The sequence below is a fragment of the Burkholderia sp. BCC1998 genome, assembly GCF_905339875.1.
Taxonomy (GTDB): Bacteria; Pseudomonadota; Gammaproteobacteria; order Burkholderiales; family Burkholderiaceae; genus Burkholderia.
On sequence record NZ_CAJPHE010000011.1, the window covers coordinates 1 to 230,686 of the forward strand.

192 protein-coding genes and 1 pseudogene are annotated in these 230,686 nt (G+C 67.2%); 95 read left to right on the plus strand and 98 right to left on the minus strand.

Features of this window, described 5'->3' with window-relative positions:
• Nucleotides 1-162: 162 nt before the first annotated feature.
• Nucleotides 163-504 (minus strand): hypothetical protein, encoded by a 342-nt coding sequence (locus U5A56_RS19695; protein ID WP_321924088.1) that lies wholly within the window; start codon nt 502-504, stop codon nt 163-165.
• Between U5A56_RS19695 and U5A56_RS19700 the strand changes: the two genes are divergently transcribed.
• Nucleotides 503-1,927, plus strand: a complete 1,425-nt coding sequence (locus U5A56_RS19700) for a DHA2 family efflux MFS transporter permease subunit (protein ID WP_321924090.1) — start codon at nt 503-505, stop codon at nt 1,925-1,927. The two genes, U5A56_RS19695 and U5A56_RS19700, sit on opposite strands and share 2 nt — an antisense overlap.
• Before the next feature lie 255 nt (nt 1,928-2,182).
• Here U5A56_RS19700 and U5A56_RS19705 read toward each other — a convergent pair whose 3' ends face one another.
• The 3 genes from U5A56_RS19705 to U5A56_RS19715 all read right to left on the minus strand — a co-directional run bounded on the left by U5A56_RS19705 (nt 2,183) and on the right by U5A56_RS19715 (nt 5,957).
• Nucleotides 2,183-2,926, minus strand: coding sequence for a 2OG-Fe(II) oxygenase (locus U5A56_RS19705; RefSeq protein WP_321924312.1), 744 nt, complete (start codon nt 2,924-2,926; stop codon nt 2,183-2,185).
• Nucleotides 2,927-3,235: 309 nt separating this feature from the next.
• Nucleotides 3,236-4,828, minus strand: coding sequence for an inorganic phosphate transporter (locus U5A56_RS19710; protein ID WP_321924092.1), 1,593 nt, complete (start codon nt 4,826-4,828; stop codon nt 3,236-3,238).
• A 220-nt stretch (nt 4,829-5,048) separates the two neighbouring features.
• Nucleotides 5,049-5,957 carry a LysR family transcriptional regulator gene (locus U5A56_RS19715; protein WP_124488697.1) on the minus strand — a complete coding sequence of 303 codons (909 nt, stop codon included), beginning with the start codon at nt 5,955-5,957 and terminating at the stop codon, nt 5,049-5,051.
• Nucleotides 5,958-6,084: 127 nt separating this feature from the next.
• Here U5A56_RS19715 and metE point away from each other — a divergent pair, with 127 nt between their 5' ends.
• The gene (metE, locus tag U5A56_RS19720) at nt 6,085-8,379 is read left to right on the plus strand and encodes a 5-methyltetrahydropteroyltriglutamate--homocysteine S-methyltransferase (RefSeq protein ID WP_321924094.1); all 2,295 of its coding nucleotides are present in this window, start codon (nt 6,085-6,087) and stop codon (nt 8,377-8,379) included.
• A gap of 173 nt (nt 8,380-8,552) precedes the next feature.
• Here the strand turns inward: metE and U5A56_RS19725 are convergent, their stop codons facing one another.
• Nucleotides 8,553-9,878, minus strand: coding sequence for an MFS transporter (locus tag U5A56_RS19725; RefSeq protein WP_321924096.1), 1,326 nt, complete (start codon nt 9,876-9,878; stop codon nt 8,553-8,555).
• A 53-nt stretch (nt 9,879-9,931) separates the two neighbouring features.
• Nucleotides 9,932-10,888 (minus strand): agmatinase, encoded by a 957-nt coding sequence (gene speB, locus U5A56_RS19730; protein WP_124488694.1) that lies wholly within the window; start codon nt 10,886-10,888, stop codon nt 9,932-9,934.
• A gap of 150 nt (nt 10,889-11,038) precedes the next feature.
• On the opposite strand from speB, the gene U5A56_RS19735 reads away from it, so the two are divergent.
• Nucleotides 11,039-11,950: a LysR family transcriptional regulator gene (locus U5A56_RS19735; protein WP_044848789.1), complete on the plus strand. Its 912-nt coding sequence runs from the start codon at nt 11,039-11,041 to the stop codon at nt 11,948-11,950.
• 67 nt (nt 11,951-12,017) lie between these two features.
• On the opposite strand, the gene U5A56_RS19740 is transcribed toward U5A56_RS19735, so the two are convergent.
• Nucleotides 12,018-12,482, minus strand: a complete 465-nt coding sequence (locus tag U5A56_RS19740; protein ID WP_044848788.1) for an Lrp/AsnC family transcriptional regulator — start codon at nt 12,480-12,482, stop codon at nt 12,018-12,020.
• Nucleotides 12,483-12,616: 134 nt separating this feature from the next.
• Here U5A56_RS19740 and U5A56_RS19745 point away from each other — a divergent pair, with 134 nt between their 5' ends.
• The 3 genes from U5A56_RS19745 to U5A56_RS19755 all read left to right on the plus strand — a co-directional run bounded on the left by U5A56_RS19745 (nt 12,617) and on the right by U5A56_RS19755 (nt 16,875).
• The gene (locus U5A56_RS19745; protein ID WP_124488692.1) at nt 12,617-13,240 is read left to right on the plus strand and encodes a LysE family translocator; all 624 of its coding nucleotides are present in this window, start codon (nt 12,617-12,619) and stop codon (nt 13,238-13,240) included.
• Nucleotides 13,241-13,499: 259 nt separating this feature from the next.
• The gene (locus tag U5A56_RS19750) at nt 13,500-15,125 is read left to right on the plus strand and encodes a S53 family peptidase (protein ID WP_321924099.1); all 1,626 of its coding nucleotides are present in this window, start codon (nt 13,500-13,502) and stop codon (nt 15,123-15,125) included.
• A 73-nt stretch (nt 15,126-15,198) separates the two neighbouring features.
• Nucleotides 15,199-16,875 (plus strand): S10 family serine carboxypeptidase-like protein, encoded by a 1,677-nt coding sequence (locus U5A56_RS19755; RefSeq protein WP_321811772.1) that lies wholly within the window; start codon nt 15,199-15,201, stop codon nt 16,873-16,875.
• Between the two features lie 75 nt (nt 16,876-16,950).
• Here the strand turns inward: U5A56_RS19755 and nadE are convergent, their stop codons facing one another.
• From nadE to U5A56_RS19770, 3 genes are all read right to left on the minus strand, one after another.
• The gene (gene nadE / locus U5A56_RS19760; protein WP_321924101.1) at nt 16,951-17,799 is read right to left on the minus strand and encodes an ammonia-dependent NAD(+) synthetase; all 849 of its coding nucleotides are present in this window, start codon (nt 17,797-17,799) and stop codon (nt 16,951-16,953) included.
• 259 nt (nt 17,800-18,058) lie between these two features.
• Nucleotides 18,059-18,928, minus strand: coding sequence for a DMT family transporter (locus U5A56_RS19765; RefSeq protein ID WP_321924103.1), 870 nt, complete (start codon nt 18,926-18,928; stop codon nt 18,059-18,061).
• Between the two features lie 252 nt (nt 18,929-19,180).
• Nucleotides 19,181-19,366 (minus strand): hypothetical protein, encoded by a 186-nt coding sequence (locus U5A56_RS19770; RefSeq protein WP_006752380.1) that lies wholly within the window; start codon nt 19,364-19,366, stop codon nt 19,181-19,183.
• Between the two features lie 205 nt (nt 19,367-19,571).
• On the opposite strand from U5A56_RS19770, the gene U5A56_RS19775 reads away from it, so the two are divergent.
• Both U5A56_RS19775 and U5A56_RS19780 read left to right on the plus strand, forming a co-directional pair.
• On the plus strand, nt 19,572-20,330 hold the full coding sequence (locus tag U5A56_RS19775; RefSeq protein ID WP_321821945.1) for a DeoR/GlpR family DNA-binding transcription regulator: 759 nt from the start codon (nt 19,572-19,574) through the stop codon (nt 20,328-20,330).
• Between the two features lie 104 nt (nt 20,331-20,434).
• Entirely contained in the window at nt 20,435-22,258 is a 1,824-nt protein-coding gene (locus U5A56_RS19780) for a phospholipase D-like domain-containing protein (protein ID WP_321924105.1), read from the plus strand.
• A 138-nt stretch (nt 22,259-22,396) separates the two neighbouring features.
• Here the strand turns inward: U5A56_RS19780 and U5A56_RS19785 are convergent, their stop codons facing one another.
• The 3 genes from U5A56_RS19785 to U5A56_RS19795 all read right to left on the minus strand — a co-directional run bounded on the left by U5A56_RS19785 (nt 22,397) and on the right by U5A56_RS19795 (nt 26,171).
• A complete protein-coding gene (locus tag U5A56_RS19785) occupies nt 22,397-23,071 on the minus strand; it encodes a TetR family transcriptional regulator (protein WP_044848780.1) in 675 nt (224 codons plus the stop codon).
• Between the two features lie 115 nt (nt 23,072-23,186).
• Nucleotides 23,187-24,455 carry an FAD-binding oxidoreductase gene (locus U5A56_RS19790; RefSeq protein ID WP_321924107.1) on the minus strand — a complete coding sequence of 423 codons (1,269 nt, stop codon included), beginning with the start codon at nt 24,453-24,455 and terminating at the stop codon, nt 23,187-23,189.
• A 135-nt stretch (nt 24,456-24,590) separates the two neighbouring features.
• Nucleotides 24,591-26,171, minus strand: a complete 1,581-nt coding sequence (locus U5A56_RS19795) for an amino acid permease (RefSeq protein WP_415749182.1) — start codon at nt 26,169-26,171, stop codon at nt 24,591-24,593.
• A 642-nt stretch (nt 26,172-26,813) separates the two neighbouring features.
• Here U5A56_RS19795 and U5A56_RS19800 point away from each other — a divergent pair.
• A complete protein-coding gene (locus U5A56_RS19800; RefSeq protein ID WP_044848776.1) occupies nt 26,814-28,325 on the plus strand; it encodes an aldehyde dehydrogenase family protein in 1,512 nt (503 codons plus the stop codon).
• Between the two features lie 142 nt (nt 28,326-28,467).
• On the opposite strand, the gene U5A56_RS19805 is transcribed toward U5A56_RS19800, so the two are convergent.
• Nucleotides 28,468-30,927 carry a DUF3772 domain-containing protein gene (locus U5A56_RS19805; RefSeq protein WP_321924110.1) on the minus strand — a complete coding sequence of 820 codons (2,460 nt, stop codon included), beginning with the start codon at nt 30,925-30,927 and terminating at the stop codon, nt 28,468-28,470.
• Nucleotides 30,928-31,349: 422 nt separating this feature from the next.
• Here U5A56_RS19805 and U5A56_RS19810 point away from each other — a divergent pair, with 422 nt between their 5' ends.
• Nucleotides 31,350-32,768 (plus strand): MFS transporter, encoded by a 1,419-nt coding sequence (locus tag U5A56_RS19810; RefSeq protein WP_321924112.1) that lies wholly within the window; start codon nt 31,350-31,352, stop codon nt 32,766-32,768.
• A 328-nt stretch (nt 32,769-33,096) separates the two neighbouring features.
• Nucleotides 33,097-34,458, plus strand: coding sequence for a hypothetical protein (locus U5A56_RS19815; RefSeq protein WP_321924114.1), 1,362 nt, complete (start codon nt 33,097-33,099; stop codon nt 34,456-34,458).
• A gap of 136 nt (nt 34,459-34,594) precedes the next feature.
• On the opposite strand, the gene U5A56_RS19820 is transcribed toward U5A56_RS19815, so the two are convergent.
• From U5A56_RS19820 to U5A56_RS19830, 3 genes are all read right to left on the minus strand, one after another.
• Nucleotides 34,595-35,041, minus strand: coding sequence for a nuclear transport factor 2 family protein (locus tag U5A56_RS19820; RefSeq protein WP_321924116.1), 447 nt, complete (start codon nt 35,039-35,041; stop codon nt 34,595-34,597).
• 98 nt (nt 35,042-35,139) lie between these two features.
• Nucleotides 35,140-37,338 carry a penicillin-binding protein 1A gene (locus U5A56_RS19825; RefSeq protein ID WP_321924118.1) on the minus strand — a complete coding sequence of 733 codons (2,199 nt, stop codon included), beginning with the start codon at nt 37,336-37,338 and terminating at the stop codon, nt 35,140-35,142.
• Nucleotides 37,339-37,435: 97 nt separating this feature from the next.
• The gene (locus tag U5A56_RS19830; protein WP_321924120.1) at nt 37,436-38,989 is read right to left on the minus strand and encodes a PLP-dependent aminotransferase family protein; all 1,554 of its coding nucleotides are present in this window, start codon (nt 38,987-38,989) and stop codon (nt 37,436-37,438) included.
• Nucleotides 38,990-39,115: 126 nt separating this feature from the next.
• Between U5A56_RS19830 and U5A56_RS19835 the strand changes: the two genes are divergently transcribed.
• Nucleotides 39,116-39,754 (plus strand): FMN-binding negative transcriptional regulator, encoded by a 639-nt coding sequence (locus U5A56_RS19835; RefSeq protein ID WP_321924121.1) that lies wholly within the window; start codon nt 39,116-39,118, stop codon nt 39,752-39,754.
• Between the two features lie 49 nt (nt 39,755-39,803).
• Here U5A56_RS19835 and U5A56_RS19840 read toward each other — a convergent pair whose 3' ends face one another.
• The gene (locus U5A56_RS19840; RefSeq protein WP_321924123.1) at nt 39,804-40,394 is read right to left on the minus strand and encodes a thioredoxin family protein; all 591 of its coding nucleotides are present in this window, start codon (nt 40,392-40,394) and stop codon (nt 39,804-39,806) included.
• 227 nt (nt 40,395-40,621) lie between these two features.
• Here U5A56_RS19840 and U5A56_RS19845 point away from each other — a divergent pair, with 227 nt between their 5' ends.
• The gene (locus tag U5A56_RS19845) at nt 40,622-41,362 is read left to right on the plus strand and encodes a response regulator (RefSeq protein ID WP_321821937.1); all 741 of its coding nucleotides are present in this window, start codon (nt 40,622-40,624) and stop codon (nt 41,360-41,362) included.
• Entirely contained in the window at nt 41,359-42,681 is a 1,323-nt protein-coding gene (locus tag U5A56_RS19850; RefSeq protein WP_044847428.1) for an ATP-binding protein, read from the plus strand. Before U5A56_RS19845 ends, U5A56_RS19850 begins: the two co-directional genes overlap by 4 nt.
• A 61-nt stretch (nt 42,682-42,742) precedes the next feature.
• Here U5A56_RS19850 and U5A56_RS19855 read toward each other — a convergent pair whose 3' ends face one another.
• From U5A56_RS19855 to U5A56_RS19870, 4 genes are all read right to left on the minus strand, one after another.
• Nucleotides 42,743-43,354 carry an alpha/beta fold hydrolase gene (locus tag U5A56_RS19855; RefSeq protein ID WP_321924126.1) on the minus strand — a complete coding sequence of 204 codons (612 nt, stop codon included), beginning with the start codon at nt 43,352-43,354 and terminating at the stop codon, nt 42,743-42,745.
• A 52-nt stretch (nt 43,355-43,406) separates the two neighbouring features.
• A complete protein-coding gene (locus tag U5A56_RS19860; protein WP_321924128.1) occupies nt 43,407-44,141 on the minus strand; it encodes a metallophosphoesterase family protein in 735 nt (244 codons plus the stop codon).
• Nucleotides 44,142-44,240: 99 nt separating this feature from the next.
• Entirely contained in the window at nt 44,241-44,777 is a 537-nt protein-coding gene (locus U5A56_RS19865) for a GNAT family protein (protein ID WP_321924130.1), read from the minus strand.
• A 132-nt stretch (nt 44,778-44,909) separates the two neighbouring features.
• Nucleotides 44,910-45,542, minus strand: a complete 633-nt coding sequence (locus U5A56_RS19870; RefSeq protein ID WP_321924133.1) for a LysE family translocator — start codon at nt 45,540-45,542, stop codon at nt 44,910-44,912.
• 315 nt (nt 45,543-45,857) lie between these two features.
• Between U5A56_RS19870 and U5A56_RS19875 the strand changes: the two genes are divergently transcribed.
• Both U5A56_RS19875 and U5A56_RS19880 read left to right on the plus strand, forming a co-directional pair.
• Nucleotides 45,858-47,051 (plus strand): porin, encoded by a 1,194-nt coding sequence (locus tag U5A56_RS19875; protein WP_044847424.1) that lies wholly within the window; start codon nt 45,858-45,860, stop codon nt 47,049-47,051.
• 658 nt (nt 47,052-47,709) lie between these two features.
• A complete protein-coding gene (locus tag U5A56_RS19880; protein ID WP_321924135.1) occupies nt 47,710-49,632 on the plus strand; it encodes an SMP-30/gluconolactonase/LRE family protein in 1,923 nt (640 codons plus the stop codon).
• Between the two features lie 203 nt (nt 49,633-49,835).
• On the opposite strand, the gene U5A56_RS19885 is transcribed toward U5A56_RS19880, so the two are convergent.
• Complete coding sequence (locus U5A56_RS19885; RefSeq protein ID WP_321924137.1) at nt 49,836-52,022, minus strand: TonB-dependent siderophore receptor; 2,187 nt, start codon at nt 52,020-52,022, stop codon at nt 49,836-49,838.
• Nucleotides 52,023-52,446: 424 nt separating this feature from the next.
• On the opposite strand from U5A56_RS19885, the gene U5A56_RS19890 reads away from it, so the two are divergent.
• Nucleotides 52,447-52,893 (plus strand): hypothetical protein, encoded by a 447-nt coding sequence (locus tag U5A56_RS19890; protein WP_321924138.1) that lies wholly within the window; start codon nt 52,447-52,449, stop codon nt 52,891-52,893.
• 21 nt (nt 52,894-52,914) lie between these two features.
• Here U5A56_RS19890 and U5A56_RS19895 read toward each other — a convergent pair whose 3' ends face one another.
• The 5 genes from U5A56_RS19895 to U5A56_RS19915 all read right to left on the minus strand — a co-directional run bounded on the left by U5A56_RS19895 (nt 52,915) and on the right by U5A56_RS19915 (nt 58,759).
• Nucleotides 52,915-54,006, minus strand: a complete 1,092-nt coding sequence (locus U5A56_RS19895) for a porin (RefSeq protein WP_059834828.1) — start codon at nt 54,004-54,006, stop codon at nt 52,915-52,917.
• Nucleotides 54,007-54,107: 101 nt separating this feature from the next.
• Nucleotides 54,108-55,451 carry an MFS transporter gene (locus tag U5A56_RS19900; RefSeq protein WP_124488653.1) on the minus strand — a complete coding sequence of 448 codons (1,344 nt, stop codon included), beginning with the start codon at nt 55,449-55,451 and terminating at the stop codon, nt 54,108-54,110.
• Nucleotides 55,452-55,607: 156 nt separating this feature from the next.
• Nucleotides 55,608-56,669 carry an aromatic ring-hydroxylating dioxygenase subunit alpha gene (locus U5A56_RS19905; RefSeq protein WP_321924140.1) on the minus strand — a complete coding sequence of 354 codons (1,062 nt, stop codon included), beginning with the start codon at nt 56,667-56,669 and terminating at the stop codon, nt 55,608-55,610.
• Nucleotides 56,670-56,717: 48 nt separating this feature from the next.
• Nucleotides 56,718-57,683, minus strand: a complete 966-nt coding sequence (locus tag U5A56_RS19910; protein ID WP_044847411.1) for a PDR/VanB family oxidoreductase — start codon at nt 57,681-57,683, stop codon at nt 56,718-56,720.
• The gene (locus U5A56_RS19915) at nt 57,680-58,759 is read right to left on the minus strand and encodes an aromatic ring-hydroxylating dioxygenase subunit alpha (RefSeq protein ID WP_321924142.1); all 1,080 of its coding nucleotides are present in this window, start codon (nt 58,757-58,759) and stop codon (nt 57,680-57,682) included. Before U5A56_RS19915 ends, U5A56_RS19910 begins: the two co-directional genes overlap by 4 nt.
• 198 nt (nt 58,760-58,957) lie before the next feature.
• Between U5A56_RS19915 and U5A56_RS19920 the strand changes: the two genes are divergently transcribed.
• Complete coding sequence (locus U5A56_RS19920) at nt 58,958-59,446, plus strand: MarR family winged helix-turn-helix transcriptional regulator (RefSeq protein ID WP_321811797.1); 489 nt, start codon at nt 58,958-58,960, stop codon at nt 59,444-59,446.
• 69 nt (nt 59,447-59,515) lie between these two features.
• Here U5A56_RS19920 and U5A56_RS19925 read toward each other — a convergent pair whose 3' ends face one another.
• Nucleotides 59,516-60,262: a TetR/AcrR family transcriptional regulator gene (locus U5A56_RS19925; RefSeq protein ID WP_044847410.1), complete on the minus strand. Its 747-nt coding sequence runs from the start codon at nt 60,260-60,262 to the stop codon at nt 59,516-59,518.
• A gap of 171 nt (nt 60,263-60,433) precedes the next feature.
• On the opposite strand from U5A56_RS19925, the gene U5A56_RS19930 reads away from it, so the two are divergent.
• The 7 genes from U5A56_RS19930 to U5A56_RS19960 all read left to right on the plus strand — a co-directional run bounded on the left by U5A56_RS19930 (nt 60,434) and on the right by U5A56_RS19960 (nt 69,608).
• Complete coding sequence (locus U5A56_RS19930) at nt 60,434-61,615, plus strand: isovaleryl-CoA dehydrogenase (protein WP_044847409.1); 1,182 nt, start codon at nt 60,434-60,436, stop codon at nt 61,613-61,615.
• 31 nt (nt 61,616-61,646) lie between these two features.
• Nucleotides 61,647-63,254 (plus strand): carboxyl transferase domain-containing protein, encoded by a 1,608-nt coding sequence (locus U5A56_RS19935; protein WP_124488648.1) that lies wholly within the window; start codon nt 61,647-61,649, stop codon nt 63,252-63,254.
• A gap of 19 nt (nt 63,255-63,273) precedes the next feature.
• A complete protein-coding gene (locus U5A56_RS19940) occupies nt 63,274-64,059 on the plus strand; it encodes an enoyl-CoA hydratase/isomerase family protein (RefSeq protein ID WP_014898432.1) in 786 nt (261 codons plus the stop codon).
• A 36-nt stretch (nt 64,060-64,095) separates the two neighbouring features.
• On the plus strand, nt 64,096-66,096 hold the full coding sequence (locus tag U5A56_RS19945) for an acetyl/propionyl/methylcrotonyl-CoA carboxylase subunit alpha (protein WP_321924145.1): 2,001 nt from the start codon (nt 64,096-64,098) through the stop codon (nt 66,094-66,096).
• 254 nt (nt 66,097-66,350) lie between these two features.
• Entirely contained in the window at nt 66,351-67,493 is a 1,143-nt protein-coding gene (locus U5A56_RS19950) for a DUF2827 domain-containing protein (protein ID WP_321924147.1), read from the plus strand.
• A gap of 820 nt (nt 67,494-68,313) precedes the next feature.
• On the plus strand, nt 68,314-69,117 hold the full coding sequence (locus tag U5A56_RS19955; RefSeq protein WP_321924149.1) for an EAL domain-containing protein: 804 nt from the start codon (nt 68,314-68,316) through the stop codon (nt 69,115-69,117).
• 62 nt (nt 69,118-69,179) lie between these two features.
• Nucleotides 69,180-69,608, plus strand: a complete 429-nt coding sequence (locus U5A56_RS19960) for a hypothetical protein (RefSeq protein WP_321821953.1) — start codon at nt 69,180-69,182, stop codon at nt 69,606-69,608.
• 86 nt (nt 69,609-69,694) lie between these two features.
• Here U5A56_RS19960 and U5A56_RS19965 read toward each other — a convergent pair whose 3' ends face one another.
• From U5A56_RS19965 to U5A56_RS20015, 11 genes are all read right to left on the minus strand, one after another.
• Complete coding sequence (locus U5A56_RS19965) at nt 69,695-71,668, minus strand: FkbM family methyltransferase (RefSeq protein WP_321924151.1); 1,974 nt, start codon at nt 71,666-71,668, stop codon at nt 69,695-69,697.
• Between the two features lie 23 nt (nt 71,669-71,691).
• Nucleotides 71,692-72,828 carry a DUF2827 family protein gene (locus U5A56_RS19970; RefSeq protein ID WP_321803289.1) on the minus strand — a complete coding sequence of 379 codons (1,137 nt, stop codon included), beginning with the start codon at nt 72,826-72,828 and terminating at the stop codon, nt 71,692-71,694.
• A 28-nt stretch (nt 72,829-72,856) separates the two neighbouring features.
• Nucleotides 72,857-73,324: a DUF4019 domain-containing protein gene (locus U5A56_RS19975; protein ID WP_321924153.1), complete on the minus strand. Its 468-nt coding sequence runs from the start codon at nt 73,322-73,324 to the stop codon at nt 72,857-72,859.
• Nucleotides 73,325-73,349: 25 nt separating this feature from the next.
• Entirely contained in the window at nt 73,350-74,504 is a 1,155-nt protein-coding gene (locus U5A56_RS19980) for a DUF2827 domain-containing protein (RefSeq protein WP_124667865.1), read from the minus strand.
• Between the two features lie 14 nt (nt 74,505-74,518).
• Nucleotides 74,519-75,664 carry a DUF2827 domain-containing protein gene (locus U5A56_RS19985; RefSeq protein WP_321924156.1) on the minus strand — a complete coding sequence of 382 codons (1,146 nt, stop codon included), beginning with the start codon at nt 75,662-75,664 and terminating at the stop codon, nt 74,519-74,521.
• A gap of 399 nt (nt 75,665-76,063) precedes the next feature.
• A complete protein-coding gene (locus U5A56_RS19990; protein WP_321924158.1) occupies nt 76,064-76,732 on the minus strand; it encodes an OmpA family protein in 669 nt (222 codons plus the stop codon).
• Between the two features lie 122 nt (nt 76,733-76,854).
• Complete coding sequence (locus U5A56_RS19995; RefSeq protein WP_321924316.1) at nt 76,855-86,484, minus strand: ESPR-type extended signal peptide-containing protein; 9,630 nt, start codon at nt 86,482-86,484, stop codon at nt 76,855-76,857.
• Between the two features lie 1,133 nt (nt 86,485-87,617).
• Complete coding sequence (locus U5A56_RS20000; RefSeq protein WP_321924159.1) at nt 87,618-88,520, minus strand: ferritin-like domain-containing protein; 903 nt, start codon at nt 88,518-88,520, stop codon at nt 87,618-87,620.
• A gap of 92 nt (nt 88,521-88,612) precedes the next feature.
• A complete protein-coding gene (locus tag U5A56_RS20005; RefSeq protein WP_006749916.1) occupies nt 88,613-88,831 on the minus strand; it encodes a hypothetical protein in 219 nt (72 codons plus the stop codon).
• 224 nt (nt 88,832-89,055) lie between these two features.
• Entirely contained in the window at nt 89,056-89,706 is a 651-nt protein-coding gene (locus U5A56_RS20010; RefSeq protein WP_321924161.1) for an NAD(P)H-dependent oxidoreductase, read from the minus strand.
• A 300-nt stretch (nt 89,707-90,006) separates the two neighbouring features.
• On the minus strand, nt 90,007-90,312 hold the full coding sequence (locus U5A56_RS20015; RefSeq protein WP_124485090.1) for an NIPSNAP family protein: 306 nt from the start codon (nt 90,310-90,312) through the stop codon (nt 90,007-90,009).
• Nucleotides 90,313-90,634: 322 nt separating this feature from the next.
• Between U5A56_RS20015 and U5A56_RS20020 the strand changes: the two genes are divergently transcribed.
• A complete protein-coding gene (locus U5A56_RS20020; RefSeq protein ID WP_321924163.1) occupies nt 90,635-91,462 on the plus strand; it encodes a GNAT family N-acetyltransferase in 828 nt (275 codons plus the stop codon).
• A 20-nt stretch (nt 91,463-91,482) separates the two neighbouring features.
• Here U5A56_RS20020 and U5A56_RS20025 read toward each other — a convergent pair whose 3' ends face one another.
• On the minus strand, nt 91,483-92,835 hold the full coding sequence (locus tag U5A56_RS20025) for a DUF3999 domain-containing protein (protein WP_321924165.1): 1,353 nt from the start codon (nt 92,833-92,835) through the stop codon (nt 91,483-91,485).
• Entirely contained in the window at nt 92,832-96,203 is a 3,372-nt protein-coding gene (locus U5A56_RS20030) for a DUF2339 domain-containing protein (protein WP_321924167.1), read from the minus strand. Before U5A56_RS20030 ends, U5A56_RS20025 begins: the two co-directional genes overlap by 4 nt.
• A 442-nt stretch (nt 96,204-96,645) precedes the next feature.
• Between U5A56_RS20030 and U5A56_RS20035 the strand changes: the two are divergent.
• The 4 genes and pseudogenes from U5A56_RS20035 to U5A56_RS20050 form a co-directional block, all read left to right on the plus strand.
• Nucleotides 96,646-97,972: pseudogene (locus U5A56_RS20035) on the plus strand (quaternary amine ABC transporter ATP-binding protein); the annotation flags it as partial.
• Complete coding sequence (choW, locus tag U5A56_RS20040) at nt 97,965-98,861, plus strand: choline ABC transporter permease subunit (RefSeq protein ID WP_044844439.1); 897 nt, start codon at nt 97,965-97,967, stop codon at nt 98,859-98,861. The pseudogene U5A56_RS20035 and the gene choW, both read left to right, overlap by 8 nt.
• Before the next feature lie 117 nt (nt 98,862-98,978).
• The gene (locus tag U5A56_RS20045) at nt 98,979-99,980 is read left to right on the plus strand and encodes a GlxA family transcriptional regulator (RefSeq protein ID WP_044844438.1); all 1,002 of its coding nucleotides are present in this window, start codon (nt 98,979-98,981) and stop codon (nt 99,978-99,980) included.
• Nucleotides 99,981-100,090: 110 nt separating this feature from the next.
• On the plus strand, nt 100,091-101,038 hold the full coding sequence (locus U5A56_RS20050; RefSeq protein WP_044844437.1) for a choline ABC transporter substrate-binding protein: 948 nt from the start codon (nt 100,091-100,093) through the stop codon (nt 101,036-101,038).
• Between the two features lie 136 nt (nt 101,039-101,174).
• On the opposite strand, the gene U5A56_RS20055 is transcribed toward U5A56_RS20050, so the two are convergent.
• Nucleotides 101,175-101,600, minus strand: a complete 426-nt coding sequence (locus U5A56_RS20055; protein WP_321924170.1) for a PACE efflux transporter — start codon at nt 101,598-101,600, stop codon at nt 101,175-101,177.
• A 189-nt stretch (nt 101,601-101,789) separates the two neighbouring features.
• Between U5A56_RS20055 and U5A56_RS20060 the strand changes: the two genes are divergently transcribed.
• The gene (locus U5A56_RS20060; RefSeq protein WP_321924172.1) at nt 101,790-102,713 is read left to right on the plus strand and encodes a LysR substrate-binding domain-containing protein; all 924 of its coding nucleotides are present in this window, start codon (nt 101,790-101,792) and stop codon (nt 102,711-102,713) included.
• Between the two features lie 50 nt (nt 102,714-102,763).
• Here the strand turns inward: U5A56_RS20060 and U5A56_RS20065 are convergent, their stop codons facing one another.
• From U5A56_RS20065 to U5A56_RS20075, 3 genes are all read right to left on the minus strand, one after another.
• The gene (locus U5A56_RS20065) at nt 102,764-103,912 is read right to left on the minus strand and encodes an exo-alpha-sialidase (RefSeq protein ID WP_321924173.1); all 1,149 of its coding nucleotides are present in this window, start codon (nt 103,910-103,912) and stop codon (nt 102,764-102,766) included.
• Between the two features lie 56 nt (nt 103,913-103,968).
• On the minus strand, nt 103,969-104,238 hold the full coding sequence (locus tag U5A56_RS20070) for a MoaD/ThiS family protein (protein WP_044844433.1): 270 nt from the start codon (nt 104,236-104,238) through the stop codon (nt 103,969-103,971).
• 145 nt (nt 104,239-104,383) lie between these two features.
• Complete coding sequence (locus U5A56_RS20075; RefSeq protein ID WP_321811436.1) at nt 104,384-104,782, minus strand: nuclear transport factor 2 family protein; 399 nt, start codon at nt 104,780-104,782, stop codon at nt 104,384-104,386.
• A gap of 78 nt (nt 104,783-104,860) precedes the next feature.
• Here U5A56_RS20075 and U5A56_RS20080 point away from each other — a divergent pair, with 78 nt between their 5' ends.
• Nucleotides 104,861-105,802, plus strand: a complete 942-nt coding sequence (locus U5A56_RS20080; RefSeq protein ID WP_321924175.1) for a LysR substrate-binding domain-containing protein — start codon at nt 104,861-104,863, stop codon at nt 105,800-105,802.
• A gap of 28 nt (nt 105,803-105,830) precedes the next feature.
• Here U5A56_RS20080 and U5A56_RS20085 read toward each other — a convergent pair whose 3' ends face one another.
• A complete protein-coding gene (locus tag U5A56_RS20085) occupies nt 105,831-106,520 on the minus strand; it encodes an aspartyl/asparaginyl beta-hydroxylase domain-containing protein (RefSeq protein WP_321924177.1) in 690 nt (229 codons plus the stop codon).
• A 205-nt stretch (nt 106,521-106,725) separates the two neighbouring features.
• Between U5A56_RS20085 and U5A56_RS20090 the strand changes: the two genes are divergently transcribed.
• The gene (locus U5A56_RS20090; protein WP_321924179.1) at nt 106,726-107,070 is read left to right on the plus strand and encodes a DUF4148 domain-containing protein; all 345 of its coding nucleotides are present in this window, start codon (nt 106,726-106,728) and stop codon (nt 107,068-107,070) included.
• 71 nt (nt 107,071-107,141) lie between these two features.
• Nucleotides 107,142-107,432 carry a DUF4148 domain-containing protein gene (locus tag U5A56_RS20095; protein WP_321924318.1) on the plus strand — a complete coding sequence of 97 codons (291 nt, stop codon included), beginning with the start codon at nt 107,142-107,144 and terminating at the stop codon, nt 107,430-107,432.
• Nucleotides 107,433-107,698: 266 nt separating this feature from the next.
• Here the strand turns inward: U5A56_RS20095 and U5A56_RS20100 are convergent, their stop codons facing one another.
• Together U5A56_RS20100 and U5A56_RS20105 are read right to left on the minus strand one after the other, a co-directional pair.
• Nucleotides 107,699-108,226, minus strand: coding sequence for a cytochrome b (locus U5A56_RS20100; protein WP_124521404.1), 528 nt, complete (start codon nt 108,224-108,226; stop codon nt 107,699-107,701).
• Between the two features lie 70 nt (nt 108,227-108,296).
• A complete protein-coding gene (locus tag U5A56_RS20105) occupies nt 108,297-108,611 on the minus strand; it encodes a hypothetical protein (RefSeq protein ID WP_321924182.1) in 315 nt (104 codons plus the stop codon).
• 251 nt (nt 108,612-108,862) lie between these two features.
• On the opposite strand from U5A56_RS20105, the gene hpnI reads away from it, so the two are divergent.
• Nucleotides 108,863-110,032 (plus strand): bacteriohopanetetrol glucosamine biosynthesis glycosyltransferase HpnI, encoded by a 1,170-nt coding sequence (gene hpnI, locus U5A56_RS20110; RefSeq protein ID WP_321924183.1) that lies wholly within the window; start codon nt 108,863-108,865, stop codon nt 110,030-110,032.
• Nucleotides 110,029-111,117, plus strand: a complete 1,089-nt coding sequence (locus U5A56_RS20115; RefSeq protein WP_321924184.1) for a lysylphosphatidylglycerol synthase domain-containing protein — start codon at nt 110,029-110,031, stop codon at nt 111,115-111,117. The genes hpnI and U5A56_RS20115 overlap by 4 nt, the downstream gene beginning before the upstream one ends.
• A 79-nt stretch (nt 111,118-111,196) precedes the next feature.
• Here U5A56_RS20115 and denD read toward each other — a convergent pair whose 3' ends face one another.
• From denD to U5A56_RS20155, 8 genes are all read right to left on the minus strand, one after another.
• A complete protein-coding gene (gene denD / locus U5A56_RS20120; protein ID WP_321924186.1) occupies nt 111,197-112,168 on the minus strand; it encodes a D-erythronate dehydrogenase in 972 nt (323 codons plus the stop codon).
• A 28-nt stretch (nt 112,169-112,196) separates the two neighbouring features.
• Nucleotides 112,197-112,973 (minus strand): 2-oxo-tetronate isomerase, encoded by a 777-nt coding sequence (otnI, locus tag U5A56_RS20125; protein ID WP_124521414.1) that lies wholly within the window; start codon nt 112,971-112,973, stop codon nt 112,197-112,199.
• Nucleotides 112,974-113,032: 59 nt separating this feature from the next.
• Nucleotides 113,033-114,358: an MFS transporter gene (locus U5A56_RS20130; protein ID WP_124666863.1), complete on the minus strand. Its 1,326-nt coding sequence runs from the start codon at nt 114,356-114,358 to the stop codon at nt 113,033-113,035.
• Nucleotides 114,359-114,498: 140 nt separating this feature from the next.
• Nucleotides 114,499-115,137 carry an aldolase gene (locus tag U5A56_RS20135; RefSeq protein WP_044844447.1) on the minus strand — a complete coding sequence of 213 codons (639 nt, stop codon included), beginning with the start codon at nt 115,135-115,137 and terminating at the stop codon, nt 114,499-114,501.
• Nucleotides 115,137-116,423 carry a 3-oxo-tetronate kinase gene (gene otnK / locus U5A56_RS20140; RefSeq protein ID WP_321924188.1) on the minus strand — a complete coding sequence of 429 codons (1,287 nt, stop codon included), beginning with the start codon at nt 116,421-116,423 and terminating at the stop codon, nt 115,137-115,139. Before otnK ends, U5A56_RS20135 begins: the two co-directional genes overlap by 1 nt.
• Nucleotides 116,424-116,442: 19 nt before the next feature.
• Nucleotides 116,443-117,333, minus strand: a complete 891-nt coding sequence (gene ltnD / locus U5A56_RS20145; RefSeq protein ID WP_321924190.1) for an L-threonate dehydrogenase — start codon at nt 117,331-117,333, stop codon at nt 116,443-116,445.
• Between the two features lie 76 nt (nt 117,334-117,409).
• Nucleotides 117,410-118,114, minus strand: coding sequence for a FadR/GntR family transcriptional regulator (locus U5A56_RS20150; RefSeq protein ID WP_059452152.1), 705 nt, complete (start codon nt 118,112-118,114; stop codon nt 117,410-117,412).
• 379 nt (nt 118,115-118,493) lie between these two features.
• Nucleotides 118,494-119,567: a GlxA family transcriptional regulator gene (locus U5A56_RS20155; RefSeq protein ID WP_124521420.1), complete on the minus strand. Its 1,074-nt coding sequence runs from the start codon at nt 119,565-119,567 to the stop codon at nt 118,494-118,496.
• Between the two features lie 241 nt (nt 119,568-119,808).
• Between U5A56_RS20155 and U5A56_RS20160 the strand changes: the two genes are divergently transcribed.
• The 8 genes from U5A56_RS20160 to U5A56_RS20195 all read left to right on the plus strand — a co-directional run bounded on the left by U5A56_RS20160 (nt 119,809) and on the right by U5A56_RS20195 (nt 128,772).
• Complete coding sequence (locus U5A56_RS20160) at nt 119,809-121,194, plus strand: L-serine ammonia-lyase (protein ID WP_321924193.1); 1,386 nt, start codon at nt 119,809-119,811, stop codon at nt 121,192-121,194.
• Nucleotides 121,195-121,209: 15 nt separating this feature from the next.
• On the plus strand, nt 121,210-122,454 hold the full coding sequence (locus U5A56_RS20165) for a sarcosine oxidase subunit beta family protein (protein ID WP_034180813.1): 1,245 nt from the start codon (nt 121,210-121,212) through the stop codon (nt 122,452-122,454).
• Between the two features lie 26 nt (nt 122,455-122,480).
• Nucleotides 122,481-122,780, plus strand: a complete 300-nt coding sequence (locus tag U5A56_RS20170; RefSeq protein WP_124485108.1) for a sarcosine oxidase subunit delta — start codon at nt 122,481-122,483, stop codon at nt 122,778-122,780.
• Entirely contained in the window at nt 122,777-125,788 is a 3,012-nt protein-coding gene (locus U5A56_RS20175) for a sarcosine oxidase subunit alpha family protein (protein WP_321924194.1), read from the plus strand. Before U5A56_RS20170 ends, U5A56_RS20175 begins: the two co-directional genes overlap by 4 nt.
• A complete protein-coding gene (locus tag U5A56_RS20180) occupies nt 125,778-126,407 on the plus strand; it encodes a sarcosine oxidase subunit gamma (RefSeq protein ID WP_124485109.1) in 630 nt (209 codons plus the stop codon). Before U5A56_RS20175 ends, U5A56_RS20180 begins: the two co-directional genes overlap by 11 nt.
• Nucleotides 126,404-126,844, plus strand: coding sequence for a dihydroneopterin aldolase (locus tag U5A56_RS20185; protein WP_321924196.1), 441 nt, complete (start codon nt 126,404-126,406; stop codon nt 126,842-126,844). The genes U5A56_RS20180 and U5A56_RS20185 overlap by 4 nt, the downstream gene beginning before the upstream one ends.
• A gap of 240 nt (nt 126,845-127,084) precedes the next feature.
• Nucleotides 127,085-127,420, plus strand: coding sequence for a helix-turn-helix domain-containing protein (locus tag U5A56_RS20190; protein ID WP_257774648.1), 336 nt, complete (start codon nt 127,085-127,087; stop codon nt 127,418-127,420).
• A complete protein-coding gene (locus U5A56_RS20195; RefSeq protein ID WP_321924199.1) occupies nt 127,420-128,772 on the plus strand; it encodes a HipA domain-containing protein in 1,353 nt (450 codons plus the stop codon). The genes U5A56_RS20190 and U5A56_RS20195 overlap by 1 nt, the downstream gene beginning before the upstream one ends.
• 14 nt (nt 128,773-128,786) lie before the next feature.
• Here U5A56_RS20195 and U5A56_RS20200 read toward each other — a convergent pair whose 3' ends face one another.
• From U5A56_RS20200 to U5A56_RS20220, 5 genes are all read right to left on the minus strand, one after another.
• Complete coding sequence (locus U5A56_RS20200; RefSeq protein WP_321924320.1) at nt 128,787-129,455, minus strand: lytic transglycosylase domain-containing protein; 669 nt, start codon at nt 129,453-129,455, stop codon at nt 128,787-128,789.
• Nucleotides 129,456-129,686: 231 nt separating this feature from the next.
• Nucleotides 129,687-130,460 (minus strand): ABC transporter permease, encoded by a 774-nt coding sequence (locus U5A56_RS20205; RefSeq protein WP_321924201.1) that lies wholly within the window; start codon nt 130,458-130,460, stop codon nt 129,687-129,689.
• The gene (locus U5A56_RS20210; RefSeq protein ID WP_044844407.1) at nt 130,457-131,395 is read right to left on the minus strand and encodes an ABC transporter ATP-binding protein; all 939 of its coding nucleotides are present in this window, start codon (nt 131,393-131,395) and stop codon (nt 130,457-130,459) included. The genes U5A56_RS20205 and U5A56_RS20210 overlap by 4 nt, the downstream gene beginning before the upstream one ends.
• Nucleotides 131,392-132,570: an ABC transporter permease gene (locus tag U5A56_RS20215; RefSeq protein ID WP_321924203.1), complete on the minus strand. Its 1,179-nt coding sequence runs from the start codon at nt 132,568-132,570 to the stop codon at nt 131,392-131,394. The genes U5A56_RS20210 and U5A56_RS20215 overlap by 4 nt, the downstream gene beginning before the upstream one ends.
• Entirely contained in the window at nt 132,567-133,490 is a 924-nt protein-coding gene (locus U5A56_RS20220) for an ABC transporter substrate-binding protein (RefSeq protein ID WP_321924205.1), read from the minus strand. Before U5A56_RS20220 ends, U5A56_RS20215 begins: the two co-directional genes overlap by 4 nt.
• A 165-nt stretch (nt 133,491-133,655) precedes the next feature.
• On the opposite strand from U5A56_RS20220, the gene U5A56_RS20225 reads away from it, so the two are divergent.
• Complete coding sequence (locus U5A56_RS20225; protein ID WP_321924207.1) at nt 133,656-134,585, plus strand: 2-hydroxyacid dehydrogenase; 930 nt, start codon at nt 133,656-133,658, stop codon at nt 134,583-134,585.
• 169 nt (nt 134,586-134,754) lie between these two features.
• On the plus strand, nt 134,755-134,895 hold the full coding sequence (locus U5A56_RS20230; protein WP_415749184.1) for a hypothetical protein: 141 nt from the start codon (nt 134,755-134,757) through the stop codon (nt 134,893-134,895).
• A gap of 151 nt (nt 134,896-135,046) precedes the next feature.
• Here the strand turns inward: U5A56_RS20230 and U5A56_RS20235 are convergent, their stop codons facing one another.
• The gene (locus tag U5A56_RS20235) at nt 135,047-137,002 is read right to left on the minus strand and encodes a Xaa-Pro dipeptidyl-peptidase (protein ID WP_321924209.1); all 1,956 of its coding nucleotides are present in this window, start codon (nt 137,000-137,002) and stop codon (nt 135,047-135,049) included.
• 620 nt (nt 137,003-137,622) lie between these two features.
• Complete coding sequence (locus U5A56_RS20240; RefSeq protein WP_044844401.1) at nt 137,623-137,961, minus strand: helix-turn-helix domain-containing protein; 339 nt, start codon at nt 137,959-137,961, stop codon at nt 137,623-137,625.
• A gap of 78 nt (nt 137,962-138,039) precedes the next feature.
• On the opposite strand from U5A56_RS20240, the gene U5A56_RS20245 reads away from it, so the two are divergent.
• Together U5A56_RS20245 and U5A56_RS20250 are read left to right on the plus strand one after the other, a co-directional pair.
• Nucleotides 138,040-138,945: a hypothetical protein gene (locus U5A56_RS20245; RefSeq protein WP_321924211.1), complete on the plus strand. Its 906-nt coding sequence runs from the start codon at nt 138,040-138,042 to the stop codon at nt 138,943-138,945.
• A 279-nt stretch (nt 138,946-139,224) separates the two neighbouring features.
• Nucleotides 139,225-139,455 (plus strand): hypothetical protein, encoded by a 231-nt coding sequence (locus U5A56_RS20250; RefSeq protein ID WP_044844399.1) that lies wholly within the window; start codon nt 139,225-139,227, stop codon nt 139,453-139,455.
• Nucleotides 139,456-139,682: 227 nt separating this feature from the next.
• On the opposite strand, the gene U5A56_RS20255 is transcribed toward U5A56_RS20250, so the two are convergent.
• The 7 genes from U5A56_RS20255 to U5A56_RS20285 form a co-directional block, all read right to left on the minus strand.
• Nucleotides 139,683-140,690 carry an aldo/keto reductase gene (locus tag U5A56_RS20255; RefSeq protein WP_124891661.1) on the minus strand — a complete coding sequence of 336 codons (1,008 nt, stop codon included), beginning with the start codon at nt 140,688-140,690 and terminating at the stop codon, nt 139,683-139,685.
• Between the two features lie 74 nt (nt 140,691-140,764).
• Nucleotides 140,765-141,091: a carboxymuconolactone decarboxylase family protein gene (locus U5A56_RS20260; protein WP_059466882.1), complete on the minus strand. Its 327-nt coding sequence runs from the start codon at nt 141,089-141,091 to the stop codon at nt 140,765-140,767.
• 96 nt (nt 141,092-141,187) lie between these two features.
• A complete protein-coding gene (locus U5A56_RS20265) occupies nt 141,188-142,087 on the minus strand; it encodes a LysR family transcriptional regulator (RefSeq protein WP_321924214.1) in 900 nt (299 codons plus the stop codon).
• Nucleotides 142,088-142,231: 144 nt separating this feature from the next.
• A complete protein-coding gene (locus U5A56_RS20270; RefSeq protein WP_185500329.1) occupies nt 142,232-143,080 on the minus strand; it encodes an alpha/beta hydrolase in 849 nt (282 codons plus the stop codon).
• Between the two features lie 146 nt (nt 143,081-143,226).
• A complete protein-coding gene (locus U5A56_RS20275; protein WP_321924216.1) occupies nt 143,227-143,958 on the minus strand; it encodes an alpha/beta hydrolase in 732 nt (243 codons plus the stop codon).
• Complete coding sequence (locus U5A56_RS20280) at nt 143,955-144,761, minus strand: DinB family protein (RefSeq protein ID WP_321924218.1); 807 nt, start codon at nt 144,759-144,761, stop codon at nt 143,955-143,957. Before U5A56_RS20280 ends, U5A56_RS20275 begins: the two co-directional genes overlap by 4 nt.
• 92 nt (nt 144,762-144,853) lie before the next feature.
• Nucleotides 144,854-145,624, minus strand: a complete 771-nt coding sequence (locus U5A56_RS20285) for an alpha/beta hydrolase (protein ID WP_321924219.1) — start codon at nt 145,622-145,624, stop codon at nt 144,854-144,856.
• A gap of 180 nt (nt 145,625-145,804) precedes the next feature.
• Between U5A56_RS20285 and U5A56_RS20290 the strand changes: the two genes are divergently transcribed.
• The gene (locus U5A56_RS20290; protein ID WP_124485126.1) at nt 145,805-146,401 is read left to right on the plus strand and encodes a TetR/AcrR family transcriptional regulator; all 597 of its coding nucleotides are present in this window, start codon (nt 145,805-145,807) and stop codon (nt 146,399-146,401) included.
• Nucleotides 146,402-146,468: 67 nt separating this feature from the next.
• On the opposite strand, the gene U5A56_RS20295 is transcribed toward U5A56_RS20290, so the two are convergent.
• Together U5A56_RS20295 and U5A56_RS20300 are read right to left on the minus strand one after the other, a co-directional pair.
• Nucleotides 146,469-146,900, minus strand: coding sequence for a YciI family protein (locus tag U5A56_RS20295; RefSeq protein ID WP_044844390.1), 432 nt, complete (start codon nt 146,898-146,900; stop codon nt 146,469-146,471).
• Between the two features lie 240 nt (nt 146,901-147,140).
• Nucleotides 147,141-147,587, minus strand: coding sequence for a YciI family protein (locus U5A56_RS20300; protein WP_321924221.1), 447 nt, complete (start codon nt 147,585-147,587; stop codon nt 147,141-147,143).
• A gap of 255 nt (nt 147,588-147,842) precedes the next feature.
• Between U5A56_RS20300 and U5A56_RS20305 the strand changes: the two genes are divergently transcribed.
• Nucleotides 147,843-148,073, plus strand: coding sequence for a hypothetical protein (locus U5A56_RS20305; protein ID WP_044844388.1), 231 nt, complete (start codon nt 147,843-147,845; stop codon nt 148,071-148,073).
• Nucleotides 148,074-148,122: 49 nt separating this feature from the next.
• On the opposite strand, the gene U5A56_RS20310 is transcribed toward U5A56_RS20305, so the two are convergent.
• The 3 genes from U5A56_RS20310 to U5A56_RS20320 all read right to left on the minus strand — a co-directional run bounded on the left by U5A56_RS20310 (nt 148,123) and on the right by U5A56_RS20320 (nt 150,690).
• Nucleotides 148,123-148,824 (minus strand): MBL fold metallo-hydrolase, encoded by a 702-nt coding sequence (locus tag U5A56_RS20310; RefSeq protein ID WP_321924223.1) that lies wholly within the window; start codon nt 148,822-148,824, stop codon nt 148,123-148,125.
• Between the two features lie 145 nt (nt 148,825-148,969).
• Nucleotides 148,970-149,740 carry an ABC transporter permease gene (locus U5A56_RS20315; protein ID WP_044844386.1) on the minus strand — a complete coding sequence of 257 codons (771 nt, stop codon included), beginning with the start codon at nt 149,738-149,740 and terminating at the stop codon, nt 148,970-148,972.
• A 5-nt stretch (nt 149,741-149,745) separates the two neighbouring features.
• Entirely contained in the window at nt 149,746-150,690 is a 945-nt protein-coding gene (locus U5A56_RS20320) for an ABC transporter ATP-binding protein (RefSeq protein WP_321802239.1), read from the minus strand.
• 417 nt (nt 150,691-151,107) lie between these two features.
• On the opposite strand from U5A56_RS20320, the gene U5A56_RS20325 reads away from it, so the two are divergent.
• The 6 genes from U5A56_RS20325 (at nt 151,108) to U5A56_RS20350 (ending at nt 157,832) form a co-directional block, all read left to right on the plus strand.
• Nucleotides 151,108-151,404, plus strand: a complete 297-nt coding sequence (locus U5A56_RS20325; protein WP_321924226.1) for a cupin domain-containing protein — start codon at nt 151,108-151,110, stop codon at nt 151,402-151,404.
• Nucleotides 151,405-152,026: 622 nt separating this feature from the next.
• Nucleotides 152,027-153,640, plus strand: a complete 1,614-nt coding sequence (locus tag U5A56_RS20330; RefSeq protein WP_321821080.1) for a DUF2957 domain-containing protein — start codon at nt 152,027-152,029, stop codon at nt 153,638-153,640.
• 71 nt (nt 153,641-153,711) lie between these two features.
• A complete protein-coding gene (locus U5A56_RS20335) occupies nt 153,712-154,965 on the plus strand; it encodes a DUF2957 domain-containing protein (RefSeq protein ID WP_044844382.1) in 1,254 nt (417 codons plus the stop codon).
• Nucleotides 154,966-155,037: 72 nt separating this feature from the next.
• Nucleotides 155,038-155,862: an OmpW/AlkL family protein gene (locus U5A56_RS20340; protein WP_321924229.1), complete on the plus strand. Its 825-nt coding sequence runs from the start codon at nt 155,038-155,040 to the stop codon at nt 155,860-155,862.
• 123 nt (nt 155,863-155,985) lie between these two features.
• Complete coding sequence (locus U5A56_RS20345; RefSeq protein WP_044844380.1) at nt 155,986-156,489, plus strand: hypothetical protein; 504 nt, start codon at nt 155,986-155,988, stop codon at nt 156,487-156,489.
• A 224-nt stretch (nt 156,490-156,713) separates the two neighbouring features.
• A complete protein-coding gene (locus tag U5A56_RS20350) occupies nt 156,714-157,832 on the plus strand; it encodes a hypothetical protein (protein ID WP_321924231.1) in 1,119 nt (372 codons plus the stop codon).
• 76 nt (nt 157,833-157,908) lie between these two features.
• On the opposite strand, the gene betA is transcribed toward U5A56_RS20350, so the two are convergent.
• The 3 genes from betA to betI are packed head-to-tail and all read right to left on the minus strand — an operon-like array spanning nt 157,909 to nt 161,718.
• Entirely contained in the window at nt 157,909-159,609 is a 1,701-nt protein-coding gene (gene betA, locus U5A56_RS20355; RefSeq protein ID WP_044844378.1) for a choline dehydrogenase, read from the minus strand.
• Between the two features lie 22 nt (nt 159,610-159,631).
• The gene (gene betB / locus U5A56_RS20360) at nt 159,632-161,101 is read right to left on the minus strand and encodes a betaine-aldehyde dehydrogenase (protein ID WP_321924233.1); all 1,470 of its coding nucleotides are present in this window, start codon (nt 161,099-161,101) and stop codon (nt 159,632-159,634) included.
• 32 nt (nt 161,102-161,133) lie between these two features.
• Nucleotides 161,134-161,718, minus strand: a complete 585-nt coding sequence (gene betI / locus U5A56_RS20365; protein WP_044844376.1) for a transcriptional regulator BetI — start codon at nt 161,716-161,718, stop codon at nt 161,134-161,136.
• Nucleotides 161,719-162,437: 719 nt separating this feature from the next.
• On the opposite strand from betI, the gene U5A56_RS20370 reads away from it, so the two are divergent.
• The 8 genes from U5A56_RS20370 to fdhA all read left to right on the plus strand — a co-directional run bounded on the left by U5A56_RS20370 (nt 162,438) and on the right by fdhA (nt 172,661).
• Nucleotides 162,438-163,340, plus strand: a complete 903-nt coding sequence (locus tag U5A56_RS20370; protein WP_321924235.1) for an alpha/beta hydrolase — start codon at nt 162,438-162,440, stop codon at nt 163,338-163,340.
• Between the two features lie 67 nt (nt 163,341-163,407).
• Entirely contained in the window at nt 163,408-163,977 is a 570-nt protein-coding gene (locus U5A56_RS20375; protein ID WP_321821083.1) for an isoprenylcysteine carboxylmethyltransferase family protein, read from the plus strand.
• A 17-nt stretch (nt 163,978-163,994) separates the two neighbouring features.
• Nucleotides 163,995-165,278, plus strand: coding sequence for a glycosyltransferase (locus tag U5A56_RS20380; protein ID WP_321924237.1), 1,284 nt, complete (start codon nt 163,995-163,997; stop codon nt 165,276-165,278).
• Nucleotides 165,275-166,861 carry a DHA2 family efflux MFS transporter permease subunit gene (locus U5A56_RS20385; protein WP_321924239.1) on the plus strand — a complete coding sequence of 529 codons (1,587 nt, stop codon included), beginning with the start codon at nt 165,275-165,277 and terminating at the stop codon, nt 166,859-166,861. The genes U5A56_RS20380 and U5A56_RS20385 overlap by 4 nt, the downstream gene beginning before the upstream one ends.
• A gap of 10 nt (nt 166,862-166,871) precedes the next feature.
• Nucleotides 166,872-167,810, plus strand: a complete 939-nt coding sequence (locus U5A56_RS20390) for a glycosyltransferase family 2 protein (protein ID WP_321802246.1) — start codon at nt 166,872-166,874, stop codon at nt 167,808-167,810.
• A gap of 20 nt (nt 167,811-167,830) precedes the next feature.
• Entirely contained in the window at nt 167,831-169,798 is a 1,968-nt protein-coding gene (locus U5A56_RS20395; protein ID WP_321924242.1) for an efflux transporter outer membrane subunit, read from the plus strand.
• Nucleotides 169,798-170,988 carry an efflux RND transporter periplasmic adaptor subunit gene (locus tag U5A56_RS20400; protein ID WP_321924244.1) on the plus strand — a complete coding sequence of 397 codons (1,191 nt, stop codon included), beginning with the start codon at nt 169,798-169,800 and terminating at the stop codon, nt 170,986-170,988. Before U5A56_RS20395 ends, U5A56_RS20400 begins: the two co-directional genes overlap by 1 nt.
• Nucleotides 170,989-171,464: 476 nt before the next feature.
• On the plus strand, nt 171,465-172,661 hold the full coding sequence (gene fdhA, locus U5A56_RS20405) for a formaldehyde dehydrogenase, glutathione-independent (protein WP_044844368.1): 1,197 nt from the start codon (nt 171,465-171,467) through the stop codon (nt 172,659-172,661).
• Here fdhA and U5A56_RS20410 read toward each other — a convergent pair.
• Genes U5A56_RS20410 through U5A56_RS20420 form a run of 3 tightly spaced genes read right to left on the minus strand, consistent with a single transcriptional unit; the run spans nt 172,592 to nt 175,197 of the window.
• Nucleotides 172,592-172,900: a hypothetical protein gene (locus U5A56_RS20410; RefSeq protein WP_321924246.1), complete on the minus strand. Its 309-nt coding sequence runs from the start codon at nt 172,898-172,900 to the stop codon at nt 172,592-172,594. The genes fdhA and U5A56_RS20410 overlap by 70 nt on opposite strands.
• A gap of 39 nt (nt 172,901-172,939) precedes the next feature.
• Entirely contained in the window at nt 172,940-173,767 is an 828-nt protein-coding gene (locus U5A56_RS20415) for an ATP-dependent serine protease (RefSeq protein WP_321924248.1), read from the minus strand.
• 8 nt (nt 173,768-173,775) lie between these two features.
• The gene (locus U5A56_RS20420; protein ID WP_321924250.1) at nt 173,776-175,197 is read right to left on the minus strand and encodes a PLP-dependent aminotransferase family protein; all 1,422 of its coding nucleotides are present in this window, start codon (nt 175,195-175,197) and stop codon (nt 173,776-173,778) included.
• 283 nt (nt 175,198-175,480) lie between these two features.
• Between U5A56_RS20420 and U5A56_RS20425 the strand changes: the two genes are divergently transcribed.
• Nucleotides 175,481-176,893 (plus strand): discoidin domain-containing protein, encoded by a 1,413-nt coding sequence (locus U5A56_RS20425; RefSeq protein ID WP_044844365.1) that lies wholly within the window; start codon nt 175,481-175,483, stop codon nt 176,891-176,893.
• A gap of 55 nt (nt 176,894-176,948) precedes the next feature.
• Here the strand turns inward: U5A56_RS20425 and U5A56_RS20430 are convergent, their stop codons facing one another.
• Nucleotides 176,949-177,974, minus strand: a complete 1,026-nt coding sequence (locus tag U5A56_RS20430) for a GlxA family transcriptional regulator (RefSeq protein WP_044844364.1) — start codon at nt 177,972-177,974, stop codon at nt 176,949-176,951.
• Nucleotides 177,975-178,198: 224 nt separating this feature from the next.
• Complete coding sequence (locus tag U5A56_RS20435) at nt 178,199-178,423, minus strand: hypothetical protein (protein ID WP_082088477.1); 225 nt, start codon at nt 178,421-178,423, stop codon at nt 178,199-178,201.
• Between the two features lie 9 nt (nt 178,424-178,432).
• Between U5A56_RS20435 and U5A56_RS20440 the strand changes: the two genes are divergently transcribed.
• The 11 genes from U5A56_RS20440 (at nt 178,433) to U5A56_RS20490 (ending at nt 192,783) form a co-directional block, all read left to right on the plus strand.
• On the plus strand, nt 178,433-179,707 hold the full coding sequence (locus tag U5A56_RS20440; protein ID WP_044844363.1) for a serine hydroxymethyltransferase: 1,275 nt from the start codon (nt 178,433-178,435) through the stop codon (nt 179,705-179,707).
• A 43-nt stretch (nt 179,708-179,750) separates the two neighbouring features.
• Nucleotides 179,751-180,722: a dipeptidase gene (locus U5A56_RS20445; protein ID WP_044844362.1), complete on the plus strand. Its 972-nt coding sequence runs from the start codon at nt 179,751-179,753 to the stop codon at nt 180,720-180,722.
• Between the two features lie 139 nt (nt 180,723-180,861).
• Nucleotides 180,862-181,395, plus strand: a complete 534-nt coding sequence (locus U5A56_RS20450; protein WP_006488993.1) for a DUF5943 domain-containing protein — start codon at nt 180,862-180,864, stop codon at nt 181,393-181,395.
• 73 nt (nt 181,396-181,468) lie between these two features.
• Nucleotides 181,469-183,532, plus strand: a complete 2,064-nt coding sequence (locus U5A56_RS20455; RefSeq protein WP_044844361.1) for an NADH:flavin oxidoreductase — start codon at nt 181,469-181,471, stop codon at nt 183,530-183,532.
• A 3-nt stretch (nt 183,533-183,535) separates the two neighbouring features.
• A complete protein-coding gene (locus tag U5A56_RS20460; protein ID WP_321924253.1) occupies nt 183,536-185,461 on the plus strand; it encodes a (Fe-S)-binding protein in 1,926 nt (641 codons plus the stop codon).
• Between the two features lie 4 nt (nt 185,462-185,465).
• Nucleotides 185,466-186,635, plus strand: a complete 1,170-nt coding sequence (locus tag U5A56_RS20465) for an electron transfer flavoprotein subunit alpha/FixB family protein (RefSeq protein ID WP_124521487.1) — start codon at nt 185,466-185,468, stop codon at nt 186,633-186,635.
• Nucleotides 186,632-187,417, plus strand: a complete 786-nt coding sequence (locus U5A56_RS20470; RefSeq protein ID WP_044844358.1) for an electron transfer flavoprotein subunit beta/FixA family protein — start codon at nt 186,632-186,634, stop codon at nt 187,415-187,417. The genes U5A56_RS20465 and U5A56_RS20470 overlap by 4 nt, the downstream gene beginning before the upstream one ends.
• 52 nt (nt 187,418-187,469) lie before the next feature.
• Nucleotides 187,470-188,711, plus strand: coding sequence for an aromatic ring-hydroxylating oxygenase subunit alpha (locus tag U5A56_RS20475; RefSeq protein ID WP_044844357.1), 1,242 nt, complete (start codon nt 187,470-187,472; stop codon nt 188,709-188,711).
• A 27-nt stretch (nt 188,712-188,738) separates the two neighbouring features.
• A complete protein-coding gene (locus U5A56_RS20480) occupies nt 188,739-189,887 on the plus strand; it encodes a hybrid-cluster NAD(P)-dependent oxidoreductase (RefSeq protein WP_044844356.1) in 1,149 nt (382 codons plus the stop codon).
• A gap of 149 nt (nt 189,888-190,036) precedes the next feature.
• A complete protein-coding gene (locus tag U5A56_RS20485) occupies nt 190,037-190,900 on the plus strand; it encodes a glycine betaine ABC transporter substrate-binding protein (RefSeq protein ID WP_044844355.1) in 864 nt (287 codons plus the stop codon).
• 227 nt (nt 190,901-191,127) lie between these two features.
• Nucleotides 191,128-192,783: an APC family permease gene (locus tag U5A56_RS20490; RefSeq protein ID WP_044844354.1), complete on the plus strand. Its 1,656-nt coding sequence runs from the start codon at nt 191,128-191,130 to the stop codon at nt 192,781-192,783.
• A 150-nt stretch (nt 192,784-192,933) separates the two neighbouring features.
• Here U5A56_RS20490 and purU read toward each other — a convergent pair whose 3' ends face one another.
• Both purU and U5A56_RS20500 read right to left on the minus strand, forming a co-directional pair.
• A complete protein-coding gene (purU, locus tag U5A56_RS20495; RefSeq protein WP_124485154.1) occupies nt 192,934-193,821 on the minus strand; it encodes a formyltetrahydrofolate deformylase in 888 nt (295 codons plus the stop codon).
• Nucleotides 193,822-194,292: 471 nt separating this feature from the next.
• Nucleotides 194,293-195,219 carry a choline sulfate utilization transcriptional regulator gene (locus U5A56_RS20500; protein ID WP_321924257.1) on the minus strand — a complete coding sequence of 309 codons (927 nt, stop codon included), beginning with the start codon at nt 195,217-195,219 and terminating at the stop codon, nt 194,293-194,295.
• 202 nt (nt 195,220-195,421) lie between these two features.
• Between U5A56_RS20500 and betC the strand changes: the two genes are divergently transcribed.
• The 8 genes from betC to U5A56_RS20540 all read left to right on the plus strand — a co-directional run bounded on the left by betC (nt 195,422) and on the right by U5A56_RS20540 (nt 206,429).
• On the plus strand, nt 195,422-196,957 hold the full coding sequence (betC, locus tag U5A56_RS20505; protein ID WP_124485156.1) for a choline-sulfatase: 1,536 nt from the start codon (nt 195,422-195,424) through the stop codon (nt 196,955-196,957).
• 43 nt (nt 196,958-197,000) lie between these two features.
• On the plus strand, nt 197,001-197,972 hold the full coding sequence (gene choX / locus U5A56_RS20510) for a choline ABC transporter substrate-binding protein (RefSeq protein WP_321924260.1): 972 nt from the start codon (nt 197,001-197,003) through the stop codon (nt 197,970-197,972).
• A 256-nt stretch (nt 197,973-198,228) separates the two neighbouring features.
• Nucleotides 198,229-199,368 carry a porin gene (locus tag U5A56_RS20515; protein ID WP_321924262.1) on the plus strand — a complete coding sequence of 380 codons (1,140 nt, stop codon included), beginning with the start codon at nt 198,229-198,231 and terminating at the stop codon, nt 199,366-199,368.
• 223 nt (nt 199,369-199,591) lie between these two features.
• Nucleotides 199,592-200,476, plus strand: a complete 885-nt coding sequence (locus tag U5A56_RS20520) for a patatin-like phospholipase family protein (RefSeq protein WP_321924263.1) — start codon at nt 199,592-199,594, stop codon at nt 200,474-200,476.
• Between the two features lie 483 nt (nt 200,477-200,959).
• Complete coding sequence (locus tag U5A56_RS20525; protein WP_321924265.1) at nt 200,960-202,210, plus strand: MFS transporter; 1,251 nt, start codon at nt 200,960-200,962, stop codon at nt 202,208-202,210.
• A 586-nt stretch (nt 202,211-202,796) separates the two neighbouring features.
• Entirely contained in the window at nt 202,797-204,992 is a 2,196-nt protein-coding gene (locus U5A56_RS20530) for a TonB-dependent siderophore receptor (RefSeq protein WP_321924267.1), read from the plus strand.
• 46 nt (nt 204,993-205,038) lie between these two features.
• Nucleotides 205,039-205,722: a Fe2+-dependent dioxygenase gene (locus U5A56_RS20535; protein WP_124492195.1), complete on the plus strand. Its 684-nt coding sequence runs from the start codon at nt 205,039-205,041 to the stop codon at nt 205,720-205,722.
• 56 nt (nt 205,723-205,778) lie between these two features.
• Nucleotides 205,779-206,429: a PepSY-associated TM helix domain-containing protein gene (locus U5A56_RS20540; RefSeq protein ID WP_415749191.1), complete on the plus strand. Its 651-nt coding sequence runs from the start codon at nt 205,779-205,781 to the stop codon at nt 206,427-206,429.
• A gap of 18 nt (nt 206,430-206,447) precedes the next feature.
• Here the strand turns inward: U5A56_RS20540 and U5A56_RS20545 are convergent, their stop codons facing one another.
• The 5 genes from U5A56_RS20545 to U5A56_RS20565 form a co-directional block, all read right to left on the minus strand.
• Nucleotides 206,448-206,816, minus strand: coding sequence for a YbjQ family protein (locus tag U5A56_RS20545; RefSeq protein WP_321924271.1), 369 nt, complete (start codon nt 206,814-206,816; stop codon nt 206,448-206,450).
• 110 nt (nt 206,817-206,926) lie between these two features.
• Nucleotides 206,927-208,180, minus strand: coding sequence for a M20/M25/M40 family metallo-hydrolase (locus U5A56_RS20550; protein ID WP_321924273.1), 1,254 nt, complete (start codon nt 208,178-208,180; stop codon nt 206,927-206,929).
• 76 nt (nt 208,181-208,256) lie between these two features.
• Complete coding sequence (locus tag U5A56_RS20555; RefSeq protein ID WP_321924275.1) at nt 208,257-209,969, minus strand: M36 family metallopeptidase; 1,713 nt, start codon at nt 209,967-209,969, stop codon at nt 208,257-208,259.
• 474 nt (nt 209,970-210,443) lie between these two features.
• Nucleotides 210,444-211,388 carry a GlxA family transcriptional regulator gene (locus U5A56_RS20560; protein ID WP_044847758.1) on the minus strand — a complete coding sequence of 315 codons (945 nt, stop codon included), beginning with the start codon at nt 211,386-211,388 and terminating at the stop codon, nt 210,444-210,446.
• Between the two features lie 137 nt (nt 211,389-211,525).
• On the minus strand, nt 211,526-212,488 hold the full coding sequence (locus tag U5A56_RS20565; protein WP_321924277.1) for a helix-turn-helix domain-containing protein: 963 nt from the start codon (nt 212,486-212,488) through the stop codon (nt 211,526-211,528).
• A 241-nt stretch (nt 212,489-212,729) separates the two neighbouring features.
• Between U5A56_RS20565 and U5A56_RS20570 the strand changes: the two genes are divergently transcribed.
• The 7 genes from U5A56_RS20570 to U5A56_RS20600 all read left to right on the plus strand — a co-directional run bounded on the left by U5A56_RS20570 (nt 212,730) and on the right by U5A56_RS20600 (nt 217,204).
• A complete protein-coding gene (locus tag U5A56_RS20570) occupies nt 212,730-213,887 on the plus strand; it encodes an amine dehydrogenase large subunit (protein WP_124666906.1) in 1,158 nt (385 codons plus the stop codon).
• Nucleotides 213,888-213,894: 7 nt separating this feature from the next.
• A complete protein-coding gene (locus tag U5A56_RS20575) occupies nt 213,895-214,452 on the plus strand; it encodes a MauE/DoxX family redox-associated membrane protein (RefSeq protein ID WP_321924280.1) in 558 nt (185 codons plus the stop codon).
• Entirely contained in the window at nt 214,449-215,084 is a 636-nt protein-coding gene (mauD, locus tag U5A56_RS20580) for a methylamine dehydrogenase accessory protein MauD (protein ID WP_321924282.1), read from the plus strand. Before U5A56_RS20575 ends, mauD begins: the two co-directional genes overlap by 4 nt.
• Before the next feature lie 39 nt (nt 215,085-215,123).
• Nucleotides 215,124-215,669: a methylamine dehydrogenase light chain gene (locus tag U5A56_RS20585; RefSeq protein WP_044847763.1), complete on the plus strand. Its 546-nt coding sequence runs from the start codon at nt 215,124-215,126 to the stop codon at nt 215,667-215,669.
• Nucleotides 215,666-216,169, plus strand: a complete 504-nt coding sequence (locus U5A56_RS20590) for a cytochrome c (RefSeq protein WP_321821106.1) — start codon at nt 215,666-215,668, stop codon at nt 216,167-216,169. The genes U5A56_RS20585 and U5A56_RS20590 overlap by 4 nt, the downstream gene beginning before the upstream one ends.
• A 62-nt stretch (nt 216,170-216,231) precedes the next feature.
• A complete protein-coding gene (locus U5A56_RS20595) occupies nt 216,232-216,693 on the plus strand; it encodes a cytochrome c (protein WP_321924285.1) in 462 nt (153 codons plus the stop codon).
• Between the two features lie 133 nt (nt 216,694-216,826).
• Complete coding sequence (locus U5A56_RS20600) at nt 216,827-217,204, plus strand: RidA family protein (RefSeq protein WP_044847766.1); 378 nt, start codon at nt 216,827-216,829, stop codon at nt 217,202-217,204.
• 37 nt (nt 217,205-217,241) lie between these two features.
• On the opposite strand, the gene U5A56_RS20605 is transcribed toward U5A56_RS20600, so the two are convergent.
• The 6 genes from U5A56_RS20605 to U5A56_RS20630 form a co-directional block, all read right to left on the minus strand.
• On the minus strand, nt 217,242-218,768 hold the full coding sequence (locus tag U5A56_RS20605) for a CHAD domain-containing protein (RefSeq protein ID WP_321924322.1): 1,527 nt from the start codon (nt 218,766-218,768) through the stop codon (nt 217,242-217,244).
• 25 nt (nt 218,769-218,793) lie between these two features.
• Complete coding sequence (locus tag U5A56_RS20610; protein WP_321924287.1) at nt 218,794-220,581, minus strand: SulP family inorganic anion transporter; 1,788 nt, start codon at nt 220,579-220,581, stop codon at nt 218,794-218,796.
• A 238-nt stretch (nt 220,582-220,819) separates the two neighbouring features.
• Nucleotides 220,820-221,794: an alpha/beta hydrolase gene (locus tag U5A56_RS20615; RefSeq protein ID WP_321924289.1), complete on the minus strand. Its 975-nt coding sequence runs from the start codon at nt 221,792-221,794 to the stop codon at nt 220,820-220,822.
• An 82-nt stretch (nt 221,795-221,876) separates the two neighbouring features.
• Nucleotides 221,877-222,215, minus strand: coding sequence for a muconolactone Delta-isomerase family protein (locus tag U5A56_RS20620; RefSeq protein WP_044847812.1), 339 nt, complete (start codon nt 222,213-222,215; stop codon nt 221,877-221,879).
• Between the two features lie 43 nt (nt 222,216-222,258).
• The gene (locus tag U5A56_RS20625) at nt 222,259-222,735 is read right to left on the minus strand and encodes a hypothetical protein (protein WP_124666915.1); all 477 of its coding nucleotides are present in this window, start codon (nt 222,733-222,735) and stop codon (nt 222,259-222,261) included.
• Nucleotides 222,736-222,740: 5 nt separating this feature from the next.
• A complete protein-coding gene (locus U5A56_RS20630; protein WP_321924291.1) occupies nt 222,741-223,286 on the minus strand; it encodes a tautomerase family protein in 546 nt (181 codons plus the stop codon).
• Nucleotides 223,287-223,390: 104 nt separating this feature from the next.
• Here U5A56_RS20630 and U5A56_RS20635 point away from each other — a divergent pair, with 104 nt between their 5' ends.
• The 4 genes from U5A56_RS20635 (at nt 223,391) to U5A56_RS20650 (ending at nt 228,459) form a co-directional block, all read left to right on the plus strand.
• Nucleotides 223,391-224,428 carry a GlxA family transcriptional regulator gene (locus U5A56_RS20635; RefSeq protein ID WP_321821110.1) on the plus strand — a complete coding sequence of 346 codons (1,038 nt, stop codon included), beginning with the start codon at nt 223,391-223,393 and terminating at the stop codon, nt 224,426-224,428.
• A gap of 205 nt (nt 224,429-224,633) precedes the next feature.
• Entirely contained in the window at nt 224,634-225,626 is a 993-nt protein-coding gene (locus U5A56_RS20640; RefSeq protein ID WP_321924324.1) for a carbon-nitrogen hydrolase family protein, read from the plus strand.
• Nucleotides 225,627-225,806: 180 nt separating this feature from the next.
• Entirely contained in the window at nt 225,807-227,186 is a 1,380-nt protein-coding gene (locus tag U5A56_RS20645; protein ID WP_321924326.1) for an epoxide hydrolase family protein, read from the plus strand.
• Between the two features lie 145 nt (nt 227,187-227,331).
• Nucleotides 227,332-228,459 carry an aminotransferase class V-fold PLP-dependent enzyme gene (locus tag U5A56_RS20650; protein ID WP_124521531.1) on the plus strand — a complete coding sequence of 376 codons (1,128 nt, stop codon included), beginning with the start codon at nt 227,332-227,334 and terminating at the stop codon, nt 228,457-228,459.
• 331 nt (nt 228,460-228,790) lie between these two features.
• On the opposite strand, the gene U5A56_RS20655 is transcribed toward U5A56_RS20650, so the two are convergent.
• Nucleotides 228,791-230,614 carry a DUF262 domain-containing protein gene (locus tag U5A56_RS20655; protein ID WP_321924293.1) on the minus strand — a complete coding sequence of 608 codons (1,824 nt, stop codon included), beginning with the start codon at nt 230,612-230,614 and terminating at the stop codon, nt 228,791-228,793.
• Nucleotides 230,615-230,686: the final 72 nt, after the last annotated feature.

Consider the following 230,686-nt stretch of genomic DNA (forward strand, 5'->3'; position numbering starts at 1 on the left):
GGCGCTGCAGAAATGCGCGCGCAATGGCGAAGTGCAACGTGGCTGGAGCTGGGGCGCCGATGGCATTAATTCATGTACCCACGGTGCTCGAACAACCCACCACTCTGCCCACCGAGATCTGCCTGGTACACCCTTCTCCAGATCACACCAATCCGCCATCTGTCAGCACCAGTCAATGTCGCGGGGCATGACGATGACGTCGTAATGGCCGACGATGCGTGACGTTGGTTCGAAATTGCCTGGAAATGCCGCTTGCAGCGGAATCCCCGGCTTGGTCCACCGGTCCCTCAATGTGTCGCGTCGATACTGATCGTGTGCACCATTCGGCCAACGCGGCGCAATATCGTCATAAAAATCTATGCGCATAAAGTCCATTCGCGCGACATGCCCGACAGAGCGGACAATCAATCCTTCAGGGTAATATCGCCACTCGTCCCGATTACCGGCCTCGTCTGCACCTGCCGGAACTCGGCATCCTCGCATTCCGTCTCCTGTACCGTTCATGACTGACAGCCCTGCCCAAGGTGGTCGGACGACCGACTTCCTGCCGTACCTCGTCGCCGCAACGTTCTTCATGGAGTATCTCGACACGACCGTGATCGCGACCGCGTTGCCGCAGATGGCGCGCTCGTTCGGCGTCGGGCCGAACGCGTTGAGCCTCGGGATGACAGCCTACATGCTGGCGCTCGCGGTGTTCATCCCGATCAGCGGCTGGATCGCGGATCGCTATGGCTCGCGTACGGTGTTCGCCACGGCCATCTTCGTCTTTACCGGTGCGTCGGTGCTGTGCGGGCTGTCCGAGGGCGTGGTGACGTTCACGGCCGCGCGACTGCTGCAGGGTGTCGGCGGGGCGATGATGGTGCCGGTCGGACGGATGATCGTCGTGCGCAGCACCGAGAAGGCCAGGCTGATGCGTGCGATCGCGACGATTACGTGGCCGGGCATCGTCGCGCCGGTCGTCGGGCCGCCGATCGGTGGCTTCATCACGACCTACGCGTCATGGCGATGGATCTTCCTGTTGAATGTCCCGTTCGGCATCGCCGCGCTCGTCTGTACCTGGCTGATCGTCCGGAATACACGGGCCGATGAGCAACGGCCGCTTGACTGGGTCGGGTTCGTGCTGGCCGGCGGAGCGTTGACCTGTCTGCTGATCGGTACCGAAGCGGCCGGCCAGCAGGACGTCGACTTCGCGCGCGCGGGCATTCTGGTGGGGGCGAGCGTGCTGTTCGGCATCGCCGCGTGGATGCACGCGCAACGCTGCGCGCACCCGCTGCTCGATTTCACGACGCTGAGGGTGCCGACGTTCTCGGTGACGGTGATCACCGGCTCGATCACGCGGATGGCGATCAACGCCGTGCCATATCTGCTGCCGCTGCTGTTCCAGATCGGCTTCGGGCTGTCGCCGTTCCAGTCCGGCCTGCTGCTGCTCGCGAGCGCGCTCGGCAATCTCGGGATGAAGGCGGGAACGTCGTGGATCCTCGACCGCTTCGGTTTCCGGCGCGTTGCGCTCGTCGACGTGACGATCGTCGGCATCTTCACGATCGCGTGCGGCTGGCTGACCGCGTCGACGCCGCTGGCGATCACGCTGTTCGTCGTATTCGTCTACGGGCTCACGCGGTCGATGCAGTTCACGACGCTCGCGACGCTGGCGTATGCGGATATCCCGGCCCGGCAGACGAGCGCGGCCAGCACGCTGTGGAGCGCCGCGCAGCAGATGACGATCGGGATGGGGATCGCATTCGGTGCGTTGTCGCTGCGGCTCGCGGCGTTGGTACGTGGCGACGCGGCCGGCATGCACTACGTACTCGACGATTTTCGCTGGGCATTCGTTGCGGCGGGTGTGCTCGCGCTGCTGACGTTGCCGGGCTATGCGCGGCTGGCTTCCGATGCTGGCGACCGCCTGCGGGCAAATGTGGCCCGAGGGTAGGCCGGATCTCGCGTTGCCTTGGCGTCGCGACAGGTGAGGGCGGTGGCTTTTCGTCGCTCACCTGAAACATCGATCGTTCAAGGCGACGATGGTCCGACGGGCGGCACACCCCGTTTTCCGTTACCGCGGGTGATGAGCGGACCGTACGGCGACGGCAGGGTGCAACGAGCCTCGAGCACCGACGTGCGGTGCCGATTGCACGACCCCGTCCGCGGGCCGAATTGCGCGACAGCGTCATGTTCGTTCCGCGGGCCGTCACTGTGCGTCATGGAAGATGATGCCGACCGTGTGGCGGTGGCCGCTTCGAATTCTGCTCACTCCATGGCGCAAGTTGACGCGGTAGACGCCGCGCGTTCCCTGCACGGGCCTGCCGTGCACGGCGAAGATCACCGCGTCGCCTTGCATGAGCGGCACCACTTCCGCGCGTGACTGCATGCGTGGCCGCTGTTCCGTCAGCACGAACTCGCCGCCCGTGAAATCCCGCCCGGGTGCCGACAACAGGATCGCGACCTGGAGCGGAAAGACATGCTCGCCATACAGGTCTTGATGGAGACAGTTGTAGTCGTCCGGCCCGTATTGCAGGATCAGCGGCGTCGGGCGTGTCTGCCCCGCCGCGTGGCAGCGATCGAGGAAGGTCCTGTGCTCTTTCGGATAGCGGACGTCGCTCCCGAGTGCCTGGTTCCAGCGATTCGCGATCGGCGCGAGATGCGGATAGAGCGTCGCACGCAACTCGGCGACGACCGCGGGCAGCGGGTACGCGAAGTATTTGTATTCGCCGCGCCCGAACCCGTGCCGTGCCATCACGACGCGTGAACGGTAGAGCGCATCCCGCGCATAGAGCGAGGCAAGCGCATCGCACTCGCTTGTGGAAATCAGACCCGGTACCCGCGCACATCCGTAGCGATCGAGCTCGACATCGGCGGTCGACCAGTCGATTGCGTCGACGCGTTGCGCGATGTCCGGCGATTCGACGGCAGGTTGCAGATCGGCGATATTCACGGGCATCCCTCGGTTCGTCAGCAGTGTGGCGCCGTACGGTCGCGCGAAATACTCGCCAGCGTCGCGTGCACGGTTGAAGCCACGATGAAAGTCGATGAACCCAGTCTAGCGGCGTCCGCGTGCCGGCGCGCTCCAGATCTTGCGCTTCAATTCGGAAGGGGGAGGGAAAGGTTGGGAATGCGGCACGGGCACATCGGTTGCCGCGATGTGTCGGAGCGCAGAAGCGCAGAAGCGCAGAAGCAGAGAAGCGACTGCGGAACCTTCCACGGCAGGCGACCGGTTTTCACCGGCCACCCGCCGCTTCCCCGATCAAGCCACCGACCGGAACAACCAGTAGAGCCCGCCAGCCAGTACGATCGACGCGGGCAGCGTCAGCACCCACGCGAGCACGAGGCTGCGCACCGTGCTCCACTGCAACCCGGATCCGTTCGCCGCCATCGTGCCCGCGACACCCGACGACAGCACGTGCGTCGTCGACACGGGCAGCCCGTACACGTCGGCGGCGCCGATCGTCAGCATCGCGACGAGTTCGGCCGACGCGCCCTGCCCATACGTCAAATGCTGCTTGCCGATTTTCTCGCCGACGGTCACGACGATCCGTTTCCAGCCGACCATCGTGCCGAGGCCCAGTGCGATCGCGACAGCCACCTTCACCCAGGTCGGAATGAACTTGGTCGCGTGGTCGAGCTGCTTGCGATAGTTGTCGATCGCGAGCTTGTCGTCGGCGGCGAACGCGGGCTGCCCCGACTTCTCGATCAGGCGAATGGCTTCGGACACCAGATACATCGTGTTGCGCACGTTGTCGACGTCGCGTTGCGGCACCGCTGCCATCGACCCCGACGCGCCGACCGCGTTCGCGAGCGACGCGGACAGCTGCTGCACGGCCGGCAGCACGGCGGGCGTCAGTTCACGATGCTGCACGTAGTGTTCGACGTCGGCACGCGGGTTCGCGGACGGCGCGACGCCGTTCGTGTACTTCCCGAACGTCGCGGCAGCCTGGTTCGCGACGGCGACGAAGGTCTGCGTTTCGGCCGGCGTGACGGCCTTGTTCAGCGCGTACGCGGTCGGCACCGTGCCGATCAGGATCAGCATGATGAGGCCCATCCCTTTCTGCCCGTCGTTCGACCCGTGCGCGAACGACACGCCCGTGCAGGTCAGGATCAGCAGGCAGCGAATCCAGAACGGCGGCGGCTGATCCTTCGGCGGCTCCTTGTACAACTCCGGAACCCGCACGAGCGCCTTCAGCACGAGCAGCAGCAGTGCCGCGCACAGGAAGCCGATGATCGGCGAGAACAGCAGCGACTTGCCGACGCCGAGCGCCTGGGCCCAGTCGACACCGCTCGTGCCCGAAGGCCCGTGCATCAGCTGGTTCATCAGACCGACGCCGATGATCGACCCGATCAGCGTATGCGAGCTCGACGACGGCAATCCGAAATACCAGGTCGCGAGGTTCCACACGATCGCGGCGATCAGCAGCGCGAACACCATCGCGAAGCCTGCGCCGCTGCCGACCTGCAGGATCAGCTCGACCGGCAGCAACTGCAGGATGCCGAACGCGACGGCGCCGCTCGAGACCATCACGCCGAGGAAGTTCCACATGCCGGACCAGATCACCGCGACGTTCGGCGTCAGCGAGTGCGTATAGATCACGGTGGCGACCGCGTTTGCAGTGTCGTGGAAGCCGTTGACGAATTCGAAGCCGAGCGCGATCAGCAGCGCGGCGCCGAGCATCAGGTACGGAAACAGCGAGCCTTCGCGGACCGGCGACAGGTCGGCGATCAGGTGCGTGGCGATATAGAGGGCGCCGAACGCGAGCACCAGCAGAAAGACGGCATAGCCGACCTGCCTGGTGCGTTCGACGGAACCCGAATTGTTCGGTGCGGACGAAGCAGGTTGATTCATGACGGCATCTCGTAAGGGAACCGCGTCCGATCCTAGCTTTCGCTACCAGTCAGTTTGATGACAGTCGGGACGTCGAATCATCGTCTTACGGATGTGTAAGGGGAGGGTGCCGTGACGTCGAATTGCGACATGTCGTGCCGGTTCGCGTCGTCATCCATTTCGTGAACAGGCCCGCGCACCGGCATGCGGGCCGCGGGAAGCGCGCACGGCGCGAGCGCCGCTAGCGCAGCATGCGCGGCGCGCTCCATGTCGATTCACGCGCCAGCGCGACGAATGCGGCCAGATAGTCGATCGACGCATCCGCCTCGCGGATGCCGAGGAAGATCTGTTTCGCGATCCCTTTCTTGCCGAGCTTGACCGGCACGACCGGCATCCGGTCCGCGTATTCGTCTGCAAGCCATCTTGGCAGCGCGGCCACGCCGCGCCCGCTCGCCACCATCTGCAGCATGATGTCGGTCGTCTCGATCGACTTGTGACGCCGCGGCACGATGCCGGCCGGCGTCAGGAACTGGTTGTAGATGTCGAGCCGGTCGGTCTCGACCGGGTAGGTGATCAGGATCTCGTCGGTCAGCTGCTCGGGCGTCACGTAGTCGGCGTTCGCGAAACGGTGCGCGTCCGCGACCACCAGCACCTGTTCGTAATCGAACACGGGATCGAAGCGCAGGCCCGGCTTGTTCAGCGGGTCGGGCGTCACGAGCACGTCGATGTCATGGCCGAACAGCGCTCCGATGCCGCCGAACTGGAAGCGCTGCTTCACGTCGACGTCGACGTCCGGCCAGCGCGACAGGTACGGCGACACGACCTTCAGTAGCCACTGGTAGCACGGATGGCACTCCATCCCGATGCGCAGCGTGCCGCGCTCGCCCTTCGCGTACTGCTTCATGCGCTCCTCGGCGAGCTCGAACTGCGGCAGCAGCCGGTTCGCCAGCTTCAGCAGATACTGCCCGCCCTGCGTGAGCCGCAGGCCGCGGCCTTCGCGGTCCCAGATCGGCGTGCCGAGTTGCTGCTCGATTTTCCGGACGGTATGGCTGAGCGCCGATTGCGTGAGATGCAGCGCGTTGGCGGCCGCGGTCAACGAGCCCTGGCGCTCGACTTCGCGGATCACGACGAGATGGAATCGTTCCAGCATGGGTATCGCTTGCCCGACAGATACATGAACAGATTTAATGGATGAATGAAATAATGCCATTTTATTTCATGGGATGAAATCCCTATGATGGCGGCCGGATCGACTATTTCTTCAGGACGGCAGCTTCATGGTTACGACCCACAACCTCGGTTTTCCGCGCATCGGCGCGAAGCGCGAACTCAAGTTCGGTCTCGAACGCTACTGGAAGGGCGAGTCGTCGCGCGACGCGCTGAAGGCGCTCGGCGCCGAACTTCGCCAGCGCCACTGGAACGACCAGCGCGACCTCGATCTCGTGCCGATCGGCGATTTCGCGTTCTACGATCAGGTGCTCGACATGAGCTTCACGCTCGGCAACCTGCCGAAACGCGTGCAGGACTTCCATGGCGATGCGCTCGACAACTATTTCCGCGTCGCGCGCGGCCGCTCGGCGCAGTCGGCGGAAGCACACGCGGCATGCTGCGGCGGAGTCGCGGCCGGTGAAATGACGAAGTGGTTCGACACGAACTATCACTACATCGTCCCGGAATTCCATGCGGATACGAACTTCTCGCTCGATCCGTCGCGCCTGCTCCAGCAACTGGCGGAAGCGCGGGCGCAGGGCGTCGCCGCGAAGCCGGTGATCCTCGGCCCCGTCACGTATCTGTGGCTCGGCAAGGCGAAGGACGATTCCGATCGTCTCGCGCTGCTGCCGAAGCTGCTGCCGGTATATGGCGCGCTGCTCGACACGCTGACCGCGCAAGGCGTCGAATGGGTGCAGATCGACGAGCCGATCCTCGTGACCGAGCTCGACGCCGCATGGCGCCAGGCGCTGCGCACGGCATACGACGCGCTCGAGACGCGCCGCATCAAGCTGCTGCTCGCGACGTATTTCGGCCAGCTGCAGGACAACCTGGCGCTCGCGGCTTCGCTGCCGGTCGACGGGCTGCATGTCGACGCGATAAACGCCCGCGACGAAATCGACGCACTCGTGCGCGAACTGCCGCCCGGGCGCGTGCTGTCGGTCGGCGCGATCAACGGACGCAACATCTGGAAGACGGACCTGAACGCGGCGCTCGACTGGCTCGAGCCGCTCGCGAAGCAACTGGGCGAGCGCCTGTGGCTCGCACCGTCGTGCTCGCTGCTGCACGTGCCGGTCGATCTCGCGAGCGAGCAGACGCTCGACGAGGAGATCCGCTCGTGGCTCGCGTTCGCGCTGCAGAAGCTCGACGAACTGAAGGTGCTCGCGACCGCGCTGAACGAAGGCCGCGACGAGGTGGCCGACGCGCTCGCCGCGAACGCTGCCGCGATCGGCTCGCGCCGTCGCTCGCCGCGCGTGAACAACCCGGCGGTGAAGGCCGCGATCGCGCGCATCGACGCGCAGCTCGGCAACCGTGCGAGCCCGTACCCGCAGCGTGCGCCGAAGCAGTCGGCGCGCCTGAACCTGCCGGCCTTCCCGACGACGACGATCGGCTCGTTCCCGCAGACTGCCGAGATCCGCCAGGCGCGCAGCCGGTTCAAGGCCGGCGCGCTGGATGAAGCCGGCTACCGCGCGGCGATGCAGGCGGAAATCGCGCGCAGCGTGCGCGAACAGGAATCGCTCGAACTCGACGTGCTCGTGCACGGCGAAGCCGAACGCAACGACATGGTCGAATACTTCGGCGAGCAGCTCGACGGCTACGCATTCAGCCAGTTCGGCTGGGTGCAGTCGTACGGTTCGCGCTGCGTGAAGCCGCCGATCCTGTTCGGCGACATCAGCCGCCCGAAGGCGATGACGGTCGAATGGATCACGTACGCGCAGTCGCTGACGAACAAGCCGATGAAGGGCATGCTGACCGGCCCGGTGACGATCCTGAACTGGTCGTTCGTGCGCGACGACCAGCCGCGTTCGGTGTCGTGCCATCAGCTCGCGCTCGCGATCCGCGACGAAGTGCTGGATCTCGAGCAGGCCGGCGTGCGCGTGATCCAGATCGACGAGGCCGCGCTGCGCGAAGGGCTGCCGCTGCGTCGCGCGCAATGGGGCGCGTACCTGAAGTGGGCGGTCGAGTCGTTCCGCATCGCCGCGAACGGTGTGCGGGACGATACGCAGATTCATACGCACATGTGCTATTCGGAGTTCAACGACATCATCGCGTCGATCGCCGACATGGATGCGGACGTGATCACGATCGAGACGTCGCGCTCGGACATGGAGCTGCTCGACGCGTTCGACAGCTTCAGGTATCCGAACGAGATCGGGCCGGGCGTGTACGACATCCATTCGCCGAACATCCCGACGCAGGATCACATCGTCGGCATGATGAAGAAGGCGGCGGAGCGGATTCCGGCGGAGCGCCTGTGGGTGAACCCGGACTGCGGGTTGAAGACGCGTCAGTGGACGGAAGTGATTCCGGCGCTGACGAACATGGTCGCTGCGGCGAAGACGCTGCGCAGCAAGGTGCAATGACGCGCGAACGCTGCGCGCCGGCCGCCCCGATCGACGATCGGGCGGCAAACAAGCGGCCCGCATGTGCGGGCCGTTTGTCGCAATGAATGTTCGGGGCGAGGCGGGGGTAGCGGCGTATCGCCCGACGCCCGATGCCAACGGGCAGGCGATGTCGCCTGCCCGTTTGCGTGAGGTTACGCGGTACGCGCACCGCGCGGCAGCGCTTCGTCCGCCCTGCCGGGCGCGCCGGCATCGTCGATGCTGACGCGGCGCGAGATCAGCCACACGCACACCGACGACAGCACGGCGGCGCTCGTGTACTGGATCGCGAGCGGCCACCATTGCGGCGCGGTGTTCTGCGCGATCAGCGTGGCGACGAGCGGCGTGAGACCGCCGGCGAGCGCGCCGCACACCTGGTAAGCGATCGAGATCGCCGTATAGCGGATGCGCGCGATGAAGATGCCGCTGACGAAGCCGGCGACCACCGAGTAGTAGCCCGATTCCGCGAGCGTCGCGAGGCCGACACCGACCGTGATCGACAGCGGCGTGCCCAGGTGCACGAGCGGCAGCATCACGAACGGCACGATCGCGGCCCATGCGCCGGTGATCAGCAGCACGCGCGTCGTGCCGAAGCGCTGCGCGAGGAACGCGGCGGCGAGCTGCACGACGAACTGCAGCACCGCGACGATCGTCATGCAATGCAGCACCATCGACCGGTCGAGCGACAGGAACTGCGTCGCGTAGCTGATCATGAAGATGTTGCTGAAATACACGCCGGCGATCCCGTACACGTTCGCGCCGACCGCGAGCAGCAGCAGCGGCCAGTACTTGAGTGCTTCACGCAGCGGCTTTTGCGCGATGTTGCCGCTCTTCCTGACTTCCTCGAACTCGGGCGACTCGGACACGCTCGCGCGGATCACGAAGCCGACCGCCAGCAACACGGCGCTCGCGAGGAACGGCACGCGCCAGCCCCAGCTCATCATGTCGTCCTTCGACAGCGTGCTGATCGCGCCGAACGCGAGCATCGACAGGATCAGGCCGCTCGCGCTGCCGAGCTGCGCGAACGACGCGAAGAACGTGCGCTTGCCTTCGGGCGCATGCTCGCCGGCGAGCAACACCGCGCCGCCCCATTCGCCGCCGACCGCGATGCCTTGCAGCACGCGCATCAGCACCAGCAGGATCGGCGCGATCACACCGGCCTGCGCATGGGTCGGCAGCAGGCCGATCGCGACCGTCGACACGGCCATCAGCATTAGCGTCGCGAGCAGCGAGCGCTTGCGGCCGAAGCGGTCGCCGAGATAGCCGAACATCACGCCGCCGAGCGGCCGCGCGAAGAAGCCGACCGCGAACGAGCCGAACGACGCGAGCAGGCTGACGAAACGGCTTTCACCGGGGAAGAACAGCGGCCCGAACACGATGGCGGCGGCGGTCGCGTAGCTATAGAAGTCGTACCACTCGATCGTGGTGCCGACGAACGAAGCGAGCGCCGCCCGCTTCGGTTGCTTGACGGATGTCCCCATCTGTTATGTGCTCCTCTGGAATTCTCTGATTTGGAATGGGTCGCGTGCCGGGATCAGTCGCGATAGGCGACGCCGGGCAGCACGCACAGCAACTCGTACGCGAGGTTCGCGCCGAGCAGGGCCGTGGTGCCGAACGGGTCGTACGGCGGCGCCACTTCGACGAGATCGCAGCCGACGATGTTCAGCCCCTTCGCGCCGCGGATGATCTCGAGCGCCTGCGGCACCGTGAGGCCCGCGATTTCCGGCGTGCCGGTGCCCGGCGCGTAGGCCGGGTCGATGCCGTCGATGTCGAAGCTGATGTAGACGGGCGTGTCGCCGATGCGCGCGCGCACTTCCTCCATCAGCGGCGCGAGCGACTTGTTCCAGCATTCCTCGGCCTGGACCACGCGGAAGCCCTGCTCGCGGCACCAGTCGAAATCCTCGGCCGCGTAGCCGGTGCCGCGCAGGCCGATCTGCGTGACCTTGTCGCCGTGCAGCAGGCCTTCCTCGACCGCGCGGCGGAACGGCGTGCCGTGCGCGATCTTTTCGCCCATCATCGTGTCGTTCACGTCGGCGTGTGCATCGACGTGGATCAATGCGACCTTGCCGTGCTTGCGGTGGATCGCGCGCAGGATCGGCAGCGCGATCGTATGGTCGCCGCCGAGCGTGACCGGCTTGCAGTCGTGCTCGAGAATCGCGTCGTATGCAGCCTCGATGCGCGCGATCGAATCGTGCAGGTTGTACGGGTTGATCGCGACGTCGCCGATATCGGCAACCTGCAGCGAATCGAAGGGCGCGGCGCGCGTGGCCATGTTGTACGGGCGCAGCAGCACGGATTCCGTGCGGATCTGGCGCGGGCCGAAGCGCGCGCCGGTGCGGTTGGAGGTGCCGAGGTCGAACGGCACGCCGACGAAACAGGCGTCGAGGCCGGCTGCGCTCGCCACGTGCGGCAGGCGCATCATCGTCGCGATGCCGCCGCTGCGCGGCATTTCATTGCCGCCGAGCGGCTGGAAATGGGTGTGGTCGTTCATGGGCTTGTCTCTTCCGATGTGGGGTTGCCGTATCATTCGACGCGGCCTGGCACATAGTTTTACGCGTCCGGCCGGAAAGAAGAATGCGAAGATATCGACGTAAACATCGATTTTCATCGATGTATGGAAGGGGAACAAAAGGGGAATAGCGTGCTGGGGAATCTGTCGACCCTCGATCTGCGGTTGATCCGCGTGTTTCTCGCGGTCACGGACGCGGGCGGCGTGTCGGCCGCGCAAGCGATCCTGAACGTCGGCCAGTCGACGATCAGCGCGCAGCTGTCGTCGCTCGAGACACGGCTCGGCTATCGGCTCTGCGAGCGCGGCCGCAGCGGCTTCCGGCTCACGCCGAAAGGCGAGCGGTTCCACGCGATGAGCCGCAAGCTGCTCGCCGCGCTCGACGAATTCGGGATCGCGGCGCGGCACATGGACCGTCAGCTGGTCGGCACGTTGCACATCGGCCTGATCGGCCATACGCCGGTCAGCCAGAACGCACGGATCGCCGAGGCGATCGCCGCGTTCCGCACGCGCGACGAGGCCGTGCGCTTCTCGATCTCGGTGCGCGCGCCGGGCGATCTCGAGGAAAAGCTGCTGAGCAACGAGATCCAGATCGCGGTCGGCTATTTCTGGCACCGCGTGCCGTCGCTGCACTACACGCCGCTGTTCATCGAGCGGCAGGTCGCGTACTGCGGGCGCGGCCATCCGCTGTTCGAACGCGCCGGCGCGCTGACGCCGGCCGACGTCGCGGGATTCGAATGGGCGTGGCGCTCGTATCCTCTGCCGGAGGCGCAGATGTCGACGACGCCCGATCGCGTGACGGCGACCGCCGACAACATGGAGGCCGTCGCGCTGCTGATCCTGTCAGGCCATCATCTCGGCTATCTGCCGCAGCACTTTGCGGCGCCGTATGTCGCGCAGGGGCTGCTTGCGCCGCTCAATCCGGACCAGCTGCACTACGACGTCACGTTCCACATGGTCGTGGCGCGCGACGGGCGCGGCGATCCGCTCGTCGAAGCGTTTCTCGAGGATCTCGAGCGCGCGCATCAATCGCCCGATGTCGTGTGAGGTCGCGTGAGGTCGCCTGAGGCCGGCAACGTGAACGAATGTCACGCCGGAGCGGATTACTGCCGCATCACGGCACCGGCAACCCCGCATCGTGCTTCACCTCGCGCAACGACAACGCCGATTCGATCGACGTGACGCCCGGCAGCATCCGCAGCGAGTCGCGCAGGAACGTACCGTAATCGTCGAGATCGCGCGCGACCACCTGCAGCAGGTAGTCGGCCGTGCCCGCGACGTTGTGGCACGCGAGGATCCGCTCGATGCCGAGCACTTCCCGTTCGAACCGGTCGGCGACCTTGCGGTCGTGCGTCGCGAACCGCACGAGCACGAATGCGACGACGCCGAAGCCGAGTGCCTGGCGCGACAGCTGCGCGCGGTAGCGCTCGATGTAGCCGTCGTTTTCGAGACGCTTCAGGCGCCGTGCGCACGGCGTCTCGGACAGGCCGACGGAATCGGCGAGACGCGCGATCGGCAGGCGGCCGTCGCGCTGCACCGCGGCGAGGATCGCGCGGTCGGTTTTGTCGAGTTCGGTCATGTTGGCGGAATCCTTGTCTGGATTCCGTGATTGTGGCGGATTCCGCTATGTAGCGCCAATTTCGAGCCAAAGATGGCCAATAATCGCTCTCCCTTCAGCGGCAACATATCGTCACTGAAGAACGGGGGCAGACCATGATTTCCACGCATTTGCTGTTGATTTACCTCGCCGCGCTGGCGGCCATCTACGCGGTGCCCGGGCCCGACATGGCGCTCGTGCTGCAGACCAGCATCGGCCGCGGCGTGCGCCCGGGCATGGCGGCGGCGGCCGGCCTGTCGCTGTCGCGCACCGCGCACGTGACGCTGTCCGCCTGCGGCGTCGCGGCGCTGATCCGCAGCGCACCGTGGCTGTATGAAGTGATCCGCTACGGCGGCGCGCTTTATCTCGCTTACGTCGCGATCCAGGTGTTCCGCTCGCCGGTGTTCGCGCTGGGCGACGGCGATGGGGCGGCGCCGGGCGAACTGCGGCAGTCGTTCTTCAAGGGGCTGCTGACGAACCTGCTGAATCCGAAGGCACTGCTGTTCTGCTCGGTGCTGCTGCCGCAGTTCGTGCGCCCCGAGGCAGGGCCCGTCGTGTGGCAGATGTTCGAGCTCGGCGCGCTGCTCGTCGCGGCCGGCGTGTGTTTCGACCTCGCATGCGTGTTCGGCGCGTCGCGCATCGCGGCGTGGATGCGCGCGCATCCGCTCGCGCAGACGGTCCAGCGCTGGACGTTTTCCGCGGCGCTGATCGGGTTCGCGTTGCGCCTGTCGATGGATTGAGCTGCTGCATTGCATCACGGCCGCGCGGTCGACTTGCCGCGCAGCCGCGACGCGCTGCCGAACGCTGGCCCGCGCGCCATGCCGGGCTTCGCGCGCATGCCTTGGGGCGGAAGGGCGTGCGCGTAAATCGTCTGACTGATCTAAACTCCCTCTAACTTCGCGCTTTCGCGAACCGACTGACCGAACGGAACCGACTTCCGCAGGCTATGTCCGATTTCCTGGCTGTTCCGTGCAACGCGGTACCAAGGAGGGTCTGAACATGGCAAGGCATCTTCACGCCGACCGTGAACCCCGGATCGTCGCCGAGTCGAAGTGTCTCGGCCCCTGCGATCCGGCAGAACGTATCCACGTCACGATCATGTTGCGGCGGCAGGAAGAAGGGCAACTCGACACGTTGGTCCAGCAGCTCGCCACCGGCGACGCACAGGCAAAACCGCTGTCGCGCGAAGCGTTCGCGCAGCGTTTCTCCGCCAATCCCGACGACATTCGCAAGACCGAGGACTTCGCGCGCCGTCACCAGCTCACGGTCGATCGCGTCGATCCGGTCGAAAGCGTCGTCGTGCTGTCCGGCTCGATCCAGCAGTTCGAAGCGGCATTCAGCGTGAAGCTCGAGCGTTTCGAGCATCGTTCGATCGGCCAGTACCGCGGCCGCTCGGGCCCGATCGCGCTGCCGGACGAGCTCGGCGATGCCGTCACGGCCGTGCTCGGCCTCGACAGCCGTCCGCAGGCGCGGCCGCACTTCCGGCTGCGTCCGCCGTTCCAGCCCGCGCGCGGCGCGCCCGCCGTCACGTTCACGCCGATCCAGCTCGCGTCGCTGTACGGCTTTCCGGCCGGCGATGGAGCCGGACAATGCATCGCGATCGTCGAACTCGGCGGCGGCTATCGCGCGGCCGATATCCAGCAGTATTTCCGCGGGCTCGGCATCAAGACGCCGCCGACGCTCGTCGACGTGAACGTCGGCACCGGCCGCAATGCGCCGACCGGCGAGGCGAACGGCCCGGACGGCGAAGTCGCGCTCGACCTCGAGATCGCCGGTGCGATCGCGCCCGCCGCGAAGCTCGCCGTCTATTTCGCGCCGAACAGCGACGCGGGCTTCATCCAGGCCGTCAACGCGGCCGTCACCGACAAGACCAACCGGCCGTCGGTGATCTCGATCAGCTGGGGCGGGCCGGAAGCGATCTGGCAGGCGCAGTCGGCGCATGCGTTCAACCGCGTGCTGCAGGCGGCCGCCGCGCAGGGGATCACGGTGTGCGCGGCGTCGGGCGACAGCGGCTCGGGCGACGGGCTGCAGGACGGCACGGATCACGTCGACTTTCCGGCGTCGAGTCCGTACGTGCTCGGCTGCGGCGGCACGCAGCTCGATGCGCTGCCGGGGCAGGGCATTCGCAGCGAAGTCGCGTGGAACGACGAGGCGGCCGGCGGCGGCGCGGGCGGCGGCGGTGTCAGCACGCTGTTCGACCTGCCGGCGTGGCAGCAGGGATTGACCGTCACGCTCGCCGACGGCAGCACCACGCCGCTCACGAAGCGCGGCGTGCCGGACGTTGCCGCCGATGCATCGCCGCAGACGGGCTACGAGGTGTCGGTCGCCGGCACGGTCGCGGTGATGGGCGGCACGAGCGCGGTCGCGCCGTTGTGGGCCGCGCTGATCGCACGGATCAATGCGGCGGCGAGTGCGACGGCCAGTGCGACGGCCAGTGCGGCGGCGAGTGCATCGGCCGGCTGGATCAACCCGGCGCTGTACAAGAATCCCGGCGCGTTGCGCGACATCACGAAAGGCTCGAACGGCACGTATGCCGCCGCGTCCGGCTGGGATGCGTGCACGGGCCTCGGCAGCCCCGACGGCGCGAAACTCGCGGCGATCCTCGCGCGCAAGCCGTCGAGCTGACGCGCCGGCACCGGCCTTTCCACGCGACGCGGGTTTCCTGCCCGCGTCTTTTTTCACCTCGAGGAGCAGCACGATGGGCATCGATTCCGCATCTTCCGGCGGCGTGTATCCGCTGCATCACGGCGACCACAATTCGCATGGCGTGCCGCCGACCATCAGTCCGGTCGCGCTGAGCCACGGCCGCGACCAGCCGTTCTTCGATCCGGTCGCGTACGGCAACGGTCCCGACGACTCGGTGACCGACACGACCGAAGCGGCCGCGATCACGCATCACACGATCCTGATCGACGGCAAGCGCATCGCGTACACGGCGACGGCCGGCCACCTCGTGACGGTCGACCCGAGCAGCTCGCTGCCGGCCGCGAAGCTCTTCTACGTCGCGTTCACGGCCGACGGCGCGAAGGAGGAAACGCGGCCCGTCACGTTCTTCTACAACGGCGGGCCCGGATCGTCGTCGGTGTTCGTGCTGCTCGGCTCGTTCGCGCCGAAGCGCATCAGGACGTCGATGCCGGGGTTCACGCCGCCCGCGCCGTATCAGATGGAAGACAATCCGGACAGCATGATCGACCACAGCGACCTGGTGTTCATCAACCCGGTCGGCACCGGTTATTCGGCGGCCGTCGCGCCGAACAAGAACCGCGATTTCTGGGGCGTCGACCAGGATGCGGATTCGCTGAAGCAGTTCATCAAGCGCTACCTGACGAAGAACAACCGCTGGAATTCGCCGAAGTACCTGTTCGGCGAGTCGTACGGCACCGCGCGCAGCTGCGTGCTCGCTTACAAGCTGCACGAGGACGGCGTCGACCTGAACGGCGTCACGCTGCAGTCGTCGATCCTCGACTACCGGCAGGCCGGCAACCCGGTCGGCGCGCTGCCGACCGCGGCAGCCGACGCGTGGTATCACAAGAAGCTCGGCGTCACGCCCGCGCCGACCGATCTCGGCGCGTTCGTCGAGGAAGTCGCACAATTCGCGCGCACCGATTACCTGAAGGCGCTGCGCACGGTTCCGCATGCGGACCCGGCCGCCGTGCAGAAGCTGTCGCGATACACGGGTATCGATACCGCGACGCTGCAGTCGTGGAGCCTCGACATCGCGGGCTACGACACGCGCGGCAATTCGCTGTTCCTGACGACGCTGCTGCACGCGCAAGGGCTCGCGCTCGGGTCGTACGACGGCCGCGTGACCGGGATCTCGTCGGGCATTGCCGGCAAGATCGACCCGAACTCGGGCGGCAACGATCCGACGATGACGGCCGTGACGGGCGTCTACACGGCAATGTGGAACAGCTACCTGAACGAGCAGCTGAAGTTCACGTCGAATTCCGCGTTCACGGACCTGAACGACCAGGCGTTCCGGAACTGGGACTTCAGCCACATCGACCCGACCGGCGCGCAGCAGGGCATCGATGCGCAGGGGAACCTGATCCTCTACACGGCGGGCGATCTCGCCGCGGTGATGGCGCTGAACGTCGACCTGAAGGTGCTGTCGGCGAACGGCCTCTACGATTTCGTCACGCCGTTCTACCAGACCGTGATCGACCTGCAGCAGATGCCGCTCGAGGATCAGAAGGTGCGGCAGAACCTGTCCGCGCGTTTCTATCCGTCCGGGCACATGGTGTATCTCGACGGCGGTTCGCGCACCGCGCTCAAGCGCGATCTCGCGACGATGTACGACGCGACGGTCAGCGATACGGGCGCTCGGCTGCGGATTCGCGCGCTGCAGGCGAAGAAGGCGGGCGGGCACGCGTAGCGCTGCCCGTCATGCAGGCGCCGCGCGTAACCGCCAGGGTGCGCGCGGCGCGGTGTTGCGGCTGAACGAGCCGGCTTACGCGGCCGGCCAGTCGAACGGCGTGTACGGCAGCGCGCGCTTGTGGCGCGAACCGTCGTAGAAGCGCAGCACCGTTTCGTACACGTTGTCGGCGACGGGTTTGCCTTCGAGGAAATCGTCGATTTCGTCGTAGGTGACGCCGTAGGCGTGCTCGTCGGGGCGCAGCGGACGCAGCTCCTCGAGGTCGGCCGTCGGCACCTTCATCACGATCAGTTCGTCGCCGCCAAGCGCGCGGGCGACCGCACGCACGCGGCGCTTGCTCAGGCCGGCGAGCGGCAGCACGTCCGCGCCGCCGTCGCCGAATTTCGTGAAGAAGCCCATCAGCGATTCGGCCGCGTGGTCGGTGCCGATCACGATGCCGCGCCGCGCGCCGGCCACCGCGTACTGCGCGATCATGCGCTCGCGCGCCTTGATGTTGCCGTGCACGAAGTCCTGCTGGGCCGGGTTTTCGAATGCGTGGCCGGACGCGACGAGCGATGCGAGCATCGCGTCGGCGGCGGGCTTGACGTCGACCGTGAACGTTTCGTCCGCGCGCACGAACGCGAGCGCGCGTTGCGCATCGGCTTCGTCGTTCTGCGCGCCGTTCGGCAAGCGCATCGCGATGAAGCGGGCGTCGTAGCCGCCGGCGCGCAGCTGTTCGACCGCCAGCTGCGCGAGCCGTCCGGCCGTCGACGAATCGACGCCGCCGCTGATGCCGAGCACGTAGGTCCGCAGGCCGGTCGAACGAAGGTACTGCGCGAGGAAATCGACGCGGCGGGCGATTTCGGCATCGGCGTCGAAGTGCGGGGCGACGTTCAGTTCGGCAATGATCGCGCGTTGGCGGCTGGCGTAATCGGCGGATGTCATGAAGGTGGTTCCGGAACGAAATGCAAGGCGCCCATCATAAGCGCAATCGCGGCCCGGCGCCGCGCCGGGCATGCGATCCGGCGGCCGCGCGTTGCATCGGCGAGACGCGATGCATCGTCATGGTGCGGCGCGCGGAGCGGCGTCCCCCGGCGTGCGCGCGGATGCTTCGTTTCGAGGCATGGCGGGGTGCGCGACGACGAACCACGAGGCGCGGCGCCCGGCGGCGGCGCGCGGTGACGAACCCGCGCGCTCGCCCGCGTCAGCGCCGCGCGAGCACGACGCCCGCCAGTGCGAGCGCGAAGCCGGCGAGCTGGACGGTCGCGAGCGTTTCGCCGAACAGCAGGTAGCCCTGCAGCGCGGCGAGCGGCGGCGCGAGGAACAGCAACGACGTCGCGCGCGCGGCATTGCCCCGCCGCAGCATCCACATCAGCATCGTGACCGCGCCGCCGGACAGGAACACGACGCCCCACACGAGCGAGATCCACAGCGCCGGTGCGCCGATCCAGCGCGTTTCGTGCAGCAGCACGACGAAGACGGCCGCGACGATCGCCGCGCCGAGGTTCTGCACGGCGACGGCCGTACGCAGGTCGTTCTGCGCGAGCTTGCCCTTCTGGTACAGCGAGCCCGCGGTGATCGAGCCGACCGACAGGATCGACACGGTCACGACGAACCACGCGGGCGCGGCGCCCGCCAGCGGCGCGACGCCGCCCGCGACCTTCGGTGCGAGGACGAGCGCGACGCCGGCGAGCCCGAGCGCCATCCCGAGCCAGCCGCGCGCGGGCAGCCGCTCGTTGAACAGCGGCACCGCGAGCACGGCGGTGGCGAGCGGCTGCAATGCGCCGAGCAGCGCCATCACGCCGGCGTTCAGCCCTTGCGCGACGGCCCAGTAGCTGGCGCCGAGATAGACGCCCTGCAGCAGCGCGCCCGCGATCAGGTGGCGCGGCCATTCGCGGCGCGCCGGCCACGGCGCGCGCGCGGCGAGCGCCACCGCGCCGAACAGCACGGCCGTGCCCGCGAAACGCGCGAGCAGGAACAGGTTCGGGTCGGCGTAGGGCTTGATTGCCCGGGCGACGATGAAGCCGGTGGACCACAGCGCGACGAAAGCCGCGGCGACGAGCGAGGTAAACATGCGTGGCGGGCCGCGATACGGCCGGACGAATCGTGAGCCGGCCAGTATCGGGTGAAGCGGCGCGGCCGTCTTGTCGGATTCTGCATTCGCGCGTGGCGCGTGCGGAACGCATGCAGCAGCGGTGCGCGGCACGTTGGCCGCGGGCGTGATCCGCCACGAGCGCGGCAGCACGCCGGCCGTCCGGTTAGCGGCCGTCCGGGCGAAGGCGCCGCGGCATGAAAGCGCGCCGTGGCGCGCGCAGAGGAACGGGGATCAGTCGAGCGAGAACGTGTCGAGCGGCTGGTTCGCGCGCGCATCGGTCGCGAAGCGTGCGGCGAGCTGTTCGTACAGCCGGCGGGCCTCGTCGAGCGTCAGGTCGATCCAGTACGGATCGCCGGCCCCGTCGTTGAGCCGTTCCGGCGAAAACTGGATTTCGAGCACACTGCCTTTTCGGTACATGACGCAAGCCCCTTGATGGTCTGTCGTTCGGCGAAACGCAGAGTGTAGCAACCGCTTGCCACGCCGATTCGCGCGCATCGGGCAATACAGAATTTCGCTTTCGTGAAACGTGGCCGCGGCCGGACGCACCGCCGTCAAATGGCGGTCAAACGGCCGTAATACAATGGTCGGCCTACCCATTACCAGTCGCCTCGGGCGCATTGCGATGCTGGCGGAACAACGTCATCAATACATTCTGTCGGAGCTCGGACGATCGGGCGCGCTGTCGGTCGCCGAACTCGTGCGCTCGCTCGACGTGTCGCGCGAGACGGTACGGCGCGACCTCAACGCGCTCGCGGCGCGCGGCCTGCTCGTGATGACGCACGGCGGCGCGCTGGCGGCGGATCGCCGCGAGCCGAGCCTGTCCGAGCGTGAGGCGGCGAATGCCGAAGCGAAGCGCACGATCGGGCGACGCGCGGCCGAATTCGTGCCCGACGACGCCTCGGTGCTGATCGACTCGGGCAGTACGCCGCACGCGGTCGCGCTCGCGCTGACCGACCGGCACCGGCTGTCGATCTACACGAACGACTGGCGCACCGCGTTCGTGCTCGCGCGGCGCAACGGCAATCGCGTGACGCTGCTCGGCGGCGAACTGTCCGACGACGAGGATGCGACGTTCGGGCTCGATACGATCCAGCAGCTCGCGCAATACCACGTCGATTTCGCGTTCGTCGGCGCGGGCGGCATCACGGCCGATGGCGACTGCACCGACTACTCGCGGCTCGCCGCCGAAGTGCGCAGCCGGATGATCGCGGCGGCCGGCACCGCGATCATCGTCGCCGACCATTCGAAGTTCGGCCGCGTGACGCCGGTGCGGATCAACGGCGCCTCGGCCGCGCGCTATCTCGTCACCGAACGCACGCCGGACAAGGCCGTGCGCCGCGCGCTGACCGCGCGCGGCATCGAGCTGCTCGTGTGCGACTGACGCGGCGCCGACATACAAGGTTCATCGAACGGTCATCGCACGGGAAGATGCGCGTTCGACACTGACTCATTCCTTTCGACCGGCCGCCGCGGCAGGAGCAAAGAATGACCGTCAGCGTACGCAGCTATCTTTCCCCGACCCTGGTTCTCCTCGCTTTCGACTGGCCCGACGCGGCCTCGCGCACCGACTTCCTCGGCTTCGCGATCCGGCGCACGCCGGGCTTCTGGTCGGCCGACGGCAAGACGCGCGCGCCGAACAGCTGGCTGCCGAACCGGCTCACGTTCGACGGCCCGGCCGCCGGCACGCAGGGCGACGCGCCGACCGACCAGGCACCGATCCAGAAATTCATGTGGTGGGACGCGCGCATCGATCCGCAGGATCGCGATGCGTCGTTCCGCTATGACGTCTATCCGGTCGTCGGCACGCCGGAGAACCTGAAGGTGCTCGATGCGCAGGCCGGCGTGTGCGATGTCGTGCTGCCCGCGCACATCGTGGACGGCGTCGGCACGTGGTTCAATCGCGCGGTGGTCAGTTCGCAGGCGTTCGCGAAGCAGGTCGCGGCGCTGGGTCTCGCGCCGAATGCGGCGCCGAGCGCGGACCAGGCGTTGAAGCTGCGCACGTGGCTCGCGAACGACATGGAACAGGTATTCGCGGAGATGCTCGACCCCGCGTCGCGCGCGGTCTCGGCCGTCTATCATCTGACGGACACGCTGTGGGCGTTGCCCGCATTCGAGGCGTTCGGACGGCAGCACGGCGAAGCGTCGCTTGCGATCGTCTACGACGCGCACGTGACCGCCCGCAAGGGCAAGCCGCCGCTGCCGTCGCCGAACCAGCCGGCCGTCGACGCGCTGCAGGGCCTCGCGACGCGCGCGCCGCGCGACAGGACGCACATCATGCACGACAAGTTCATCGTGACCGACGCACCGGCGAACGGGACGACTGCGCCGACGCCGGCGCGCGTGCTGACCGGTTCGGCGAACTTCACGACCGAAGGGCTGACGGAGCAGGCGAACGTGCTGCACGCATTCGATTCGCCGGCGCTCGCGGCGCTGTACAACGCGCGTGCGCAGGCGCTGGCCGCGAATCCGCCGATCGCGGAGACGGCGAGGTTGTCGTCGGGCTGGTCCGAGCCGCTGACGATCGGCAGCGCGCAGGTGCGCGTCGCGTTTTCGCCGGAGCCGGCGGGGCAGCGCACCGAGATCGATACGATCGTCGCCGCGATCGCGGCCGCGCAGCATTCGGTGTCGTTCTGCCTGTTCATGCCGACCGACGCGGCGCTGCGCGACGCATGCTTTGCCGCCGGCGACCGCGGCCTGATGATGTTCGGCCTGGTGAACCGCATCAACGCCGGCAGCGCGACGCAGGCCGATGCCGCGCAGCACGACGGCCAGCCGCTCGATGCGGCGACGCTCGCGAACCTCGAGCTTTACCATCGCCGGCGCGATCATCGCGACGTGATCGATGCCGCGTATTTTTCACCGGCGACGGTGCCGCAGGGTTTCGAGCCGGAACTGCGCCTCTTTCCGGGCGAGCCGGCGCCGGCCTATCCGCCGGTCGTGATCCACCACAAGTTCATCGTGATCGATGCGGAAGGCGCGAACCCGATCGTCTACACGGGCTCGGCGAACATGAGCCGCAATTCCGAGCAGTACAACGACGAGAACCTGCTGGAGATTCGCGACGCGCGGATCGCGGCGATCTATCTCGCGGAATTCCTGCGGCTCTACGAGCACTATCGCGCACGGGCGCTGTCGATCGAGTCGCAACGGCAGGGCGCCGGTGCGCATCGGCACCTCGCGCTCGCGCCGGATTCGAGCTGGGCGAAGAAGTATTACGTGGCGGGCAGCCCGGAAGAGAAGGCGCGGATCGCATTGGCGTCGGCGCCGACGGACTGGCACGAGGCGGACGTTCGGCCTGAGGCGGCCTGAGCGGCGCGAGCGGCTTGAAGGGACCCGCCGCGTGAATCCGGCTCATGCCGGTTGCACGCGTCGTGGTGCCAGTCGGGAAGGGCCGGGCGGCGGGTTCAGCGCTCGCCGCCGGCCTTCGGATGAAACCGCGCAGTGCGCTTACGCGGCGACGTAGCGCAGCACGGAATCGGCGATCGTCTCGCGATGCCGCGCGCGCAGCCGCGGTGCCGACGGATCGCGGCCGAACGCGGCGCCGAACGTATAGCGGTTCGACACGCGGTGAAAGCAGAACGAGCTGATCAGCAGGTGCAGGTCGAACGCGTCGATGTCCTTGCGGAACGCGCCGCTCGCCGCGCCGCGCTCGAGCAGTTCCTCGAGCGTCTTGATGATGCTGACGTTGCGGTTCTTGAACGACTTCAGCTGTTCGAGATACTTCGCGCCGTGGATGTTCTCGATCGACACGAGGCGGACGAAGTCGCGATGCTTGTCGTGATAGTCGAACGTGAATTCGACGAGCCGGCGCATGCCTTCGCGCGGCTCCATGTCGCCGACGTGCAGTTCCTGCTCGAGCGCGCGGATGTCGCCGTACACCTTCTCCAGCACGGCCTCGTACAGGCCTTCCTTGCTTTCGAAGTAGTAGTAGAGCATCCGCTTCGTCGTGTTGGTACGCTCGGCGATCGCGTCGACGCGCGCGCCGGCGAGGCCCATCGCGGAAAACTCCTGCGTGGCGACGTCGAGGATGTTGCGCTTGGTTTGCTCGGGATCGTATTTGCGCCGCGCATCGGTCGCAAGCGCGCGGCTTTCTGACGTGGCGGCCTTGCTTCCAGCTTTCATGTGACTTTGTTGTGGGTTCGCGGCGGCATGAAGAAATCATTCTAGCATGCGGGAAATCGCCGCCCGGCCGACCTTCTGCTCTAATCGGCCGCGCGGTTTCGGCGGCCGTCGCCGCTCAGCGCCGGCACGACGCGAGCGCGTCGCGGGCCTGGTACGCGGTGTACGTGAGCTGCGCGGCCGCGAGGCCGGCGAGACCGAACGTGCGCGTGAGCCCGAACGCGGCGAAGCCTTCCGGCACCGGCTGCTCCCCGGCCAGCGCGGCGGCGAGCGCTTCGCCGGCGACGGTGGTGGGCGCCATCCCGTGACCGCCGAATGCGATCGCGTGCCACACGCCGTCCGCATCGCGGCCGATCTGCGGCATCTTGTGCCGCGCGTAGCTCATCAGCCCGCCCCATGCGTAGTCGACCTTCACGCCGTCGAGCTGCGGATACACGCGCAGCAGGTCGCGTCGCAGCAGCCGCGCGATCGCGTCGGGGCCGCGGTCGAGCACCGAGATCCGGCCGCCCCACAGAATCCGCGTGTCCTTCAGCGGCCGGTAGTAGTCGAACGCGAAACGCGTGTCGTAGATCGCGTAAGGCGCGTCGATCGCGTCCGGCAGCCGCGTGCCGAGCGGCTCGGTCGCGATCACGTAGGTCGCGATCGGCAGCACCGCGCGCTCGATGCGCGGCGACACGCCGCGCGCATAGCCGCCGCCGGCGAACACGACGTCCTTCGCGCGCACCGTGCCCTGCGCCGTGCGCACGACGTAGCCGGCGCCCTCGCGCGCGATGCCGAGCGCGGCCGAGCGTTCGTACACGCGTGCGCCGCCGCGCGAGGCGGCCGCCGCGACGCCGAGCACGTACTTGAGCGGATGGAAGTGGAACGCGTTCGGCTCGAACAGGCCGCCGTAATAGCGCTGCGTCTTCAGCCGCGCGCGCAGCGCGTCGGTCGCGACCGGTTCCCAGTCGACGTCGAATTCCTGCTTCATCAGCGTGCGCACGCCGTCGAGCCGCGACGGATCGTCGAACCAGTTGGCGAGCATCACGCCCTCGTCGACGATGTCGCAGTCGATGCCGTAGCGGGCAATCCGCGCGCGGATCAGGTCGACCGCATCGACCGTGAGCCGGTACAGGCGGCGGCCTTCGTCGCGGCCGAGTGTGCGCAGCAGGTCCGCGTTGTCGAGGCTGTAGCCGCCGAACACGAAGCCGCCGTTGCGGCCGGACGCGCCGAAGCCGACCCGTTCGCCGTCGAGCACGACGACCTCCCGCACGCCGCGCTCGACGAGGCCGAGCGCCGTGCACAGGCCGGCGAGGCCGCCGCCGACGATACAGACCTGCGTGTCGATCGTGCCGGTCAGTTGCGGGTAGGGCTGGCGGGTAACGGTGGCTTCGTAGAAGTTCTGCATGCGTTTTCGATGACTCGTGACGACGGAAAAACGGACGGCGCGCGTCGATCTTGCCTGAACGCGCGCGCCGCGTCGAATGGGGTGTTCAGCGCACCGGCCGCCGCGGTCGGGCGGCGGCCGGTGTGCGACCGGGCATCACGCGCCCGGCGTCGGGTTGGCCGGAGCGGCGACGTAGGCCGGATAGCCGGCGTCGGTCTTGACCGTGGCGTCGGGCGCCGCGTTGCGCTCGATCCACGGCGCGATTTCCATGTCCTCGTAGCGGACGAGGCGGCATTTGCGCACCAGCGCGTAGCCGAGCCAGATCGCGAGGAAGAACGGCAGGCCGATGTAGGTCGCGGCGATGCCGGCCCAGTCGATCCTGTCGGCGAGGAACGCCTGGTAGTCCTGGCCGAGTGCGACGATCGCGCACAGCGCGAACGCGAACAGCGGGCCGAACGGGAACCACTTCGACCGGTACGGCAGCTGGTCGAGCCGGTAGCCCTGCTTCAGGAAGCCCTTGCGGAACCGGTAGTGGCTGACCGCGATGCCGAGCCACGTGATGAAGCCGGCCATGCCCGACGTGTTCAGCAGCCACAGGTACACCGTCTTGTCGCCATACAGCGACGTGAGGAAGCACAGCGCGCCGACGGCGGTCGTCGCGTATAGCGCGTTGCGCGGCACGCCGCCCGGCGACAGCTTCGCGAACAGCCTCGGCGCGCGGCCTTCGACCGCGAGGTTGTAGAGCATCCGCGTCGACGCGTACATGCCCGAGTTGCCGGCCGACAGCACGGCCGTCAGGATCACCGCGTTCATCACGCCGGCCGCGAACGCGAGGCCCGCGTGGCGGAATACGAGCGTGAACGGGCTCACGCCGACGTCGGTCACGTCGCTCTTCAGCAGGCTCGGGTCGGTGTACGGAATCAGCACGCCGATCACGAAGATCGCGAACACGTAGAACAGCAGGATGCGCCAGAAGATCTGGCTGACCGCGCGCGGGATCGTCGTGCGCGGGTTCTCCGATTCGCCGGCCGCGACGCCGATCATTTCGGTGCCCTGGAACGAGAAGCCCGCGATCATCGCGACGCCGAGCATCGTGGCCCAGCCGCCCGCGAACGGCGCGTCGCCGATCGTGAAGTTGCCCCAGCCCGCGCTCGGGCCGCCCTGCATGATCCCGAAGATCATCAGCAGGCCGACGCCGACGAACGCGAGCACCGTCAGCACCTTGATCAGCGCGAACCAGTATTCGGCTTCGCCGAAGCCGCGCACCGACAGCGCGTTGAGCGCGAAGATCAAGGTGAGGAAGATCGCGCTCCACCAGACGCCCGGCACGTGCGGGAACCAGTAGTGCATCACGAGCTGCGCGGCGACGAGTTCCACCGCGAGCGTCACGGCCCAGCTGTACCAGTAGTTCCAGCCGAGTGCGAAGCCGAAGCCTTCGTCGACGAATTTCGCGCCGTAAGTTGCGAACGAGCCCGACACCGGCATGAACGCGGCCATTTCGCCGAGGCTCGTCATCAGGAAATAGACCATCAGGCCGATCAGCATGTACGCGACCAGCGCGCCGCCGGGGCCGGCCTGCGAGATCGACGCGCCGGACGCGACGAACAGGCCGGTGCCGATCGAGCCGCCGATCGCGATCATCCGCAGATGGCGCGCCTGCAGGCTGCGGTGGAGGGACGGCTGCGCGGGCGGCGAGCCGGACGGACGGGGCGAGTCGGGGCGGGCATCTGAATGCATGGCGGGTGCTGGGCGCTGTCTCCGGGATTGTTTTTTGGTTACGAAGGGCGGCGCGTTGCCGGCCGCCGGCCGGGCGGCGGCACTGCTTCGCGGGGCTGGTCCGGATCGACCGGGACCGCCGGGCCGCGACGCGTGTTGCCTTCGTCTGTCGTCGGCCGCCCGTTGGGCGGCCGTCGGCGCGCCGGGTGCGGTGCACCTCGACGCCGCCCCGATTGTGGGTGCCGGCCGCAAGCGCGGCAAACGATATTTCCGCACAGGGTGATGCAACTTTGTCATCAACTTGCCGCGCATTGGGACCGCCCCGGCGGCCCGGCCATCGGCCTTGGATACGTCCCATGCCGGTGCCGAAACGGGCGGATTCGTCCCGCTGGGTTGTTGCGTTTTGGGAATGAAGTCGTGAGTTAATATCAATAGCGGCCGAACTTGTGGCCATCGACAATGTGTCTCATGGATCGTGCCTCGCGAGGCGGGGGCGCGCCGCCCGGCCGGGTTTCCGGCGGCGGCGCCGCGCGATGCGCCGTGCGGCGCACCGGGCCTGCCGAGCTGCGCATCCGCTTGCACAGGGCGCGCGAACGCGCTCCAATCGAATCACGCGGGCGGCGTCGCCGCCGCACCGATCAATCTGTCCCTGAAGAGGAAGTGATGCAATTCAACGACATTCTTGCTGCGCTCGACATCGATCTCGCCCAGTGGAAAGGCAATGCGCTGACCGCGCGTTCGCCGCTCGACGGCGCGACGCTCGCGACGCTGGCGGTCGACTCGCCCGCCGACGCCGAGCGCAAGATCGACGCCGCGCACGACGCATTCCTCAAGTGGCGCACGGTGCCGGCGCCGGTGCGCGGCGAGCTCGTGCGCGTGTTCGGCAACGTGCTGCGCGAGCACAAGGCCGAGCTCGGCCGCCTCGTCACGCTCGAGGCCGGCAAGATCACGTCGGAAGGCCTTGGCGAAGTGCAGGAAATGATCGACATCTGCGATTTCGCGGTCGGCCTGTCGCGCCAGCTTTACGGCCTGACGATCGCGTCCGAGCGCCCGGGCCACCGGATGATGGAAACGTGGCACCCGATCGGCGTGTGCGGCGTGATCTCGGCGTTCAACTTCCCGGTCGCGGTGTGGGCGTGGAATGCGGCGCTGGCGTTCGTGTGCGGCGATTCGGTCGTGTGGAAGCCGTCCGAGAAGACGCCGCTCACGGCAATCGCGTGCCACGTGCTGCTCCAGAAGGCGATCCGCGAATTCGACAAGACGCATCCGGGTGTCGCGCCGGCGGAGCTGAGCCAGCTGGTGCTCGGCATGCGCGATGTCGGCGAGGTGCTGACGGCGTCGAAGAAGGTGCCGGTCGTCAGCGCGACGGGCAGCGTGCGGATGGGCCAGGAAGTCGCGAAGGTGCTGAGCCAGCGTCTCGCACGCGGCATCCTCGAACTCGGCGGCAACAACGGGATGATCGTCGCGCCGAGCGCGGATCTGGATCTCGTCGTGCGTGCGGTCACGTTCGCGGCGGTCGGCACGGCCGGCCAGCGCTGCACGACGCTGCGCCGCCTGATCGTGCATCGCAGCCTGGTCGAGCAATTGCTGCCGCGCATCGAGAAGGCCTACGCGTCGGTGAAGGTCGGCAACCCGCTTGAAGAAGGCACGCTGGTCGGCCCGCTGGTCGATCGCGCGTCGTTCGATGCGATGCAGAAGGCGCTGGGCGACGCACGCGAGCAGGGCGGCGAGGTGAAGGGCGGCGAGCGCGTCGACGTCGGTCACGCGGATGCGTACTACGTGCGCCCGGCCATCGTACGGATGCCGAAGCAATCGGCTGTGGTCGAGCGCGAGACGTTCGCGCCGATCCTGTACGTGATGGTGTACGACAATTTCGACGATGCGATCGAACTGCACAACGCGGTGCCGCAAGGCCTGTCGTCGGCGATCTTCACGAACGACATGCGTGAGGCCGAGCAGTTCATGTCGGCAGCGGGCAGCGACTGCGGGATCGTCAACGTGAACATCGGCACGAGCGGCGCGGAGATCGGTGGTGCGTTCGGCGGCGAAAAGGAAACGGGCGGCGGCCGCGAGTCGGGTTCGGATGCGTGGAAGGCGTATATGCGCCGGGCGACGAACACGATCAACTACAGCCGTCAGTTGCCGCTGGCGCAGGGCGTGAAGTTCGACGTCTGACGGAGCGCGCCCGGGAGGGCGCCGCGACGGTCGAATCGATCGAATGACAAGGGCCGGTTGCCGCGAAAGCGGTAACCGGCCCTTGTCGCTTGCGGCGATGCGTGCGCGCCGATGCCCGCTCGGCGCATGCCCGCTCGATCGCTTACTCGTGTGGGGCGGAAGCGTCGCTTGCCGGCATGTTCTGCACGACCAGCATCTGCGGCGTCGACAGCGTGATCTGCGCCGCCCGCAACTGCTTCAGGATCTCGAACAGCAGGTCGCTCTTCGTCGAGCTGGCGATCCGCGGGCTCGCCACGTAGCCCGTGACGCTCAGCGTGATCCCGTCCGGCGCGAGCTGGCTGAACGTGACCGACGGCGCCGGCTTGTCGAGAATCGCCGGGTGCTCGCGATACGCGTCGAGCAGCAGGTCGCGCACCTGCTCGGGGTCGGTGTTCAGCGGGAACGTGAGCATCAGCGTCGCGACGCCCTGCGTGCTGTTGCCCATCGTCACGTTGCGCACGTTCTGCGAGATCAGCTGCGAGTTCGGCACGATGACGGTCGAGCGGTCGCTGAGCTGGATCTCGGTCGCGCGCACGTTGATGCGGCGGATGTCGCCTTCGACGCCCGCGATGCTGACCATGTCGCCCACCTTCACCGGCCGCTCGGTCAGCAGGATCAGCCCCGACACGAAGTTCTTCACGATCTCCTGCAGGCCGAAACCGATACCGACCGACAGCGCGCTGACGATCCACGCGAGGTTGCTCCACCTGACGCCGAGCAGCCCCAGCGTCATCAGCACGAGCAGCACGTAGCCGACGTTGGTGAACAGCGTGATCAGCGACACGCGCATCCCCGCGTCCATGCCGAGTGCCGGCATGAACTCGCCGTCGAGCCAGCGGCGCACCGAGCGCAGCAGGTAGAAGCCGATCGCGAACCCGATCACCGCGTTCAGGATCCGGTCGGGCATGATGTTCAGGCTCTGCAGCCGCTGGCCGCCGATCATCGCGACCGCGCTGTCGAGCAGGTCGCTCGGCGTCGTGCCGAAGCCGCCCGTCAGCAGCGCGATCGCCGCGATCAGCATCAGCAGGCTCGTGCCGAGGCCGGACACGACGGTGTGGGCCTGGTCGAGATGCCGGTCGTCGAGCGCGAACAGGTGCTTGATCTGCTTGCCGGTCGACAGGTTCGCGGAGAACAGGCTTTCGCTGGCGTCGCGCGTCAGCTGCGTCAGGATGTAGACGCTGCACACCACGATCTCGAACCAGACGAGCTCGTACGTGATGAAGCGCGCGACCGTGATGTAGCCGATCAGCAGCGCGACCAGCGACACGACGATCGCCAGCGTGACGCCGGCGTGAATCAGCCCGGCGAGCGTCGAGCGTTGCTCGGGCGCCTCGCCGGATGCCGCCAGCGCGGTGCGGACGCGATTCGCGCGCAGGATCGACGCGCCGACGGTCAGCGCGACGACGAGCGAGACGATGCCGCGGCCGAACAGCGTGACGGACAGGCTGGTATCGACGATCCGGTTGATCGACTCGAGCGTGCCGGACATCAGCAGCAGCGCGGCCAGCACGCCGGGGAACGGCTTCATCGCGAGCGCGACGGGATCGGCGAGCGCCGGCAGCCGCCATGACGGATGCTTCGTGCAGAGCAGCGCGCGGCCGAGGCCGGCGATCAGCGCGCAGGTCACGGCGAGCTTCGCGAACTGGTCCCACAGATCGGTCATCGAAGACGTGAGTTCGGAGTGGCGGGCGAGCGCGAGATAGAGGATCTGTACGGCGACCGCGGTCGCGAGCAGTGTCGAGAACGCCGTCGCCAGCGCCAGCGCGCTGCGGCGCAGCCGGGTGGGCGGCAGGCGGTTCAGGCAGAACCACGCGAGCCCGCGTTCGACGACGCGGCGGCCGCCGAGCCACGCAGCGAGCGCGGCGATCAGCAGCAGCGTGGTGATGGCGCGCTGGCCGGGTGTCCATGACGAGCGCAGCATGTCGCGCAGTTCGTCGTTGAAGTCCTCGAGCCGCTGGACGTCGTCCGGCGACAGGTGGAACAGCGGCAGCCAGAACTGCGCACCGAAGATGCTGCCCGAACGGAATGCGAGCTGGTTCTTCAGCAGGCTGCGGTGCAGTTTCGCAAACTGGTCGTTCAGGTTCGCGAGGTTGGTCTTCTGGTCGGCGGCCTGTTTCAGCGCCGCGTCGATCTGCGCCTTGCGCGCGTTCAGCGTCTCCCGCTGCTGTTCGACGGCAGGCGTTTCGGGCGATGCGCCCGGGGCCGGCGGCGGGCCGAGCACGTCGAGCTGCGCCTGGACTTGCGTGCGCTGCGGCGCGAGCTGGCTCTGCAGCTTGTCGACGTCGGCGCTCAGTTCCTGGGTCGCGTCGCCGAGCTCGTCGAGCTCCTTGCTGTTGGTCGCGTTCGATGTCTGCTGCTTGATGCGGTCCTGTTGCACCTGCATCTGCTTGAGCCGCGCAACCGCGTCGTTCAGCGAAATGGTCGGCACGGGGACGCCGACGCCGCTCGCGCCCGGTGCGGACGCAGCCGTCGGAAACGCCGACGCGGTCGCGATCGCCGCGAACTGCAGCAGTGCGAACAGCGCGATCCGGCGTGCGTACGTGGAGAGTCGTTGTATGGACATGGAATGCTTACGTTTTGCCGACAATGCCGGGTGCCGAAAGGCGCCCGGAAGCCGGGAGTTGGCCCGGTAGCATGTTACCGGGGCGTGGCGGCGGCGGCGCTGCCGATTGCGCACGTTGCCTGTCGTGTCTCGCGGTGCCGGCGCGGGCGCGCGACGGCCCGGCAGCCCCTTGCAGACGGGGCCGTGCCGGTTTCGGATGCGCGCGAGTGGCAGACGATCGCGATGCCTTCGAACCTTACAGATTCGACAGACAGTTACGCAAGTTACACATGGTCCGGCGCGAAAGTGGGGTGTCCGAACCGGTTCGCCACGCGACGCGGCGCGCGCGGCGTGCCGGTACAATGCGACGAATCGCCCGACGGCGGCCGGGCCGATCGGCCGCCGGACAACAACACACGACACGATCAGGAGACACGACCCAGATGGTCTCAACGGACAGCTTTCCCCAGGCAGCCACCTCGTCCTCTTCCATCGACGCCGGCTCGATTTCAGCCCGCCTCGACCGCCTGCCGCCGACCCGCAGCGTCTGGAAGCTCGTCGTGCTGCTGAGCCTCGGCTTCTTCTTCGAACTCTACGATCTGCTGTACAGCGGCTACGTTGCGCCGGGCCTCGTGAAAAGCGGGATCCTGTCCGCGACGACGCACGGCCTGTTCGGCACCACGGGCGTCGCGAGCTTCATCGCCGCGCTGTTCTCCGGCCTCTTCATCGGCACGATCGCATGCGGCTTCCTCGCGGACCGCTTCGGCCGCCGCGCGATCTTCACGTGGTCGCTGCTGTGGTACACGGCCGCCAACGTCGTGATGGCGTTCCAGGACACGGCAGGCGGGCTGAACTTCTGGCGCTTCGTCGTCGGTCTCGGCCTCGGCGTCGAGATGGTGACGATCGGCACGTACATCTCCGAACTCGTGCCGAAGCAGATCCGCGGCCGCGCGTTCGCGTGCGAGCAGGCGGTCGGGTTCGTCGCGGTGCCGGTGGTCGCGTTCCTCGCGTACCTGCTCGTGCCGCACGCACCGTTCGGCCTCGACGGCTGGCGCTGGGTCGTGCTGATCGGTGCGCACGGCGCGCTGTTCGTGTGGTGGATTCGCCGCGAATTGCCGGAAAGCCCGCGCTGGCTCGCGCAGCAGGGCCGCGTCGACGAAGCCGACCGCATCATGCGCGCGCTCGAGGCGAAGGTCGAAGCCGAATACGGCCGGCCGCTGCCGCCGCCGGCGCCCTCCGAGCCGGTGCCGCCGCGCGGCAGCTTCCGCGACATGTGGGTGCCGCCGTATCGCAGCCGCACGATCATGATGACGATCTTCAACGTGTTCCAGACGGTCGGCTTTTACGGCTTCGCGAACTGGGTGCCGACGCTGCTGATCAAGCAGGGCATCACGATCACGTCGAGTCTCATGTATTCGAGCGTGATCGCGCTCGCGGCGCCGCTCGGCCCGCTGATCGGCCTCGTGATCGCCGACCGCTTCGAGCGCAAGTCGGTGATCGTCGCGATGGCGGCGGCGATCGTCGTCTGCGGGCTGTTGTTCAGCCAGACGACGGTGGGCGCGTTCCTGATCGTGCTCGGCATCGGCCTCACGCTCGCGAGCAACATCATGTCGTACAGCTTCCACGCGTATCAGGCCGAGCTGTTCCCGACGTCGATCCGCGCGCGCGCGGTGGGCTTCGTCTACTCGTGGAGCCGCTTCTCGGCGATCTTCTCGTCGTTCGTGATCGCGGCCGTGCTGAAGGGTTTCGGCACGTTCGGCGTGTTCGCGTTCATCGCCGGCGCGATGGTGATCGTGATGGCCGCGATCGGGTTCATGGGGCCGCGCACCAAAGGCATCGCGCTCGAAACCATTTCGAAGTAGACGGGGGTTGCGCGCTCGCGTGCCGTATGCCGCATGCGCGTGAATTTCCGGGCGTTTCGTGTTGCCGGACACGCCCGGCGAAGCAACCTGCCATGCAGCGGCGCATCAAGCGGCAATGAGTTGAAACAAAGTGTGACGAAGCGCAAAACCGCGGCGAAACCGGGGAAGCGGCCCTGCCGATTCGTGTCCGCGCGGGTAGAATGAAAGACCTGACGACTCATTAGCCGCCATTGGACCGAACGCGTTGTACTGCGAACGACTCCACCGCGAAGAGGCGTCGGCGCCGGGCACATGCGTGCGGCCGGCGTGTCGATGGCTCGCGCGGGAGATGCGCCGTTCGCAACGTGCGGCGGCCGGTTCGGCCGATGGCTTCGATCGCATGATGCTCTCCGACCTGACGCGGCGGTTGTCCAAGCCGCGTTGCCGTACCCTCGCGGTCGCCACGCATGTGTGGCTCGCGGCCGTTCTCCCGATCTCCGTGCTTGTCGCGCGGCCCGCCTTTGCCGCGTCCGACGTGCCGTCGGCAACTGCTACGTCATCCTCATCAACGGCTTCGGCCGCGCGTTCGACGTCGTCGGCGCATGGGTCGTCGGGAGTCGCGCCGTCGTCCGCGGCTTCGGCCGCGCGTTCGGCTTCGCCGGCGCATGGGTCGTCGGGAGTCGCGTCGTCATCCGCGGCTTCGGTCGCGCATCCGGCTTCGCCGGCGCATGTGTCGTCCGGAGTCGCTCCGTCATCCGCGGCATCCGCCGCGCATCATGCGTCGCCTGCCAGCGGGGCATCCCCGGCTTCCGCCGCATCGGCAGCATCGGAGGCATCGCCTGCATCGGCAGCATCCGGCACGCCGGCAAGCGAAGCCGAAGCACCCGCACCGACGCCGCCGCGCCGGCACCCGCCGCTGTCGGCCGACGAAGCGAAGAGCGCAACCGCGCGTGCGATCGACATGCGCAAGCGCTTCACGCAGGAAGTCACGCGACGCCTGAACGTGCCCGCGAACGAGCAGCGCGCGTATGGCGTCCGCCTTCAGCAGGCGCTCGCCGATGCGGATCTCGGCGACCGGGCCGGCGAATACGTCGCGATCGTCGACCGCGCGCCGAACGTGCAGGCGCTGTTCATCTACTTCCGCGCGACGCCGACCAATGCGTGGCTGATGATCGGCGCGTCGCCGGTCGGCACCGGCTGGCCCGGCAAATACGATCACTTCCTGACGCCGCTCGGCGTGTTCCATCACTCGCCCGACAACATGGATTTCCGCGCGGAAGGCACGACGAACGACAACGGTATTCGCGGCTACGGCAAGCGCGACATGCGCATCTACGACTTCGGCTGGGTGGACGGCGAGCGCGGCTGGGGCAAGGGCGGCAAGTCGCCGATGCGCTTCCAGATGCACGCGACCGATCCCGATCGCCTCGAGCCGCTGCTCGGCATCCGGCACTCGAAAGGCTGCGTGCGGATTCCTGCTTCGCTGAACGCGTTCCTGGACCAGCACGGCATCCTCGACGACGACTACGAGGCGCGCGTCGAGGACGGCAAGTCGTTGTGGGTGCTGCGCCGCGATCGCGACGTCACGCCGATCGCCGGGCGCTACCTGGTCGTGATCGACAGCGCGCGCAAGACGCGTCCGGCATGGTCGCCGGCGCCGGGACGCAACGCATGGTCGAAGCTGCCGAAGAGCGGCGACACGGCGGACTGACGACAGCCGGTCCGCCGGCGCGACGAAGGGTGCGCGGCGTGGGCGCCGGAGTTCGACGCACTGACCGCGACGCTCGCGGCGGCCTGAGCGCATTGCCGGCCGCGTTCGCCGGCCGGCGCGTCAACCGGCCGGCGCGTCAACCGGCCGGCGCATCGTTCAGGTGGCGACGCAGGTCGCCCGCGAAATCGAACAGCGTGTAGTCGCGGAACGCGAAACGCCATGCGCCGTCGACGCGCTCGAACGCGTCGTGATAGCGGCCCGCCGCGATCGGCTGCAGCGCGAGGCCGTCGACGGCCTGCAGCACCGTGTAGTACGAGCGAGCCGTCGCGCGATGCGCGGCTTCGTCGATCTCGATGAGCGGATTCGTGATTACATGCTTCGTGCGCGGCGTGCCGCACGCGTAGCGCTTCACGCGCGCGTCGAACAGCGCGAGCAATTCATCGGCGCCGATCGTCGGCGCCGCTTCCTCGACCTTGATCCGCGCATGCCGGAACAGCGCCGCCATCCCCGGCAGGTCACCGGCGTCGAGCAGCTCCGCGTAGCGGTACAGCAGGTTCGCGATTTGGACAGCGCTGTGGGTCATGCGGCCTCCGGCATCGATGGACGGGTTGCGTCGATGATGCGCGGTGCGGGCCGGGATCGCTTCGTCCGGGTGGACGAAGCGTCTTTGTCGTGCCGCGCTCAGCGGAAAATCTTCAGCCAGTCGAACAGGCCCGGATGCGGACGCCGCCTCGGCGCCGGCGCCGGCGCGCTGCGCGGCCGGAAGTCGGGCGAGAACTGCACATGCGGGTCGATCGCACGCGCACGCAGCGCCGCATCGTAGAACGAGCCGACGATCGGCAGCGCGCTGTGCGCGCCTGCCCCCCAATAGTCGCTGCGCAGCGTCACGTTGCCGTCGTCGAAGCCGACCCACGCGCCGGCCACCAGTTGCGGATGCATCAGGATGAACCAGCCGTCCGTGTTGTCCTGCGTCGTGCCGGTCTTGCCCGCGACGTCGATGCGAATCCCGTAGCGCGAACGGATGTCGGCACCGGTCCCGTAATCGACGACGCCGCGCATCACGTCGACCAGCGTCTGTGCCGCGGCCACCGGCATCGCGCGTTCGGGCGGCGCGCTGCCGAATGCGGCGAGCACCTTGCCGTCGCGATCCTCGATGCGCGTGATCATCTGCGGCGCGACGTACACGCCGCGGTTCGCGATCGTCCCGTACGCGGACACCATTTCCTTCAGCGTGACGGGGCTCGTACCGAGCGCGAGCGACGGCACCGCGTCGAGCGGGCTTTCGCGCACGCCCATCGCACGTGCGAGCTGTGCGACCCTGGCCGCGCCTTCGCGCTGCATCACCTGCGCGGTGATGCGATTGCGCGACAGGGCGAGCGCGTCGCGCAGCGTCATCGGCGCGTCCGTCGGCGGTTCGGCATCGGTCGGACGCCACACCGCGTGCGCGCCGATCGGGATCGCCACCGGACGATCGACGAACGTATCGTCCGGCCGCATGCCGTCCGCGAACGCGGCGCCATAGACGAACGGCTTGAACGTCGAGCCCGGCTGGCGTCGCGCCTGCACGACGTGATCGAACGGCTCGCTGCCGAAATCGGGGCTGCCGACCCACGCTCGAATCGCGCCGTTGCGCGGATCGAGCGCGACGAAGCCGGCCTGTACCTGTGTCTTGCGCTCGCACAACGCGCGCACGAACGCGCGATTCGCGCCGAGCTGCTTCAGCGCGGCCGCGTCGGCGAGCCCGGCGGCGCGCGCGTCGCGATAGTCGGGCGTCTGCCGGATGAAGCCGCGGAACAGGTCGTTGCGCAGCCCGCAGCCGGACGGGTTGTGCCACGCGTCGTCGGCGATCGCCTGCAGGCGATCGGTTTGCTGCGTCAGCGCTTGCGTCGCCATGTCCTGCAGCTGCGCATCGAGCGTCGTGCGCACGACGAGGCCGTCCGAGTAGAGGTCGTAGTTGTTGCGGTCGGCCCAGGCGATCAGCCACTTGCGCAGCTGCACCGCGAAGTGCGGGGCGGGGCCGGGTTGCGCGGTCTGCGGCTCGAAGTCGACGCGCAGCGGGCGGCGCTGCAGTTGCGCGAGCTGCCGCGGCGACAGCATGCCCATCGCGGCCATCCGCGCGAGCACGATGTTGCGGCGCTGGACCGCGCGCTCCGGATTCAGCACCGGGTTGTAGTAGCTGTTGCCCTTCAGCATCCCGACGAGCGTCGCGCTTTCGACGATGTCGAGCTGGTCCGCCGATTTGCCGAAATAGGTGCGCGCGGCCATTTCGACGCCGTACGCGTTGTACAGGAACGGCACGGTGTTCAGGTAAGTCTCGAGAATCTCGTCCTTGCTGTACACCGTCTCGATCTTGAACGCGGTGATCAGCTCCTTCACCTTGCGCGTGAGCGTCGGCGCGCGGCCGACTTCGTCCGGATACAGGTTGCGGGCGAGCTGCTGCGTGATCGTCGAGCCGCCCTGGCGGCTGCCCGAGAACGTATGCAGCCCGGCCGCGAGCGTGCGGCGCCAGTCGATGCCGTGATGCGCGTAGAAGCGGTGGTCCTCGGTCGCGATCAGCGCGTCGACCATGTGCGGCGAGATCTGCTTGAGCGGCACCCATTCGCGGTTCACGGGCCGGAACTCGGCGATCAGCTGGCCGTCGGCGGACAGCACGCGCGCCGGACGGTCGATGCGCGCCTTGCGGATGTCGCCGATGCTCGGCGTGAACGGCACGAACGCGAGCAGGACCAGCAGGCCGAGCACGGGGATCGCGGCGAGCGTCAGCGCGACGCCGCGGCGCGTCGGATGGCGCAGACGATGCCACGCGCCGGCGCCGAGCGCGCGGGCGCCGGTACGGCAGCGAAGCCACAGGTCTCGAAGATACGGCACGAAGCGATTCACGGCGGCAGGAGCGCGAGCGGAAAAGGCGCGATCCTAGCAAACCGAGCAGCGTCACCTGTGGCCAAAACGCCGGTTTTCCTGCAGGCGTTACAGACGATTACGTTTGTTGCCCGCGGACAACTTTTGGTCGCATGCGTCGTCGCGATTCATCCGACGAATCGACGCCGGCCGCTTCGCCGACCACATCCGCGAGCCGCTGCGCGGCCGCTTCCATCCGTGCGCGATCGAACCCGCCGAAGCCGAGCACGAGGCCCGGACGCGCGGTGCCCGGCGCGAACATCGGCGACACCGCGCGCACCGCCACGCCCGCCTGCGCGGCGCGCGCCACCACGTCGAGGTCGTCGATCCCTTCCGCGAGCCACAGCACGACGTGCATCCCCTGATCGCCCGGCTGCACCCAGCCGCGCTCGCGCGGCAGCCGCGCGCCGAGCGTGTCGATCAGCAGCGCGCGCTGTTCCGCGTAGACGCCGCGCACGCGGCGGATGTGGCGGTCGAGATGGCCTTCCGCGATGAAGGCGGCGAGTACGTGCTGATCGGCGGTCGGCGCGTGGCGATCCATCAGCACGCGCGCGCCGCAGAACGCGGGCACGAGCTCGGCGGCCGCGATCACGTAGCCGAGCCGCAGCGACGGGAACAGGATCTTGCTGAACGTGCCGAGATAGATCACGTGTTCCGGATCCAGGCCTTGCAGCGACGGGAACGGATAGCCTTCGTAGCGCAGCTCGCTGTCGTAGTCGTCCTCGACCACCCATGCGCGATGCGCGCGCGCCCAGCCGAGCAGCGCGTTGCGGCGCGCCATGCTCATCGGCATCCCGAGCGGATACTGGTGCGATGGCGTGACGAACGCCGCGCGCGCGTCCGGCGCGAGATGGATGCCGGCCTCGACGTCGATGCCGTCCGCGTCGACCGGCACGCGGACCATCGCGTCGCGCCGCCCGGTGCTCTCGAGCAGCGCGGTGATGCCGCGATAGGCGGGATTCTCGACCCACGCGCGATCGTTCGGGCCGAGCAGGACCTGGCTCGCGAGGTGCAGGGCCTGTTGCGTGCCGCTCGTGATGACGACCTGCTCGGCGCTGCAGCGCACCGAGCGCGAGCGGCGCACGTAATCGGCGATCGCTTCGCGCAGCGGTAGCGCGCCTTGCGGATCCGCATAACCGGACGGCGCGCCGGCGCCGCGGGCGCGCAGGCGGTTGCCGAGCCGGCGCCAGATGTCGTCGGGCGCGGTGAGCCCGACGGGCACCGAGATCGCGAACGGCGCGGCCGGCAGCGGACGGAATTCGCGGGCGATCCGCGCGAACGTCGCGGCCGGTTCGGGCAGGCCGGCATGGGCGGCGCGCTGGCGGGCGGCGGGCGGTCCGCCAGCCGGCGGCGACGGCTCGGCCAGCGCGTTCGCGACCCGCGTGCCGGCGCCGCCGCGCGACTCCAGGAAGCCTTCGGCGACGAGTTGCGCATATGCGTCGACGACCGTGCCGCGCGCGACCTGAAGCGACGCCGCGAGCAGCCGCGTGGACGGCAGCGTGTCGCCGGGCCGCACGTCGCCGCGGCGCACCGCGTCCCGCAACGCCTGCGCGAGCTGGCGGCTCAGGTCGCCGGCCGCGCGGTCGAGCGCGCCGAGCGACGGGATTTCGACGATCCGGGCGGTCCTGGCCATGATTCTGGTCTGCTGAAAATGTTCTAAACCGGCTCTACAGCATAAACCAGTTAGCGATCACAATCGGGGCATGACGGGCCGGTTCCGACCCGTTCCCTCCCAACCCTGTCCGACCGTGGAGCCGCCATGTATGTCCCCGCCGATTTCGCCGAATCCCGTCCCGACGTGCTGCGCGAACTGATCGTCCAGCATCCGTTCGGCACCCTGGTCACGCGCGGGAACAGCGGGCTCGACGCGAACCACCTTCCGTTCGAACTGCTGCCGGACGACGGCGGCCTCGGCGAACTGCATGCGCACGTCGCGCGCGCGAATCCGGTCTGGCAGGACGTCGCGGACGGCGACGAGGTGCTCGTGATCTTCCGCGCCGGCGACGCGTACATCTCGCCGAACTGGTATCCGAGCAAGCACGTCGCGCATCGGCAGGTGCCGACGTGGAACTACGTGGTCGTGCATGCGCACGGCCGCATCACCGTGCGCGACGACGAGAAGTTCGTGCGCGGCGTGGTCGCGCGGCTGACGCGCACGCACGAGGCGTCGCAGCCGGCGCCGTGGAAGATGGCCGACGCGCCGAAGGACTATCTCGACACGATGCTGCAGTCGATCGTCGGGCTGCAGATCGAGATCACGCGGCTCGTCGGCAAGCGCAAGCTCGGGCAGAACAAGGCGGTCGACGATATTCGCGGCGCGGGCGACGCGCTGATCGCGGACGGGAATCTCGCGATCGGGGAGGCGATGCTGGCGGAAGCCGACGCGAAGCGCGGGTGAGTCACGGTGAATCGCACGGGGGCGCATGTCGCGCCCCCGCCGGCGCACGCTACTGCGTACGCGTCGCGCCCTTCGTCCCCATCGTTCCTTCTGCCGCCTGCGCCAGCGCCCCGCGAATCGCCGCTTCCGTCTTGTCATACCCGCCCTCGCCATACCGCGTATAGACGACCTTGCCGTTCGCGTCGATCAGGTACAGCGCGGGCCAGTACTGGTTGCCGTACGCGCGCCACGTGTCGTAGCGGTTGTCCTGCGCGACCGGATACTGGATGCCGAAGCGCTTGACCGCATCGGCGACGTTCTTCGTATCGCGTTCGAACGGATACTCGGGCGTATGCACGCCGACCACGACGAGCCCCTGGTCGCGATACTTCCGGTACCAGTCGTTCACGTACGGAATCGTATGAATGCAGTTGATGCACGAGTACGTCCAGAAATCGACCAGCACGACCTTGCCGCGCAGCTGGTCGAGCTTGAGCGGCGCGCTGTTGTGCCAGCGCTCGATGCCGGTGAAGTCGGGCGCCGGCGTGCCGGCCAGCGAGGCGGTCATGCCCGCCTCGTCGCGGGTGCCGGCGAACGCGGCGAGCCCGGCCGTGGCGGCGAGGGCGATCACGAGGGCGGCGGTCTTGAGTCTGGTCGGCATGGCGGTTCTCCGGTTCGGCCGGCCGCCGCGCGGGGGCGGCGGCCGGACAGGTTTCGACAGCCGTCATTGGGCCGCGCCGACGTATCTGCGATGTGTCCGGCAAGCCGCGCGTGTGCAATGTTGTGTGTCGTCACGGCGGCGCGATACATTGGGATACAAACGGGTGCCCGCGGTGGGGTATAAAAGCGGACATCGCCAGCCGGAACATCACGCCAACGACACCGCCCATGGACAAGATCGACCACGTACTGATCGTCGACGACGATCGCGCGATCCGCGAACTGATCGCGGACTACCTGGAGAAGAACGGCATGCGCGTGTCGCTCGCCGCGAACGGCCGCGAGATGCGCAACGTGCTCGACGACGGCGCGCCCGACCTGATCGTGCTCGACCTGATGATGCCCGGCGAGGACGGCCTCACGCTATGCCGCGATCTGCGCGCGGGCAAGTTCCGGACGGTGCCGGTGCTGATGCTGACCGCGCGCGGCGAGGAAACCGACCGCATCATCGGTCTGGAGATGGGCGCCGACGACTATCTCGCAAAGCCGTTCGCGGTGCGCGAGCTGCTCGCGCGGATCCGCTCGGTGCTGCGCCGCGCGCGCATGCTGCCGCCCGGCATGCAGGTGACGGAGTCGGCCGCGATGCTCGCGTTCGGCGAATGGCGGCTCGACACGACGGGGCGTCACCTGCTCGACGCCGAAGGCACGCTGGTCGCGTTGAGCGGCGCCGAATACCGGCTGTTGCGCGTGTTCCTCGACAATCCGCAGCGCGTGCTGACGCGCGACCAGTTGCTCAACCTCACGCAGGGCCGGCAGTCCGATCCGTTCGACCGGTCGATCGACCTGCTCGTGAGCCGGCTGCGCCAGCGCCTGCGCGACGGCGCGCGCGAGCCGCGCTACATCAAGACGCTGCGCAACGAGGGCTACGTGTTCTCGTCGGCGGTGACCGCGGTCGAAGGCGACGCATGAGCGCGCGCACCCCGTGGCACTGGCCGCGCTCGCTGTTCGCGCGGCTCGCGCTGATCCTGTGCGTGGGCCTCGCGCTCGCACAGACGCTGTCGTTCTGGCTCACGGTCACCGAGCGCGACCAGGCGACCACCAACCTGATGATGGGCTACATTGAACGCGAGGTCGCGAGTTCGGTCGCGCTGCTCGATCACCTGCCGCCCGACCAGCGTGCCGCGTGGCTGCCGCGTCTCGCACGGCGCAGCTACGCGTTCATCCTCGGGCCCGGCGAGACGGGCACGCCGCCGGAGGCGCGGCTCTCGGCGCGCGTCGAGCGCTCGATCTCGGACGGCATCGGCGGCGACTATCCGCTGACGGCGAACGCGATCCCCGGCGATCGCGAGCATCTGCAGGTGCATCTGCGCCTGACCGACGGCTCGCCGCTGACGATCGACATCCACCCGATGTCCACGGTGCCGCTGTCGGGCTGGCTGCCGGTCGTGCTCGCGCTGCAGCTCGCGGTGCTGGCCGCGTGCTGCTGGCTCGCGGTGCGGCTCGCGACGCGGCCGCTGAAGCAGCTCGCGCAGGCGGCCGACGCGCTCGGCCCCGACCTGAAGGGCGAACGCCTGAACGAGGACGGGCCGTCCGAAGTCGCGCGTGCCGCGCGGGCGTTCAACGCGATGCAGGACCGCATCGCGCAGTACATGGCCGAGCGCATGCAGATCCTCGCGTCGATCTCGCACGACCTGCAGACGCCGATCACGCGGATGCGGCTGCGCGTCGACGTGATGGACGACGACGCGCAGGGCGCGAAGCTGCGCCAGGACCTGCTCGAGATGGAGCATCTGGTGAAGGAAGGCGTCGCGTATGCGCGCACGCTGCACGGCACGGAAGAGGCCGCGCGCCGCATCGATCTCGATGCGCTGCTCGACAGCATCGTGTGCGACTACACGGATGCGGGGCAGGACGTCGCGCTGCATGGCGGCGGCCCGCTCGCGCTCGTCACGCGGCCGAAGGCGCTGCGCCGGATCGTCGGCAACCTCGTCGACAACGCGCTGAAGTTCGCGGGCGCGGCCGAGATCGACGTGCAGGCGGCGCCGGGCGGCGGCGCGGTCATCGCGGTGCTCGATCGCGGGCCGGGCATTCCGGACGACCAGCTCGACGCGGTGTTCGAACCGTTCCGGCGCGTGGAGACGTCGCGCAATCGCGAGACGGGCGGCACGGGGCTCGGCCTCGCGATCGCGCGGCAGCTCGCGCTCGCGATGGGCGGCACGCTCACGTTGCGCAACCGGCCGGACGGCGGCGGACTCGAAGCGCGGTTGACGCTGGTGAACGCGACCTGACGCGACGCCGTGTAATGCGGCGTCGAGCGCGTCGCGGGCTCCGGAGTCGAAGCGGGCTGCGTCACACGCGCTGCAGATGCGCGTCGACGAGCGGCGCGAGCGTTTCGGCATGCACGGCCGCGAGATCGTGCCGGCCGCCCGGCACCACGTGCAGCCGTGCATCGGGCAGCCGTTCGAGCAGGCGTTTGCCGGCCGCGACCGGGCTGATCGGATCGTCGTCGCCCCACAGCAGCAGCGTCGGCTGCGCGATGCGGCCGATGCCCTGCGACAGGTCGGCGCGCAACGTCAGGAACCAGTCGGGCAATTGCGGGTTCGCTTGCGCGAAGCCGGCGCGCCAGTCCTGCGCGCCGAGCCACTGCATGTCGAGGCCGCCCGACGTGACCGTCAGCACCAGGTGCGTGACGAGCGGCGCACGTTCGAGTGCCGCGCGCATCGCGATCACGCCGCCCATCGATTGCGCGATCACGGCGGTCGGCCGGTCGATCGCGCTCAGCACATGGCGCACGAGACCGTCGAAGTCGTCGACGGCCGGATCGCGCGGCGTGTCGCCGAAGCCCGGATAGCCGACGATCCGACGCTCGGCCGGATGCGCGAGGCGGCTCGCGAGCGGTTGCCAGAAGGCGGTGCTGCCCGACGCGCCGGGCAGGAACAGCAGTTGTGACGGAACGGGCATGACGGATCGGCTTTCTGGTGAAGGAAGCGGGTGAATGGAAGGCGGCGATGCGTCAGCACCGGCCGGTGCGCAGCGCGACGCTCCAGTCGTCGCGGCCGCGCGATGCCGCGGTGGCGGCGGCCGTATGCCAGTCGTATTCGACCGCATGGAATTCGGCGTGCCAGCCGGCCGGCGTGCGCGACACCATCGCGTAGCGCGCATGCGGCGAACCCGTTTCGATCCGGTGCGGGTGCGGTAGATCGTCCGAGTACGCCTGTAGCCCGACACTGCCGGGGTTGACGATCAGCCGGCCGTCGTCGAGTTTCGCGAGGCGCGGCACGTGCGTATGGCCGCACAGAATCAGCGAGGCCGTCTCGTCGCCCGCGCGCTGCGCGATTTCATCGGGCGTCGCTGCGCGGCAGCCGTCGGGCGTGACCGTTTCGAGGAAGTAGACGAGGTCGCTGGCAGGCGTGCCGTGCACCATCAGCACATCGTCGCCGAGCGTCAGGCGCTCGGGCAGCGCGGCGATCCATGCGCGCTGGTCGTCGCGCAGCGTGTCGTGCGCCCAGCGGTCGGACAGCCGCATCGTGTCGCGATCGCCGGTCAGCAGTTGCCGTTCGTGATTGCCCTTGATGGTCGGCAGGTCGAGCGCGATCAGGCGGTCGGCCGTTGCGGCCGGATGGAGTGCGCCCGACACGATGTCGCCGAGGTTGACGATTACGTCGGCGCCGCGGCGGCGCACGTCGTCGAGCACCGCGTCGAGCGCGGCGAGGTTGCCGTGGATGTCGGACAGCGCGGCGATTTTCATGGCGAAGGAGTCGAAGCGGGGAACGGCGATTGTCGCGAATTCGCCGCGGGTCGTCCATTCGCGTCGACGGCGTGCGGATCGGCGCGTCGCGTCGGCCCGTCAGTCGGTCGCGAGGCGCGCGTACAGCGCGAAATCGCCCGGCGCGCCGCGCACCATCCGGTATGCACGCAGCAATCCTTCGTACCGGTAGCCGCATTTCTGCAGCACGCGCGCGGAGCCGGCATTGCTGGTCAGCACGACGCCCTGGATCCGCATGAAGCCGCCTTCGGCGAACGCCCATGCGGTGACGCTCGCGCACAGCGCGCTCGCGATGCCGCGCCCCCAGTGCGACGGCGCGAGGTCGTACGCGATCTCGGCCGAGCGGTTCGCGGTGGATACCGTATGCAGCCCGATGGTCCCGGCGAGCGCGCCCGACGCGTCGTCGACGATCGCGAGGCGGCGGATCGAATCCGGATGAGCCGATTCGATGCCGTCGAACAGCGGCAGCAGATCGTCGCGCGCATGCAGGTTCCAGCTCGTGTGGCGGACGACGTCGGGATTCGACAGGTATGCGTGCCACGTGTCGAGATCCGCGCGGTCGAGCTGGCGCAGCGACAGGCCGGGGAAACCGGAGCGGGGAGGGACATCGATTCTCATCGCGAGCCTGTTGAGACCGTTGCGGGCAATGCGACCCGCGCGAACGGCGCTCCTGAAGCGCCCGAAGCGCCCGAAGCACCCGAAGCACCCGAAGCACCCGAAGCACCCGAAGCACCGCGCATGCCGATGCCCCTACGCAGCATGCCGACGATACAGCGCGAGCGATCCCGCCAGCGCGAGCAGCATCGCACCGCACGTGCGTTCGAGCCACAGCGCGCCCGAGCGCTTCAGCAGCCGCACGGCGCGCGCGCCGAGCAGCGCGTAGCCGAACATTACGGCGCCGTCGAGCAGCGCGAACGTGACCGCGAGCGCGACGTATTGCGGCGCGAGCGGGGCGGCCGGATCGAGGAACTGCGGCAGGAACGCGGAGAAGAACAGATAGCCCTTCGGATTCGTCACCGCGGTCAGGAAGCTCTTCGCGAAGATCGACGCGTTGCGTTCGTACGCCGCGCCGCCATGCGCGACGGCGACGTCGAGCGAGCCCTTCGACGTGAGCAGCCGGATGCCGACGTACGCGAGATAGGCGGCGCCGAGCCATTTCACCACCGAGAACCAGAACGCCGACGCCATCAGCAGCGCGCCGAGGCCGAGCGCGACCGCGACGATCAGCGCGAAGTCGGACAGCATCGCGCCGGCGAAGCCGTAGGCCGCGCGGCGCACGCCGTAGCGCGAGCCGTTGGTCAGTGCGAGCAGCACGGTCGGGCCGGGCGTCGCGATCCCGACGAACGCGACGGCGGCGAAGATCAGCAGGGTCGATTGATGCATGCCGAAGACTCCCGGTGGAAGGCGGGTGCCCGATTATCGGGCGCGCGGCCTCGCGCTGTACAGGGACGTCCGCCGCGCGGCTGATTATCTCGATTTTGGCAAGAAGCTGTTTTCATTATTGCGCTATCGACCGGAACCGGTTCCAACTACCATGGCGGCCGCGGCGGGCATGCTGGCCGCGACGTCGCGCGCGCGTTTCGCATGCGCGCGTTCCCGTGTGCGGACGACGCCGGCCTCGCCATGCCGGCGGATCCCGCCGACCGCACGCGCTACTCGCATAGAACAACGGGTTCACCGCCCGGAGACGCTAAAACCATGAACAAGCAACTGATCGCAGCACCGCTGCTGCTCTCGCTCGCGGGCATCGCCTCCGCGCAAAGCTCCGTCACGCTGTACGGCATCGTCGATGCGGGCGTGACCTATCGCAGCAACGAACGGGTCGGCTCGCCGGGCGCCTATACGGGGCACTCGGATGTCGCCCTGACTACCGGCAACCTGTCCGGCAGCCGCTGGGGCATCAAGGGCGCCGAGGATCTCGGCGGCGGGATGCGCGCGCTGTTCGTACTCGAGAACGGCTTCGACATCACCAACGGCACGTCGGGCCAGGGCGGCCGCCAGTTCGGCCGGCAGGCGTTCGTCGGCGTCGGCAGCGACCGCTACGGCACGGTCACGCTCGGTCGCCAGTACACGTCGCTCGACGACTTCGTGAGCCCGGTCGGCCCGTCGTCGTTCATCGGCGGTTTCGGCGCGCATCCGGGCGACATCGACGACCTCGACCAGACCGCGCGCGTCGACAGCTCGATCAAGTACACGAGCGCGAACTACGCGGGCTTCACGTTCGGCGCGCTGTACGGCTTCGGCAGCCAGCCGGGCAGCATGAAGCAGCGCAACACGTGGAGCGTCGGCGCGGCGTACGCGGCGGGGCCGCTGCGCGTGGGCGTCGGCTACGAGCGTTCGGACAACAGCAAGACGGGCGCGACCGACCCGACCGCCGGCAAGTGGCGGAGCACCGACGACGGCCTGTTCAACTCGTCGATCAACGAAGGCTATGCGAGCGCGCAGTCGCAGCAGATCATCGCGACCGGCGCGACGTACGACTTCGGCCCGGCCGTGGTCGGGGTGAACTACAGTAACGTGCAGTACCGCAGCGGTGCCCAGTCGCTGTTCAGCGGTCATGCGACGTTCAACGTCGCGGGCGTGTTCACGCGCTGGAACGTGCAGCCGCAGACGCAACTGTTCGCGGGCTACAGCTACACGCGCGGCAGCGACGTCGACGGCATCGACAACCGCGCGCAGTATCACAACGTCACGCTCGGTGCGGTTTACGACCTGTCGAAGCGCACCAGCGTGTACCTGCTCGGCGCGTACCAGCATGCGTCGGGCACGACGCTCGACGCGCTCGGCCGGCCGGTGGCGGCGACCGCATCGGTGTCGGACAAGGCGAACGGCCACTCGTCCGACTCGCGATCGCAGGCGATCGTCAGCCTCGGGCTGCGTCAGAAGTTCTGAAGTCCTGTGCAGCCAGTGGCCCGCATTCGATGCGGGCCGCTGGCTGCACGATGCGTACCCAATCCTGTCGTATCCGGGCGGCTTGGACGGCGCGATGCCCGACGGCCCGCACCGGAGCGCATCGCCTTCACGTTCGGCCGGCGTGCGGCCTTCCCGGTTGACCTGCGGCCGTGTCTCCTTCCGCCGAATTCTCGGCACCTCTTCCGGGCTGCCTGCATCGGCAACGGCATTCCGTCGCGCATCTCTTATTTCACTTCTTCACGATTTCCCGGCAATACGGTATGCGGCCCGCGCGTCCGGTAACGTGATGTCGCATGCACCGAACAATATTTTTTTCTTTCATTTTAATTTCGATTTGTAATCATTGAATCGACTTGCCGGAAATGGAAATTCAATGCGTTTGAATCAGAAAAAATGACGTATTTGTATTGGGCGATTCGGAATAAAGTGCCGAAGACCGCGGGTCGCGAGAGCGCTGCCTGGCGGGGATCCGCGGTGCGACTTCCGGATCGGTCCATCTTCAGTCAGTCGGCGTCGCGCGGTAAAGGAACGCAATGAACAATTCGACATGCAATTGAACCGGTTTTTTAAAAAATCACCGATATTTCATACGCGGCGAATTAGAGTGTCGAAAAACGATCGTCCGGGAGCATCATTCATGTTATCGAAACAAATTCGCGCGGCATTGCTTGGATTGTGCATGGCAATGCTGGCGCCGGTCAGTCACGCACAAGCGCAATACACGACGGACTGGCTCGCGAACACGTTCGGCACGCTCGCCGCGCACGTCGGCAACGGCGCGCGCTCGCTGTGGGTCGCCCCCGAGGGCGTGATCTATACGGCGTCGCGCTGGGACGAGAACGCGGGCGGCGTCGCGATCTACCAGAACGGGCAGACGCTCGGCACGATCGGCATCCATGACGAATTCCAGGGCGGCGCGATCACCGGCAACGCGAACGCGCTGTTCGTCGCGCTCGGCTACAACCGCACGTTCGGCAGCGGCTCGGTCGGCCGCTACAACCGCAGCACGAACCAGCGCGACCTGCGCATTCCGGTCAGCACGTGGACCGGCATCCAGTACGCGGACGTGATCACGGGCCTCGCGACGACCGGCAACCTGCTGTACGCGAGCGACTTCTACGGCAATCGCGTGCGCGTCTACACGACGGACGGCGTGTGGCAGCGCGACATCGGCGTATCGGGGCCCGGCGCGCTGGCGCTCGACGCGGCCGGCAACCTGTGGGTCGCGCGCAAGAGCGCGGGCGTCGTCGCGCAGTTCAGCCCGACGGGCACGGCGATGAGCACGGTCCAGATGGCGGCCCGTGCGCGGCCGGCATCGCTGTATTTCGATGCGCCGCGCGGGCAGTTGCTGGTGGGCGACGAAGGCCCCGACATGAACATCAAGATCTACGCGCTCGTGGGCCAGCCCGTGCAGGTCGGCACGTTCGGCGTGCAGGGCGGCTATCTCGACACGACGTCGGGCATCAAGGGGCAGGTCGGCGACAAGCGCTTCACGCGCGTCGCAGGCATCGGCAAGGACGCGGCCGGCAACCTGTACGTGCTGAACAACGCGTGGGGCGGCGGCTGGGATCTCGGGCGCAACGGCAGCACCGACCTGCATTCGTACAACCCGACGGGCGCGCTGCAATGGAAGCTGCAGGCGCTGAACTTCGAGGGCGCCGCCGCGCCCGATCCGGCGACCGACGGTGCGTTCTTCTACAGCGGCAACAACGTGTACACCGGCACCGCGGGCGGCACGTTCGTCGCGAACACGATCGATCCGTTCAGCTATCCGAAGGACCCGCGCCTCGACATGAACGACTACCAGCGTGGCCAGCATTTTGGCCAGCTCGCGCTGGTAAAGGGCACCCGGATGCTCGTCGCGACCGGCCAGAACCCGGGCAACTACAACCTCTATCACTTCAACGGCGCGAGCGGCTACATCGCGATTCCGGACGGCTCGATTCCCGGCAAGCCGTTCAACACGACGCTGCAGGTAACGGCCGGTTTCGCGCTCGACGACAACGGCGACGTGTGGGCCGGGCTCGATCGCACCAACAACATCTCGCACTATCCGATGGCGGGTTTCGACGCGGCCGGGAAGCCGACATGGGGCAAGCCGGTGCAGATTCCGATTCCGCGCACCGTGCTGCCGCTCACGCGGATCATCTACCAGGCCGACAGCGACACGATGATCCTCGCGCAGGGCATCTCGGGCAGCTGGGACTGGACCGCGATGAACGGGCACATCGAGGTCTATCGCGGCTGGATGGCCGGCAACACGAGCACGCCGAACGTAGCGATCAACCTGACGAGCGCGAATCCGAAATCGATGGCGGCGGCCGGCCACTACCTGTTCGTCGGCTACGTGCACACGGTGCCGAACGTCGACGTGTTCGACCTGAACACCGGCAGCCTCGTCACCACGCTGACGAACTCGAACACGTCGGCGATGGACGTCGGCAACGACGTCGACTCGATGTACGGCATCCGTGCGTACCTGCGCTCGACCGGCGAATACGTGATCACGAAGGACAACTACAACGGGTCGAGCCTCGTCGTGTATCGCTGGCGTCCGTGATGGTGCAAGCCGCGCCGCCCGGGCCGCCCGCGCCGGCCAGGTCTCATGGCGCGCCGAGCACGCGGCCGTTCACCTCGCGATGGCCGCGCACAATCCCGAGCAAAGCAGCAGGATCCTGCTCGATTTTGCGGGGCGGCTGATACCGGTCCGTGTCGACGGCCGGAGCGCGTTGCGCGGCCCCGGCCACCCGGCGCGAAGATGCGTCAGAACGACACCGTCGTCGTCAGCGTGACGAGCCGCGGCTCGCCGACCGCGACGATCAGGTTGCTGTTGCTCGACGGGTAGTAGGTCTTGTCGAGCAGGTTCTTCACGTTGAGCTGGATGCGCGTCGGGAACTTGCCGATCGTCGTTTCGTAGGCCGCGAACGCATCGACGGTCACGTAGCCGGGCAGCGTGAAGCTGTTCGCGGTGTCGCCGGGCCGTGCGCCGACGAGCCGCGCGCCGCCGCCGAAGCGCCAGCGCCCCGGGAGGTTCGCGATCGCCGTGTCGTACACCGCGAACAGGCTCCCGGTGTGGCGCGCGACGTTGACGAGCGGCGTGTTGCTGTCGCGGTCGTTCGCGTTCGTGTACGCATAGCTGCCGATCAGGCTCAGGTGCCGCGTGAGCTGCCCCGCGACGTCGAGTTCGATGCCGCGCGAGCGCGCGGTGCCGATCGTCGACGTGATGTCGTTGACCGTGACCGCGACGTTGCGCTTGTCGATCTGATAGGCCGCGAGCGTGCCGGTGATGCCCGGCTTCAGGCTGAACTTCAGGCCGGCTTCCAGCACGCGGCCGAATTCCGGCGCGAGCGGCGCGGCCACATTCGACGCGACGTTCGGCTTGAACGAACGGCTCACGTTCGCATACGCGGTCAGCGACGGCGTGAGCGCATACGCGAGCCCGAACTGCGGCAGCCACACGTTGCCGTGCGAGCGGTCGGCGAACACGAACGGCCGCCCCATTCCCGATTCCTGCTGCCAGTCCTCCCAGCGCAGCCCGCCGACCGCGGTGAGCCGGTCGGTGATCTTCACCGAGTCCTGCACGATCATCGAATAGGTGTGGACCTTCGAGAGCGAATCGCTCTGCTTCGTGCTCACCGTGCCGCCGGGCGCGAGCAGGCCGTAGACGGGATCGTAGAGATCGAAGCCCTTCGTCGCGGTGCCGCGGATCGTGTCGCCGCGGAAGCTGCGCTGCCGCTCGTATTCGCCGCCGACATAGAGCGCGTGGTTCATCCCCGCGAGCGTCAGGTTGCCGAGCAGGCCGAGCGTCGCGATCTGGTCGGAGTCGTTGCGTCCGAGGTTCGCGTCGGACGAGCGCGACAGCGCGCCGGTCGTGCTGTTGAAGGCGGTCGCGCGGGCGATGTATTGATCGTAGCGGTCGCGGCCCCAGCCGTAGGTCGCGCGCACGCGCCATGCGTCGGAGAAGCGGTGTTCGACGCGCGCGCGCAGCGTTTCCTGGATGCCGCCGCTTTGCGCCCACGCTTCCTCGTAGCGGCGATAGCGCAGCGCATCGTCGGGGCGGCCGTTCACGAGCACCGTGCCGCGATCGAACGGCATCGTGTAGTCGACGTACTGGTAGCTGACGTCGATCGACGTGTTCGCGTCGTGCCACGACAGCGCGGGCGCGATCAGCGCATTGCGCTCGCGCCCGAAGCTGCGCCAGTAGCGGCTCGTGTCGTATTCGCCGGTGAGCCGGAACGCGAGCGTGCCGCCCGCGACCTGGCCCGGCTTGCCGAGCGGGCCGGTCAGGTCGAACTGCGCGCTGCTGCCGCCGTGGCTCGTGCGCGAGGCCGAGATCGAGCCGCCGAACGTGTCCTCCGGCTTGCGCGTGACGAGGTTGATCACGCCGCCCGGGTCCTGCATCCCGTACAGCAGCGAAGCCGGGCCCTTCAGCACTTCGACGCGGTCGATCGTCGCGAGGTAGCTGTGCAGCACCGGCGTGCGCACGCCGTCGACGAGCACGGAGCCGTCGTTGTTCGAGCCGAAGCCGCGCTTGATGAACGCGTCGCGCGTGCCGCCGAGCGTGTTGGTCTGCGTGACGCCGCTGATGTTGCCGAGCACGTCGTCGAGCGAGCGCGCCTGCTGGTCCTGCATCACGCTGCTGCTGACCACGGCGACCGATTGCGGAATCTCCTTGAGCGGGCGATCGTCGCCGCCGGCGATGCTGCTCGTGCGCGGCTGGTAGCCGACGGTCGGATCGACTACTGACGATGCGCTGACGCTGATCGTCGGCAGTTCGCGTTCGGGGCGCGCGGGCGTCGACGAGGGCGAGGACGTGGCCGCCGAAGCCGTGGCGGCAGGTTCGGCATCCGCATGCGCGCCGCTTGCGACGCAAAGCGTGATCAGGGCAGGCAGGCTCGCGCGCCACGGACGAAGCGTCCGGGCGCGGTGGGGCGTTCGGCGGGATGGCATGAATCGATGAATGGGCGGAGTGCTAAGGACGATGACGCGGACCGCGGCGCCTTTACTGCGTCGCGCGGAGGATGCGCATGATATACGTAATGAGAATCGTTTGCAATTGTAAAGAGGCCGATGCGGACCGGGCACCGCGATTGCCGGGCCGCCGGCCGTCTGCTACCGTAGCGCCCAAAAACAGACGCAGTGAAATTCAATGAGAGCCGGGGGCCGCACCATGTCATCTTCCTGTCACGTCGCGTGCCGCGCGACGTCGCGCACCGCAGCCGACCATGCAGGTGCTGAAGTGATCGCAGCCGTGTTCCGCGATTCGAACGATTGACGCAACGGCCGCACGATCATTCTCGGGTGTTTCGCCGGGCAGCCGGCGAAGCGCCGCGATCGATTACTTCAACCACCACGCTTGACGGGAGACCACCCAATGAAAAAGAGTTCCGCGCCGTTCATGACGGCCGCGCTGGCTGCCTGCGCGCTGCTGGCGGGCGTTCACCAGAGCGGCTACGCCGCGCCGGCCGCCGAGCCCGCGATCGACGCGCACTACGCCACCGTGATCGAGGCCTACACGCAGGACATGGCCGCCGCGAAGACGAAATACGACGGCAGGCGCCTCGCGTTCGTCGGCGCGGTGATGCGGATGGGCAGCGACCCGGGCGGCACGTACTTCGGTGCGTTGACGGCCGACGGCGAGCAGTTCGACACGCATTTCGACGCGGCCGACCAGGCCGCGTTGAAACCGAAATTCCCGGGCGGCGAGATCAAGCCGTTCACGGCGTCCGCGAATTTCCGCTTCAGCTGCGTGAACGAAGGTTATATCGACGCGCCGGTGCTGCCCGGGCTGAAGCTGTCGCATTGCCGGCTCGCCGATTGATCGAGGTGCGGTGTCCGGCGTTCAGAACTTCTGCTGGATGCCGGCCATCACGCCGAGCTGATTCATCCCGGTGCCGACCGTCCCGCCGGCCGCGACCGCGTTCGCAGCCAGCGCGCTGTTGAACATGTAGCCCACCGACGTATACACGGTCGTCCGCTTCGACAGGAAATAGTTTGCGCGCCCGACGACCAGCGTCGCGTTCGTGCCTTCCTTGTTTTCGCGGCGTTGCAGGTAGCGCACGCCCTGCAGGTCGAGCGCGAGGTAGGGCGTCGCGTAGTACGTGCCGCCCGCGAACACGATGTCGGCCTGCAGGTGCTCGGCTGCCGCGAGGTTGCGGCGGATCCACCCGGCGCCGAGTTTCGCGGGGCCGATCTTCACGTAGCCCGCGACGATGTCGCGCGTGTCGGTGTAGGCCGGATTGTTCAGCGGCGCGAGCGCGCCGCCGCCGCCGCGCATCACGTCGTGCGACGCGGCCAGCCCGAAATTGCTCGCGTCATACGCGAGCATCGCCGTGTATTGGCGGCACGCGACGATGTCACCGGGCACCTGTCCGGCGCAGCCCGTCGCCGACGGTCCCGCCGGTCCGGCCGCGTCGCGGCCGAAGCTGTAGGTCGCGCCGAGCGTCACGCCGTGGAACGTGCCCTTGTAGCCGATCGCATTGTCGCTGCGCGCGTTCGGCAGATACGAGTCGAAATCCGCCATCGAATGAATCGACGGGCCGATCACGTCGGCATTGGTCAGCACGATCATCGACATGTTCATCTGGCGGCCGAGGGTCAGCGCGCCGAACGGGCTGTTCACGCCCACGTTGGCCTGCCGCCCGAACAGGCGCCCGCCGTAGTTCAGCGCACCGGTGCCGGGCTGGAAGCCGTTTTCGAGCACGAAGAAGGCCTGGTAGCCGCCGCCGAGATCCTCCGTGCCTCTCAGGCCCCAGCGTGACGGCACTTCGCCGGTCAGCGTCGGCATCCCGGTGAACGATCCGCCGCGCGCGGCGTTGTTGTAATAGGACACGCCGGTATCGATGATCCCGTACAGCGTGACGCTGCTTTGCGCACAGGCCGGTCCGGCCAGCGCCATCGCCGTCGCGAGTGCGACGCCCAGTTTCGTTTTCATGGCTGTCTCCAAACAGTATGTAGATCTACTTATCGATTTTTTTATTGCCCCGGACCTGACCGGGATGCCGACGGTATCGGCAGGACTGCGGGCGTCGCGTGTTACGAGATCGCCGGATCGCGTTGCCGGTGCGGCGCCGCGACACGCGCGCCCGCCACGGCGACGGCGATCGCCGCGCCGGCCATCGGCACGAGGAACGCGAAATAGAGGTGGGGCACGGACCAGCCGTCGTCCAGCAGCGCGCCGACCGTCATTGGCGACAGGATCGCGCCGAGGCGGCCGATGCCGACCGCGAGACCGATGCCGGTCGTGCGGATCTCGGCGGGATACGGCGTCGGCGACAGCGCGTACATGCCGGCCACGCACGCGTTGATCACGGCGCCGAGGAACACCGCGACGATCATCCCGGTGCCGAGCGAGCCGGTGTTCGCGCCGAACGCGACCATCAGTGCGCCGCCCAGCAACAGCGTCGCGCCCAGCAGGCTGCGCAGGCCGAACCGGGTCGACAGCAGGCTGAACAGCGACGCGCCCGCGATGCCGCCGAGGTTGAGCAGCACGCCGCCGGTCACACCCTGCGAGGCCGACAGGCCGGCCTGGACCAGCAGCTTCGGCGTCCAGCTGACGACGAAATAGAAGCTGCCCATCACGAGGAAGAATGCGATCCAAAGCGCGATCGTGCGACGCGTGAGCGGCGCGCGCAGCACGGCTGTCCAACTTGAGGCGGGGCTCGCCGTGTCGATGGATGCGCTCGCGGCCGGCAGCGCATCGATCGGCGCGCGCTTCATTCTCGCGAGGATGCGGTTGATCTTCTGCAGCGCGTCGTCCGGACGCCGCGCCAGCAGGAAGTCGAGCGATTCCGGCAGCAGTGCGAGCACCATCGGGATCGCCATCAAGGTCAGGATGCCGCCGAACGCGAACACGCTGCGCCATCCCCATACCGACAGCAGGTAACCGGCGAGAACGCCGCCGGCGGTAGCGCCGATCGCATAGCCGGTCGACTGCATGCCGATCGCGGCGCTGCGCCATTTGTTCGAGGCGTACTCGCCGCTGATGACGGTCAGGCTTGCGAGCATCCCGCCGATGCCGAGCCCCGTATAGGCGCGCGCGACGGCGAGTTGCAACGTGCTGTGCGTGGCCGCACAGGCCAGCATGCCGGTCGAGATCACCGCGAGGCAGAGCAGGATGATGCGGCGGCGGCCGACGCGGTCGGCCAGCGGGGCGATCAGCACCGAGCCGATCCCCATGCCGGCCAGCCCGGCGCTCAGCAGCAGGCCGATTTCCTTGCCGCTCAGTTTCCACTCGGCCGCCAGGTGCGGCGCGGCAAACGCGATGGCCAGCACGTCGAAGCCGTCGAGCATGTTCAGCACGACGCAGGCCGTGACCGCCATCGTCTGGAACGCGCTCATCGGGGACGCGTCGATCGTATTGCGGATATTTTCGCTCACGTCAAAGATCCTTGATAAAAATAGTATGACTAATCGAATGGGATGAAATCGAAGCCGGCAGCGGCGAATGGGGCGAAAGCGAATGCGTGGGTTGACGGCAAACCCGGGGAACGCCCGTCGCGGCCGGCTCGCGTCGTTCGCGCGCCGGCGCGAGGGTTACGCGGGGTCGGGCTGTAGCAGCAGCCGCTCGATCACGCGCCGCGCGCGATTGGGGCCCGCGTCGACGTGAATGTCGATCTGGCGGCCGTCCGGAAACCGCAACTGATTCCGGTATTGCGCTTCGATCACGGTCTTGTCTTCATCGAACGTCGCCGCGGATTGCTCGATGACCGTTTGCGCGATGCGTTCGACGTCGTGTTGCGGATTGGTCGCGACGGTCCAGAAGTAGTGCGTCGTCGTTTCCGTCTCGGGCGTAATGCCGTGGAAGCCGCGCATGTGAAAACCGCCGCGCGCCGGGTCGTGCAGGTCGCCGGTGCCTGCGTCCATCGCGCCGGTCCAGATCCGGATATGCGACACGTGGAATTCGATTTCCTGCCAGCGGTCGACGCGGCCCGTGAACGGCCACGCGGCCGTGTAGGTCGGCGGCGGGTCGGACGCCGGCATCCGGCGGACCAGCGTCACCGTGTCGCCGTCGCTGCTGACGCGGGTTTCCGCGCCCATATGCAGCGGCGCGTTACCGCCGATCGTTTTCAGATGAACGTAGCCGAGGTGGCTCAGGTCCATCAGGTTGTCGTGAATCAGCTGATACGGCGCGTCGTAATGGTAGTGGCCGCCGCCGAACCGGTATTGCGGATCCGTGTGGAACGCATAGCGCGGCGGCGCGCAGGTCGGTTGGGCGTGCGCGTCGGCGCCGATCCAGATCCATACGATCGCGTCCTGCTCCTGCACCGGATACGACGCCACGCACGCCTTCGCCGGAATGCGTTCCTGCCCGGGAATCTCCACGCAGGTGCCGCCGCGGTCGAACAGCAGCCCGTGATAGCCGCAGCGCAGGCCGCGCGCTTCGAGCGAGCCGCACGACAGCGGCAGCGACTTGTGGCAGCAGCGATCCTCCAGCGCGCCGACTTCCCCGGACGGCAACCGGAACAGCACGACCGGACGGCCGAGCAGCGTGCGGGCGACGGGTCGGTCCGTCAGTTCGGATGACAGCGCGGCGACCCACCATCGGTCGACCGGGAATTGAGCAGTACTGATGGGTGCCTGGGCAGGTCGTTCCATTGATCGTCTCCAGTATTGTGGTTGGCCGCCGCGTATCGGGCGGTCCGTCTACAGATCGAGGACCAGCAGGTCGCTTCGCGATCGGGAGCAGCACGGCATGAACTGGTCGCCGGCCGCTTGTTCCGCTTCCGTCAGATACGAATCGCGATGATCGGGCTCGCCTTCGAGCACGCGCGTCATGCAGGTGCCGCATACGCCTTGCTCGCACGACGTCAGCACGTCGATGCCGTTGGCCGCCAGCGCCGCGATGACCGTGCATTCGGCCGGCACGTCGATCACCTTGCCGCTGCTCGCGATCCGGACCTGGAACGCGCGATCCGCGCCGGACGACGCAACCGCGCCGCCGAAGAACTCGTAGTGCAGCCGCGCTTCGGCCCAGTTGCGCTCGCGCGCGGCGTTCAGCACCGCATCCATGAAGCCGCGCGGGCCGCATACGTACAGGTGCGTGCCGTCCGGCGCGGCGGCGAGCACCGCGGCGAGGTCGAAGCGTTGCGCGGGGTCGCCGTCGTCGACGTGGAAGCGGACGCGGTCATGGAACCCGGCAGCGTTGATCCGCTCGACGAAGGCCATGCGATCGGTCGAACGCGCGCAGTAGTGCATGTCGAACGGCAGGCCGGACGAGAACAGCCGTTCGGCCATGCTGAGGATCGGCGTGACGCCGATTCCGCCGGCGAGCAACAGGTGGTGCGGGGCGTCGGGCGCGAGCGGGAATTGATTGCGCGGCATGCCGATCCGCACGGTGTCGCCTTGCCGGACTTCGTCGTGAATCGCGCGCGACCCGCCGCGGCCCTCGGCATCGCGCAGCACCGCGATCTGGTAGCGATCGCCGTGCTCCGGGTGGTTGCACAGCGAGTACTGGCGCACGAGCCCGCCCGGCAGATGCACGTCGATATGGGCGCCGGCGTCGAAGCGCGGCAGGGGCGAACCGTCGTCGCTGACGAATTCGAAGCCGCAGATGTCGCGCGCTTCCTGCCACTTGCGGGCCACGCGGACCGTCAGCGTCGCGGCGCTCATGACGCCTCCTTGATCTGCGCGACCGGAATCACGGGCCGTTGCGGGCTCGCCGCATTTTCCTCGGCGAGCAGCCGCTCGATCACCTTGCGCGACAGCACGCCGCCGGCGTCGATGTTGAGCTTGAGCAGCTTGCGCTCCGGCCACTGCTCGAGGTTGAGTTGCTGGCGCTCGAGCATCTCGAGATCCTCGGCGAAGATCTTGCCCTGGCCTTCGCGGATCTCGGCGGTCAGCGCGTGATCGTCGGGCCGGAAGTTGCGCGCCATCCCCCAGAAGTACCAGATCGAGGTGTCCGTCTCCGGTGTGATGAAGTCGACCACGATCGACGACGCCTTCAGCTCCGCCGGCGCGTCGTAGCCGCCGTGGCCCGCATGCGCGACGCCCACTTCGATCATCACGTGGCTCGGCGGCGTGAAGCGGCAGATCTGCCAGCGGTCGACCGGCACGTCGTCGGCCAGCCCGTTGCCGCGCAGCGCCATCCGCCAGAACGGCGGCGGCATCACGTTCTCCATGAAGCGGCTGGTGACGACTTCGTCGCCATTGCTGGCGGTCTTCGGCGCGGCTTCGTCGATTTCCTTCTGGCCGATGCTCGTTGCATGCACGTAGGTCTCGTGCGTGAGGTCCATCAGGTTGTCGATCATCAGCCGGTAGTCGCAACGGATGTGATACAGGCCGCCGCCGTGCGCCCAGGCCGGATCTTCGGCCCATTGCAGCGCGGGCAGCCTCGCGGGATCGGCTTCGGACGCGTCGCCCGGCCAGACCCACACGAATCCGTACCGTTCTACCACCGGAAAGCTGCGGATCGGCGGGAAGCCGCCGACGCGCTGGCCCGGCATGCCGGCCGTCTTGCCGTTGCAGCCCATTTCCAGCCCGTGATAGCCGCACACGAGCACGCCGTCACGCACGAAGCCCAGCGACAGCGGCGCACCGCGGTGCGGGCAGAAATCCTCGAGCGCGGCGACCTGGCCGTCCGCCGCGCGGTAGAACACCATCGATTCGTTGCAAATCTTGCGTCCCAGCGGCTTGCCGTCGATCTCGTCGGGCGTGCAGGCCACATACCAAGCGTTCTTGAGAAACACGTTGTTCGTCTCCTTCAGGGCGGTGCCGCCGGTACGCGGCAACTCGTCATTCCGTGTACTGAATGTGATTCAGTGTACTCATTGAGATTGGCTGGAGCAAGGCGAGCGGTATACTGGTTTTCCCGGGAAATGGCGCGAGGCAGCGCCATGCCGTCGGCGCACGCAACGGCGTGCGCCGCCTATGTCATCGACTCATTCATGGAAAAAACGAATCCCGCCGACGCGCCGGTTTTCCCGCTCGACCTGTACGACGAGCCCGGGCACCTGATCCGGCGCGCGCACCAGATCGCGGTCGCGATGTTCTACGAGAAGCTGGGCCGGGACGTGACGCCGGTGCAGTACGCGGTCCTGCGGATGCTCTACGAGTGCCCGGGGCTCGATCAGGTGACGCTCGCGCAGCGGGTGGCGCTCGACACGTCGACCACTGCCGATCTCGCGGTCCGGCTCGAGGCGAAAGGATTGATCGTCCGCGAAGTGCTGCCGCGGCGTCAGCGGCGCCTGCTGCTGACGCCGGCGGGCGTCGAGCTGCTCACGCACCTGATTCCGTCGGTGAAGGAATTGCGCGCCGGCCTGTTCGACGGCATGGGCGAGGACGATTCGCAGGAACTGATGCGCCTGTTGCGCAAGTTCGTCCATCTGAATAACGAGCAGAGCCGCGCGCCGCTGCGGGTGAGCGAGGAGTCGTAGCGGTTGGACTCGGCTCGATGGAGCAGGTGATGCGGCAAGGCGCCAGGCGCGCCGCACCGCCTGCCGGCGTCACGCGCGTGACGCTTCGCCTTCCAGCCGCAGCACCGCTTCTGCGACTTCGTTCCTGAAGCGCACCAGCGCCGCCTGCTCCGGCGCGGGCGGCTGCACGGCCGCCCACAGCATGTCGATCAGCTGCGTGGCCGTCGTTTCCGTATCGAGCTTGCGGTGCCCGAGGATCGCATCCCACAGCACGTGCTCGATCGGCCCGAACACCATCGAGCGCAGCAGGCTCAGCGGCATGTCGCGGCGCACCTGCCCGGCCGCCTGGCCGCGCGCGAGCACGTCCATCAGCGGCGCCGTGTAGCGGCGCTGCAGCGCGGTGAGCTCGTCGCTCAGCGCATGCTGCTTCGCACGTCCCTCCGACAGCACCAGCGCGCACAGCCCTGTGCCGTTCACGAGCATCAGCCGCAAGTGCGTGCGCACGATGAACGCGAACTGCTGTTGCACCGGCGCGTCCTGCGGCATCCCGAGTTCGAACGCGGCAATGATTTCGTCATACCAGTCGGCGATCACGCGCGCGCACAGCTCGCGCTTGCCGCGGAAGTAGCTGAACACCGTCGCCTCCGACACGCCGACGCGCTGCGCGATCTCGGCGGCCGTCGCATGCTCGTAGCCCTTTTCGGCGAACACTTCGCGGCCGGCGCGCAGGATGTCCTGCACGCGCTGCTGGGACTTGCGCCCGGCGGGGGCGCGCGACGGCTCGGCGCGATCGGCTTTGGCGGTGGCGGTCATGGTGTCGGCGGTAGCGGCTGTCATCTCGCAATGATATCTGAGTGTCACTCAAAAAACTATTGACGGCAAGCCGGACGAGGCGCGAAACTGTGCAAAATTTCCGCTGTATTGGCTTAATGAATCGACGCATTGATCCGATTTGAGCGAAACTCAGAAATCGGCGCGTGCGACCCACTTTCTGGAGACGGAGGAGACATGATCAACCTGCCCGGTGTGCAATTCATGCTCGGTGAAGACATCGAGATGCTGCGCGACGCCGTCGCGACGTTCGCGGCGAAGGAAATCACGCCGCGCGCGGCGGAGGTCGACCGCACCGACCAGTTTCCGATGGATCTGTGGAAGAAGTTCGGCGATCTCGGCGTGCTCGGCATGACGGTGGCCGAGGAATACGGCGGCGCGAACATGGGCTACACCGCGCACATGGTCGCGATGGAGGAGATCTCGCGCGCATCGGCGTCGATCGGCCTGTCGTACGGCGCGCACTCGAACCTGTGCGTGAACCAGATCCACCGCAACGGCACCGACGCGCAGAAGCAGAAGTACCTGCCGAAGCTCGTGTCGGGCGAACACATCGGCGCGCTCGCGATGAGCGAGCCGAACGCGGGCTCCGACGTCGTCAGCATGAAGCTGCGCGCGGACAAGCGCGGCGACCGTTACGTGCTCAACGGCACGAAGATGTGGATCACCAACGGCCCCGACTGCGACACGCTCGTCGTCTACGCGAAGACGGACCTCGACGCCGGCCCGCGCGGCATCACCGCATTCATCGTCGAGAAGGGGATGAAGGGCTTCTCGGTCGCACAGAAGCTCGACAAGCTCGGCATGCGCGGGTCGCACACGGGCGAACTCGTGTTCCAGGACGTCGAGGTGCCGGAGGAGAACATCCTCGGCCAGCTCAACGGCGGCGTGAAGGTGCTGATGAGCGGCCTCGACTACGAACGCGCGGTGCTGTCGGGCGGCCCGACGGGCATCATGGCCGCGTGTCTCGACGCGGTGGTGCCGTATATCCACGACCGCAAGCAGTTCGGCCAGTCGATCGGCGAATTCCAGCTGATCCAGGGCAAGGTCGCCGACATGTACACCACGTTCCAGGCGTGCCGCGCGTACCTGTACGCGGTCGGCCGCCATCTCGACTCGGCGGGCAGCGACCACATCCGCCAGGTGCGCAAGGACTGCGCGGGCGTGATCCTCTACACGGCAGAGAAGGCGACGTGGATGGCCGGCGAGGCGATCCAGATCCTCGGCGGCAACGGCTACATCAACGAATACCCGGTCGGGCGCCTGTGGCGCGACGCGAAGCTCTACGAGATCGGCGCCGGCACGAGCGAGATCCGCCGGATGCTGATCGGCCGCGAGCTGTTCGCGGAAACGATGTAACGCCCCACGTCACGCGAACGGAGCCCCGTCGATGCCGATCATCGAATCGAAACTGAACCCGCGTTCGGAAGAATTCCGCGCGAACGCCGCGGCGCTGGAGGCGGTCGTCGCCGACCTGCGCGCGAAGATCGAACAGCTCGCGCAAGGCGGCGGCCCGGCCGCGCGCGACAAGCACCTGTCGCGCGGCAAGCTGCTGCCGCGCGACCGCATCGCGCAACTGCTCGATCCGGGTGCGCCGTTCCTCGAGCTGTCGCAGCTCGCCGCGAACGGCATGTACAACGACGACGCGCCGGGCGCGGGCGTGATCACCGGGATCGGCCGGATCGCGGGCCGCGAGTGCGTGATCGTGTGCAACGACGCGACGGTCAAGGGCGGCACCTACTACCCGATGACCGTGAAGAAGCACGTGCGCGCGCAGGAAATCGCCGCGGAAAACCGGCTGCCGTGCGTGTATCTCGTCGATTCGGGCGGCGCGAACCTGCCGAACCAGGACGACGTGTTTCCCGATCGCGACCACTTCGGCCGCATCTTCTTCAACCAGGCGACGATGTCCGCCGCGGGGATCGCGCAGATCGCGGTCGTGATGGGCTCGTGCACGGCGGGCGGCGCGTATGTGCCGGCGATGAGCGACGAGTCGATCATCGTGAAGAACCAGGGCACGATTTTCCTCGGCGGCCCGCCACTCGTGAAGGCCGCGACCGGCGAGGAAGTGAGCGCCGAGGATCTCGGCGGCGGCGACGTGCACACGCGCCTGTCGGGCGTGGCCGACCACCTCGCGCAGAACGACGCGCATGCGCTGTCGATCGCGCGCAACATCGTCGGTCACCTCGCGCCGAAGATCGCGTCGCCGGTGGCGCTGCGCGAACCGAAGCCGCCGCGCTACGACGCGAAGAGCCTGTACGGCGTGATTCCGGTCGACACGCGCAAGCCGTTCGACGTGCGCGAGGTGATCGCGCGCATCGTCGATGATTCGGAGTTCGACGAATTCAAGGCGCGCTTCGGCACGACGCTCGTCACGGGCTTCGCGCACATCTGGGGCCATCCGGTCGGGATCGTCGCGAACAACGGCATCCTGTTCTCCGAATCGGCCGTGAAGGGCGCGCATTTCATCGAGCTGTGCTGCCAGCGCAAGATTCCGCTCGTGTTCCTGCAGAACATCACGGGCTTCATGGTCGGCCGCAAGTACGAGAACGAAGGCATCGCGCGCCATGGCGCGAAGATGGTCACGGCCGTGTCGAACGCGAAGGTGCCGAAGTTTACGGTGATCATCGGCGGCTCGTTCGGCGCCGGCAACTACGGGATGTGCGGCCGTGCGTTCGGCCCGCGTTTCCTGTGGATGTGGCCGAACGCGCGGATCTCGGTGATGGGCGGCGAGCAGGCGGCGTCGGTGCTCGCGACCGTGCGCCGCGACGGCATCGAGGCAAAGGGCGGCGCGTGGTCGGCCGAGGACGAAGAGGCATTCAAGCAGCCGATCCGCGACCAGTACGAGCGCCAGGGGCATCCGTACTACGCGAGTGCGCGCTTGTGGGACGACGGCGTGATCGACCCCGCGCAGACGCGCGACGTGCTGGGCCTCGGCCTCGCCGCGTCGATGAACGCGCCGATCGACGACACGCGCTTCGGCGTGTTCCGCATGTAACGGCCGGGAGGGCTGACCGATGCGATACGAAACGATCAAGGTAAGCGAAGCCGGCCGCGTGGCGACCGTCACGCTCGCGCGGCCCGACGTGCGCAACGCGTTCAACGAGACGACGATCGCCGAGCTGACCACCGCGTTCGAGTGGCTCGACGCGCACGCCGGCGTGCGTGCGATCGTGCTCGCCGCGGAAGGCGCGGCGTTCTGCGCGGGCGCGGACCTGAACTGGATGAAGAAGATGGCCGGTTACTCGGACGACGAGAACCGCGCCGACGCGCGCAAGCTCGCGCGCATGCTCGAGGCGATCCACCGCTGCGGCAAGCCGGTGATCGCGCGCGTGCACGGCGACGCGTATGCGGGCGGCGTGGGTCTCGTCGCGGCGGCCGACATCGCGATCGCCGCCGACGGCGTGAAGTTCTGCCTGTCCGAAGCGCGGCTCGGGCTGATTCCCGCGACGATCGCGCCGTACGTCGTGCGGGCGATGGGCGAGCGCGCGGCGCGCCGCTACTTCACGACGGCCGAGGTGTTCGACAGCGCGCGCGCCGCGTCGCTCGGCTTCATTCACGACGCAGTGCCGGCCGATGCGCTCGACGAAACGGTCGCGAAGCTGGCCGCGACGCTCGTCGCGAACGGCCCCGACGCCGTGCAGGCGTGCAAGCGGCTCGTCGCCGACGTGGCCGGCCGGCCGCTCGACGCGACGCTGATCGAGCAGACGGCCGACTGGATCGCGCGCACCCGCGCCGGCGCGGAAGCGCGCGAAGGGATCGCGTCCTTCCTCGAGAAACGCACGCCTTCGTGGCGTGAATGACGGCGTGCCCCTAACTTTCCGGACGACATCGAAGCCATGTTCGACAAGATTCTGATCGCCAACCGCGGTGAAATCGCCTGCCGCGTCGCCGCGACGTGCAAACGTCTCGGGATCGCGAGCGTCGCCGTCTATTCCGACGCGGACGCGAACGCGAAGCACGTCGCCGCATGCGACGAAGCCGTGCACATCGGCGGCGCGGCGGCCGCGGACAGCTACCTGCGCATCGAGCGCATCATCGAGGCCGCGCGCGCGACCGGTGCGCAGGCCATCCATCCGGGCTACGGCTTCCTGTCGGAGAACGAGGATTTCGCGCATGCCTGCGAGGCGGCCGGCATCGCGTTCATCGGGCCGCCGGTCGACGCGATCGCGGCGATGGGCTCGAAGGCTGCCGCCAAGGCGCTGATGCACGCGGCCGCGGTACCGCTCGTGCCCGGCTATCACGGCGACGACCAGGACGCGGCGAACCTGCATCTCGAAGCCGACGAGATCGGCTACCCGGTGCTGCTGAAGGCGAGCGCGGGCGGCGGCGGCAAGGGCATGCGCGTGGTCGAGCGCTCCGAGGACTTCCCGGCGGCGCTCGCGTCGTGCCAGCGCGAGGCCGCGAGCAGCTTCGGCAACGACCGCGTGCTGATCGAGAAATACCTGACGCGCCCGCGTCACGTCGAAGTGCAGGTGTTCGGCGACACGCACGGCAACACCGTCTACCTGTTCGATCGCGACTGTTCGGTGCAGCGTCGTCACCAGAAGGTGCTCGAGGAAGCGCCGGCGCCGGGGCTGCATGAAGACGTGCGCCAGGCGATGGGCGAGGCGGCCGTCGCGGCCGCGCGCGCGGTGAATTACGTCGGTGCGGGCACCGTCGAGTTCATCATGACGGGCGAAGCGTTCTACTTCATGGAAATGAACACGCGCCTGCAGGTCGAGCATCCGGTCACCGAGATGGTCACGGGGCTCGATCTCGTCGAATGGCAGCTGCGCGTCGCAGCGGGCGAGCCGCTGCCGCTGAAGCAGGACGAACTGCGCGCGCAGGGTCATGCGATCGAGGCGCGTCTTTACGCGGAGAATCCGGCACGCGGCTTCCTGCCGTCCACCGGCACGCTGAAGCACCTGCGGCTGCCGGAAGGCGTCGAGTTCGCGATCGGCGCGCCGGTGCGCGTCGACAGCGGCGTGCGCGAGGGCGACGCGATCACGCCGTTCTACGATCCGATGATCGCGAAGCTGATCGTGCACGGCGCGGACCGCGCGGAAGCGCTCGGCCGGATGCTGCGCGCGCTGCGGGCCTGCGAGGTGGTGGGCCTGCACACGAATGCCGCGTTCCTGCAGCGGATCGTCAACTGCGGGCCGTTTGCGAGCGCCGATCTCGACACGGGCCTGATCGAGCGCAACCACGATGCGCTGTTCGCGCCGCAACAGCCGCCGCGCGCGACGCTCGCGCTGGCCTGCGCGGCACTGCTCGCGCGCGAACGCGGCGCGGCCGCACGGGAAGGCGCGTCGCCGTGGGGTGCACTGCCGGACTGGCGGCTGAACGGCGGCTATCGCCGCACGCTCGAATGGCATGCGCCCGATCGCGAAGCGGACGTGACGGTCACCTACGAGGACGACGGCGGCAGCACGCGCCTCGCCACCGGCGACGCGGCCGCGCAGCCGTTCGCGTGGACGCGCGGCGCGACGCCGCTCGACTTCGACGTGACGCTCGACGGCGTGCGCAGCAGCGGCCGCGTGTATGCGGACGGCGACAGTTTCCACGTGTTCACGCAGGGTGTCGCCGAGACCTTCGAATGGCGCAACGTGCTCGCGCACGCGGGCGATGCCGAGCATGGCGGCGGCCGCCTCACTGCGCCGATGCCCGGCAAGGTGATCGCGGTGCTGGTCGAGCCGGGCCAGAAGGTCGAGGCCGGCACGCCGCTGATCGTGATGGAGGCGATGAAGATGGAGCACACGATCGGCGCGCCGGGCGCGGGTGTCGTCGCGGAAGTGCTGTACGGCGTCGGCGACCAGGTCGCGGATGGCGCGCAGTTGCTGATGATGGCGGAAGGCTGATCGCGGCGTGTGCCGCGCACGGGCCGGCGTGGCGCCTCGCGGCGCGGCGCCGGCCTCGTCGCATTTCGCATCCGGCCGTCGGCGATGGCGTGCATGGCCAGGCCCGCACGGTGCGGACGACGGCTCTCGGCCGCATCGCGTATGACCATGCCTGACAGTCTGGCGGCCGGCGCTCCGCTAGACTGGCGGATTGCTCACGTGGCCATTGCCGTGAGCTACACTGCATCCATTCAATCACGCCCCCCGCCGACGAGATGAAGTCTCCTGCCCTGAACGGCCTGCGCATCGGTATCACGATCGGCCTGCGCGCCCCCGACGAAAGCCTGTGGATCAACGGCATCAAGCAGAACGCGTTGTTTCTCGCGAAGTTGTTGATGGCGTCGCCGCATGGGTATCGCGTGACGCTGGTCAACACGACCGACGTGGCGCTTACCGACGCGCTGCCTTGGGATCGCCGCGTATACGACACGCGCGCGTTCGCCGACATGAAGGATGCGCTCGACGTGGTGATCGAGCTGGGCGGTCAGATCGACGGCGAGCAGACGGCCTACCTGAAGGCGCGTGGCGCGAAGATCGTCAGCTACTGCTGCGGCTTCGAGTACATCACCTCGATGGAGTCGATACTGTTCGGCCGTCGCATGTGGGATTCGCTGTTCATCAACCGCGGCTACGACGAGTTGTGGGCCATTCCGCAGATCGCGGAGTCGTCGCTGCCGTTCCTGCAGTCGCTGCGCCGTTGCCCGGGGCGCGTCGTGCCGTTCGTGTGGGACCCGATGTGTCTGGAGGCGCGTGCGCAATCGCTGCCGGAGCGTGGCGAATACCGGCCGCGCAGCGAACCGGGCAAGCGGCTGACGGTGATGGAGCCGAACCACAACGTCGTGAAGTTCTGCATGTATCCGATGCTGATCATCGACGAGGCGTATCGCCGCGATCCCGACACGATCTGCTTCACGCACGTGACGAACGCCGATCGCCTCGCGCACAACAGCCCCGAGTTCGTGACGCTGATGAACTACCTGGACATCGTGCGCGCGGGCAAGGCGAGCTTCGTCGGGCGTTTCGACACGCCGTTGTTCCTGGCCGACATGACCGACATCGTCGTGTCGCATCAATGGGCGAACCCGCTCAACTATTTCTATTTCGACGTGTGCTGGCAGGGTTATCCGCTCGTGCACAACGCGAGCCTCGTGCCGGACCTCGGCTACTACTATCCTGGCAACGACGTGCAGAAGGGCACCGAGGCGCTGCTGCACGTGCTGCATACGCACGACGACGACTGGCAAGGGTATGCGCGGCGGCAGCGCGAGATCCTGCGCCGCTATACGTCGGCGAACCCCGCGCTCGTCGCCGACTACGACGCGCTGCTCGCGAACCTGATCGGCGCGACGGCGGCATAAGGCTGCACGACGCGGCACGCGCCGCTGCCTGCGGGCGCATTCGATCGCGATTTGCGCGATCGAGGCGGTCGGCTCGATTTCGCCGCCTGCCGTCAACCGGATTGTCCCGGGTTAATGTCTGAAGAAATGAGCCGTTAAAAAAGAAACCGCCGAACCGGGGAGATTCGACGGTTTTTGAAGGCACGAATTTGACGGCTCCGAGGGAAGTCCGTCAAAAATAATTTTATAGGTTAACTAGTCGGAAAGATTGTTAAATATCTTTCGATCGATGGTTGCCGTATAATTCGACTTAATTATTGTCGTTCAAGTCAGTTGGATTATCATTCAAATATTTTCAATATCGTTTGAAACGGCAAAATTGAATTCTGTGGAGACCGAATGCGTCGTCGCAACGCAATGGCTGCACGGTTTGCCAGCGGCTGCGAGGAATCCGGCCGTCGGGTCCGGGTAGCGTTTCGCAGGCGTGCATTTGTCATATGATATTTCAAACATCCGATTTTTGAAACGGGTCTTTGCGATAAATCGATTCACCCGAAGATGTTCGGGTGGGGCAAATAACCAGTATCGATGGGAGTATCGTCGGCGTTTTTGTGTAACCTGTCGCACTGTTGTCGACGTGCGCGTGTGGTGTATTTTCGGTGTTTGAATATCATTGACAATATCTGATTTGACGGCACGCCGGAATAAAAAGTACGCTCCCGAAAAAGATCGAAAAAGAGGTTGGGCCGGGTAGGCGGTGGTGCGCGTCGTGGTCGGCTCGCGCCACATGTATCGAGAGCGCGGGCCGTCATCGGCGGTCCGACAATTGCCGGAGCGCCGGATGAATGCGGTCGAACCTCGCCTGGAGGCGAACAGCGTAGCGAATCGGGACGAGATCGATCTCGTATTCGGCGCGCCTGACGATCACCCCGACCTTGCGTCGGTACGCAGTTTCGTCGAAAGCCGGCTCGGATTCGCGCGAGAGCCGGTTTGCCGCGCCGATTTGTCGGGCGGCGTGCTGTATCACGAATGCCTCGCGCGGCTGCGCTGGGGCGCGCGCGATGTCTTGCCGCCGCTCGCGTTCCTGCCGCGCCTCGAATCGCTCGGGCTGATGCGCTGGTTCGACCGGCTCGTGGTGGGCCGGACGATCGACGCGCTGCGCGCCGATCCGAAGGCCGTGTACGGCTGCAACGTCACGGCGACGAGCGCGGTCGTGGACGACGCGTGGCTCGCCCTGCTCAGGCGGCTCGAGCGCGAGCCGTCGGTCGCGGCGCGGCTGGTCGTCGAAATCACCGAGACGGGGCCGCTGAACCCCGTCGCGGGCCGGTCGTTCGTGAACCGGTTTCGCCAGGCCGGGTGCCGCGTCGCGATCGACGATTTCGGCGTCGGCTTCAGCGCGCTGAACAACCTGGTGGTCGGCAACCCCGACATCGTGAAGCTCGACAGGTCGGTCCTGTCGCTGATCAAGCGCAACGCGATCGGGCGCTACCAGTTTCGCCGGCTGATCGCGTTCGCGCACGAAAGCGCGCGGCACGTCGTCGTCGAAGGCGTGGAGAACGAGATCGACCGGCAGATCATCCTGGATTCCGGCGTCTCATGGGCGCAGGGCATCCGCTTTACATGGCGGTCACCGGCCGCCGCATGACGCCGCGGCGCGGGCGCGGCGCGCCGGCATCATACAACGAAGAATTGAATAGGGGCGTGGGCATGGCGGCGACGAAGAAGGCCGGGCACGGAACGGGCACGCAGGCGGCCGATGCGCGCGAGCTCGTCGCGATCGCCGAACTGGCCGAGATGCTGGAGCAACTCGGCGCCGACGCGATTGACGCGACCGTTGCACCGGTCGACGTCATGCCGTTTCTCGACGGCCTGAAGGACGTCTCGCAACACATTCACCGGATGAAACCGCTCGATGCCGACGGTCGCGAGCGCGCGGCGCGACACTATTTCGCCGGTGTGTTCGCGGGCGCTTGCGGCGACGATTCGGCGATCGCGTGCGGCGTATCGGGCAGCCTGGCGCAACAGGCCGGCGATGTCGGCCCCGCGGCGGCACGTTGTTTCGCGAGGCTTGCGCGCATCGGCCGGCGGCATGGCCGTGCGTTCGCCGAGCGACGCGGGCAGCGCGTGCCGGCTTGACGCCGGTTAGTGCATCACGTCCTCGTCAGGTTCTGATCACGCTCCTCAGGAGTACTACCGATTGCGTCGCGCGGCAAGGTCACTCGTCAATCCTTCCCGAAGCCACCCAGCACGAGCGCCAGCGCGCGGTCGACCGCATCGTCCCAGCGGCCCGGATGCGCGGCGCGCACGATCCGGATGCCCGGGTACAGCGCGGTATGCGAGCCGGTTTCCCAGCGCGCATCGGCTTTCGGGCTCAGCAGCAGGACGGCCGGCACGCCCAGCGCGCCGGCCAGGTGGATGTGCGCGGTGCAGGTGGTGACCACGGCGTCCATCGCGAGCATCAATGCGGCCAGGTCGCTGAAATCGCCGATCGCGTGATGCGGGAACGTGACCGGCAGATCCGACGGCTCGGACTGCGCGGCGATGTCGCGGTTGATGCAGTACGCGGCATGGCCGCGCAGCCGCGCGAGCGGCGCGAGGTCGCGCAGGCTGGCCGCGCGCAGGAAGCGCGCATCGCTTTCGTCGCGGCCGCGCCAGTTGAGGCCGATGCGGCGCGTGCCCGGTGCGCTGCCATCGCGCGCGACGCGTTCGCGCCATGCCTCCGCCCGTTCGCGCGGGCACGACAGGTAGGCGGCCGGCGCGCCGGCCGGTGCCGGCGCGTAGCCGAACTGCGCGGCCAGCACCAGGAACGAACACCAGTAGTCGTGAGCGATCTGCGACGTGTCGACCCACGCGCCGTGTGCGGCGACGACTTCGATGCGCGGGAACGTATGGCGCATCAGGTCGGCCAGCGCGGCGGGGACGATGACCGTCACCGCCACGCCGTCGAGCGCGTCGAGCGCATGCAGGTAGCGCGCGTACTGGAGCTGGTCGCCGACCCCGCCGTAGCTGATCACGAGCAGCCGCTTGCCGTGCAGCGGCTGGCCGTCGTAGAGCCGTTCCGTCGGCAGCCCGAACCGTGCGGCCGTGAGCACGTTCTCGCTGGCGATGGTCGCGCGCGCGGCTTCGTCGCGCCGGCCGGCACGCAGCAGGAGCGCCGAGCGCGCGAGTTCGACGCGCCCGCGCAGCGCGTCGGGCAGCGCGGCCGGTTCGCCGATGCGTTCGAGTGCCGCGAGCCCGGCATCGGGCGCGCCGGCGAAGCCGTAGCACGACGCGAGCTGGAACGCGATCGCATCGTCGTCGAGGCCCCGGCCGCGCGCGCGCAGCCAGCGGGCGATCGCGTGGCCCCATTCGCAGCGGGACTCGTGGTCGAGCGCGCGGTTCCAGTGCGTTTCGGGCGCGTCGTCGGTCTCGGCTGACACGGCGGCATTCGCGTCATCGTCTGCGCGGGCGGATACGCGGCCGACGGGCTCGCCCGAGATGAACAGGCGTTGCCGGTCCCAGCGCGGGTTCGGCACGCACAACAGATTCGGCCCGTCGAACCGGTAGAACGTGTAATCGAGGCCGGCGAACGTATCGATGACGCGTGCGTCATCCGCGTTCCGGCAGGCGATCCAGCACCACGGCAGATGCGTTTCGATCAGCAGGCGCGCGCCGTGCAGCGCGTCGATCTCCATCCCGTCGATGTCGAGCTTCAGGAAATCGAGGCGCGGCAGGCCGAGCGAATCGAGCCTGACGGTCGGGGCGGGCGTGCCGTCGGCCGCGTACGCGTCGACGCGTGCGGCCGGTTCGGCGCCGGCAGGGTGCCCGCCGTCTGCGTCGGGCACCGTCATCGTGCCGTTGCGGCTCGCGAGCCCGATGTTCAGCAGATGAAGGTTGTCGAGCTGGTTGAGCGCGACGGTGCCGCCGAGCGCATGGAACAGCGTGCGCCGCGGCTCGAACGCATGGACGTGGCCGCCGCGATCGCGCAAGCGCTGCGCGATCGGCACGCAGACGAGTCCCGCATTGGCCCCGCCGTCCACCGCGAGCGCGCCGTCGGGCAACTGGTCGATCACCTGCATGATCGTGTCGAGCTCGCCCTGGTTGTGCGGCCGGCCGGTCTCGAGCAGCGCGTCGGCCTGCCGCGTGCTGTGCCGGTCGATGACGAACGGGCCGTGGATCGAATCGATCACGACGAAGTGGCGGACGGTGTGCTTCATGAACGGAGGGCGAACGGGCGCGGTCAGCCGAGCGCGCGCCCGGCGAACAGGCGCTGGATCTGCCCGGAATACGCGCGGACGTTGTGGTCGGCGAGCGTGTCGACCTGCTGCAGGCAGCGGCGGGCCGCTGCCGCGTAGTCGTCGAGCCGCGCGTCGTGCGTCTGCGCGGCGGTCGCGATCGCGCGTGCCGCGTCGAAGATCTCGAAGTCCGGGTAGTAATAGCCGACGTCGCGCAGGAACGGCGAGTTGTGCACGAGCGGATAGTTGCCGTACAGCGCGTCGTACAGCAGGTAGTTCAGGCCGTTTTCCCAATGGTGCGACACGACGATGTCGGTGTGATGCGCGGCCCACGCGACGAACGGCGCGCGCACGTCGGCCGTCGCCTTGCCGTCGCGCACCATCTCGAGCCCGAGCGCGAGATGCTTGAAGGCGACGTTTTCCTTCTTGTCGAACGTGTTGGTCATGTACACGTGTTCGACGAGCTCAGGATGCTCGACATAGCACGCGTTCGCGGCCAGCATCGGCACGATCGAACTCTTCACGACGTTCAGGTTCGGCTCGAAGAACGCGATGCGCTTGGCCGGACCGTGGTTGCGGTAGCCGAAGCGCGCCTTCAGCTCGGGGTCGGCGTCGAGGCTGCGTTCGATGAAATACGGCGACCAGATGTGCGGCAGCTCGATCACCGGCGCGCGATATACGGCCTGGAAGTAGGCCGCGCACGTGTGCATGTGCTGCGGGTTGGTCCAGATCTCGTCGAACTGCACGCGGTTCGGGTTCGGCCGCCAGTTGTTCTTCTCGAAGTTGATCGTCTCGACCGCGATCACGTAGTCGTTGCCGAAGCGGTACGACACGCACTTGCCGCCGCGCCGGCGCACCGCGTCCGTGTGCGACGGGTCGACGAACGCGTTCATCTCGATCAGCAGGTCGGTCTGGTGGACGATCGCCGACAGCGGGCGCAGCGCGTCGCCGAACGCGTCCATCATCAGCGCCTGCGGGTAGTCGGCGATGCCGTCGTCGTGCGCGAGCCACACTTCGCCGATCAGCGGCGAGCGCTTCAGCAGCATGTACAGGTACACGCAATGCTGGTTCGCGCCGTTGTACCAGATCGACTGCGTCGCGTCGCGCTGCACGTTCATCGTAATCGCGACATTGATTTTCATCGGCGGCTCCGGGCGGACGGTGCGCGGTTCAAGGCGTGTAGTTCTGCGACTGGCGCGGCACGTAGCCGGTCAGGTGCCAGAAGCCGTCGTCGTCGAGGCGAAAGCTCAGCTTTTCGTACACGGTCGTCCCGGTCGTGAGCGTCGTCGCATAGTCGACATTCGCATAAAGCCCGTCGGGCATCGACGATGAATTCGTGTAGCGAATCCGCGTGATCTGCGCCCAGCCGCGATGGCTGACCATGCCGACCGACTGGCGCGCGCGCTGCATGTCCGCGGCGAACTGGTCCTGCTTGATGCGCGCCTTCACGAACCCGGCGGAGCCGGTCCACACCGCGCCGTACTGACCGGCGTCGAGCTGTTTGAAGACTGCATCTGCATCGCGCAGCAGCGCGTCCGCCGATTCGTCGCCGGATTGCGCGTGTGCGCCGATCGCGATCGAGGCGACGGCGCAGCCGATCAGCCATTTCGTGCGGGAGAGAGGCGGGTGTGCGTTCATGTCGGAGTCCGGAGAAGGTGGCGCGTCAAGCGTCGCGATAGAGCGACGCGATCGCGTCGGAATACGCGGCGACGTTGTCGGGGTTGTAGATGCTGACCGAGTCGAGCACGTGCTTCGATTGCTCGCGGTATGCATCGAGATTCGCGTCGTGTTCGGCAAATGCCTGCAGCAGCGCGCGGCCGCCGGCCTGGCAGTCGAAGTCCGGATAGAAATACCCGGCCTTGCCGAGGAACGGCGAGTTGTGGATCAGCGGATAGTCGCCGTACAGCAGTTCGTAGTACAGGTAGTTCTGCGCGTTTTCCCACGTGTGCGACACCACCGCGTCGCCGTAGGCGGCCATGAACTCGTACACCGCGTAGCGGCTTTCGAACGTCGTGATCCCGTGGTTCACGATGTCGAGACTCTTCGCGAAATGAACGAACGTCGTATGTTCCTTCAGGTGCAGCGTATTGCATACGCGCACGAATTCGACGAAATCGGGCTTCGCGCGATACGCTTCCTCGGTCACCAGCATCGGGATGATGCTCGTCTTCACCATGCAGATGTTCGGCTCGAACATCGTCACGCGCCAGCGCGGCTTGCCGGGCTGATAGCCGAACGACAAACCGGCGCCGAGCGTCGCGCGTGCCTTGTCGAACAGCATCGGATGCCAGATGTGCGGGACGATCGTCACCGGCGCACGCAGGCCCGTCTGGTAATAATGCAGGCACGAGCGCTCGAATTCCGGAATCGTCCAGACCGCGTCGTACGGCGCGCCCGAGAACAGGAAGCCCGACGGCTTGTCGAACATCGCGCGTTCGATGTCGATCACGTAGTCGTTGCCGACCCGCATCGTGACGACCTTGCCGCCGCGGTCGCGGAACGCGCGCAGGTAGTCGGCGCCGAACTGCGCGCTCATTTCGATCAGCACGTCGCAGCGCTCGAGCGCTTCGTCCATCGACAGCAGCGGCACGTCCCATTCGCCGAGCATCATCTGCGGATCGGCGAGCTGTTCGCCGCCGTTCACCATCACGGCTTCCGCGACGAGCGGCGACTGGCGCAGCAGCAGGATCAGCAGCAGGCAGTTCTGGAAGATGCCGTTTTCCCACAGCGACTGGCCGGCGCCGCGCACGAACAGCGACACGCCGACGACGAGACGCTTGCCCTCGCCGGGCGCTTGACGGGCATTGGAGTCCGACATGCGTATTCTCCGGTTCAGGCGACCAGACGCGAGACGAACGCGTCGAGGTTCGCGGGGTTGTCGATCGAGACCGACCGCAGCAGCCGGTCGGCTTTCGCGCGGTAGTCGTCGAGCTGCTCGTCGTGATGCAGCCAGGCATCGAGCAGCACGCGGCCGCCCGCGGCGGAATCGAAGTCCGGGTAGTAGTAGCCGGCGTCGCCGATCAGCGTCGAGTTGTGGATCAGCGGATAGCCGCCGTACAGCACGTCGTAGTACAGATAGTTCTGCGCGTTTTCCCAGTGGTGGGACACGACGGCGTCCGCATGGCGCGCCATGAAGCCCGGCAGGTCGATGCGCGGCTCGAACGTCGCCTTGTGCTGGCGTACGAGGTCGAGGCTGTTCGCGAAGTGCAAGAAGGTCGGATGGGCCTTCATGTGCATCGAGTTGACGACGAACAGATGCTGCACGGCGTCCGGATGTGCGCGGTAGAGCTCGTCGCACGCGAGCATCGGGTAGTGGCAGGACTTCACGACCGAGATGTTCGGCTCGAGCGTGGCGAGATTCCACGGGCGACGGCCGGGCCGATAGCCGAACGTCAGGCCTTCGCTCGCCAGCGCGGCGATGCGGCGATCGAGGAAGTACGGCGACCAGATATGCGGCATCAGGTGCACCGGCGCGCGCAACAGGGTTTGCAGCATCGGTGCGCCGGTCTTCTCGTACTGCGGCAGCAGCCATACTTCGTCGAACGGCGTGTCGTTGAAGATGTGTCCCGACGGCTTGCCGAAGATCGGTGTTTCACCCAAGCCGGCGTAGACGTGTCCGCAGAAGAAGGCGACGAGTTTCTTGCCGAGCGCCTTCATGTGCCTGCGCCATTCGAGCGGCAATTGCGCGCCCATCTCGATCACGACGTCGAGGTCGTGCGTGACGTCGGAAGGCTTCACGAGCGGCACGTCGAGGCCGTCGAGATCGAGGCCGGACGGAAACGCGTTGGCGTCGCCGCCGTTCAGGAAATAGATGGGGCCGACGCGATCGGAGCGCTTGAGCATCATCGCGAGGAACGCGATGTTCTGGTGAATGCCGTTTTCCCAGATCGCCTGGCCGTCCCGCGCAAACAGCGAGATGCCGACGGCCGGCCGTTGCTTGCGGGTGCCGCCCGAGGCGGCTTGATTGATGTCCGTCACCGGTTGGTTTCCTCTGCGGCGTCGTGCGTTCGGCCGTGGCCGCGAAACGGCGCGCCGTGGATTGTCGTGGTTGTGTTCGCGCCGGCGCGCGCCGGAATATGCGTCGAGCGGCGCGGATCGCGGGGCGGCCGCCGGATTCCGGTGTGTCGTCGGGCGGGTCACGGCGCGCGACGCGGGCGGAACGCCTCGGCAGCTGTCTGCGGCGATTGTGGCACGGAAGGCGCCGTTTTGTGGAGGGGGCCTGACGAACTTTGACATAGCCGCCCGCGCGGGAGCCGGGGCCCCGGCGAAGCGGGGTCGGTGCGGTCGGGCGGGGTGGCCGCCGGGGCGGCTGCGCGTTGCCGGTCAAGGCCGTCGCGTGCGGGCGCGGGGTGCGCCGGGGCCGCGACGGCCGGCTGCTCAGCGCTGCAGCGAGATCTCGACGCGGCGGTTGCTCGCGCGGCCTTCGGCCGTCGCGTTGGACGCGACCGGATCGGCACTGCCGCGGCCCGTGACCGACACGGCCTGCGCTTTCAGTCCGTGTGCCTTCAGGTAGCTTGCGACGGTTTCCGCGCGGCGCTTCGACAGCGCGAGATTGGCGGCGTCGTTGCCGACCGAATCCGTATGGCCGGTGACCGTCACCTGCGTGTACGTGCGGTCTTCGCGTTCGTTCAGCAGCTTGTCGAGCGACGCGCGAGCGGCCGGCGTGAGCGTGGCCAGGCCCGTCGCGAACAGCGCGTCGCCCGCGAGGTTGACGTGTTCGACCGCGGCGGGCGCGGGGGCCGGCTCGGCCGCCGACGCAGCTTGGGCCGGCGCGGCGCCGCACTGGAACACCAGCGTCGCGGGATCGGAATTGTCGCGCAGCGCGCGGGCGGAATCGACGACGCGCACGGGCTGGTCGCCGCAGATCTTGCGGGCGGCCTTCATGCAGGTCTGCGGACCCGACAGCAGGCCGTGGCAGTCCACCTGGAAGGTGCGCACGCCGTCGCGCGGCTGCAGTTCGGAGGCGCTGAAGGTCGGGCCGGATGCGGTCGAGCACGCGGCGAGGGCCAGCGCGGAAAGCGCGAGCGCAAGAGCGAGTTTGTTCACGGTTACGTCCTCAATACTTGGGTTGACTGAAGCCCGCCGCGCGTTGCGCGGCGGGCTCGTCCTGCCGTCGGGGCCCCCTGGCGCCGCCGGCTCGCGAGCCGGCGGCGTGGCGGCGCGACGGGTTACTTCCACTGGTACAGCATGCCGGCGCCGATCACCTTCTGACCGCCGCTGAAGCCGCCGTTGATCGACGCCTTCAGGTTCTCCGTGATGCGCGCCTGCATGTTGACCGCCATCGCCTTCTGGCCGAGGAAGGTCGACGTGCCGATACCCATCCCGAAGTTGGCGTCGCGATCGAGCTGCGGGATCGACGCCATCGCGCCGACGGCCGCGATACCCTGCTTCGCCATCTGGTCGGTCTGCTGCAGTTGCGAACCCAGCGCGTTGATCTGCCCTTGCTGGCCGGACAAGGCGGTCGACAGCGTCGTCTGCACCTGCGTCAGCTGGTTCACGTTCACCGCGTCGGTGCCTTGCGTACCCGGCGCGACGTTCGTGATCTGGCGCTGCTGCGTGTCGCTGCCGACCGACACCACGTTCGAGCGACCGCCGTCGTTCGAATTCGCGCCGATCGCCACTGAGTTCGAGCCGGCGGTGACGGTCGGCCGGTCGGTGCCGGTGCCGTTCATGTCGGCCGCGATGGCGGTGTTGTTCGTCGCACGCGTCGTGTTGTTGTTGATCGTGGTCGACAACTGGTTCACCTGATCGCCGAGGTTCGTCACGCCGGTCGACAGCGAAGCCACCGTGCTGTTCGTCGTGCTCAGGCCGGTCGACAGCGAGCCGATGCCGGTCGAGGTCGACGTGGACAGCGACGTCAGGTTGCTGTTCGTCGAGCTGAGGCCCGTCGACAGCGAGTTGATCGCCGTCGAGGTCGACGTGGACAGCGACGTGAGATTGCTGTTCGTCGAGCTGAGGCCCGTCGACAGCGAACCGATGCCGGTCGACAGCGACGCGATGTTCGACGCGGTCGACGTGGACAGGCTGTTGACCGCCTGGTTCGTCGCGTTGAGCTGGCTGCCGTTGATCGCATCCGTGCTGGTGGCCGATACCTGGCCTGCCGCGACGTTCGTGATCTGGCGTTCCGCACCGGGTGCGCCGACGCTGAAGACGCCCACTGGCGAGGTGCCGTAGACCGGGTACGTGACGCCGCCGACCGTGACGCTCGACACGCCGACGGCGTTGCCCGTGGTCGAGTTCGCGCCCATCGCGATCGAGTTGGCGACATTGGCCTGCGCGTTCGTGCCGAAGGCGAGGGCGTCGGTTGCCGTGGCCTTCGCGTTCGAGCCGTAGGCCTGGGCGCCGATCGCGCTGGCCGTCGCCTGATTGCCGAGCGCGATCGTGTTGTCCGCGGTGGCCTGGTTTGCGCTGCCGAGGGCGAGCGCGCTGTTGCCGGTTGCCGTGTTCGCGTTGCCGAGTGCCACTGCGCCGGTGCCGGTCGCCGTGTCGTTCGCGCCCAGAGCGACTGCGCCGGTGCCCGTCGCGATGCTCGGGTCGCCGATCGCGACCGCGCCGTCGCCGCTCGCCGTGTTGCCGGAGCCGATCGACACCGCCTTGCCGCCGGTGGCCGAAGCGTTCTGGCCGATGGCGACCGCGCCCGCCGTCTGCGCGTTCGAACCGTCGCCGACTGCCACGCTGCTGGCGCCTGCCGCGCTGGCGTTCACGCCGGCTGCCAGCGAGTTGACGCCCGTCGCGCCGTCGTTGGCGTAGTTGCCTTGCTGCGTGCCGTTGTCGTTGACGCTGTAGTAGTGCGTCTTCGCGGCTTCGATCGCGGTCGAGGTCGAGGTGGACAGCGACGTGATCGAGCTGGTGGCCGTCGAGAGACCGGTCGAGGTCGACGTGGACAGCGACAGGATCGTGCTGGTGGCCGACGAGAGACCGGTCGAGGTCGAGGTGGACAACGAGTTGATCGAGCTGGTTGCCGACGACAGGCCGGTCGAGGTCGACGTGGACAGCGAGCTGATCGAGCTGGTCACCGACGAGAGGCCGGTCGACGTCGAAGTCGACAGCGAGGCGACCGAGCTGTCGGTCGAGCTCAGGCCCGTCGACAGCGACGTGACGCTGCTTGCGGTCGACGTGGACAACGACGTCAGCGAGCTGTTGGTCGAGCTGAGGCTGGTGGACAGCGAGCCGATCGAACTGGTCGCGGACGACAGGCCCGTCGAGGTCGAAGTCGACAGCGAGCTGATCGAGCTGGTTGCCGACGAGAGGCCGGTCGATGTGGAGGTCGAGAGCGATGCCACGGTGCTATCGGTCGAGCTGAGGCCGGTCGACAGCGAGCTGATACCCGTCGAGGTCGACGTGGACAGCGAGCTGATCGAGCTGGTTGCCGACGAGAGGCCGGTCGACGTGGAGGTCGACAGCGAGGCGACCGAGCTATCGGTCGAGCTGAGGCCGGTCGACAGCGAGCTGATACCCGTCGAGGTCGAGGTCGAGAGTGAGCTGATCGAGCTGGTTGCCGACGAGAGGCCGGTCGACGTGGAGGTCGACAGGGACGCGATCGAGCTGTCGGTCGAGCTGAGGCCCGTCGACAGTGAGCTGATGCCGGTCGAGGTCGAGGTGGACAGCGAGCTGATCGAGCTGGTTGCCGACGAGAGGCCAGTCGACGTCGACGTCGACAGTGAAGCGACCGAGCTATCGGTCGAGCTCAGGCCGGTCGACAACGAGCTGATGCCGGTCGAGGTCGACGTGGACAGCGAACTGATCGAGCTGGTCGCCGACGAGAGGCCCGTCGACGTGGAGGTCGACAGCGAAGCGACCGAGCTATCGGTCGAGCTGAGGCCGGTCGACAGCGAGCTGATGCCGGTCGAGGTCGAGGTGGACAGCGAGCTGATCGAGCTGGTCGCCGAGGACAGGCCCGTCGACGTGGAGGTCGACAGCGAAGCGACCGAGCTATCGGTCGAGCTGAGGCCGGTCGACAGCGAGCTGATGCCCGTCGAAGTCGACGTGGACAGCGAGCCGATCGAGCTGTTAGCCGACGACAGGCCGGTCGACGTCGAAGTCGAGAGCGAAGCCACCGAGCTATCGGTCGAGCTCAGGCCGGTCGACAGCGAGCTGATGCCGGTCGAGGTCGAGGTGGACAGTGAGCTGATCGAGCTGGTTGCCGACGACAGGCCGGTCGACGTCGAAGTCGAGAGCGAAGCCACCGAGCTATCGGTCGAGCTCAGACCGGTCGACAGCGAGCTGATACCCGTCGAAGTCGACGTGGACAGCGACGAAATCGAGCTGGTCGCCGAGGACAAGCCGGTCGACGTGGAAGTCGACAGCGAAGCGACCGAGCTATCGGTCGAGCTCAGGCCGGTCGACAACGAGCTGATGCCGGTCGAGGTCGACGTGGACAACGAGCCGATCGAGCTGTTAGCCGAGGACAGGCCAGTCGACGTGGAAGTCGACAGCGAGGCGACCGAGCTATCGGTCGAGCTGAGGCCGGTCGACAGCGAACTGATACCGGTCGAGGTCGACGTGGACAACGAGCCGATCGAGCTGGTTGCCGACGACAAGCCGGTCGACGTGGACGTCGACAGCGAAGCCACTGAGCTATCGGTCGAGCTCAGGCCGGTCGACAACGAGCTGATCCCCGTCGAGGTCGAGGTGGACAACGAGCTGATCGAGCTGGTTGCCGACGAGAGGCCAGTCGACGTCGACGTCGACAGCGAAGCCACCGAGCTATCGGTCGAGCTGAGGCCGGTCGACAGCGAGCTGATCCCTGTCGAAGTCGAAGTGGACAACGAGCCGATCGAGCTGTTAGCCGAGGACAGGCCAGTCGACGTGGAGGTCGACAGCGAAGCGACCGAGCTATCGGTCGAGCTCAGGCCGGTCGACAGCGAGCTGATCCCCGTCGAGGTCGAGGTGGACAGCGAGCCGATCGAGCTGGTTGCCGACGAGAGGCCAGTCGACGTCGACGTCGACAGCGAAGCCACCGAGCTATCGGTCGAGCTCAGGCCGGTCGACAACGAGCTGATGCCGGTCGAGGTCGACGTGGACAGCGAACTGATCGAGCTGGTCGCCGACGAGAGGCCGGTCGACGTGGAGGTCGACAGCGAAGCGACCGAGCTATCGGTCGAGCTCAGGCCCGTCGACAACGAGCTGATACCCGTCGAGGTCGACGTGGACAACGAGCTGATCGAACTGTTAGCCGACGACAGGCCGGTCGAGGTCGAGGTGGACAGCGACGAAATCGAGCTGGTTGCCGACGAGAGGCCAGTCGACGTCGACGTCGACAGCGAAGCGACCGAGCTATCGGTCGAACTCAGGCCCGTCGACAGCGAGCTGATGCCGGTCGAAGTCGACGTGGACAACGAGCTGATCGAGCTGTTAGCCGACGAGAGGCCAGTCGACGTGGAGGTCGACAGCGAAGCGACCGAGCTATCGGTCGAGCTCAGGCCGGTCGACAGCGAGCTGATACCCGTCGAGGTCGACGTGGACAACGAGCTGATCGAACTGTTAGCCGACGACAGGCCGGTCGAGGTCGAGGTGGACAGCGACGAAATCGAGCTGGTTGCCGACGAGAGGCCAGTCGACGTCGACGTCGACAGCGAAGCGACCGAGCTATCGGTCGAGCTCAGGCCCGTCGACAGCGAGCTGATCCCCGTCGAAGTCGAGGTAGACAACGAGCTAATCGAGCTGGTTGCTGACGAGAGGCCGGTCGACGTGGAAGTCGACAGCGAAGCGACCGAGCTATCGGTCGAGCTGAGGCCCGTCGACAACGAGCTGATCCCCGTCGAAGTCGAAGTGGACAACGAGCCGATCGAGCTGTTAGCCGAGGACAGGCCAGTCGACGTGGAGGTCGACAGCGAAGCGACCGAGCTATCGGTCGAGCTGAGGCCCGTCGACAGCGAGCTGATCCCCGTCGAAGTCGAAGTGGACAGCGAGCTGATCGAGCTGGTTGCCGAGGAGAGGCCAGTCGACGTGGAGGTCGACAGCGAGGCGACCGAGCTATCGGTCGAGCTCAGGCCCGTCGACAGCGAGCTGATACCGGTCGAAGTCGAGGTGGACAGCGAGCTGATCGAGCTGGTTGCCGACGACAAGCCGGTCGACGTCGAGGTCGACAGCGAAGCGACCGAACTATCGGTCGAGCTCAGGCCGGTCGACAACGAGCTGATGCCGGTCGAGGTCGAGGTAGACAACGAGCTAATCGAGCTGGTTGCCGACGACAGGCCAGTCGACGTCGAGGTCGACAGCGACGCCACCGAGCTGTCGGTCGAGCTGAGGCCGGTCGACAACGAGCCGATACCCGTCGAAGTCGAGGTGGACAGCGAGCTGATCGAGCTGGTTGCTGAGGACAAGCCGGTCGACGTCGAAGTCGAGAGTGAAGCGACCGAGCTATCGGTCGAGCTCAGGCCGGTCGACAGCGAGCCGATGCCGGTCGAGGTCGACGTGGACAGCGAGCTGATCGAGCTGTTTGCCGACGACAGGCCAGTCGACGTCGAGGTCGACAGCGAAGCGACCGAGCTATCGGTCGAGCTGAGGCCCGTCGACAACGAGCTGATACCCGTCGAAGTCGAGGTGGACAGCGAGCTGATCGAGCTGTTAGCCGACGACAGGCCGGTCGACGTCGAAGTCGAGAGCGAAGCCACCGAGCTATCGGTCGAGCTGAGGCCCGTCGACAACGAGCTGATACCCGTCGAAGTCGAGGTGGACAGCGAGCTGATACCTGTCGAAGTCGACGTGGACAGCGACGAAATCGAGCTGTTAGCCGACGAGAGACCGGTCGACGTGGAGGTCGACAGCGAAGCGACCGAGCTATCGGTCGAGCTGAGGCCCGTCGACAGCGAGTTGATGCCCGTCGAGGTCGACGTGGACAAAGAGCTGATCGAGCTGTTTGCCGACGACAGGCCGGTCGACGTCGAAGTCGAGAGCGAAGCCACCGAGCTATCGGTCGAGCTCAGGCCCGTCGACAACGAGCTGATACCCGTCGAAGTCGAGGTGGACAGCGACGAAATCGAGCTGTTAGCCGACGAGAGACCGGTCGACGTGGAGGTCGACAGCGAAGCCACCGAGCTATCGGTCGAGCTCAGGCCGGTCGACAGCGAGCTGATACCCGTCGAAGTCGACGTGGACAACGAGCTGATCGAGCTGTTAGCCGACGAGAGGCCAGTCGACGTGGAGGTCGACAGCGAAGCGACCGAGCTATCGGTCGAGCTGAGGCCCGTGGACAACGAAGTGATGCCGGTCGACAGCGACGAGATTGCGCTGCTGGACGACGACACTGTCGTCGACAGCGAATCCACGATGGAATTGGTCGCGAAGAGTTGGGAGCCGTTGATCGCGTCCGTGCTGGTCGGCGTGATCTGACCTGCTGCGACGTTGGTGATCTGACGCGTGGTGCCCGTGGCCGCGTCGCCGACGCTCACCACGCTGCTCGGATTGCCGCCCGCGAACGTGGCGGTCACGCCGCCGACGGTACCCGTTGGCGTCGCGTGGGGCGTGTCGGTGACGGAGCCGCTGCCGAGTGCGACGTCGCCGGTGTTGTTGGCGATGGCATTCGGGCCGATCGCGACCGAGTCGGTGCCGAGCGCCTGGCTGTCGGCTGCCGTCGACTTCGCGTGGAAGTACTTGATGCCCTCGCTGTTGATGCTGTCGATCGCCGAGCCGACGCTGCTGGCGGTCGACGTCGTGCCATTCGCGTTGTACGTCGTGTACGCCGGAGCGGAAACCGTTCCGGTCGTCGGATCGTACTTCGCACCGCCGCCGAGGGCGGAGGCCGTGCTGGTGCCGAGATTGTCGGTCTTGGTCGTGACCGTGCTGAGGCCGGTGGACAGTGAGTTGATGCCGGTCGAGGTCGAGGTGGAGAGCGACGAAATCGAGCTGTTTGCCGACGAGAGGCCGGTCGACGTGGACGACGACAGCGAAGCCACCGAGCTGTTGGTCGAACTGAGGCCGGTCGAGAGCGAGCTGATCGAGCTGTTGGCCGATGAGAGACCGGTCGACGTGGACGTCGAGAGCGAAGCAACCGAACTGTTGGTCGAGCTCAGGCCGGTGGACAGCGAGTTGATCCCCGTCGAGGTCGAAGTGGACAGCGAGCTGATCGAGCTGTTAGCCGACGAGAGGCCGGTCGACGTGGACGACGACAGCGAAGCCACCGAGCTGTTGGTCGAACTGAGGCCGGTCGAGAGCGAGCTGATCGAGCTGTTGGCCGATGAGAGGCCGGTCGACGTGGACGACGAAAGCGACGTAACCGAGCTGTTGGTCGAGCTCAGGCCCGTGGAAAGCGAGTTGATGCCCGTCGAGGTCGAAGTGGACAGCGAGCCGATCGAGCTATTAGCCGACGACAGGCCCGTCGACGTGGACGACGACAGCGAAGCGACCGAGCTGTTGGTCGAACTCAGGCCGGTCGACAGCGAGCCGATCGAGCTGTTTGCCGACGAGAGGCCGGTCGACGTGGAGGTCGACAGGGACGCGACCGAGCTGTTGGTCGAACTCAGGCCGGTCGACAGCGAGCCGATCGAGCTGTTTGCCGACGAGAGGCCGGTCGACGTGGAGGTCGACAGGGACGCGACTGAGCTGTTGGTCGAGCTGAGGCCCGTGGACAGCGAGTTGATGCCGGTCGAAGTCGAAGTGGACAGCGAGCCGATCGAGCTGTTTGCCGACGAGAGGCCGGTTGACGTGGAGGTCGACAGGGACGCGACTGAGCTGTTGGTCGAGCTCAGGCCGGTGGAAAGCGAGTTGATGCCGGTCGAAGTCGAAGTGGACAGCGAGCCGATCGAGCTGTTTGCCGACGACAGGCCGGTCGATGTGGACGACGACAGCGAAGCGACCGAGCTGTTGGTCGAGCTCAGGCCAGTGGACAGCGAGTTGATGCCGGTCGACGTGGAAGTCGACAACGACGCGACCGAGCTGTTGGTCGAGCTCAGGCCGGTGGACAGCGAGCTAATCCCCGTCGAGGTTGAGGTGGACAGCGAACTGATCGAGCTGTTAGCCGACGACAGACCGGTCGACGTGGACGACGAAAGCGACGTAACCGAGCTATTGGTCGAGCTCAGGCCCGTGGACAGCGAGTTGATGCCGGTCGAAGTCGAGGTGGACAGCGAGCTGATCGAACTGTTAGCCGACGACAGGCCGGTCGACGTGGACGACGAAAGCGACGTAACCGAGCTGTTGGTCGAGCTCAGGCCAGTGGACAGCGAGTTGATGCCCGTCGAGGTCGAGGTGGACAGCGAACTGATCGAGCTGGTTGCCGACGACAGACCGGTCGACGTGGACGACGACAGCGAAGCGACCGAGCTGTTGGTCGAGCTGAGGCCCGTGGACAGCGAATTGATGCCCGTCGAAGTCGAGGTGGACAGCGAGCTGATCGAGCTGTTAGCCGACGACAGACCCGTCGACGTGGAAGATGACAGCGAAGCGACCGAGCTGTTGGTCGAGCTGAGGCCGGTCGAGAGCGAGCTGATCGAGCTGTTAGCCGACGACAGACCGGTCGACGTGGAAGTCGACAGCGACGCGACCGAGCTGTTGGTTGAGCTCAGGCCCGTGGACAGCGAGTTGATCCCCGTCGAGGTCGAGGTGGACAACGAGCCGATCGAACTGTTAGCCGACGACAGACCGGTCGACGTGGACGACGACAGCGACGTAACCGAGCTGTTGGTCGAGCTCAGGCCCGTGGACAGCGAATTGATGCCCGTCGAGGTCGAAGTGGAAAGCGAGCCGATCGAGCTGTTAGCCGACGAGAGACCGGTCGACGTGGAGGTCGACAGCGACGCGACCGAGCTGTTGGTCGAGCTCAGGCCGGTGGACAGCGAGTTGATGCCCGTCGAAGTCGAGGTGGACAGCGAGCTGATCGAGCTGTTAGCCGACGAGAGTCCCGTCGACGCCGACGTCGACAGGCTGCTGATCGCGCTCGTCGTCGTGCTCATTCCGGTGCTGAGCTGGGCCACCGTGACCGCGTCCTGCGGTGCCGAGCCGTCGGCGACGTTCGTGATGCGACGCAGGGCCGTCGCGCTGCCGACCGACACTTCCGATGTCGGCGCGGCGCTGCCCGTCAGATAACCCGTTCCCGTCGGCGCTGCCGCGCCGGTCACGCTGCCGGCACCGATCGCGACGCTGGATGCGTAGTTGGCCGTGCCGCCGAGCGCGATCGCATTGGCGCCCGTTGCCGTTGCGCCATTGCCGATGGCGGATGCGCCGGAGCCGGCAGCGGTGGCGCCCGAACCGAGCGCGGTGCCATTGGTACCAGTCGACGTGACGGTTGCATTCGCGCCGATCGCAATGCCCGACGTCGTCGCGGCGTTGACGTTCGAGAACCGGCCGATCGCGATTGCGTTGGTGCCCGCAGCGATGGCGCCGCCCGTGCCCGAGCTGTTGCCGCCGCCGAGCGCGATTGAGCTGGTGCCCGATGCCGTCGCGTCGTTGCCGACCGCAGTGGCGCCGGTATTGAGCGCGGTCGAGCCGGAGCCGATGCCGATCGCGCTTGACCCGGTGGCTACGGAACGCTGGCCGAACGCCTGTGAATAGCTGCCCGATGCGGTCGCGTTCGCGCCGATCGCGATCGACGTTGCGCCGCTGGCCGTGGTCGTACTGCCCGAGTTGCCGCCGATGGCGATCGCCTGGGCGCCCGAGGCTATGACCGAGCCGCCTGCGCCGCCTGCGGAGTACTGTGCGTGCGCGACGTTGCCGACGGTCGCCCCCGCGACGAGCGCAACGGTTGCCACGGCCTTCACGACGGCCGACTTGTTCGGCTTGCCCCGTGCCGAATCGTGTTCGGATGCCGCGACCCAGGCGCCAAGGGCTTCGTTCCAGATCGAGCGGTACGTGCGGTTCATGTCCTACTACCTCCAAATAAGCACGCCACACACCGGTCTCTTTCGTTAGATGAATCTGCCGTGCGCTCGCGCGAATCTTAAAATTGATGGGCGGAGTTTATTTGAGGCGATATTTTGAGATTGACAAACAGTGATAAATCGAAGGTTTTGGAAGTTAAAAGATGGTTAATAGATCGTGTTTTGAGATGTTGGTGTGTAAGAAAATTGAAAATGACTGGAAGGTGGAGTGAAGGTCTCGTGCGGATGCGGTGATGGATGAAAAAAACCATAAAAATCAACGTTGTGACGTGGTTTTGTGTGTGGTGCCGCACATTGGTTAACCAAAAAAGTAAGACAAATGAAACGACAAACGTTTGCGGCAAACGTTTGCCTTTCTGAGTTGTAATGCCAGGCGGGACGCTGGCTCGTATGCATTCGAGGCTCTTGTTAATTTATTAATACGAGATTTGATGTGAATTTTTAATTGTATTTATTGGTTTGCCGGTAAATCAAAAAAACATGAGCCACGGATTGTCTGATTATGCTGGTTTGCGCATCTCATCGGCCGCGCGCGCCCGTGGGGCGGGCCTTCCCCGGCGCCGGTTTCACAAAGTTGTAAAAAAGTGCTACAGGTGCATTGGTACGGCGATTGGGATTCCAGTTCGGAATCTGTTCAATTGACGTACTTCATATGACGGGTTGGGGCAGGGGAGACGAGGTGCCAGATCGCCCGCGCCGGGCAGTCTTGCACCCGGAGTCGTTGCGATGAGGTGGCGGGGCGTCCACGATGACGGCTGAAGACGCGAACGAAGGGGAGCAACGGGGAGCCGCGAGCAGGAAACCCGGATCTGCTTCACGGTGACTCGACCGTGCTGGCAAGGGGGCATTCCGCGGGAGAGAAAGACGATACGCAAGCGCGTCGGAGCAGCACCGTCAGGCTGATGGGTGTCCGTTGGCTGGCGTGATGCCGCGCCCAAATCGCCGGATGCGAGCCGGGGGGTGGTTCGTTTTCGTCCGGAAGGGTGAACCACGGTGAGGATGGCAGCCGCGGCAACGCGACCCTGTTCTGCCACCCGGTCCGGGCGGCACAGTACATCGTCCCGGACAATGCGCCGGCGGCCGGCGTGCACCGCCGGCAACCCGCCGCCGCAGCCTTATTTCCGCATGAATCGCAGCGCGAGGCGCGCCATGCGCGGCACGAACATCGGGCGCAGCAGCCGTTTGTCGTACCCGGCCATGCGCCGGTCGTTCTCGCTGACGCACAGTTCGATCAGTTCGCGCGGATTCAGCGCATCGCCGATGTCGGCGGTGCTCGTCGCCGGAAAGTTCGCGTCGTGCGCGACGCCGTCCGCATCGATCCCGCGCGCGATGCCGATGCGTTCCCGGATCAGGAATGCCCACACGGCCGCCACCCGTGCGAAGAACCACGGCCGGCGCCACCACGGCAAACTCCGCCAGTACCACGCATACCAGTTCACGAAGAACAGGATGTGCCGGCCTTCCTCCTGGATCACGGGCTCGAAGGTGTCGACGAGTTCGGGCGGGAAATAGCCGGAGCGCTGCGCGGAGCGGAACAGGCCGAACGCGAAGAAACTGTCGATGCATTCGCTGAAGCCGGTCACCATCCACGACCACTCGGGGTCCTTCGGTGCCGGATAGGCCGGTTCGGGGGCGAGCTTGATGCCGTATGCGTGGACCAGCTTCGACAGCACGACCTTGTGCCGAGCCTCCTCGGCGCCGTCCATCTCGAGCGCCCGGCGCAGCAGCGGATCGCCGACGGTTGCCGCGAAGGTGGCGACGCGGATCGACGCGCGGCCTTCGGTCTGCACGGCGATGTCCCAGATCGGCAGCGACGTGAGCCGCTTGAGTTCGTCGGGCTTGAGCGGCGGCCAGTCGATGACGGCCGGTTTGTACGGGTTGTGCGTATCGAGCAGCATGCGGCAGAACATTTGCCGGTGCGCATCGGAACCGATCCTGACCGGACCTTGACGTGCGAAGGTCCAGTTGCGCATGGCGTGATCTGCCGCTGCATGGTCTTCCTGCAGCGTGTCGGACATGGCTGTTGTTATGCGATTACGAGATGAAAGATTCTTGCATAGCTTCCGTAATCGCGTATTTTCGAGCAGCCCTGCGCTGCCGGGTGCCGCGCTCAGGCCTGCGTGTCGACCCAGAGGCGTCCCCAGCGGGACGCATACGCGAGCGCGTGTTCCTCTTCGAAGAAGAAATCGATCGCGTCGAACGATACGGCGCGCGGCGACGGGCCGCCGCTTGCCTTCTCGATCGTCAGGTTCGCGGCGAACAGCCCGTTCGGCAGCCGGGCGGCGGCGGGGGCGACTTCGTAGCCCTTGTAACGGATCGTGCGGTTCATGGCGTGCGCATGGAAGGTTCGGGCTTTCAGCGTACGAAAACCCGCGGCCCGCGTGAACCAATCTTTCGGCCAATGCAAATCACGTGGCGGGCCGGATCGTTATCGGGGTGGGGCGCCGGCATGAAGCGGGCGGCAGCGGTGCGATGCGCGCCGGACGGCCGGACGCGCGCAGCCCGCGCGCGGCGAACGTCGTCGGCCGGGCGCGGGCTGCGGGGAGGCGGGGATTAGTGGTTGGCGATCTTCAGCACGGGCGCGAGCGCGTCGACCGATGCGGCGTGCGTGGCCGCGCGATGCGATGCGAACGCGAGCGCGAATTCGGCTGCCTGCGAGCCGACGGTCTCGAGCTGTGCGACGACCTTCGGATCCGAGCAGCTGTCGGCGCTTTCGAAGCGCGTTTCGAGCGTGTTTACGGTGGCGCCGAACGGGGTCGGCCAGCCGCGCAGCGCGTGGACGATCGAGCGCAGCGACGTCAGCACGGTGCCGGCGGCTTGCCAGCCGTAGGCCGTGACGATCAGGCCGACCGCGCGGCCGTCGAGGTACGGGCGCTCGTCGGCGCGCAGTTCCTCGAGCGTGTCGAGCGCGTTCTTCACGAGGCCGGACACGCCGCCGTGATAGCCGGGCGTCGCGATGATGATCGCGTCGGCTTCGCGCACGGTGTCGATCAGTTCTCGCTGCGCGTCGGTCAGCGTCTTGTGTTCGGGGGCGTAGTGCGGCAGCGTATGCAGGAACGGGCCGTCGAACAGGCGCGTGCGTGCGCCGGCGGCTTGCGCGCCGCGCAGCGCGAACGACAGTGCGCGCTCGGTCGACGACGCGGCCCGGGTGGTGCCGCCGATGCCGACCACGAACGGGCGGCGGTGTTGATCGAATGCAGTCAAAGGGCGCTCCTTGGGGATGGCTTGCCCGGCTAAGCACAGGCTTAAAACCAGATGGTAACGACCCCGCCGCCACTCTGAAAACGACTTTTCGTTCTATCGATATGCCAGGCACGCGGGGCGCGCGTGCGCGCGGCGACGCAGATGGATAGCAGAAATGCTTGGTTGGGACGGCGAGCCGCGCTCGATAAGATGGGCCCGTCTCCTCCATGATGTCTCTACTGACATGGGTTGGCCCCGCCGCGCGGATGCAGGCGGGGCTTTTTTTCGTCCGGCGCCGGAAAGGGGGCGCGATGCGCGGGGTTACTCGAACACCGGCCGGAAGAAGCTGCGCTCGTAGCTGACGATGCAGCGCGTTTCCTCTGCATACCGGAACGCGGCCTGGCACGCGGGATCGGCCTTCGAGCGTTCGCGGTAGCGCTCGTATTCGGCGAGGCTCGGGAACGAGAACATCGCGAGCGCGATGTTGCTGGCGCCTTCGGAAGGCAGGAAGTAGCCGTGGTGCGTGCCGCCGAATTGCTCGACGAGCGGAATCCACATCTTGCCGTAGGTTTCGAACTGCTCGAGTTTGTACGGATCGATGACGTAGCGAAGGAAGCAGGTGACCATGGGTGCTCGCGGTGCGGTGGAGGATCAGCGAGTCTGGAGCGCGTCGCCGGGTGTGTCAACGACGATGCGGGGCGCTCGCGCGGGGCATCGCGAGTCCGGAATCGCGCGGCATGGTGTCGGCGACGCAGTGCGCGTCACGTATTGCTTGCAGGCACAACGATCGGTATGTGCGACCACGGGTCCGAAGGCGCCGAACGCATGAAAATGCACACCGCCGCGCCATCGCCTCGCTTCGATTTCTCGTCTTTTTTACGACATTTTTTCTTGCGACGCCTCGCGGCGCGCTCCTAGACTTCGGTCATCCTGACCACGGAGCGCTGCCATGTCGATATCCCGGAACACGATCGCCGAACGTTCACCCGCCGCGCCGCCTGCCGTGCGCGCCGACCGGGTCGTCGTGCGGCGCTTCGATCCGGCAGTCGACAGCTACACGCAGCTCACCGCGCTGCTGCACCGTGCGTTCGCGCGACTCGGCGCGATGGGGCTCAACTGTACGTGTGTCGACCAGGCCGAGGAGGTCACGCGTCGCCGCGCGGAAGCGGGTGAATGTCATGTCGCGGTGTCTGGTGGTCGCGTCGTCGGCACGATGACGCTCTACGCCACCGATCCGGCGTCGCCGTGTTCGCTGTACCGTCGCGACGGCGTCGCGAGCGTGCGGCAGGTGGCCGTCGATCCCGGCTGGCAAGGCGGCGGGATCGGTGCGACGCTGCTCGCGTTTGCCGGGCAGTGGGCCGCGTTGCGCGGTTATTCGCTGCTCGCGCTCGATACGCCGCATCCCGCGTCGCATCTGCTGGCGTTCTACCGGGCCCAGGGCTTCGACGTCGTCGATATCGTGCGCTTCACCGGCAAGCGCTACGACAGCGCGATCCTGTGCAGGCGTCCCGTTGCATGCGTCGCGCGTCGCATGTCGCCGGCATCGCGGCGGGTCGTGCGGCCTGTCGCGATTGCGCACGCACGGGTGTCTCGCACGATCGCGGCGATCCGGGCCGACTGGCGTGCGCGTCGCGGTATGCGCTCGCCGGCGATGGGGGCGGCCGGCGCGGCCAGCTGCCGCTCGTCGCCGTGGCGTCCGCGTCCGCACGGCCGCGTCGCGGTGCGAACGGTGGGGACGGTGGGAACGGCGCAAACGGTGCGCGCGGCACCGGCCTGATTCGGCGTGCCGGCGTGGTCCTACTCGTCGCGAGCAGGCGCGTCGCCGCCGCCGCGTGCGAGGCGCCATGCGATCGTGCCGAGCACGCCGACCGCGACGACCAGCGCACCCCACAGCACGTAACGGCGGGCCGCATCCGTATCGGCTGCGGGCCCGGGCGGGACCGCCGACGCCGGCAGCGCCGCACCGACGCGCGCGGGCCGCACTTCCGGCGCCATTCCGACCAGCAGTGCATCGCGGCTCACGGCCGACGACGGCAGCGACGCATTGCCGACACCCAGCGTGAACGGCGGCGTGCCGCGCGCGACGAAGGTCAGGGCGGCCGGATGCCAGCCGACCGCGACGGCCGGCTGGCCGCCGCCGAGCCCGCCGTTGCGCATGTCGACGACGATTCGCCACGCGCGATCGGGATTCGACGCAAACGCCAGCGGCGGGTTGCGCTGCTCGCCGCCCTTGCCCTGCAGCCGGAACAGCACGGCGCCGGCGACCTCGCGCCACGGCGCCTGCGCGTCGGGGCGACTCTGCAGCGTTGCGCGCGCAACCGTATTCGGTTGCGGCAGGTCGATGCGCACGCGGTCGACCGGATAGGCGCCGTCGGTATCGAACAGATACTCGCCGGGCGCGCCGCCGGCCCGCACGTGTACGGCTTCGCGCCATTGACGCGGCACGGCAGCGGAGTCCGTCGTGCGCGCATCGTGCGGTTGCGTTTCGATCTCGATCGATCCGATCGCGGGCGCGCCGTCGAGCCAGTCGAGCCGCAGGTAGCGCGGTCCCGCGCCCTCGAGCGCGATGCGTTCCTGCACCAGCAGGTCGCCGCCGCGGCCGACCTTCAGCAGTTGCGTGCTGCCGAGCGAGCGCCAGCTGCGCAGGTCGTCGCTCGCTTCGACGGCGACACGGCCCTGGTAGCTGTCGTCGCTCACATGCACGAGCAGCGCGTCGACCTCGCCGTCCGCATGCGACAGGTCGACGAGATCGGCCGCATGCTTCGCGCGAGCCGGTGCGGTGACGGCCGCGCGCAGCGAGCCGTCCGGCGCGACCGACACGCCGAGCGGCGCCTGACCGTCGTCGGCGCGCGCGGGCGGCAGCGGGAACCAGTGCACCGGCGTGCGCGCCGGCGGCACGGCGGCCGCCGCAGGCGCATCGAGCGAATACGGCACGGGCTCGCCGGCGCCGTTGAACACGCGCACGTCGCCGAGATCATCGCGCCGGCTGGCCGCATAGACGGCCTGCGGCACGGTGAGCTGGTAATACGCGGCGCTGCCGTCGAGATCGAGCGAGAAGCGTCGGGCGACGCGTTCCGCGCCGGGTGCGCCGTCGGCCGTCGCGAACGACGTCAGCAGGCTCAGGCCGAGCAGGGCTGCGAGTCGTTTCATGGTTGGGTGTCGCCCGGTTGGGCCGCGGCCTTCGGCGGCAGCGGCGAGAAATAGCCGATCAACAGCAGCAGGATGCCGATGCCGATGAACGACACGATGCGTTCGATGCCGGTGACGTGCGACAGGTCGAACAGGAACAGCTTGATCACCGTGAGCGCGAGGAGCGCGGCGCCGACGAACCACAGCGGACGCAAGCCGCGGCGCGTGGCCCAGATCATCGTCGCGAGCGCGCAGAGCGTCCAGTACACGGAGACCGACGCCTGCACGAGCGTCGATTCCGCCATCGCGTCGAATGCGTACGGCACGCCGGTCCAGTGATGCAGCGTGCGCAGCAGGATCGCGTTCAGCCACAGGAAGGCCGTTGCGCCGGCCGCGCCGAGCAGTTCGACGCGATAGTTGCCGAACGGCCAGCCGAGCGTGCGCGCACGCACGAACCACGACGCGGCGAGCGCATAGACCACCACCAGCACGAGGTCGAGCGGATTGAGCAGAGGAATGCGCGCCCAGCTGCCGCCGTCCTGCGTGAAGTTCGCGTAGAAGGTCCAGGCCCACATCACGACGATCAGCGGCAGCGACGCCAGCGCGCACACGCGCGCGATGCCGTTGCGGCGCGTCAGCCACATGCCGGCGAACGCGAACAAGCTCCAGCCGACCATGAACACCTGCTGGATGCCGAACGACGACAGCACGGTGTCGATGTCGTAGGCGAGGTGGAAACGCTGATGCAGCGTGCGCAGCAGCAGCGCGTTGAACCACAGGAACACGGTCGCGAGCGCGGCGAGGTCGGCCGCCAGCGGATGCCAGGTGACCCCGAGCGTCTTCAGGCGGCGCAGCCAGGTGGCGAACGCGACGAAGATCAGCAGTTGCGCGACGTCCAGCGGATTGAGCAGCGGCAGCCAGAACAGCGGCGACGCATCGCCGTCGCTCGTCACGCTGGCGATGCTCCACAGCCACAGCAGCGCGGCGAGCGGCGCGGCCCCCCATACCTGATACGCGCGCGGGAACGCGGCGACCGGCCAGCGCAGGCGCGAGCCGGGGCCCGACACCAGCAGAAGCAGCGCGCCGAAACCGTAGGCCCACGCGCTCCAGCTCCACGCGCCTTCGGGGACGAACGCACGCAGGCGCCAGAAGCCCTCGAGCGAGAACAGCCCGCACAACGTCCAGAACATCAGCGTGTGCAGCGGCGCGATCACGGGAACGGGGATGGCCGCCGCGCCCGCCGCGCTCGCCGCCGGACCGGCGGCCGCCGTGCCGCGCGACTGCCGCAGCAGCAGCGCATAGCATGCGATGACGGCCATCGGCCACGCGAACGCGCCCATGCCCGACAGCGGCGCCTCGTGCGAATCGAACGCGCGCAACGCGAGCAGCGCGAGCACCGGCGTCAGCGCGAGTACCGGCCATTCGGCGATCGGCCACGCGAGCTTGCGGCGCGCGACGTGCGCGAGCCACGCGGTGCCGGCGCCGAACAGCGCGGTCGCGTCGACGACGAACCGGTCCGCATGCAGGTCGACGTGACGGCCCGCGTAGACGAGGATCTCGTGCAGTCCGCCGCTCAGCCACCACAGCAGCCCCCACGCCGCGGCGGCCGCGCCGACGTCCGGCATCCACGCGTGCCACGCGCGCGCTTCGTCGCGTCCGTGCAGCCACCAGCCCGTGAACAGCCCGGCGAGCGCGATCAGCAGCATCGCGATGTATGCGCTGTTGAGCACCGGCAGCGCGTTCGTGTCGGCCGGGCCGAGCAGGCTCGTGAAGAATGCACCGGCCGCGGCGATCTGCATCAGCAGGCCGAAGCCGAACGGCGCAAGGCGCTTCTCGCGCACGCCGACCCACACGATCGCCGCGCCTTCGATCGCCCACGCGGCACTGGTCGTCGGGCCCGAGAACGCGAGCGGCACCGCGAGCGTCGCGAAGATCACCGCGAGCGCGAGCATCGCTTCGAACAGCAGCGCGAGACGATCGCGGCGCCGCGCGAGCCAGGCGGCGATCGCGACGTAGAACGCCGACAGCGCGACCGCGCTCCATGCGAGCCCGAACGGCAGGTCCTTCACGAGCGACGCCTGCAGCGCGGTCGCGACGATCGGCGTGCCGAACACGAGCGTGCCGTCGACATAGTGGCGCAGCGCCAGCTCGCGTTTCACCGCGTACAGCAGCGCGATGCCGACATACATCAGGAAGAACAGGATCAGGAACGGCTCGGTGGTCGCGAACAGCGCGGGGCGGTACGCCGTCACGCCCCACGCCGAGCCGATCGTGAACGTGAACACGAAGCCGAGCAGGTTCAGCGGACGCCAGGCCTTGAACCACGCGATCGCGAAGATGCCTGCGTTCAGCAGTGCGTAGTAGCTGAACAGCGCGACATGGCTGCCGTGGCCGGTCGACAGCAGCACCGGCGCGAGAAAGCCGCCCGCGCTGCCCATGAACGCGAGCGGCAGCGCGTTCTGCTTCACCGCGAGGAACGCACTCAGCGCGCACACCGCGACCATCAGCGGGAACGCCGCGCCGACCGGCAGCAGCGTGTAGAGCTTGGTCGCGGCGAAGATCGTCAGGTACAGGATGCCGATGCCGCCACCCTGCAGCACGAGACCGTACGCCGCGCGGCGCGCACGCACGCGCCAGCCGATCGCGAGCAGCGCGGCCGCGGCGAGCGCCGTGCCGGCCAGGCGGAATTCGATCGGCAGCATGTCGTTGTCGGCCGCGTACTTGAGCAGGAACGCGACGCCGAAGAACAGCACGATGATGCCGACGCGCACGACCGTGTTGCCGCCGAGCAGCCAGTCGCGCGCGGCGCGGAGCGCGCGTTCGGCGATACCGGGTTCGCGGGGTTCGGGCGGGGCGGGCGGCGTGGTCGTTGCGGGCGCACTCGTCGGTGCGCCGGCGGCGGCCGGTGCGGCGCTCGTCCGCATGGCGACTGCCGGCGCGGGAGCGGGCGCGGACGTCGACGACGGCACGCCGGCGCTCGCGACCGCAGGCTGCACGGATGGTCGAGGCGGGATCGCGGCGGGCGCCGGCGTGATGGCGGAGGGCGGTGTCGACGGCATCTGCGCGGCGCTGCCGCTCGTCGCGGCACCGGCTCTCGCGCCGGCGAGCTGGCCGCGCAGCACGTCGAGCTCGCGCGTGAGCGCGTCGACCGTCGCTTCGAGGCGCGCGACGCGATCGGCGAGCGGCACGGGAGCGGGTTGCGGCGTCGCGGAAATCGCGAACGCGTCGGGGGTCGTACCGCCGTGCGTGCGCTTGCGTTGCTGCAGCGCGTAGCCGATGCAGAACCCGGCCGCCGCACCGAGCAGCGTGCCGTTGGCGGCGGAGAAATCCCCGAACAATGCGGCGATACCGCCCACGATGAAACCGATTGCGGCAAAAGCCCAATTCATCGCCTTGCTCCCTCTCTCATTTCGTTATCGTCCTTCGATCGTCGCGTGGCCCGATCGAGGCTGTTTCCGCATGGCCGGCAGGCGAACCGGCATGCGCGGACTGCCGGCGCAGCGCCATGCGCAAGGCGCGCGGCGACGTCGCGATCGGCGTGTTTGCCGGAATGTATCACAATGGCCATGGGGGATTTTCTGGGTTGCGGGCGGGCCGCGAAGCATGGCTGTCGCGCGTTAGCGGCGCCGGTTTTCGTACGACCATTCTTTTTGCCGGCGCCGGGCAGGCGAGACGGTCCGATCGGACGTGGAATTGTCGCAAAGCGACGCGCGGTTTTTGCGGGTTGTCGCAAAACGCCGCCGCTCGCGCGTCGCGCTGCTGCGCACAAGTCACGCCCGTGATGCCCGCCGGTGCTGGCTGTGCGCGTATTGCGTCGCCGCAATCGGGGGCCGCCGAGCGCCGCGCCCCGCCGGGCGGGCCTGCGGGGTGTGTCGTATTTGCGCAAGCGTTTGTCGTAATTCGTCGGCAGGTCGGGGTTTTTTCTGGCAACTATGTAGGCACGTTGAGTCACACGCGTGAGTCCCCGCTACACGAGGAGAAGGTTTCGATGGATGCCCCCAAGGTCGTAGTCGAAGGTCTGTGCAAGGTATTTGGAAGCAACCCGCAGCAGGCGCTCGACATGCTCGCCGCCGGCGCAACGAAAGACGATGTGCTCAAGCGTACCGGTCAGGTCGTCGGTGTGCACAACGTTTCGTTCGACGTGCAGGAAGGCGAAATATTCGTGCTGATGGGCCTGTCCGGCTCCGGCAAATCCACGCTGATCCGCCTCGTGAACCGGCTGGTTGATCCGAGCGCCGGCAAGGTGCTGATCGACGGGCTCGACGTCGCGTCGGCACGCCGCTCGGCGCTGACCGCGCTGCGCCGCAAGGACATGAGCATGGTGTTCCAGTCGTTCGCGCTGATGCCGCATCGCACCGTGGTGTCGAATGCCGCATTCGGCCTCGAGGTCGCGGGCGTCGGCAAGAAGGAACGCGAACGCCGTGCAATGGAAGTGCTCGAGCAGGTCGGCCTCGCACCGTTCGCGCACAAGCTGCCGTCCGAGCTGTCGGGCGGCATGCAGCAGCGCGTCGGCCTGGCCCGCGCGCTGGCCGTGAACCCGTCGCTGATGATCATGGACGAGGCGTTCTCCGCGCTCGATCCGCTCAAGCGCCGCGAAATGCAGGACGTGCTGCTGCAACTGCAGAAGGAACAGCGCCGCACGATCATGTTCGTGTCGCACGATCTGGAAGAGGCGCTGCGCATCGGCAACCGCATCGCGATCATGGAAGGCGGCCGGCTCGTGCAGGTCGGCACGCCGCAGGACATCATCGCGAACCCGGCCGACGACTACGTGCGCGCGTTCTTCGACGGCATCGACACGAGCCGCTATCTGACGGCGGGCGATCTGATGCAGACGGGCGCCGTGCCGACCATGTCGAAGTGCGATGCCGCGAACGTCGCGGCGACGCTGAACGGCAGTGCCGAATATGCGTTCGTGCTCGATGCCGCACGCAAGATCCGCGGCTTCGTCACGCGCGAGGCGATCGGTCAGGACACGCCGTCGGTGCGGCCGATCGAAAGCATCCGGCGCGATGCGTCGCTCGAACATGTCGTCGCGCGCGTCGTCGCGAGCCCGAATGCACTGCCCGTCGTCGACGACGACGGCTGCTACTGCGGCTCGGTCGACCGCGCTCTTATCCTGAAGGCCATCACGCGTTCGCGAGGCTCCCATGTCTGAAATGATTCCGCTCGGTACCTGGGTCGACCAGTCCGTTCACTACCTGCTCGATCATGACGCGGCGACGTTCGATGCGATCGGCCGCGCGATCGAGGGGCTCGCCGCCTTCGTCGAGCACAGCCTGCAGGCGATCCCGATGTGGCTGATGATGGCGATCTTCATCGGCGTCGGCTTGTGGCGCGTGGGCTGGCGCTTCGCGCTGTTCACCACCGCGTCGCTGCTGCTGATCTTCGCGACGGGCTTCTGGGACCAGACGGTCATCACGCTCGGCCTTACGCTGTCGTCGACGATCATCAGCCTCGTGCTCGGCATTCCGCTCGGCATCTGGGCCGCGAAGAGCAAGTGGGTCGCCGCGATCGTGCGTCCGATCCTCGACCTGATGCAGACGATGCCCGCGTTCGTCTACCTGATTCCGGCCGCGATGCTGTTCGGTCTCGGCCGCGTGCCGGGGATCCTGTCGACGGTGATCTTCGCGATGCCGCCGGCCGTGCGCCTGACGAGCCTCGGCATCCGTCACGTGAACCGCGAGATCGTCGAAGCCGGCCAGGCATTCGGCTGCACGCCGTGGCAGCTGCTGTACAAGGTGCAGTTCCCGAACGCGCTGCCGTCGATCATGCAGGGCGTGAACCAGACCATCATGATGGCGCTGTCGATGGTGATCATCGCGTCGATGGTCGGCGCGGGCGGCCTCGGCAACGACGTGCTCGCAAGTATCCAGCGCCTCGACATCGGCCTCGGCTTCGAAAGCGGTCTGTCGGTCGTGCTGCTCGCGATCATTCTCGACCGCATCACCGAGAGCTTCGGCCGCGCGCCGGGCACCGCGAAAGCACCGCTGTTCTCGGGCCTGAAGCAGCTGTTCCGCGCGAAGGCCGCGCCCGCGCAAGCGTAAGCAACCGGCGGCCGGTTCGACTTCCGGCCGCCTCTTCCGATTCGATACCGGCTTCCGTGGCGTTTGCCACGGGGCTGGCTGCGTGCAACCTGCTCAACCGTTCGCCAGGAGCTCGATGTGACGTCCGCCGCCGCTGCCGCCGTGCCCGCCGCTCGCGTTTCACCGGTTTCGTCCCTTGCCCATTTCGGCTTCCTGACGCTGCCGCACTTCTCGATGATCGCGTTCTCGAGCGCGGTCGAAGTGCTTCGGATGGCGAACTACGTCGGGCGTGCCGATCACTACCAGTGGTCGATCTATTCGCTCGACGGCGCCCCCGTGCGGGCCAGCAACGGCATCGCGGTGCGGCCGACCCAGGCGCTCGACTACACGAACCTGCCCGACGTGATGATCGTGTGCGGCGGGATTCACATCCGCGAGGTGGTCGACGACGGCGCGCGCGACACGCTCGCGGCGCTCGCCGAACGCGGGCTGCCGCTGGGCGGCATCTGCACCGGCGCGTATGCGCTGATGTCGGGTGGCCTGCTCGACGGCTATCGCTGCACCGTGCACTGGGAGAACCTGTCCGCGCTGCATGCGGAGTTTCCGCAGGTGGGGTTCGCCGACGAGCTGTTCGTCGTCGATCGCGACCGGCTCACCTGCACCGGCGGCACCGCGCCGCTCGACCTGATGCTGAATCTCGTCGGCATGCGTTTCGGCCAGCAGCTCGCCGCGCAGGTGTCCGAGCAGTTCATCCTCGAACGCATCCGCAGCTCGACCGATACGCAGCCGATTCCCGTCGATGCGCGCGTCGGCTTCTCGCGCGCGGAACTGATCGAGGTCGTGCGGCTGATGGAAGCGAACATCGAGGAGCCGCTGTCGCTCGAGGAACTCGCGCGGCTCGTGCGGCTGTCGCAGCGTCACCTGCAGCGGATGTTCAAGGTGTACCTGAACGTGTCGCCCACTCACTATTACCTGACGCTGCGGCTGAAACGCGCGCGTGACCTGCTGCGCACGACGGATGCGTCGATCGCGCGCGTGACGACGACGTGCGGATTCCATTCGCCGTGTCACTTCAGCAAGGCGTATCGCGCGCAGTTCGGTCACGCGCCGAGCTACGAGCGACGGTTGCCGGGGCGCTGACGCCACCCGCGCGAACCATTCGGTCCGCGACGCCGCCGGGATCGCGGCGCGCGGCTTCAACCATCGATCCCGCCCCCATGAAAAACGACGTCACTTTGAGGAGAAGACAGATGAAGCGCCAATTGATCGCAGCGGTATGCGGGATCGGGATGGCCGCGCCGATGTCGGCGGTTTATGCGGCTGACGCGCCCGTGTGCAAGAACGTGCGCTTCGCGGACGTCGGCTGGACCGACATCGCGGCCACCACCGGCCTTGCTGCGACGATGCTGCAGGGGCTCGGCTACGCGCCGACCAAGACGATCGCGTCGGTGCCGATCACGTTTGCGGGCATCAAGAGCAAGCAGATCGACGTGTTCCTCGGCTACTGGTCGCCGACGATGGACCCGATCATCCAGCCGTTCACGAAGGCCGGCACGATCAAGGTGCTCGCCACGCCCAACCTGACCGGCGCGAAATATACGCTCGCGGTGCCCGACTACGTGTACCAGGGCGGCCTGAAGTCGTTCGCCGACATCCAGAAGTACGCCGACAAGCTCAACGGCAAGATCTACGGGATCGAACCGGGCAACGACGGCAACCTGCTGATCAAGAAGATGATCGACGGTAACCAGTTCGGCCTCGGCAAGTTCAAGATGGTCGAGTCGAGCGAGGCCGGGATGCTGGTCGAGGTGAACCGCGCGATCCGCGACAAGCAGTGGATCGTGTTCCTCGGCTGGGAACCGCATCCGATGAACGTGCAGATGAAGATCGACTACCTGAGCGGCGGCGACGACGTGTTCGGCCCGAACTACGGCGAGGCGAAGGTGCTGACGGCCACGCCGCCGGACTACGCGCAGCGTTGCCCGAACGTCGCGAAGTTCGTGTCGAACCTGCAGTTCACGACGTCGATCGAGAACCACGTGATGTTGCCGATCATGAACAAGGAAGACCCGAACAAGGCCGCCGCCGAGTGGCTGAAGGCGAACCCGCAGGCGCTCGACAAGTGGCTGGCCGGCGTGACGACGCTCGACGGCAAGCCGGGCCTGCCGGCGGTGAAGGCGTATCTCGGCGTGCACTGAGCGTCGACGTGACCGGCGCGCTCGCCGACGGCGGCGCGCCGGCGTGATGAAACGCGGCCCTCCCGTATCGTGCGGGCGGGCCGCGTTGCTTTCGGGCTGCGCGTCGATCGGCGCGCAGCCGGGCCGCCAACACCCGTCACGATTCCTTCGTCGCCGCCGGCACGTCGAACACGCGATCGAACGCCCACTGGAACACGAACGCGTAGCAGAAGAAGAACGCGAACAGCCCGATGTCGACGACGAACGCGTCGAACCACGAGATGTCGAGCCACCACGATACGACCGGCACGAGGATGAAGATCAGCCCGCCCTCGAAGCCGGTCGCATGCAGGATCCGTCGCGCGAGCGTGCGCGCGGGCTGCCGGCGCGACGCTTCCCAGCGCTCGAACAGCGCGTTGAAGATCATGTTCCACAGCAGCGCGATCGCCGACATCGTCGCGGACAGCGCGCCCGAATAGACCAGACCCTGCTTGAAGATCGCCGCGATCGCGGGCGAGATGCAGGAAATGGCGATCGCTTCGTAGAGCACCGCCTGCGTGATCCTGCGCGGTAGGCCTTGCACGTTGGTTCTCCGGTTCGACGGTCGTTGGTTCGTCGATGGTTGGGCGGTGGGTTGGCCGCTGCTGCGTGCTGCGGCCGCCATGCCGCGACGTCCCGGAAGGCTACCCGCGTTGCGCGCGTGCCTCAATTCACCTAATCTCACGCGGATTGAATCGAATTCAACCCGGCCGGATCCGGCCCGCGAGGCGTCGTGTTTTCGAAAATTCCCCTGCCCGCATTGCGTGTATTCGAGTCGTGCGCGCGGCTCGGCACGTTCAAGGCGGCCGCCGACGAACTGTCCGTGACGCCGGCGGCCGTGTCGCATCAGATCAAGTCGCTCGAAAGCCGGCTCGGCGTACTGCTGTTCGAGCGCGGCGCGAGCGGCGTGCGGTTGACGGACGAGGGCGAGCAACTGTTTCGCGCGTGTCACGACGCGCTGCTCGGCATGAGCCGCGGGCTCGATGCGCTGCGGCCCGCGGCGGCCGATGCGCGCACGCTGGTGCTGACCACCACGCCCGCGTTCGCCGCGATGTGGCTGATTCCGCGGCTCGGCCGGTTCCGGCGCGTCGATCCGCAGTTGCACATCAAGGTGGAAACCGGCAACGCGCTCGTCGATCTCGAACGCGACGCGCGGGTCGATCTCGCGATCCGCGCGACGTCGCGCACGTTTCCCGCGCTGCACGAGATCGCGCTGATCGACGAGTATTTCGGCGCGTATGCGGCGCGCGGCCTCGACGTCGGGCGCGCGAACGAGCGTATCGAGCTGATCGAGACCACCTGGGATACGCCGCTTCCCGTGTCGGTCGACTGGGCGTCGTGGTGCCGTGCGGCCGGCCGCGAAGCATGGCTCGAGCGCGCGGTGTTCCGTCATTACGACGACGAGCATTACGCGCTGCAGGCCGTGCTGCATGGGCAGGGTGTCGGGCTGCTCAGTTCGGTGCTGGCCGCCGAGCACGTCGAACGCGACGCGCTGACGCCGATCGATGCATCGGTGCGGCTCGCCGGCGCGCGTTTCGTCGCGCTGTGCCGGCCCGGGCGAGAGCGCGAGCCGCGGGTCCGGCGGTTTCTCGACTGGCTTGAAGCGGAAATCGTGCAGACGCGCGACGCGGTCGCGCGGATCGCGCCGCCGACGTAAAGCAACGCGCGGGTGCTTACCGTCGGCACGCGCTGCGTGCGCGTCGTTCGTTATCCGAAGCGCACGCAATACACCGGTGGCAAATGCGCGGAGACCTGCCGCCAGTTTTCGCCGCCGTCCGCGGAGGTCCATAACCCGCCCGTCGTCGACGCCATCGCGAGACGCGTGCCGGTGTCGTCCACCGCGAGCCCGTGCCGATAGACGAGATCGTAGGCCGGCGCAGGCGGCAACCCGTTCGACAGGCTCTCGAAACTGCGGCCGCCGTCGCGCGTACGCGTGACGACGAAGCGGCCGTTCACCGGAATCCGGCACGCATCCTTCACGGCGGGGACGAACCACGCAGTGTCGGGGTCTGCCGGATGCACGGCGACCGCGAAGCCGAAGCTCGATGGCTGCGCTTCGATCCGCTGCCAGTGCGCGGCACCGTCGGTCGAGCGGAAGATCGCGCAGTGATGCTGGGTCCACAGCACATCGGGGTTGGCCGCGCACTGGACGACGCGATGCGGGTCCTGCACGTTGGGTTCGCCGCGCCGCTCGGGCGGCATGTAGTCGGCCTCCATGCCGTCGGCGCTGACCCGCCAGGTCGCGCCGCCGTCGAAGGTCTGCCAGACGCCGCCGCACGAGATGCCGATCGTCACGTGCCGGCTGTCGCGCGGATCGACCATCACCGAATGGATGCCCGGCGCATCGTAGCCGCCGCCGAACCACTCGGGGCGCTCCGGGCGATCCCACAGCGGGCGGTTGAGCGCCCACGAATCGCCGCCGTCGTCGGAGCGGAAGAGGCCGCCCGGGATCGTGCCGGCCCACAATGCGCCCGGTTCGTCCGCGCCGCCGGTTTCGAGCGACCAGATCTGCTGAAGGGTCCACGGCGGGCGGGGCGGGGTGGGCGCTTCGTCGTGCGCGTCGCCGGTGCCGGCATGGGCGCTGACGTCGGCGCGCGGTTCGTCGGCGGGCTGCGGCGGATAGACGGGGACCGCACATTCTTCCCATGCGGCGGCACCGGCACGCCTGCGGTGCAGCTTGACCCCGAAATGGCCGAGATTGAGCGCCGCATACAGCGTGCCGTCGCGCGGGTCGGCCAGCGCCATGCTGACCGGTTCGCCGACGAAGTGCGGCTCGCCGAGCGCCCAGCCGCCGTTCCCGTCGGCGTGCAGCACGAACAGGCCCTTGCGGGTCGCGACGAGCAGTCGATCGTTCATGTCGGATGTCTCCTGTGGGCGCGGCCGCGCGCTCGTTTGGATGGCGATGCGTCCCTTTATCCGCCGGACAGCGCCTGCACGACGTACACGCGGCTGCCGTTGCCGAGCGGATCGGACAGATGTTGCCGGTCGCGTACCGGCTGGCCGTCGATGAACACCGACAGGTGCTTTCGCAGCGCGCCCTGGTCATCGACGATATAGCCGCGCAGCCGCGGCTGTTCGCCGAAGACGGTTTCAAGCGCTTCGCCGAGCGTCCGTGCGTCGATGTCGCGCTCGGGCGTGTCGATATGGCGCTGGATCGACGCCGCGAAGAAGAGGTGTGCCATGGCGGTGGCTGGCAGGAGCCGTGCGGGGGGACGGTCTGTAGTGTAGGCGATCGATCGGGCCGGCAGCGACATTGCCGTACGGCCGGCGGCGCGGCGCCGTTGCTGCGCCGCGCAACGGCCGGGGTGCCCGATCTCCGTCGACGCGCTATGCGTACTTGTCGCCGACCGTACTGCGGATCGGATAGGTGTCGTAGACGATGATCATGCGCTCGATGCGCGCGTCGTCGTCGAATTCGAATACGTCGACACACTCGAACCGCACCGCGGTGCCGTCCTTCAGTCCCCAGTCGTAGACGAAATAGCCGGTGGCCCGACGTGCGCCCGTGGCGCTGACGCAGATGTCGATCGGCGTGATCCGGCTTGGTCCGGAGGCCGCCGCGACTTTTTCGAAGAAGGGTTGTGGCGCCATCCAGCCGAGGAACGGCGAAAATATCTGCGCATCCGGCGTGAACAATGCGCAGATCGCGGCGACGTCGCCGCTCTCGAGCGCTTTCAGGTAGGTATCGACCTGCCGCGTGTATAGTGCGTCGGACGACGAGACCATGGTATTTCTCCGCTGATTGTTGACGAGCCAGCCACGACAGCCGTCGCGAACCGGTTCAACCACGATAGCGATGCAGCGATGACCGAACAAACGAATAATCCGCAACCCGGGTATGCCGCCCGCGCATATCCGCTCGCGGATCTCACCCGTGCGCTGCCGCCGCTGACGGCATTCCAGGCGTTCGTCGCCGCCGCCGAACTCGGCAGCTTCAACCGCGCGGCCGAGCATCTGTGCCGGACCCAGGGCGCAGTGAGCCGTCAGGTGCAGCAACTGGAAGCGCATTACCGGTGTGCGTTGTTCGTCCGTCATGCGTCGGGATTGACGTTGACCACGGAAGGCGGCGCATTGCTGACGGTGGCCGTCGACGTACTCTCGCAACTGGCGCAACACGCGCGCGCGCATGCGCATGCCGCGTCGACCCTCACATTGCGCTTGCCCTCCACGTTCGCGATACGCTGGCTGCTGCCGCGGCTGTCGGCGCTCAATCATGCGTTGCCGCGCACGGAGTTGCGCATTCACACGTCGGCGGACGACACGCCGGATTTCACCGACGCCGGTTTCGATGCGATCGTCGTGCGCGGCAGCGGAAGCTGGGCGGGCATGGTGGCCGTGCCGCTGTTCGACGAATGCCTCACGCCGATGTGTACGCGCGAGGCGGGCGCGGCGCTGAAGTCGATCGCCGATCTCGCGCGCGCGACACTGCTGCATCCCGCCAGCAATCGCGACGAATGGCGATGCTGGCTGGCCGGCGTCGGCGCAACGCAGGTCGACCCGGGCACCGGGCTCGTGTTCGATACGCTCGAGCTGACATTGACGGCCGCGTCGGACGGGCACGGCGTCGCGATCGGCGATCCGCGCATGGCGGCGGATCGGCTGGAAGCCGGCGCGCTGGTCGCGCCGTTTCCGGAGGTGGTGCGCAACGGTCTGGGCTATTACCTCGTGTACCCGGTGCAGCGCGCCGCTCAACCCGCGATTCAAGCGCTCACGGAGGTGCTGACGCGGCTTGCGCGCGAGGATTGACCGCAACGCGCGTGCGCCGGGCGGGTTGCTAAACCGGAATCGACCGCCCCCGCACCCTGATCCCGAGCCGCACGACGCCGATCACCGCATTCGACAGCCACATCAGCAAGCGCGGCATGCCGCGCCGGCGGATATCGAGCAGCAGCACGATCCGCACTTCGTCGCTGTCGTTCCACACTTCGTGCACGAAGGTGTCGTCCCACAGCAGGAAGCAGCCTTCGTCGAGCCGGTAGTCGCGGCCGTCGACCTTCAGCACGGCGGCCGGCGTGCCATCCGCGCGCTTCGGCATCGACAGCACCAGATAACCGCGCAGGATGCCGCGGAACGGCCCGCGATGCGGCGGGATGTGTTTGCCGGGCGCGAGGAACGACAGCGACGCGGACAGCACGTCCGGCGACGCCGCGACGATCGATTCGACGGTCGGGCAGCGCGACAGGTTGCGCGGGAACGGCTGGCCGTAAGCCTGCATGATGAACATCCGCCAGTCGCGCGCATCGTTGGCCGAGATGTCGTGCTGCTCGCGCATGATCTCGTGGAAGCGCGGGATGCGCGGCAGGTCGCGCGCGACGGCCAGCGCTTCCGCGCGAATGGCCGGCCACGCACGAACGAATCGCTCGGCGTCGGGAAACACGGCCGTATCGAGCACGGCGCCGCCGTCGAGATGGCGGTCGTACAGCGTGCGAAGCAGGCCGGCTGCATAGTCGTAAGCGACGGACATGATCGAAGGGGCGATCCACAAGGTGTCGTCAGTCTGCCCCACGCGCGGTGGGGCCTGCGTTACGTCAGGTTACGCCGGCTGACGAAAGAATGACAGATCGATGAAGGTCCGGTGCGAGCGCTCCGGCATTCCGGGAATAAACGTACGCCCCGCGTCGTCATACGGGTGTAGCACCTCGTTTCGTTGACTTCCGAAGGAGTGGAGCATGAATACGCATTGGCTGGTGGCCGCCACGGTGGCGGCGATGTCCGTCGCGAGTGTCGCGACGCCTGCGTCGGCACAGGCACTGACGCGCGCGCAGGTCAGGCAGCAACTGATCGACGCCGGAACCAACGGGCTGCGCTTCGTGACCGATACGTCGTATCCGGACGTAAGCCCGCTGTTCCAGCAGCAGGCCGGGCAACTGCCTCGGCATCAGGCCGAAACCGCGGTCGGCGGCGATCCGGCGGGGACGTCCGATGCGGGCAGGCCGGCGGCGCAACCGACCCGTCCGCGCCCGGCCGCATGCGTCGGCCCCGAGAGCTTTTGCACGCCGTATTTCGGAAGCTGACGCAGCGGACCGCCGCGGCGGGTTCGACATTCACGAAGGTTGATCGGCACGCAACATTGAAGGAGTTGATGATGAAAACTTATATCGCACTACTGATGATGATCGGCGCAATCTCCGGTCAGTCCGCATTCGCGCAATCGAATGCGCCGCTCACGCGTGCCCAGGTTCGCGAGGAGCTGATTCGTCTGGAAGCGGCCGGGTACGATCCGTCGAAGGGGGATGACGGCGAATATCCGGCGGACATTCAGGCCGCGCAGGCGAAGCTCGCCGAGCAGGATCGCGCGAGGATGGCGGCTTCGGCTTCGGCTTCGGCTTCGGCTGCCGCGCCGGCCTCCGTCATGCCGGCGCAGGCCGGCAACTAGGAGCCGACATGTACGTGTGTGTCTTCAGGCCGTCGTGTTCGCGGTATGGCGATACGCATGCCGTTCGCGGCACGCGGCCCGGTCGAACGGCACGGACGGCCAGGCTGTCGATCGCGCGCCGCTTCGCGCGGCGCCGCGATCGTCTCGTTGCCCGCTTCCGTTGGGCGCGCAGGTGGATCGCGGGATGAGCAGTGATGCGGGCGAGATGCGATCCGTCATCGGCGGACTGCTGTCCGCGATGACGCGCAAGGATGCCGGCGGCGGGATTACCAGGGCATCATCCGCTGCATGACCTGGTCGCGCAGGATGAAACGATGCGCGACCGCGGCCGCGACGTGAAGGCAGATGCCGCCGAACAGCACCCACGCGAGGATGCCGTGCACGTCGCCCATCGCATGTCCGAATCCCGATCCGGCCGCCGACAGCGCAGGCAGCGGCACGATGCCGAGCAGCGTCACGGCCCAGGCACGCGATGACGCATTGATCCAGCCAAGCAACGGCACCGCGATCAGCAGCGCGTAGAGCCCGAAGTGCGTCGCGCCGGACACGGCGCGCATCGCGGGCGACAGCTGGTCGGCGGGCGGACGATGCGTCACGCGCCAGAGCACGCGGCAAGCCATCGCGGCGAGCAGCGCGGTGCCCACGATCAGGTGCGCGGCGATCAGGCCGACCGGTTGCGTATCGCGATGCACGTCGGGCATCGTCCAGCCGATCGCATACTGCGCGACGACGAGCGCCACGATCAGCCAGTGGAGAAGGCGTGCGACCGCATCGTATCGGGCGGAGGTAGACATGAAAGCTCCTGGCAAGCGGGTGGGGACCGTATCTTCCGGAGGATTCTACGGCCGAATCCTTAACAAAACGTTAAGCGTGCGGCCGCGCATCGGATTCGCCCCGTGACGCATGCGCGCTCTCGACCCGGGCGGCGTCGGCCGACGGCAACACGATCGCGACGCCGGGGCCGTATCCGCCGATGCCGGGCCCGAACCGCACTCGGCCGCCGAACCATCGCGCGATGCGCCCGACGATCGACAGCCCGGGCCCGCTACCGGGCTGGTGGTGCGCCGGATCGTCGGTTGCGAGCGCCACCAGGGGATGTGTCGTGCCGGTTGCGCTGTTTGCGCCGAGCGTACCCGAAGCGTCTTTCACGGCGATGACATTCCGCATCCGGACCGTCATCGCGACCGCGATCCTGTCGGCCCGTAAGGTGGCCCACGCGGCGTTCAGGGCCGCGGACGTTCGCGGCTGTGTGCGCGTGACCGGAATCGATCGCCGTACGGTAGTCGTGTCATCTGATTGCGCGTACCGTCGGTTGGTCGTCCTTGATATCCGGCTCGACGGGAATCGACACGGCGGCGTGTCCGGGTGAGCGCGCGTTCGCGCGTGCCGGCCGGCGCGTCGCGGTCATTGGGCCACCACTGGGGAGAAGCATGATCCTGTTGCATCTGCTGCACGCGCTGGCCGGCGCAATGTCGATCGCCTGCGGACTGGGCGTGTTGCTCGGCATTGCCTACACGGTCACGGCCAGCGTGCTGGTCGGCCGGTTCTTTTCCCGCGCGCGGGCGGTGCCGTGCGATTATCCGGGCGTGACCGTCGCGAAGCCGCTGCACGGCGACGAATGGAATCTCGTACAGCATCTCGAAAGCTTCTTCGTGCAGGATTATCCGGGGCCGGTACAGCATCTGTTCGGCGTGCACGATGCGGGCGACGCGGCGCTCGCCGCCGTCGAAACGTTGCGCAGGCGCCATCCGGACGCGAACGTCAAGGTCGTCGCCGACGCGCGGCTGTACGGGCCGAACCGCAAGATCGCGAATCTCGTCAACATGCTCGAACACGCGGAACATTCAGTGCTGTGTCTTGCCGACAGCGACGTGCTGGTCGAGCGCGATTATCTGCGTGCCGTCGTCGGCGCGCTGCAGCAGCCGGAAGTCGGCATCGTGACGAGCGCGTATCGCGGCATCGCGTCGCCGGGCTTCTGGCCCGGTGTCGCCGTCGCGATGACGAACTATCATTTCCTGCCGGGCGTCATCACCGGGCTTTTCATCGGGCGTGCCCGTCCGTGCTTTGGCCAGACGATTGCGATCACGCGCGCGACGCTCGAACGCATCGGCGGGCTCGCGCGTTTCGCGCATCACCTGGCCGAGGATCACGCGCTCGGCGAAGCGGTGCGGCAGGTCGGCGCGCAGGTCGTCGTCCCGCCGTTGGTCGTCGGGCACGCCTGTGTCGAAGAGACGTTCGCCACGCTGTACGCGCACGAATTGCGCTGGAGCTGCACCATCCGCGCGGCGGACCGGCTCGGTCATGCCGGGTCGGTGTTGATGCACCCGTTGCCGCTGGCGGTGCTGGCCGTGCTGTTTTCCGGCGGCACGCTCGCCGCCTGGGGGCTGGCGTTCGCGGCGCTCGTCGCGCGGGCGCTGCTGATGTTGAAGACGAGCCGCGCCACCGGCGCGGGTCTGCGCGGCGCGCTCTGGTTGCCGTTCGTCGATTTCCTGCAGTTCGTGGTGTTCGTGTCGAGTTTCTTCTCGTCGCACGTCGTCTGGCGCGGCACGCGCTTTCGCGTCGACCGCGAGGGCTTGCTGTCGCCCGCGGGGAAATCATGACGCACGACACGCATGCCGACCTCGAAGGCGCGGACCGGCGGTCCGCGCGTCGCGACGCGCGCCTGCGGCAAGCGGGGCGCGCGGCGGCGCTGGCCGGGCTGGTGCTCGCGGTGTGGCTGGTCTGGCGCGAGCATCCGCTGGAGATCCTGCACCGGCTGCGGATCGCCGGCGCCGGGTTGCTGGTCGCCGCGCTGGCCCACATCCTGCCGATGCTCGCGAATGCGTGGGACTGGCGGATGCTGATCCGCGGCCCGCGCCGGCCGTCGTTCGCGACGATGCTCAAGCTCGTGTGGATCCGCGAATCGATCAACGGATTGTTGCCGGTCGCGCGAATCGGCGGCGAGATCGTGTCGTTCGGCCTGCTGCGGCAGGCGGGCGTACGCCCGGCGACCGCCGTGGCGAGCCTCGTCGCCGACATGCAGCTGACGTTGATCAGCCAGCTCGTGTTCGCGCTGGTCGCGATCGGCTACGTGCTCGAACACGTGTCGTCCGATGCCGCGCAGGTGGCCGCGCGCCTCGCCATCGGCATGGCGGCGCTGGTGCCGGTGCTGCTGCTGTTCGCACTGGTTCAGCACGCGCGGCCGTTCGAGCGCGCGATGCGCGTGGTCAACCGCGTCACGAGCGGCAAGGTGGTGGCGCTGGTCGGCGAATCGGCACGCACCGATCAGTCGATCCTTGTGATCTGGCGCAAGACGGGTATCGTCGTCCGCTATCTGGTGATCTGGCAGACGCTGCAGTTCGCCGGCTATGCGCTGGAAATCTGGCTCGCGCTGCGTTTCCTCGGCGCCGATCCGACGTTCGCGCAGGCGCTCGCGATCGAAGCGCTGATCCAGCTGCTGAGCAGCATCGCGTTCGTGATGCCGGGCGGGCTGGGCGTGCAGGAGGGCGGGTTCGTGCTGATCGGCGGGCTGCTCGGGTTCGACGCGCCGACCTGTCTGGCGCTCGCCGGCGCGCGACGAGTGCGCGATCTGCTGTTCTATCTGCCCGGATTGCTCGCGTGGCAGCATGCGGCCGGCGCGGCGCGCTCGCCATCCGGCGCGAAGCGCGCATCGATGCACGTCGGGGAGTCCGCCGGGCCGCGCTGATGCAGCCCGACGTTGCCGGCCTGCCGGGCAGGCGGCAGCGACGCCTGGGCGGTCGCTCGCCTGCCGGGCGGCGCGGCCGTCAACGCCGTTCGTCGGCGAGATGGCTGCGGATGACGTCCGCGAACGACGTGTCGCCCTTCAGCCCGAGCGCTTCCGCGCGCGTCGTGTCCCAGCGGCCCGGCCAGCTGCCGACGATCTTCTCGACGCGTTCGTCCGGTGCATGGCGGATCAGCTTCACGACCTCGTCGCCCGCGACTTCGCGCAGCGCCGCGATCATCTCGTCGACCGACACCGACAGGCCGGGCAGGTTGATCACGCGCTTGTTGCCGAGCTTGTCGCTGTCGAGCTCGCAACCGGCGACGAGCGCGTCGATCGCGCCGCGCGGCGACAGCAGCCACAGCCGCGTCGACCCCGGCACCGGGCACACGCTTTCCTCGCCGTTCAGCGGCTCGCGGATGATGCCGCTCGCGAACGACGACGCAGCCGCGTTCGGGCGGCCCGGCCGCACGCTGATGGTCGGCAGCCGCAGCACGCGGCCGTCGACGAAGCCGCGGCGCGCGTAGTCGCACAGCAGCAGTTCGGCGATCGCCTTTTCCGCGCCGTACGACGATTGCGGATTCAGCGCGGTATCGTCCTGCACGACGTCGGGCAGCACGCCGCCGTAGACGGCCACCGAGCTCGTGAACACGACGCGCGGACGATGGCCGCGCGCGCGGCACACTTCGAGCAGCGTGCGCGACGCGTCGAGGTTGATCCGCATGCCGAGATCGAAATCGGCTTCGGCCTGCCCGCTGACGATCGCCGCGAGGTGGAAGATCGCGCCCGTCTGCGTGTCGATCGCGCTTTCGAGCACCGCGCGATCGGCGATGTCGCCGACGATCGACGTCACGCGCGCGTCGCCGAAATCGCTGCCCTCGACGACGTCGAGCAGCACCAGCTCGTCGATCCTGCTGCTCCGGCCGTCGGGGCCGGTCAGCTCGCCGCGTTCGAGCAGCTTGCGCGCGAGTCGCTGGCCGAGAAAGCCGGCGCCGCCGGTGATCAGTACTTTCATGTTCTTTGCCCTCTGAGGAATACGAAAATTACAGGTACGGCCTGAGCCAGCCGAGGCCCTCGGACGTGCCGGCCTTCGGGCGATACTCGCAGCCGATCCAGCCGTCGTAGCCGAGCGCGTCGATCAGCGCGAACAGGTACGGGTAATTGAGTTCGCCGATGTCCGGCTCGTGACGCTCGGGCACGCCGGCGATCTGGATGTGGCCGATGCCCGCGAAATCGCGCTTGAGCTTCATCGCGAGGTCGCCCTCGACGATCTGGCAGTGATAGCAGTCGAACTGCACCTTCAGGTTCGGCGCGCCGACTTCCGCGCGGATGTCGTGCGCATCGTCCTGGCGGCTCAGGAAATAGCCGGGCATGTCGCGCTGGTTGATCGGCTCGATCAGGATCGTGATGCCGTGCGCGGCAGCCGCCTGCGCCGCATGCCGCAGGTTCGCCACGTAAGTGTCGCGATGGCGCGCGCGGTCTGCGCCCGGCGCGACCATCCCGGCCATCACGTGCAGCTTCTTGTTGCCGAGCACGCGCGCATAATCGAGCGCCTGGTCGATGCCGCGCCGGAACTCGTCCTCGCGGCCCGGCAGCGATGCGATCCCGCGTTCGCCGGCGGCCCAGTCGCCGGGCGGCGCGTTGAACAGCGCCTGCTCGAGGTCGTGCGCGTCGAGGCGCGCGCGGATGTCCTCGGCGGCGAAGTCGTACGGGAACAGGTACTCGACGGCCTTGAAGCCGTCGTGCGAGGCAGCGGCGAAGCGTTCGAGGAACGCGTGCTCGGTGTACATCATCGAGAGGTTGGCGGCGAAGCGGGGCATGGCAGCGGTCCGGTGAATGAATGGGGCGGGGCGCCCGGCGCCCCGCGTCGAATGAAGGGTCAACGGTTCACGAGTTTCGCGGGCGTGAGCCACACGGCGATCGCGCCGATCACGAGCATGCCGGCCAGCACGTACATGCCGGACGACGTGCTGTGCGTGACGTCCTTCAGGTAGCCGATCACGTACGGGCTCGCGAACCCGGCGAGGTTGCCGACCGAGTTGATGATCGCGATCCCGGCGGCCGCGGCGGAGCCGGCGAGGAACGCGGTCGGCAGCGACCAGAACAGCGGTGCGCAGGTCAGCACGCCGCCCGCCGCGAGCGACAGGAACACGATCGACACCGCCGTATTGTGCGAGTACGACGCGGCGACCGCAAACCCGACCGCGCCCATCAGCGCCGGCACGATCAGGTGCCAGCGGCGTTCGCGGCGCTTGTCCGCGCTGTGGCCGAACAGGTTCATCACGACGATCGCGACGACGAACGGGATCGCCGACAGCAGGCCGATCTGGAGCGTATCGGTGATGCCGGTCGACTTGACGAGGGTCGGCATCCAGAACGTGAGGCCGTACTGGCCGGTGACGAACGCGAAGTAGATCAGCGACATCCACCACATGCGCGGGTCGGCGAACACGGCCTTCAGCGAATGGCCGTGCTGCTGCTGTTCCTGCGGCTGCGCGGCGATTTCGTCCTCGAGCAGCTGCTTCTCGCGCGCGTCGAGCCACTTCGCGCTGCGGATGCCGTTGTCGAGATACAGGATCGTCGCGATGCCGACGAGCAGCGCCGGCACGGCTTCGATCACGAACATCCATTGCCAGCCGTGAAAGCCCGAGCCGCCGTGGAAGCGCTCCATGATCCAGCCGGACAGCGGGTTGCCGAAGATGCCCGACACCGGAATCGCGGACATGAACACCGCGATGATCTTCGCGCGCCGATGCGACGGGAACCAGTACGTGAGGTAGAGGATCACGCCCGGATAGAAGCCGGCTTCCGCGAGACCGAGCAGGAAGCGCAGCACGTAGAACTGCGTCGGCGTCTTCACGAACGCGAACACCGCGGACAGCAGGCCCCACGTGATCATGATTCGCGCGATCCAGATGCGCGCGCCGATGCGGTGCATCAGCAGGTTGCTCGGCAGCTCGAACAGGAAGTAGCCGAGGAAGAAGATGCCGGCGCCGAGGCCGAACACGGTTTCGCTGAACGCGAGGTCCTGCGACATCTGCAGCTTTGCGAAGCCGACGTTCACGCGGTCGAGATACGCGACCACGTAGCAGAGCATCAGGAACGGCACGATGCGCCAGAACACTTTCCTGTAGGTTCGGTCGAGCTCGCCCGATTGGGCGGGCGCGGCGGGCGAGCGGCTTGCGGCCGCGTCGAGAGCAGTCATCGTCGTCTCCAGATATGTCGTATGCCGGCGGCGCGTACGCCGCCGGATCGTGTGTGTGTGCTGACGGAAGGGCCCGCGCACACGGCGGGCATGGGAATCGTTACGGAGTCCTGCGTGATTCGAATACGCGATGCGTTGCGTTACCAGCGCGCGCCGAAGGCCTGGCGCAGTTCGTCGAGCGCGGCGTCGGACAGCGGCTCGGGCTTCGGGTCCGTCATCAGCCACAGCCGCGCGGTTTCCTCGAGTTCCTCGAGCGCATACGATGCGTGCGACACCGACGGCCCCCACATCACCGGGCCGAGGCGGTCGAGCAGCACGCCGCGCACCTGGTCGGCGAGCGCCGCGACTTCGGCCGCGACGGCCGGGTCGCCGGGGCGGCGATAGCGGATCAGCGGAATGTGGCCGACCTTCATCACGTAGTACGGCGTGAGCGGCGGCAGCACGTCGGTGTCGCGCCACACGCCCGCGAGCGTCAGCGCGACGAGGTGCGTCGAATGCGTATGGACGATGCCGTGCGCTTGCGCGTTGCGCGCGTAGATCCCGCGATGCAGCGCAAGCGTCTTCGACGGCCTGCCGCCCGATACCGGCTGGCCGTCGAGGCCGACCTTCGCGATGTCGTTCGGGTCGAGGCGGCCGAGGCATGCGTCGGTCGGCGTGATCAACCAGCCGTCGTCCAGGCGCGCGCTGATGTTGCCGGCGCTGCCGACCGCATGGCCGCGCGCATACAGGCTCGCGCCGACGACGCAGATCTCTTCGCGCAGTGTCGCTTCGTGACTCATCATGCGGCTCCGTCGAGTGCGCGCAGCGCCTTGTCGAAAAAGTCCACCGTGCCGAAGTTGCCGGACTTCAGCGCGAGGCCGAGCGGCTGCGCGTCGACGGTGGCCGTCGCCGGCACGCCCGGATCGATCTGCGCGCCGATCTGCAGCGATTTCACGTCGAGCGCCTGCACGACCGCGCCGGACGTCTCGCCGCCGGCGACGACGAACTTGCGCACGCCGAGGTCGCGCAGGCCGCGGGCGATCGCCGCGAGCGTGCTTTCGACGAGATGGCCGGCTGCTTCGACGCCGAGCGCCTGCTGGACGGCCTTCACTTCGTCGGGCGTGGCGGTCGCGTAGATCAGCACGGGCTGCGGCAGGTGCGAGCGTGCGAACGCGAGCGCTGCGTCGACGACGGGTTCGCCGCGCGAGGCCGCGAGCGGATCGATCCGGAAGCTCGGCCGGTTTTCGCGCCACGCGGCGACTTGTGCGTTGGTCGCCTTCGACGCGCTGCCGGCGAGCACCGCCGACGATCCGTCGATGTGCGGCAGCGAGGCCGCGTTGTCGCGCTCGGGCAGTTGGTCCACGCGGCGGAAATTCGCGGGCAGGCCGAGCGCGACGCCCGAGCCGCCGGTGACGAGCGGCAGGCCCGCGCACGCTTCGCCGAGCACGTAGAGGTCGTGATCCGACAGCGCGTCCGCGATCGCGAAGCGCGCGCCTTCCGCGCGCAGCTGCTCGATCCGCTCGCGCACGGCGGCCGCACCCAGCGCGATCGTGTCGTAGCGGATCAGGCCGACTTGCGACTTCGTCTGCCATTGCAGCACGCGCACGAGATTCGCGTCCTTCATCGGCGTGAGCGGGTGGTTCTCCATCCCGGATTCGTTCAGCAGCACGTCGCCGACGAACAGGTGGCCGCGATAGATCGTGCGGCCGTTCTCCGGGAACGCCGGGCACGCAATCGTGAAGTCGCCGCCGGCCGCATCGAGCAGCGCGTCGGCCACTGGCCCGATGTTGCCCGCGTCGGTCGAATCGAACGTCGAGCAATACTTGAAGAAGAACTGGCGGCACCCTTGCGCGCGCAACCATTCGTAGGCGGCGAGCGACTGCGCGACGGCGTCGGCGGCGGGAATCGTGCGCGACTTCAGCGCGACGACGATCGCGTCGGCATCGACTGCGGTGCCGCCGGCGGGCACGCCGATCGTCTGCACGGTACGCATGCCGCTCTTGACGAGCATGTTCGCGAGATCGGTCGCGCCGGTGAAATCGTCGGCGATGCAGCCGAGCAGGGGGCGGGAAGCGGAAGCGGTCATGGCGGGAACGTCGTTCGAATCAGCGGGCGGGCGGCAGCGTGATGCCGGGGAAAGTCTTGATCACGGCGGAATCGTCCTCGCCGCCGTGGCCGGCGCTCGATGCGCTCATGAACATCTGGTGCGCGGTGGCCGACAGCGGCAGCGGGAACTTGCTGCGGCGCGCGGTATCGAGCACGAGGCCGAGATCCTTCACGAAGATGTCGACGGCCGACAGCGGCGTGTAGTCGCCGTTCAGGATGTGCGGCACGCGGTTCTCGAACATCCACGAGTTGCCGGCGCTGTGCGTGATCACGTCGTACAGCGCGTCGGCATCGACGCCTTCGCGCAGGCCCAGCGCCATCGCCTCGGCGGCCGCCGCGATATGCACGCCGGCCAGCAGCTGGTTGATGATCTTCACCTTCGAGCCGATGCCGTGCGCGTCGCCGAGGCGATACACCTTGCCGGCGATCGCGGCGAGCACGTCATCGCAGGCCGCATACGCGGCGGCGGGGCCCGACGTCATCATCGTCATCTCGCCGGAGGCCGCGCGCGCGGCGCCGCCGGACACCGGCGCATCGAGCATCTGCAGGCCTGCGGCCTCGAGGCGCGTGCCGAGCGCGACCGCGAAGTCGGGCGCGACGGTCGCACTCGCGATCACGACGCCGCCCGGCTTCATTGCCGCGACCGCGCCGCGCTCGCCGAACAGCACCGTTTCGGTCTGCGCGGCATTGACGACGAGCGTGACGACGACGTCGCACTGCGCGCCGAGTTCGGCCGGGTTCGCGCAGGCCACGCCGCCTTCGGCCGCGAATGCCTGCAGCACGGTGTCGCGCACGTCGCAGGCGTGCACGCGGAACCCCGCGCGCAGCAGCGAGCGGGCGACGCCGAGGCCCATCGCGCCGAGGCCGATGACTCCAACATTTCGTGACATGGTCAACCTTGATCGATTCGGAAAAGGTTCGGGACAACGACGGCGCCGGTTCGGCCCGGGCCGCCGCATTCGTTCATCAACAGATGCCGGCTTCCGCGAGGCGGCGCGCGGCGTTGTACATGTGCGTGCGCGCCGCGTTGCGCGCTGCCATCGGGTCGCGTGCGCGGATCGCGTCGGCGATCGCCGCGTGCTCCTCGCGCACCTGCCGCGAGAAATCCTCGCGCGTCGCTTCGTTGCGCCGCGTGACCTTCACGCCGGCCTCGAGGTACTGGTTCAGGAACTGCAGCGTCTTCAGGAAATACGGGTTGCCGGTGACGGCCGCGATCGTGCGGTGGAACGCGACGTCTTCCGCGACGCCGTCGCGCCCTTCGGCCACCGCGTCGTCGATCTTGCGCAGCGCGTCGTCGATGTCGGCCATGTCGTCGGCGGTGTGATGCAGCGCGGCTTCGGCTGCGACTTCAGCCTCGATCGCGCGGCGCACCGCGAGCAGGTGCGGCAGCGAGCTCGCCTCGACGGCTTCCGCGTAGTCGATCCGCAGCGGGCGGATCGCGCCGTGCTGGTTCACGTACACGCCGCTGCCCTGGCGCGGCTCGACCACGCCTTCGTTCTTCAGGCGCGAGATCGCCTCGCGGATCACGGTGCGGCTCACGCCGAATTCCTGCGCGAGCACGGCTTCCGTCGGCAGCTTGCCGGTGGCCGAGAAACTGCCGACTTCGATCTGCTTCAGCAGTTGCTGCGCGACGTGGTCGCTCATCGCACGGGCGGGAATTTTCTCGAACATGGCGCTTTGGTTTGTAAGGTGATGTGGTCATCATACAAATTTGAAGGTGCGTCAGCATCCGGAATAACCCTCGATCAATGGGTTGCAACGTCGGTCAAATGGATTGGAACCGGTTCCAAATGGCGGGGAAGTGTGGCGATCGTGCCGGGTTCGATGTGCGGTTGGCGGGCGAAGGGAGGGCGGAGGTGAACGGCGAACGGCGGGGCCGAGGCGAAGGGCGAAGAACGAAGAACGAAGGACGAAGGACGAAGAACGAAGAACGAAGAACGAAGAACGAAGAACGAAGAACGAAGAACGAAGAACGAAGAACGAAGAACGAAGAACGAAGAACGAAGAACGAAGAACGAAGCCGCGCGCCGGCGGCGCGCGTGATCGTCAATCAGTCGGCGACGTCTTCCACGGGATCGGGATCGGTCGCCGCCGACATACCGCCTTCCGCGACTTCCCCGCCGCGCTCGCGATAGGTCGCCGGCGGCACGCCGAACTGCTTGCGGAACTCGCGGCCGAGGTGCGACGCGTCGGCGAACCCGCAGCTCGACGCGATATCGGCGACGGTGCGGTCGGAACTGGTCAGCAGCCACGCGGCCGTGCGCAGCCGCACCTGCTTCGCGAACGCCTGCGGGCTCTTGCCCGTCTCGGCCTTGAACAGCCGCTCGAGCTGGCGGGTCGACATGTCCAGCTTGCACGCGAGTTCCTCGAGCGGCAGCGCGCGCCCGACATGCTGTTCCATCAGGAGAATCGCGCGCTTGACCTTCGGATGCGTGGCCGGCTCGAGACCCGGCGGATGCGGCTGCGGCGCATTGCCTTTCTGCATCTCGCCGACCAGCAGGATGCGCAGCGCCTTCTGCACGGTCGCATGGTCGAAATGGCGCAGCAGGATCGCGGCGGCGACGTCGATCGACGCGCGGCCGCCCGAGCAGGTGATCCGGCGCCGGTCGATCACGAACAGGCGATCGGCGATCAGGAGGTCCGGATCGGCGTTCGGGAAGCGCTCGATGAAATCCCAGTAGTGGAACCAGCTCACGCAGGTGCGGTAGCCGTCGAGCACGTTCGCGCGCATCAGCGTGAACACGCCCGTGCAGATGCCGACGACCGTCGCGCCGTCCGCCGCCGCGCGGCGCACGAACTCGAGCGTTTCGGGGCCGGCTTGCGGCCCCGAATGCAGCAGCCCGCCGACCACGACCACGTAGTCGAACGGCTCGGCGCTCTCGAAGGTTTCCCACGGCGTGATCTGGATCCCGCAGCTCGCGCGCACCGGCGCCAGCGTCTCGCCGATCACGCTCCACGCGCAGCGCACCGGCTTGCTGTAGTCGCCGTCGTCGGCCGACAGCCGCAGCATGTCGACGAAACCCGAGAAGGCCGTGAGCGTGAAGTTCGGCAGCAGCACGATGCCGAAGCGGATGCGCCGCGGCGCAGGTTCGGCGAGGGGGAAAGCGGGTACGTCGGGTGTCATCGCGGTCAATCTCGTCACGCCGGGAAGGCGGGTCTCACTTGTTGCACTCTGCTTGCGGGCGCGCCGGCCGACTTGTGGTTTTGCGTCGCCGATCATCGTCAAAACGCACTTTCCGGCCGTCCTGCGCGGGGCTTGGCGGCGGTATCCCACGCCGATGCCGTTTTTGTTCTATCGGCCAATTTTACGCTTTGATGTACTGATGCCAACGACATTTCACGTACGCCCACCCAGAGGAAGCCAGATGAACGTCAGCGCGTTCGACCTGTTCAAGATCGGCATCGGCCCGTCCAGTTCGCATACGGTCGGCCCGATGATCGCCGCGTGCCGCTTCGCGTCGCACATCGAGGACGCGAACCTGCTCGGCTTCGTGCGCCGCGTGCGGGTCGAACTATACGGCTCGCTCGGTGCAACGGGCAAGGGCCACGGCACCGACAAGGCGGTGCTGCTCGGCCTCGAGGGCCACCTGCCGGACACGATCGATCCGGACCTGATCGAGCCGCGGCTCGCGGCGATCCGCGCGGAGAAGTCGCTGGCGCTGCTCGGCAAGCAGACGATCCGCTTCGACGAGAAGGAGAACATCGGCTTCTACCGCAAGCTGATGAGCGGCACGAGCATCGTGCATCCGAACGGGATGCGCTTCCAGGCGTTCGACGAGCACGGCCAGCTGCTCGTCGAGAAAGAGTATTACTCGGTCGGCGGCGGCTTCGTCGTGAACCGCGACGGCGATCGCGTGAACGGCGTACGCGCGGCGGTCGAGGTGCCGTATCCGTTCCGCACCGGCGACGACCTGATGCGCCAGTGCCGCGACCACGGGCTGTCGATCGCCGAACTGATGCTGCGCAACGAATGCGCGCTGCGCCCCGAGGACGAAGTGCGCGCCGGGCTGCTCGCGATCTGGCGCACGATGGCCGCGTGCGTCGAGCGCGGCTGCAAGGTCGAGGGCGAGCTGCCGGGCCCGATGCGCGTGAAGCGCCGCGCGGCCGAACTGAACGGCCGCCTGCGCGCGCGTTCGGAGGAGTCGCTGCGCGATCCGCTGTCGATGCTCGACTGGGTCAACCTGTATGCGATGGCCGTCAACGAGGAAAACGCGGCGGGCGGCCGGGTCGTCACCGCGCCGACCAACGGCGCGGCCGGCGTGATTCCCGCGGTGCTGCACTACTACGTGAAATTCGTGCCGGGCTCGAACGAAGCCGGCATCGTCGAATTCCTGCTGACGGCCGCGGCGATCGGGATCATCTACAAGGAAACGGCGTCGATCTCCGGCGCGGAAGTCGGCTGCCAGGGCGAAGTGGGCGTCGCGTGCTCGATGGCCGCCGCCGCGCTGGCCGCGGTGATGGGCGGCACGCCCGACCAGGTCGAGAACGCGGCCGAGATCGGCATGGAGCACAACCTCGGCATGACCTGCGATCCGGTCGGCGGGCTCGTGCAGATTCCGTGCATCGAACGCAACGCGATGGGCGCGATCAAGGCGCTGAACGCGTCGCGCATGGCGCTCAAGGGTAACGGCCAGCACTACGTCTCGCTTGATTCGGTGATCAAGACGATGCGCGAGACGGGGGCCGACATGAAGACGAAATACAAGGAAACGTCGCGCGGCGGTCTTGCCGTGAACGTCATCGAATGCTAACGAAGGATCACTAACATGAGCCGCTACTCGATATTCAGCCTGTTCCGCAACGGCCTCTCGTATCACGAGAACTGGGAAAAGCAGTGGAAGAGCCCGGAACCGAAGAAGGAATACGACGTCGTGATCGTCGGCGGCGGCGGCCACGGCCTCGCGACCGCGTACTACCTCGCGAAGGAGCACGGCATCACGAACGTCGCGATCCTCGAGAAGGGCTGGATCGGCGGCGGCAACACCGCGCGCAACACGACGATCGTGCGCTCGAACTACCTGTGGGACGAATCGGCCGCGCTGTACGAGAAGGCGATGAAGCTGTGGGAAGGGCTGTCGCAGGACCTCAACTACAACGTGATGTTCAGCCAGCGCGGCGTGATGAACCTCGCGCACACGCTGCAGGACGTGCGTGACACCGAGCGTCGCGTGAACGCGAACCGCCTGAACGGCGTCGACGCCGAATTCCTGACGCCCGCGCAGATCAAGGAAATCGAGCCGACGATCAACCTGAACAGCCGCTACCCGGTGCTCGGCGCATCGATCCAGCGCCGTGCGGGCGTCGCGCGTCACGACGCGGTGGCCTGGGGCTTCGCGCGCGGCGCCGACCGCGCCGGTGTCGACATCATCCAGAACTGCCAGGTGACGGGCATTCGCCGCGAAGGCGGCGCGGTGGTCGGCGTCGACACGGTGAAGGGCTTCATCAAGGCGAAGAAGGTCGCGGTGGTCGCAGCCGGCAACACGACGACGCTCGCCGACATGGCCGGCGTGCGCCTGCCGATCGAAAGCCACCCGCTGCAGGCACTCGTGTCCGAGCCGATCAAGCCGGTCGTGAACTCGGTGATCATGTCGAACGCGGTGCACGCGTACATCAGCCAGTCCGACAAGGGCGACCTCGTGATCGGCGCCGGTATCGACCAGTACACGGGCTTCGGCCAGCGCGGCAGCTTCCACATCATCGAAAGCACGCTGCAGGCGATCATCGAGATGTTCCCGGTGTTCTCGCGCGTGCGGATGAACCGCCAGTGGGGCGGCATCGTCGACGTGTCGCCGGACGCCTGCCCGATCATCACCAAGACCGACGTGAAGGGCCTCTATTTCAACTGCGGCTGGGGTACCGGCGGCTTCAAGGCGACGCCGGGCTCGGGCTGGGTGTTCGCGCACACGATCGCCCGCGACGAACCGCATCCGCTGAACGCCCCGTTCGCGCTCGACCGCTTCTACACGGGCCACCTGATCGACGAACACGGCGCTGCCGCCGTTGCGCACTAAACCCGACGACCATTGGAGAAAGAAACATGTTGCTGATCGAATGTCCGTGGTGCGGGCCGCGCGCCGAATCCGAGTTCACGTGCGGCGGTGAAGCCGACATCGTGCGCCCGGTCGCGAACGAGACCATGACCGACCGCGAATGGGGCGAATACGTGTTCATGCGCGAGAACAAGCGCGGCCTGCACAAGGAGCAATGGCTGCACACGCAGGGCTGCCGCCGCTGGTTCAAGGTGACGCGCGACACGGTGACCTACGATATCAAGGGCTACGAAAAGTTCGGTGGCGCAGCTGCCGGCAACGCACACGAAGAGGGCACGAGCAAATGAGCCAGAAAGACCGCCTCGGCACCGGTGGCCGCATCAATCGCGCGATTCCGCTGACGTTCACGTTCAACGGCCGCACGTACCAGGGCTTCCAGGGCGACACGCTCGCGTCCGCGCTGCTCGCGAACGGCGTGCACTTCGTCGCGCGCAGCTTCAAGTACCACCGTCCGCGCGGGATCGTGACGGCCGACGTCGCGGAACCGAATGCCGTCGTGCAGCTCGAAACCGGCCCGTACACGGTGCCGAACGCGCGCGCGACCGAGATCGAGCTGTACCAGGGCCTCGTCGCGACGAGCGTGAACGCCGAGCCGTCGCTCGAGAACGACAAGTACGCGATCAACCAGAAGTTCTCGCGCTTCATGCCGGCCGGCTTCTACTACAAGACCTTCATGTGGCCGCGCAACATGTGGCCGAAGTACGAAGAGAAGATCCGTGAGGCCGCCGGCCTTGGCAAGGCGCCCGAAGTGCTCGACGCCGATCGCTACGACAAATGCTACGCGCACTGCGACGTGCTCGTGGTCGGGGGGGGGCCGTCGGGCCTCGCCGCCGCGCATGCGGCCGCTATCGCCGGCGCACGCGTGATCCTCGTCGACGACCAGCGCGAACTCGGCGGCAGCCTGCTGTCGTGCCGCGCGGAAATCGACGCGAAGCCCGCGCTGCAGTGGGTCGAGAAGATCGAGGCCGAGCTGCGCAAGCTGCCCGACGTGACGATCCTGTCGCGCAGCACGGCGTTCGGCTACCAGGACCACAACCTCGTGACGGTCACGCAGCGCCTGACCGATCACCAGCCGGTGTCGATGCGCAAGGGCACGCGCGAGCTGCTGTGGAAGGTCCGCGCGAAGCGCGTGATCCTCGCGACCGGCGCGCACGAGCGTCCGATCGTGTTCGGCAACAACGACCTGCCGGGCGTGATGCTCGCCGGCGCGGTGTCCACCTACGTGCATCGCTACGGCGTGCTGCCGGGCCGCAACGTGGTCGTGTTCACGAACAACGACCGTGCGTACCAGACCGCGCTCGACCTGAAGGCGTGCGGTGCGAAGGTGACCGTCGTCGATTCGCGTGCGTCGTCGAACGGCGCGCTGCCCGCGGCCGCGAAGCGGCAGGGCGTGACGGTGATGAGCGGTGCGGTCGTGACGGCCGCTTCGGGCAAGTGGCGCGTATCGTCGGTCGACGTCGCGTCCTACTCGAACGGCCAGACCGGCGGCAAGCTGCAGTCGCTGCCGTGCGACCTCGTCGCGATGTCGGGCGGCTTCAGCCCGGTGCTGCACCTGTTCGCGCAGTCGGGCGGCAAGGCGTGCTGGAGCGACGAGAAGGCGTGCTTCCTGCCGGGCAAGCCCGTGCAGGCCGAAGCGAGCGTCGGTGCGGCCGCGGGCGAGTTCGGTCTCGCCCGTGCGCTGCGGCTCGCGGTCGACGCGGGCGCCGAAGCGGCGAAGGCCGCGGGCTTCACGGCCGCGCAGCGCCCCGTCGCGCCGCAGGTCGCGGAAACCGTCGAAGGTGCGCTGCAGCCGTTGTGGCTCGTCGGCAGCCGCGAGGCCGCCGCACGCGGGCCGAAGCAGTTCGTCGACTTCCAGAACGACGTGGCGGCCGCCGACATCCTGCTGGCCGCGCGTGAAGGCTTCGAGTCGGTCGAGCACGTGAAGCGCTACACCGCGATGGGCTTCGGCACCGACCAGGGCAAGCTCGGCAACATCAACGGGATGGCGATCCTCGCGCAGGCGCTCGGCAAGACGATTCCGGAAACGGGCACGACGACGTTCCGCCCGAACTACACGCCCGTGTCGTTCGGTACGTTCGCCGGCCGCGAGACGGGCGACTTCCTCGACCCGATCCGCAAGACGGCCGTGCACGAATGGCACGTCGAGCACGGCGCGATGTTCGAGGACGTCGGCAACTGGAAGCGGCCGTGGTACTTCCCGAAGAAGGGCGAGGACCTGCATGCGGCCGTGAAGCGCGAATGCCTCGCGGTGCGCAACGGCGTCGGCATCCTCGACGCGTCGACGCTCGGCAAGATCGACATCCAGGGTCCGGACGCGGTGAAGCTGCTGAACTGGATGTACACGAACCCGTGGAACAAGCTCGAGATCGGCAAGTGCCGCTACGGGCTGATGCTCGACGAAAACGGGATGGTGTTCGACGACGGCGTGACGGTGCGCCTCGCCGACCAGCATTTCATGATGACGACGACCACCGGCGGCGCGGCGCGCGTGCTCACGTGGCTCGAGCGCTGGCTGCAGACCGAATGGCCCGACATGAAGGTGCGGCTCGCGTCCGTCACCGATCACTGGGCGACGTTCGCGGTGGTCGGCCCGAAGAGCCGCAAGGTCGTGCAGAAGGTCTGCCAGGACATCGACTTCGGCAACGACGCGTTCCCGTTCATGAGCTACCGGAACGGTACCGTCGCGGGCGCGAAGGCGCGCGTGATGCGGATCAGCTTCTCGGGCGAGCTCGCCTATGAAGTGAACGTGCCGGCCAACGCGGGCCGCGCGGTGTGGGAAGCGCTGATGGCAGCCGGTGCCGAGTTCGACATCACGCCGTACGGCACGGAAACGATGCACGTGCTGCGCGCGGAGAAGGGCTACATCATCGTCGGCCAGGACACCGACGGCTCGATCACGCCGTACGACCTCGGGATGGGCGGGCTCGTCGCGAAGTCGAAGGACTTCCTCGGCAAGCGTTCGCTGTCGCGCTCCGATACGTCGAAGGAAGGCCGCAAGCAGTTCGTCGGCCTGCTGACCGAGGACGAACAGTTCGTGCTGCCGGAAGGCGCGCAGATCATCGCGAAGGACACGCCGGTGTCGGCGGTCGATCCGACGCCGATGATCGGCCACGTGACGTCGAGTTATTACAGCCCGATCCTGAAGCGCTCGATTGCGCTGGCGGTGGTGAAGGGCGGCCTGAACAAGATGGGCGAGAGCGTCGTGATTCCGCTGGCCAACGGCAAGCGCATCACTGCGAAGATCTCGAGCCCGGTTTTCTACGATACCGAAGGGGTGCGCCAGCATGTGGAATGAAACGAGAAACCAGACGCCGGTGGCGGGCGCGGGCGTGACGCTTGAATCGCCGTTCGTCGGCGCGGCCGATGTGCTGAAGCTGCACCAGGCGCGCGCATCGAAGAAGTTCACGCTGCGCGAGCGGCCGTTCCTCGATCTCGTGAACGTGCGCGGCGAGCTGAGCGATCCGGCATTCGTCAGCGCGTTCGAGCGCGTGGTCGGCTGCCGGCCGCCGTCGGTGCCGAACACGGTCGCGCGCGGCGCCGAGTACGACGTGCTGTGGCTCGGTCCCGACGAGTGGCTCGTGCGCTCGAACGGGCCCGTGCAGGCGGGCGTGCTCGAGGCGCAGCTCGCGGAGGCCGTGCAGGGTTCGTATGCGGCGGCCGTCGACGTCGGCAGCGGCTACACGGTCGTCGAGGTCAGCGGCGAACGCGTGCGCGACGTGATCGCGCGCGGCTGCCCGCTCGACCTGCATCCGCGTGTGCTCAAGCCGGGCCAGTGCGCGCAGTCGCACTACTTCAAGTCGCCGATCACGCTGATCCCGACCGGCGACGATACGTTCGAGATCGTCCTGCGCCGCAGCTTCGCCGACTATTTCGTGCGCATCATGCTCGACGCCGCGGCGCCGCTCGCATCATGAAGCCGTTCGACGAACCGTTCGTGGCGATCGACGCGCCGCGCCTGCGCGGGCGTGGCTGGAGCGTGTTCGTCGACGAACTGAAGGTGCCCGCGCGGATCGGCATCCACGCGCACGAGCACGAGGCGCCGCAGCCGATCGTGATCGATGCGCGGCTCGGGTATCGCTGCGAGCCGAGCGAGCAGGGCGAGTGGATCGACTACGACGGCTACTGCGCGCGCGTCGCGGCGTTCCTGTCGCACAAGCCGCATACGCGGCTGCTGGAGACGCTCGTCGCCGATCTCGCGGTGCTGTCGTTCCGCGAATGGCCCGCGCTGGATTCGCTGACGCTGTCGATGTACAAGCCGAAGATCCGGCCGGGGACGAAGCGCGTGGGCGTGTCGCTCGACTGGACGCGCGGGGATTACCTGCGGTGGACGGGGGCGGCGGGGCAGCTTTGAGCGGGTAGGGCTGGTCGGCGGGATCCGGTCAGTGCGAGACGGCGGCGCGGAGGCGTCGCCGTTTCCATTTATAATTCCTGAAATATGCGAATAATCGACGGTCGCGTGCCGTTCTCGATTTTATTCCTGAAATACCGGAACAATTGGCCGTTCGGCCGTTGAACCACTATAATTCCGATATTTACGTAACTATGCCGTCAGCTGTCTGTGACGGCGCTTTGTTCCTGAAATTTCGGAATTATGGCCCGCACCTTACCGCAACCCATCGCGACACCCGACCCGTTCGCACCGGACCTTGCCGCCCTGGGCGCGCTCGTGCGCAACCGGCGCGCGCAGAACCAGATGCGGATCGACGATGCGGCCGACATGCTCGGCGTCTCCAAGGACGTGCTGTCGCGGCTCGAAAACGGCCGCGCGGTGAGTCTCGACAAGCTGTTCAAGGTACTGGACGGCTTCGGCCTCAATTTGCTCGTCGTGCCGAAACGCGACGTCCCGGCGGCGCGCAACGCATTGCGTGACACCGCGACGGTGCGCGCCGCTTTGCCAGGCTCGTCCGGTTTGCCCGAGGGCCCGTGATGATCCATCGTCTGCGCATTTCGGCCGATGGCTCGCCGGTCGGGCAGTTGACTTACGATGCCCGCCGCGACGACTACGGCTTTTCCTACGATCCGGCGTGGCTGGCACGCGGCGATGCGTTTGCGCTGTCGCCGTGCATTCCGCTCGACGGGGGAATCCCGCCGTCGGGTGCGATCCAGCGCTTCGTGGGCAACCTGCTGCCCGAGGGGCGCGCGCTCGACGTGGCCGCCTCGATGTATCAGATGTCGAAGGACAACGTTTTCGGCCTGATTCGAATGCTCGGCAAGGAGCCCGTCGGTGCGTTGAGCTTCGTTCCGGACGACGGTTCGCCCGCACGGGCGCCTGAGACCCTCGAACCCGTGCGCCGACCGATCTCCGCGGAGGAACTGACCGATCGTATCCGCAAGCGCGATGCGATTCCATTTCCCGTCTGGGACGATCAGGTACGCCTGTCGATCGCCGGCCATCAGGACAAGCTCCAGGTGCTCGTCGAGGGTGAACGGTATGCGCTTGTCGACGGGTCGCTCAGCAGCTCGCATATTCTGAAGCCCGAGTCGCGCAGCCCGCAGGCGCCGTTCATGGTGGCCAACGAGCATTTCTGCATGACGCTGGCGGCCCGCATGGGCTTGCCGGTCGCGCATGTCGAAATTCGGCGCATCCCCGAACCGATTCTGCTGATCGAACGATTCGACCGGGTCGTGACGACCGATCCGGAGGATCCGCAGCGCGTGAGCGCGGTGCGGCGACTTCATGTCATCGATGGATGCCAGGCCCTCGACTTGCCGGCGACACTCAAATACGAACGCAATCTCGGCAACAACGCGGACGTACGCAATATCCGCGAAGGCGTGAGCTTCGAAAAGCTGTTTTCGCTGACGCCGTTTCTCGAGACGCCCGCCGCCGCGCGTTCGGCCATGTTGCGCTGGGCGTTGTTGCAACTGCTGATCGGCAACAGCGACGCGCACGGCAAGAACATTTCGTTTTTCGTCAGCAGCGGCGGGCTCGATCCGGCGCCGCTTTACGACCTGGTGTGCGTGAACGTCTATGGCGACGCCTATGTGCAGGACATGGCGATGGCGTACGGCGATGTGTTTCGCACCGAGGAGCTCACGGCTTTCGCGCTCGCAGACTTCGCGCATCGTGCGCGGATCCGGCCGGCGCTCGTTGCGCGTGAAATGACGCGGATGGCGACGCTGGCCGGGAAACTGGCTCCCGAACTGGCGGAATCCGGCGTGTACGCAGGCGATGAGCGTGCGTGGGTACAGCGTATTTCGGAGTACGTGCGAGCTCAGGCCGAGCGCGTGCTGCGGATTGCGCCCATGGTGCCCAAGGTCAACGTCGAGCTGCTCTGACGCGCGCGGTGCGCCTACTTTGCGTTGCGGCTCGCGGCGGGCGCCGCGGTCGACGGATCGCTGACCGGCACCATGCGCGGGTTCGTGTCGTTCGAGCCTTTCGCGCCGTCTTCCGGTTCGAGCACGAAGCGGAACGTGTCGACCCGCTGCATCACCTTCGCCGCATACGCGTTGGAGCCGCCATAACTCCTCAGCCCGGCTTGCACGTTGCCGCCGGCCGCCCGCACATAGCCCGACAGGATTTTGGAGCCCGCTTCGACGTTCGCATTCGGCTCGGTGAGGTCCTTCACGTCGCGCAGCATGCCGCGGTGTGCGGCCGGCACGACCTGCATCAGCCCGGTCGCGCCATGCTGGCCGCGCGCTTTTTCCTGAAAGCGCGATTCGATCGAGATGATCGCGTAAACGAGTGCCGGAGGCAGCGAATATTTCGTCGCAGTGACGCTCACGATGTCGGCGAGCTTCGCGGCGCGCTCTTTTGCGACGCCGAATTTCTTCGTCAGGTAGGAGGTGATGCGGCGGTTTGCTTCGTTCGGCTGATCGTTCGCGAGCGGGGCGGAGGCCTCGGCCGGGGCGGATGCGGCCGCGTCGGGCGCGGAGGCAGGCAGCGTTGGCGCCTGCTGCGCGGAGGCCTGTTGCGCAATGCCGAGCGAAAGCACGATCAGCCAGAGAAACCGTCGTCGCATGGTGGAGTGCGGGGAAATGAGAGGCGCATAGTATATCGGCCAATCGTCGTGCGCGTTCGAGCGCAGGCTCGAATGAAAGCACGATGTAGGCTTGTATCGATGCGCGCGGCGCGCAGGTGGGATCGTTGCACGAACACGCATCGGAGTCCGGATGAAGCGCGTCCGATTTTTTTGCGCCCCTTTTTCGCCCGCTGCGCAGCGACTGCGGGTGCGTAATCCGCCTGCCGCGTGCTACGCCCGCCGCGCGCCCGCCGCCCGCGCGATCGCCCCGATCGCATCGCTGACCAGCACCGCGAGCAGCCCGACGATCACGCCACCCTGCAGCACGAACGCGGTGTTCGACGTCTGCAGGCCCGCGATGATCACGTCGCCGAGCCCGCGCGCGGCAACCGTCGAGCCGATCGTCGCGGTGCCGAGATTGATCACGACCGCGAGCCGGATGCCGTTCACGATCACCGGAAACGCGAGCGGCAGCTCGACCGACACCAGCTGCTGCCAGCCGCTCATCCCCATCCCGCGCGCGGCGTCGACGACGTCGCGCGGCACGTCATCGAGCCCCGCGATCGTGCTCTCGAAAACCGGCAGGAGCCCGTACAGCACGAGCGCGATCAGCACGGGTTTCAACCCGAAGCCGACGGCCGGTACCGCGAGCGCGAGCACCGCGACGGGCGGAAAGGTCTGGCCGATGTCGACGACGCTGCGCGCGACCGGCAGGAAATCCGCGCCGGCCGGCCGCGTGACCGCGATCCCGGCCGCGACAGCGACCAGCGTGCCGAGCAGGCTCGACAGCGCGACGGTGCCGAGATGCGCGAGCGTGAGATCGAGCAGGCTCGCGCGGTCGTAGATGACCGGCGCGCCGTTGTCCGCGAACGGCGCGAACACGCCCTGCAGCCACGCGGGGCGCAACAGCAGCACGAGCAGCAGCGCGAGCGCGGCCGCGCGTGCGACATGCGCGGGCAGCCGCCGCGGCCGGGACGAGTGCGAACGCGCGGGCCGCGTCGTCATGCGGGCTTCCTCGCGTGCGCGCGGATCGCGTCGAGCGTGATGCGGCGCACGTCGGGCCCGTTGCCGCCTTCGACCGGCAATGCGTCCGCGCCGCGCCACAGCAGCTCGGACACCGCGTCGCGCAGCGTGCGTGTCGCGGCGATCGGTTCGCCGTCGGCGTGACCGGGCTCGGCCACCGCGTCGATCGGCGTCAGCGCGAGCAGGCGCAGCGGCCGGTCGACGCCGGCGACGAGCTGCTCGACGACACCCGCCGCCGGCTTGCCGAGAATCTCGGCCGGCGACGCGACCTGCAGCAGCCGTCCGCCGTCCATCACCGCGATCGTGTCGCCGAGCTTCAGCGCTTCCTCGATATCGTGCGTGACGATCACGACCGTGATGCCGAGGCGGCGCTGCAATGCGTACAGATCGTCCTGCGCCTTGTTGCGGATAATCGGATCGAGGGCGCCGAACGGCTCGTCCATCAGCAGCATCGCGGGCTCGGCCGCGAGCGCGCGCGCGACGCCGACGCGCTGCTGCTGGCCGCCCGACAGTTCGTGCGGCAGCTTGTCCGCGAATTCGGACGGCGCGAGATGAAACAGGTCGAGCAGTTCGCGCACGCGCGCGTCGATGCGCTCGGCCGGCCAGCCGAGCAGCCGCGGCACGGTCGCGATATTGCGCGCGACGCTCCAGTGCGGGAACAGGCCGTGTCCCTGGATCACGTAGCCGATGCGACGCCGCAGCTGCTCGGGCGGCACGCTCGCGGTGTCGACGCCGTCGATGCGGATCGTGCCGCCGGTCGGCGCGATCAGCCGGTTGATCATCCGCAGCAGCGTCGACTTGCCGCTGCCCGATGCGCCGACGAGCGCGGTGATCGTGCCTTGCTTCATCGTCATCGATACGTCGTCGACGGCGACGACGTCGCCGAAGCGTTTGCCGATGCGTTCGATCTCGATCATGCGGTACGTCCCTTCGCGAGCGTGGTCGCGGCTTCGAACACGACGGCGGCCGCCAGCGCGAGCGCGATCGTCGGGATCGCGCCGAGCAGCACGAGATCGGCGGCCGATTGCCCGATTCCCTGGAAGATGAAGATGCCGAACCCGCCGCCGCCGATCAGCGCGGCGACCGCGGTCAGGCCGATGTTCTGCACCAGCACGATGCGCACGCCGCTCAGGATCACCGGCAACGCGAGCACGAGATCGACGCGCAGCAGCCGCTGCGCGCGCGTCATGCCCATCGCGCGTGCTGCTTCGGTCACGTGCGGCGGCACCTGCTCGAGCCCGACCACGACGCTCGACGCGATCGGCAGCAGCGAGTAGAGAAACAGCGCGAGCACGGCCGGCGCGACGCCGATCCCGCGGATGCCGAGCGCGGCCGCGAGCGGCACGTGCGCGGCGAGCAGGCCGAGCGGCGCCATCATCAGCCCGTACATCGCGATGCTCGGGATCGTCTGCACGATATTGAGCACCGGCATCACGACGGTGCGCACCGGCGCGACCCGCGCGCACGCGATGCCGAGCGGCAGGCCCGCGACGAGCGCGGCCGCGACCGAGCCGCCCGCGAGCGCGACGTGCCGGATCGCCTCGCGCCAGAAGTCGTCGCTGCGCACCGCGTATTCGCGCATCACGGACAGGCCGTCCCACCAGCCGCTCGCGAGCGGCAGCGATATCGCTGCCATGGCGACGGCGAGCGCGACGAGGCGCCGCCACGGGCCGAAGGCGAGCCGCGCGAGTGCGTCGGCGACGAGCACGGCCCACGCGAACAGCAGCAGCCACACGCCCGCCGCGGGAGATACGCGTGCGAGCGCGTCGTCGGGGGCGACGGCGTGCGTCGCGGCCGCACCGACCGCGTAGGCCAGCGTCGCGAGCCACGTGCAGCCGGCCGCGAGCCGCCATGCGGGACGGCTCGCCGTCATCGCCCACAACGCGCCGACGAGCCACAGCGCGGCGAGCGCGGCACCCTGCACGGCGGGCAGCGCGGCGAATACCGACAGCCCCGTGCCGGCCGCGATGCGGTTCGGCCGCAGCACCATGAACGGCATGCCGAACACCGCCACGATCGTCAGGACACCGATCAGGATACCGACCTTGTCGAGCGTGATGCGCCGCGCGGACGCCACCGCGCGACCCGTCACTTAACGAAGCCTTTCGACTTCAGGTAGCTTTTGGCCACGCCGGCCGCCGGTTCGCCGTTGATCTGGATGCGCGCGTTCAGCGTCTGCAGCGTCTTCAGGTCGAGGCTCGCGAACACGGGTTTCAGGAAGTCGGCGATTTGCGGATGCGCGTTCAGCACGGCTTCGCGAATCACCGGCGTCGGCGCATAGACGGGCTGCACGTGCTTGTCGTCGTCGAGCACGACGAGGCCGCTCGACGAGATGCCGCCGTCGGTGCCGTACACCATCGCCGCGTTCACGCCGTCGGTCTGGTTCGCGGCGGCCTTGATCGTCGCGGCCGTGTCGCCGCCCGACAGCACGACGAGCTGATCGGGTTTCAGCTTGAAGCCGTATGCCTTTTCGAACGACGGCAGCGCGGATGCGCTGTTCACGAACTCGGCCGATGCCGCGAGCTTCAGCTTGCCGCCGCCCGCGATCCACTTGCCGAAGTCGGAGAAGGTCTTCAGGTGCTGCGCTTGCGCGACCGGCGCGAGCACGGCGACGCCCCACGTGTTGTTCGCGGGCGCCGGCGTCAGCCAGACGAGATGGTTCGCCGCGTAGTCGAGCTTCTTCGCGGTGTCGTAGCCCTGGCCCGCGTTCTTCCACAGGGGATCGTCGGCCTTGTTGAAGAAGAACGCCGCGTTGCCCGTGTATTCGGGGTAGATGTCGATCTCGCCGCTCGTGAGCGCCTTGCGCACGATCGGGGTCGTGCCGAGCGCGATCTTTTCGGTGACGGGGATGCCGTGGGCCTTCAGCACCTGTGCGATGACGTTGCCGAGCAGGTTGCCTTCGGTGTCGATTTTCGATGACACCACGACGGGCGTGTCGGCGTGCGCGCCGGGTGCGACGACTGCGGCGGCGAACGCGAGGCCCAGGATGCGGGCGGGCAGGGCGAGCTTCATCGGGGCCTTCTCCAGAACGGGGACGTACGCCGAAAGTTACTTGACTGAGTCGGCTTTGGCAAACCGCGTGCGGCGGCACGTCCACAGCACGCGTGGGGGTAACCCGCATGCGTCGCACGCCGTTGTTACACTGGAGCGCATTCTCGCCTGCGGACACTTGCTGACATGAAACCTGAGCTACTGGTCCTTATCGCGCTGCGCGACGACGCGCACCGCCAGATCGCCGCGTCGTACGACGTCCACCATGCACCGACCGCCGAGGAACGCGAGCGCGCGATCGCCGAACACGGCCGCACGATTCGCGCGGTGTTGACCAACGGCAGCACGGGCCTGACAGCCGCTGAAATCGATCGTCTGCCGCAGCTCACGTTCGTCAGCGCGCTCGGCGCCGGCTACGAGCACATCGACGTCGCGCATGCGAAGGCGCGCGGCATCACCGTGGTGACGGGCGCGGGCACCAACGACGATTGCGTTGCCGATCATGCGTTCGCGCTGCTGCTGGCGGCGGTGCGCAACGTCGTGCAACTCGATGCGAAGACCCGCGCGGGCGTATGGCGCGACGCGCTGCCGATGCCGCCGAACGTGTCGGGCAAGAAGCTCGGTATCGTCGGGCTCGGCAAGATCGGCGAGAAGTGCGCGCGGCGCGCGGCCGGCTTCGACATCGAGATCGGTTATCACAACCGTTCCGGGAAGGATGTTCCGTATCGCTATTTCGAGCGCGTCGAGGCGCTCGCGCAATGGGCCGATTTCCTGATCGTCGCGACGCCGGGCGGCGCGGGCACGCGTCACCTGATCGACCGCGCGGTGCTCGATGCGCTCGGCCCCGGCGGGTTTCTCGTCAACGTGTCGCGCGGCAGTGTTGTCGATACCGCTGCTTTGGCGGATGCGCTGCGCGAACGGCGCATCGCGGGCGCGGGGCTCGACGTCTACGAAGGCGAGCCGGAGCCGCCGCGCGCGCTGACGGCGCTCGACAATATCGTGCTGACGCCGCACATGGGCGGCTGGTCGCCGGAGGCGCTCGATCGCTCGGTCCAGCAGTTTCTCGACAATGCGGCGCGGCATTTCGCCGGGGAGGCGGTGCTGACGCCGCTGTGAGTGTGGTCCGTGCGGCGCGCGGGCATGTATCCGCAACCCGCACGCGAAAATCGGAAAAATTCGCATCATGGCCGGCCATTCGGCGCCGGAACATCGATCCCGCTGCAATGACATCGCACTCCATGCCGTCCGGCCGCTGCCGGACGTGTGCCGTTCATGGAGACGATCGATGGCTATCGCTGCCGTACCCTTCGTGCCGAGCCGCGGCGGGATCGGCCGCCACTCCCGCGAACATACCGGCGACGATCAACTCGTCGATCGCGCGAACCTGTGGCCGGATGTCGTGCCCAGGCGTCTTGCGGCGGGCTGAGCCGCATTGTCGATGAAGAACGGCGCCACGCAACGGTGCAGCATCGCCGCGTGGCGCCCAGGGTACGTTTCGTCTGGATTCGGGCGCGTGCGATCGTTCGCGATCGCACGCGCATCCTTCGGATCACCGCGCCCGTTTTGCGCGCGCCGGGTCAGGACGACACCAGCGGCACCGTCACCGACGTTCCTGCCGGGTCGAGCGCGAGCCCCGTGCCCGGTGCCGGCCGCAGCGTCGCCTCGTTGTCGCTCGACAGCACGACGAGGCCGAGCTTGTGACCCGCTTCGAGCGTGTAGTCGCGCGGCATGAACGTCAGCTTCAGGTCATACGGCATGCCCGGCAGCACCGGCGCCGAGATCCAGTCCGACACGCGGTTGCGCGGATCGGTCCATGCCCGCGAGACGATCGTCGCCGTGCCGTCCGGCGCGCGGTCGACCAGCAGCGCCGTCACGTTCGCGACGCCGGTGAAGGTCAGCCGCACGCGGGCGGTCGCGGAGCCGGACAGGCGCGTCGTGGTCGTGAACGGACTCGTTTCGAAGCGGCTGCGATGCTCGCCGGTCGGCGCGTTCGCCAGCGTGAGCGCGGGAATCGACGCATCGTCGGTGAAGCGCGCGAGCGGGCCGCCGCTCGGCAGCCGCGACAGCGTGCCGGTGCCCGTGCCGTCGCCGCCCGCGAAATACGCGACCGGCGTGGCGCGCCGCGCGGCCCAGTCGGTTTCCTTCAGCAGCGTGCCGTCGGCCTGCGCGACCACCGCGCGCGGATCGCGTTCGACGCCGTTGTCGACGCCGATCAGGTAGCGCGTGAACCAGCGGTTCACCTCGGCGGTCCACGCATCGGCCATCGCCGGCACGCGGGTCGGGTCGGTGTGTTTCAGGCGATGCAGCCACAACTGCGTCGGCACGCCCTGGCGCCGCATCGCGAGATACCACGATGTCGACTGGTCGACGCGCACGTTGTCGTCGGTCAACCCTTGCGCGACGAGTGCCGGCGCGACGGCGTGCTCGGTCGGGATGTCGCGCGCGGCCCAGAACGGCGAATAGTCGCCCGTCTTGCGGTCTTCCTGCTGCAGCGCTTCGTCGACCAGGTGCGTGCAGCGCTCCGGATGCGCATTCGTCAGCAGCGCCTTGATGTAGACGTCGACGTCCTCGCCCTGATAGCCCTCCGGCGCGCGCACGAGGCCGCCCGAGCGATAGTAGCCGTACATGTTCGACAACCCGGCGATCGGCACGATCGCATCGAGCCCGCGCGTGCGCAGGCTCGCGACCATCTTCGGCAGCGTGCCGTCGTACGACACGCCGTACATGCCGACGTGGCCCGTCGACCAGCTCGCGACGACTGCCTTGCCGCTCGCATCCTTCGCGGTCGCATCGCGGCCGAGCCAGCGGATCACCGACGCCATCGCGACGGATTCGTCGCGCGTGAGGATCGTCGGGCAGCCGTCGGAGCCGGCGGTGCCGAGCGAATCCGCATAGACGATCGTGAAGCCGCGCGGAATGAAGTAGCCCTCGATCCACGAACGGCCGGCCGCGGCCGCCTCGAGTTGCTGCAGCATGCGCACTTGCGGCGCGGCGGCCATGATCCGCGTGGACGCGCCGCCGGGGGCGGCGGCCGTCGCGACGGGATGCGGCGAGCCGTCGAGTTCGACGTCGACGTCGTGGTTCGGGCTGTCGGCAAGCCCCGCGTAGTACGGGCTCGCGAGCACGATGACCGGCGTGCGCGCGCCGTTGGCGGTTTCGGACGGGCGCACGATGCGCACGTGAATGCGATCGCGCGTACCGTCGCCGTCGGAGTCGACCGGCGTGTCGATCCACGCGTTTTCCTCGATCGTGCCGCCCGACAGCGACGGCTGTACCTGGCCGTTGCTGATCACCGGTTTGTAGCGTCCGCCGCTCGCCGGGTTCGCGTACGGGACGCCGGACGGCGACACGCGCGCTGCGAGCGATTGAGCGCCGGCCGCCGCCGATGCAGCGGCCTCGTCCTGTTGATTTTGCGCGAGCGCGGAGACGCCTGCCACGCTGCCGCCGTCGTCACCGCCGCACGCGGCGAGCGTCGCGGCCGCGACGAGCGCGGGTAGCCATGCGCTGCGCGATCCTCTGATATGAAATTGCATTGCCGACCTCGTTCTTTTGATTGTGTGGATACGACCGTTCCGCGATACGCCCCCTGCGGGCCGGGCCGATTACTGCATGCGACGAAGAGGAAACTGCACCATCGGGACAACGCCGGGCGCGATCCCGGCCGGAAAGCGGCGGCAGTGCATTGCAGTCATGCAGGACTACGAATCAAATGCGTGCGTGCCACGCGTCCTTCCAGATGAAACGGAACGACACCATTCGATGAGACGGGGATGTTGCGAGCTGCGGTGCTGCGCTGCGAAAAAACACGACGCGACGCGCGTGCGGCGACGGAATGAAACGGATCGGCGGTTTCGGCCGCGCCGCGCATCGTGATGGCTTGCCGGTCCGCGTTTGCTTTCCGGAAGCTTGCACAAAAGTTATCTCAGCGAAAACGGCGTGTCAAACTTTTTTAACCGTAGGTAAAAAAGTTTCGAAGCGCATGCCGATGCGGAACGCGTAGGGCGATTACATCGCGCATGTCCGGCGACGCGCTTGCCGTTGCTTCGCGTCCTGTCGCCCCATGCAAAACGGGCGGTGGCGAATCGTATTCGCCACCGCCCGCTCGCCGGATGCTCTCGGTCTACCTTCCATTGATGAACGCTCGCGCGCGCCATCACCCGTCGTCGGCCTTCGCCTGCAGATCCTTCAACCCTTGAATCACGACCAGCAGTGCGCGCCCGTGCTCGTCGGAGCCGTCCCACGCGTCGACGATCGCGTCGCGCAGCAGGTCGTTGTAGCGGCGGCGCGCCGGGCCGGTATCGACGCCGTAGAAACTGCATAGCTTGTTGAATGGCGCGCTGCGCCGCAGCCGATGCCCGTTCGACAGCCGCAGCCGCGACACGGTCGGCTGGCTGACCCCGGAAAGTCGCGCGATTTCGCTGGACGAGCGCGTGTCCGCCATCAGACGGCGTAACAGGTCTTGTACAGGAAAATCGTGATCCGGGGCTTCCATGCGATGCATTATACCTATACAGTTACGGTTGTTGAATGGGCTTGCTGTCACCAGCGAGGCTGTATCCCGAGAAAGTTGATGACACTGAAACACCTCCCTCCCACGTTCTGCTGGACGAAGATCGGTACCGAGTCCGGCGAGGAACTGCCGACCGTCGTGCTCCGCAAGGAATGGGAGCGCCGGCTCGGAGGCGGGCGTTTTCTGTGGGGCATCAACCAGCCGCTCGGCAGCAGCGCGCAAGTCGCCGCACATCGCACGGGCTCGCTGCTCGCGCTGTTCTCGCCGGTTGCGTCGCGCACGCGGCCGGGCGAGCGCAAGCGCGAGGACGCGCTGCTGTGGAACGCCTGGGTCGACGCCAGCGGCCAGGTGCGGCCGCTGCCGCCGCACACGTTCATTGCAAGCCGCGCGACGCTGCCGTCGGGCCGGCGTCGCGAACAGCACTACGCGCTCGTCTGCGCATCGTCCACCGCGCTGACGGTCGGCACGCAACTGCGCGTGTGCCCCGATCACCTGCGCAGCGTGAGCACGGGCAAGCCGCTCGGCGTCGCGCAGGGCGCGGCCGTGGTCGACTGCATCGGGCGCGCGAAGGAACAAACCGGCAAGAGCTATCCGCTCGCGCTGTCGGTCGAACTCGAGGCACCGTATTTCGTGCGGCTCGCACAGCCGTGCGTGCTGAAGGCGCGCGATCTCGCCGAAGTGAACAAGGCGACGCGCGCCGGCGATTTCGACCGCTTCGTCGAACTGGTCGCGCGCTTGCGCGGAAAGTCGCCGACGGATGCCGTGCGCGGCGTCACGCGCGACCTGTTCGACGTGCCGCCGATCGAAACGGCGGCTGCCTACGTCGCGCCCACGAATGTCGCGCGGCTGCGCAGCCGGCCCGCGGCCGAGCATCCGGGCGAGCTCACCGGCGATCTGTTCGATCTGTCGCCCGGCGAAGCGGCCGCGTTCGGCGGTCTCGCGCATCCGCGCATCGGGCGCGCATGACGTTCGCGCCGCCGGTGCGCGGCGCGTGACGCAAGGCAGGGCAGCTGAATGCGCGTGCAGCGACGCGCACGCGTATGGCCGCCATCTCGGCGCGCGCAAGAATTTGTTGCAATCTCGCCGTAGCGGAGCGGCGGGTGCGGAGCGACAATCGCCACGAAGCGTGCCGCGCGGTGGCCGTGCATCGACAGGCTGCTTGCCGTCGTTCACGCCGCCGACATGCGCACCACGCACACTGGGCGTCGGCTTGCTTCACACAGCAACCCTGAGGGAGAAGTGTCGATGTCGACCCACACCTGTTCGCGGGAAGCCCGGGCCGCGCAACGCTTCGTCGAGGCGACGCGCAACGTCGACCAGGCGTTTCGCGCCGTGCGCGGCGAAAGCGACGACGACATCTCGTCGGCCGACTATGCACTTGCGATGTCGCGCCTCGATCGCGCGCTCGCCGAACTGGCGCGTGCGCAGGAATTCTTCGATCGCGTGGTGGGCGCCGACGCCGCGCACGGCAACTGAACAACTGAACTGAATTCGCGGCTTCTGCTTTCGCTTCGGCCGCGGTCGTCTTCCGTCTTTCGTTCTGATCGTTTCGCCGCGTCATGCGACGTTCGGCGGCGTGCCGACGTACCAGCTGGCCGGACGACAACGTCCGGCATGTCAGTCGCTCATCCTCCGCCAACCTGCCATTGCACGCGTCGCATCATGCGGTCGGGCGGCGCGCACCCGGTTTCAGCAGACGAACATCAAACCTTCCGCCCTTCGACCGGATAGCCGGGATCCGTGTATCCGTGTGTCGACGCATGTCCGGGCGGCACCAGCGAATCGACGAAGCGTTCGTCGTCGGGGCCGAGTTCGAGCGTCAACGCATCGATGTAGCTGTCCCAGTGCGCTTCGGTGCGCGGCCCGGCGATCGTCGAGCTGACGATCCGGTTCTTCATCACCCACGCGAGTGCGAACGCGACCGACGTCGTGCCGCGCGCGGCCGCGTGTTCGGCCACCTGCCGCGCGATGTGCAGCGACTCGGGCCGCCATTCCGTCTGCTGGATGCGCCGGTCGCCACGGCCCGCGCGCGAATCGGCGGGCGGCTGCGCGCCGGGCGCGTATTTGCCGGTCAGCACGCCGCGCGCGAGCGGGCTGTACGGCACGACGCCGATGCCGTAATGCGCGGCCGCCGGCAACTGTTCGACCTCGGCCGTGCGATCGACGAGGTTGTACAGCGGTTCGCTCGCCACCGGGCGATCGATGCCGAGCTGGTCGGCGAGGCGCACGATCTCGGCGATGCGCCAGCCCTTGAAGTTCGACAGCCCGACGTAGCGCACCTTGCCTTGCCGGATCAGGTCTGCCACCGCGCGCATCCCTTCTTCGAGCGGCGCATCGGTCAGCGCGCGGTGGAAATAGAGGATATCGATGTAATCGGTGCCGAGCCGCTTCAAGCTCGCGTCGACCGATTCGTAGATCCATTTGCGCGACTGGCCCTGACGGTTCGGCCCCGCGTCCGGACCGGCCGGAAAGCCGAACTTCGTCGCGACGACCCAGCTGTCGCGATGCCGCGCGATCGCACGGCCGACGATTTGTTCCGAGCGTCCGGCGTGATAGACGTCGGCCGTGTCGATGAAGTTGATGCCCTGGTCGAACGCCTTGTCGATGATGCGCGTCGACGTCGCTTCGTCGGTCTCGCCGCCGAACATCATCGCGCCGAGACACAGCGGCGACACTTTCAGCGCGCTGCGCCCGAGATAGCGGTAATCCATGGTGAAGCTCCATGCGGGCGAGCGCCCGCGTCGATTGAAGTCGGTTGAATGAGCGTGCGGTCCGGATGCGGCGCTCACACGCCTGCTTCGTCGAACACGCGCTTCGCGATCGGTAGCGCCGAACTGGCGGTCGGCCAGCCCGAATAGAACGCGAGATGCGTGATCGCCTCGATCAGCTCGTCGCGCGTGATGCCGTTGTCGAGCGCCTTCTTCAGATGGAACGGCAGTTCGTTCACGCGATACAGCGCGACGAGGCTCGCGACCGTGATCAGGCTGCGATCGCGCGGCGACAGGCCGGGGCGCTGCCACACGTCGCCGAACAACACGTTGTCGGTGTAGTCGGCGAGAGCCGGCGCGATTGCGCCGAAGGCCTGGCGCGCGGCGGAAGTCGGTTCGGACATCGGGGGCTCCGGAGGACGTGGAAGACATCGACGATGGTAGCCACCGACGCGCCTATCGATAATCCCCAGGAATGCGCATGCACTTATCGAACCGGTTCATGAATGGCCGGGATGGCGCAGCGCGTCGACGATCAGCGCGACAGCCCGCGACGATTGCCGCCGGCTCGCGTAGTACAGGTGGTGGCCGGGAAAGGTGGGACACCAGTCGTCGAGCACGCTGACGAGCCTGCCGGCACCGACGTGCGGCGCGGCGAGTTCGGCCGGCACGTACGCAAGGCCGTAGCCCGCGAGCGCCGCGTCGAGCATTTCATAGGTGCCGTTGAACGTGACCTGGCCGTCGACGCGCACCTGCAGCGTGTCGTCGCCGCGCGCGAGTTCCCACGCGTACAGCGCGCCGTGCGTCGGCAGCCGCAGGTTGATGCAGTCGTGCGCGACGAGATCCTGCGGCGTCGCGGGGTGCTCGCGTTGCGCGAAATACGCGGGCGCGCCGACGATCGCCATTTTCAGGTCGGGCGAGATGCGCACCGCGATCATGTCCTTCGCGACCTGGTCTCCCAGCCGCACGCCGATGTCGAAGCGTTCCGCGACGATGTCGGACAGCCCGTAGTCGGTTACGAACTCGACCTTGAGGTCGCGGTAGTCGAGCAGGATCGGCGACAGCTTCGGCCACAGCAGCGTGCGGATCACGTAGTCGGTCGCGTTGATGCGCACGGTGCCGGCCGGTTTGTCGCGCAGTTCCGCGAGCGCCGACAGTTCGGCCTCGATTTCGTCGAAGCGCGGCGCGAGGTTGAGCAGCAGGCGTTCGCCGGCTTCGGTCGGCGCCACGCTGCGCGTCGTGCGCGTGAGCAGCCGCACACCGAGACGCGTCTCGAGCGAGCGGATCGTATGGCTGAGTGCGGATTGCGACACGCCGAGCCGGGCGGCCGCGCGCGTGAAGCTGCGCTCGCGCGCGACGGCGATGAAGGCGAGCAGGTCCGCAAAGTTGTCGCGCGGCATGGAGGAAGTCGGGTGGTCGATGCCTGCGCATCCTACCATCGGGTCCGTCGCGCGCTGCGACGACCCACGGGCGCGGCAGCGCGATGCGCGTCAGGCTGCCCGTGTCACGCCGGCCAGATGGCGCGCGACGCGGGTGGGCGGATCCTACGCGTAGCCGCCGTGCTGGAACGACGTCGCGAAGAACTGCATCTGGTAGCGGATCGCGTGCGCCCAGTAGTCCCACGTGTGACCGCCCGGACGCTCCGCATAGTCGTGCGGCACGCCGAGTGCGACGAGTCGTTGATGCAGCGTGCGGTTCGAGCTGACGAACGAGTCGTCGCGACCGCAGTCGATCGTCAGGTCGAGATGCGCACGGACGAACGCGCGCGCGCTTTCGACGATCGCGTTGCGGTTCCAGAACGACGGATGGCGGACGGGATCGCCGAACACGTGGTCGATGCCGGGCTCGTCCTCGCAGCAGCGCGGATCGACCGCGCCGCTGATGCTGCCGACCGCGCCGAACGTGTCGGGCCGGTCGAGCGCGATGCGCAGCGCGCCGAAGCCGCCCATGCTGAGCCCGGTGATCGCACGTGCGCCCTTGGTCGCGATGGTTCTGAAGTGCATGTCGACATACGACACGACTTCGTCGCCGACGAAGGTTTCGTAGCGGCTGCCCGAGTCGAACGGGCTGTCGATGTACCAGCTTTCGTGTCCGCCGTCGGGCATCACCAGGATCACGTGATGGCGATCGGCCAGCGCGGCGATCCGCGTGTTCGCGGTCCAGTCGGTGTGGTCGCCGCCGGAGCCGTGCAGCAGGTAGACGACCGGAAAGCGCTCGACGGCGCGTTCAGGCCCATGGCGCAGGCGCGCATAGTCGTCCGGCAGCACGACGGTCGCCTTCAGTGTCTCGTTCATCGCCGCGCTCGGGATCGCGACGACCCGCGTCTGAAAGGCGAGGGCCGGACCCGCGACGGCGAGCAGCAGCAGTAGCCAGAACGTGCGTATCAGGTTCATGGAGCCTCGCATGTGTCGTTTCCGTTCGGCAGTCGGGCATCGGGAAAACCCTGTTTGGCGACTCTAGCAACCGTGCCTTTCAGCCAAATTTCGGCGAATCCTACGAGTTGTCAGGTGGCCGGCGCGCAGTCCGGCGGCCTCGCGCGTCAGCCGAGGCAGCGCGCCAGCGCCTCCCGGAACGCGGCGGGCCGCTCGGCCGGTATCAGGTGCCCGCAGCCGGCGATCGTCTCGAAGCCGGCGCAGCGCGCGAGCGCCCAGTCCGGCACATGCCAGCCCGCGCGCGAGCGATCGCCGGCGACGAGCCACACCGGATGGCGCTCGAAAACTTCGGCCAGCAGCTGCAGATAGCCGGGTTCGCCCGTCGTCGCGACGACCGAGCGTCCCATCGCGCGCAGCGTCGACCCCGGCTGATGCGCGAGCCAGCGGCGCGCGTCGTCGAGCTGGCGCGGCGACGGTTCGTCGATCGCGCCGCGCAGCCAGCCGGATGGATCGTTGCGCAGGCCGTCGAGCATCGCGTCGGCTTGCGCGGGCGACATGCGGCCGACCGACGCCGACCAGAATGCGTCGTCGAGCGTGAAGTTGCCTTCGACGTTGACGATCCGGCGCACGCGCGCCGGATGGGCATGGGCGAACAGCATCGCGATCGCGCCGCCGACCGAGTGACCGACGAGATCGATCGGCTGCGCGCCGTAGTGCGGGTCGACAGCCTGCCGCAGATGCTCGACCTGCGCGGCGAGCGTGATCGCGTCGACCGGCGTGTCGCGATGGACGCCGTAGCCGAGCAGGTCGGGGGCGAGATGCGGGCCGGGCCATGCGGGCACGTCGAACGTGCCGATGAAACCGTGGACGAAGACGACGGGCGGGGTGGGCAGGCTCATTGGGCGGCCGACGACGGAAGGGGCGGCAATTCGAGTTCGGCGAGCAGTTCGTCGAGTTCGAGCACGTGGGTGCGATCGTGGTCGAGCAGCTCGCGTACGAGTTCGTCGAGCGACATCCGGCGGATGCCGTCGCGCAACCCGCAGCGCGCGAGTTCCGGTGGCTGCAGCGCGGCGGCCGTCGCGCACAGCGCGGCGCGCCCGGCGTGGAACGTGGCAAGCGCGTCGTCGAGCGGCTGCGCTAGGTAGTCGCGCTGCGCGGCGAGTGCCGTCCCGTCGACGGATGCGATCACCGGCAACTCGTGCGCGCGCACGGCGTCGATGCGTTCGGCGAACACCGCGTCGAGGTCGCGCAGGTGGCATGCGTGCTCGACGAGCGAGAAGCCCGTGCCGGCCGGGCGGCGTGTGACGAGCACGGCGGGAAAGTGCGCGGCATACGCGGCGATCCGCGCGGGCATCGCGGCCAGTTCGGCGACGACGTCGGCGAACGGCAGCCCCCGTGGAAATGCGCTGAATACCGCGCCGTAGCTGAACAGCGCGCCGCCGATCCGGCCGCGCGCCTGCACGACGTCATGCCCGTGGCGGCGCATCACGTCGGCGACCATCGCGCCGCAGAACTGCCGGGCCGTCGTATCGGCTTCGATTTCGGGGAATTTGTGCGCGATTTCGTGCTGGATCGCGCCGATCGCGGCGACGCCGACACGCGACAGCGCCGCGAATTCGACATAGCGCTCAGGCCGCGCGATCAGCGCTTCGAGTTGCGTGCCGAGCGGCGTCGCGCGAAAACGGTCGAAACGGGAATGCATGATGGAAAGCGTTTGTCGGTCCAGTAACGTGTCAAAACGATACGTTACTGGACCGACGGCGTCAACCGGAGCGCTTCGGGCAACGCGCTGCATTACTCCTTGCCGGTGCCCCGGGCTGCCTGTTCGATCAGCTTCGCGACTTCAGCGGGATGCGAGATGTAGGCGACGTGGCTCGACTTGAGTTCGATCGTCTTGCTGCCGGCGCGTTGCGTCATGAAGCGTTCGAGCTCGGGGTTGATCGCGCGGTCGGCGGTGGCGACCACCGCCCAGCTCGGCTTCGTCCGCCATGCGGCGTGCGTGATCGGCACGCCGAACGACTGCGCGGCCGGCGTGACTTGCGAGATCGCCATGAATTTCGCTTCGGCGGCCGGCACGTCGGCCGCGAAGTCGGCATGGAACGACGCTTCGTCGAAATACAGATGGCCGTCTTCGGTAGCCTTGATCGCCTTTGTCGCGGGCGGCGTCTTCCTGGTCAGTTCGAGCGGGCTTTCGCCGGTGTCGGGCTGGAATGCTGCGACGTAGACGAGGCCCGCGACCTTGTCGTCGTTGCCGGCTTCGGTGATCACCGCGCCGCCGTAGCTATGGCCGACGAGGATGCTCGGGCCGTCCTGCGCGTCGACGACGCGCCGGGTTGCCTTCACGTCGTCGTCGAACGACGTTTCCGGCTGCTGCACGACGGAAACCTTGTAGCCGTCACGTGTCAGGATGTTCGAGACGGCTTGCCAGCCAGAGCCGTCGGCGAAGCAGCCATGAACCAGCACGACGTTCTTGACGGGGGCGGCGACGGCCGCATGCGAGCCGAGTGCGGCGGCGGTCAGGGCGAGTGCCGCGGCGATCTGGCGGACTTGGGAAAAGCGCTTCATTTTCATTCTCCAGAAGGAAGACAGGGTAGGAACCGTCGGATATCGACAGGCGTCTTGTTCCGTCGATGAAGTCATCCTACTAGTAGGTAGGGTGGTGTGCAAGAAGAAATCACGGCTGGAAAAGAGTATCTCAGGGAGGTAAACTATCCATGTTTTTCATCCGACTAGATGGTAGGCAAAATGACGGTATCGGGGGACAGTACGGCGGGCCGCATACTCGAAGCCGGGCGGCAACTGATCATGCGGCGCGGCTACAGCGGGTTCAGTTATGCCGACATCGCCGACGCGATCGACATCAGGAAGGCGAGCATTCACCACCACTTTCCGACGAAGGCGGATCTGGCGGTCGCCGTGCTGCAGCAGTCGCAGGCGAAATTCGATGCCGACATGGCGTTGCTCGACGCGAGCGGTGCCGACGCGCTGGTGCAGATGCGCGCATACATCGGCTACTGGGAACGCTGCATCGCGGACGACAGCGCGCCGTTCTGCGTCGCCGGCATGCTCGGCGCGGAGTTGCCGGCGCTGCCCGACGAAGTCGCGCGGGCGGTGAAGGCGCATTTCGACGACCTTGCGGCGTGGCTGGTGCGCGTGCTCGACACCGGGGTGAAAGACGGCGTCGTGCAGCCGGGCGTGTCGGTGCAGACCGAGGCCGCGACGTTCGTGTCGCTGGTCTATGGCGCGATGCTTGCCGCGCGGGCGTACGGCAATGCCGGGATGTTCAGGGACGTGACCGCTGGGGCGGTCGAGCGGCTCGCGGTGCCGCGCAACCGCGCGTGAGCCGTGCCGCGTCGGCGGGTAGCGAAGGCGCCCGGCGGTCATGTGGAGTCGCCAGACGCCACACGGCTTACGTGCGCTTCCCGGCCTCGGCTTGCGCGCTCAATGTCGCTTTCAGCGCCTGCAGTTCGGCCGTGAATGCCGGGCTGAAGTCCTCGGCTTCGAACAGCGGGCGGATTTCGATGTCGGAGTCGCCGCGCATCGGATTCGGGCAGCGCTTCACCCATTCGACCGCTTCTTCCATCGATTTCACCTGCCACAGCCAGAAGCCGGCGACGAGCTCCTTCGTTTCGGCGAACGGGCCGTCGATGACGGTGCGGTTCTTGCCGGCAAAGTGGACGCGCTTGCCGCGCATGCTCGGCTGCAAGCCGTCGGCGATCAGCAGGATGCCGGCCTTCGCCAGCTCCTCGTTGAAGCGGCCCATCGCAGCGAACATTTCAGGGTCGGGCATCCGGCCGGATTCGGAATCGGCGGTGGCCTTGACGATTACCAGGACGCGCATGGTCGTATCTCCTTGGGGGGGGTGGTTGGATGATCGTCCGCCGGAAGGCGAACGGGCTTACGACATCAGGACGGCCGGCAAGCAGGGAAATCGACAACGGAGGTGAAAAAAAAGCGCCGAAGGGCAGGCTGGAACGGCGGGTGGCGCGGTGCCGGGGCGCGATCGACCCGAGACTTTCCGGGCGGGTCGCCGCGCACGGCTGCGAGGCGGCCCGCCCGGCGGGCAGGTCAGTGCGCTCCGTCAGTTCCCCGCCGGCGGCGCCTTCGTGCCGTCGCCGAGTTGCGCGCGCAGCCGCGCTTCCTGCTCCTGCAGCTCGGGCGTGAATTCCGCGCCGAAATCCTCGGGCGAGAACACCTGGCGGATCTCGATGTCCGATTCGATCGGCATCGGGTTCGGACAGCGCTTGACCCATTCGACGGCTTCTTCCATCGAGTCGACCTGCCACAGCCAGTAGCCGGCGATCAGTTCCTTGGTTTCGGCGAACGGGCCGTCGATGACGGTCCGGCCCTTGCCCGAGAAGTGCACGCGCTTGCCGCGCGAACTCGGGTGCAGCCCTTCGCCGGCCAGCATCACGCCGGCCTTCACGAGTTCCTCGTTGTACTGGCCCATCGCGGCCAGCAGTTCGGTATCGGGCATTGCGCCCGATTCGGAAATGGCCGTTGCCTTGACGATTACCATGACGCGCATCGTTGTGACTCCTTGAACGGGAAAGGGAAGATCCGCGACCGGCCGGCCATGCGGACGGCAAATCGATCGGTTACGACACTACGACGCGCGACGATCGCGCGAATCGACATCGCGCGAAAAAAATCTCGATGCCCGATGACGCGGCGAGTCGCGCAAGCCGGTTGATTCCGGTACGGGTCGATCGCGCCGCGGCGCGCTGGAGCCGCCGGTCAAAACTGGTATGCTGGTCTGCATTACGTTCATGCGGAGGGCGCCATGGCAACGAAGGAAGTCTCGAAGAAAAAGTACCTGAAGATTCTGAACAAACGCCTGCGGGCCGAGCCGGATGCGCCGGCCGGCGCGTCGTTCGTGTTCTTTCCGCTCGGCGCGAAGGCCAAGCATGCGACGGGCGTCGTGGCCGGCGAACCGCGCAGCAAGCGCGAACTCGCGGTGATGGCCGCGGTCCAGAGCAAGGCGTCCGCCGAATTCGTCGTGACCGGCGCCTGACCGGCGACGGGCGACGAACTGCCGGCTGCCGCACGCGACAGCGCGTGCGCTATGCCGCGGCCGCGTCGCAATGCGCGATCACACCGGCGATCACGCGCGCAATGTCGTGCGTGATCGCCGGGCCGTGCATCGGCAGGACGATGTCGAGATCGAGCGCCTGGATGCGGCGCAGCGCGCTCGCCAGGTGCGCGAGCGACGGCAGGTAGTCCGAGCGCGTGATCGCGTCGAGGATCGCGGGCAGCGGGTCGTCGGTTTCCTCCCTGCCGAAGCGCATCAGGATGTCCGACGACAGCAGCGCCTTGTACGCCGGCAGATACACGACGAGCGAATCCCACTGATGCACGTGTTTCGTGAAGACCGGCACGACGTCGATGCCCGACAGCGTCCTCGGTTCACCGTCCGTCAGCGGAACCGCATGCACGCCGAACACGTCGGCAAGCCCCCAGGTACACATCGGATGCCCGTACGCGACGAGCGCCGGGTTGGCCGCGAGGAAGTCGGGCAGCGCGCCCATTTCGTCGGCCTCGAAGTGCGGGACGATCACGCTGCTGACCATCGACGGCGCGATGCCGATGGTGTTGAGTGCCGCGCTCAGTTGCGTGAAATTGGAACGGGTGCCCGTTTCGACGCACAGCACGTCGCCGTGCGGCGATCGTACGAAGAACTGGCTGAAGCTCAGGTTCAGCGTTTCGACGTAGGACGTGGCGCGAAACAGGCCGTCGCGGACGACGTCGATTCGGGAGGCGCTCATCGGGGATCCTCGCGCAGGGAAGGGAGCCGGGCCGTCCGCGCGTCGCGGGTTGCGGTGCGGCAGACGGCAGCAGTCGATCTTCCGATCCAGTCTAGCAGCGCGGCCCCGAATCCGCGAACCGCGGCGCCCCCGCGGCCGAGCCGCGTCAGTTCTTCAGCTTGTAGCCGGTGCGGAACATCCACGCGACGACTGCAAGCAGGATCGCGAGGAACAGCGAGGTCGCCGCGAGGCTGATTCCCACGTGCACGTCGGCCAGCCCGTAGAACGACCAGCGGAAGCCGCTGATCAGATAGACGATCGGGTTGAACAGCGTGACGATGCGCCACGCGGGCGGCAGCATGTCCACCGAATAGAAGCTGCCGCCGAGGAACGTGAGCGGCGTGATGATCAGGAGCGGCACGAGCTGCAGCTTCTCGAAGCTGTCGGCCCAGATGCCGATCACGAAGCCGAACAGGCTGAAGGTGATCGACGTCAGCACGAGGAACAGCACCATCCAGAACGGATGCAGGATGTGCAGCGGCACGAACAGGCCGGCCGTCGCGAGGATGATCAGCCCGAGCAGCAGCGACTTCGATGCGGCCGCACCCACATAGGCGATCACGATCTCCCAGTACGACACGGGCGCGGACAGGATCTCGTAGATCGTGCCCGTGAAGCGCGGGAAGTAGATGCCGAACGACGCGTTCGAGATGCTCTGCGACAGCAGCGACAGCATCACGAGGCCCGGCACGATGAACGACCCGTAGCCGATGCCGTTCACGTCGCTGATGCGCGAGCCGATCGCCGAGCCGAACACGACGAAGTACAGCGACGTCGAGATCACCGGCGCGATGATGCTCTGCATCAGCGTGCGGCGCGTGCGGGCCATTTCGGCGCGGTAGATCGCGCGGATGCCATGTAAATTCATGTTCGCCATGTGCGTTACGCCCCTTGTGCGCCGTTGCGGCGGTTGTCGATCAGGCTGACGAAAATGTCCTCGAGCGAGCTCTGCGTCGTATGCAGGTCGCGAAAGCCGATGCCGGCCGAGCCGAGCGCGTTGATCAGCGTCGCGATGCTCGCGTCGTCGCGCTGCGAGTCGTAGGTGTAGACGAGCGCGTTGCCGTCGTCCGCGCGTTCGAGCCCGAACGTGGCGAGATCGGCCGGCACGGTCGCGAGCGGATGCTCGAGCTGCACGGTCAGCTGCTTCTTGCCGAGCTTGCGCATCAGCTCGCGCTTCTCTTCGACGAGCACGAGCTCGCCGCCGAGGATGATGCCGATCCGGTCGGCCATTTCCTCGGCTTCCTCGATGTAGTGCGTGGTCAGCAGGATCGTCACGCCGCTTTCGCGCAGCGAGTCGACCAGCTTCCACATGTCGCGGCGCAGCTCGACGTCGACGCCGGCCGTCGGCTCGTCGAGGAACAGGATGCGCGGCTCGTGCGACAGCGCCTTCGCGATCATCACGCGGCGCTTCATGCCGCCCGACAGCGTCATCAGCTTGTTGTCGCGCTTGTCCCACAGCGACAGCGCCTTCAGCGTCTTCTCGATGTACGCGGGATCGGGCGCCTTGCCGAACAGGCCGCGGCTGAACGATACCGTCGCCCAGACGGTTTCGAACGCGTCGGTGGTCAGCTCCTGCGGCACGAGGCCGATCATTTCGCGGGCGGCGCGGTACTGGTCGCGGATGTCGTGACCGCCGACCGTCACGCGGCCTTCGGTCGGCGTGACGATGCCGCAGATCGAGCCGATCAGCGTGGTCTTGCCGGCGCCGTTCGGGCCCAGCAGCGCGAAGATCTCGCCGGGGCGGATGTCGAGGGTCACGTGCTTCAGCGCCTGGAAGCCGGACGCGTATGTCTTGGAGAGGTCGGAGACGGAAAGGATCGGTTGCATGCTCACGGATGGCACGGCCGGTCGGTCCGACGCTGCGCGCCGCGCGTGCCCGGAGCCGCCGCAGCGAAGCGGCGGGGCGGGGGCGGCATGGCGAACGGGCGTCATGTCGAACGGCGTTGTGGTGCGGGATCGCAGGACCGCCATATTAGCAATCGGAAGATGGAAATGCATTTCGACGGCAAGGACATGCGATGCCGGTGCGCGATTTGCGTGAAATGCGCGCGTTCGGCTCAATAAAGCGATGCTTTATTGGAATCGAGTGAACAATGCGCGCGGTTTTCGGGCAATCGGATGACGCTCGCGTGAGCGCTTGGCGGCCGGCACGACTGTGCTGCCCGGTCGACGCCGCGCCGTACCGGGACGGCGTGCGCCGCGCTCGCGATAATGCGTTCCTCTCACGTTCCAGGAGCGGTGCGCATGTCTTTGATCGATTTCAAGTCCGTCGCGGCGGCCCAGGCCATCGCATGGCAATCCACGATCGTCGGCGAAGTCGGCCCGGCCCGGATCAAGGTGCTGCGCATGGACGCGCAGCCGTACGAAGCGGAAGTGCACGATTACAACGAGGGCCTGCTGGTGCTCGACGGCAGGCTGATGCTCGAGGTCGACGCGCAGACGGTCGTGGTCGAGGCCGGACAGATGTATCTCGCGGTCGCCGGCACGCGTCACGCGGTGCTGCCGGGCAGCCACGGCACGCTTGCGATCATCGACGTGTGAGCGTGCGCCCTCGTGCGGGCGGCCCGCCTGAGGCCCGCACGCCGGGCCTCGCGCGGGTCGGGCGCCCTCGTTCGAACGCGCGTTGTACAGCCCCGGTATTTGTCTGAGCAAATAAAATGAAGGCCGTTTGAAAAATTGTCAAACGCCCTGCTCGCACTAGGCGTGCGCGGTTCGGCGCGTTTGGAACTCTGCATCCATTTACTTGTGCGTATCGTCCGATCATAGTCTCGACCAACGACGCATCACGATAACGAATCAAGCGTACGTATGGAGACCACACCATGAGACGCCTTTCCGAGGGGCCGGCCGGACGGCCGTTTTGCTGCTGTTCGCCGGATGCGGGCGCGACGCGAGTCGCGTGCCTGCGTTATCACATCGCGTTGCCGCTGTAGCGACGCTCCACTTCCCGTTTCGATTGCTCCGACGGTGCCGTGCCGCATGACGGCGCCGCCGGAGAGCGCTTGCCTGCCGCGGCGGTCCTGATCACCTTTGCCCGACCGGCAACGCGGCGCGCATTGCGCGCATCGTCATGCGCCGCGCGCCGTCGCGGCGGCGCGATACCAACCGGCGGGCCACGCAGTCCGTCCGGACGAGACCTGTCGTACCTCAAAAGGAGGGGTTGATGTTTTGCATTCCTGAATGGCGGAAGGCGATCCTGTCGTGCGCCGTGCTGGCGCTGCCGTTCGTCGCCGGTTGCGGCGGCGGCGACGATCCGGGCCCGATCAACGTGCCGCAGTGCTCGGGCAGCGCATGCGGGCCGAGCGGCGCCGAGACGACGCCGCCCGTCGTGAAGAAGCTGTGTCCGGATTCGCTCGACTACACGACGACCTACACGGGCGGCGCCGGCAGCGGCGAATACGTGAAGGTGAAGTTCGACACGACGAAGCTGACGTATCAGATGCAGTTCATCGAGTCGTCGGTGCCGACGTCGGCGGGGCAGGTCAACGACACGCGTGCGGGCCTGACGATCAGCGGCGCGTTTCACCATCCGGCCAATCTGCCGACCGCCGAGCAGAACCGCTGCGCGTTCGTGCTCGACAGCGGCGCGACGAGCGACGGCGCATATGCGGTGACGATCAATCGCGCGGACCCGCCGATGCTGTTCGTCGGCAACGGGGTGGTCGGCGGCGGGATTCCGGGCGCGACGATCGCGTTCGCCGGTCTCGAGCCGTTCCCGGGCGTCGTGCTCGGCACCGTGCCGTCGCGCACCTTCGATTTCTATCCGTTCATCGGCTTCACCGACACCGAAACCGACTTCTCGAAGGTCGCCGGCAACTACAACGAACTCGGCATCCACCTGTCGCCGGTCGGCGGCAGCGCGCAGAGCAGCACGGGCGCCGTCGGCTGGCAACCCGATGTCGTCAACTGGAACCAGACGTTCAATGCCGACGGCTCGTGCACCATCACGGCGGGCAGCGACTACTCGTGCCAGACCACCGGGACGCCGTGGGCGTTGCGCAAGAATACGGACGGTTCGTCCGACAACGTGTTCGTGAGCCACCCGGTGGCGAAGGCGGGCGGAAACCTCATCTATCCGTTCGCGGGGCAGGGCTCGGCAATCGTCATCGTCGCGCCGAGTCAGGCGAAGGGCATCATGATCGTCGGCAAGCTGAACGGCGTGCTGGTGCCGATCGTGATTCGCGTGGGCTACACGCATATCGACGCGAGCAACCTGCTGGCGTCGGTCGCCGATGCCGAGGTGGGGATCTCGATGCTGTCGCGGACCACGGCCGTCGGCGCGAATTCGCTGAAAGGCGGGTTCATCGGCGCAACGAGCGCGTCCGCGTGCGGCGTCGTGGCACCCAGCACCGCGACGTTCGCGATCGCGACGTCGGGGCCGAGCTTCAACAACAACGTCCCGCATCCGGATCTGCCCGGCACCTTCGACGGCACTTTCTTCCTGGCGCAGGCCGGCAGCTGCAACGACGGCACCGCCGTGTCGACGATGGCCGCGAACTATACGTCGACGCTGTTCCAGGGCGCCACCGCAGCGTTCATCGATCCGCAGACGTCGTCGGTCACATCGCAGTTCGCGCTCGACTACACGCAGGCGACGCCCGGCAAGATCAAGGTCACGGCCTCGCAGGACTTCGACGCGAAGGGGGCGAACGGCAACGTGGCGATCTTCGGCAAGGGCGACACGGGCTGGCTCGTGACGGCCGGGAACGTCTACGCGATGGTCGTCAACAACAGCAAGGTCAATCCGTTCTTTACGGTCGGCGCGTTCGTCCAGTAACCGCGGACTGAACCCGGAACACCGGCGGCGCACGCGTCGCCGCCGGCGAATCGAAATTCAAGAGGAATCCTATGAATGTGAAGCATTGGATGGCCGCGGCGTCGCTCGCGCCCGTGCTGGCTGCCTGCGGCGGTGATGGAGACCCGCCGCCCGCACCGGTGGTCCGGCTGTGCCCGCAGGCCATCGACTACGGCACGGTGTTCGTCGGCGGCTCCGGCTCGGGCGAACTCGTGAAGGTGCAGCTCGACACGACGAAGATGACGTACCGGATGACCTACCTCGCCTCGCCGGTGCCGACCGCCACCGGCACCGTGCAACCGACGCGCGACACCGCGCCGGCCAACGTCGTCGACGGCACGCTGGTCGACGAAACGGGCCTGCCGACCGTGAAGCTGAACCAGTGCACGTTCCGGATGCAGAACGCGAGCCTCGATCCGAGCCGTCCGGCGCGCCTGTTCCTCGGCGAAGGTGTGCTCGGCGGCGCGATTCCCGGCGCGACGATCCAGTTCGACGGCGTGATCGGTGTCGGCAGGATTCCGAAGACGACATTCCCGTACTACCCGTTCATCAGCTTCTCGTCGCTCGAAACCGATCTGTCGAAGATCGCCGGCACGTACAACCAGCTCGGCTACCACCAGGTGCCGTCGCAGAATTTCCAGCCGGTGGCGCTCGACCAGCAGGTGACGATCCATGCGGACGGCAGCTATGTCGAGACCGACAACTTCGGCAAGAAGAACGGCGGTCAGCCGCTCGCGTCGAGCGCGACCGTGAACCAGCCATTCACGCTGCGCGCGGACGCACCGGCGTTCCAGTCGCTGAACTACCAGCCGCAGCTTGCGCCGACGCTCGCCGCGCTCGATCCGGCGAAGGCCGGCAAGGGGATCCTGATCGTCGGCAAGCTGCGCAACCAGCTCGTGCCGGTTTTCATCCGCACGGGCGCCGCGAACGCGGACCTCACGCAGGGCCCGCCGAGCGCCGACGACGAATCGGGCATCTCGCTCCTGAGCCCGCAGGCGGCGATCGCGCAGGGCTCGCAGAACGGCGAGTACACGGGCGTCGACAGTGCGTTCAACTATCGCGCGACCGCGCTCGTCGGTGCGCAGGCGACGCTGCTCGATCCGTTCAACGCATCGCAGGCCGCGCTCACGCGCGCGCTGAACCTCGACTACACGCAGAAGGTGCCGGGCGTCGTGACGACCGTGCACGCGGACGCGGCGTCGGGGCCGGCGACCGGCAAGTTCGTGTTCACCGGCGGCGTGTTCGGGTTCCTCGACATGGCCGATACGCGCAATCCGTACTTCACGGTCGGTGCGTTCGTGCAGTAACCGCGCATGGATGGAGATACGGCGGTGCCGCGCGCAACGGCGCGGTGCCCGGACGAAACGAGGGGAGACTTGATGAAGAAGCTGATTGTCGCGGGTGTCGTCGCAGGCGTGTCGACGCTCGCATCGGCCCAGCAGGCGGGCGACAACGTCGCGACGCTGGGCTGGCTGCACATCATGCCGCAGGATTCGACCAACGGGCTGACGACGAATCTCGCGAGCATGCCGATCAACGGGCCGCTGCGGCTGCCCGGTTCGTTCACGTCGCCGGGCACGAGCCTGACGGTCAACAACGCCGATACGGTCGGCCTCACGCTCACGCATTTCTTCACCGACCACATCGCGGTGACGTCGGTGCTCGGCGTGCCGCCCGAGTTCACGCTGACCGGTCACGGCGTGATCAGGCCGCCGGGTCCGGCCGGTTCGCTCGGCAGCGTCGACATGGACAAGCCGGCGAACCAGCCGGCCGTGAAGAACGCGCGGCAATGGAGCCCGACGATCATTCTGCAGTACTACTTCAATGCACCGACCGCGAAGTTCCGCCCGTTCGTCGGGATCGGCGTGGCCTACAGCTGGTTCAGCAACATCGAACTGAACGGCAACTTCGCGAAGGACATCAACGAGAACCTCGGCAGCGTGCTCGCGGCCGGCGCCGGCAAGCCGGGGCCGACGTCGGTGGAGGGCAAGGCGTCGTCGTCGTTCACGCCGGTCTACAACGTCGGCGCGAGCTATGCGATCGACAAGCACTGGGGGCTCACGGCGACGCTGACCTACATGCCGCTGAAGACCTACTCGTCGCTCGTGATCAAGGCCGCCGACGGCTCGACGCTCGCGACCACGCGCACTCGGCTGAAGGCGGACCCGCTGATCACGTTCGTCGGTGTTTCCTACAGGTTCTGAGCCGTCCGGCGTGCATCGCGCACGCCGGCGGCTTCCTGCGACCGCGCGGCCGGGCGAATCCGGCCGGCGTGTCGCGTTCCTGGCGGCGTGCCGCCATTTGTGAAGAGAGAGGGGGCAGTTCAAATGAGCATTCGCAAACTCGTATCGCTTGTTGCTGCAGTGGCATTCACCGTGGTTTCGGCCGCGCCTGCTTTCGCCGTGACCGTTTCGCGCGTCGACGGGCACGCGATGAACCCGAACGGGGAGCCGTTCTCCGCGACGGGCCTCACGGTCCTGGCCAAGGGGGCGATCAACGCGAGCTGCAACGCGACGTTCAACGGCACGATCAGCTCGACGGGCATCGTCAACATCACGTCGACGACGTTCGCGGGCGGCGCGACGTGCGGCCTGATCAGCGGCAGTGCGACCAGCGCGGCACCGTGGACGGGGCAGGCCGACAGCACGACGCAACTGACGATCAACAACGCGAAGGTGACCGTGACGCTGCTCGGTACCTGCGGGCCGAGCAAGATCGTGACGACGTGGAGCGATCCGAACTCGTCGCTGACGTTCAACAACGCGGTGCTGACGCCGGACTGTACGGTCAGCGGCACGGTTGCCACGTCGCCGAAGTTCCACGTGCAGTAAGCGGCACCTGATCGAGGCCGGACGCCCGCGATGAATGAGGGCCGTGCAGGAATGCGCGGGCGGGCGTTCCGGTTTCGCGATGCATCCGCGTCGTCGCGCGTAGCGGCGCGACGGCCGGCGGGCCGCCTGCCTTGCGATCCGAGGCGGGCGGCCGTGCAGGGGGCCGGTGCGGCGCACCGTGCCGCCTGCTTCGACCGACACAAGACAACCATTGCGGACCCCCGATGCTTACCGACCCAGCGAAGTATGGCGATGCCCGCGGTGCGACGCTCGACCGGCTGCGCACGGCCGCGTGGCTGCAGTACCTGATCGAACACCTGAACGAAGCGGTTTGCGTGGCGACGGTCGACGCCGATGCACCGGCCGTCCTGCCGGCGCGCGCGGCCCGCGGGCGAGCCGGTGCGAACCCGTCGCGCGAAGCGATCGCCGTCCTGCACGAACTCGCGCCGTGGATTGCAACGGACGGCGGCGGTTGCGCGTGCGACGCGAGCGATCCGCTCGGCGCGTGCCTGCACGTTCCCGACACGGCACAGCTCGCGGATGCCGAGCGACGCTGCCGCGGATCGCGCGCGGTATTCGAGTCGGCGCACGGCTTCGTCGATGCATGGGCTTTCGACGATCCCGACGACGGCTGGGCCGCGCTCGAGCGGATTGCCGGCGGTGTCGAACCCGGCGGCGACGATGGCGGCGAGCACGAAGTACGGGAACCATCCGCGAACGGCGAAGCACCGCCCGCGAAGAACCTGAGAGAACGACGCGCGGCCGTCGCGGCGGCCTGCGTGGCGCCGTCGGCCCGGCCCGGGGCGATCATCGACGCAATCGTGCTGCGCATCTGCGGGCCGCGCGACGATGCCGCGCGCGTCGACGAGATGGCCGCGCTCGTGATGTTCTGCGCGGAGCTTGCCGCCGGCAACGGGGTGTCCTTCGCTGCGTACGGCGGTCGGCACAACCTCGTTGCGCGCGCGATTCGCGAACGGCGCACCGATCTCGCGTCGATGGACGGTCTGTTCGCGGCGGTGTCCGTATGCCGTCTCGACCGGCTCGTCGGCGCGGGCAGTTTCTGGGCGTATTACCTGCTGGCGGGCATCGTGATCGCGGCGCCGGGCATCGTGCGCGAATTCGCGCGGCGCTTTCACGGCGACGCGTGGCAGACGTGGCTCGATGAAGCGCTCGCGTGGCCGGCGGTCGGCCGCTTCGGACCGACGGAGAATGTCGCGTTCGATCGCTTGCGCGGCGCGATGAGCCTGACGTCGCGATCGAATCCGATCGTGCGCGCGAAACGCGTGCGGCCGAGGGCGGCTGCGACCACGCGGTTCAATACGGGCGGCGAGCGCGCCCGATGAAATGAAAAACGGCTCGCGGCGAGAACGCCGCGAGCCGTGCAGGTTGCTGCTGCGCCCGGGGAGGGCGCTTGCGCGGTTATGCCGTTTCCGGCTGCCGAACCGCCTTCGCGACATTGCGCGCCATCGCGCCGTTCGCGACGAAGTAAGGCACGTCGACACGCGCGAGCGGCTTGCGTCCGCGGATCTTGTCGGCGATCTTCTCTGCAATCATGATCGTCGGCGCGTTCAGGTTGCCGGTCGTGATGATCGGCATGATCGACGCATCGACCACGCGCAGCCCGTCGAGCCCGTGCACGCGGCCTTCCTCATCGACCACGGCCATGTCGTCGTAACCCATCTTGCACGAGCACGACGGATGGAACGCGGTTTCAGCGCGGGCCCGCACGAATGCGTCGAGTTCCTTGTCGGTCTTGCAATCGGCGCCCGGGTTCAGCTCGCGGCCGCGATAGCGGTCGAGCGCGGGCTGCCGCATGATCTCGCGCGTCGCGCGGATCGCATCGCGGAACTCGCGCCAGTCGAGCGCTTCGGCCATGTAGTTGAACAGGATGCTCGGATGATCGTTCGGGTCGCGCGAGCGCAGCTTCACGCGGCCGCGGCTCGGCGAACGCATCGAACCGACGTGCGCCTGGAAACCGTGCATCTCGATCGCGTTCGAGCCGTTGTAGTTGATCGCGACGGGCAGGAAGTGATACTGGATGTTCGGCCACAGGTCGTCGTCGCGCGTGCGGATGAAGCCGCCCGCCTCGAAGTGGTTGGTCGCACCGAGGCCGGTGCCGTTCAGCATCCATTCGAGGCCGATCTTCGGCTGGTTCCACCACTTGAGCGCCGGATACAGCGACACCGGCTCCTTGCACTCGTACTGGATGTACATCTCCAGGTGATCCTGCAGGTTCTGGCCGACGCCGGGCAGGTCGAGCACGACGGGGATGTCGAGTTCCTTCAGCCACGCGCCGGGGCCGACGCCCGAGCGCTGCAGCAGTTGCGGCGATGCGATCGCGCCGCTGCACACGAGCACTTCGCGGCGCGCATGCGCGGTCGCGCGCTCGCTGCCGCGCAGGTACGTGACGCCCGATGCGCGCTTGCCGTCGAACAGGATGCGGTCGGCGAGCGCGTGCGTGACGATCTCGAGGTTCGGCCGCGCGCGCGCCTGGTCGAGGTAGCCGCGCGCGGTGCTCGCGCGACGGCCCTTCGGCGTGACGGTGCGGTCCATCGGGCCGAACCCTTCCTGCTGATAACCGTTCAGGTCGTCGGTGCGCGGATAACCGGCCTGCACGCCCGCATCGACCATCGCCTCGAACAGCGGATTCACGCCCGGCTTGCTGGTCGTGACCGACACGGGGCCGTCGCCGCCGTGGTAATCGTTCGGGCCGACGTCCCGCGTCTCGGCCTTCTTGAAGTACGGCAGGCAGTCGAGATACGTCCAGTTCTCGAGCCCCTTGTGCGTCGACCAGTTGTCGTAGTCGAGCGCGTTGCCGCGGATGTAGCACATCCCGTTGATCAGCGACGAGCCGCCGAGCCCCTTGCCGCGGCCGCATTCCATCCGGCGGTTGTCCATGTGCGGCTCGGGGTCGGTCTCGTAGGCCCAGTTGTAGCGACGGCCCTGCAGCGGATAGGCGAGCGCCGCCGGCATCTGCGTACGGAAGTCGAAGCGGTAGTCGGGGCCGCCCGCTTCGAGCAGCAGCACCGTGACATTCGGATCTTCCGTCAGGCGCGTCGCGAGCACGTTGCCCGCGGAGCCCGCGCCGCAGATGATGTAGTCGTATTCGCGTGTCGTCATGACGGGGAATCTCCTCTCGTTCTCAAAACACCGGGTTGTAACGGCCGAGCTCGACCTGTACCGACTTGATTCGAGTGTAGTGTTCGAGCGTCGTGATGCCGTTCTCGCGTCCGACACCGGATTGCTTGTATCCGCCAACCGGCATCTCGGCCGGCGATTCGCCCCACGTGTTGATCCAGCAGATGCCGGCTTCGAGGCGGTGGATCGTGCGGTGCGCGCGCGACAGGTTCTCCGTCACGACGCCGGCCGCGAGGCCGTAGTGCGTGTCGTTCGCGCGGGCGATCACTTCGTCTTCCGATGCGAATTCGAGGATGCTCATCACCGGCCCGAAAATCTCCTCGCGCACGATCTTCATGTCGTCGCGGCAGTCGCCGAACACGGTCGGCGCGACGTACTGGCCGTTGCCGAAGTGGCCGTCGGTCAGGCGCGTGCCGCCCGCGAGCAGCTTCGCGCCTTCGGCCTTGCCGCTCTCGATGAAGCCGAGCACCTTGTCGAGCTGCGCGGCCGACACGAGCGGGCCGAAGTTGGTGTCGGCATCGGTCGGCTTGCCGACGCGGATGCGCTTCACGCGTTCGAGCACCTTCTGCGTGAACGCGTCCTTCACCGAGCCGTGCACGAACACGCGCGTGCCGTTGGTGCAGACCTGGCCCGAGCTGAAGAAGTTGGCGGTGACCGCGATGTCGGCCGCGCGGTCGAGGTCGGCATCCTCGAACACGATCAGCGGCGACTTGCCGCCGAGTTCCATCGTCACTTCCTTCAGCGACGATGCGCCGGCCAGCGACATCACCTTCTTGCCGGTCTCGACGCCGCCGGTAAACGACACCTTCGCGATGTCCGGATGGCCGGTCAGCAGCGCGCCGACCGAACCGTCGCCCTGCACGACGTTGAACACGCCGGCCGGCACGCCGGCTTCCGTATAGATTTCCGCGAGCTTCAGCGCGGTGAGCGGCGTGACTTCGCTCGGCTTGAACACCATCGCGTTGCCGGCCGCGAGCGCGGGCGCGGTCTTCCAGCAGGCGATCTGGATCGGGTAGTTCCATGCGCCGATGCCCGCGCACACGCCGAGCGGCTCGCGGCGCGTATAGACGAACGACTCGGCGCGCAGCGGCACCTGCAGCCCTTCGATCGCGGTCGCGAGGCCCGCGTAGTACTCGATCACGCCCGCGCCGGTGACGATGTCGACCGCGAGCGTCTCGCCGATCGGCTTGCCGGTGTCGCGCGTTTCGATCGCCGCGAGCTCGTCGTTGCGTTCGCGCAGCAGGTCGACCGCGCGCCGGAGGATGCGCGAGCGCTGCATCGCGGTCATCGCGGCCCATTCGCGCTGGCCTTCCTGCGCCGATGCGACCGCGCGGTCGACGTCGGCCGCGCTCGCCTGCTGCACCTGCGCGAGCAGTTCGCCGGTGGCGGGATCGAAGGTGTCGAAAGTCTTGCCGCTGGTGGCGTCGACGTAACCGCCGCCGATGTAGAGGCGCTGCAAACCGTATACGGACATGAGGATCTCCTTGTGGGCGAGTGCGCGACGCGTCAGTCGGACGCGAGCAGCAGGTCGATGTAATCGTGGGTGAGCTTCAGTGCAGCCCGGGTGTCGATCGGGCCGCCGGCGAGCGCGCCGCGCAGCCACAGGCCGTCGATCAGCGCGGCGAGGCCGCTGGCGGCTTCCCGTGCTTTCGCGCGCGGCAGCGCCTTGGCGAATTCCGCGCACAGGTTCGAATGGAGGCGCCGCGTGTTCACGTGCTGCAGGCGCTTGAGCATCGCGTCGTGCATGCTCTGCGACCAGAACGCGAGCCAGGTCTTCATCACGGGCGTGCTGACCTGCGTGACGTCGAAGTTCGCGGCGGCGATCGCGCGCAGCCGGGAGCGCGGGTCCTTGCGGGCGGCGACGCGGCGGCGCGTGGTGGCCGCCCACAGATCGCGCAGCACGTGCCGCATCGTGGCTTCGAGCAGGCCGTCCTTGTCGCCGAAGTAGTGGCTGACGATACCCGTCGAGATGTTCGCGCGCTGCGCGACCGAGGCGAGCGTCGTGCCGGGCAGGCCGGCTTCGTCGATCGAGCGCAGCGTCGCGTCGATCAACTGCGCGCGACGAATCTCCCGCATTCCGACTTTCGGCATCGCGACTCCTTCGCCCGGACGGGCCGTTCCTGGAAGCCGAGAGCTTAGCGGTTTTTTATTGACCGTTCAATCAATAAAAAATCGGGGTCCGACGGTAGATGGGAGGGTGGAGGAACCAAGCCGACGATGCCGCCGCGATTGTGCAGGTGCGGAAAAACCGATTGAAAGGTGGTTAAATAATTTGAAGTTTGTTTAAAACGGTTTCGGTAAAGACGGCGCAATGGCCGCGAATGTTTCCGTATTTGATTTATTACTGAACGAAAGAATGTCGAGCTATGTGAAATTCTCGTAAATCCGGAAATTCGATTGCCCGGCGCCGCTAACGGAAATTTCTGGAAATTCGTTTCAATCGATCGATTTAAACTTTTTATCTATCTGAATTTACAGGAAATAATTGTGTCGTTCGGTTGATTGAAGGCTGGCTCGCAAACGATTGCCGATACCTTCAGATCGATTCCGCATACCATAAAAAATGCCAAAAATATTCGAATCTGGCGTATTTCCAGGTGGAGTAGAGGGGATCGTTGGAATGACTTGAGTAAGTAATATTGCCCGTATTAGTATGGCGCCGCACCACAAGGAATGAATCGGCGCCGCGGGTTATTCCCGCGGTGCGTCGGCAATGGGGGCGGCCAACGACCGCGACAGGGCCGGCGCCCGCCATTGCGCACCTGCAGCATGCCGCGACGCCGAGACGCCGCATCCACCGGAGAACGACGATGCCGACCGAAAAATACGTGGTCCCGCTACCGAATGGTCTGAAGGTCTACGTCGAACGGAACGTGTTCGATCCGTCGTTCGACACGGCGATGCTCGTCAACGGCGCGCTCGCGACGACCGCCTCGTTCGGGCAGACCGTCCAGTATCTCGGCGAGCGGATGAATACGATCTGCTTCGACCTGCCGTACGCGGGGCAGTCGCGCCAGCACAACCCCGGCTGCTTCATCCTGACCAAGGACGACGAGGCCGCGATCCTCCAGCATCTGGTCGAGCGTTTCGCGCCCGCGTTCCTCGTGTCGGTATCGTGGGGCGGCGTCGCGTCGCTGTTCGCGCTCGCGCGCGGCTGCCCGAGCGTGCGGCGCGCGGCGATCTGCTCGTTCTCGCCGTTCCTGAACGACGCGATGGTCGACTACGTGACGCGCGCCCGCGACCACATCGCGGCCGGCGAGAACCTGAAGGCCGCGCAGCTGCTGAACGATACGGTCGGCCGCTACCTGCCGCGCATCATGAAGCTGTACAACTACCGGTATCTGACGCGGCTGCCGCGCGACGAGCAGGACCAGGTCGCGTTCCACGTCGACCAGATCCTGTCGCTGCAGCCGGAGCGCTACCTGAGCGAGTTCTCGAACATCGGCTGCGAGCTGCTGTTCCTGAACGGCGAGCGCGACGAATACACGACGCCGGCCGACGTTCGCCAGCTGGCCGCGCACGTGCCGCGCGCACGCTTCGCGACGATTCCCGACGCCGGCCATTTCCTCGACATCGAAGGCCGCGCGCAGCGCGAAGCCACGCGGGCGGCGCTGCTCGACTTCTTCTGCGACGCGCCGCCCGTTGCCGCGAGCATCGCGCTCGGCGCCGCGCATGCGTGCGTGTCCGCGCCGATGCCGGCGCTGTCGTCGTGACGCAGCACGTCGAGCACCGGGCACGCCGGGTTCATCCGAATTCTCATCCACACGAGGCAGGCCAGCCGTGAATATCGTTCAGACCATCGCCATCGTCGTTCCGTGGGCCATCTGGCTCGCCTACTGGATTGCGACGTCGCAGGCCGTGAAGACGACCGTGCGCAAGGAGGCGTCGCGCTCGCGCACGCTGCAGTCGATTCCGCTGATCGTCGGCGGCGCGCTGATCATCCTGCCCGATCCGTCGTGGCAGGCGCTCGTGCCCGACTGGCAGCGCTTCGGCCTGCAGGCGCAATGCGGGCTCGCGGTGCTCGTCGCGGGGCTGCTGTTCTCCGTGTGGGCGCGGCTGCATCTCGGCACGAACTGGAGCGTGTCCGTCACGCTGAAGGAAAACCACGAACTCGTTCGCACCGGCCCGTACGGCCTCGTGCGTCATCCGATCTACACCGGCTGCCTGATCGCGCTGGTCGGCGCCGCGCTGATCGGCGGCGAGTGGCGCGGCGCGCTCGGCGTCGCGCTCGTGTTCGCGTCGCTCGCGTACAAGGTGCGCGTCGAGGAGAGCTGGCTGACCGGCCATTTCGGGCCGGCGTACACGCAGTATCGCCGCGAGGTCGCGGCGCTGATCCCCGGCTTCTACTGACTCCCGCGAGGCGCGCGATGGCGAAGGTGATCGTGACCGCGATCGGCTCGGCGGGCGACGTGCATCCGCTGCTCGGCGTCGCGCGCGCGCTCGCGACGCGCGGCCACGACGTCGTGTTCTGCACGCATCCGCCGTTCGAGGCGGCCGCGCGCCGCTGCGGCTTCACGTTCGTGCCGGTCGGCACCGCGGCCGAGTACGAGGCCGCGATGGCGAACCCGGCGCTGTGGGATTCGCGCACGTCGTTCCGCACGCTGTGGCAGGTGATCGCGCCCGTGCTGCGCCCGCACTACGACGCGCTGCGCGCGCTGACCGATCGCGACACCGTGCTGGTCGGCACGCTGTGGGCGTTTTCCGCGCGCTTCATGCAGGAGCTGCACGGCACGCCGTACGTGTCGGTGCAGGTGTCGCCGTCGACGCTGCTGTCCGCGCACGTGCCGCCGACGCATCCGCGCCTGACGATTCCCGCGCGCTGGCCGCTGCCGGTGAAGGCGGCGCTGATGACGGTGATCGAGCGGCAGGTGCTCGACCGCGTGTGCGGGCCGGCGCTCAACGCGGTGCGCCGCGAACTCGGGCTCGCGCCCGCGCGGCGCGTGCTCGGCCGCTGGCTGCATTCGACCGACGGCGTGCTGTGCCTGTTTCCCGACTGGTTCGCACCGGCGCAGCGCGACTGGCCGGCCGGTCATCTGCAAAGCGGTTTTCCGCTGTTCAACGACATCGCGACACCCGACGACGATCGCGCGCTCGACGCGTTCCTCGCGGCCGGTGAGCCGCCCGTCGTGTTCACGGCCGGGTCGACACGGGTCGATCACGCCGCGTATGCGCGCGCGGTCGCGGACGCGCTGCATGTCACCGGCGCGCGCGGCATCCTGCTGAGCCCGCACGATGCGGCACCGGACGGCGACCGGCTGCTGGTGCGCCGCTTCGTGCCGATGCGCGCGCTGCTGCCGCGTTGCCGCGCGCTCGTGCATCACGGCGGGATCGGCACCGCGGCGCTCGCGTTCGAAGCCGGGATCCCGCAGGTCGTGACGCCGTTCGCGCACGACCAGTTCGACAATGCGCAGCGCGTCGCGGCGAGCGGCGCCGGCGTGCGCATCGACGGCCCCGTCGACGGCGCGCGTCTCGGTGCGGCGCTCGCACGCGTGCTGGATGAGCCGGAATTCGCGGTGCATGCGGAACGCACGCGGGCGCTGATCGATGCGGCGCCGGACGGCTGCGAGCGCGCCGCCGATTTCATCGAGCGCTTCGCACCGAACCACGGACGCGCGCGGGTGCAGGCTTACCTCGCGACGGCGGGCGCATGAGCACCGCAGCGCCGCTTCACGACACGCCCGCCGCCGTCGATGCACGCGAACCCGCACCCGCGGCAGCGCCGGTGCGCGGCGCGCGGCTCGCGCTGCTGACGTTCGCACTGTCGCTCGCCACCTTCATCGAAGTGCTCGACTCGACCGTGACGAACGTCGCGGTGCCGGCGATTTCCGGCAGTCTCGGCGTGTCGAATAGCCAGGGCACGTGGGTGATCAGCTCGTATTCGGTCGCGGCCGCGATCGCGGTGCCGCTGACCGGCTGGCTCGCGCGGCGTGTCGGCGAGCTGCGGCTGTTCGTCGGCGCGGTGCTGCTGTTCACGCTGACGTCGCTGCTGTGCGGGCTCGCGCGCGACCTGCACGTGCTGGTGGTCTGCCGCGCGCTGCAGGGGCTGTGCTCGGGGCCGATGGTGCCGCTGTCGCAGACGATCCTGCTGCGCACGTTCCCGCCGGACAAGCGCACGGTCGCGCTCGCGTTGTGGGCGATGACGGTGCTGCTCGCGCCGATCTTCGGGCCGGTGGTCGGCGGCTGGATCGTCGACAGCTTCTCGTGGCCGTGGATCTTCCTGATCAATTTGCCGATCGGGCTGTTCTCGTTCGCCGTCTGCACCGCGATGCTGCGCCCCGACGCGCAGCGCGGCGCGGCCGGCCCGATCGACGTGCCGGGCATCGTGCTGCTCGTGATCGGCGTCGGATCGCTGCAGGCGATGCTCGATCTCGGCCACGACAAGGGCTGGTTCGATTCGCCGCTGATCGTCACGCTCGCGGTGGTCGCGGGGCTCGCGATCGTGTCGCTGCTGATCTGGGAAGCAGGCGACGCGCATCCGGTCGTCGACCTCAGCCTGTTTCGCGACCGCACGTTCTCGTTCTGCGTGCTGATCATCTCGCTCGGGATGATGAGCTTCTCGGTGGTGGGCGTCGTGTTCCCGCTGTGGATGCAGGCGGTGATGGGCTACAACGCGTTCCACGCGGGGCTCGCCACCGCGTCGCTCGGCGTGCTCGCGCTGGTGTTCTCGATTCTCGTCGGCCTGCACGCGCATCGCTTCGACGCGCGTGTGCTTGCGACGTTCGGATTCCTGATATTTGCGGCCGTGCTCGCATGGGACGCGCATTTCACGCTGAAGATGACGTTCGCGCAGATCGCCGCGCCCGGGCTGATCCAGGGGATCGGGCTGCCGTGTTTCTTCATTCCGCTGACGGCCGCGACGCTGTCGCGCATCCCGGACGACCGGCTCGCGGCCGCGTCGAGCCTGTCGAACTTCCTGCGCACGCTGTCCGCCGCATTCGGCACCGCGATGAGTGTGACGCTGTGGGACAACCGCGCGACCTATCACTACGACGTCGTGTCGCAATCGGTCACGCACGCGTCGGCGAACACGCAGCGCTTCGTGCACACGCTGAACGCGATGGGCGTGGACGGCGTGCGCGAGGTGTCCACGCTGCACCAGGTCGTGATGCAGCAGGCGTACATGATGGCGACGGGCGACATGTTCTGGATGGCGAGCATGACCTGCCTCGTGCTCGCCGCGATGATGTGGCTCACGCGGCCGAAGCGCGGCGCGGCCGCTTCGTTCGGACATTGAGGAGAGCGGCATGACGACACTTGGCGCACTCGTGATCCTGTATCACCCGAGCGACGCGCAGCTCGCGGCGCTCGGCGCGTGGCGGCACGCGTGCGACGCGCTGCTGGTCGTCGACAACACGCCGCAGCCCGATGCGCGCGCTCGCGACGTGTGCGCGCGCGACGGCATCGCGCTGCTGCATCACGGCAATCGCGGCGGCATCGCGGGCGCCTACAACGCGGGGCTCGCGACGCTGTTTCGCGACGACGTCGACGCGGTCGCGCTGTTCGACCAGGATTCATCGGTGCCGGCCGGTTACTTCGCGACGATGCGCGACGCCTGCACGGGGCTCGCGGGGCGCGCGTTCCTGGCCGGCCCGCGCATCTTCGACGAGAACGCGCGCAGCTTCCTGCCCGAACTCGCGACCGACGGGATCGCGTTGCGCCGGCTGCGTCTCGCGCCCGACGCGCCGCCGCAGCGCTGCGCGTTCCTGATCTCGTCGGGCTGCGTCGTGTCGCGCGCCGCGTTCGACGTGCTCGGCCGCTTCGACGAGACGCTGTTCATCGATCACGTCGATACCGAGTACAGCTTCCGCGCGCTTGCGCGCAACGTGCCGCTCTACGTCGTGCCGTCGCTGGTGCTGCCGCACCGGATCGGCGCGAAGCAGCGGCACGCGTTCGGCCCTTTCGAAATGACGTCGATGAATCACTCGTGGCAACGGCGCTACTACAGCGCGCGCAATGCGGTGCAGCTCGGGATGCAGTACGGGTTGCGCTTTCCGGTGGCGATCGTGCCGAACCTGCTGACCGTGTGGCAGGTCGTGCAGATCGCGCTCGTCGAGCGCGACAAGCGCGCCAAGCTCGCGGGCATCGCGTTCGGCATCGCCGACGGCCTGTTCGGGCGGCTCGGTCCGCTCGAGCGCACGCGGCCGCGTCTCGCCGCACGCGCGCGGCGCGTCCAGCAGGGGTGAGGGCGGCGATGGAACGCATCATGAAAGCGGCGCGAGCTGCTCGGCCGGCGCGGCGCGGGCAGGGCGGCTGGGCGATCGTCGCGGCCGCCGCGCTGCTGGCGCTGGGCGGCTGCGTGCCGTCGGGGTTCCTGCCGTCGCTGTCGCTGCGCGCACCGGCCGGCGACGCGCTCGCTCGCACCGCGGGGCCCGGCGCGGATGGCGCATGGCCCGCGCCCGACTGGGTGAAGCAGCTGCAGGATCCGCAGCTCGACGAACTGGTCGTGGAGGCATCGCAGAACAATCCGGATCTGCAGGTCGCGCAGGCGCGGCTGCGGATCGCGCAGTCGCAGCTTCAGCAGTTCGATTCGCTGACGGGCTTGACCGGCACGGCCGGCGCGACGGTCAGCCGCGCGCGGATGCCGAAGCCGGGCGACATCGCCGACGTGACGGCGGGCGGTTATCGCGTGCCGGTCGAGATCTTCGGCGATCCGGTCGTGTCGCCGTCGTCGGTGTTCGTCGGGCTGAACTACCAGCTCGACCTGTGGGGCAAGAACCGCGCGGCGACGAAGAGCCTGATGTCGCTGCGCGACGCGGCCGGTGTCGAGGCCGAGCAGGTGCGGCTCACGCTCGCGATCGCGATCGTCACCGTGTATTGCCAGCTCGATGAGGCGTACGCGGTGCGCGACCTGCTGCAGCAGAAGCTGAAGATCAGCCAGCGCGTGACGGCCGTGCTGCGCGAGCGCACCGCGCGCGGCCTCGACAACGCGTACGACGCGAGCGACGCGTCGATCAAGCGCAGTCGCCTGCTCGCACAGATCGCGCTGAACGACGAACAGATCAAGCTCGCGCAATTGCAGCTGGGCGTGCTGTCCGGCCGCGGGCCGGAGCGCGGGCTCGCGTTGCAGCGGCCGCGCGTCGGCGCGTTCCCCGGCGGCGCGCTGCCCGCGCGGCTGCCGGCCGATCTGCTCGGCCGCCGGCCCGACATCGTCGCCGCGCGGCTGCGCGTCGAAGCCGCGTTCGCGAATGCCGATTCGACGCGCGCGCAGTTCTATCCGGACGTGAACCTCGTCGCGCTCGGCGGCGTGTTCGCGCTGACGCCCGCGTCGCTGTTCTCGCGCGATTCGCTCGCCGGCTCCGTCGGCCCGGCGATCTCGCTGCCGGTGTTCGATCGCGGCCGGCTGAAGGCGAAGCTCGGCGCGGACGTCGCGCAGGCCGACGTCGCGATCGGGCTGTACAACAAGACCGTCGACGACGCGCTCGGGCAGGTCGCGCAAATCGTCACGTCGCTGCAGACCGCGCAGACGCTCGTCGTGCAGCAGCAGGATGCCGTCGCCGCCGCGCAGAAGATCGTGCAGATCGCGGCCGATCGCCATCGGCGCGGCGTGTTGATGCAGAAGGATGTCGATGTCGCGGACCTCACGCTGATCGACGAGCGTGCGCAGCTGATCGCGCTGCTCGGGCGGCAGCGGACGCTGCGCGTCGGGCTGGTCGGTGCGCTCGGCGGCGGGTTCGATGCGAGCGCAACGACTGCGGGTGCGGCGATGCCCGTGGCGCGTACCGCGCAAGGCGCGCGGACGAAACGCGGCGCGACGGCGAACGCCGCTGCCCGCGGTAGCTCGGCGGACAGCAGCGCGCAAGCGCGGCGCGCGGCCGTGGCAGGTAGCGGCGCCGCGCCGCGTGCCGCGCGGATCGATCCGCCGGCGGTGTCGGTCGCGCCGCGTAGTCTGGCTGCCGATGCCGTGAGTATGAGTACCAGCGCGAACACGAGCACCAGCGCAAATACCAGCACGAACACGAACACGAACACGAACACGAACACGAACACGAACACGAACACGAGCACGAACACGAGCACGAACACGAGCACGAGCACGAGCACGAGCACGAGCACGAGCACGAGCGTCGGCGTCGGCTCGCGCCACGCGCCCCCCACCGTCGCCGCCGACACGCGCGCGTCCGCGCTCCCCCTGTTCCAGCATGACCGCCTGATCGTTACGCAAAGCGACTGATGCACCACGACAACCTTCACACCGCGGCGCGGCCGGCCGCCCTGAACGACCCGGCACTCGACGCGCGTCGCGCGACGCGTCGCACGCGTTTCATGTTGTTCTTCGCGGTCGTTGCGCTCGCCGCGCTCGTCTGGATCGCGTTCTGGCTGCTACGCGACCGCTATTACGAGGATACGGACGACGCGTACGTCGCCGGCAGCATCGTGCAGGTCGCCGCACAGATTCCGGGCGCCGTGACCGACGTGCTGGTCGCCGATACGCAGCCCGTGCGCGCCGGGCAGACGCTCGTGCGGCTCGACGATACGGAAGCGTCCGTCGCGTTCGCGCAGGCGAAGGCGCAACTCGCGCAGGCCGTGCGGCAGGTCGCGAACGCGAAGATCTCGAACACGATGTACGTGGCAGCCGTGAACGCGCGCCAGGCAGACCTGTCGCTCGCGCAGCGCGCGCTTGCCGCGCGTTCGGGCGCGTCGGTCGAGATCGTCGCGCCGGAGGAGCTGGCGCGCGCCCGCGCGGCCGTCGCCGGCGCCCAGGCGAACCTCGCGGCCGCGCAGGCGCAGCTCGACGCCGCACGCGCGCTCGGCAGCAAGCTGCCGGTCGACGAGAGCCCGGCCGTCGTGCAGGCCGCCGCGCAGTTCAAGCTCGCATACCGGAACCTGAAGCGCACGACGATCGTCGCGCCGGTCGACGGCACGGTCGGCCAGCGTTCGGTGCAGGCGGGCCAGCAGGTCGGGCCCGGCGTGCCGCTGATGTCGATCGTGCAGCTGAACCGGCTGTGGATCGAGGCGAATTTCAAGGAAGGGCAGATCCGCCACATGCGCGTCGGCCAGCCGGTCGACGTGGTGTCGGACCTGTACGGGTCGCGCGTCGTCTATCGCGGCCGCGTGCAGGGCTTCTCGGCCGGCACCGGCAGCGCGTTCTCGATGCTGCCGTCGCAGAACGCGGCCGGCAACTGGATCAAGGTCGTGCAGCGCGTGCCGGTCGTGATCGCGCTCGATCCAAGCGATCTGGCCGCGCATCCGCTGCGGGTCGGGCTGTCGATGCGCGCGACGGTCGATACGCGTAACCGCGACGGCCATGCGCTCGACAGCGAACCGCCGACGCCGGCCGTCAGCACGCGCGTGCACGACGGTGTCGCAAGCGACGCGGAAGCGGCTGCTGCCGCGATCGTCCGCGAGAATCAGGGCGGGTGACAGGCGGCGGGCCGGGGTGAGCGGCCGGTGCATCCGACCGGCGCGTCAGACCAACGCGCCCGAATAGGGCACCCGATCGGCGCCCCCGGATCAAGGCCCCGGATCAAGGCCCCGATCAAGGCCCCCGATCAAGGCTCCGATCAAGGCCCCCGATCAAGGCTCCGATCAAGGCCCCGATCAAGGCCCCGATCGAGGCCCCGATCAAGGCCCCCGACCAACGCACGGATTGCGGGTCGTTCGCGCCGATCGGCGGCTCCGGCGGCCTCGCGGCCTGCATCTCCTGCAGCCCCCACCCCGAACCCCTTTTCCGGCCCGACTTTCGCATTTCCGCCACCGATGTCGGCACCGATCAAACGCGTGTCGCGTTTGAGACATCGACGCCCCCACCTCCGGGACTACTCTCGAACAGCACGTTGCGTAGCACCGCATCTGCCGGCGCACAGCAGCGCCATCCAACGAGACATGGAGACAATACGATGAGCAGCAATCGAGGTGTCGTCTATCTTGGGCCGGGCAAGGTCGAAGTTCAGAAGATCGATTATCCGAAGATGGTCGATCCGACCGGCCGCGCGATCGGCCACGGCGTGATCCTGAAAGTGGTCAGCACGAACATCTGCGGTTCCGACCAGCACATGGTGCGCGGCCGCACGACCGCGCCGATCGGCCTCGTGCTCGGTCACGAGATCACGGGCGAAGTGGTCGAGGTGGGCCGCGACGTCGAGACGCTGAAGATCGGCGATCTCGTGTCGGTGCCCTTCAACGTCGCGTGCGGCCGCTGCGCGATGTGCAAGGACACGCATACGGGCGTGTGCCTGAACGTGAATCCGTCGCGAGCCGGCGGCGCATACGGCTACGTCGACATGGGCGGCTGGATCGGCGGCCAGGCCGAGTACGTGCTCGTGCCGTACGCCGACTTCAACCTGCTGAAATTCCCGGACCGCGACCAGGCAATGGCGAAGATCCGCGACCTGACCTGCCTGTCCGACATTCTGCCGACCGGTTATCACGGCGCGGTGAGCGCGGGCGTGAAGCCGGGCTCGACGGTCTACATCGCGGGCGCGGGCCCGGTCGGGATGGCGGCGGCCGCATCGGCACGCCTGCTCGGCGCGGCGGTCACGATCGTCGGCGACATGAACGCGGAACGCCTCGCGCACGCGCGGGCGATGGGCTTCGAGACGGTCGACCTGTCGAAGGACGCGTCGCTCGGCGAGCAGATCGAGCAGATCCTCGGCGTGCCGGAGATCGACTGCGCGGTCGACTGCGTCGGCTTCGAGGCGCACGGCCACGGTTCGTCGGGCCATTCGGAGGAAGCGCCCGCGACGGTGCTGAACTCGCTGATGGAAATCACGCGTCCGGCCGGCGCGATCGGCATTCCGGGCCTGTACGTGACGGACGATCCGGGCGCGAAGGACAAGGCCGCGCAGCACGGCAGCCTGAGCATCCGCTTCGGCCTCGGCTGGGCGAAGTCGCATTCGTTCTTCACGGGCCAGACGCCGGTGCTGAAGTACAACCGCAACCTGATGCAGGCCATCCTGTTCGACCGTCTGCCGATCGCGAAGATCGTCAACGTCGAGGTGATCTCGCTCGATCAGGCGCCGGAAGGCTACAAGAAGTTCGACGGCGGCGCGCCGCGTAAATTCGTGATCGATCCGCACGGCTTGCTGGCGGCCTGACGCACGAACGGGCGGAACATGAAACGGGCGGCACCGGAATCGGTGCCGCCCGTTTTTGCTGTGGGCGGGCGCTGCCGGCGCAGGCGAACCCTGATCGCTGCGGCCCGCGATTGCTGCGATACGGCGTGCGGCACGAGACCGATCGCCGCGGCCAACCGGCTGCCGAACGCCGACACGAACGGCCGGACGCTCGCCGGCTTGCGCGTCGAGTCGTATGCGGCGATCCCGTACGACAGCATCGCGGCCGCGATCGCGCCGAATTCCGGCGCGCCCGGCGCTCAGTGCGCACGATAGACCATGGCCACTTGGGTCGCGCTTGCCGTCGCGCGCCGACCGTGGCGCGTATGCAGGCTCACGCGGCGGATCGCGTGCGCGTGTCGCGTCGCCGTAGCGCCGCCTTTCCAGTTGACGACGCGCGTACCGCTGCGCGCGCGCACCGCCGGTGCGTGCCGCGCGACCGTGGTTGCCGTGCGTCCGGTCATGTGTCGGCTCGTGCCGGCATAGCCTGCTCGATCGGTTGCGTCCAGCCGGTCGGCGGCGGCAAGCCGGTCGGTGTCGAGCGCCGGGTGGTCGGCCGGATGAAATGCATAGACGGGCGCGGGCACGACCGGCAACGTCTGCGCGTCGGCCGCATGCAGACTGGCGTCGTTTGCCGCTGGCGCCGGCGCGCCCTGGCCGCGGCAGACCGGGTCGGCCTTGCACGTCCGGTCGAACGTCACATAGCCGCCGACCAGCAGCACGAGGGTCAGGATGCTCAGCAGCGGCGCGCTCGACGCGCTCGGCCGCCGGATCGCCGCGCTGCGCACCGCGGCGCCGATGCGCGACGACCATGTCGGGACGGGGAGCGCGTCGTGCGGAGGAGCGGCCTGCGCTTCGTCGCTCCGGTTGCTCGGGTCGCTCGATTCGCTCGATTCCCTCGATTCGCGCAGCGGCGCGAACGGCCAGTCCCCCAGTCCGCAGACGGGGCATTGCTCGGTGGCGCGGAATGCCATGAAGCCGCATTGCCGGCAGCGCTGGCTGACGGCATCGCGCGGCTCGGCGCGCAGGTTCAGTGCGCCGCGCAACGTGTCGCGCGTGCGGACTTTCCGGATGGGCAGGACTTGCATGGTCGTTGCTACCTCGTCTGTCGTTGCCGCCGCGCGAGCGTCCCGAGGGTCTGCATCGCGTCCTCGACGGCAGGGGTCCACGGCCGGCCGTAGTTCAGCCGGACGTAGCGGTGAAAGGCGCCCGTCATGGAAAAAATCGGCCCGGGCGCGAGGCTGACGCCGTTTTTCATCGCGTCGCCGAACAACCGCATCGCATCCACGTGCGGCGGCAATTCGATCCACAGGAAATACCCGCCGCGCGGGGCATGCACCGCCGTGTCGGGCGGGAAGTACGCGCGGACGGCCGCCAGCATCTGTGCCTGGTGCGCCGCCAGGTTGCGGCGGAGCCTGCGAAGGAAGCGGTCGTACGCGCCGTTGAGCAGGTAGCGGGATACAGCCATCTGCGCGGGCACGTCGGCCGCCGGCGCGCTCGCGTTCTTCACCTGCCTGATCTGCTTCACGTAGCGTCCGGCCGCGACCCAGCCGACCCGGAAACCGGGGGCGAGGCACTTCGAGAACGAACCGCAATGCAGCACCAGCCCGCTTTCGTCGTACAGCTTCGCGGGCCGCGTGGGCGTCGGGCCGAAGTGCAGTTCGCCGAACACGTCGTCCTCGATCAGCGGCACGCGGTGCGACGCGAGCAGGTCGATCAGCGCGCGCTTGCGCTCGTCGGGCAGCGTCGCGCCGGTCGGGTTGTGGAACGAGGTCATGAACCAGCAGGCGCGCACCGGATGCGTGTCGAGCGCGTCGGCGAGCGCATCGAGATCGAGGCCGGTGCGCGGATCCACCGGAATTTCGATGGCCTTCAGATGCAGCCGCCGCACGGCCTGCAGTACCGCGTGGTAGGCCGGACGTTCGATCGCGACGATGTCGCCGGGGCGCGTGAGCGCCTGCAGGCTCAGCGTCAGCGCTTCGGCCGCGCCGGTCGTGATGACGATCTCTTCCATCGGCAATGACGCGCCCGCGTTCAGGTAGCGCAGTGCGATCTGGCGGCGCAGCGCTTCATGGCCGGGCGGCAGTCCGGCCAGTAGTTTCGCGCGGTCCATGTTGCGGGCCGCCGCCGCCGCATACCGCCACAGGCTGCTCATCGGAAACAGCGAATAGCTCGCGAATGCGGAACCCAGCGGCACGATGTCGTCGAATTTGAGCGAGTCGAGCAAGCGGAACAGCACATCGTTGTCGCCGGCCTGCGGCGCAGTCGGTTTGCGCGGGGTGTCGTGACCCGCGCGCACGCGCTTGTCATCCAGGTTCGCAACGAAATATCCGGAGCGCGCACGCGCGGTGATCAGGCCCTCGCTTTCGAGCTTGTAGTACGCGCGAAACACGGTGGATGGACTTACACGGTAAGCGCGGCACGCTGCGCGCACGGTCGGGATACGCGCGCCGGGCCCGAGGTCGCCACGCCGGATCGCGTCGCCAATCGTCTGAGCCAGCGCCGCATAACGCTTCATGCCTGCCCTCCGGCCGATCGCGGCCGTCGTGAAAAAAGAGTAGCACGGCCTCCGCCGCGTTCAATCCCGCCCTCAAACGCTGATGCGCCTGTCGCTGATCCGGTTGTTTTCGACTCACTTTGAGCCTTTTCTTCAGACGAGCGAGCAGGCATTCTGCGCAAGTTTCATTCCCGATGCGTGATCGATACCGAGTTCGCGCCCTCCGATGGCGGACCCGTGAACCCCGTGCACCGTGTGCGGGACCCGGGCCGCTCCGTCCCTACCTTTCCCGGAAGCAATCAGCGTGAAATCGAAGTTCCTCGCTGCGGGCCTCGTGGCCGGCATCGCTCTCAACCTGTCCAGTGGTGCCGCCGAAGCGGCCTGCATCAGCAATCCTCCGACTCAATCCAACGCGTCGTTTCCCGCGGCGCTGACCGGCAAGCTCGTCTATCACAGCTACGTCAACTACGGCGACGGCACGAGCCAGCTGTTCCTGTACGATTTTTCGGCCCATACGCTCACGCAGCTGAGCAAGAGCAGCTGGGGCATCACCGATCCGATGAACGGCGTGTTCAGCCCCGACGGCAAGTGGCTCGCGTTCATGGGCATCAGCAACGGCGCATGGAACGTGTTCATGCTGCAGCTCGGCGCCGGCACGCCGCCCGTGAACCTGACGAACAGCACCGGCGCGACGCGCAACGAAGATCCGAAATTCAGCGCCGACGGCAAGACGCTCGTGTTCAAGCAGAACGGCGACGTGAAGCAGGGCACGCTGTCGTACACGAGCGCGGGCCCGGTGTTCACGTCGGTCGTGAGCCTGACGAACGCACCGGCCGGCGCCGAATACTCGATGCCGTTCCTCGCGCCGGACGCGAGCGCCGTCTACTACGCGACGGGCACCGGCTCGAACATGGGGCTGATGAAGCGCACGATCGCGACCGGCGCGACCGCCACGTTCGATCATCCGGCCGGTCTGCAGACCTACTATCCGATCGTGCGCGGCGACGGCATGGTGTTCTATGCACGCTGGAAGGATAGCGGCGGCGCGGACCAGATCTACACGAAGACCGCGGACCCGGCATCGACGCCGAACGCGCTGCCGATCAACGACTGCGTGAGCAACAACTCGGATCCGGCGCCGGTGACCGGCACGAACTACGTGTTCTTCTCGTCGACGACGGCGGGCGGCTACCAGCTCTACGTCGGCGACGTGACGACCGGCCAGCGCTGGAGCCTGTCGCAGTTCGGCGTGAACGCGGACACGACCAAGGCGAAGCTCGGCTCGAGCTACTACGGCGGCCCGGCCGCCGCGCAGCCGACGCTGCTGTCGCAAGGGCGGCCGGCTGCCGCGTCGGCGAGCTACAACACATCGCTGACGGCGGACAAGGCGTTCGACGGCAACACGACCAGCACGCGCTGGGATTCGCCGGAAGGCGCGGGCGTCGATCCGCAATGGATCTCCGTCGATCTCGGCGCGGTGAAGAAGATCAGCAGCGTCGATCTCTACTGGGACGCGGGCGCGCTCGTGTACCAGATCCAGACGTCGAACGACAACGCGAACTGGACGACGGTCTACTCGACGAACAACGGCGTGTCGTACGGTCACGTCACGTTGCCGAACCTGAATGCGCAGGGGCGTTACGTGCGGATGCTCGGTACGAAGCGGGCGACGCAGTGGGGGTACTCGCTCGACGAAATGCAGGTGTGGGGATCGTAAGCACCAGCAAAAAGCGGCCTTCGAGGCCGCTTTTTTTTATCGCGCGACTCGTGCGTCACGCATGAATCACATGCGCCGGAAACGCCGGCGCGGATGCCGCCGCGCCCTGCGCGAGCGGCGCGACCTGCTTGCGGCGTTCGCGCGTCGGCGCGACGCCGAACGCATCGCGATAGCTCTTGCTGAAGTGGCACGCCGACTGGAAGCCGCACGCCATCGTGATGTGCATGATCGACATGTCGGTCTGCAGCAGCAGCTCGCGTGCGCGGCGCAGCCGCAGCGTCAGGTAATAGTGCGTGGGCGTCATCCCGAGGTGTTCGCGGAACAGGCGCTGCAGCTGCCGCTGCGACATGTTCGCGAGCCGCGCGAGCTCCTCGCGCGACAGCGGTTCCTCGATGTTGTTCTCCATCAGCGAAATCACTTCGAACAGCGACTTGTTCGCCGAGCCGAGCCGCGCGACGAGCGGCATTCGCTGTTGCGCGCTCGTGTCGCGCACGTGTTCGACGATGAACTGCTCGGCGATCTGCGTGACGCGCGGCGTGCCTATCCGCGCGGCGATCAGGTTCAGCATCATGTCGAGCGGCGCGACGCCGCCCGTGCACGTGATGCGATCGCGGTCGACCACGAACAGTTCCTTCAGGAAGCGCGTGTCCGGAAACTCTTCCTTCAGCGCCGACATGTTTTCCCAGTGGATCGCGCACGCGTAGCCCGCGAGCAGCCCCGACTTCGCGAGCGCATAGGTGCCCGTGCACAGGCTGCCGAGCGGAATGCCCGAACGCGCGAAGCGGCGCAGCGTCGACAGATGGGCGGGCGTGGTCGCGCGCTGCACGTCGACGCCGCCGCACACGAATACGATATCCGGCTGCCCGACGCACTCGGCCGGGCCCGTGTCGACCGTGAGGCCATTGCTCGCCGTGACCGGGCCGCCGTCCGGGCTGATGATCGACCAGCGGTAGAGCGGCTGGCCGCTCAGGTAGTTCGCCATCCGAAGCACCTCGATCGCATTGGTGAACGCGATCATCGTGAAGTTCGGTAAAGGCATGAACGCGAAGTGGGACAGCGACGCTGTGCGGTCGGGCGACATGGGGAGCGTTCCTTGAATCTCTAATAGCTTTTAGCCCGAGGCACGGATCGGGCTGCCGTATTGTGGGAGCGAGCGCAACAACCGTGCCATACGGCTAAACCCTAGCTCCATACGTTGTATGGGCGCGGGGCGGATGCTGCACTGCACCGTAAGCGGGCCGCGCTGCACCCGGGAAGCACAGCACAGGCACCGGCGAAGTGCCTGTCCATCGGTGAATCGCGAATTCACTGCACACGCCGGCTTGCCTGGTCATCCCAAAAAGCACGACCGGTCACTTGTACAAAACGGACGCGCATGGCGGAAAAGGTAAAGAACGCGTCTAAATTCATCAATCCGTCGAAAATCCGAACGACAAGAATAGAGCCGTCGGCAGCCTTGCACTGGATGCGCTGGAAACCCAGGTACGGCGGGCCTCGAGCTTCGGTTTCACGCCCTTTATTCTTCGTCACGGACGCACTATGTCGAACACCCAGCCTTTCTTCTCGCAGCCCCTCGCCGAGCGCGACGCGCCGGTGCGCAGCGCCATCCTGAAGGAGCTCGAGCGCCAGCAGTCGCAGGTCGAGCTGATCGCGTCGGAAAACATCGTGTCGCGCGCGGTGCTGGAGGCCCAGGGTTCGGTGCTGACCAACAAGTATGCGGAAGGCTATCCGGGCAAGCGTTACTACGGCGGCTGCGAGTTCGCGGACGAGGTGGAGGCGCTGGCGATCGAGCGCGTGAAGCAGATCTTCAACGCCGGCTATGCGAACGTGCAGCCGCACTCGGGCGCGCAGGCGAACGGTTCGGTGATGCTCGCGCTCGCGAAGCCGGGCGACACGGTGCTCGGCATGTCGCTGGACGCCGGCGGCCACCTGACGCACGGCGCGAAGCCGGCGCTGTCGGGCAAGTGGTTCAACGCCGTGCAGTACGGCGTGAACCGCGACACGATGCGGATCGACTACGACCAGGTCGAGGCACTCGCGCACGAGCACAAGCCGAGCCTGATCATCGCCGGCTTCTCGGCATATCCGCGCGCGCTGGACTTCGCCCGCTTCCGTGCGATCGCCGACAGCGTCGGCGCGAAGCTGATGGTCGACATGGCGCACATCGCGGGCGTGATCGCCGCCGGCCGCCATGCGAATCCGGTCGAGCACGCGCACGTCGTCACGTCGACCACGCACAAGACGCTGCGCGGCCCGCGCGGCGGCTTCGTGCTGACCAACGACGAAGAGATCGCGAAGAAGATCAACTCGGCCGTGTTCCCCGGCCTGCAGGGCGGCCCGCTGATGCACGTGATCGCCGGCAAGGCCGTCGCGTTCGGCGAAGTGCTGCATGCGGACTTCAAGACCTACATCGACAACGTGCTCGCGAACGCGCAGGCCCTCGGCGAAGTGCTGAAGGCGGGCGGCGTCGACCTCGTCACCGGCGGCACCGACAACCACCTGCTGCTGGTCGACCTGCGCCCGAAGGGCCTGAAGGGCGCGCCGGTCGAGCAGGCGCTTGAGCGCGCGGGCATCACCTGCAACAAGAACGGCATTCCGTTCGACACCGAGAAGCCGACCGTCACGTCGGGCATCCGTCTCGGCACGCCGGCCGGCACGACGCGCGGCTTCGGCGTCGCGGAGTTCCGCGAAGTCGGCCGCCTGATTCTCGAGGTGTTCGACGCGCTGCGCGCGAACCCCGAAGGCGACCACGCGACCGAACAGCGCGTGCGCCGCGAGATTTTCGCGCTTTGCGAGCGCTTCCCGATTTACTGATCGACGACCCCACATACAGCAGAGACTGGAGCGAGAGGCAGATATGAGCACGCTGCATCAGGACAGCATCATCATCGACGGACTGAACATCTCGAAGTTCGAGAAGCCGGTGTTCGAGGACATGCGCAAGGGCGGCATCACGGCCGCGAACTGCACGGTATCGGTGTGGGAGAACTTCACCAAGACCGTCGACAACATCGGCGTGATGAAGCAGAAGATCCGCGAGAACGGCGAACTGCTGACGCTGGTGCGCACGACCGACGACATCTTCCGCGCGAAGAAGGAAGGCAAGACGGGGATCATCCTCGGCTTCCAGAACGCGCATGCGTTCGAGGACAACCTCGGCTACATCGAGGCGTTCGCCGACATGGGCGTGCGCGTCGTGCAGCTCTGCTACAACACGCAGAACCTGGTCGGCACCGGCTGCTACGAGCGCGACGGCGGCCTGTCGGACTTCGGCCGCGAAGTGATCACCGAAATGAACCGCGTCGGCATCATGGTCGACCTGTCGCATGTGGGCGGCAACACGTCGTCGGAAGCGATCGCGTTCTCGAAGAAGCCGGTGTGCTACTCGCACTGCCTGCCGTCGGGCCTGAAGGAACATCCGCGCAACAAGAGCGACGCGCAGTTGAAGGAAATCGCCGACGCCGGCGGCTTCGTCGGCGTGACGATGTTCGCGCCGTTCCTGAAGCGCGGCATCGAGGCGAACATCGACGACTACATCGAGGCGATCGACTACGTCGTGAACCTGATCGGCGAAGACGCGGTCGGCATCGGCACGGACTTCACGCAGGATTTCGCGAAGGAATTCTTCGACATGCTGACGCATGACAAGGGCCGCTATCGCCAGCTGACGAACTTCGGCAAGGTGATCAACCCGGACGGCATCCGCACGATCGGCGAATTCCCGAACCTGACCGCGGCGATGGAACGCCACGGCTGGAAGGAGTCGCGCATCCGCAAGATCATGGGCGAGAACTGGGTGCGCGTGTTCAAGGACGTGTGGGGCGCGTAAGCGTCCGCCGAGCCGAACCGCCACCCGCGATTCAACACTAGAACAATCGGGACGTGCCGGCGCCTGTCGCGCGGGCACGCGGACGATGTCGTGCCTGCGCCTGAGCCGCGCGGCCAATTTTCCTCACGGAGTCACCACGATGCAACCGCAACTGCCGATCAACGTCGATCCCGATACCGGCGTCTGGACCACCGACGCGCTGCCGATGCTGTACGTGCCGCGCCACTTCTTCACGAACAACCACGTCGCCGTCGAGGAAGCGCTCGGCGTCGAGGCGTATGCCGAGATCCTCTACAAGGCCGGCTACAAGTCCGCGTATCACTGGTGCGACAAGGAAGCGAAGCTGCACGGCCTCACCGGCATGGCGGTGTTCGAGCACTACCTGAAGCGCCTGTCGCAACGCGGCTGGGGCCTGTTCTCGATCATCGAGGCCGATCCGGCCAGCGCACGCGCGAAGATCGAGCTGCGCCACTCGTCGTTCGTGCTCCAGCAGCCGGGCAAGGAAGGCAAGCTCTGCTACATGTTCGCGGGCTGGTTCGCCGGCGCGATGGACTGGGTCAACGACACGACGCCGGAAGGCAAGGGCGCGCCGCGCGCGCAGTCGAAGGAAGTGCAGTGTGCGGCCGAGCACCACGATCACTGCGTCTTCGAAGTGTCGCCGATCGCGCACTGACGCGCCGACCCCACGACACAGCAACAAACAACACCCGCAACACGAGACATTCGAACGCCAGAGGTCGCCTGCGATGCGTTATCCCCACCTGTTCAAACCCATGCAGCTGAACCAGCTGACGCTGCGCAACCGGATCGTCAGCACCGCGCACGCGGAGGTGTATGCCGAGCCGGGCGGCCTGCCGGGCGACCGCTACATCCGCTACTACGAAGAGAAGGCGAAGGGTGGCGTCGGCCTCGCGATCTGCGGCGGCTCGAGCCCCGTGTCGATCGACAGCCCGCAGGGCTGGTGGAAGTCGGTGAACCTGTCGAACGACAAGATCATCGACCCGCTCACGCGTCTCGCCGACACGATGCACAAGCACGGCGCGAAGATCATGATCCAGGCGACGCACATGGGCCGCCGCTCGTCGTTCCACGGCGAGCACTGGCCGCACCTGATGTCGCCGTCGGGCGTGCGCGAGCCGGTGCACCGCGGTAACGCGAAGATCATCGAGATCGAGGAAATCCGCCGCATCATCGGCGACTTCGCGGCCGCCGCGAAGCGCGTGAAGGCAGCCGGCATGGACGGCATCGAAATCTCCGCCGCGCACCAGCACCTGATCGACCAGTTCTGGAGCAAGCGTTCGAACCACCGCACCGACGAATGGGGCGGCAGCCTCGAGAACCGTCTGCGCTTCGGCATCGAAGTGCTGACGGCCGTGCGCGAAGCGGTCGGCAAGGACTTCTGCGTCGGCCTGCGGATGTGCGGCGACGAATTCCACGAGGACGGTCTCGATCACGAAGCGCTGAAGGAAATCGCGCAGGCGATGTCGGAGACGGGCCTGATCGACTACCTGAGCGTGGTCGGCTCGGGCGGCGACACGCACAACACGATCGCGAACTGCATGCCGCCGATGGCGCTGCCGCCGGAGCCGTTCGTGCACCTCGCGGCCGGCATCAAGTCGGTGGTGAAGATTCCCGTGATGCACGCACAGAGCATTCGCGACGCGGGCCAGGCCGAGCGCCTGCTCGCGAACGGCATGATCGACCTGGTCGGCATGACGCGCGCGCAGATCGCCGATCCGCACATGGTGATCAAGATCCGCGACGGCCGCGAGGACGAAATCAAGCAGTGCGTCGGCGCGAACTACTGCATCGACCGCCAGTACAACGGCCTCGACGTGCTGTGCATCCAGAACGCCGCGACGTCGCGCGAAGCGACGATGCCGCACATCATCGAGAAGTCGCGCGGCCCGAAGCGCAAGGTGGTGGTGGTCGGCGCGGGCCCCGCGGGGCTCGAGGCCGCACGCGTCGCGAAGCTGCGCGGCCACGACGTCGTGCTGTTCGAGAAGAACGCCGAAGTCGGCGGCCAGGTGATGATCGCCGCGAAGGCGCCGCAGCGCGAACAGATGTCGGGGATCATCCGCTGGTTCGACATGGAAACCAAGCGTCTCGGCGTCGACCGGCGCCTCGGCGTCGCCGCCGACGAGAAGATGATCATGGCCGAGAAGCCGGACATCGTCGTGCTCGCGACCGGCGGTTCGAGCTTCACGTGGCAGGTGCCGGCGTGGGGCGTGGCCGAAGGTCTCGCGGTCAGCTCGTGGGACATCCTGACCGGCAAGGTCGAGCCGAAGCAGAACGTGCTGCTGTTCGACGGCGTGAGCACGCATGCGGGCGCCGGCGTGGCCGACTTCATGGCGAGCCGCGGCTCGAAGGTCGAGGTCGTGACGCCCGACGTGAAGGTGGCCGACGATTGCGGCGGCACGACGTTCCCGATCTTCTATCGCCGCCTGTATGCGCTCGGCGTGATCCCGACGCCGAACACGATGCTCGATCGCGTGTACGAGGAAGACGGCAAGATCATCGCCGTGCTGCGCAACGAATACACCGAGGAGCTGGAAGAGCGCGCGGTCGACCAGGTCGTGATCGAGAACGGTTCGTCGCCGAACGACGAGCTGTACTGGAAGCTCAAGCCGGAGTCGGTGAACCGCGGCCAGATCGATCCGCACACGCTGTTCGCGGCCGAGCCGCAGCCGTGCCTGTCGGAAGAACTGGGCAACGGCCGCTTCCTGCTGTTCCGTGTCGGCGACTGCATCTCGATGCACAACGTCCACGGTGCGATCTACGACTCGCTGCGCCTCGTCAAGGATTTCTAAAAAATGAATCCGGCTTTCCTCATTACCGCACTGCTGTGGCTGTCGGTGGCGGGGCTCGCGTTCGCGGTCGCGAAGCGCTCGTCCTACTGGCGTCTCGGGCGCGCGACGGCGCCCGGCTCGTTCGGCATCGCGAACCTGTTCACGATCCCGAAGCGCTACTTCGTCGACCTGCACCACGTGGTCGCCCGCGATCCGTACATCGCGAAGACCCACGTCGCGACCGCCGGCGGCGCGATCGCCGCGCTCGCGCTGGTGTTCGTCAACTACGGCCTCGCGATCTACTCGCCGTGGCTCGACAAGCTGATCTTCCTCGCGGCGCTCGCGATGCTCGTCGGCGTGGTGTTCGTCTGGCGCCGCCGCGCGGCGAAGGACGTGCCGGCGCGCCTGTCGCGCGGCCCGTGGAACGCGCTGCCCTGGCTGCTCGGCTCGTTCGCGCTCGGCCTCGTGCTGTTCATGGTCGTGCCGACCGGCGCGATGTCGGGTGCGTTCGCGGTGCTCTGCGCGCTGCTGATCGGCGCCGGCGCCTTCACGATGACCGTCGGCGCCGCGAAGGGCGGCCCGATGAAGCACGCGATCGCCGGCTTGCTGCACCTCGCGTTCCACCCGCGCCAGGAGCGTTTCGCGGCCACCCGTGAATCGTTCACGGGCAACGGCACGGCCACGCCGCCGACCGCGCTGAAGCTGCCGGACATCGAGCACGAAGAGTACGGCGTCGCGAAGCCGGTCGAATTCCGCTGGAACCAGCTGCTGAGCTTCGATGCGTGCGTGCAGTGCGGCAAGTGCGAAGCCGCGTGCCCCGCGTTCGCATCGGGCCAGCCGCTGAACCCGAAGAAACTGATCCAGGATCTCGTCGTCGGGATGGCGGGCGGCACCGATGCCGCGTACGCCGGCAGCCCGACGCCGGGCCTCGCGGTCGGCCAGCATCGCGGCGAGCCGAACGGCCCGATCGTGTCGGGCCTGATCGAGGAGCAGACGCTGTGGTCGTGCACCACCTGCCGCGCATGCGTGCAGGAGTGCCCGATGCTGATCGAGCACGTCGACGCGATCGTCGACATGCGCCGCAACCGCACGCTGGTGCACGGCACGGTGCCGGGCAAGGGCCAGGAAGTGCTCGCGAACCTGCGCGAGACCGGCACGATGGGCGGCTACGACGCGGCTGCGCGCTACGACTGGTCGGTCGACCTGAACGCGCCGGTCGCGCAACCGGGCAAGCCGGTCGACGTGCTGTTCGTCGCGGGTGAAGGCGCGTTCGACATGCGTTACCAGCGCACGCTGCGCGCGTTCGTCAAGGTGCTGAACAAGGCGGGCGTCGACTACGCGGTGCTCGGCGGGACCGAGACCGACACCGGCGACGTCGCACGCCGCCTCGGCGACGAAGCGACCTTCCAGCAGATGGCGAAGCGCCTGATCGGCACGCTCGGCTCGCTGTCGTACAAGCAGATCGTGACGGCCGACCCGCACGTGATGCACAGCCTGCGCAACGAATACCGCGCGCTCGGGCTGCGCGTGACGGTCAAGCATCACACGACCTACCTCGCGGAGCTGGCCGACAGCGGCAAGATCGCGCCGAAGGCGGTCGAGTCGCTGCGCGAGAAGCGCACCACGTATCACGACCCGTGCTATCTCGGCCGCTACAACGGCGAGACGGAATCGCCGCGCAAGCTGCTGAAGACGATCGGCATCCAGGTCGTCGAGATGGAGCGCAACGGCATGCGCGGGCGCTGCTGCGGCGGTGGCGGCGGTGCGCCGCTGACCGACATCCCGGGCAAGCAGCGTATTCCTGACATCCGCATCGCCGACGCGCGCGCGATCGGCGCGGACGTGGTCGCGGTCGGTTGCCCGAACTGCACGGCGATGCTCGAAGGCGTCGTGGGCCCGCGCCCCGATGTGCTCGACGTGGCCGAACTCGTTGCCGCCTCGCTGGAGTGAATCGATGAACACGATCAAACGAATCGATCCGCGCCGGCCGTTCATCATCACGGCCGCGGGCCTGAAGCGCATCACGCTCGGCGAGGAAGGCAGCGCCGACGCGAGCGCCGCGCAGTGGTCCGCGCACGGCCACGGCGCCGCGGCCGCGAAGCCGCGCCGCGCGGTGCAGGACCCGAAGCACGTGATGCTGGTGGTGGCGCACGCCGAGCGCGGCGCGCTCGACGATCATGCGCGGCAGGCGATCGCCGCCGCCGCGGTGCTCGCCGACGCGCAGACGGAAGTCGCGCTGCTGGCATTCGGTGAACTGAAGGATGACGCCGCCGAACTCGGCGTCGACAAGCTGATCGAGCTGGCCGACTTCGACCGTCGCGCGTTTGCGCCCGAAAGCGAATTGCAAGCCTTGCAGGCATGCGCCGCGGCGCTCGCGCCGAAGCACGTGTTCGTGCCCGACAACGCGACCGGCGACGGCGACCTCGGCCGGCGGTACGCGGCGGCCGCCGGCGCGAGCGTCGCGACCCACGTGGTCGAGATCGACGCGAAGCATGTCGGCGCGTATGCGCAGGCCGGCCGCGCGTTCGCGACGCGCGGGCTGCCCGACGTGATCCTGCTCGCGCAGAACGCGGTCGAGGCGAAACTGCCGTTCGTCGGCGCCGGCGAGCGCCTGGCCGCCGACTTCATCCGCCCGGCCGGAGACGCGGCGCAGCCGTACCGCGATCTCGGTCTCGAGGAAATCGACGCGGCGCAGGTCGCGCTGGAGGAAGCCGACTTCATCGTGTCGGCCGGCAACGGCGTGTCCGACATCGGCGCGTTCGAGCAACTGGCCGGCGCGTTCGGCGCGGCGATCGGCGCGAGCCGCGTCGCGGTCGACAACGGTCACTTCACGCGCGACAAGCAGGTGGGCGCGACCGGCAAGACGGTCGAGGCGAGCGTGTACATCGCGTTCGGCATCTCGGGCGCGGTGCAGCACTTGCAGGGGATCAAGGACTGCCGTCACGTGATCGCGGTGAACCTCGACGGCAGCGCGCCGATCGCGAAGCGCGCGAACCTGACGGTGGTGGGCGACGCGCAGGCGACGATCGCCGCGCTGATCGAACAGGTGCAGGCCGCGCGCGCGTCGCGCGGACAATCGCCGGCCGCGGTCGGCTCGCGTGAAACCGAAGGAGTCGCAGCATGAACGCCCCCCGCCAGTTGCAACGCATCGCGGTGCTCGTGTCCGTCGGCCGGCACCCCGTCAGCGGCACCGCGCGCTACAGCCGCAACGACGCGGCCGCGCTCGAGGTTGGCCGCCAGCTCGCGGAGCGGCATCGCGCGCAGCTCGACGTGATCCATGCGGGCGATCCCGCGAATGAAGCGCTTGCTGAATACCTCGCGCTCGGCGCACGGCAGGTCGAGGTGCTGGCCTGCCACGACGGCGACGATGCCGCGCATGCGCTCGCCGCACGCGTCGAAGGCTACGACCTCGTGCTGACCGGCACGCGCGCCGAGGGCGCGTACGACACCGGGATGCTGCCGTATCGCGTCGCCGCGGCGCTCGGCTATCCGCTCGTCGGCTCGGCCGTCGACGTGACGGTCGACGGCGGCCGCGCGGCGGTCCGGCAATTCTTGCCGAAAGGGCTGCGGCGGCGCGTCGACGCGGCGCTGCCGGCCGTCGTCGCGGTCCATCCGCTCGCCAACGTGGCGCCGCGCTACGCGTATGCGCGGCTGCGCGCCGGCGCGATCCGCCCGGCACTCACGTCGACCGGCGCGGACGCCGATGCGGCGGCCTGGAAGGTCGGCCCGATCGAGCGTAAACCCGTAAAGCTGGTCGCCGCCGAGAAGCGCTCGGGGCATGCCCGGATGCTGTCCGCGACCACGACCGAAAGCCGCGGCGGCAACGTCGTAAATGAAGGGAGTTCAGTCGAAAAAGCACAAGTGATCCTCGCGTATTTGCGCGAGCATCAGCTCATCGACTACTGATTTTGATGCCTGTCGGCAACCACACTGGGACGCAAGGAATCCGGAGCAAACGATGAAAGTATCGGCAGACATTCGTGCACTGATCGAGCGACGCAAGGAAGGTTACAGCCTCGAGGCGCCGTTCTACACGAGCGAGGACATCTTCGCCCTCGACATGGAGGCGATTTTCCGCCAGCACTGGATCCAGGTCGCGGTCGAACCGGACATTCCCGAGCCGGGCGACTACGTGACCGTGGAACTGGGCAGCGACTCGATCCTGATCGTGCGCGACGACGACATGGAAATCCGCGCGTTCCACAACGTGTGCCGCCACCGCGGCGCGCGCCTGTGCAACGAGGATAAGGGCTCGGTCGGCAACATCGTGTGCCCGTACCACAGCTGGACCTACAACCTGACCGGCCAGCTGATGTTCGCCGAGCACATGGGCGAGAAGTTCGACCGCTGCAAGCACAGCCTGAAGTCGGTGCACGTGCAGAACCTCGCGGGCCTGATCTTCATCTGCCTCGCCGAGGAGCCGCCGGTCGATTTCGCGCAGCTGCGCGCCCAGATGGAGCCGTATCTGCTGCCGCACGATCTGCCGAACACGAAGATCGCCGCGCAGATCGACATCATCGAGGAAGGCAACTGGAAGCTCACGATGGAGAACAACCGCGAGTGCTATCACTGCGTCGCGAACCATCCCGAGCTGACGATCTCGCTGTACGAATACGGCTTCGGCTACCAGCGCTCCGACGCGAACGCCGAAGGCATGGACGCGTTCGCTGAAACCTGCGTGCGCCGCGGCAAGGAGTGGGCCGAGATGGGCCTGCCGTCCGCCGAAATCGAAAAGCTGCTCGACGTGACGGGCTTCCGCACGCAGCGCCTGCCGCTCGACCGCCACGGCGAATCGCAGACGCTCGACGCGAAGGTCGCATCGAAGAAGCTGCTCGGCCAGTTCGACCAGGCGGACCTCGGCGGCCTGTCGTTCTGGACGCAGCCGAACTCGTGGCATCACTTCATGAGCGATCACATCGTGACGTTCTCGGTGATTCCGCTGTCGGCCGGCAAGACGCTCGTGCGCACCAAGTGGCTCGTCCACAAGGATGCGAAGGAAGGCATCGACTACGACGTGAAGAACCTGACGGCCGTGTGGAACGCGACCAACGACCAGGATCGCGCGCTCGTCGAATTCTCGCAGCGCGGCGCGACCAGCAGCGCATACGAGCCGGGCCCGTATTCGCCGTACACGGAAGGTCTCGTCGAAAAATTCTCGGCCTGGTACATCGGCCGGCTCGCCGAAAAAATCGGCGCGTAGTACAGCAGACAGCAAGTGGAGCTACACATGATGCGAGATTCGGCCAATTTCGAGCCGGTGGACAGCCGGGTGACGCACCCGGCGTTCTGGAGCGCGCTGCCTGAGCGCTGGACGAGCGACGTCGAGGAAACGCTGGTGTGCTGCCACGTGCGTCAGGAAACCCACGACGTGAAGAGTTTCTTCTTCCGTTCGCCGCAAGGCCGTGCGTTTTCCTTCGAGCCGGGGCAGTTCATCACGCTCGAACTCGACATCGACGGCGAGACGATCAACCGGTGCTACACGATCTCGTCGTCGCCCGCGCGGCCGCACACGATCTCGATCACGGTGAAGCGCGTGCCGGGCGGCAAGGTGTCGAACTGGCTGCACGACAACCTGCAGCCGGGCGCGTCGGTTCGCGTGCTCGGCCCGGCCGGCGAATTCACGTGCGCGCGGCATCCGGCGCGCAAGTACCTGTTCCTGTCGGCCGGTTCGGGCGTCACGCCGCTGATGTCGATGAGCCGCGCGCATCATGATCTCGCCGAGGATCGCGACATCCTGTTCGTGCACAGCGCACGTACGCCGGACGACATCATCTTCGCGCGCGAGCTCGACCTGATCGCGTCGAACCATACGAATTTCCGCACGTCGTTCGTCGTCGAGCGCGTCGGTGCACGCACCAACTGGCCGGGCGTCACGGGCTTCCTGACGCTGCCGCTGCTGAAGCTGATCGCACCGGACTTCATGGAGCGCGAGATCTTCACGTGCGGCCCCGCGCCGTACATGAAGGCCGTGCGCGACCTGCTCGACGAAGCCGGCTTCGACCGCAAGCAGTATCACGAGGAAAGCTTCTCGTTCGAGACGCTCGCGCAGACCGCGAGCGACGAGGTGATCGCCGAACTCGCGCCGGCGGCCAACGACGGCGACGTCGCGACGAAGCAGTACACGGTCAGCTTCGCGAAGAGCAATCGCGAGATTGCGTGCGGCTCGGAGCAGCACGTGCTCGACGCGGCGCGCCAGTCCGGCGTGCGGCTGCCGGCGTCGTGCACGCAGGGCATGTGCGGCACCTGCAAGGTGAAGCTCGTGTCGGGGCAGGTCGAGATGAAGCACAACGGCGGCATCCGCCAGCGCGAGATCGATCAGGGGATGGTGCTGCTGTGCTGCAGCAAGCCGCTGTCGGATCTCGTGATCGACAAGTAGTCGTATCGAGCCATCGCCGGTCCGGGCGCGTCGCGTCGCGTTGCGTCGCCTCCGGACAAGCATCCGTCGGAAAACAACGATACCGCGGATTTGTGGTTGAAGAACCTAGAGAGACAACGCGCACGGTGCGCATTTCAAGGAGATCGACCATGAAGTTGTTCGGAAAACTGCTGTGGACCGGCGCACTGTCGGCGATGGTGGCATTGAGCGCGTCGGCGCTCGCGGATACGAAGCCCACGCTGAAGATCGGTTACGTCGAAGGCTGGGACGACAGCGTGGCGACGTCGAACGTCGCGGCACGCGTGATCGAGAAGAAGCTCGGTTACCAGGTCCAGCTCGTGCCGGTGGCTGCCGGGATCATGTGGCAGGGCGTGGCGCGCGGCGACCTCGATGCGACGCTGTCCGCATGGCTGCCCGTCACGCACGGCTCCTACTGGGGCGAGTACAAGTCGAAGGTCGTCGATCTCGGCGCGAACTTTCCTGACGCCAAGATCGGCCTGATCGTCCCCGACTACGTGAAGGCGAAGAGCATCGAAGATCTGAATGCCGAGAAAAGCAGCTTCGGCGGCCGGATCGTCGGCATCGATGCGGGTGCGGGCGTGATGCGCAAGACCGACGAAGCGATCAAGAGCTACGGCCTCAGCTACACGCTGATGCCGAGTTCGGGCAGCGCGATGACGGCCGAGCTGTCGCGCTCCGTCGGCGCGAACAAGCCGGTGATCGTGACCGGCTGGGCGCCGCACTGGATGTTCGCGAAGTGGAAGCTGCGCTTCCTCGAGGATCCGAAGAAGGTGTTCGGCGGCGCGGAGCACGTCGACAGCGTCGCGAACCCGCAGCTCGAAACGAAGGCCAAGCCGGTCGTCGCGTTCCTGAAGAAGTTCCAGTGGAAGCCGGGCGAGATCGACAGCGTGATGCTCGCGATCCAGAACGGTTCGAAGCCGGAAGCGGCCGCCGATGCATGGATTGCCGCGCATGCTGACCGCGTGAATTCGTGGACTGAAGGCGCGCAGTAAGACCGCGGCGATTCGTCGCGCGAATCATCATAAATAAATACGCCGGGAATAGCATGCAGGAATCCGAAACAATCGTGAATTCATGCGGCCATATCCCGGCTTTCTTTTACTGATTCTGCAAAAAAGCCCATAAGTTGTTACACTACGGCCCTTGTGCGGAGTCATCTGCTTTGCATCGGACCAGAGTAAGCGCTGAAGCGCTAACTCTGCTCGAGAGGAGGAATTGGATGAGTCAGGCAGGACTGCGTGCTAATCGCACCAGTGACGTTGAGGCAACCATCTCACATGATTCGACGGGCCACACGCTGCATCGTGGCCTGACTTGGAAAGACGCATTCTGGGTGACGAGCGGCGTGCCGGCAGGCGTGCTGTTCACGATCGGCGGCGTATGCGCGACGATCGGCCAGCCCGCGTGGGCGATCTGGATCGCCGCGATCACGATGGGGCTGATTCAAAGCGCGACTTATGCGGAAATATCGGGACTATTTCCCCATAAATCGGGCGGCGCGTCGGTATACGGCGCGATCGGCTGGGTCCGTTACAGCAAGCTGATTGCCCCGGTTTCCGTGTGGTGCAACTGGCTCGCGTGGTCGCCGATGCTCGCGCTCGGCTGCGGCCTCGCGGCGAGCTATGCGCTCACGAGTCTCTTTCCCGCCGACGCGGCGGTGCTGCACTGGCAGTTCAAGGTTGCGGATCTCGGGTTCATCAAGTCCGGTCTTTCACTGCGGATCAACGCGACGTTCATCATCGCGACGATTCTGCTTCTCATCACGTTCAAGCTTCAGCACAGCGGTGCGTCGAAAGCCGCGCGTACGCAGCGCATTCTCGGCATCGCGTCGCTCACGCCGCTGCTGATCGTCGGCATCGTGCCGTTCGTCACCGGCGACGTGCCGATGTCGAACCTGCTTCCGCTGCTGCCGCTCGGTCATGACGCTCAAGGCAACCTCACGACCGCGACCTTCGGTTCGTGGAACGGGCAGGGCGTGACGATGGCGCTCGGCGCGATGTTCATGGCCGGCTGGGCGTCGTACGGCTTCGAAACGGCGGTCTGCTACACGCGCGAATTCCGCGATCCGCGTCGCGACACCGCGAAGGCGATCTTCTGGTCGGGCGCGCTGTGCCTCGTCGTGATGACGCTCGTGCCAATGGCGTTCCAGGGCGCGCTCGGCACGCAGGCGATGCTCGATCCGGCGATCGGCGACGGCACCGGCGTCGCGGCCGCGATGGCGAAGATCGTCGGTGGCGGTGCATGGGTCGCGAACGCGGTCGTCGTGATGCTGATGCTGTCGATCCTGCTGATCGTGATGACGTCGATGATGGGCTCGTCGCGCACGCTGTACCAGGCATCGGTCGACGGCTGGCTGCCGAAGTACCTGTCGCACGTGAACGAGCACGGCTCGCCCACGCGCGCGATGTGGACCGATCTCGGCTTCAACCTCGTGTTGCTGATGATGTCGGACTACATGACGGTGCTGGCGATCTCGAACGTCTGCTACATGCTGTTCGTATTCCTGAATCTCCAGTCGGGCTGGATCCACCGAATGGACCGCGGCAACTGGGATCGGCCGTTCCGCTGCCCGACCTGGCTGCTCGTCGCCGGCTCGGTCTGCGGCTACGCGAACCTCGTCTATGTCGGCGCGGGCGCGAACCTGCAGGGCGAAGGCACGCTGCGCAACGGGCTGATCGCGATGCTGCTGATCGTGCCGGTGTTTCTCTATCGTCACTACTGGCAGGATCGCGGCCGTTTCCCCGCGCAGATGCAGCGTGACATGGAACTCGAAGTGCCGAAGCGCGCGATGTGGCTGAACCTGATGCCGTATGCGGCGCTGGTCGGCGCAGCGCTGACGATCTGGCTGTCGTACTACTTCGCGTGGGTCAAGTAAGCATCTGAACGCGGCACGCGCGTCGCGCGGCGAACCCGGACACCGCACCCGGGGCCGTTGCGCGACGCGTCGAACGCAACGCGATAAAAAACCCGACCGGCAGGTGCTGCCGGTCGGGTTTTTTGTTGGCTGTGCGCCGAACGGATGCGCTTACGGAAACACCACCGTCCGGTCGCCATTCAGAAACACGCGCCGCTCGATGAACGCCTTCACCGCGCGCGCGAGCGTGATGCACTCGACGTCGCGGCCCACCGCGAGCAATTGCTCGGGACGCAGCGCATGATCGACGCGTTCGACCACCTGCTCGATGATCGGGCCTTCGTCGAGATCGTCGGTCACGAAGTGCGCGGTCGCGCCGATCAGTTTCACGCCGCGCGCATGCGCCTGGTGATACGGCTTCGCGCCCTTGAAGCCGGGCAGGAACGAGTGATGGATGTTGATCGCGCGGTTCGCGAGCTTCGCGCTGGTTTCCTGCGACAGCACCTGCATGTAGCGCGCGAGGATCACGAGTTCGGCGCCGCTCGACTCGAAGAAGTCGAGCCACTGCGCTTCCTGCTGCGCCTTGGTGTCGGCCGTGATCGGGAAGTGGCGGAACGGCAGCCCGTGCTGCGTGGCGAGCGGTTCGAAGTCCGGATGGTTCGACACGATGCCGACGATGTCCATCTTCAGTTCGCCCATCCGCCAGCGGAACAACAGGTCCGCGAGGCAGTGCTCGAGCTTCGACACCATGATCAGCACCTTCGGGCGCGCGTTCACGTCGTGGATCGCCCATTGCGTGTCGCCGTCACCGCCGCCGCCGAGCGCGGTCGCGATCGGACCGAACTCCTGGCGCAGCGCGTCGATCTGCAGCGTCTCATCCGTCGGATGAAACACGCAGCGCACGAAGAAATGGTTGCTGAGATCATCGTCGAACACGTTCAGCGCATCGACGTAGCAGCGATGGCGCTCGAGAAAGCCGACGACGGCGGCGACCTGGCCGGCCGCGCTCGGGCACGACAGCGTCAGGACGAATTGATCGGGGCGTGAGTCGGCGGTCATGAGATTCCTCGGATGTCAGGGAACGCAACGCGCGCGGCGGCGCGACGGGGCGCCACGCTACGCAGGTAGCGGGAGGCTCAAGTAAATCAGGACGATTTGGGCGCGGATAGAACCAACCCGCCGTGTGGCTGGTATCGGCGCGCCAGCGCGGCGGGGCGGTGGCGAGGCTCGAGGCGGCGGTTTTGGGGACGCTGGGCGGGGTGTCGGGCGGGGCGGGCGCGGCTGGTCCAGCGAGCGTCAGGCGGTGCAGCCGTAGCCGGTCCAGCGAGCGTCAGACGGTGCAGCCGCAGCCGGTCCGGCGAGCGTCAGGCGGCGCAGTCGTAGCGGCTCCAGCGGGCGTCAGGCGGTGCAGGCATAGCCGCTCCATCGGACGTCAAGCGGGCAGGCGCAGCCAGTCCAGCGCGCGTCAGATGGGACAGCCGCAGCCGCTCCAGCAAGCGTCAGGCAGCGCTCCGCCGGCCAGCCGCCCGCTCAAGCCGGCGCGCACGCGTCCAGCAGCCAGCGCCGGAACACATGTGTCGCGTCCGGCTCAGGCCGCTGCGGCGGCCGCACGAGGAAGTAGCCGCGCGACGTGACGACGGGTGCGTCGACGAGCTTCACGAGCTGCCCGGATGCGACGAGCTCGTCGACGAGCGGCGACCAGCCGAGCGCAACGCCGTCGCCGAGCAGCGCCGCGTGGATCACCAGCGCATAGCTGTTGAAGGTCACGCCGCGCGCGGCGGCCGGCGCGTCGAGGCCGTGCGCGTCGAACCAGCCGGCCCACGACAGCCAGCGTTCGGGGCGCGTCGCCTGCACGTGCAGCAGCGGCAGCGCCTGCAGGTGCTCGGGCCGCGCGACGTGCGCGTGCGCGGCGCGGAACGCCGGCGAGCAGACGGGCGTGACCGATTCGGGAAAGAGTCGCGCGGCCGTGCACGACGGCCAGTGGCCGTCGCCGAACAGAACCGCGATGTCGGCGTGGTCGCGCTGCGCGTCGTAATCCTGCGAGGTGACGACCCGCACGTCGACGTCCGGCATCACGCGCTTCAGGCCGGAGAGGCGCGGCATCAGCCAGTAGGTCGCGAAACCGAAATCCGTGACGATCGTGAGCGCGCCGTGCTCGCGGCGCGTGCGCAGCGTCGCGGTGGCGCCGCGCAGCGTGTCGAGGCTCAGCCGCACGGCTTCGTACAGGCACTGGCCGTCGCTCGTCAGCGTGACGCCGCGCGGGCTGCGCTCGAACAGCGGCACGCCGAGTTCCGCTTCGAGCTGGAACACCTGCTGGCTCACGGCCGGTTGCGTCGAGCCGAGCTCGCGCGCGGCGGCCGTGAAGCTCTGGAGACGGGCGGCCGATTCGAACGCGCGCAGCGCCTGCATCGACGGTAACGGTTCGGATTTCGACATAAGTCTCTCTAATGGCCTCATAAGGGCCGGACGCCTTCCCGCGCGAATTCGGGCGGGGGATAGTGCTTCGGACGGCACGGCGCCGCGCCGGGCCTTCCGCGATTCTAGCCAGTCGCGACCGGTGCGCGCGGCACTTTCTTCAGGCTGCGTCCGTCATGCCGGCCGTGTCGCCGCCCGAGCGTCGCGCCGCTCCATTCGAACACCGATTTCCCCAAGACCGCCGATGACGAACCCGACTCCCAACATCCTGATCCTGATGGCCGACCAGCTGACGCCGTTCGCGTTGCCGGCTTACGGCAACCGCGTCGCGCGCACGCCGACGCTCGACCGGCTCGCCGCGCAAGGCGTGGTGTTCGACGCCGCGTATTGCGCGAGCCCGCTGTGCGCGCCGTCGCGCTTCTCGCTGCTGACCGGCAAGCTGCCGTCGGGTATCGGCGCCTACGATAACGCCGCCGAATTGCCGGCGCAAACGCTGACTTTCGCGCACTACCTGCGCGCGGGCGGCTACCGGACGATGCTGTCCGGCAAGATGCATTTCTGCGGACCCGACCAGCTGCACGGCTTCGAGGAACGGCTCACGACCGACATCTATCCGGCCGACTTCGGCTGGGTGCCCGACTGGGACCGCCCGACCGAGCGGCCGAGCTGGTATCACAACATGAGTTCGGTGCTCGAGGCCGGCCCGTGCGTGCGCACGAACCAGCTCGATTTCGACGACGAGGTCACGTTCGCGGCGAAGCAGAAGCTGTACGACGTCGCGCGCGAGCGCGCGGCCGGTCATGACGCGCGGCCGTTCTGCATGGTCGTGTCGCTCACGCATCCGCACGATCCGTACGCGATCACGCGCGAATACTGGGATCTGTACCGCGACGACGAGATCGACATGCCGGCCGTGCGGCTCGATGCGCAGCAGAGCGATCCGCATTCGCAGCGGCTGCGCTTCGTCTGCGAAAACGACCGCACGCCGCCGACCGACGCGCAGATCCGCGCCGCGCGCCGCGCATACTACGGCGCGACGTCCTATGTCGACGCGCAATTCGGCAGCGTGCTGGCCGCGCTCGAGCAATGCGGCTTCGCCGACGACACGATCGTGATCGTCACGTCCGACCACGGCGACATGCTCGGCGAGCGTGGGCTCTGGTACAAGATGACGTTCTTCGAAGGCGGCTGCCGCGTGCCGCTGATCGTCCACGCGCCGGGCCGCTTCGGTGCCGCGCGCGTGCGCGGGCCGGTGTCGCACGTCGATTTGCTGCCGACGCTCGTCGACCTCGCCGGCGCGGCGCCGGCCGGCGGCTGGCCGGACCCGGTCGACGGCGCGAGCCTCGTGCCGCATCTGCAAGGCGCGCCCGCGCACGACGTCGCGCTCGGTGAATACCTCGCGGAAGGGGCGGTTGCGCCGGTCGTGATGATCCGCCGCGGCGACTGGAAATACGTGCATTGCCCGGCCGATCCCGACCAGCTCTACAACCTCGCCGACGATCCGCGCGAGCGCACGAACCTGGCCGGCCTGCCCGAAGCCGCCGGCGTGCTCGCCGCATTCCGCGAGGAGGCCGCGCGCCGCTGGAACCTGCCGGAACTCGACGCGCAGGTGCGCGCGAGCCAGCGGCGGCGCCGCTTCCATTACGCGGCGACGACGCAGGGCCGCATCCAGGCGTGGGACTGGCAGCCGTTCACCGACGCGAGCCAGCGCTACATGCGCAATCACATCGAACTCGACACGCTCGAAGCGATGGCGCGCTTTCCGCGCGTCGGGCGCTGAGCGAGCCGCAGCGGACATTGACGAACGACGGAGGAAGCGAATCATGAAACGGCAATGCAATGCAGCAATCCGGAGCCTGGGCACCGCGCTCGCCGCGGCCGCATGCGTGGTGGCGATGCAGCAGCCCGCGCGCGCCGCCGACCCGCAGACGTGCCGCGACGTGAAGATGGCGGCGCCCGGCTGGACCGACATCGACGCGACGAACGCGATGGCCGGTGTCGTGCTGAAGGCGCTCGGCTATCGGCAGGACGTCGCGAACCTGTCGGTGCCGATCACTTACCAGGGCTTGAAGAAAGGGCAGGTCGACGTGTTCCTCGGCAACTGGATGCCCGCGCAGGCGCCGCTCGTGAAGCCGTTCGTCGACGAGAAGTCGATCGACGTGCTGCACGCGAACCTGAACGGCGCGAAGTTCACGCTGGCCGTGCCCGACTACGTCGCGGCGGCCGGCGTGCACACGTTCGCCGATCTCGCGCGCTACGCGGACCGCTTCGGCGACAAGATCTACGGGATCGAGCCCGGCGCGCCCGCGAACCAGAACATCAAGCGGATGCTGTCCGACCATGCGCTCGGCGCGGCGAACTGGTCGCTCGTCGAATCGAGCGAGACGGGGATGCTCACGCAGGTCGAGCGCGCGGTGCGCGACAAGCGCTGGATCGTCTTTCTCGCGTGGGAGCCGCACCTGATGAACACGAAGTTCAAACTGACCTACCTGTCGGGCGGCGACGCGTATTTCGGCCCGAACTATGGCGGCGCGACGGTCAACACGGTCACGCGCGCGGGCTTTGCCGGCCAGTGCGCGAACCTCGCGCGGCTGTTCAGGCAGATGACGTTCTCCGTCGACGTCGAGAACCGGATGATCGCCGACATGCTCGACCACAAGACGTCGCCCGCGCTCGCCGCGCAGCATGCGCTGAAGGCCGATCCAGCGCTCGTCGAAGCGTGGCTCGACGGCGTCACCACGGCGGCCGGCGCCCCCGCGTTGCCGGCCGTGCGCGCGGCCCTCGACGCCCGCTGACCGCCTCCGGGCGGCCGGTTTTTCGCCGCGCCGCCCGCCTCCGTGTTTTCCCGAACGGTCGCATCGAGACCATTTGGTGTCGCCTTCAGACGGGTGACATGAAATATGGGTTTGTATTTTTCGCCAATGGCTGCGTTATTGCGGAAAACGAAATGCCGAAGCCAGCGGACGTACCGAATTCGAATCAGCCGGCGTATTGCTGTGCGCGCCAGGCCACGGTTCTTTCCATCGAAGGGTTCAGGGAGGGTGGTCGACAATGAAGCAAAAGAAAGTTGCCGTAGCAGCCGCGCTGGCATGCGCGGCCTGTATTCCCGCCATCGGCCACGCGCAGAGCAGCGTGACGCTGTACGGGATTCTCGACGCGGGCATCACGTACGTGAACAACACGGGCGGTTCGCACGTGGTCAAGTTCGATGACGGCGTGTCGTACGGGAACCGCTTCGGCCTGAAAGGCACGGAGGATCTCGGCGGCGGCCTGAAGGCCGTGTTCGCGCTCGAGAGCGGTTTCCACCTCGGCAACGGGCAGCTCGGCTTCGGCGGGGCGGAGTTCGGGCGGCAGGCTTATGTCGGTCTCCAGAACGATTGGGGCACGCTGTCGTTCGGCAACCAGCTCGACATCACCAACGAGCTCGTGTCGATCTACAACATCTCGGCATGGGGCAGCGGCTACGCGATCCACCAGGGCGACTTCGACCGCTTCAACGGCGACCGCCTGCCGAACTCGGTGAAGTTCCTGTCGAACGACCTGAACGGCGTCAAGTTCGGCGCGATGTACTCGTTCGGCAACGTCGCCGGCAACTTCCACCGCAACAGCGCATGGAGCGCGGGCGCGAGCTACACGAAGGGCGACTTCTCGATCGGCGCCGCGTACACGCGCCTGAACAACCCGAACGGCATCTACGCGTTCGACCCGTACGCGATGATCGGCACGCATACGTTCCTCGGCCAGCAGACCGTCACCGTCGATCCGGCGACCGGCGCGCGCACCGACCTGTTCGCGAACACCGCGATGGACGTCGACAGCCAAGGCACGTTCGGCGTCGGCACGAGCTACACGATCGGCAAGCTGACGCTCGACGCGAACTTCTCGTACACGACGATCAAGGGTTTCGGCCAGTCGTCGCACATGCAGGTGTATGAAGGCGGCGGCTTGTACCAGTTCACGCCGGCGCTCAGCCTGATCGCGGGCTACCAGCACACGCGCTTCGAAGGCCACCACTGGAACCAGGGCACGGCCGGCCTGCACTACCTGCTGTCCAAGCGCACCGATGTGTACATCTCCGGCGATTACCTGCGCGCGTCGCAGGGCGTCGATGCGGTGATCGGCTACAGCTTCACGCCGTCGACGACGCAGACGCAGGCCGACGTGCGGATCGGGATGCGGCATTCGTTCTGAGCAGGGTGAGGTAGTTTTTTCGACGTCTTCAGCGAGGTCTCTCTTTGGCGCGAACCGTGGTTCGCGCTTTTTTTTGTTCGTCGCGGCATGCCGGGGAACGCGGCGGGCACGTCACCGAACCGCCGGGGCCGCGGGCCGGCAGGGTTTTCATCAGGACATCCGGGGCGCCGCACGATCCATCATGGAGAAAGCACTGTCGCAGCCAACCGCCGGAGGACGCACCGTGACTTCCGATCCCACTCCCACGACCGCCTTCGTGTTCGCCGGCGGCGGCAGTCTCGGCGCGATCGAGGTCGGCATGCTCCGCGAGCTGGTGGCGTGCGGTGAACGGGCCGATTGCGTCGTCGGCGCGTCGGCGGGCGCGATCAATGCCGCCTATTTCGCCGGCAGGCCGGATGCGGACGGCGTCGCGATGCTCGCCGCGCTGTGGTGCAGGATCCGCCGCCAGGACGTCATGCCGTTTTCGATGCGCAGTCTCGTCGCGATGCTGCTGCGCAACCGGCCGCATCTGGTCGAGGCCGATGCGCTGCGCCTGCTGCTGGAAACGAACCTGCCGTACCGGCGGATCGAACAGGCCGCGTTGCCGCTCCACATCGTCGCGACCGACGTGCTGAGCGGCGCGGAGGTCGTGCTGTCCGCCGGCCCGGTCGTGGATGCCGTGCAAGCCAGCGCGGCGATTCCCGGCGTGTTTCCGTCGGTTCGCATCGGCGACGTGGAGCTCGTCGACGGCGGCGTCGCGAACAATACGCCGATCTCGGTTGCGATCGCGCTCGGCGCCAGGCGGATCGTCGTGCTGCCGGCCGGGTTCGCCTGTGCGTTGCGCGTACCGCCGCGCAGCGCGATCGCGCACGCGACGCACGCGCTGACGCTCGTGATCGCGCGGCAACTGGTGCGCGATCTGGAGCTGTACGCGGCACACGCGCAAATCCATGTCGTGCCGCCGCTCTGTCCGCTCGAGGTGTCGTCATACGATTACTCGCAGTGCGCGCAACTGATCGACAGGGCCGCGGAACGCACGCGCGCATGGATCGATGCGGGCGGGCTCGCGCAGTGCGCGATTCCCGGCCAGTTGCGCGAGCACGATCACGCCGCGGCGCTGTCGCATTGAAGGTTGCCCGCGCCGCGTACAAACTCATGAACGCAGAACGCAGAACGCAGAACGCAGAACGCAGAACGCAGAACGCAGAACGCAGAACGCAGAACGCAGAACGCAGAACGCAGAACGCAGAACGCAGAACGCAGAACGCAGAACGCAGAACGCAGAACGCGGAACGCGGAACGCAGAACGCAGAACGCAGAACGCAGAACGCAGAACGCGGAACGCAGAACGCAGAACGCAGAACGCAGAACGCAGAACGCAGAACGCAGAACGCCGGCCCTCTCTACCCGGAAATCGGCTAAAGACATTTTTGCGCGATGCGGCGCGGTTCGGCGTTGCATTGTGCCGCGCGGTGCGTGCAATGCATGGCGGCCGAATCGGCATCGGCATCCGATAGCCATCCGGCAAGGTTTCGGCGGTTGAAGCTATCATCGCGCTTTGGCCGCATCGCGTATCGGCGATCGCCGGCCTTCCCTCCACGACGTCTCGCCGATGACCACCCCGTTACCCGAATCCACTTCGCCGTCGCCGTTACCCGCCAACCTGTTCCGCCACACACCGTTCCAGCGCTTCTGGGGCACGCGCGTGATGTCGTCGCTCGCTTTCCAGATCCTGTCGGTCGCGATCGGCTGGTACGTCTATGCGCTCACGCACAGCGCGTTCGCGCTCGGGCTCGTCGGGCTTGCGCAGTTCGTGCCGATGTTCGCGCTGACGCTCGTCGTCGGGCAGGTGGCCGACCGCTACGACCGCCGGCGCATCGCGACGATCTGCCAGGGCGTCGAGGCGCTGGCCGCCGGCGTATTCCTGTTCGGCGCGGCGAAAGGCGGGCTCACCGCCCCGGGCGTGTATGCGCTGGCCGCGATCGTCGGCACCGCGCGTGCGTTCGAATCGCCGTCGGTGTCGTCGCTGTTGCCGGCCGTCGTGCCGCGCAGCGACCTGCCGCGCGCGACCGCGCTGTCGACGTCCGCGAACCAGGCCGCGCAGATTCTCGGGCCCGCGTTCGGCGGGGTGCTGTATGGCGTCGGCGCGCCCGCGGCATTCGGTACGAGCGTCGTGGCGTTCGCGATCGCGGCCATCCTGAGCGGCACGATTCCGCTGCGCAGTGCGCCGCCGGCGCGCGAACCGGTCACGCTGCGGTCGGTGTTTTCCGGCATCGCGTTCATCCGGCGCGAACCGGCGATCCTCGGCGCGCTGTCGCTCGACCTGTTCGCGGTGCTGTTCGGCGGCGCGACCGCGCTGCTGCCGATCTACGCGCGCGACATCCTGCAGGTCGGCCCGTGGGGGCTCGGCGCGTTGCGCGCGGCGCCGGCGGTCGGCGCGCTCGCGGGCACGCTGTGGCTCACGCGCTTTCCGCTGAAAGGGCGGCCGGGCCGCGCGATGTTCGGCGGCGTGATCGCGTTCGGCATCGCGACGATCGTGTTCGGGCTGTCACGCAATTTCGTGGTGTCGCTCGTCGCGCTGGCGGCGCTCGGCGCATCGGACGTGGTGAGCGTCGTCGTGCGCCTGTCGCTCGTGCAGCTGCGCACGCCCGACGACATGCTCGGCCGCGTGAGCGCGGTCAACTCGCTGTTCATCGGGACGTCGAACCAGCTCGGCGAATTCGAATCCGGCGTGACGGCTGCGTGGTGGGGTGCGCCGGTGGCGATCGTCGTCGGCGGCGCGGCGACGATCGCCGTCGCGCTGACATGGATGCGGTTGTTCCCGACCTTGCGGAACATGACGTCGCTGGAACGCGATCATTGAGTCGACGCCAGCGGGGCGATGCGTTTACCGTTCACGGGAAACCGGCCTCATGCGTCGCAATTCATTTCAAATTGCTTTCTTGTTTCAATCGAATTCCAAACGGCATTCGGCCTGGATAATCATCTGAACAATCAATCCGGCGACTGTCGTTTCGCGTGATGCGAGGTATCGGAGCTGAAAGCGGTGCGCGTCATCGAGCGCGCCGAGGATGAAATCCGAAAAGAGGCTGATACTTCAGTGCCTTGCTGCACAAGGCTCCCAGCCCTAAATTTGTCAGACTGAATATCCCGATCAATTACAAAAGCCATTCATATAATTACATAAAACTTTCCGTAATTTTTCGAAACATCGTTCTTCCGTATGACGAAGCGGGTATCGATTGAAACGAAAAGAAATATCTGGAATGATACCGATTCTCATTTTCATGACCGCGGCGACGACTGCGCTGCCGGTCACTCGTCAACCGTAGCCAGCTAGTGTCGCCGTCGGTCTGATCGTCGGCGGCCAGCGAGCCAGCGTATCCGTGCCTCGTGCGCGCGTCGCCGCGCGTCCACGCGGGGCGGTTTCAAATTCCGACTGGATTTTCATGCCGAACAAGACCCCGTTCGCGAGTGCGCTCGCGCTGGCCTTTGCTTTGCCTATCGCTTCGCCTGCATTCGCGCAGGGCACGAGCGCCGAATCGGCGCCGGCCGTCACCGCGAAACCGGGTAATGCGACGCCGGCCGCGAGCGACACGCTGCCGACGGTCAACGTGTCGGGGCAGGCCGTGCATCAGGATTTCCAGGCCGAGCGTTCGAGCGTCGGCGCGAAAACCCCCACCGCGCTGCGCGACATTCCGCAGTCGGTCACGGTGATCAACAAGGCGCTGCTGGAATCGCAGGGGCTCACGTCGTTCCAGGACGCGCTGCGCAATGCGCCGGGCATCACGATCGGCGGCGCGGAAGGCGGGCAGATCGGCAACAACATCAACCTGCGCGGCTTCACCGCGCAGAACGACATCTATCTCGACGGCTTCCGCGACCGTAACCAGTACTACCGCGACACGTTCGATCTCGATTCGGTCGAGGTGCTGTACGGCCCGTCGTCGATGCTGTTCGGGCGCGGCTCGACGGGCGGCGTGATCAACCAGGTGTCGAAGAAGGCGAACCTGAAGCCGTCCGCGGAAGTGTCGACGACGATCGGCACCGACGACCACTACCGCGCGAGCGTCGACCTGAACCGGCCGCTCGGCGCGACCTCCGCGTTCCGCATCAACGCGTTCGGCCAGTCGCTCGGCTCCACGCGCGACGTGATGAAGAACAAGGACTACGGAATCGCGCCGGAGCTGCGCTTCGGCGTCGGCACGCCGACGGAGATCACGCTGTCCGCGCTGATCCAGCACAACTACGACATGCCGGACTACGGCGTGCTCGCGGTCAACGGCCATCCGGCGCCGGTATCGAAGCACACGTTCTACGGCCTCACCGACGACCGCACGATCCAGGACGTGCAGACGGTGTCCGCGCGCATCGATCATCGCGTCAACGACGCGCTGACGATCAGCAACCGCACGTCGTTCTCGCACTCGATGACCGATGCGCGCGAGACGGCCGCGAACGCGGTGCTGACCGGGCCGCTCGCGTCGAGCACCGCGCTCGCGAACGGCAACTACACGTCGTTGCCGATGTCCGCGCTGTACGTGAAGCTCGCGAGTCACGATCGCGTGATCGAAAACCATTCGGTCGACAACGACACGATGGCGCATTTCAAGTTCGACACGGGCTTCGTGAAGCACGACCTGATCGCGGGCGTCGAGGTCGGGCACGACAGCTACACGAACCAGGCGTACACGCGCAGCGGCCTGCCAATCCTGTCGTTGATCGATCCGGCCTATCTGTCGTCGAGCGCGTCCAACGCGACGCAGACGCCGGCCAACCACGCTGAATCGGGTGCGACGACGCTCGCCGCGTACATGAACGACACGGTGTCGATCGGCCGCGACTGGAAGTTCGTCGGCGGGCTGCGCTGGGATCGCTTCCAGGCGCATCTCGCGAACACGGTGAGCGCGCCGGGCTACGCGTCGCAGACGAACTATTTCACGAGCGTGCGGGCCGGCGTGATCTACCAGCCGACCGAATCGCAGTCGTACTACTTCTCGTACGGCACGTCGTTCAACCCGTCGCTCGAGACGCTGACGGTCACGAACAACACGCAGAACCTGTCGCCGGAACACACGAAGTCGTACGAGGTCGGCGCCAAGTGGGATCTGCTGAACGACAACCTGTCGGTCACGTCGGCGCTGTTCCAGCAGGAGAAGAGCAACGCGCGCACGCTGACGTCGACGGGTGAATACCTGCTCGAGGGCGACATTCGCGTGCGTGGCTTCCAGGCGAGCGTGACGGGCCACATCACGCCGAAGTGGCAGGTGTTCGGCAGCTATACGTACATGAACGGCGTGATCCTGAGCGCGCTCGACGGCACCCAGGGCAAGACGCTCGCGAATACGCCACGCAACACGTTCACGCTGTGGACCACGTATGCGTTCACGCCGCACTGGGAAATCGGCGGCGGTCCGACCTACATGTCGGGTCGCTACGCGGCGAACACGAACTACGTGCAGGTGGGCGGCTATACGCGCTGGGATGCAACGGCCGCATATCACGCGAAGCAGTGGGACCTGCGCCTGAACCTGCTGAACCTGACCGACAAGTTCTATTACGATGCGCTGATCCAGTCGGACGGCGGCCGCGCGGTGCCGGGCGTCGGACGCACGTTCCTCGCGACGCTCGACTACCGGTTCTGACCGCACGCGTGCGATCGCCGCGTCATTCGATGAAAAAGGTGGAACGATGCTTGTACACATCCCGAACGTGCTGACACCCGAGCAGGTGCGCACGGTGCGTGACCGGCTCGACCAGGCGGGCGACGCGTGGGTCGACGGCCGCGCGACGGCCGGCTACACGGGCGCGCCGGTCAAGCGCAACCAGCAGATCGCCGAGCATGCGCCGATTGCGCGCGAACTGGGCGACGCGATCCTCGCCGCGGTCGAGCGCAATCCGCTGTTCATCAGCGCGGCGCTGCCGAACCAGGTCTATCCGCCGCTCTTCAACCGCTACGAAGGCGGGATGACGTTCGGCAGTCACGTGGACGGCGCGGTGCGCGTGCTGCCGAACGGCGTGAAGCTGCGCACCGACGTGTCGGTCACGCTGTTCCTGTCCGCGCCGGACGAATACGACGGCGGTGAACTCGTGATCGAGGACGCGTATGGCGTGCAGCAGGTCAAGCTGCCCGCGGGCGACATGATCGTCTATCCGGCGACGAGCCTGCACCAGGTCACGCCGGTCACGCGCGGCGTGCGCGTCGCGAGTTTCTTCTGGGTGCAGAGCCTCGTGCGCAGCGATGCACAGCGGGCGCTGCTGTTCGACATGGACACGGCGATCCAGCGGCTCAACGCCGGCGGCGCCGATACGCAGGCGTGCCGCAGCCTGGTCGGCTGCTACCACAATCTTCTGAGAATCTGGAGCGAGACGTGAGCGTTGCCGATCCCATCGACATCGACGCGGCATCCGCGTCCCGCATCGCGCCGGGCATGCGCCCGGCCGGCTCCGGCGGCGCGCGTTCGCGCCGCGGCACCTTCATCAAATGGCTGCGCAAGGTGCACGGCTGGGTCGGCCTGTGGGGCGCGGCGCTCGGCCTGCTGTTCGGCACGACGGGTTTCCTGCTGAATCATCGTGCGCCGCCGCTGCGCATCCAGACCGGCGCGCCGCGCGTCGAGACGTTGCGGCTCGGCGTGCCCGATCCGCGGCCCGCGTCACCGCGCGCGCTCGAGCAATGGCTGCGTGCGCAACCGGATCTGTATCTGCCCGAACGCATGGGCCGCGTGCAAAAGGAGCCCGCGCATCCGGTCGCATGGGGCGACCGCGAAACCGTGCAGCCCGAGCACTGGCAACTCGTGTTCGCGTCGCCGCATGAAAACGTCGCGGTCGACTACTGGGTCGGCAGCGACACGATGACGCTCAAGCGTACCGGGAACGGCACGCTCGCGTGGCTGACGAACCTGCACAAGGGCGTCGGGACGAGCATCGGCTGGGTGCTGCTCGTCGATACGCTCGCGGGCGCGCTGATCCTGCTGTCGCTCACCGGCGTGCTGTTGTGGACGGAACTGAACAAGCGCAAGACGATCGGCGTGGTGCTCGTGATCGGCTCGATCGTCGCGATCGTGTGCGCGGCCGGCGCATAAGCGCATAACGGCTACCGGTCAGACGCCGGCGTCGCGCGCGACCTGTACGGCCGTGCCGTAGCAGATCACTTCGGTGACGCCCGACCCGATCTCGGTCGAGTCGTAGCGCATCGCGACGATCGCATTCGCGCCGAGCTTGCGCGCGTCGGCGAGCATCTTGTCGAACGCTTGCTGGCGCGCCTTCTCGCACAGCGACGTATAGAGCGTGATGTTGCCGCCGAAGATGGTTTGCAGCGCCGCGCCGAACGAGCCGACGATCGAGCGCGAGCGCACGATGATGCCCTGCGCGACGCCGAGCGAGCGGACGGTCGTGTGGCCGGGCAAATCGAACGCGGTCGTGACGCGCTCGGGCGAGAGGGCGTCGACGGAGCGGGAGAAATCGGTCATGGCGGAGCACCGTGGTGCGGAAGTGGTCGAACGACGATTCTATCCGGAACGGGAAACGCGCTCGACCGGGCGCGCATGATGCACGCGCCCGCCCGGGTGGCTCGAGCCGGTCAGCGCTTGACGGTCGTGCTGCCGTCGCCGCCGAGATCGACCGCATACGCAAGCGCCAGCTTGCCGAACTTCAGCGCGTGGTTAGCCTGCCGGTCCGAATTCTCCAGCGTGTCGTTCACGGTATGGATATAGGGACTGTCGTTCTGGTCGGCCTCGAACGGGAACGACGCCGGATAGCCTTGCGCATGCCACGACGCGTGATCCGAGCACGCATAGCCGCATTGCGACGTGCCGATCGCGAGCTCGGGCAGGTAGGTCTTCGCGAGGTTCGTCAGGTAGGTGTTCTGCGCGGCGTTCGTGTAGTCGGTGATCAGGTAGATGTCTTTCGGATCGCCCTGGTAGTTCGTCATGTCGAGCTGCAGCACGCCGACCACGTTCGCGTTCTGCGTGCGGAACTGCTTCGCTATCGCCTTCGACCCGAGCAGGCCGGCTTCCTCGGCCGCGTAGCCGACGAACTTGATCGTCCGTTTCGGCCGGTAGCCGTTCGCGAGCAGCACGCGCAGCGCTTCGGTCAGGCTGGCGATACCGGACGCATCGTCGTCGGCGCCGGGTGAGCGCGTGTTTTCCGTCGTGCGGCCGACCGTCGAATCGAGGTGGCCGCCCAGCACGATCGTGCCCGCGGCCGGATCGCTGCCGCGGATCGTCAGGATCACGGACTTCTGCGGAAAGCCGGCATGCGTGAACTGCTCGACGGCGATATCGGGTCGCGAGCCGGCCAGTTGCCGCCACTGCAGCGCGAGCCAGTCCGACGCGGCGACGCCGTGCGACGTCGTGTAGTAGCGGTTCGTGAAACCGGACAGCGACGTGATCGTGCCGACGATGTTGCTGGCCTGCAGTTGCTGGATCCAGGTCTTGATCTGCGGCGCGTTCGATAGCTGGTAGGCGGGCACGGCCGCCTGTTTCGCGAGTGCCGCGGGTACCGGCTGCAAAGCCTGCCGTGCGTCGTCGAACGAGTCGTGCACGATGTAGCCGGGCCCGTGGCCGCGCGCATGGTGGACCGCATGGGCGAGTTCGCCGAGTCGTGAATCGTCGATCTCGACGATATGCACGGTTTCGCGGCGCACGGCGCCGTCGGCCGTCTTGCCGGTGTCGACCGCCGTGCTGTACTGGGCGGTTGCGCTCGCATCGATGCGTTGAAGCTGGCGGAACGCGGTGTCGCCGAGCGTGATCCACACCGGCGTCGCGTGCGCGGCGGCGGTCAGCAGCATGCCGCCCAGCGCGGCGCTCAGGCGGGTCAATGTCAGAGTAGGCATGTTCGATCTCGTGAGGATGGCGATGTCGAGGAAGAGGGCGCGCGCAGGTCATGCGGCGCCCCCGCCTGCTGCGGAATTACGACTTCTGCGGCACGGTCACGCCGTACGTGCAGCTCTTGTTGTATGCATTGCCGATCGCCGTGAGTTGCGCGCTGCTGTAGCCGAGCGCGGCGGCGGCCGTCAGCACCGCCTGGGCGGCGGCCTTCTGGTTCGTCGAGCTGTTGGTCATCGACAGCCCTTTCAGGAAGGCCTTGTCCATCGCCTGCGCGCCGATCGCGTCGCGCGCGACGAGGTTGCACGACGCCCAGTACTGGCCGGCCGTGTGGATCTCGGCGCCGCGTGCCTGCGCGTAGGTGCGCTCGACGTTCCAGTTCGTCACGCGGCCGCCCCAGTATTCGTTGTGGCCGTCCCAGTTGTAGACCCAGTGATATTGCGCGTCGGACGGGCTCCATTGATTGAAGTCGCGGCTGTACGCGGCGGCGAGATAGTCGCCCGTGCCTTCCGACAGGCCTTCCTGCTGCGACAGGCCGCCGTTGGTCACCCAGTCGTGGATGCCGTGGCCGAGCTCGTGGATCACGACGTCCGCATCTTCCGCGTCGTCGACGCCGCCCTGGCCGAAGGTCAGCCGGCCGCTGCTCGACGAGTACGACGAGTTGTCGTCGCCCGATTCGCCGTGCGGGTCGTACTGCACGCCGCCCGTGTACTGGTAGGGCAGCGCCTTGATGTCGAGCGTCTGGTTCACGTAACGGAGGAACGTGTCGATGTGGTAGTACGTGTTCACCGCCTCGAAATACAGGTTGCCGCGCGTGAACTCGAACGTCGGCGTCGCCTGCGCCGGGCACGCGTTGTCGCGCGGCGCATCGAAGTCGACGCACGACGCATACGGGCCCGACAGCACGTAGCGCGAGTTCGACTGCGCGAGATCCTTCAGCGTCACGCGCACGCGCGCGGCCGTGAGCTGGGTGGAATCGGCGTCGTTGCCGTCCTTGTAGCCCGTGCTGCCGTAGCTGCTCTTCGTCGACGAAAGCGGATCGGGCCGGAATACGAAGCCGGTGCCGTCGGTCGCATAGAACGCCTTGTCCTCGGCGCGCAGCACTTCGCCGCTGTCCGCGTCGATCAGCAGTTCCCAGTCGCCCTTCGGGCCGTCCTGCGGGCGGCCGCGTACCTTCCATGCGGTATGCGTGCCGGCCTTGTCGACGAACGCGACGCGCTGTGCGTCGAGGTTCGTGAAGCCGCTGACGCCGAGATACGCGCGGGCGCGGTCGAGCGCCTGCTGCTGGTCGACCGCCTGTGTCTTGCGCGCGGTGACGGCCACGCCGTTGATCGTGTTGCTCGCGACGTACAGGATGCGGCCGTCCTTCGCGACCGTCACCGCGATGTCGCTGCCGTATACGGGCAGTCCGGCCGCCTGCTGCTGGAAGCGCACGACGGTGAAGTCGGCATCGCTGCGCTCCGACGTCACCGCGAGGCTCGCGAGTGCGGCCGGGTCGAGCCCGAGCTGCGTCGCCTGCGCCGCGACGAAATCGCGCGCGGCGGCCGCGGGCGTGGCGGCCGCCTTGTTCGCGCGATAGGCGGGGGTGTACAGCGTGACGGCGACGCCGTCGGCGCGGAACTGCCCGGCGGCGGTATCGGCCTTGGCCGCGGCCGGTGCCACGCCGCGCGTCAGGCTTTCGCGCAGGCTCGACGCCTGCGGGTTCGCGACCTTGGTATCGGCCGCGCTGCCGCCGACGATGCCGAAACCGAGCGCGAGACCCAGGGCGAGCGGCAATGCTTTGCGTGATGTCTGCATGGGTGATCCTCATCTCAACGGTTGGACACGCCCGCGCGCTCGTGGCGAGCAGGCACGACACGGCTCGCGCGCCGGCTCGATGGAACCGGTGCGGCGAAGCGGTGCTCGGAGATTCGACTGACTGAGGATAACTAAGCGTCAGGTCGAAACGAATCGGAACGGAATGGCAGCGGGGAAGCGAACGGCAGGCAGGTGCGGCGACGGCGAAGCGAGCATCGTCATGTCATACCCCTCGGAATTGATATCGGTCTGGCAGCCTGCGTGGCGCGACATGCGTCGGGCCCGGGCTCTCATCTCCTTAGGGCTGCCTATCTAATTGCGAGGTATGTTACAGAATATTTTCGGCAACTTTGCAATTTATTTTCGAAGGCCGCTTCGGTCCGTCGATCAATCGGCGGCATTATTGAGCGAATGGCGGGAAACGCTGCCGGCGCGTGCAATGGCGCGCCGGATTGTACGCAAAAGCGGCGCCGTTCAGCGCGTCGCGCGGCGGTCGCTGCGCGGGCTCACGCCGAAACGCGAGCGATACGTGCGCGAGAAATGCGACGGCGATTCGAAGCCGCACGCAACGCACACCGACGTGATGCTCATGTCGGTCTGCTGCAGCAGCTCGCGTGCGCGATCGAGGCGCAGGTTCAGGTAGAAGCGCGTCGGCGTGTCGTTCAGCGTCGCGCTGAACAGCCGTTCGAGCTGGCGCCGCGTGATCGCCACGTCCTGCGCGAGCGCATCGGAGCCGAGCGGAGTTTCCATGTGCCGCTGCATCGTGTCGATCACCTGGATCAGCTTGCGGTTGTGCACGCCATAGCGCGCGGCGATCTCGAGCCGCTGGCTGTCCGAGCGTTGCCGGATGCGGCTCACGACGAACTGTTCGGAGATGGCCGCCGCGAGATCGGCGCCATGCCGCCGGCCGATCAGGTCGAGCATCATGTCGATCGACGCGGTGCCGCCCGCGCAGGTGATGCGCCGGTCGTCGATCTCGAACAGTTCCTGCGTCGCGTTCAGGCCCGGGTAGCGCTCGCGGAACGCGGCGAGCGCTTCCCAGTGCAGCGTCAGCGTTTGCGAGGCGTCGAACAGCCCGGCTTCCGCGAGCACGAAGCTGCCGGTGTCGATGCCGCCGAGCGTCGCGCCGTGCCGGTTCTGGCGGCGCAGCCAGTCGGCGAGCGCGCGGTCGTAGCACACGAGCGGATCGAAGCCGGCGACGACGAACACCGTCTCGACCTGTGCGACATCCGCGTACGCGGCTTCGGCCGCGACCGGAATGCCGTTGCTCGCGGCGACGGGCGTGCCGTCCGCGCTGATCACGTGCCAGCGGTACAGCTCGGTGCGAAAGCGGTTCGCGACGCGCAGCGGTTCGACCGCCGACATGAAGCCGAGCGCGGAGAAGCCGGGCAGCAACAGGAAGTGGAAATCCTCTGGCATCGGGGCGTGGGGTGGAAGCGGGTGGTCGTCACGTACTGCGCGGGCGCGGCACGGCGAGCGGGCAGGCCCGCGCACGCCGCGCTCGGCTCGCGGAAGCCGGACGTTCAACGCACGATTATCGCGGTTTTTGCCGGCACTCAGCGCGTTTTTGCGCCGCGCACCGTCCGGCGCGCGGTCGTCGAAGGCAGTTCGCCGAACTGGGCCCTGTACGCGTTCGCGAAATGCCCGAGATGGATGAAGCCCCAGCGCGCGGCCGCCTCGCTGATCGGCAGGTCCGACTGCCGCGTGTCGAGCAGCAGGCGTCGCACCTGCGCGAGACGCAGCGAGCGCGTGTAGTTCAGCGGACCGGTCTGCACGACCGACTGGAAGCTGTTCTGCATCGTGCGCCGGCTCACGCGCAGCTGCGTGCACAGGCTCAGGATGTCGACGGGCGCTTCCGGGTGCCCGATCACGTAGTCATGCACGCGCCGCACGATGTCGGCGTGGCACGCATGCGTGAGGCGGTGCGGCGGCTCGGGCATCCGGTAGGTCAGGAGATCGACGAGCACGTTGGCGACCTCGCCGCGCAACTCGGACTGCGCATGCGCCGCGTCGAACGTAGCGGGTGCCGACAGCACGCGTTCGAGCAGTGTCGCGAACTGCAGGCTCGCGCGTTCGCGTGCGGCGACCGGCACGTCGACGACGCCGCGCCGCAGCGCGCGCTCGTCGACCCGGACGTCGGCGGCATCCTCGATCTGCTGCATCAGCTCGGCGTCGACGACCACGCCGATCAGCGACATGTCGTCGGGCGAATGCAGTTCGAACGGCGAGCCGCCGCGCGCCATCACGATCGTGCCGCGCTCGATGCGCGCATCGCCGAAGGCGAAGGTGCCCGAGCCGGTGAGCGGCATTCCGAATACCGTATGGCCGGCCGGCAGGCGCCCGCGCTGGATGACGCGCACGTTCGCCGCTTCCTGGAACAATTGCACGCCGTCGAGCTCCACGTGCTTGACCGTGCTGCGATACGAGCCGCAGCCGATCTGGTCGTAACGCTGATCCCAGCCGCGCAGCGCCTCGGCATGCCGGTCTGCGTCGTCGAACATCTGGTGAAACACGAGCACGGCGCCTCCGGCGGTCGTTCGGACCGCGCAAGATTAAACCGACCGGGCGGTCGGTGCAATACGGATGAGCGCTATTCCGGCAGGGGTTCTGGCGGGGTCGGATGGGGCGCGCCGCAGGTGCCTTTCAGGCGGTTTTCCAATATCCCGAATCGGCACGCACGCGTTGCCGGTCCGGGTGCTGAACCGATTTATTGTCGAACTACAGTCGCCCCACATTACCTGAATCCCAACTGGAGGCGACATGAGAACAAGGCGACGCACCGCGGCTTTCGCGGCGACGCTGGCGTTCGCGGCGGCGTGGGCCGGCAGCGCGGACGCGACGGAAAAGCCCGAGGAACTGGTCGTGCAGAAGATGCCGCCGTGGCATCCGCACGCGGTGTACGTCGTGGACATCGCGATGCCGACGATGACCGACGGGCGCATCTTCGTGTACGACGCCGACGCGAAGAAGCTGCTCGGCCAGATCGACGGCGGCTTCGCGCCCGGCCTCGCGATTTCGCCCGACCACAGGACGAGCTTCATCGCGACGACCTATTTCTCGCGCGGCTCGCACGGCACGCGCACCGACGTCGTCGAGATGACCGACAACACGACGCTCGATCACACCGGAGAGATCGTGATTCCGGCGAAGCACGGGCAGCACGTGCCGTCGCCGTACAACACCGCGTTCAGCGCGGACGGCAAGCGGCTGTACGTCGCGAACATCACGCCGGCCGCGTCGGTGACGGTGATCGACGCGGTGTCGAAGCAGGTGCTGTCCGAGATCGACACCGCGGCATGCGTGCTCGCGTATCCGTCGGGGAACGACCGCTTCACCGCGCTGTGCGAAAGCGGCAAGGCGCTCACGGTCACGCTCGACGCGAACGGCAAGGAGGTGAAGCGCACGATGTCCGATGCATTCATCGACGTCGACAACGATCCGGCCTTCATCAACGCGTCGCGCTACCAGGGCGGCTATCTGTTCACGACGTATCACGGCAACGTGCGCAGCGCCGATTTCAACGGCGCCAGGCCCGCGTTCGGCAAGTCGTGGTCGTTGCTGACCGACGCCGAGCGCGCCGAAGGCTGGCGCCCGGGCGGCATGCAGCAGACGGCCGTGCAGGTCAGGCAGAACCGTTATTACGTGCTGATGCACAAGGGTGGCGACGGCACGCACAAGGATCCCGGCACGCAGGTGTGGATCTACGACCTGAAGACGAAACAGCGCGTCGCGCGCTGGGATCTCGCGCAGCAGAAGGTCGATCCGCTCGTGTCGATCCAGGTCAGCGAGGACGACAAGCCGCTGTTCTACGGGCTGACGGGCACGTCCGATCTCGTCGTGATGGACGCGCACAGCGGCAAGCTGCAGCACGTCGAGAAGCAGATCGGCAGTACGCCGACGCTGCTCGTGAATCCGTGAGGCCGCGATGATGCTCGATCCCGTACTCGCCACCAGCGCGCAGGCCGGCGCGGCCGTCGTCGTGTTGCTCGGCGCCTTCGCGAAGATGCGCCGGCCGGCCGCGTTCCGCCAGGCGCTCGCCGGCTATCGCCTGCTGCCCGATGCGCTCACCGCGCCCGCCGCGTTCGCGATTCCGCTCGCCGAAGCGGTCTGCGCGGCGGCGCTGCTGTTTCCCGATACGCGCACGGCCGGCGCGCTCGGTCTGATCGCGTTGCTGCTCGTCTTCGCGGCCGGCATGACGATCAACATCCTGCGCGGCCATACCGACATCGACTGCGGCTGTTCCGGTTTTGCCGCGGCCGCGCGCACGGATGCGCCGCGCGGCATCGGCTGGCTGCATGTCGCGCGCGTGCTGCTGCTCGTCGTGCTGGCCGCGACCGCGCTCGTCGAGCCGGGCAGCCGTGCGGTCGTGTGGTTCGACTACCTGACGCTGTTCTCTTCCGTGCTGCTGATCGTCTGCGCGCTGCTCACCGTCGACGTGCTGCTCGCCAACGTACCGCGCCTTTCCCACCTGAGGAATTCATGATGCAAACCGCTCTCACCGTTTCCACCGCCTTGCTGTGGGTCGCCGTGCTCGCGCTCGGCGCGATCTGCCTCGCGCTCGTGCGCCAGATCGGCATCCTGTACGAACGCATCATGCCGGCCGGTGCATTGATGATCGACAAGGGGCCGGCGGTCGGCGCGATCGCGCCCGCCTTCGAGCTGACCGACATTCGCGGCTCGCAGGTGAAGGTCGGCGGCATCGATGCAGCGGGCAAGGCGACGCTGCTGTTCTTCCTGTCGCCGACGTGCCCGGTCTGCAAGAAGCTGCTGCCGCTGCTGCCGTCGCTGCAGGCGAGCGAGTCGACGCCGGTGAACATCGTGCTCGCGAGCGACGGCGATCCCGACGAACACGCGCGCTTCGCGCAGAAGCACGACCTCGCGCGCTTCCCGTACGTGCTGTCGCAGGAGCTCGGCCTCGCGTACCAGATCGGCAAGCTGCCGTACGCGGTGCTGCTCGACGACACCGGCACCGTGCGGGCGAAGGGGCTCGTCAATACGCGCGAGCATCTCGAGAGCCTGTTCGAAGCGAAAGAGCGTGGCGTCGCATCGCTGCAGCAGTTCGTGCACGGCGATCACGACCACGACGGCCATCAAGAGCACGCGCAGCACGCGTGATCGGCCGACCTTCCTTCAACGTCAACGGAGAACAACGGAATGGGCCTGTTTGATTCATGGTTCGAACGGTCGGCGCGCGGCGTCGCGCAGCATAGTTCGCGGCGCAGCGCGATGGCGAAGCTCGGCAAGGTGCTGGTGGGATCGGCGATGCTGCCGCTGTTGCCCGTCGATCGCACCGCGTACGCGGCCGACGCGGCCTCGGGTGCATCGGCGGCGTCCGGTGCCGCCGCATCGGGCGCGAGCGACGATCCGATGAGCTGCGACTACTGGAAATACTGCGCGATCGACGGCTGGCTGTGCAGCTGCTGCGGCGGTACGTCGAGCAGCTGCCCGCCGGGCACCACACCGTCGCCGATCACGTGGATCGGTACCTGCCGCAATCCGCACGACGGTTCGGACTACATCGTGTCGTACAACGATTGCTGCGGCAAGACGTCGTGCGGCAAGTGCTTCTGCAACCGCAACGAGCGCGAGAAGCCGCTGTACAAGCTGTCGCTGAACAACGACATCAACTGGTGCATGGCGAACGGTAATTCGAATTACCACTGTTCGGTTTCGGTCCTGCTGGGAGCGGCAAAGCAATGAAAGTGAAGCAAGCTGGAAAGATCGTGGCCGCGTGCGTGGCTGCTGCCGCCGGGTTTCTGATGCTGCCGGGCGAGGCCGGTGCGCAGCAGGCCGTTCATTACCCGGCGGGCAAGAGCCTGTTCGACGCGCAGTGCGCGGTGTGCCACCAGGCGGGCGGCAAGGGGCAGGACGGCCTCGCGCCGCCGCTGACCGAGTATCCGGGCAAGTACGCGACGGCCGACGCGGGCCGCGCGCAACTCGTCGCGACGCTGTTGCACGGGATGTTTGGCGAGATCGAGGTGCACGACAAGCGCTACAACTTCAAGATGCCGTCGTTCGCGAGCGCGAGCGATGACGACATCGCGAACGTGCTCAACTACGTCGTGTTCGATCTCAACGACCGGCACGGCGACGCGAAGCCGTTCACGGCAGCCGACATTCGCGCGGCGCGGGCGAAGGAGATGGACGGCACGGCCGTTCACGCGCAACGGGCGATCGTGACGAAGGGGCTGGGGCTGTGAATGCGGCCGGCATTCGGCGTCGTGGCGGGCGCCGTGCAGGGGCGTGGCGGATCGGGTCGTGCATGACCGGCTGCCTGTCGTCGATGCTGGTCGCCGTCGCCGCTTGTGCGTTCGTCGTCCCCGCGCATGCCGACGGCGCGGCCGACGCCACGCTCGCGCGGCAGCACTGGGTCCTCAACTGCATGGGCTGCCACACGGCGACGGGCGGCGGCATTCCGGGCAAGGTGCCGCCGCTCGCGAACTCGCTCGGCTATTTCACGCATCTGCCGGCCGGGCGCGAATACGTGATGCGCGTGCCCGGCGCGTCGAACTCGGCGCTGTCGGACCAGGATCTCGCCGACGTACTGAACTGGGTGCTCACGACGATGAATCGCGATGCGCTGCCGCGCGATTTCAAGCCTTATACGGCTGACGAAATCGCCGCGCGTCGACGGCCTGCGTTTTCCGATGTCGCGACGGTGCGTGCGAGGCTCGTGCGCGAATTGCACGAGCGCGGGATCGATGGTGTGTCCGAGCGCTATTGATTGGCGACGACGAGGCGACGCAGCATGTCGCGGCGCTTCGGTCGCGCACACCGGATTGGCAGCGTGCGGGTTCCGCGCTACGCTCGTCGTCATTGGCCGGCGCATGCGCCAGGCGGATCGAACGGAGGTTCAAATGGCAATCGAATACTTCGCAGAAAGCAACCCCGTCACGCGAAACCTGCCTCGATCGTTGGCGACCAAAGCCGGCGATCTGGTATTCGTATCCGGTCAGGTGGCGAGAAACGAAGACGGCAGCATCGTCGCCGGCGGGATCGAAGCGCAGACGCGTCAGACGTTGAAGAACGTCGCACACGTACTCGCGCTGGCAGGATGCACGCTCGGCGACGTCGTGAAAACCACCGTCTGGCTCGAAGACGCGCGCGACTTCGCCGAGTTCAATCGCGTCTATGCGGAGTTCTTCCCCGAGAACAAGCCGTCACGCTCGACGTTGCAGGCGACGAACATGGTCGGCACCCGGATCGAGATCGAGGCGATCGCGTGCAAGCCCTGAGTGCCATCGCGCCACGTCGATGCGGCCGCGTGCCGCTTCAGTGCGGTGGCGACAGCCGTTTGAAGCGGCTCCATAGCTGCTTCAACGTCTGATGATCGGCCGCGGCACGCGCGGCCAGAAAGCCGCGAGCAAAGCCCGCGCCCGGCGCGGCGTCGGGTGACGTGCGAGGCAGCGCCTTCAGAAACTGCTCGGCGACCACGGCATCGTTACGCCAGCCCAGATCATCCTGAAGTTCGGACAGCGCGTCGACGTACGTGCGGACGGCTTGCTTGCGGCACAGCGACGCGAAGAATTCGGTGGCGTACCGGACCTTCTTCGCCGCGATGCGCGCACGGTGACGCCGGTGATCGTCGAGATCGGCCAGCCTCTTGCCGCGTTTGATCAGTTTCCGGTGCCGGCGACGCAGAACCTCGTGAGCAAACGGACTCGCCGGCTGCATGATGGCATCGCGCCGTTCGTCAGGCATCCCGTCCCGCCAGCCCTTTCGGTTCACCCATGACGCGAGCTGTAACGCGAGCCGCGTGTAGCGAACCGATCCGACTGCGGAAGCCGCGCGCTGGCGATTGACGGCGGCAATGCGCTTGCAGGCGTTCCGCACTGAACGGATCTCGTCCGGATTGCCGTTCGTGCCGGCATGGTCGAGCGTCGCTCCGGCAAGCACTTCCCAGTCGCGCGCGGCGCCGAGCTCGCCGGCGATCCAGCGCAGTTCGTCGTCAAGGCCGGGATACGCGGGAATCACTTTCGCAAACAGGTCGAGCGCCGAACGCAGGCGACGCAGCCCCACCCGCATCTGATGCACGCTCGACGGATCATGGCCGGACTCGACACCGCGTTCGTTGGCGCGGATCTGGTCCAGGCAGTTGCGCACGATCCGGCAGAACGCGTCTTCGATCGAATCGCGCTTCTTCAGCTGCACCGGTTGCGCCTTGACGGCCGGCTGGTGCTCGGCGACGAGCAGCCCGTACCCGAGATCGGCCTTGCTCTCGTGATCGATACGCAATGGCGCGAAGTCGAGCAATTCCAGTGCGATGCCGTACAGGTTTTCGGGGCGGCCGCGTTTCAGTTCCAGTTCGATCGCGGCGATCGGGACCGACTTCGAATCCGCGTCGACCGTCCCCTTGTCGAGCGCGACCTCGACTTCATCGCCGGAAGGCAGGCGCAGCGGTAGAACCCGCCGCTTGATCCGCGTGACGAACACGGGCTGAAGATCCGGTGCCGTGGCCTGGTCGCGAACCAGGCGGCCACACTCGGTGTCGTCGGGGAGCGTGTCGCGCAGCCGTGTCAGATCGGGGACGTCGCCGTCGACGGGCGTCTCGAATTCGTCCTGCTCGAACAGGCCGGCCCGGGCCGATCCTTCCAGTTTCAACGTCTGGACTCTGCGGTTGCCGGCCGCACGCACCCGCAGGGAAGCCGCGCACCGGTGAAATGCGAGCGTGGCAGTGTCGAAGTACGTGCTCGTCAGCTGTTGAGTCGCACCGGCGCCGTTGGACTGCGCAAGCAACGGCGCGTGGCGCAACTTGTCGAGGTTCTTTGCGGAAACCCGCAGCTTCAGCTCTCGTTCCATACCGCCTCCGATATGTTGCCGACCATCAGTCCCCCGCCGATCCCCGGGAGTCTTCCCAGTCGTGCCACTCGATTCGATGCATGTCCACATAACGACTTACCGCTTCGCCGATCGTCGGAAAGAAGTTGTCGTCGCCGAACATGCTGTACATGCCGTAATGCCTGAGGCTGTCCTTGACGGGGCCTTTCAGCTCCGCGAAGACCAGCTTGACCTGCCGGGCGGCAAGTTCAAGATGCAGCCGTTCGAGCACATCGGCAGCCGTGAGGTCGATGTCGGTCACGGGCTCCGCCGCGATGACGATCCAGCGCGCCGGCTCCGGCGATTCATCGACGGCGCGCAACACGCGTTCCCGAAAGATTTCGCCATTCGCGAAAAAGAGCGGCGCATCCCAGCGCAGCAGCACGAGTCCGGGCACGCGCCGCGCGTCCGGATGGCGCGACACGTCGTGATAGCCCTTCCTGCCGTCGACCCGCCCGAGCACGGCATCGTAAGGCCGCCACGCGCGCCATAGAAACGACATCACGGTGAGCAGCAGTGCCAGCGCAATGCCGTTCACGACCCCGACGGCTGCAACGCCGACGAAACATGCGATCGCCTGCACGAACTCGCTTTTGCGGAGCCGATAAAGCCGCACGACGCCGCGCACCTCGATCATGTTCACGCATGCCGCGATCACGACGGCGGCCAGCGCGGATTGCGGCGTGTGCGCAAGCGCGCGCGGCGCGAACAGCAGCAGTGCGGCAACGACGGCGGCAGCCACCACGCCGGTCGCCTGCGTCTTCGCGCCCGCCGCTTCCGCGACGGGCGTGCGTGAGCCGCTCGCGCTCACCGCGAACCCTTGCATCAGGCCGGCGGCGAGGTTCGACAGCCCGAGCGCGATGCATTCGTGATTCCGGTCCACGCTGGTGTCGTTGCGCAGTTCGTAGGTGCGGGACAGCACGCTGATATCCGTGAACGAAACGAGCGCGATCGCCGCTGCGCTGCCCGCGAGGTGCAGCCAGTCGTCGAGGCTCACGTCGGGGATGCGCGGCACCGGCAGGCCTTGCGGGACCGCACCGACGGTTGCAACACCGGCGCGCGTCGACAGATCGAACCACATCACCACTGCGGTCGCGCCCGCCACGGCGAGCAGTACACCCGGCAACCTGGGCCAGAGCCGTTTGCACGCGAGTATCAGCGCGAGCGCGGCGACACCGAGTGCGAACGACGTTGCGTTCACCTTCGATGCCGCGATGCCGGCGACCACGTCGCGCACCTGCTCGATGAACGATTCGCCGTTGCCCTTGTAGCCGAGGAGCTTGGGCAATTGTCCGATGCTGATCGTCAGCATGATGCCGTTCAGAAAACCGTACCGGATGGGCAGCGACAGCAGCTCGGTGACGAATCCGAGCCTGAGCACCCCGACCGCGATGCAGATCGCGCCCGCGAGTATCGCGAGCGCGCCGGCAAGGGCCAGCGCATGCGCGGCATCGCCGTGAGCAAGCGGCGTGATGCTTGCGGCAATCAGCGCGACCAGCGCGGAGTCGGGGCCGAGCACGAGGATGCGGCTGGGGCCGAAGAGCGCATACGCGAGCATCGCGGCAAGCGACGCATAAAGCCCGTTGACGGCGGGCAGGCCCGCTGCGTTCGCGTACGCCATGCCGGCGGGCACGAGCACGGCACTGAGCGTGACGCCGGCAAGCAGATCGTGCGGCAGCCAATGCAATCGATACGTACGCGCCGCGGCGAGTCCGTTGATCCACTGCAGCAGGCCGGCATCGGGCTTGCGGGGCGGGCGGGCCGTGTGCTGGCGGGCACGGCTTTTGATGTTCATCGCAGGACGTCAGGGAACCCGGGCGGAATCGTTCGTTACGTCCGCCGGTATCGTTAAAGATTATGTTCCCGTGCCCTCGGAGCGCAAGCCCGGTTTCACGATGTTGCGTTTCGGCGCGCCGGCCTGACAGTCCGGCTACTTCGCCGAACACTTGCCCGATCCAGGCCGGCGATGGCCGAAGTGATCGGCGGTGCGATTGAATCGCCCGGCGGGAGCGGAGTCGTCCCGCCGTTGTCCGCTACTCGGTCGCGCGATCGCTCGCCTCGCCGAACGAAGCCCGAACTTCGTTCGCCGTCCGGGCGGGCGCCTGCAGATGCGGAAAGTGGCCCAGTTCCGGAAGAATCGAAATGTTCACCCCGTTTCGGTCCGCGTACTCGATGCCCATTTCCTTCTTGATATAGATGTCCTTCCCGCCCCACACAACCTTCACGGGGACTTGCAACCTTGCCATATTGGCTTCGAAGTAGTCCTGGTCCCGGGTGAAGCATGCGTAGTAGTGGAAAAAGGCGTCGGCCGCGGTCAAGTCACCGTCCCATCCCTTCGCCACGTCGTCCATGAATTCCTCGGGCAACGTGTAGCGCTCCGCATCCTCCATGCCCCGGAAGAACGTGTTTGCGAGGATTTCGTCGCGATTCCTGTTCATGGCGGCGCGCACGATATCCGACGAAGGCTTCGACTTCAGGCCTTGCAGGCTTTCGTACATATATTGCGGCCGGTTGAACGGGGCAAAGTCGCCAACGATGATTTCCCGCGCGATATCCGGTTGTTCCAACGCTGCCAGCAGCGCCGGAAGCGCACCGATATCCGTCGCATAAATCAACAGTCTCGAACCATCGATGCCCGACGTACGGATGTAGTCTCTCAGCACACGGGCATAGTCGCTCGGCGCGTACGAAAAGCGATCGGCGCGCGGACGCGACGATTGCCCGTAGCCTGGCCAGTCGAACGCATGGACCTCGTAGTCGCTGGACAGTGATTCGGCAATCGGCTTCCATGCATACATTGTCTCGGGGAAGCCGTGCAGGAACAGCACGATGCCCTTCGATCGTGCGGGGCGGTAGACCATGCGGCGCAGCGTGATGTCGGCATTGACCTGCACGTCGCCGACGTCGACCGTGGGTTCCGGCGACGACGGCGCCGGCACGGTCGGGCACGTTGAAGAACCCGCAGCGGCGGCGGGAGAGGCGGGTGTTTTCGTTACGGGTCGAGTCATGATCGAGGATCTCGTTCGGTGCGACATCGCGCGGCACACGGTGCGCTTCGCTGTTTCGAAAGATGGCGTGGTGCAGGGGGTTCTACTGAGCCGCCGGAGGATTCAAGAGCTTGCTCAATGGCTTGAGCGGGCCGATCGGGAGCAGCGTGAACGTCATGAGGTGCGCCTTCCCCAACGGGAGTCGTTCCAGCATTTCATGCGCTTCACCCGTGTCCGTCACGTTCAGGACGAACGCCACCCCGGGCCGGTCCTGCAGGGAATACCACTGATCGATCTTGCCCGCGAGATACAGCTGTGTCGTCTCGCGGACTTCGGTCGGAAGAATGGTCTGGACGTGCTGCATGTCCGTGCCGGGAGGAAACGTACCGATCGCCAGTATCTTCGTGGTGGGCGTGGTCGGCAACGCAGCGGAATGTGCCATGGAGACTCCAGTGCAAGCGAGCAGCAAGCATGCTGCCGTCAAATCAAGAAGAGGGTGTTTCATCCTGCGGCCCAGGGCCCGGTGGCGGGACGGCAGCCGCGTTGAGCGCGGCGGCTTCCCGTTCCGACAGATAACACGCGCGAAAGCGCTCGTCCACGCGCTCGCGCATCAATTGCGAGAAGAGTAGTGCGGCATCGAGCGGTCGATGATTGATGACGACGGAATCCGTATCGCCTTGCTCGTTCATATGGGCGACGACCACCGTCTCGATCGGCACACCGTTGATACGTGAACGATAGGATTCCAGATAAAGATCGTTGCCGATCATGCCTTTGTAAGCATGCTGCTGGAACTCGTAGAGCGAGACCGCGTGCTTGATCACCGAGAGAATGTCGGCTCGTCCGTCGATCGGGCGCTTCAGCACGGTGGCTTCCAGCGTCGCGTTTTCGGCCAGGCGCGCCAGCCACCGCGGCGGACCGTCGGCGGGTGCCATCATCGGGGCCGTGTCGTTGAATTTCATGGCGGTTACTCCTTGCACGCGTTGCGCGTGACACCTGCGTTCGCGGCATCGAGCGCTGCCGCGAGCGCAACGCGTGCCTTTTCACGGCGCCGTCGCGCAAGGCGCTCGGCGCCCGCGTGGCGCTCCGGTTCGCCCGCGAGCAGCGCATGGATATCGGGCAGCGTCCAGATCGCGCCGCGCGTTCCCCACGCACCGTCCGGTATCTCGGTCGGAAAGATCCAGACGCGCGGTGCGACATCGTCGAACGGCCGGCCTTCCGCGCGTGCCACGGCTTCCGTGACGCGTCGGACGAGCGAGCGGCGCGATTCGTCGGTGTATTGCCCTTCGGGAACCGAAGGAATGATCCGGTAGCGCACCGTATCGGTACGTTCGCCGCCGATGTAGATCGCGGCCGGCCGGTGCAGATGGAATACGGTCACGCGCTGAACGACCGGGCTCGCGGGATCGTACCCTTCTGCTTCGATGAGGATATCGGTCAGTTCCCTGACGAGGCGGGCTTCAGCATCGGGCGTCAGTGCGTGGTCGGGCCACATCGCATCGATCATCGGCATGGGATGCTCCTGTTTTCGGTTGATCGGATGGCGCCATCGTCGCGGTTTACGCGGACGCAGGAAAGTGGCAGCATCGCCACTATCAAAGGAAATTCGGACACGCAATGGCGATCATCCGCATCTGGGTCTATGACGGAATCCTGGCGTCCGGCGTCGCGGGCCCGGTCGATGTCTTCAGCGCTGCAAATCAGTTCCATGCGCGCCGGGCGGAACCGGGCGCGTCGTCCGCGCCGTTGTTCGCATGGCGCGTGGAGTCGCTCGACGGGCAACCGGTGAAGGCGGCGTCAGGTCAGATCATTCCGGTCGACGGCAAGATCGACCCGCGCAAACGAGCAGACGCCGTGCTGCTGACGGCACCTTTCTTTTCGCGGATCGACGAGTTCCTCGGGCATCGCGAGCAGTTGAGCGAACTGACTTCCGCACTGCGGCGTCAACACAAGGCCGGCGCGATGCTCGCCGCGTATTGCACGGCGAATTACCTGCTTGCCGAGGCGGGCCTGCTGGATGGCCGCGTCGCGACGACGCACTGGGCGAGAGCGGCGGATTTCGCGCGCCGCTATCCGCGTGTCGAAGTCCGCGCGAACGAGCTGCTGCTCGCGCAAGACGGGATCATCTCGGGCGGCTCCGTCACGTCCTATCTGAACCTCGCCGTGCATCTCGTCGAAGCCTGCGCCGGCGGAGAACTCGCGACGATGACCGCGAAGGCGCTGTTGATCGACATGAACCGGACGTCGCAGGCCTCCTTTGCCACGCTTCTCGACGAACACGGGCATACCGACACGCTCGTGGCGCGCGCTCAGCAGCGGATGGAAGCGACATTGCAGCAAGGATTCCGGCTCGGCGATCTGGCGGCATCGCTTGCCGTCAGCGAACGCACGCTCAATCGTCGCTTCAAGGAAGCGGTCGGCCTCGCGCCGTTGACGTATCTGCAGAATCTGCGGGTCGAGGTTGCGAAACGTCTGCTGGAAACACGGCCGATCGGGCTCGAGGACGTGAGTCAGCGCGTCGGCTACAGCGATGTCAGTACGTTCCGGCAATTGTTCAAGCGCAAGACGGGGTTGTCGCCGAGCGAATATCAAGTGCAGTTTTCGCGTGCGGCGGCAAAGAGCGTGCAAGCCGAACCACGCGATCAGCGCGATTGAGCCTCGCGACGTCGCGTTACCGCTCGCGTCAGGTCAGGGCCGCTCCGGTCGCCCCCTTTCTTTGTATCCCGAAGTATCTGCAACAGACGCGGATACGTACGCATACACATCGCCGACTTTCCGACAAGAACGAGATACGTTCGCCTGCTCCAATGCGCCTGTCGCGAGCGGAGTGCCGCACCGCGCATTGTCCAAGGAGTGTGTCATGAAAGTCGTCAAGGCCGCCGCTGTCCAGTTCAGCCCGGTGCTCTACAGTCGTGAAGCCACCGTCGCCAAGGTCGTGGAGAAGATCCACGACCTTGGCCGGCAAGGTGTGCAATTCGCCACTTTTCCCGAAACGGTCGTCCCCTATTACCCGTATTTCGCGGCCGTTCAGACGGGCATCGAACTGCTGTCCGGTACCGAGCATCTTCGGCTGCTGGAACAGGCCGTCACCGTGCCGTCCACCGCGACCGATGCGATCGGCGAAGCAGCACGCAAGGCCGGCATGGTCGTGTCCATCGGCGTCAACGAGCGCGACGGCGGCACGCTGTACAACGCGCAATTGCTGTTCGACGCGGACGGGCAACTGATCCAGCGCCGTCGCAAGATCACGCCGACGCACTTCGAGCGCATGGTGTGGGGGCAGGGCGACGGATCGGGGCTGCGCGCGGTCGACAGCGCCGTCGGCCGTATCGGGCAGCTCGCGTGTTTCGAGCACAACAATCCGCTCGCGCGCTACGCGATGATTGCCGACGGCGAGCAGATTCATTCGGCGATGTATCCGGGTTCGGCCTTCGGGGAAGGCTTCGCGCAGCGCATGGAGATCAACATCCGGCAGCATGCGCTCGAGTCCGGCGCGTTCGTCGTCAATGCAACGGCGTGGCTGGATGCCGACCAGCAGGCGCAAATCATGAAGGACACCGGTTGCGCGATCGGGCCTATCTCGGGCGGCTGCTTCACGACGATCGTGTCGCCCGACGGCATGTTGATGGCCGAGCCGCTTCGATCGGGCGAGGGCGAGGTCATCGTCGATCTGGACTTCTCGATGATCGACCGTCGCAAGATGCTGATGGATGCGGCCGGTCACTATAACCGCTCGGAATTGCTGAGCCTGATGATCGACCGTACGCCGACCGCGCATGTTCACGAACGCGTCGCGCAGCCGGTGGCCGGATATGACGCGGGCGCGGACGATTGGCGTGCCGCGGCTGCGTGATGCGCGGGCTTGCCCGGCCGTTGCCGAACATTCGGCTTGCCGATCGGGGCCGGCAGTCGTCGCATGAACGCGCATTTTCTTGATCGCAATATGTGCATATGCATGTAAGGGTGCGATGAAATCTTTCCTTGAAAGGTGTGTGATATGAAAACGAACGCTGCCGATGATCGGCCGCTCCTGATGTCGGGCGCCGAAAGCGCGCCTGCAGGCGCCGGTCGCAACGTGACGACGTCGTTGTCGCGCCGGCGCTTTGTCGGTATCGCGGCCGCCGCACTGGCGGCCGGCTCGCTGAGCCGCCTGGCGCTCGCGCAGACCAGCCCGGCCATCGGCACCGCGGAACCCGCACGCGGCGACAGATCGGCGATTCGGCCGTTCCGGGTGCATGTACCCGACGCGCAGCTCGCCGACATGCGGCACCGCATCAACGCGACGCGTTGGCCGGACCGCGAGACCGTGGCCGACGAGTCGCAGGGCATTCAGCTTGCGACCATTCAGGCGCTCGCGCGGTATTGGGCGAGCGACTACGACTGGCGCAAGTGCGAAGCGACGCTGAATGCGTATCCGCAATTCGTGACCGAAATCGATGGCCTCGACATCCACTTCATCCATGTGCGATCGAAGCACGAGAATGCGATGCCGTTGATCGTGACCCACGGCTGGCCCGGCTCGATCATCGAGCAGTTCAAGATCATCGCGCCGCTCGTCGATCCGACGGCGTACGGCGCGCCGGCGTCGGATGCGTTCCATCTCGTGATTCCGTCGCTGCCCGGCTATGGTTTTTCGGCGCGACCCACGACGACGGGATGGGGGCCGGAGCGCACGGCGCGCGCATGGGTGACGCTGATGAAACGGCTCGGCTACGCGCGCTTTGCTTCGCAGGGCGGGGACCTCGGCGGCATCGTCACGAACATCATGGCGAAACAGGCGCCACCTGAGCTGATGGGCATTCATGTGAATTTCCCGGCGTCCGTGCCGGCGGAAATTCTGAAGTCGCTGACGGCCGGCGATCCCGCGCCTGCCGGCTTGTCGGACGAGGAGCGGCATGCGTATGAACAGCTGAGCGCCAATTTCAAGAGGAAGCGCGGTTACGCGATTGAAATGGGTACGCGCCCGCAGACGTTGTACGGACTCGCCGATTCGCCCGTCGCGCTGGCTTCGTGGCTGCTCGACCACGGAGACGGTTACGGCCAGCCGGCGGCGGCGCTGAGCGCGGCCGTGCAGGGTCGCCCGGTCAACGGCCACTCGGCCGGCGCGCTGACACGGGACGACGTGCTCGACGACATCACGCTTTACTGGCTGACGAACACGGGCGTCTCGGCGGCGCGTTTCTACTGGGAATCGCATGCGAACTTCTTCCTTGCGGCCGACGTCGGCGTGCCGGCGGCGGTGAGCGCGTTTCCGGGGGAAAACTACCAGGCGCCGCGGAGCTGGACCGAGAGGGCTTATCACAATCTGATTTACTTCAACAAACCGGCAACAGGCGGGCACTTCGCGGCATGGGAAGAACCGATGATCTTCGCGAATGAAGTGCGTGCCGGGTTGAGGCCGTTGCGCGCGTGACGGGCAACCGCCGAAATTTCCAACGAGCGGACAGCTTTCGTTAGAATCGTTCGTCTATCAGAGAAAAGCAGCGTTGCATCGGCGCAGCGGCATCCGCTCATGAACACCGCTCGCGCTCATCCCATGTCCTTTACCGGAGGCGAACGTGCCAGGATTACTTCCCGATGTCGACCGCGACGGGCTTCTCGAATACTCGGTCGTGTACACCGACCGGTCGATCAATCACATGTCGCAGCGCTTCCAGGGCGTGATGCGCGACATTTCCGCTGCGCTGAAGAAGGTCTACAACGCGAAGGCGGTCGCAATCGTCCCGGGCAGCGGGACGTTCGGCATGGAAGCCGTGGCCCGGCAGTTCGCGACGAACAGGAAGTGCCTCGTCATCCGCAACGGCTGGTTCAGCTTCCGCTGGTCGCAGATTTTCGACATGGGCAGCATTCCGTCCGAGTCGATCGTGCTGAAGGCGCGTCCGGTCGAAGCGGGCAGACAGGCCGCCTTCGCGCCGGCGCCGATCGATGAAGTTGTTGCGGCGATTCGCGAGCACAAGCCGGATCTGGTGTTCGCGCCGCACGTCGAAACCGCGTCGGGGATGATGCTGCCCGATGCGTATCTGCGTGCGGTCGCCGACGCCGTGCATGCGGTCGGCGGCATGTTCGTGCTCGATTGCATCGCGTCCGGCACGATCTGGGTCGACATGGAGGCGAGCGGTGTCGACGTACTGATCAGCGCACCGCAAAAGGGCTGGAGCGCGTCGCCCGGCTGTGCGCTGGTGATGCTCGGTGCGCTCGCCCGCGAGCGCATCGATGCGACGACGAGCACCAGTTTCGCGTGCGATCTGCGCAAGTGGCTGCAGATCATGGAAGCGTACGAAAACGGCGGGTTCGCGTATCACGCGACGATGCCCACGGACAGCCTCGCGACGCTGCGCGACGTGATCAAGGAAACGGACGCGTACGGCTTCGACAAGGTGAGGGCGGAACAACTGGAGCTCGGCACGCGGATTCGTGCGTTGCTCGCCGAGAAGGGGTTCCGGAGCGTCGCGGCCGAAGGCTTCGAGGCACCGGGTGTCGTCGTCTGTTATACCGATGACGACGATATCCGGTCCGGCAAGAAATTCGCCGATGTCGGCATGCAGATCGCGGCGGGCGTGCCGTTGCAATGCGATGAGCCGGCGGATTTCAAGACTTTCCGGATCGGCTTGTTCGGGCTCGACAAGCTGAATGATGTCGATGCGGCGGTTGCGCGGTTCGCGAGTGCGCTGGAGCGGGTGCTGTAGCGCGTCGCCGATCCAGGCATGTATTGCGGCGCATGACGTGACGAGATCGATCCGATCATGCGTCACGGATGCGCCGCGTTTTCCGAATGCCGCCGCGATTGATCATCGGCCGATGAATGGATGGGCCTGAGTCGAAGCGGATACGCACTGGCTACGAGCGCTTGCGTGCGAACCCGATGTGTGAAAGGTTGGACTGGGTCAAACAGGCAGCGTCAGGTCGGCTGACTTAGTTCGGCCATCTTCGGGCATTCATCACTTGTCGCTTGGGGACCGCTTCGGGACCGTCAACAGACGATCCCGAACATCGCTTATTCGTCAGGAGCGGGACACCCTAACGTGGCCAGATAGTGCACGCTTCTTCGAACAGCGCCTCAGCTCGTTTCGCGATAACCGTCTCATCCCAGTCTACATACGTTTTCAGCAGCAAGCGGTTCAGTTCCAGTTTGCTGTGCTCCTCCAAAGCCTCACGCTTCGTCTTGACACCGTTTCCGAGCGACGTATTCCAAGGCGCGTTTGACAAGCTCCCGTTAAGCTTTTGGCTCACGAGGGTGAGATTGCCGATTCCTTGTACTACGCGCGCTCTTTCCTCGGGACTGTCACCGAATTTGAGAGGCCAGTGCTCGCCCCAGTTCTGTGGCATGACGTGCTCAATCTCGAGTTTCGAAAAATTGAAAGACAAGACCGGTTCAGCCTTGGAAGCATGACGCTGATAGGATTCTTCGATGGCGCGAAGAATCATAAGAACGCGATCGCGGCGGAGCGCACCGTAGAATTTCCTGTTTAGCCATTCCCGCTTAAACTCTGAGTCGTTCGGCCATTCGTCGCCGACGGAGAGATCGCGGCGCAAGACAGTTGCGACATCTTCATCGCCAATAGCCTGAAGGGACAGCATTAGAAAGATCGCCAGTCCGCCATAACCGCGCGTCTGATAACCGCAGATCATGCGTCTAACGAGGTAGCTTTCTAGCACGGTAGCAGCCTCGTCGAGATTGGAGGCCGTAACGCCGGGTCTACCCAGAAGTGCAAGCAGGAGCGGATGGAATACTACGACGTCAAGGGTATGCAAACGTCGCAAAAACTCATCAAAGCGTGTACTTCCTTGTGGATCGGAAATGTGCAGATAGCGAAGAGCGTCAGCATGGATACCTGCCATCATTTTCGAAACGTCAAGCTTTTGGTCAGGTGAAGCTGTCTTCAGGCCATCGACGTATTGCAAGAACTTGTCATACAGGTGCTTTGCCGAAACTGGCGTCAGTGTCTCCTTCGTCAACCAGTTCTGCAAAAAAGTATCGACCCGCGGTCTCGCAGCGTGGCCAGTACCGACTTCCATGCGCCAATATTCGTGGTCTCGATCGAACAGTCTCCAGTGCTTCTCGTATAGTTCTGAAGCGTTCAAATTCTGACGGTTGGCTTCCCACAACACCCAGTTCTTGATCAAATCGGCAGGCAAGAGCGGTGTGCCATGTGCATTTAGCGTTTCGAAGATCGCTTGGGGCTCGTCACTGTTGTCAAGATCGAGAACAATCAGACGGAGATGATCTTTGAGCGCAGCAGCCAGCCGCTGTACACGTGGCACAAGATCCGATTCAATGAGATAGGTTTCGAACGTCTTTCTGAAGAAAGCATATGCTCTCGCCATCTGCGTGAGAGGTGCCGAATAGTCATCTGATGCGGACGAACTCATCACGGCGACGAAAGGAGCACGGTCTTCGTTGGTAGGCCACACCTTGAATTGCTCTTCCTCCTCAACCCAACCAGGATTGATAGTCAAGGCAGAGATTTGCCGGTGAGCCGCTTCTACCACCCGTCTCGATGTTTCCTCAACACTTGAAAGCGCAGTCTCAAAGACGTGCTCCGCCGCCTTCAACACAATCTGAAGAGTCGTCAATCGCTGCTGTCCGTCGATGACCTCTCGCCTAGGGAGACTGCCAGTCACATTTGGCGTTTGCTCAAGAACGACTGTGCCGAGAAAGTGTCCGGGGATCGTAGATTTGCCTGTGCTGCGCTCGATTCTGTCGAGCAATCCAGAAATGTCTTCCCACAGCGGTTGCCACTGGTTTTCTTCATCCCAAACATAGGGACGTTGAAAGAGCGGGACAGTATGGCGGACGCCATGAGCGAAAAGAACCCCAACGGTAATGTACTGTGGTTGCATGTAATTATTGTGCCGCTCCGAAGACTATGGACGAACAGCGTGAACACGAACTGTGGGCTTTTGTTCTTTACA

What these genes read in the sequence shown, in the direction of transcription:
- U5A56_RS20390 (WP_321802246.1), top strand. Translation starts at nt 166,872, where the DNA reads ATGACGACACTTGGCGCACTCGTGATCCTGTATCACCCGAGCGACGCG.
- U5A56_RS20025 (WP_321924165.1), bottom strand. Translation starts at nt 92,835, where the DNA reads ATGAAACGACTCGCAGCCCTGCTCGGCCTGAGCCTGCTGACGTCGTTC.
- U5A56_RS20075 (WP_321811436.1), bottom strand. Translation starts at nt 104,782, where the DNA reads ATGGTCTCGTCGTCCGACGCACTATACACGCGGCAGGTCGATACCTAC.
- U5A56_RS19960 (WP_321821953.1), top strand. Translation starts at nt 69,180, where the DNA reads ATGGCGGCGACGAAGAAGGCCGGGCACGGAACGGGCACGCAGGCGGCC.
- U5A56_RS19765 (WP_321924103.1), bottom strand. Translation starts at nt 18,928, where the DNA reads ATGTTTACCTCGCTCGTCGCCGCGGCTTTCGTCGCGCTGTGGTCCACC.
- U5A56_RS20480 (WP_044844356.1), top strand. Translation starts at nt 188,739, where the DNA reads ATGATGCGAGATTCGGCCAATTTCGAGCCGGTGGACAGCCGGGTGACG.
- U5A56_RS19905 (WP_321924140.1), bottom strand. Translation starts at nt 56,669, where the DNA reads ATGGAACGACCTGCCCAGGCACCCATCAGTACTGCTCAATTCCCGGTC.
- U5A56_RS19850 (WP_044847428.1), top strand. Translation starts at nt 41,359, where the DNA reads ATGAGCGCGCGCACCCCGTGGCACTGGCCGCGCTCGCTGTTCGCGCGG.
- U5A56_RS20190 (WP_257774648.1), top strand. Translation starts at nt 127,085, where the DNA reads ATGGCCCGCACCTTACCGCAACCCATCGCGACACCCGACCCGTTCGCA.
- U5A56_RS20550 (WP_321924273.1), bottom strand. Translation starts at nt 208,180, where the DNA reads ATGCCTACTCTGACATTGACCCGCCTGAGCGCCGCGCTGGGCGGCATG.
- U5A56_RS19965 (WP_321924151.1), bottom strand. Translation starts at nt 71,668, where the DNA reads ATGAAGCACACCGTCCGCCACTTCGTCGTGATCGATTCGATCCACGGC.
- U5A56_RS20305 (WP_044844388.1), top strand. Translation starts at nt 147,843, where the DNA reads ATGGCAACGAAGGAAGTCTCGAAGAAAAAGTACCTGAAGATTCTGAAC.
- U5A56_RS20535 (WP_124492195.1), top strand. Translation starts at nt 205,039, where the DNA reads ATGCTTGTACACATCCCGAACGTGCTGACACCCGAGCAGGTGCGCACG.
- U5A56_RS20255 (WP_124891661.1), bottom strand. Translation starts at nt 140,690, where the DNA reads ATGGATTACCGCTATCTCGGGCGCAGCGCGCTGAAAGTGTCGCCGCTG.
- U5A56_RS20400 (WP_321924244.1), top strand. Translation starts at nt 169,798, where the DNA reads ATGCACCACGACAACCTTCACACCGCGGCGCGGCCGGCCGCCCTGAAC.
- U5A56_RS20005 (WP_006749916.1), bottom strand. Translation starts at nt 88,831, where the DNA reads ATGAACCGCACGATCCGTTACAAGGGCTACGAAGTCGCCCCCGCCGCC.
- U5A56_RS19800 (WP_044848776.1), top strand. Translation starts at nt 26,814, where the DNA reads ATGCAATTCAACGACATTCTTGCTGCGCTCGACATCGATCTCGCCCAG.
- U5A56_RS19835 (WP_321924121.1), top strand. Translation starts at nt 39,116, where the DNA reads ATGTATGTCCCCGCCGATTTCGCCGAATCCCGTCCCGACGTGCTGCGC.
- U5A56_RS20165 (WP_034180813.1), top strand. Translation starts at nt 121,210, where the DNA reads ATGAGCCGCTACTCGATATTCAGCCTGTTCCGCAACGGCCTCTCGTAT.
- U5A56_RS20135 (WP_044844447.1), bottom strand. Translation starts at nt 115,137, where the DNA reads ATGAGTCACGAAGCGACACTGCGCGAAGAGATCTGCGTCGTCGGCGCG.
- U5A56_RS19830 (WP_321924120.1), bottom strand. Translation starts at nt 38,989, where the DNA reads ATGGCCAGGACCGCCCGGATCGTCGAAATCCCGTCGCTCGGCGCGCTC.
- U5A56_RS20200 (WP_321924320.1), bottom strand. Translation starts at nt 129,455, where the DNA reads ATGCGACGACGGTTTCTCTGGCTGATCGTGCTTTCGCTCGGCATTGCG.
- U5A56_RS19865 (WP_321924130.1), bottom strand. Translation starts at nt 44,777, where the DNA reads ATGAGAATCGATGTCCCTCCCCGCTCCGGTTTCCCCGGCCTGTCGCTG.
- U5A56_RS20625 (WP_124666915.1), bottom strand. Translation starts at nt 222,735, where the DNA reads ATGAAATTCAACGACACGGCCCCGATGATGGCACCCGCCGACGGTCCG.
- U5A56_RS20585 (WP_044847763.1), top strand. Translation starts at nt 215,124, where the DNA reads ATGGGCCTGTTTGATTCATGGTTCGAACGGTCGGCGCGCGGCGTCGCG.
- U5A56_RS20545 (WP_321924271.1), bottom strand. Translation starts at nt 206,816, where the DNA reads ATGACCGATTTCTCCCGCTCCGTCGACGCCCTCTCGCCCGAGCGCGTC.
- U5A56_RS20195 (WP_321924199.1), top strand. Translation starts at nt 127,420, where the DNA reads ATGATCCATCGTCTGCGCATTTCGGCCGATGGCTCGCCGGTCGGGCAG.
- U5A56_RS20095 (WP_321924318.1), top strand. Translation starts at nt 107,142, where the DNA reads ATGAAAACTTATATCGCACTACTGATGATGATCGGCGCAATCTCCGGT.
- U5A56_RS20085 (WP_321924177.1), bottom strand. Translation starts at nt 106,520, where the DNA reads ATGTCCGTCGCTTACGACTATGCAGCCGGCCTGCTTCGCACGCTGTAC.
- U5A56_RS20235 (WP_321924209.1), bottom strand. Translation starts at nt 137,002, where the DNA reads ATGCAATTTCATATCAGAGGATCGCGCAGCGCATGGCTACCCGCGCTC.
- U5A56_RS19975 (WP_321924153.1), bottom strand. Translation starts at nt 73,324, where the DNA reads ATGAACGCACACCCGCCTCTCTCCCGCACGAAATGGCTGATCGGCTGC.
- U5A56_RS20575 (WP_321924280.1), top strand. Translation starts at nt 213,895, where the DNA reads ATGATGCTCGATCCCGTACTCGCCACCAGCGCGCAGGCCGGCGCGGCC.
- purU (WP_124485154.1), bottom strand. Translation starts at nt 193,821, where the DNA reads ATGACCGCCGACTCACGCCCCGATCAATTCGTCCTGACGCTGTCGTGC.
- U5A56_RS19755 (WP_321811772.1), top strand. Translation starts at nt 15,199, where the DNA reads ATGGGCATCGATTCCGCATCTTCCGGCGGCGTGTATCCGCTGCATCAC.
- mauD (WP_321924282.1), top strand. Translation starts at nt 214,449, where the DNA reads ATGATGCAAACCGCTCTCACCGTTTCCACCGCCTTGCTGTGGGTCGCC.
- U5A56_RS19940 (WP_014898432.1), top strand. Translation starts at nt 63,274, where the DNA reads ATGCGATACGAAACGATCAAGGTAAGCGAAGCCGGCCGCGTGGCGACC.
- hpnI (WP_321924183.1), top strand. Translation starts at nt 108,863, where the DNA reads ATGATCCTGTTGCATCTGCTGCACGCGCTGGCCGGCGCAATGTCGATC.
- U5A56_RS20560 (WP_044847758.1), bottom strand. Translation starts at nt 211,388, where the DNA reads ATGCCAGAGGATTTCCACTTCCTGTTGCTGCCCGGCTTCTCCGCGCTC.
- otnK (WP_321924188.1), bottom strand. Translation starts at nt 116,423, where the DNA reads ATGACCGCTTCCGCTTCCCGCCCCCTGCTCGGCTGCATCGCCGACGAT.
- U5A56_RS19715 (WP_124488697.1), bottom strand. Translation starts at nt 5,957, where the DNA reads ATGCTGGAACGATTCCATCTCGTCGTGATCCGCGAAGTCGAGCGCCAG.
- denD (WP_321924186.1), bottom strand. Translation starts at nt 112,168, where the DNA reads ATGAAAGTACTGATCACCGGCGGCGCCGGCTTTCTCGGCCAGCGACTC.
- U5A56_RS20320 (WP_321802239.1), bottom strand. Translation starts at nt 150,690, where the DNA reads ATGCAACCGATCCTTTCCGTCTCCGACCTCTCCAAGACATACGCGTCC.
- U5A56_RS20080 (WP_321924175.1), top strand. Translation starts at nt 104,861, where the DNA reads ATGACCGAACAAACGAATAATCCGCAACCCGGGTATGCCGCCCGCGCA.
- U5A56_RS20540 (WP_415749191.1), top strand. Translation starts at nt 205,779, where the DNA reads ATGCGCCCGGCCGGCTCCGGCGGCGCGCGTTCGCGCCGCGGCACCTTC.
- U5A56_RS20640 (WP_321924324.1), top strand. Translation starts at nt 224,634, where the DNA reads ATGAAAGTCGTCAAGGCCGCCGCTGTCCAGTTCAGCCCGGTGCTCTAC.
- U5A56_RS19970 (WP_321803289.1), bottom strand. Translation starts at nt 72,828, where the DNA reads ATGAAAATCAATGTCGCGATTACGATGAACGTGCAGCGCGACGCGACG.
- speB (WP_124488694.1), bottom strand. Translation starts at nt 10,888, where the DNA reads ATGAACGACCACACCCATTTCCAGCCGCTCGGCGGCAATGAAATGCCG.
- U5A56_RS19785 (WP_044848780.1), bottom strand. Translation starts at nt 23,071, where the DNA reads ATGAAAGCTGGAAGCAAGGCCGCCACGTCAGAAAGCCGCGCGCTTGCG.
- ltnD (WP_321924190.1), bottom strand. Translation starts at nt 117,333, where the DNA reads ATGTCACGAAATGTTGGAGTCATCGGCCTCGGCGCGATGGGCCTCGGC.
- U5A56_RS20620 (WP_044847812.1), bottom strand. Translation starts at nt 222,215, where the DNA reads ATGGCACATTCCGCTGCGTTGCCGACCACGCCCACCACGAAGATACTG.
- U5A56_RS20395 (WP_321924242.1), top strand. Translation starts at nt 167,831, where the DNA reads ATGAAAGCGGCGCGAGCTGCTCGGCCGGCGCGGCGCGGGCAGGGCGGC.
- U5A56_RS19930 (WP_044847409.1), top strand. Translation starts at nt 60,434, where the DNA reads ATGATCAACCTGCCCGGTGTGCAATTCATGCTCGGTGAAGACATCGAG.
- U5A56_RS20635 (WP_321821110.1), top strand. Translation starts at nt 223,391, where the DNA reads ATGGCGATCATCCGCATCTGGGTCTATGACGGAATCCTGGCGTCCGGC.
- U5A56_RS20315 (WP_044844386.1), bottom strand. Translation starts at nt 149,740, where the DNA reads ATGGCGAACATGAATTTACATGGCATCCGCGCGATCTACCGCGCCGAA.
- U5A56_RS20065 (WP_321924173.1), bottom strand. Translation starts at nt 103,912, where the DNA reads ATGAACGATCGACTGCTCGTCGCGACCCGCAAGGGCCTGTTCGTGCTG.
- betC (WP_124485156.1), top strand. Translation starts at nt 195,422, where the DNA reads ATGACGAACCCGACTCCCAACATCCTGATCCTGATGGCCGACCAGCTG.
- U5A56_RS20160 (WP_321924193.1), top strand. Translation starts at nt 119,809, where the DNA reads ATGAACGTCAGCGCGTTCGACCTGTTCAAGATCGGCATCGGCCCGTCC.
- U5A56_RS20470 (WP_044844358.1), top strand. Translation starts at nt 186,632, where the DNA reads ATGAACGCCCCCCGCCAGTTGCAACGCATCGCGGTGCTCGTGTCCGTC.
- U5A56_RS20155 (WP_124521420.1), bottom strand. Translation starts at nt 119,567, where the DNA reads ATGACACCCGACGTACCCGCTTTCCCCCTCGCCGAACCTGCGCCGCGG.
- U5A56_RS20220 (WP_321924205.1), bottom strand. Translation starts at nt 133,490, where the DNA reads ATGAAGCTCGCCCTGCCCGCCCGCATCCTGGGCCTCGCGTTCGCCGCC.
- U5A56_RS20590 (WP_321821106.1), top strand. Translation starts at nt 215,666, where the DNA reads ATGAAAGTGAAGCAAGCTGGAAAGATCGTGGCCGCGTGCGTGGCTGCT.
- otnI (WP_124521414.1), bottom strand. Translation starts at nt 112,973, where the DNA reads ATGCCCCGCTTCGCCGCCAACCTCTCGATGATGTACACCGAGCACGCG.
- metE (WP_321924094.1), top strand. Translation starts at nt 6,085, where the DNA reads ATGGTTACGACCCACAACCTCGGTTTTCCGCGCATCGGCGCGAAGCGC.
- U5A56_RS20525 (WP_321924265.1), top strand. Translation starts at nt 200,960, where the DNA reads ATGACCACCCCGTTACCCGAATCCACTTCGCCGTCGCCGTTACCCGCC.
- U5A56_RS19810 (WP_321924112.1), top strand. Translation starts at nt 31,350, where the DNA reads ATGGTCTCAACGGACAGCTTTCCCCAGGCAGCCACCTCGTCCTCTTCC.
- U5A56_RS19980 (WP_124667865.1), bottom strand. Translation starts at nt 74,504, where the DNA reads ATGTCGGACTCCAATGCCCGTCAAGCGCCCGGCGAGGGCAAGCGTCTC.
- U5A56_RS20350 (WP_321924231.1), top strand. Translation starts at nt 156,714, where the DNA reads ATGCTTACCGACCCAGCGAAGTATGGCGATGCCCGCGGTGCGACGCTC.
- U5A56_RS19925 (WP_044847410.1), bottom strand. Translation starts at nt 60,262, where the DNA reads ATGACAGCCGCTACCGCCGACACCATGACCGCCACCGCCAAAGCCGAT.
- U5A56_RS19770 (WP_006752380.1), bottom strand. Translation starts at nt 19,366, where the DNA reads ATGTACCGAAAAGGCAGTGTGCTCGAAATCCAGTTTTCGCCGGAACGG.
- U5A56_RS20595 (WP_321924285.1), top strand. Translation starts at nt 216,232, where the DNA reads ATGACCGGCTGCCTGTCGTCGATGCTGGTCGCCGTCGCCGCTTGTGCG.
- U5A56_RS20240 (WP_044844401.1), bottom strand. Translation starts at nt 137,961, where the DNA reads ATGGAAGCCCCGGATCACGATTTTCCTGTACAAGACCTGTTACGCCGT.
- U5A56_RS20180 (WP_124485109.1), top strand. Translation starts at nt 125,778, where the DNA reads ATGTGGAATGAAACGAGAAACCAGACGCCGGTGGCGGGCGCGGGCGTG.
- U5A56_RS19860 (WP_321924128.1), bottom strand. Translation starts at nt 44,141, where the DNA reads ATGAAAATCGCCGCGCTGTCCGACATCCACGGCAACCTCGCCGCGCTC.
- U5A56_RS20225 (WP_321924207.1), top strand. Translation starts at nt 133,656, where the DNA reads ATGAAACCTGAGCTACTGGTCCTTATCGCGCTGCGCGACGACGCGCAC.
- U5A56_RS19955 (WP_321924149.1), top strand. Translation starts at nt 68,314, where the DNA reads ATGAATGCGGTCGAACCTCGCCTGGAGGCGAACAGCGTAGCGAATCGG.
- U5A56_RS20000 (WP_321924159.1), bottom strand. Translation starts at nt 88,520, where the DNA reads ATGTCCGACACGCTGCAGGAAGACCATGCAGCGGCAGATCACGCCATG.
- U5A56_RS20250 (WP_044844399.1), top strand. Translation starts at nt 139,225, where the DNA reads ATGTCGACCCACACCTGTTCGCGGGAAGCCCGGGCCGCGCAACGCTTC.
- choX (WP_321924260.1), top strand. Translation starts at nt 197,001, where the DNA reads ATGAAACGGCAATGCAATGCAGCAATCCGGAGCCTGGGCACCGCGCTC.
- U5A56_RS20205 (WP_321924201.1), bottom strand. Translation starts at nt 130,460, where the DNA reads ATGACGACGCGGCCCGCGCGTTCGCACTCGTCCCGGCCGCGGCGGCTG.
- U5A56_RS20380 (WP_321924237.1), top strand. Translation starts at nt 163,995, where the DNA reads ATGGCGAAGGTGATCGTGACCGCGATCGGCTCGGCGGGCGACGTGCAT.
- U5A56_RS20515 (WP_321924262.1), top strand. Translation starts at nt 198,229, where the DNA reads ATGAAGCAAAAGAAAGTTGCCGTAGCAGCCGCGCTGGCATGCGCGGCC.
- U5A56_RS20630 (WP_321924291.1), bottom strand. Translation starts at nt 223,286, where the DNA reads ATGCCGATGATCGATGCGATGTGGCCCGACCACGCACTGACGCCCGAT.
- U5A56_RS19750 (WP_321924099.1), top strand. Translation starts at nt 13,500, where the DNA reads ATGGCAAGGCATCTTCACGCCGACCGTGAACCCCGGATCGTCGCCGAG.
- U5A56_RS20175 (WP_321924194.1), top strand. Translation starts at nt 122,777, where the DNA reads ATGAGCCAGAAAGACCGCCTCGGCACCGGTGGCCGCATCAATCGCGCG.
- U5A56_RS19725 (WP_321924096.1), bottom strand. Translation starts at nt 9,878, where the DNA reads ATGGGGACATCCGTCAAGCAACCGAAGCGGGCGGCGCTCGCTTCGTTC.
- U5A56_RS20295 (WP_044844390.1), bottom strand. Translation starts at nt 146,900, where the DNA reads ATGCGCGTCCTGGTAATCGTCAAGGCCACCGCCGATTCCGAATCCGGC.
- U5A56_RS19820 (WP_321924116.1), bottom strand. Translation starts at nt 35,041, where the DNA reads ATGACCCACAGCGCTGTCCAAATCGCGAACCTGCTGTACCGCTACGCG.
- U5A56_RS19845 (WP_321821937.1), top strand. Translation starts at nt 40,622, where the DNA reads ATGGACAAGATCGACCACGTACTGATCGTCGACGACGATCGCGCGATC.
- U5A56_RS20610 (WP_321924287.1), bottom strand. Translation starts at nt 220,581, where the DNA reads ATGAACATCAAAAGCCGTGCCCGCCAGCACACGGCCCGCCCGCCCCGC.
- betI (WP_044844376.1), bottom strand. Translation starts at nt 161,718, where the DNA reads ATGCCGAAAGTCGGAATGCGGGAGATTCGTCGCGCGCAGTTGATCGAC.
- U5A56_RS19855 (WP_321924126.1), bottom strand. Translation starts at nt 43,354, where the DNA reads ATGCCCGTTCCGTCACAACTGCTGTTCCTGCCCGGCGCGTCGGGCAGC.
- U5A56_RS20070 (WP_044844433.1), bottom strand. Translation starts at nt 104,238, where the DNA reads ATGGCACACCTCTTCTTCGCGGCGTCGATCCAGCGCCATATCGACACG.
- U5A56_RS19875 (WP_044847424.1), top strand. Translation starts at nt 45,858, where the DNA reads ATGAACAAGCAACTGATCGCAGCACCGCTGCTGCTCTCGCTCGCGGGC.
- U5A56_RS20455 (WP_044844361.1), top strand. Translation starts at nt 181,469, where the DNA reads ATGCGTTATCCCCACCTGTTCAAACCCATGCAGCTGAACCAGCTGACG.
- U5A56_RS19920 (WP_321811797.1), top strand. Translation starts at nt 58,958, where the DNA reads ATGGAAAAAACGAATCCCGCCGACGCGCCGGTTTTCCCGCTCGACCTG.
- U5A56_RS20420 (WP_321924250.1), bottom strand. Translation starts at nt 175,197, where the DNA reads ATGAAGCGTTATGCGGCGCTGGCTCAGACGATTGGCGACGCGATCCGG.
- U5A56_RS20555 (WP_321924275.1), bottom strand. Translation starts at nt 209,969, where the DNA reads ATGCAGACATCACGCAAAGCATTGCCGCTCGCCCTGGGTCTCGCGCTC.
- U5A56_RS20340 (WP_321924229.1), top strand. Translation starts at nt 155,038, where the DNA reads ATGAAGAAGCTGATTGTCGCGGGTGTCGTCGCAGGCGTGTCGACGCTC.
- U5A56_RS19885 (WP_321924137.1), bottom strand. Translation starts at nt 52,022, where the DNA reads ATGCCATCCCGCCGAACGCCCCACCGCGCCCGGACGCTTCGTCCGTGG.
- U5A56_RS20325 (WP_321924226.1), top strand. Translation starts at nt 151,108, where the DNA reads ATGTCTTTGATCGATTTCAAGTCCGTCGCGGCGGCCCAGGCCATCGCA.
- U5A56_RS20410 (WP_321924246.1), bottom strand. Translation starts at nt 172,900, where the DNA reads ATGCTGTCGTACGGGATCGCCGCATACGACTCGACGCGCAAGCCGGCG.
- U5A56_RS19805 (WP_321924110.1), bottom strand. Translation starts at nt 30,927, where the DNA reads ATGTCCATACAACGACTCTCCACGTACGCACGCCGGATCGCGCTGTTC.
- U5A56_RS19870 (WP_321924133.1), bottom strand. Translation starts at nt 45,542, where the DNA reads ATGCATCAATCGACCCTGCTGATCTTCGCCGCCGTCGCGTTCGTCGGG.
- U5A56_RS20345 (WP_044844380.1), top strand. Translation starts at nt 155,986, where the DNA reads ATGAGCATTCGCAAACTCGTATCGCTTGTTGCTGCAGTGGCATTCACC.
- U5A56_RS19935 (WP_124488648.1), top strand. Translation starts at nt 61,647, where the DNA reads ATGCCGATCATCGAATCGAAACTGAACCCGCGTTCGGAAGAATTCCGC.
- U5A56_RS19790 (WP_321924107.1), bottom strand. Translation starts at nt 24,455, where the DNA reads ATGCAGAACTTCTACGAAGCCACCGTTACCCGCCAGCCCTACCCGCAA.
- U5A56_RS20500 (WP_321924257.1), bottom strand. Translation starts at nt 195,219, where the DNA reads ATGAGGCCATTAGAGAGACTTATGTCGAAATCCGAACCGTTACCGTCG.
- U5A56_RS19995 (WP_321924316.1), bottom strand. Translation starts at nt 86,484, where the DNA reads ATGAACCGCACGTACCGCTCGATCTGGAACGAAGCCCTTGGCGCCTGG.
- U5A56_RS20280 (WP_321924218.1), bottom strand. Translation starts at nt 144,761, where the DNA reads ATGCATTCCCGTTTCGACCGTTTTCGCGCGACGCCGCTCGGCACGCAA.
- U5A56_RS20020 (WP_321924163.1), top strand. Translation starts at nt 90,635, where the DNA reads ATGTCGATATCCCGGAACACGATCGCCGAACGTTCACCCGCCGCGCCG.
- U5A56_RS19950 (WP_321924147.1), top strand. Translation starts at nt 66,351, where the DNA reads ATGAAGTCTCCTGCCCTGAACGGCCTGCGCATCGGTATCACGATCGGC.
- betA (WP_044844378.1), bottom strand. Translation starts at nt 159,609, where the DNA reads ATGACGACACGCGAATACGACTACATCATCTGCGGCGCGGGCTCCGCG.
- U5A56_RS20385 (WP_321924239.1), top strand. Translation starts at nt 165,275, where the DNA reads ATGAGCACCGCAGCGCCGCTTCACGACACGCCCGCCGCCGTCGATGCA.
- U5A56_RS20260 (WP_059466882.1), bottom strand. Translation starts at nt 141,091, where the DNA reads ATGTCCGAACCGACTTCCGCCGCGCGCCAGGCCTTCGGCGCAATCGCG.
- U5A56_RS20415 (WP_321924248.1), bottom strand. Translation starts at nt 173,767, where the DNA reads ATGCAAGTCCTGCCCATCCGGAAAGTCCGCACGCGCGACACGTTGCGC.
- U5A56_RS19710 (WP_321924092.1), bottom strand. Translation starts at nt 4,828, where the DNA reads ATGAATCAACCTGCTTCGTCCGCACCGAACAATTCGGGTTCCGTCGAA.
- U5A56_RS19945 (WP_321924145.1), top strand. Translation starts at nt 64,096, where the DNA reads ATGTTCGACAAGATTCTGATCGCCAACCGCGGTGAAATCGCCTGCCGC.
- U5A56_RS20310 (WP_321924223.1), bottom strand. Translation starts at nt 148,824, where the DNA reads ATGAGCGCCTCCCGAATCGACGTCGTCCGCGACGGCCTGTTTCGCGCC.
- choW (WP_044844439.1), top strand. Translation starts at nt 97,965, where the DNA reads ATGTCTGAAATGATTCCGCTCGGTACCTGGGTCGACCAGTCCGTTCAC.
- U5A56_RS20460 (WP_321924253.1), top strand. Translation starts at nt 183,536, where the DNA reads ATGAATCCGGCTTTCCTCATTACCGCACTGCTGTGGCTGTCGGTGGCG.
- U5A56_RS19890 (WP_321924138.1), top strand. Translation starts at nt 52,447, where the DNA reads ATGAAAAAGAGTTCCGCGCCGTTCATGACGGCCGCGCTGGCTGCCTGC.
- U5A56_RS20100 (WP_124521404.1), bottom strand. Translation starts at nt 108,226, where the DNA reads ATGTCTACCTCCGCCCGATACGATGCGGTCGCACGCCTTCTCCACTGG.
- U5A56_RS20570 (WP_124666906.1), top strand. Translation starts at nt 212,730, where the DNA reads ATGAGAACAAGGCGACGCACCGCGGCTTTCGCGGCGACGCTGGCGTTC.
- betB (WP_321924233.1), bottom strand. Translation starts at nt 161,101, where the DNA reads ATGTCCGTATACGGTTTGCAGCGCCTCTACATCGGCGGCGGTTACGTC.
- U5A56_RS19840 (WP_321924123.1), bottom strand. Translation starts at nt 40,394, where the DNA reads ATGCCGACCAGACTCAAGACCGCCGCCCTCGTGATCGCCCTCGCCGCC.
- U5A56_RS20265 (WP_321924214.1), bottom strand. Translation starts at nt 142,087, where the DNA reads ATGCCGCGCGACAACTTTGCGGACCTGCTCGCCTTCATCGCCGTCGCG.
- U5A56_RS20090 (WP_321924179.1), top strand. Translation starts at nt 106,726, where the DNA reads ATGAATACGCATTGGCTGGTGGCCGCCACGGTGGCGGCGATGTCCGTC.
- U5A56_RS20600 (WP_044847766.1), top strand. Translation starts at nt 216,827, where the DNA reads ATGGCAATCGAATACTTCGCAGAAAGCAACCCCGTCACGCGAAACCTG.
- U5A56_RS20150 (WP_059452152.1), bottom strand. Translation starts at nt 118,114, where the DNA reads ATGTTCGAGAAAATTCCCGCCCGTGCGATGAGCGACCACGTCGCGCAG.
- U5A56_RS20245 (WP_321924211.1), top strand. Translation starts at nt 138,040, where the DNA reads ATGACACTGAAACACCTCCCTCCCACGTTCTGCTGGACGAAGATCGGT.
- U5A56_RS20490 (WP_044844354.1), top strand. Translation starts at nt 191,128, where the DNA reads ATGAGTCAGGCAGGACTGCGTGCTAATCGCACCAGTGACGTTGAGGCA.
- U5A56_RS19815 (WP_321924114.1), top strand. Translation starts at nt 33,097, where the DNA reads ATGCGCCGTTCGCAACGTGCGGCGGCCGGTTCGGCCGATGGCTTCGAT.
- U5A56_RS20335 (WP_044844382.1), top strand. Translation starts at nt 153,712, where the DNA reads ATGAATGTGAAGCATTGGATGGCCGCGGCGTCGCTCGCGCCCGTGCTG.
- U5A56_RS20210 (WP_044844407.1), bottom strand. Translation starts at nt 131,395, where the DNA reads ATGATCGAGATCGAACGCATCGGCAAACGCTTCGGCGACGTCGTCGCC.
- U5A56_RS20270 (WP_185500329.1), bottom strand. Translation starts at nt 143,080, where the DNA reads ATGAACCTGATACGCACGTTCTGGCTACTGCTGCTGCTCGCCGTCGCG.
- U5A56_RS20445 (WP_044844362.1), top strand. Translation starts at nt 179,751, where the DNA reads ATGAGCACGCTGCATCAGGACAGCATCATCATCGACGGACTGAACATC.
- U5A56_RS20115 (WP_321924184.1), top strand. Translation starts at nt 110,029, where the DNA reads ATGACGCACGACACGCATGCCGACCTCGAAGGCGCGGACCGGCGGTCC.
- U5A56_RS20105 (WP_321924182.1), bottom strand. Translation starts at nt 108,611, where the DNA reads ATGACGGTCCGGATGCGGAATGTCATCGCCGTGAAAGACGCTTCGGGT.
- U5A56_RS19740 (WP_044848788.1), bottom strand. Translation starts at nt 12,482, where the DNA reads ATGACCGAACTCGACAAAACCGACCGCGCGATCCTCGCCGCGGTGCAG.
- U5A56_RS20530 (WP_321924267.1), top strand. Translation starts at nt 202,797, where the DNA reads ATGCCGAACAAGACCCCGTTCGCGAGTGCGCTCGCGCTGGCCTTTGCT.
- U5A56_RS19780 (WP_321924105.1), top strand. Translation starts at nt 20,435, where the DNA reads ATGACCGTCAGCGTACGCAGCTATCTTTCCCCGACCCTGGTTCTCCTC.
- U5A56_RS19880 (WP_321924135.1), top strand. Translation starts at nt 47,710, where the DNA reads ATGTTATCGAAACAAATTCGCGCGGCATTGCTTGGATTGTGCATGGCA.
- U5A56_RS20030 (WP_321924167.1), bottom strand. Translation starts at nt 96,203, where the DNA reads ATGAATTGGGCTTTTGCCGCAATCGGTTTCATCGTGGGCGGTATCGCC.
- U5A56_RS20015 (WP_124485090.1), bottom strand. Translation starts at nt 90,312, where the DNA reads ATGGTCACCTGCTTCCTTCGCTACGTCATCGATCCGTACAAACTCGAG.
- U5A56_RS20050 (WP_044844437.1), top strand. Translation starts at nt 100,091, where the DNA reads ATGAAGCGCCAATTGATCGCAGCGGTATGCGGGATCGGGATGGCCGCG.
- U5A56_RS19895 (WP_059834828.1), bottom strand. Translation starts at nt 54,006, where the DNA reads ATGAAAACGAAACTGGGCGTCGCACTCGCGACGGCGATGGCGCTGGCC.
- U5A56_RS20615 (WP_321924289.1), bottom strand. Translation starts at nt 221,794, where the DNA reads ATGACTCGACCCGTAACGAAAACACCCGCCTCTCCCGCCGCCGCTGCG.
- nadE (WP_321924101.1), bottom strand. Translation starts at nt 17,799, where the DNA reads ATGACATCCGCCGATTACGCCAGCCGCCAACGCGCGATCATTGCCGAA.
- U5A56_RS20285 (WP_321924219.1), bottom strand. Translation starts at nt 145,624, where the DNA reads ATGAAGCGCTTTTCCCAAGTCCGCCAGATCGCCGCGGCACTCGCCCTG.
- U5A56_RS20645 (WP_321924326.1), top strand. Translation starts at nt 225,807, where the DNA reads ATGTCGGGCGCCGAAAGCGCGCCTGCAGGCGCCGGTCGCAACGTGACG.
- U5A56_RS20290 (WP_124485126.1), top strand. Translation starts at nt 145,805, where the DNA reads ATGACGGTATCGGGGGACAGTACGGCGGGCCGCATACTCGAAGCCGGG.
- U5A56_RS20370 (WP_321924235.1), top strand. Translation starts at nt 162,438, where the DNA reads ATGCCGACCGAAAAATACGTGGTCCCGCTACCGAATGGTCTGAAGGTC.
- U5A56_RS19745 (WP_124488692.1), top strand. Translation starts at nt 12,617, where the DNA reads ATGATTTCCACGCATTTGCTGTTGATTTACCTCGCCGCGCTGGCGGCC.
- U5A56_RS19700 (WP_321924090.1), top strand. Translation starts at nt 503, where the DNA reads ATGACTGACAGCCCTGCCCAAGGTGGTCGGACGACCGACTTCCTGCCG.
- U5A56_RS20330 (WP_321821080.1), top strand. Translation starts at nt 152,027, where the DNA reads ATGTTTTGCATTCCTGAATGGCGGAAGGCGATCCTGTCGTGCGCCGTG.
- U5A56_RS20230 (WP_415749184.1), top strand. Translation starts at nt 134,755, where the DNA reads ATGGCTATCGCTGCCGTACCCTTCGTGCCGAGCCGCGGCGGGATCGGC.
- U5A56_RS19795 (WP_415749182.1), bottom strand. Translation starts at nt 26,171, where the DNA reads ATGCATTCAGATGCCCGCCCCGACTCGCCCCGTCCGTCCGGCTCGCCG.
- U5A56_RS20430 (WP_044844364.1), bottom strand. Translation starts at nt 177,974, where the DNA reads ATGTCGCCCGACCGCACAGCGTCGCTGTCCCACTTCGCGTTCATGCCT.
- fdhA (WP_044844368.1), top strand. Translation starts at nt 171,465, where the DNA reads ATGAGCAGCAATCGAGGTGTCGTCTATCTTGGGCCGGGCAAGGTCGAA.
- U5A56_RS20275 (WP_321924216.1), bottom strand. Translation starts at nt 143,958, where the DNA reads ATGAGCCTGCCCACCCCGCCCGTCGTCTTCGTCCACGGTTTCATCGGC.
- U5A56_RS20450 (WP_006488993.1), top strand. Translation starts at nt 180,862, where the DNA reads ATGCAACCGCAACTGCCGATCAACGTCGATCCCGATACCGGCGTCTGG.
- U5A56_RS20300 (WP_321924221.1), bottom strand. Translation starts at nt 147,587, where the DNA reads ATGCGCGTCATGGTAATCGTCAAGGCAACGGCCATTTCCGAATCGGGC.
- U5A56_RS20130 (WP_124666863.1), bottom strand. Translation starts at nt 114,358, where the DNA reads ATGACTGCTCTCGACGCGGCCGCAAGCCGCTCGCCCGCCGCGCCCGCC.
- U5A56_RS20440 (WP_044844363.1), top strand. Translation starts at nt 178,433, where the DNA reads ATGTCGAACACCCAGCCTTTCTTCTCGCAGCCCCTCGCCGAGCGCGAC.
- U5A56_RS19775 (WP_321821945.1), top strand. Translation starts at nt 19,572, where the DNA reads ATGCTGGCGGAACAACGTCATCAATACATTCTGTCGGAGCTCGGACGA.
- U5A56_RS20185 (WP_321924196.1), top strand. Translation starts at nt 126,404, where the DNA reads ATGAAGCCGTTCGACGAACCGTTCGTGGCGATCGACGCGCCGCGCCTG.
- U5A56_RS20170 (WP_124485108.1), top strand. Translation starts at nt 122,481, where the DNA reads ATGTTGCTGATCGAATGTCCGTGGTGCGGGCCGCGCGCCGAATCCGAG.
- U5A56_RS20465 (WP_124521487.1), top strand. Translation starts at nt 185,466, where the DNA reads ATGAACACGATCAAACGAATCGATCCGCGCCGGCCGTTCATCATCACG.
- U5A56_RS19910 (WP_044847411.1), bottom strand. Translation starts at nt 57,683, where the DNA reads ATGAGCGCCGCGACGCTGACGGTCCGCGTGGCCCGCAAGTGGCAGGAA.
- U5A56_RS20475 (WP_044844357.1), top strand. Translation starts at nt 187,470, where the DNA reads ATGAAAGTATCGGCAGACATTCGTGCACTGATCGAGCGACGCAAGGAA.
- U5A56_RS19695 (WP_321924088.1), bottom strand. Translation starts at nt 504, where the DNA reads ATGAACGGTACAGGAGACGGAATGCGAGGATGCCGAGTTCCGGCAGGT.
- U5A56_RS20605 (WP_321924322.1), bottom strand. Translation starts at nt 218,768, where the DNA reads ATGGAACGAGAGCTGAAGCTGCGGGTTTCCGCAAAGAACCTCGACAAG.
- U5A56_RS20655 (WP_321924293.1), bottom strand. Translation starts at nt 230,614, where the DNA reads ATGCAACCACAGTACATTACCGTTGGGGTTCTTTTCGCTCATGGCGTC.
- U5A56_RS20485 (WP_044844355.1), top strand. Translation starts at nt 190,037, where the DNA reads ATGAAGTTGTTCGGAAAACTGCTGTGGACCGGCGCACTGTCGGCGATG.